At 43.2% G+C, this 230,686-nt stretch carries 230 protein-coding genes and 2 pseudogenes (2 of these 232 running past the window's edge); 168 read left to right on the forward strand and 64 right to left on the reverse strand.

Features of this window, described 5'->3' with window-relative positions:
* The 101 genes and pseudogenes from fliE to J9317_RS09930 form a co-directional block, all read left to right on the forward strand.
* Positions 1–282: the 3' portion of a flagellar hook-basal body complex protein FliE gene (gene fliE / locus J9317_RS09430; protein ID WP_211558095.1), read on the forward strand. The gene continues 18 nt to the left of window position 1, outside the view; only the last 282 of its 300 coding nucleotides appear in the window; its start codon lies off the left edge, out of view; the stop codon is at positions 280–282.
* Positions 283–337: 55 nt separating this feature from the next.
* The gene (fliF, locus tag J9317_RS09435; RefSeq protein WP_211558096.1) at positions 338–1,927 is read left to right on the forward strand and encodes a flagellar basal-body MS-ring/collar protein FliF; all 1,590 of its coding nucleotides are present in this window, start codon (positions 338–340) and stop codon (positions 1,925–1,927) included.
* Between the two features lie 15 nt (positions 1,928–1,942).
* On the forward strand, positions 1,943–2,959 hold the full coding sequence (fliG, locus tag J9317_RS09440; RefSeq protein WP_211558097.1) for a flagellar motor switch protein FliG: 1,017 nt from the start codon (positions 1,943–1,945) through the stop codon (positions 2,957–2,959).
* Complete coding sequence (gene fliH / locus J9317_RS09445; RefSeq protein ID WP_211558098.1) at positions 2,952–3,701, forward strand: flagellar assembly protein FliH; 750 nt, start codon at positions 2,952–2,954, stop codon at positions 3,699–3,701. Before fliG ends, fliH begins: the two co-directional genes overlap by 8 nt.
* Positions 3,698–5,017, forward strand: coding sequence for a flagellar protein export ATPase FliI (fliI, locus tag J9317_RS09450; RefSeq protein WP_211558099.1), 1,320 nt, complete (start codon positions 3,698–3,700; stop codon positions 5,015–5,017). The genes fliH and fliI overlap by 4 nt, the downstream gene beginning before the upstream one ends.
* Positions 5,017–5,460, forward strand: a complete 444-nt coding sequence (fliJ, locus tag J9317_RS09455) for a flagellar export protein FliJ (protein WP_211558100.1) — start codon at positions 5,017–5,019, stop codon at positions 5,458–5,460. The genes fliI and fliJ overlap by 1 nt, the downstream gene beginning before the upstream one ends.
* Before the next feature lie 10 nt (positions 5,461–5,470).
* On the forward strand, positions 5,471–6,064 hold the full coding sequence (locus J9317_RS09460; RefSeq protein ID WP_211558102.1) for a magnesium transporter MgtE N-terminal domain-containing protein: 594 nt from the start codon (positions 5,471–5,473) through the stop codon (positions 6,062–6,064).
* Between the two features lie 3 nt (positions 6,065–6,067).
* Entirely contained in the window at positions 6,068–7,309 is a 1,242-nt protein-coding gene (locus J9317_RS09465; protein WP_211558104.1) for a flagellar hook-length control protein FliK, read from the forward strand.
* A gap of 15 nt (positions 7,310–7,324) precedes the next feature.
* The gene (gene flgD, locus J9317_RS09470; protein ID WP_211558106.1) at positions 7,325–7,780 is read left to right on the forward strand and encodes a flagellar hook assembly protein FlgD; all 456 of its coding nucleotides are present in this window, start codon (positions 7,325–7,327) and stop codon (positions 7,778–7,780) included.
* 2 nt (positions 7,781–7,782) lie between these two features.
* The gene (locus J9317_RS09475; protein ID WP_211558108.1) at positions 7,783–8,139 is read left to right on the forward strand and encodes a TIGR02530 family flagellar biosynthesis protein; all 357 of its coding nucleotides are present in this window, start codon (positions 7,783–7,785) and stop codon (positions 8,137–8,139) included.
* 76 nt (positions 8,140–8,215) lie between these two features.
* Positions 8,216–9,016, forward strand: coding sequence for a flagellar basal body rod protein FlgG (gene flgG / locus J9317_RS09480; RefSeq protein ID WP_211558110.1), 801 nt, complete (start codon positions 8,216–8,218; stop codon positions 9,014–9,016).
* Between the two features lie 43 nt (positions 9,017–9,059).
* Positions 9,060–9,281, forward strand: coding sequence for a flagellar FlbD family protein (locus tag J9317_RS09485; RefSeq protein ID WP_211558111.1), 222 nt, complete (start codon positions 9,060–9,062; stop codon positions 9,279–9,281).
* Entirely contained in the window at positions 9,274–9,699 is a 426-nt protein-coding gene (gene fliL / locus J9317_RS09490; protein WP_211558112.1) for a flagellar basal body-associated protein FliL, read from the forward strand. Before J9317_RS09485 ends, fliL begins: the two co-directional genes overlap by 8 nt.
* 27 nt (positions 9,700–9,726) lie before the next feature.
* Positions 9,727–10,725, forward strand: a pseudogene (gene fliM / locus J9317_RS09495) (flagellar motor switch protein FliM).
* Positions 10,715–11,848 (forward strand): flagellar motor switch phosphatase FliY, encoded by a 1,134-nt coding sequence (fliY, locus tag J9317_RS09500; protein WP_211558113.1) that lies wholly within the window; start codon positions 10,715–10,717, stop codon positions 11,846–11,848. Before fliM ends, fliY begins: the two are co-directional and overlap by 11 nt.
* 15 nt (positions 11,849–11,863) lie before the next feature.
* Entirely contained in the window at positions 11,864–12,226 is a 363-nt protein-coding gene (locus J9317_RS09505) for a response regulator (protein WP_035411905.1), read from the forward strand.
* Between the two features lie 13 nt (positions 12,227–12,239).
* Entirely contained in the window at positions 12,240–12,908 is a 669-nt protein-coding gene (locus J9317_RS20600) for a flagellar biosynthetic protein FliO (RefSeq protein WP_211558114.1), read from the forward strand.
* Positions 12,901–13,566 carry a flagellar type III secretion system pore protein FliP gene (fliP, locus tag J9317_RS09515; RefSeq protein ID WP_211562255.1) on the forward strand — a complete coding sequence of 222 codons (666 nt, stop codon included), beginning with the start codon at positions 12,901–12,903 and terminating at the stop codon, positions 13,564–13,566. Before J9317_RS20600 ends, fliP begins: the two co-directional genes overlap by 8 nt.
* A 12-nt stretch (positions 13,567–13,578) precedes the next feature.
* Positions 13,579–13,848, forward strand: a complete 270-nt coding sequence (gene fliQ, locus J9317_RS09520; protein ID WP_211558115.1) for a flagellar biosynthesis protein FliQ — start codon at positions 13,579–13,581, stop codon at positions 13,846–13,848.
* A 1-nt stretch (position 13,849) separates the two neighbouring features.
* The gene (gene fliR, locus J9317_RS09525) at positions 13,850–14,638 is read left to right on the forward strand and encodes a flagellar biosynthetic protein FliR (RefSeq protein ID WP_211558116.1); all 789 of its coding nucleotides are present in this window, start codon (positions 13,850–13,852) and stop codon (positions 14,636–14,638) included.
* A complete protein-coding gene (gene flhB, locus J9317_RS09530; protein WP_211558118.1) occupies positions 14,625–15,707 on the forward strand; it encodes a flagellar biosynthesis protein FlhB in 1,083 nt (360 codons plus the stop codon). Before fliR ends, flhB begins: the two co-directional genes overlap by 14 nt.
* A gap of 28 nt (positions 15,708–15,735) precedes the next feature.
* Positions 15,736–17,775 carry a flagellar biosynthesis protein FlhA gene (flhA, locus tag J9317_RS09535; protein WP_211558119.1) on the forward strand — a complete coding sequence of 680 codons (2,040 nt, stop codon included), beginning with the start codon at positions 15,736–15,738 and terminating at the stop codon, positions 17,773–17,775.
* Positions 17,772–18,887 carry a flagellar biosynthesis GTPase FlhF gene (gene flhF / locus J9317_RS09540; protein WP_211558120.1) on the forward strand — a complete coding sequence of 372 codons (1,116 nt, stop codon included), beginning with the start codon at positions 17,772–17,774 and terminating at the stop codon, positions 18,885–18,887. Before flhA ends, flhF begins: the two co-directional genes overlap by 4 nt.
* Positions 18,871–19,761, forward strand: a complete 891-nt coding sequence (locus J9317_RS09545) for a MinD/ParA family protein (RefSeq protein ID WP_211558121.1) — start codon at positions 18,871–18,873, stop codon at positions 19,759–19,761. Before flhF ends, J9317_RS09545 begins: the two co-directional genes overlap by 17 nt.
* A complete protein-coding gene (locus tag J9317_RS09550; protein ID WP_347880522.1) occupies positions 19,754–20,848 on the forward strand; it encodes a protein-glutamate methylesterase/protein-glutamine glutaminase in 1,095 nt (364 codons plus the stop codon). The genes J9317_RS09545 and J9317_RS09550 overlap by 8 nt, the downstream gene beginning before the upstream one ends.
* A gap of 13 nt (positions 20,849–20,861) precedes the next feature.
* Positions 20,862–22,865, forward strand: a complete 2,004-nt coding sequence (locus tag J9317_RS09555) for a chemotaxis protein CheA (RefSeq protein WP_211558123.1) — start codon at positions 20,862–20,864, stop codon at positions 22,863–22,865.
* Between the two features lie 19 nt (positions 22,866–22,884).
* On the forward strand, positions 22,885–23,349 hold the full coding sequence (locus J9317_RS09560; protein WP_211558125.1) for a chemotaxis protein CheW: 465 nt from the start codon (positions 22,885–22,887) through the stop codon (positions 23,347–23,349).
* Between the two features lie 5 nt (positions 23,350–23,354).
* On the forward strand, positions 23,355–23,984 hold the full coding sequence (locus J9317_RS09565; protein WP_211558127.1) for a chemotaxis protein CheC: 630 nt from the start codon (positions 23,355–23,357) through the stop codon (positions 23,982–23,984).
* Positions 23,974–24,474 (forward strand): chemotaxis protein CheD, encoded by a 501-nt coding sequence (locus J9317_RS09570; RefSeq protein WP_211558129.1) that lies wholly within the window; start codon positions 23,974–23,976, stop codon positions 24,472–24,474. The genes J9317_RS09565 and J9317_RS09570 overlap by 11 nt, the downstream gene beginning before the upstream one ends.
* Positions 24,475–24,512: 38 nt before the next feature.
* The gene (locus tag J9317_RS09575; RefSeq protein ID WP_211558131.1) at positions 24,513–25,280 is read left to right on the forward strand and encodes a FliA/WhiG family RNA polymerase sigma factor; all 768 of its coding nucleotides are present in this window, start codon (positions 24,513–24,515) and stop codon (positions 25,278–25,280) included.
* Between the two features lie 261 nt (positions 25,281–25,541).
* Positions 25,542–26,009 (forward strand): helix-turn-helix domain-containing protein, encoded by a 468-nt coding sequence (locus tag J9317_RS09580; RefSeq protein WP_211558133.1) that lies wholly within the window; start codon positions 25,542–25,544, stop codon positions 26,007–26,009.
* Between the two features lie 153 nt (positions 26,010–26,162).
* Positions 26,163–26,888: a 30S ribosomal protein S2 gene (gene rpsB / locus J9317_RS09585; protein WP_035411866.1), complete on the forward strand. Its 726-nt coding sequence runs from the start codon at positions 26,163–26,165 to the stop codon at positions 26,886–26,888.
* Between the two features lie 104 nt (positions 26,889–26,992).
* A complete protein-coding gene (gene tsf / locus J9317_RS09590) occupies positions 26,993–27,874 on the forward strand; it encodes a translation elongation factor Ts (protein WP_211558135.1) in 882 nt (293 codons plus the stop codon).
* A 172-nt stretch (positions 27,875–28,046) separates the two neighbouring features.
* The gene (gene pyrH / locus J9317_RS09595) at positions 28,047–28,769 is read left to right on the forward strand and encodes a UMP kinase (protein ID WP_035411860.1); all 723 of its coding nucleotides are present in this window, start codon (positions 28,047–28,049) and stop codon (positions 28,767–28,769) included.
* A 1-nt stretch (position 28,770) separates the two neighbouring features.
* Positions 28,771–29,328, forward strand: coding sequence for a ribosome recycling factor (frr, locus tag J9317_RS09600; RefSeq protein ID WP_211558137.1), 558 nt, complete (start codon positions 28,771–28,773; stop codon positions 29,326–29,328).
* Between the two features lie 128 nt (positions 29,329–29,456).
* Complete coding sequence (gene uppS, locus J9317_RS09605; protein ID WP_211558139.1) at positions 29,457–30,236, forward strand: undecaprenyl pyrophosphate synthase; 780 nt, start codon at positions 29,457–29,459, stop codon at positions 30,234–30,236.
* A gap of 13 nt (positions 30,237–30,249) precedes the next feature.
* Positions 30,250–31,041 (forward strand): phosphatidate cytidylyltransferase, encoded by a 792-nt coding sequence (locus J9317_RS09610; RefSeq protein WP_211558141.1) that lies wholly within the window; start codon positions 30,250–30,252, stop codon positions 31,039–31,041.
* Between the two features lie 41 nt (positions 31,042–31,082).
* Positions 31,083–32,234 (forward strand): 1-deoxy-D-xylulose-5-phosphate reductoisomerase, encoded by a 1,152-nt coding sequence (locus J9317_RS09615; protein WP_211558143.1) that lies wholly within the window; start codon positions 31,083–31,085, stop codon positions 32,232–32,234.
* Positions 32,235–32,247: 13 nt separating this feature from the next.
* A complete protein-coding gene (gene rseP / locus J9317_RS09620) occupies positions 32,248–33,507 on the forward strand; it encodes an RIP metalloprotease RseP (RefSeq protein WP_211558146.1) in 1,260 nt (419 codons plus the stop codon).
* 35 nt (positions 33,508–33,542) lie between these two features.
* On the forward strand, positions 33,543–35,243 hold the full coding sequence (locus J9317_RS09625) for a proline--tRNA ligase (protein WP_211558147.1): 1,701 nt from the start codon (positions 33,543–33,545) through the stop codon (positions 35,241–35,243).
* A 163-nt stretch (positions 35,244–35,406) separates the two neighbouring features.
* Entirely contained in the window at positions 35,407–39,723 is a 4,317-nt protein-coding gene (locus J9317_RS09630) for a PolC-type DNA polymerase III (RefSeq protein WP_211558149.1), read from the forward strand.
* A gap of 462 nt (positions 39,724–40,185) precedes the next feature.
* Positions 40,186–40,662, forward strand: coding sequence for a ribosome maturation factor RimP (gene rimP, locus J9317_RS09635; protein ID WP_035411830.1), 477 nt, complete (start codon positions 40,186–40,188; stop codon positions 40,660–40,662).
* A gap of 72 nt (positions 40,663–40,734) precedes the next feature.
* A complete protein-coding gene (gene nusA, locus J9317_RS09640; protein WP_211558152.1) occupies positions 40,735–41,844 on the forward strand; it encodes a transcription termination factor NusA in 1,110 nt (369 codons plus the stop codon).
* A gap of 12 nt (positions 41,845–41,856) precedes the next feature.
* Entirely contained in the window at positions 41,857–42,132 is a 276-nt protein-coding gene (gene rnpM, locus J9317_RS09645) for an RNase P modulator RnpM (RefSeq protein WP_211558154.1), read from the forward strand.
* Entirely contained in the window at positions 42,129–42,431 is a 303-nt protein-coding gene (locus tag J9317_RS09650; protein WP_211558156.1) for a YlxQ family RNA-binding protein, read from the forward strand. Before rnpM ends, J9317_RS09650 begins: the two co-directional genes overlap by 4 nt.
* Positions 42,432–42,450: 19 nt before the next feature.
* Positions 42,451–44,682, forward strand: coding sequence for a translation initiation factor IF-2 (infB, locus tag J9317_RS09655; protein ID WP_211558158.1), 2,232 nt, complete (start codon positions 42,451–42,453; stop codon positions 44,680–44,682).
* A complete protein-coding gene (locus J9317_RS09660) occupies positions 44,679–44,957 on the forward strand; it encodes a DUF503 domain-containing protein (protein ID WP_211558160.1) in 279 nt (92 codons plus the stop codon). The genes infB and J9317_RS09660 overlap by 4 nt, the downstream gene beginning before the upstream one ends.
* 15 nt (positions 44,958–44,972) lie before the next feature.
* Positions 44,973–45,326, forward strand: coding sequence for a 30S ribosome-binding factor RbfA (gene rbfA / locus J9317_RS09665; protein WP_035411812.1), 354 nt, complete (start codon positions 44,973–44,975; stop codon positions 45,324–45,326).
* A gap of 314 nt (positions 45,327–45,640) precedes the next feature.
* On the forward strand, positions 45,641–46,549 hold the full coding sequence (gene truB / locus J9317_RS09670) for a tRNA pseudouridine(55) synthase TruB (protein WP_211558163.1): 909 nt from the start codon (positions 45,641–45,643) through the stop codon (positions 46,547–46,549).
* A gap of 50 nt (positions 46,550–46,599) precedes the next feature.
* Positions 46,600–47,544 (forward strand): bifunctional riboflavin kinase/FAD synthetase, encoded by a 945-nt coding sequence (gene ribF / locus J9317_RS09675; protein WP_211558165.1) that lies wholly within the window; start codon positions 46,600–46,602, stop codon positions 47,542–47,544.
* Positions 47,545–47,670: 126 nt separating this feature from the next.
* Positions 47,671–47,940: a 30S ribosomal protein S15 gene (gene rpsO / locus J9317_RS09680; RefSeq protein WP_035411804.1), complete on the forward strand. Its 270-nt coding sequence runs from the start codon at positions 47,671–47,673 to the stop codon at positions 47,938–47,940.
* 249 nt (positions 47,941–48,189) lie between these two features.
* Positions 48,190–50,301 carry a polyribonucleotide nucleotidyltransferase gene (pnp, locus tag J9317_RS09685; RefSeq protein WP_211558166.1) on the forward strand — a complete coding sequence of 704 codons (2,112 nt, stop codon included), beginning with the start codon at positions 48,190–48,192 and terminating at the stop codon, positions 50,299–50,301.
* Between the two features lie 122 nt (positions 50,302–50,423).
* Entirely contained in the window at positions 50,424–51,389 is a 966-nt protein-coding gene (locus tag J9317_RS09690; RefSeq protein WP_249292101.1) for a polysaccharide deacetylase family protein, read from the forward strand.
* A 31-nt stretch (positions 51,390–51,420) separates the two neighbouring features.
* Positions 51,421–52,662, forward strand: a complete 1,242-nt coding sequence (locus J9317_RS09695) for a M16 family metallopeptidase (protein WP_211558168.1) — start codon at positions 51,421–51,423, stop codon at positions 52,660–52,662.
* An 80-nt stretch (positions 52,663–52,742) separates the two neighbouring features.
* Positions 52,743–53,018 (forward strand): YlmC/YmxH family sporulation protein, encoded by a 276-nt coding sequence (locus J9317_RS09700; protein WP_035411793.1) that lies wholly within the window; start codon positions 52,743–52,745, stop codon positions 53,016–53,018.
* A 398-nt stretch (positions 53,019–53,416) separates the two neighbouring features.
* Entirely contained in the window at positions 53,417–54,319 is a 903-nt protein-coding gene (gene dpaA, locus J9317_RS09705) for a dipicolinic acid synthetase subunit A (protein ID WP_211558170.1), read from the forward strand.
* Positions 54,316–54,915: a dipicolinate synthase subunit B gene (gene dpaB / locus J9317_RS09710; RefSeq protein ID WP_211558173.1), complete on the forward strand. Its 600-nt coding sequence runs from the start codon at positions 54,316–54,318 to the stop codon at positions 54,913–54,915. The genes dpaA and dpaB overlap by 4 nt, the downstream gene beginning before the upstream one ends.
* A gap of 130 nt (positions 54,916–55,045) precedes the next feature.
* The gene (gene asd / locus J9317_RS09715) at positions 55,046–56,089 is read left to right on the forward strand and encodes an aspartate-semialdehyde dehydrogenase (RefSeq protein ID WP_211558175.1); all 1,044 of its coding nucleotides are present in this window, start codon (positions 55,046–55,048) and stop codon (positions 56,087–56,089) included.
* Positions 56,090–56,175: 86 nt separating this feature from the next.
* A complete protein-coding gene (gene dapG / locus J9317_RS09720) occupies positions 56,176–57,390 on the forward strand; it encodes an aspartate kinase (protein WP_211558177.1) in 1,215 nt (404 codons plus the stop codon).
* A 26-nt stretch (positions 57,391–57,416) separates the two neighbouring features.
* Positions 57,417–58,298 carry a 4-hydroxy-tetrahydrodipicolinate synthase gene (gene dapA, locus J9317_RS09725; RefSeq protein WP_211558178.1) on the forward strand — a complete coding sequence of 294 codons (882 nt, stop codon included), beginning with the start codon at positions 57,417–57,419 and terminating at the stop codon, positions 58,296–58,298.
* A 312-nt stretch (positions 58,299–58,610) separates the two neighbouring features.
* On the forward strand, positions 58,611–60,278 hold the full coding sequence (locus tag J9317_RS09730) for a ribonuclease J (protein ID WP_211558180.1): 1,668 nt from the start codon (positions 58,611–58,613) through the stop codon (positions 60,276–60,278).
* A 167-nt stretch (positions 60,279–60,445) separates the two neighbouring features.
* A complete protein-coding gene (locus J9317_RS09735) occupies positions 60,446–61,213 on the forward strand; it encodes a ClpP family protease (RefSeq protein WP_211558182.1) in 768 nt (255 codons plus the stop codon).
* The gene (locus J9317_RS09740; RefSeq protein ID WP_211558184.1) at positions 61,210–61,434 is read left to right on the forward strand and encodes a YlzJ-like family protein; all 225 of its coding nucleotides are present in this window, start codon (positions 61,210–61,212) and stop codon (positions 61,432–61,434) included. Before J9317_RS09735 ends, J9317_RS09740 begins: the two co-directional genes overlap by 4 nt.
* Before the next feature lie 235 nt (positions 61,435–61,669).
* Entirely contained in the window at positions 61,670–64,009 is a 2,340-nt protein-coding gene (locus tag J9317_RS09745) for a DNA translocase FtsK (protein WP_211558186.1), read from the forward strand.
* Positions 64,010–64,215: 206 nt separating this feature from the next.
* Positions 64,216–64,941, forward strand: a complete 726-nt coding sequence (locus J9317_RS09750; protein WP_211558188.1) for a GntR family transcriptional regulator — start codon at positions 64,216–64,218, stop codon at positions 64,939–64,941.
* Positions 64,942–65,038: 97 nt separating this feature from the next.
* Positions 65,039–66,094, forward strand: a complete 1,056-nt coding sequence (locus J9317_RS09755; RefSeq protein ID WP_211558190.1) for a BMP family lipoprotein — start codon at positions 65,039–65,041, stop codon at positions 66,092–66,094.
* A 164-nt stretch (positions 66,095–66,258) separates the two neighbouring features.
* Positions 66,259–67,788, forward strand: a complete 1,530-nt coding sequence (locus J9317_RS09760) for an ABC transporter ATP-binding protein (protein ID WP_211558192.1) — start codon at positions 66,259–66,261, stop codon at positions 67,786–67,788.
* Positions 67,785–68,834, forward strand: coding sequence for an ABC transporter permease (locus J9317_RS09765; protein ID WP_249292103.1), 1,050 nt, complete (start codon positions 67,785–67,787; stop codon positions 68,832–68,834). The genes J9317_RS09760 and J9317_RS09765 overlap by 4 nt, the downstream gene beginning before the upstream one ends.
* Entirely contained in the window at positions 68,835–69,794 is a 960-nt protein-coding gene (locus J9317_RS09770; RefSeq protein WP_211558195.1) for an ABC transporter permease, read from the forward strand. It begins immediately after the preceding gene.
* 430 nt (positions 69,795–70,224) lie between these two features.
* On the forward strand, positions 70,225–71,445 hold the full coding sequence (gene bcbE / locus J9317_RS09775) for a bacillibactin exporter BcbE (protein WP_249292105.1): 1,221 nt from the start codon (positions 70,225–70,227) through the stop codon (positions 71,443–71,445).
* Positions 71,446–71,728: 283 nt separating this feature from the next.
* Positions 71,729–72,187 carry a MarR family winged helix-turn-helix transcriptional regulator gene (locus J9317_RS09780; RefSeq protein ID WP_211558197.1) on the forward strand — a complete coding sequence of 153 codons (459 nt, stop codon included), beginning with the start codon at positions 71,729–71,731 and terminating at the stop codon, positions 72,185–72,187.
* Positions 72,184–75,303 carry an MMPL family transporter gene (locus J9317_RS09785; RefSeq protein WP_211558199.1) on the forward strand — a complete coding sequence of 1,040 codons (3,120 nt, stop codon included), beginning with the start codon at positions 72,184–72,186 and terminating at the stop codon, positions 75,301–75,303. The genes J9317_RS09780 and J9317_RS09785 overlap by 4 nt, the downstream gene beginning before the upstream one ends.
* 499 nt (positions 75,304–75,802) lie before the next feature.
* Complete coding sequence (yfmF, locus tag J9317_RS09790) at positions 75,803–77,092, forward strand: EF-P 5-aminopentanol modification-associated protein YfmF (RefSeq protein WP_211558201.1); 1,290 nt, start codon at positions 75,803–75,805, stop codon at positions 77,090–77,092.
* Complete coding sequence (yfmH, locus tag J9317_RS09795) at positions 77,085–78,383, forward strand: EF-P 5-aminopentanol modification-associated protein YfmH (RefSeq protein ID WP_211558203.1); 1,299 nt, start codon at positions 77,085–77,087, stop codon at positions 78,381–78,383. The genes yfmF and yfmH overlap by 8 nt, the downstream gene beginning before the upstream one ends.
* 57 nt (positions 78,384–78,440) lie before the next feature.
* On the forward strand, positions 78,441–79,160 hold the full coding sequence (gene ymfI / locus J9317_RS09800) for an elongation factor P 5-aminopentanone reductase (RefSeq protein WP_211558205.1): 720 nt from the start codon (positions 78,441–78,443) through the stop codon (positions 79,158–79,160).
* A gap of 86 nt (positions 79,161–79,246) precedes the next feature.
* Positions 79,247–79,513, forward strand: a complete 267-nt coding sequence (locus J9317_RS09805; RefSeq protein ID WP_035411740.1) for a DUF3243 domain-containing protein — start codon at positions 79,247–79,249, stop codon at positions 79,511–79,513.
* A gap of 341 nt (positions 79,514–79,854) precedes the next feature.
* Positions 79,855–80,646 (forward strand): DUF3388 domain-containing protein, encoded by a 792-nt coding sequence (locus J9317_RS09810; RefSeq protein ID WP_211558207.1) that lies wholly within the window; start codon positions 79,855–79,857, stop codon positions 80,644–80,646.
* Positions 80,647–80,664: 18 nt separating this feature from the next.
* On the forward strand, positions 80,665–81,555 hold the full coding sequence (locus J9317_RS09815) for a helix-turn-helix domain-containing protein (RefSeq protein WP_211558209.1): 891 nt from the start codon (positions 80,665–80,667) through the stop codon (positions 81,553–81,555).
* 76 nt (positions 81,556–81,631) lie between these two features.
* Positions 81,632–82,210, forward strand: coding sequence for a CDP-diacylglycerol--glycerol-3-phosphate 3-phosphatidyltransferase (gene pgsA, locus J9317_RS09820; RefSeq protein ID WP_211558211.1), 579 nt, complete (start codon positions 81,632–81,634; stop codon positions 82,208–82,210).
* A gap of 17 nt (positions 82,211–82,227) precedes the next feature.
* On the forward strand, positions 82,228–83,481 hold the full coding sequence (locus J9317_RS09825; RefSeq protein WP_211558213.1) for a competence/damage-inducible protein A: 1,254 nt from the start codon (positions 82,228–82,230) through the stop codon (positions 83,479–83,481).
* 289 nt (positions 83,482–83,770) lie between these two features.
* Positions 83,771–84,811 (forward strand): recombinase RecA, encoded by a 1,041-nt coding sequence (gene recA / locus J9317_RS09830; protein ID WP_211558214.1) that lies wholly within the window; start codon positions 83,771–83,773, stop codon positions 84,809–84,811.
* A 359-nt stretch (positions 84,812–85,170) separates the two neighbouring features.
* On the forward strand, positions 85,171–86,730 hold the full coding sequence (gene rny, locus J9317_RS09835) for a ribonuclease Y (RefSeq protein ID WP_035411728.1): 1,560 nt from the start codon (positions 85,171–85,173) through the stop codon (positions 86,728–86,730).
* A 336-nt stretch (positions 86,731–87,066) separates the two neighbouring features.
* Positions 87,067–87,861, forward strand: coding sequence for a TIGR00282 family metallophosphoesterase (locus tag J9317_RS09840; RefSeq protein WP_211558215.1), 795 nt, complete (start codon positions 87,067–87,069; stop codon positions 87,859–87,861).
* A 181-nt stretch (positions 87,862–88,042) separates the two neighbouring features.
* Positions 88,043–88,303, forward strand: a complete 261-nt coding sequence (spoVS, locus tag J9317_RS09845) for a stage V sporulation protein SpoVS (protein ID WP_010193268.1) — start codon at positions 88,043–88,045, stop codon at positions 88,301–88,303.
* 121 nt (positions 88,304–88,424) lie between these two features.
* Entirely contained in the window at positions 88,425–89,342 is a 918-nt protein-coding gene (locus tag J9317_RS09850; RefSeq protein ID WP_211558216.1) for a dipeptidase, read from the forward strand.
* 114 nt (positions 89,343–89,456) lie between these two features.
* Positions 89,457–91,196: a 2-oxoacid:acceptor oxidoreductase subunit alpha gene (locus J9317_RS09855; protein ID WP_211558217.1), complete on the forward strand. Its 1,740-nt coding sequence runs from the start codon at positions 89,457–89,459 to the stop codon at positions 91,194–91,196.
* The gene (locus tag J9317_RS09860) at positions 91,196–92,062 is read left to right on the forward strand and encodes a 2-oxoacid:ferredoxin oxidoreductase subunit beta (RefSeq protein ID WP_211558218.1); all 867 of its coding nucleotides are present in this window, start codon (positions 91,196–91,198) and stop codon (positions 92,060–92,062) included. The genes J9317_RS09855 and J9317_RS09860 overlap by 1 nt, the downstream gene beginning before the upstream one ends.
* Positions 92,063–92,231: 169 nt before the next feature.
* Positions 92,232–93,272 carry an L-threonine 3-dehydrogenase gene (gene tdh / locus J9317_RS09865; RefSeq protein ID WP_211558219.1) on the forward strand — a complete coding sequence of 347 codons (1,041 nt, stop codon included), beginning with the start codon at positions 92,232–92,234 and terminating at the stop codon, positions 93,270–93,272.
* Positions 93,273–93,291: 19 nt separating this feature from the next.
* Positions 93,292–94,467 (forward strand): glycine C-acetyltransferase, encoded by a 1,176-nt coding sequence (locus tag J9317_RS09870; RefSeq protein ID WP_211558221.1) that lies wholly within the window; start codon positions 93,292–93,294, stop codon positions 94,465–94,467.
* A gap of 164 nt (positions 94,468–94,631) precedes the next feature.
* On the forward strand, positions 94,632–96,161 hold the full coding sequence (gene miaB, locus J9317_RS09875) for a tRNA (N6-isopentenyl adenosine(37)-C2)-methylthiotransferase MiaB (RefSeq protein ID WP_211558223.1): 1,530 nt from the start codon (positions 94,632–94,634) through the stop codon (positions 96,159–96,161).
* Positions 96,162–96,163: 2 nt separating this feature from the next.
* The gene (gene ricA / locus J9317_RS09880) at positions 96,164–96,592 is read left to right on the forward strand and encodes a regulatory iron-sulfur-containing complex subunit RicA (RefSeq protein ID WP_211558224.1); all 429 of its coding nucleotides are present in this window, start codon (positions 96,164–96,166) and stop codon (positions 96,590–96,592) included.
* A gap of 695 nt (positions 96,593–97,287) precedes the next feature.
* Entirely contained in the window at positions 97,288–97,827 is a 540-nt protein-coding gene (locus J9317_RS09885) for an outer spore coat protein CotE (RefSeq protein WP_211558225.1), read from the forward strand.
* Positions 97,828–97,957: 130 nt separating this feature from the next.
* Entirely contained in the window at positions 97,958–100,555 is a 2,598-nt protein-coding gene (gene mutS, locus J9317_RS09890; RefSeq protein ID WP_211558226.1) for a DNA mismatch repair protein MutS, read from the forward strand.
* 22 nt (positions 100,556–100,577) lie between these two features.
* Positions 100,578–102,410, forward strand: a complete 1,833-nt coding sequence (gene mutL / locus J9317_RS09895) for a DNA mismatch repair endonuclease MutL (protein ID WP_211558227.1) — start codon at positions 100,578–100,580, stop codon at positions 102,408–102,410.
* Positions 102,411–102,475: 65 nt separating this feature from the next.
* The gene (locus J9317_RS09900) at positions 102,476–102,895 is read left to right on the forward strand and encodes a YmaF family protein (protein ID WP_211558228.1); all 420 of its coding nucleotides are present in this window, start codon (positions 102,476–102,478) and stop codon (positions 102,893–102,895) included.
* 78 nt (positions 102,896–102,973) lie between these two features.
* On the forward strand, positions 102,974–103,915 hold the full coding sequence (miaA, locus tag J9317_RS09905) for a tRNA (adenosine(37)-N6)-dimethylallyltransferase MiaA (protein ID WP_284143270.1): 942 nt from the start codon (positions 102,974–102,976) through the stop codon (positions 103,913–103,915).
* A 39-nt stretch (positions 103,916–103,954) separates the two neighbouring features.
* Positions 103,955–104,179, forward strand: coding sequence for an RNA chaperone Hfq (hfq, locus tag J9317_RS09910; protein ID WP_035411703.1), 225 nt, complete (start codon positions 103,955–103,957; stop codon positions 104,177–104,179).
* A 229-nt stretch (positions 104,180–104,408) separates the two neighbouring features.
* Entirely contained in the window at positions 104,409–105,365 is a 957-nt protein-coding gene (gene spoVK, locus J9317_RS09915) for a stage V sporulation protein K (protein WP_211558230.1), read from the forward strand.
* A 180-nt stretch (positions 105,366–105,545) separates the two neighbouring features.
* A complete protein-coding gene (locus J9317_RS09920; RefSeq protein WP_249292107.1) occupies positions 105,546–106,814 on the forward strand; it encodes an ABC transporter substrate-binding protein in 1,269 nt (422 codons plus the stop codon).
* 16 nt (positions 106,815–106,830) lie between these two features.
* The gene (locus J9317_RS09925; protein ID WP_249292109.1) at positions 106,831–107,766 is read left to right on the forward strand and encodes a carbohydrate ABC transporter permease; all 936 of its coding nucleotides are present in this window, start codon (positions 106,831–106,833) and stop codon (positions 107,764–107,766) included.
* Between the two features lie 47 nt (positions 107,767–107,813).
* Positions 107,814–108,581 (forward strand): carbohydrate ABC transporter permease, encoded by a 768-nt coding sequence (locus J9317_RS09930; protein WP_249292442.1) that lies wholly within the window; start codon positions 107,814–107,816, stop codon positions 108,579–108,581.
* A gap of 29 nt (positions 108,582–108,610) precedes the next feature.
* On the opposite strand, the gene J9317_RS09935 is transcribed toward J9317_RS09930, so the two are convergent.
* On the reverse strand, positions 108,611–109,234 hold the full coding sequence (locus J9317_RS09935; RefSeq protein ID WP_211558236.1) for a trimeric intracellular cation channel family protein: 624 nt from the start codon (positions 109,232–109,234) through the stop codon (positions 108,611–108,613).
* Between the two features lie 141 nt (positions 109,235–109,375).
* Here J9317_RS09935 and hflX point away from each other — a divergent pair, with 141 nt between their 5' ends.
* The 10 genes from hflX (at position 109,376) to cysI (ending at position 120,271) form a co-directional block, all read left to right on the forward strand.
* Positions 109,376–110,650, forward strand: a complete 1,275-nt coding sequence (hflX, locus tag J9317_RS09940) for a GTPase HflX (protein WP_211558238.1) — start codon at positions 109,376–109,378, stop codon at positions 110,648–110,650.
* Positions 110,651–111,919 (forward strand): methionine gamma-lyase family protein, encoded by a 1,269-nt coding sequence (locus J9317_RS09945; protein ID WP_211558240.1) that lies wholly within the window; start codon positions 110,651–110,653, stop codon positions 111,917–111,919. It begins immediately after the preceding gene.
* A 320-nt stretch (positions 111,920–112,239) separates the two neighbouring features.
* Positions 112,240–112,638 carry a MerR family transcriptional regulator gene (locus J9317_RS09950; protein WP_211558242.1) on the forward strand — a complete coding sequence of 133 codons (399 nt, stop codon included), beginning with the start codon at positions 112,240–112,242 and terminating at the stop codon, positions 112,636–112,638.
* A 59-nt stretch (positions 112,639–112,697) separates the two neighbouring features.
* Positions 112,698–114,032 (forward strand): type I glutamate--ammonia ligase, encoded by a 1,335-nt coding sequence (glnA, locus tag J9317_RS09955; protein WP_211558244.1) that lies wholly within the window; start codon positions 112,698–112,700, stop codon positions 114,030–114,032.
* A gap of 285 nt (positions 114,033–114,317) precedes the next feature.
* Positions 114,318–114,443 (forward strand): helix-turn-helix domain-containing protein, encoded by a 126-nt coding sequence (locus J9317_RS21030; RefSeq protein ID WP_431190702.1) that lies wholly within the window; start codon positions 114,318–114,320, stop codon positions 114,441–114,443.
* 230 nt (positions 114,444–114,673) lie between these two features.
* Complete coding sequence (locus tag J9317_RS09965; RefSeq protein WP_211558248.1) at positions 114,674–115,105, forward strand: MarR family winged helix-turn-helix transcriptional regulator; 432 nt, start codon at positions 114,674–114,676, stop codon at positions 115,103–115,105.
* Between the two features lie 44 nt (positions 115,106–115,149).
* Positions 115,150–115,785, forward strand: coding sequence for a nitroreductase family protein (locus J9317_RS09970; protein ID WP_211558250.1), 636 nt, complete (start codon positions 115,150–115,152; stop codon positions 115,783–115,785).
* Positions 115,786–115,833: 48 nt separating this feature from the next.
* Complete coding sequence (locus tag J9317_RS09975) at positions 115,834–116,130, forward strand: putative quinol monooxygenase (RefSeq protein WP_211558252.1); 297 nt, start codon at positions 115,834–115,836, stop codon at positions 116,128–116,130.
* 389 nt (positions 116,131–116,519) lie between these two features.
* A complete protein-coding gene (locus tag J9317_RS09980; protein ID WP_211558254.1) occupies positions 116,520–118,343 on the forward strand; it encodes an assimilatory sulfite reductase (NADPH) flavoprotein subunit in 1,824 nt (607 codons plus the stop codon).
* Between the two features lie 209 nt (positions 118,344–118,552).
* Positions 118,553–120,271: an assimilatory sulfite reductase (NADPH) hemoprotein subunit gene (gene cysI, locus J9317_RS09985; protein WP_211558256.1), complete on the forward strand. Its 1,719-nt coding sequence runs from the start codon at positions 118,553–118,555 to the stop codon at positions 120,269–120,271.
* A 35-nt stretch (positions 120,272–120,306) separates the two neighbouring features.
* On the opposite strand, the gene J9317_RS09990 is transcribed toward cysI, so the two are convergent.
* Positions 120,307–121,740: a magnesium transporter CorA family protein gene (locus J9317_RS09990; protein WP_211558258.1), complete on the reverse strand. Its 1,434-nt coding sequence runs from the start codon at positions 121,738–121,740 to the stop codon at positions 120,307–120,309.
* 100 nt (positions 121,741–121,840) lie between these two features.
* Positions 121,841–122,464 carry a transcriptional repressor LexA gene (gene lexA / locus J9317_RS09995; RefSeq protein ID WP_211558260.1) on the reverse strand — a complete coding sequence of 208 codons (624 nt, stop codon included), beginning with the start codon at positions 122,462–122,464 and terminating at the stop codon, positions 121,841–121,843.
* A gap of 151 nt (positions 122,465–122,615) precedes the next feature.
* Between lexA and yneA the strand changes: the two genes are divergently transcribed.
* The 7 genes from yneA (at position 122,616) to J9317_RS10030 (ending at position 127,810) form a co-directional block, all read left to right on the forward strand.
* Complete coding sequence (gene yneA / locus J9317_RS10000) at positions 122,616–122,936, forward strand: cell division suppressor protein YneA (RefSeq protein WP_211558262.1); 321 nt, start codon at positions 122,616–122,618, stop codon at positions 122,934–122,936.
* Positions 122,937–122,944: 8 nt separating this feature from the next.
* Positions 122,945–123,607: a YneB family resolvase-like protein gene (locus tag J9317_RS10005; RefSeq protein ID WP_211558264.1), complete on the forward strand. Its 663-nt coding sequence runs from the start codon at positions 122,945–122,947 to the stop codon at positions 123,605–123,607.
* 279 nt (positions 123,608–123,886) lie between these two features.
* Complete coding sequence (locus J9317_RS10010; protein ID WP_211558266.1) at positions 123,887–124,117, forward strand: DUF896 domain-containing protein; 231 nt, start codon at positions 123,887–123,889, stop codon at positions 124,115–124,117.
* Between the two features lie 108 nt (positions 124,118–124,225).
* Complete coding sequence (gene tkt / locus J9317_RS10015; RefSeq protein WP_211558268.1) at positions 124,226–126,235, forward strand: transketolase; 2,010 nt, start codon at positions 124,226–124,228, stop codon at positions 126,233–126,235.
* A 212-nt stretch (positions 126,236–126,447) separates the two neighbouring features.
* A complete protein-coding gene (sirA, locus tag J9317_RS10020) occupies positions 126,448–126,897 on the forward strand; it encodes a sporulation inhibitor of replication protein SirA (protein ID WP_211562264.1) in 450 nt (149 codons plus the stop codon).
* A gap of 85 nt (positions 126,898–126,982) precedes the next feature.
* Entirely contained in the window at positions 126,983–127,204 is a 222-nt protein-coding gene (locus J9317_RS10025; protein ID WP_035411641.1) for a YneF family protein, read from the forward strand.
* A gap of 402 nt (positions 127,205–127,606) precedes the next feature.
* Positions 127,607–127,810, forward strand: a complete 204-nt coding sequence (locus J9317_RS10030) for a hypothetical protein (protein WP_211558270.1) — start codon at positions 127,607–127,609, stop codon at positions 127,808–127,810.
* Between the two features lie 58 nt (positions 127,811–127,868).
* On the opposite strand, the gene J9317_RS10035 is transcribed toward J9317_RS10030, so the two are convergent.
* Entirely contained in the window at positions 127,869–128,048 is a 180-nt protein-coding gene (locus J9317_RS10035) for an aspartyl-phosphate phosphatase Spo0E family protein (RefSeq protein ID WP_211558272.1), read from the reverse strand.
* A gap of 226 nt (positions 128,049–128,274) precedes the next feature.
* Between J9317_RS10035 and J9317_RS10040 the strand changes: the two genes are divergently transcribed.
* From J9317_RS10040 to J9317_RS10050, 3 genes are all read left to right on the forward strand, one after another.
* Complete coding sequence (locus tag J9317_RS10040) at positions 128,275–128,979, forward strand: cytochrome c biogenesis CcdA family protein (RefSeq protein WP_211558273.1); 705 nt, start codon at positions 128,275–128,277, stop codon at positions 128,977–128,979.
* 102 nt (positions 128,980–129,081) lie between these two features.
* Positions 129,082–129,441: a response regulator gene (locus J9317_RS10045; protein ID WP_211558274.1), complete on the forward strand. Its 360-nt coding sequence runs from the start codon at positions 129,082–129,084 to the stop codon at positions 129,439–129,441.
* A 142-nt stretch (positions 129,442–129,583) separates the two neighbouring features.
* The gene (locus tag J9317_RS10050; protein WP_211558275.1) at positions 129,584–130,069 is read left to right on the forward strand and encodes a CcdC family protein; all 486 of its coding nucleotides are present in this window, start codon (positions 129,584–129,586) and stop codon (positions 130,067–130,069) included.
* 447 nt (positions 130,070–130,516) lie between these two features.
* Here the strand turns inward: J9317_RS10050 and J9317_RS10055 are convergent, their stop codons facing one another.
* The 5 genes from J9317_RS10055 to J9317_RS10075 all read right to left on the reverse strand — a co-directional run bounded on the left by J9317_RS10055 (position 130,517) and on the right by J9317_RS10075 (position 132,161).
* Positions 130,517–130,942 carry a DUF2621 domain-containing protein gene (locus tag J9317_RS10055; RefSeq protein WP_211558276.1) on the reverse strand — a complete coding sequence of 142 codons (426 nt, stop codon included), beginning with the start codon at positions 130,940–130,942 and terminating at the stop codon, positions 130,517–130,519.
* 62 nt (positions 130,943–131,004) lie between these two features.
* Positions 131,005–131,160: a YflJ family protein gene (locus J9317_RS10060; RefSeq protein WP_211558278.1), complete on the reverse strand. Its 156-nt coding sequence runs from the start codon at positions 131,158–131,160 to the stop codon at positions 131,005–131,007.
* A 46-nt stretch (positions 131,161–131,206) separates the two neighbouring features.
* The gene (locus J9317_RS10065) at positions 131,207–131,446 is read right to left on the reverse strand and encodes a spore germination protein (RefSeq protein ID WP_211558280.1); all 240 of its coding nucleotides are present in this window, start codon (positions 131,444–131,446) and stop codon (positions 131,207–131,209) included.
* Between the two features lie 90 nt (positions 131,447–131,536).
* The gene (locus J9317_RS10070) at positions 131,537–131,923 is read right to left on the reverse strand and encodes an Hsp20/alpha crystallin family protein (RefSeq protein ID WP_211558281.1); all 387 of its coding nucleotides are present in this window, start codon (positions 131,921–131,923) and stop codon (positions 131,537–131,539) included.
* A gap of 91 nt (positions 131,924–132,014) precedes the next feature.
* Positions 132,015–132,161 carry a small acid-soluble spore protein P gene (locus J9317_RS10075; protein ID WP_066099099.1) on the reverse strand — a complete coding sequence of 49 codons (147 nt, stop codon included), beginning with the start codon at positions 132,159–132,161 and terminating at the stop codon, positions 132,015–132,017.
* A 116-nt stretch (positions 132,162–132,277) separates the two neighbouring features.
* On the opposite strand from J9317_RS10075, the gene J9317_RS10080 reads away from it, so the two are divergent.
* Positions 132,278–132,544 (forward strand): hypothetical protein, encoded by a 267-nt coding sequence (locus tag J9317_RS10080; RefSeq protein WP_211558282.1) that lies wholly within the window; start codon positions 132,278–132,280, stop codon positions 132,542–132,544.
* Positions 132,545–132,663: 119 nt separating this feature from the next.
* Here J9317_RS10080 and sspO read toward each other — a convergent pair whose 3' ends face one another.
* On the reverse strand, positions 132,664–132,813 hold the full coding sequence (sspO, locus tag J9317_RS10085) for a small acid-soluble spore protein SspO (protein ID WP_211558283.1): 150 nt from the start codon (positions 132,811–132,813) through the stop codon (positions 132,664–132,666).
* A 257-nt stretch (positions 132,814–133,070) separates the two neighbouring features.
* On the opposite strand from sspO, the gene acnA reads away from it, so the two are divergent.
* From acnA to J9317_RS10120, 7 genes are all read left to right on the forward strand, one after another.
* Positions 133,071–135,797 carry an aconitate hydratase AcnA gene (gene acnA, locus J9317_RS10090; RefSeq protein WP_211558284.1) on the forward strand — a complete coding sequence of 909 codons (2,727 nt, stop codon included), beginning with the start codon at positions 133,071–133,073 and terminating at the stop codon, positions 135,795–135,797.
* A gap of 124 nt (positions 135,798–135,921) precedes the next feature.
* Positions 135,922–136,431 (forward strand): TlpA family protein disulfide reductase, encoded by a 510-nt coding sequence (locus tag J9317_RS10095; protein WP_211558285.1) that lies wholly within the window; start codon positions 135,922–135,924, stop codon positions 136,429–136,431.
* Positions 136,432–136,492: 61 nt separating this feature from the next.
* Positions 136,493–136,618 (forward strand): FbpB family small basic protein, encoded by a 126-nt coding sequence (locus tag J9317_RS10100; protein WP_211558286.1) that lies wholly within the window; start codon positions 136,493–136,495, stop codon positions 136,616–136,618.
* Positions 136,619–136,673: 55 nt separating this feature from the next.
* Complete coding sequence (locus tag J9317_RS10105; protein WP_211558287.1) at positions 136,674–136,817, forward strand: acid-soluble spore protein N; 144 nt, start codon at positions 136,674–136,676, stop codon at positions 136,815–136,817.
* Between the two features lie 29 nt (positions 136,818–136,846).
* Positions 136,847–137,083, forward strand: a complete 237-nt coding sequence (tlp, locus tag J9317_RS10110; protein ID WP_211558289.1) for a small acid-soluble spore protein Tlp — start codon at positions 136,847–136,849, stop codon at positions 137,081–137,083.
* Between the two features lie 416 nt (positions 137,084–137,499).
* Complete coding sequence (locus tag J9317_RS10115; RefSeq protein ID WP_211558292.1) at positions 137,500–137,925, forward strand: YbgC/FadM family acyl-CoA thioesterase; 426 nt, start codon at positions 137,500–137,502, stop codon at positions 137,923–137,925.
* Entirely contained in the window at positions 137,925–138,242 is a 318-nt protein-coding gene (locus J9317_RS10120) for a hypothetical protein (protein ID WP_211558294.1), read from the forward strand. The genes J9317_RS10115 and J9317_RS10120 overlap by 1 nt, the downstream gene beginning before the upstream one ends.
* Here J9317_RS10120 and J9317_RS10125 read toward each other — a convergent pair.
* Positions 138,239–138,538 (reverse strand): HesB/YadR/YfhF family protein, encoded by a 300-nt coding sequence (locus tag J9317_RS10125; RefSeq protein WP_211558296.1) that lies wholly within the window; start codon positions 138,536–138,538, stop codon positions 138,239–138,241. The two genes, J9317_RS10120 and J9317_RS10125, sit on opposite strands and share 4 nt — an antisense overlap.
* Positions 138,539–138,861: 323 nt before the next feature.
* Between J9317_RS10125 and J9317_RS10130 the strand changes: the two genes are divergently transcribed.
* The 7 genes from J9317_RS10130 (at position 138,862) to J9317_RS10160 (ending at position 144,211) form a co-directional block, all read left to right on the forward strand.
* Positions 138,862–139,662 carry a DUF4397 domain-containing protein gene (locus tag J9317_RS10130; RefSeq protein ID WP_249292112.1) on the forward strand — a complete coding sequence of 267 codons (801 nt, stop codon included), beginning with the start codon at positions 138,862–138,864 and terminating at the stop codon, positions 139,660–139,662.
* Positions 139,637–140,254 (forward strand): class F sortase, encoded by a 618-nt coding sequence (locus J9317_RS10135; protein WP_211558298.1) that lies wholly within the window; start codon positions 139,637–139,639, stop codon positions 140,252–140,254. The genes J9317_RS10130 and J9317_RS10135 overlap by 26 nt, the downstream gene beginning before the upstream one ends.
* A gap of 467 nt (positions 140,255–140,721) precedes the next feature.
* Positions 140,722–141,072 carry a lmo0954 family membrane protein gene (locus J9317_RS10140; RefSeq protein WP_211558299.1) on the forward strand — a complete coding sequence of 117 codons (351 nt, stop codon included), beginning with the start codon at positions 140,722–140,724 and terminating at the stop codon, positions 141,070–141,072.
* Positions 141,073–141,090: 18 nt separating this feature from the next.
* Positions 141,091–141,738: a PspA/IM30 family protein gene (locus J9317_RS10145; RefSeq protein ID WP_211558300.1), complete on the forward strand. Its 648-nt coding sequence runs from the start codon at positions 141,091–141,093 to the stop codon at positions 141,736–141,738.
* Between the two features lie 30 nt (positions 141,739–141,768).
* Positions 141,769–142,536: a cell wall-active antibiotics response protein LiaF gene (gene liaF, locus J9317_RS10150; protein WP_249292113.1), complete on the forward strand. Its 768-nt coding sequence runs from the start codon at positions 141,769–141,771 to the stop codon at positions 142,534–142,536.
* Positions 142,533–143,582, forward strand: a complete 1,050-nt coding sequence (locus tag J9317_RS10155; protein WP_211558301.1) for a sensor histidine kinase — start codon at positions 142,533–142,535, stop codon at positions 143,580–143,582. The genes liaF and J9317_RS10155 overlap by 4 nt, the downstream gene beginning before the upstream one ends.
* On the forward strand, positions 143,579–144,211 hold the full coding sequence (locus J9317_RS10160; RefSeq protein WP_211558302.1) for a response regulator transcription factor: 633 nt from the start codon (positions 143,579–143,581) through the stop codon (positions 144,209–144,211). Before J9317_RS10155 ends, J9317_RS10160 begins: the two co-directional genes overlap by 4 nt.
* Positions 144,212–144,233: 22 nt before the next feature.
* Here J9317_RS10160 and J9317_RS10165 read toward each other — a convergent pair whose 3' ends face one another.
* Both J9317_RS10165 and plsY read right to left on the reverse strand, forming a co-directional pair.
* The gene (locus tag J9317_RS10165) at positions 144,234–145,355 is read right to left on the reverse strand and encodes a CapA family protein (protein ID WP_211558303.1); all 1,122 of its coding nucleotides are present in this window, start codon (positions 145,353–145,355) and stop codon (positions 144,234–144,236) included.
* A 115-nt stretch (positions 145,356–145,470) separates the two neighbouring features.
* The gene (gene plsY, locus J9317_RS10170) at positions 145,471–146,064 is read right to left on the reverse strand and encodes a glycerol-3-phosphate 1-O-acyltransferase PlsY (RefSeq protein ID WP_211558304.1); all 594 of its coding nucleotides are present in this window, start codon (positions 146,062–146,064) and stop codon (positions 145,471–145,473) included.
* 153 nt (positions 146,065–146,217) lie between these two features.
* Between plsY and J9317_RS10175 the strand changes: the two genes are divergently transcribed.
* From J9317_RS10175 to J9317_RS10190, 4 genes are all read left to right on the forward strand, one after another.
* Complete coding sequence (locus J9317_RS10175) at positions 146,218–146,628, forward strand: CoA-binding protein (protein ID WP_211558307.1); 411 nt, start codon at positions 146,218–146,220, stop codon at positions 146,626–146,628.
* A 370-nt stretch (positions 146,629–146,998) separates the two neighbouring features.
* Positions 146,999–148,963, forward strand: coding sequence for a DNA topoisomerase IV subunit B (gene parE / locus J9317_RS10180; protein ID WP_211558309.1), 1,965 nt, complete (start codon positions 146,999–147,001; stop codon positions 148,961–148,963).
* Positions 148,964–148,966: 3 nt separating this feature from the next.
* A complete protein-coding gene (gene parC / locus J9317_RS10185) occupies positions 148,967–151,399 on the forward strand; it encodes a DNA topoisomerase IV subunit A (RefSeq protein ID WP_211558310.1) in 2,433 nt (810 codons plus the stop codon).
* A gap of 105 nt (positions 151,400–151,504) precedes the next feature.
* On the forward strand, positions 151,505–151,876 hold the full coding sequence (locus J9317_RS10190; protein WP_211558311.1) for a DUF1499 domain-containing protein: 372 nt from the start codon (positions 151,505–151,507) through the stop codon (positions 151,874–151,876).
* 169 nt (positions 151,877–152,045) lie between these two features.
* Here J9317_RS10190 and J9317_RS10195 read toward each other — a convergent pair whose 3' ends face one another.
* Complete coding sequence (locus tag J9317_RS10195) at positions 152,046–152,372, reverse strand: hypothetical protein (protein ID WP_211558312.1); 327 nt, start codon at positions 152,370–152,372, stop codon at positions 152,046–152,048.
* A 147-nt stretch (positions 152,373–152,519) separates the two neighbouring features.
* Between J9317_RS10195 and J9317_RS10200 the strand changes: the two genes are divergently transcribed.
* The 4 genes from J9317_RS10200 (at position 152,520) to trhO (ending at position 156,583) form a co-directional block, all read left to right on the forward strand.
* Positions 152,520–153,935, forward strand: a complete 1,416-nt coding sequence (locus J9317_RS10200) for an alanine/glycine:cation symporter family protein (protein WP_211558313.1) — start codon at positions 152,520–152,522, stop codon at positions 153,933–153,935.
* A gap of 113 nt (positions 153,936–154,048) precedes the next feature.
* Positions 154,049–154,681, forward strand: coding sequence for an ABC transporter ATP-binding protein (locus J9317_RS10205; protein ID WP_211558314.1), 633 nt, complete (start codon positions 154,049–154,051; stop codon positions 154,679–154,681).
* Positions 154,671–155,462 (forward strand): ABC transporter permease, encoded by a 792-nt coding sequence (locus J9317_RS10210; protein WP_211558316.1) that lies wholly within the window; start codon positions 154,671–154,673, stop codon positions 155,460–155,462. Before J9317_RS10205 ends, J9317_RS10210 begins: the two co-directional genes overlap by 11 nt.
* 146 nt (positions 155,463–155,608) lie before the next feature.
* Positions 155,609–156,583, forward strand: a complete 975-nt coding sequence (gene trhO, locus J9317_RS10215) for an oxygen-dependent tRNA uridine(34) hydroxylase TrhO (RefSeq protein ID WP_211558318.1) — start codon at positions 155,609–155,611, stop codon at positions 156,581–156,583.
* Between the two features lie 143 nt (positions 156,584–156,726).
* Here trhO and J9317_RS10220 read toward each other — a convergent pair whose 3' ends face one another.
* The 4 genes and pseudogenes from J9317_RS10220 to J9317_RS20605 form a co-directional block, all read right to left on the reverse strand.
* On the reverse strand, positions 156,727–156,912 hold the full coding sequence (locus J9317_RS10220; protein WP_211558320.1) for a hypothetical protein: 186 nt from the start codon (positions 156,910–156,912) through the stop codon (positions 156,727–156,729).
* Positions 156,913–157,403: 491 nt separating this feature from the next.
* Positions 157,404–158,387 carry an LAGLIDADG family homing endonuclease gene (locus J9317_RS10225; RefSeq protein WP_211558322.1) on the reverse strand — a complete coding sequence of 328 codons (984 nt, stop codon included), beginning with the start codon at positions 158,385–158,387 and terminating at the stop codon, positions 157,404–157,406.
* 176 nt (positions 158,388–158,563) lie between these two features.
* A complete protein-coding gene (helD, locus tag J9317_RS10230; protein WP_211558324.1) occupies positions 158,564–160,891 on the reverse strand; it encodes an RNA polymerase recycling motor HelD in 2,328 nt (775 codons plus the stop codon).
* Positions 160,892–161,210: 319 nt separating this feature from the next.
* Positions 161,211–161,294, reverse strand: a pseudogene (locus J9317_RS20605) (ABC transporter ATP-binding protein); the annotation flags it as partial.
* Between J9317_RS20605 and J9317_RS10235 the strand changes: the two are divergent.
* The 3 genes from J9317_RS10235 to J9317_RS10245 all read left to right on the forward strand — a co-directional run bounded on the left by J9317_RS10235 (position 161,265) and on the right by J9317_RS10245 (position 163,558).
* The gene (locus J9317_RS10235) at positions 161,265–161,828 is read left to right on the forward strand and encodes a recombinase family protein (protein WP_211558325.1); all 564 of its coding nucleotides are present in this window, start codon (positions 161,265–161,267) and stop codon (positions 161,826–161,828) included. The pseudogene J9317_RS20605 and the gene J9317_RS10235 overlap by 30 nt on opposite strands.
* Before the next feature lie 60 nt (positions 161,829–161,888).
* The gene (locus J9317_RS10240; RefSeq protein ID WP_211558326.1) at positions 161,889–162,851 is read left to right on the forward strand and encodes a helix-turn-helix transcriptional regulator; all 963 of its coding nucleotides are present in this window, start codon (positions 161,889–161,891) and stop codon (positions 162,849–162,851) included.
* Between the two features lie 74 nt (positions 162,852–162,925).
* Positions 162,926–163,558, forward strand: coding sequence for a type 1 glutamine amidotransferase family protein (locus J9317_RS10245; RefSeq protein ID WP_211558327.1), 633 nt, complete (start codon positions 162,926–162,928; stop codon positions 163,556–163,558).
* A 297-nt stretch (positions 163,559–163,855) separates the two neighbouring features.
* On the opposite strand, the gene mgrA is transcribed toward J9317_RS10245, so the two are convergent.
* From mgrA to J9317_RS20610, 3 genes are all read right to left on the reverse strand, one after another.
* Positions 163,856–164,854, reverse strand: a complete 999-nt coding sequence (gene mgrA, locus J9317_RS10250; protein ID WP_211558328.1) for an L-glyceraldehyde 3-phosphate reductase — start codon at positions 164,852–164,854, stop codon at positions 163,856–163,858.
* Between the two features lie 417 nt (positions 164,855–165,271).
* Complete coding sequence (locus J9317_RS10255; RefSeq protein WP_249292115.1) at positions 165,272–167,245, reverse strand: cyanophycinase; 1,974 nt, start codon at positions 167,243–167,245, stop codon at positions 165,272–165,274.
* Positions 167,246–167,271: 26 nt separating this feature from the next.
* Positions 167,272–167,793 (reverse strand): type 1 glutamine amidotransferase family protein, encoded by a 522-nt coding sequence (locus J9317_RS20610; protein ID WP_249292117.1) that lies wholly within the window; start codon positions 167,791–167,793, stop codon positions 167,272–167,274.
* 1,147 nt (positions 167,794–168,940) lie between these two features.
* Between J9317_RS20610 and J9317_RS10260 the strand changes: the two genes are divergently transcribed.
* Entirely contained in the window at positions 168,941–169,558 is a 618-nt protein-coding gene (locus tag J9317_RS10260) for an acetate uptake transporter (protein ID WP_211558329.1), read from the forward strand.
* 269 nt (positions 169,559–169,827) lie between these two features.
* Here the strand turns inward: J9317_RS10260 and J9317_RS10265 are convergent, their stop codons facing one another.
* From J9317_RS10265 to J9317_RS10295, 7 genes are all read right to left on the reverse strand, one after another.
* Positions 169,828–170,253: an OsmC family protein gene (locus J9317_RS10265; RefSeq protein WP_211558330.1), complete on the reverse strand. Its 426-nt coding sequence runs from the start codon at positions 170,251–170,253 to the stop codon at positions 169,828–169,830.
* Between the two features lie 45 nt (positions 170,254–170,298).
* Positions 170,299–171,069 carry a sulfite exporter TauE/SafE family protein gene (locus J9317_RS10270; protein WP_211558332.1) on the reverse strand — a complete coding sequence of 257 codons (771 nt, stop codon included), beginning with the start codon at positions 171,067–171,069 and terminating at the stop codon, positions 170,299–170,301.
* A 50-nt stretch (positions 171,070–171,119) separates the two neighbouring features.
* Positions 171,120–171,347, reverse strand: coding sequence for a sulfurtransferase TusA family protein (locus tag J9317_RS10275; protein ID WP_035411514.1), 228 nt, complete (start codon positions 171,345–171,347; stop codon positions 171,120–171,122).
* Positions 171,348–171,375: 28 nt separating this feature from the next.
* Complete coding sequence (locus tag J9317_RS10280; RefSeq protein WP_211558333.1) at positions 171,376–172,503, reverse strand: MBL fold metallo-hydrolase; 1,128 nt, start codon at positions 172,501–172,503, stop codon at positions 171,376–171,378.
* A 43-nt stretch (positions 172,504–172,546) separates the two neighbouring features.
* Positions 172,547–173,113 (reverse strand): sulfurtransferase TusA family protein, encoded by a 567-nt coding sequence (locus J9317_RS10285; RefSeq protein WP_211558334.1) that lies wholly within the window; start codon positions 173,111–173,113, stop codon positions 172,547–172,549.
* A gap of 21 nt (positions 173,114–173,134) precedes the next feature.
* The gene (locus J9317_RS10290) at positions 173,135–173,614 is read right to left on the reverse strand and encodes a DsrE/DsrF/DrsH-like family protein (RefSeq protein WP_211558335.1); all 480 of its coding nucleotides are present in this window, start codon (positions 173,612–173,614) and stop codon (positions 173,135–173,137) included.
* A gap of 216 nt (positions 173,615–173,830) precedes the next feature.
* Positions 173,831–174,091 (reverse strand): metal-sensitive transcriptional regulator, encoded by a 261-nt coding sequence (locus tag J9317_RS10295; protein ID WP_211558336.1) that lies wholly within the window; start codon positions 174,089–174,091, stop codon positions 173,831–173,833.
* Positions 174,092–174,273: 182 nt separating this feature from the next.
* Here J9317_RS10295 and J9317_RS10300 point away from each other — a divergent pair, with 182 nt between their 5' ends.
* From J9317_RS10300 to J9317_RS10310, 3 genes are read left to right on the forward strand one after another with little or no spacing between them, the layout of a single operon-like run.
* On the forward strand, positions 174,274–175,770 hold the full coding sequence (locus J9317_RS10300) for a spore germination protein (RefSeq protein WP_211558337.1): 1,497 nt from the start codon (positions 174,274–174,276) through the stop codon (positions 175,768–175,770).
* Positions 175,771–175,796: 26 nt separating this feature from the next.
* Positions 175,797–176,882, forward strand: coding sequence for a GerAB/ArcD/ProY family transporter (locus J9317_RS10305; protein ID WP_211562270.1), 1,086 nt, complete (start codon positions 175,797–175,799; stop codon positions 176,880–176,882).
* The gene (locus J9317_RS10310; protein WP_211558338.1) at positions 176,879–177,949 is read left to right on the forward strand and encodes a Ger(x)C family spore germination protein; all 1,071 of its coding nucleotides are present in this window, start codon (positions 176,879–176,881) and stop codon (positions 177,947–177,949) included. The genes J9317_RS10305 and J9317_RS10310 overlap by 4 nt, the downstream gene beginning before the upstream one ends.
* Positions 177,950–178,162: 213 nt before the next feature.
* Here J9317_RS10310 and J9317_RS10315 read toward each other — a convergent pair whose 3' ends face one another.
* Positions 178,163–179,458, reverse strand: coding sequence for a globin-coupled sensor protein (locus tag J9317_RS10315; RefSeq protein WP_211558339.1), 1,296 nt, complete (start codon positions 179,456–179,458; stop codon positions 178,163–178,165).
* 245 nt (positions 179,459–179,703) lie between these two features.
* Here J9317_RS10315 and J9317_RS10320 point away from each other — a divergent pair, with 245 nt between their 5' ends.
* Positions 179,704–181,044, forward strand: a complete 1,341-nt coding sequence (locus J9317_RS10320; RefSeq protein WP_211562278.1) for an APC family permease — start codon at positions 179,704–179,706, stop codon at positions 181,042–181,044.
* A gap of 90 nt (positions 181,045–181,134) precedes the next feature.
* Here J9317_RS10320 and hutG read toward each other — a convergent pair whose 3' ends face one another.
* From hutG to hutP, 5 genes are all read right to left on the reverse strand, one after another.
* Positions 181,135–182,076, reverse strand: coding sequence for a formimidoylglutamase (gene hutG, locus J9317_RS10325; protein WP_211558341.1), 942 nt, complete (start codon positions 182,074–182,076; stop codon positions 181,135–181,137).
* Positions 182,030–183,325 (reverse strand): imidazolonepropionase, encoded by a 1,296-nt coding sequence (gene hutI / locus J9317_RS10330; protein ID WP_211558343.1) that lies wholly within the window; start codon positions 183,323–183,325, stop codon positions 182,030–182,032. The genes hutG and hutI overlap by 47 nt, the downstream gene beginning before the upstream one ends.
* 5 nt (positions 183,326–183,330) lie before the next feature.
* Positions 183,331–184,998 (reverse strand): urocanate hydratase, encoded by a 1,668-nt coding sequence (gene hutU / locus J9317_RS10335; protein ID WP_211558345.1) that lies wholly within the window; start codon positions 184,996–184,998, stop codon positions 183,331–183,333.
* Positions 184,980–186,518: a histidine ammonia-lyase gene (hutH, locus tag J9317_RS10340; RefSeq protein ID WP_211558347.1), complete on the reverse strand. Its 1,539-nt coding sequence runs from the start codon at positions 186,516–186,518 to the stop codon at positions 184,980–184,982. The genes hutU and hutH overlap by 19 nt, the downstream gene beginning before the upstream one ends.
* Before the next feature lie 93 nt (positions 186,519–186,611).
* Positions 186,612–187,049 (reverse strand): histidine utilization transcription antiterminator HutP, encoded by a 438-nt coding sequence (gene hutP / locus J9317_RS10345; protein WP_211558348.1) that lies wholly within the window; start codon positions 187,047–187,049, stop codon positions 186,612–186,614.
* A gap of 349 nt (positions 187,050–187,398) precedes the next feature.
* Between hutP and J9317_RS10350 the strand changes: the two genes are divergently transcribed.
* Positions 187,399–187,842: a hypothetical protein gene (locus tag J9317_RS10350; RefSeq protein WP_211558349.1), complete on the forward strand. Its 444-nt coding sequence runs from the start codon at positions 187,399–187,401 to the stop codon at positions 187,840–187,842.
* A gap of 49 nt (positions 187,843–187,891) precedes the next feature.
* Here the strand turns inward: J9317_RS10350 and J9317_RS10355 are convergent, their stop codons facing one another.
* The 11 genes from J9317_RS10355 to J9317_RS10405 form a co-directional block, all read right to left on the reverse strand.
* Positions 187,892–189,127 carry an exo-beta-N-acetylmuramidase NamZ family protein gene (locus tag J9317_RS10355; protein ID WP_211558350.1) on the reverse strand — a complete coding sequence of 412 codons (1,236 nt, stop codon included), beginning with the start codon at positions 189,125–189,127 and terminating at the stop codon, positions 187,892–187,894.
* Positions 189,128–189,149: 22 nt separating this feature from the next.
* The gene (locus J9317_RS10360) at positions 189,150–191,102 is read right to left on the reverse strand and encodes a glycoside hydrolase family 3 protein (protein ID WP_211558351.1); all 1,953 of its coding nucleotides are present in this window, start codon (positions 191,100–191,102) and stop codon (positions 189,150–189,152) included.
* Between the two features lie 76 nt (positions 191,103–191,178).
* Positions 191,179–192,540 carry a penicillin binding protein PBP4B gene (gene pbp4b / locus J9317_RS10365; RefSeq protein WP_249292120.1) on the reverse strand — a complete coding sequence of 454 codons (1,362 nt, stop codon included), beginning with the start codon at positions 192,538–192,540 and terminating at the stop codon, positions 191,179–191,181.
* Positions 192,541–192,565: 25 nt separating this feature from the next.
* Positions 192,566–193,582: a MupG family TIM beta-alpha barrel fold protein gene (locus J9317_RS10370; protein ID WP_211558352.1), complete on the reverse strand. Its 1,017-nt coding sequence runs from the start codon at positions 193,580–193,582 to the stop codon at positions 192,566–192,568.
* Positions 193,579–194,946: a PTS transporter subunit EIIC gene (locus tag J9317_RS10375; protein ID WP_211558353.1), complete on the reverse strand. Its 1,368-nt coding sequence runs from the start codon at positions 194,944–194,946 to the stop codon at positions 193,579–193,581. Before J9317_RS10375 ends, J9317_RS10370 begins: the two co-directional genes overlap by 4 nt.
* 27 nt (positions 194,947–194,973) lie before the next feature.
* Positions 194,974–195,831, reverse strand: a complete 858-nt coding sequence (locus J9317_RS10380; protein WP_211558355.1) for a MurR/RpiR family transcriptional regulator — start codon at positions 195,829–195,831, stop codon at positions 194,974–194,976.
* Positions 195,831–196,751, reverse strand: a complete 921-nt coding sequence (gene murQ, locus J9317_RS10385) for an N-acetylmuramic acid 6-phosphate etherase (RefSeq protein ID WP_211558356.1) — start codon at positions 196,749–196,751, stop codon at positions 195,831–195,833. The genes J9317_RS10380 and murQ overlap by 1 nt, the downstream gene beginning before the upstream one ends.
* A gap of 240 nt (positions 196,752–196,991) precedes the next feature.
* Complete coding sequence (locus J9317_RS10390) at positions 196,992–198,728, reverse strand: Xaa-Pro dipeptidyl-peptidase (RefSeq protein WP_211562282.1); 1,737 nt, start codon at positions 198,726–198,728, stop codon at positions 196,992–196,994.
* A gap of 228 nt (positions 198,729–198,956) precedes the next feature.
* Positions 198,957–199,901 carry a TRM11 family SAM-dependent methyltransferase gene (locus tag J9317_RS10395; RefSeq protein WP_249292121.1) on the reverse strand — a complete coding sequence of 315 codons (945 nt, stop codon included), beginning with the start codon at positions 199,899–199,901 and terminating at the stop codon, positions 198,957–198,959.
* Positions 199,902–199,953: 52 nt separating this feature from the next.
* Positions 199,954–200,214 (reverse strand): DUF1292 domain-containing protein, encoded by a 261-nt coding sequence (locus J9317_RS10400; protein ID WP_211558357.1) that lies wholly within the window; start codon positions 200,212–200,214, stop codon positions 199,954–199,956.
* Between the two features lie 27 nt (positions 200,215–200,241).
* Positions 200,242–200,616 (reverse strand): nucleotide excision repair endonuclease, encoded by a 375-nt coding sequence (locus tag J9317_RS10405; protein ID WP_211558358.1) that lies wholly within the window; start codon positions 200,614–200,616, stop codon positions 200,242–200,244.
* Between the two features lie 388 nt (positions 200,617–201,004).
* Here J9317_RS10405 and J9317_RS10410 point away from each other — a divergent pair, with 388 nt between their 5' ends.
* Positions 201,005–201,499, forward strand: a complete 495-nt coding sequence (locus tag J9317_RS10410; protein ID WP_211558359.1) for a fasciclin domain-containing protein — start codon at positions 201,005–201,007, stop codon at positions 201,497–201,499.
* A 212-nt stretch (positions 201,500–201,711) separates the two neighbouring features.
* Here the strand turns inward: J9317_RS10410 and modB are convergent, their stop codons facing one another.
* From modB to J9317_RS10465, 11 genes are all read right to left on the reverse strand, one after another.
* Positions 201,712–202,377 carry a molybdate ABC transporter permease subunit gene (gene modB / locus J9317_RS10415; protein WP_211558360.1) on the reverse strand — a complete coding sequence of 222 codons (666 nt, stop codon included), beginning with the start codon at positions 202,375–202,377 and terminating at the stop codon, positions 201,712–201,714.
* A gap of 2 nt (positions 202,378–202,379) precedes the next feature.
* Positions 202,380–203,153, reverse strand: coding sequence for a molybdate ABC transporter substrate-binding protein (gene modA / locus J9317_RS10420; protein ID WP_347880554.1), 774 nt, complete (start codon positions 203,151–203,153; stop codon positions 202,380–202,382).
* A gap of 23 nt (positions 203,154–203,176) precedes the next feature.
* A complete protein-coding gene (moaD, locus tag J9317_RS10425) occupies positions 203,177–203,410 on the reverse strand; it encodes a molybdopterin converting factor subunit 1 (protein ID WP_211558364.1) in 234 nt (77 codons plus the stop codon).
* Positions 203,407–203,880: a molybdenum cofactor biosynthesis protein MoaE gene (locus J9317_RS10430; RefSeq protein ID WP_211558366.1), complete on the reverse strand. Its 474-nt coding sequence runs from the start codon at positions 203,878–203,880 to the stop codon at positions 203,407–203,409. The genes moaD and J9317_RS10430 overlap by 4 nt, the downstream gene beginning before the upstream one ends.
* Positions 203,861–204,391, reverse strand: a complete 531-nt coding sequence (mobB, locus tag J9317_RS10435; protein ID WP_249292123.1) for a molybdopterin-guanine dinucleotide biosynthesis protein B — start codon at positions 204,389–204,391, stop codon at positions 203,861–203,863. The genes J9317_RS10430 and mobB overlap by 20 nt, the downstream gene beginning before the upstream one ends.
* Positions 204,361–205,641 carry a molybdopterin molybdotransferase MoeA gene (locus J9317_RS10440; RefSeq protein WP_347880555.1) on the reverse strand — a complete coding sequence of 427 codons (1,281 nt, stop codon included), beginning with the start codon at positions 205,639–205,641 and terminating at the stop codon, positions 204,361–204,363. Before J9317_RS10440 ends, mobB begins: the two co-directional genes overlap by 31 nt.
* A gap of 14 nt (positions 205,642–205,655) precedes the next feature.
* Positions 205,656–206,672, reverse strand: a complete 1,017-nt coding sequence (locus tag J9317_RS10445; protein WP_211558373.1) for a MoeB/ThiF family adenylyltransferase — start codon at positions 206,670–206,672, stop codon at positions 205,656–205,658.
* Positions 206,673–206,756: 84 nt separating this feature from the next.
* Positions 206,757–207,560 (reverse strand): formate/nitrite transporter family protein, encoded by an 804-nt coding sequence (locus J9317_RS10450; protein ID WP_211558374.1) that lies wholly within the window; start codon positions 207,558–207,560, stop codon positions 206,757–206,759.
* A gap of 225 nt (positions 207,561–207,785) precedes the next feature.
* Complete coding sequence (moaA, locus tag J9317_RS10455) at positions 207,786–208,796, reverse strand: GTP 3',8-cyclase MoaA (RefSeq protein ID WP_249292124.1); 1,011 nt, start codon at positions 208,794–208,796, stop codon at positions 207,786–207,788.
* A gap of 22 nt (positions 208,797–208,818) precedes the next feature.
* Positions 208,819–209,619, reverse strand: a complete 801-nt coding sequence (gene fdhD, locus J9317_RS10460; RefSeq protein WP_211558376.1) for a formate dehydrogenase accessory sulfurtransferase FdhD — start codon at positions 209,617–209,619, stop codon at positions 208,819–208,821.
* A gap of 18 nt (positions 209,620–209,637) precedes the next feature.
* Positions 209,638–209,982, reverse strand: a complete 345-nt coding sequence (locus J9317_RS10465) for a Na-translocating system protein MpsC family protein (RefSeq protein WP_211558377.1) — start codon at positions 209,980–209,982, stop codon at positions 209,638–209,640.
* Positions 209,983–210,313: 331 nt separating this feature from the next.
* On the opposite strand from J9317_RS10465, the gene fdhF reads away from it, so the two are divergent.
* The 3 genes from fdhF to J9317_RS10480 all read left to right on the forward strand — a co-directional run bounded on the left by fdhF (position 210,314) and on the right by J9317_RS10480 (position 215,203).
* Positions 210,314–213,256, forward strand: coding sequence for a formate dehydrogenase subunit alpha (gene fdhF / locus J9317_RS10470; protein WP_211558378.1), 2,943 nt, complete (start codon positions 210,314–210,316; stop codon positions 213,254–213,256).
* Positions 213,257–213,269: 13 nt separating this feature from the next.
* On the forward strand, positions 213,270–213,752 hold the full coding sequence (locus J9317_RS10475; protein ID WP_211558379.1) for a helical membrane plugin domain-containing protein: 483 nt from the start codon (positions 213,270–213,272) through the stop codon (positions 213,750–213,752).
* A gap of 398 nt (positions 213,753–214,150) precedes the next feature.
* The gene (locus J9317_RS10480) at positions 214,151–215,203 is read left to right on the forward strand and encodes a P-loop NTPase (protein ID WP_249292129.1); all 1,053 of its coding nucleotides are present in this window, start codon (positions 214,151–214,153) and stop codon (positions 215,201–215,203) included.
* Between the two features lie 75 nt (positions 215,204–215,278).
* Here the strand turns inward: J9317_RS10480 and J9317_RS10485 are convergent, their stop codons facing one another.
* From J9317_RS10485 to J9317_RS10500, 4 genes are all read right to left on the reverse strand, one after another.
* On the reverse strand, positions 215,279–216,088 hold the full coding sequence (locus J9317_RS10485; protein WP_211558381.1) for a FixH family protein: 810 nt from the start codon (positions 216,086–216,088) through the stop codon (positions 215,279–215,281).
* 12 nt (positions 216,089–216,100) lie between these two features.
* A complete protein-coding gene (locus tag J9317_RS10490; RefSeq protein WP_211558382.1) occupies positions 216,101–218,515 on the reverse strand; it encodes a heavy metal translocating P-type ATPase in 2,415 nt (804 codons plus the stop codon).
* Between the two features lie 84 nt (positions 218,516–218,599).
* Entirely contained in the window at positions 218,600–218,809 is a 210-nt protein-coding gene (gene copZ / locus J9317_RS10495; protein WP_211562284.1) for a copper chaperone CopZ, read from the reverse strand.
* A 9-nt stretch (positions 218,810–218,818) separates the two neighbouring features.
* Positions 218,819–219,160, reverse strand: coding sequence for a metal-sensitive transcriptional regulator (locus tag J9317_RS10500; protein ID WP_211558383.1), 342 nt, complete (start codon positions 219,158–219,160; stop codon positions 218,819–218,821).
* Positions 219,161–219,336: 176 nt separating this feature from the next.
* Here J9317_RS10500 and J9317_RS10505 point away from each other — a divergent pair, with 176 nt between their 5' ends.
* The 5 genes from J9317_RS10505 to moaC all read left to right on the forward strand — a co-directional run bounded on the left by J9317_RS10505 (position 219,337) and on the right by moaC (position 222,447).
* Positions 219,337–220,476 carry an NAD(P)/FAD-dependent oxidoreductase gene (locus J9317_RS10505; protein ID WP_211558384.1) on the forward strand — a complete coding sequence of 380 codons (1,140 nt, stop codon included), beginning with the start codon at positions 219,337–219,339 and terminating at the stop codon, positions 220,474–220,476.
* Positions 220,469–220,777: a hypothetical protein gene (locus J9317_RS10510; RefSeq protein ID WP_211558386.1), complete on the forward strand. Its 309-nt coding sequence runs from the start codon at positions 220,469–220,471 to the stop codon at positions 220,775–220,777. The genes J9317_RS10505 and J9317_RS10510 overlap by 8 nt, the downstream gene beginning before the upstream one ends.
* A gap of 75 nt (positions 220,778–220,852) precedes the next feature.
* Positions 220,853–221,377 (forward strand): MogA/MoaB family molybdenum cofactor biosynthesis protein, encoded by a 525-nt coding sequence (locus J9317_RS10515; protein WP_431190676.1) that lies wholly within the window; start codon positions 220,853–220,855, stop codon positions 221,375–221,377.
* Positions 221,374–221,952, forward strand: coding sequence for a molybdenum cofactor guanylyltransferase (gene mobA / locus J9317_RS10520; RefSeq protein ID WP_211558387.1), 579 nt, complete (start codon positions 221,374–221,376; stop codon positions 221,950–221,952). The genes J9317_RS10515 and mobA overlap by 4 nt, the downstream gene beginning before the upstream one ends.
* Positions 221,953–221,964: 12 nt before the next feature.
* A complete protein-coding gene (gene moaC, locus J9317_RS10525) occupies positions 221,965–222,447 on the forward strand; it encodes a cyclic pyranopterin monophosphate synthase MoaC (RefSeq protein ID WP_211558389.1) in 483 nt (160 codons plus the stop codon).
* 63 nt (positions 222,448–222,510) lie between these two features.
* Here moaC and J9317_RS10530 read toward each other — a convergent pair whose 3' ends face one another.
* Positions 222,511–223,251: a YwaF family protein gene (locus J9317_RS10530; RefSeq protein ID WP_211558391.1), complete on the reverse strand. Its 741-nt coding sequence runs from the start codon at positions 223,249–223,251 to the stop codon at positions 222,511–222,513.
* Between the two features lie 178 nt (positions 223,252–223,429).
* Here J9317_RS10530 and J9317_RS10535 point away from each other — a divergent pair, with 178 nt between their 5' ends.
* The 4 genes from J9317_RS10535 to J9317_RS10550 all read left to right on the forward strand — a co-directional run bounded on the left by J9317_RS10535 (position 223,430) and on the right by J9317_RS10550 (position 226,592).
* Entirely contained in the window at positions 223,430–224,011 is a 582-nt protein-coding gene (locus J9317_RS10535) for a bifunctional transcriptional activator/DNA repair enzyme AdaA (protein WP_211558393.1), read from the forward strand.
* A complete protein-coding gene (locus tag J9317_RS10540) occupies positions 224,008–224,565 on the forward strand; it encodes a methylated-DNA--[protein]-cysteine S-methyltransferase (RefSeq protein WP_211558395.1) in 558 nt (185 codons plus the stop codon). Before J9317_RS10535 ends, J9317_RS10540 begins: the two co-directional genes overlap by 4 nt.
* Positions 224,525–225,466, forward strand: a complete 942-nt coding sequence (locus J9317_RS10545) for a DNA-3-methyladenine glycosylase family protein (protein ID WP_211558397.1) — start codon at positions 224,525–224,527, stop codon at positions 225,464–225,466. Before J9317_RS10540 ends, J9317_RS10545 begins: the two co-directional genes overlap by 41 nt.
* Before the next feature lie 130 nt (positions 225,467–225,596).
* Positions 225,597–226,592, forward strand: coding sequence for an LLM class flavin-dependent oxidoreductase (locus J9317_RS10550; protein ID WP_211558399.1), 996 nt, complete (start codon positions 225,597–225,599; stop codon positions 226,590–226,592).
* 13 nt (positions 226,593–226,605) lie between these two features.
* On the opposite strand, the gene J9317_RS10555 is transcribed toward J9317_RS10550, so the two are convergent.
* The 3 genes from J9317_RS10555 to J9317_RS10565 form a co-directional block, all read right to left on the reverse strand.
* Positions 226,606–226,893: a DUF3219 family protein gene (locus J9317_RS10555; RefSeq protein ID WP_249292132.1), complete on the reverse strand. Its 288-nt coding sequence runs from the start codon at positions 226,891–226,893 to the stop codon at positions 226,606–226,608.
* A 64-nt stretch (positions 226,894–226,957) separates the two neighbouring features.
* Positions 226,958–227,260, reverse strand: a complete 303-nt coding sequence (locus J9317_RS10560) for an iron-sulfur cluster assembly accessory protein (protein WP_211558400.1) — start codon at positions 227,258–227,260, stop codon at positions 226,958–226,960.
* 24 nt (positions 227,261–227,284) lie between these two features.
* Positions 227,285–228,310 carry an LLM class flavin-dependent oxidoreductase gene (locus J9317_RS10565; RefSeq protein WP_211558401.1) on the reverse strand — a complete coding sequence of 342 codons (1,026 nt, stop codon included), beginning with the start codon at positions 228,308–228,310 and terminating at the stop codon, positions 227,285–227,287.
* Between the two features lie 175 nt (positions 228,311–228,485).
* Between J9317_RS10565 and J9317_RS10570 the strand changes: the two genes are divergently transcribed.
* Both J9317_RS10570 and J9317_RS10575 read left to right on the forward strand, forming a co-directional pair.
* Positions 228,486–228,923, forward strand: coding sequence for a DUF2512 family protein (locus J9317_RS10570; protein ID WP_211558402.1), 438 nt, complete (start codon positions 228,486–228,488; stop codon positions 228,921–228,923).
* A 490-nt stretch (positions 228,924–229,413) separates the two neighbouring features.
* Positions 229,414–230,686: the 5' portion of an APC family permease gene (locus J9317_RS10575; RefSeq protein WP_211558403.1), read on the forward strand. The gene runs 329 nt beyond the window's last position; 1,273 of the gene's 1,602 nt are visible here — the first part of the coding sequence; it begins with the start codon at positions 229,414–229,416; its stop codon lies beyond the right edge, outside the window.

Genomic DNA, 230,686 nt, shown 5'->3' on the forward strand with positions numbered 1-230,686 from the left:
CCAATATCACTTCAAAATATTAGCATGACTGCGAATACTGCGGCACCAGCAAAAACACAGGCTGGCCAATTCGGTGACATGCTGAAAAATGCTATGAATGAAGTAAACCGTACACAGCTTGAGTCGGATAAAATGACAGGAGCACTGGCAAAAGGGCAAAATGTGGAATTGCAGGATGTAATGATTGCCGCTGAAAAGGCAAGTGTAACTTTATTATCAGCAGTTGAAATGAGAAACAAAGCGATCGAAGCCTATCAGGAAGTAATGCGCATGCAAATGTAAGATGACTTTCACTGTTTGCCAATGAGTCGTCATCAGAACCGGGGGAACGGAAAGAATGAATCAAAAGCTTAGAGAAATAGGTGAAAAAATCCTCCTGTTCTGGAGGGGGAAGTCAAAGGGTCAAAAAGGAATGCTGATTGGCAGTTTCCTTGCGGCGGTTATTCTGATTTCCGTCCTGGCCTTCTTTTTATCCAGGCCTAATCTAGTGCCTTTATATAAAGAACTGACTCTTGAAGAATCCGGTCAAATTAAAGAAACGCTTGACGGAAGAGGAATTCAATCTGAAATTGCAGACAGCGGAACGACAATACTTGTTCCTGCTGAAATGGTAAACAGCCTAAAAGTGGACCTTGCAGCCGAAGGGCTCCCGGAGAGCGGTACCATCGACTATTCCTTCTTCGGACAAAATGTCGGATTTGGGATGACAGATAATGAATTCGATGTATTGAAACTGAAGGCAACACAAACAGAGCTTGCGAACCTCATTAAAGGAATTGAGGGAGTCAAAGACGCGAGTGTCATGATCAATCTGCCGCAGGATACGGTCTTTGTCGGAGAGGAAGCAGAACAGGCCTCTGCTTCCATAGTTGTGACGATGAAGCCCGGAAACAAATTGGATCAGACAAGAGTGGACGCTCTTTACCATCTGATATCCAAAAGTGTACCGAACCTTCCTGCTGATAATATCGTTATAATGGATGATAACTTTAATTATTTTGACCAAAATAAGGAAAATGATCCGACTGTGAGCAATTATGCAAGTCAGCACGATATCAAGAAGGGAATCGAGCGGGATCTGCAGCAGCAGGTGCAAAAAATGCTAGGTACGATGATCGGACAGGATAAAGTAGTCGTGTCCGTGACAACCGATCTTGACTTTACTCAGGAAAACCGGGAAGAAAATCTGGTTGAACCGGTGGATAAAGAGAATATGGCAGGAATCCAGGTCAGTGCAGAGCGTATTTCAGAAGCCTATACAGGGGATGGTGCTCAGGCAGCTGGAGGTACGGCAGGGATGAATGAAGGCGACGTTCCTAATTATGAACAATCTGATCAAAATGGAAATGGGGATTACGAGCGGACAGAGGAACGAATCAACAATGAGGTTAACAGGATAAAAAAACAGATTGTTGAAAGTCCCTATAAAATAAGAGATTTAGGGATTCAGGTAATGGTTGAACCTCCTAATCCTGAAAATCCTGGATCCATTCCGCAGGAAAGAGTGGATGATATCAGACAGATGCTGTCTACGATCGTCAGAACGTCCATCAATAAAGATGCAAATGCTGATCCAATTTCAGATCAGGATATTGAAAGCAAGATTGTCGTATCCGTTCAGCCGTTTGCCGGAAAGATGAAAGCACTTGAAGATGCTTCATCACCCGCTGTTCCTATGTGGGTATATATTGCCGGAGGTGTGCTCCTGGCTGTCATACTATTGCTTATTTTCCTTCTCTTCAGAAAAAGAAGAAAAGAAGAGGATGAGTATGAGGAAGAATTGGTCACGGTTCCAATTAACGTGCCTGATGTGAATGAAGAAACAGAGTCAGAAGCAACGGTAAGAAGAAAACAGCTTGAAAAGCTTGCGAAAGAAAAGCCGGAAGATTTTGCGAAGCTTCTCAGAACCTGGCTCTCAGAAGATTAAGGAGGAATGTGTTTCGTGGCAAGGCGGGATCAAACAAGACTATCAGGAAAACAAAAAGCGGCCATTCTCTTAATCTCACTTGGACCGGATGTGTCAGCTTCTGTATATAAACATTTATCTGAGGAAGAAATTGAAAGGCTTACTCTTGAAATTTCAGGGGTAAGGACTGTTGATTCCATAAAGAAGGAAGATATTTTAGAAGAATTTCATGAAATAGCGATGGCGCAAGATTTTATCTCCTCAGGAGGGATTGCCTATGCGAAGGAAGTGCTGGAGAGAGCGCTTGGTGGAGAGAGAGCAACATCAATAATCAGCAGGCTGACTTCTACACTGCAAGTGAAGCCATTTGATTTTGCAAGGAAAGCTGAACCGACCCAAATCCTGAATTTCATTCAAAATGAACATCCGCAAACCATTTCATTGATTCTGTCTTATCTCGATCCAACTCAAGCAGGTCAAATTCTATCTGAACTTCCGCAGGAGGTTCAAGCAGATATAGCAAGAAGAATTGCTGTAATGGACCGGACGTCACCTGAGATCATTTATGAGGTGGAACAAATACTGGAAAAGAAATTGTCTTCTGCCTTTACTCAGGACTACACCCAGACTGGCGGAGTCGAAGCGGTTGTAGAGGTACTGAACGGAGTGGACCGAAGCACGGAAAGAACAATTCTGGATGCCCTTGAAATTCAGGATCCTGAACTGGCGGAAGAAATAAAGAAACGGATGTTTGTATTTGAAGATATCGTTACACTCGACAACCGCGCTATACAGCGTGTCATACGTGATGTTGATAATGAAGATCTGAAGCTGTCTCTTAAAGTGGCCAGTGAAGAAGTTAGAGAGATTGTGTTTAAAAACATGTCTGCCAGAATGGCGGATACGTTCAGGGAAGAGATGGAATACATGGGTCCTGTCCGTTTGAGGGACGTTGAAGAATCACAATCGAGAATTGTTGGAGTCATTCGCAGACTGGAAGAGAATGGTGAAATCGTAATTGCCCGAGGCGGAGGAGACGATATCATTGTCTAAGCTTATCAAATCCCGATTTTCAAGTCAGCAGACTAAATCTGCTGCCATCGTTCCAATTATGAAAATGGAAGATCCCCTTTTTACATCGGAAGTGATGGAAGAGACCGAACAAATTAAACATGCGAAAAGAGAAAGTGAACAAATAATCAGGAGCGCTAAAGCTGAAGAGGAATCAATTTTTCAGTCAATTGAAATGGCGAAGCAAAATTGGGAACTGGAAAAAATGACTTTAGAAGAACAGGCAAGGGAGTCTGGCTACCAGGAAGGTCTGACATACGGCCGCCAGGATGGGTACCAGCAATTCTCTCAAGCCATTTATCAGGCGAACCAGCTTGTTGAGCTGTCTCGTGCAGATTATCTTGAAAAAGTAGAATCTGCAGAAGAGACGGTTGTCGCACTGGCTGTAAAAATGGCAGAAAAAATTATCGCATCCTCCTTAAATGAAAAGCCTGATCAAATGAACGAAATAGTTAAGCAGCTCCTAAAAGAAGTTAAGGATTATGATGAAATCAAAATTTTTGTCCATCCGGACCGATATGAGTATGTACGCTCACAGAAGGATGAATTAAAACAGCTTCTTACGAATGAACAGGAATTGTTTTTGTACATGGATGAAGGGTTATCCCCTTTCGATTGTTTTGTAGAAACATCATTCGGCAGAATTGATGCTTCTGTGGATACTCAGTTAAAGCAACTCGAAAAACAGCTTCTTGAAAGACTGGGGGAGGCGGAGTCATCATGAAGGCGGCTGATTTGCTGAACGTAGTGGATATGCTAGATTCCTATAAACGATTTGGAAAGGTCAAAAGAGTTGTCGGATTAATGATCGAGTCAAGAGGTCCTGCAAGTTCAATCGGCGACTTATGCTATATCCATACAGGAGCAGGAAAAACAAAACGAATTCCTGCTGAAGTGGTTGGGTTTAAAGAAGAGAATGTTTTACTGATGCCCTTCTCGCCCGTATCAGATATTTCACCAGGCAGTATCGTAGAGGCAACAAAAGAACCTCTGCGGGTAAGGGCCGGGATGCCGCTGATCGGATCTGTACTGGATGCCTTAGGGCAGCCTTTGGATGATGCAGCACTTCCGAAAGGCCTCTCTTATGTGCCGTCAGATCAATCTCCTCCGAATCCAATGAAAAGACCTCCGATCCATGAGCCGATGGAGGTAGGGGTAAAGGTCATTGACTCCCTGCTAACCGTTGGCAAGGGCCAGCGGGTTGGAATTTTTGCAGGAAGCGGGGTCGGGAAAAGCACGCTGATGGGAATGATTGCAAGAAATACGAAAGCAGACCTGAACGTTATAGCCCTGGTTGGTGAACGCGGCCGCGAAGTGCGGGAATTTATTGAAAGGGACCTCGGTCCCGAAGGATTAAAAAGATCCATAGTCGTCGTAGCGACATCTGATCAGCCGGCCTTAATGAGGATGAAAGCTGCCTATACAGCTACTGCTATTGCGGAGTACTTTCGCGATACAGGAAGAGACGTTATGCTCATGATGGACTCTGTCACAAGGGTGGCGATGGCGCAGCGGGAAATCGGACTGGCTATAGGAGAGCCCCCGACGACTAAAGGGTACACACCTTCTGTTTTCGCCATCTTACCTAAGCTATTAGAGCGGACAGGGACAAATGAAAACGGGTCGATTACAGCGTTTTACACCGTCTTAGTTGATGGGGATGACATGAATGAACCTATAGCTGATACAGTGAGGGGAATTTTGGATGGGCACTTTGTGCTTGACCGGGCGCTTGCAAATAAGGGGCAGTTTCCAGCGATAAACGTCCTGAAAAGCATCAGCAGGGTTATGAATCAGCTCGTACCGTCTGAACACAGACATGCTGCCAGTAAGCTCCGGGAATATCTTTCAACTTACCTGAACTCAGAGGACCTTATAAATATTGGTGCCTATAAAAGAGGTTCTTCAGCAGAAATTGATGAAGCAATCCGTCTGTACCCTGAGATTCTCACCTTTTTAAAACAGGAAGTTCATGAAAATGTTTCACTAAACGAAAGTGTGCATGAACTATTTACGAAAATGGAGATGAGTAACAACTAATGGGATATACATTTCGTTTCCAAAAGATACTCGAGTTGAAGGAAAACGAAAAAGAGCAGCGGCTTTCGGAATACAACCGCTCTGTTCAGGACTTTGAAACAGCCGCAGAAAAGCTTTATGACTCCATGAAAAAGAAGGAAGTTCTTGAAGAAAACACAAAAAAACAACTGACCAGCGGAATGGCTGTCCAGGAAATCCGGCATTATCAGCAATTTGTAACCAACCTGGACCATGCGATTGAGCACTATCAAAAACTGGTAATCGTCAGCAGGAACAAAATGCAGGAAAAGCAGGAAGTTCTCATGGAAAGCAACTCAGAAGTCCGCAAGTTTGAAAAAATGAAAGAACGCCATATTGAAATGAACAAAGAAATGGAGAAACAAAACGATACAAGGAGCATGGATGACTTATCTATTCGATCATTCATGTACCGGGAAATCTAGGTGAAAGAAGTTGGAAAATACTAAAAAAGAATATGGTAGATTTCAGTGGTTTCTTTTCGTCATCCTCATCCCTCTTGTCTTCACGGTAACACTAGCAGCAATCATCCTATCTGTTGCTGGAGTTAATGTAGCGGGAACAGCCAAAGAATGGGTATCCGGCCTTACAGGAAGTGCACAGGATAAAAAAGCGCAGACGGCTTCCCAATCTGCACCTGGTAACGATGAACTGAAAAGAGCTGAGATAGAAAATAAAGAACTGGCTGCGTCCGTTACCACACAAAAACAGGAAATAAAAGCGATGGAAAATGACGTTTTGCTTAAAGAAAAGAAGATTGCAAGTCTTTCTAAAGAAGTAGAGGACTTAAAGGCTCAGCTGAAACAAACAGCTTCAGTGAAAACAGAACAAAAGGATATTGCAAAACTGTATGAAGGGATGTCAGCAAATAAAGCAGCAGACATCCTGCCGCTTCTTGGAGAAGACGATGCAATGAAGATCCTGGGCGCCATGAAAGATGATCAAGTTACATCAATTCTTGAGAAGATGACCCCAGAGAACGCCGCACTATACACTGGCAAGCTCGCTGATTCTGAAGGAGGTGAATAATTGTTGATTCGTTCCATTAGCACAATGTCAGCTTCCGCAGCTCCAATGACCGGAAGCACACCCTTAAACGGTCTTTCATTTCAGCAAATGTTAATGGGGGCTTTTCCTGATTCCAAACTGGAAGGTGCGATTACAGAAAGCACCAAGCTGCCGGAATTCACCGATAATCAAATGATTCCCCAAGTGACGGAAGAAGATCTTTTGCTTTTGCTGGACGGGCTTCAAAAGCACATTCATACATTACTGAAAGAAGGAAGTCCGGAAGAGGACAAGTTAGATGAGCTGGAAAAGCTTGCTGCAGAACTCTTTGTTCTTTTAACGCAGGAAAATGCTCCGCCTCTTAAAGTCACTGTACGGCTGCAGCAAAACGGCGCTATACACAGACAAAACCATTTCAGTGAGTGGCTCACTCCAGTCAGAGCGGGACAACTGTTTGAAGTCTTGACCTCACTTGAAAAAGAAGGGCAGCTCCCGGCGGGGCTTAAAGCTTTGCTCACAAGCCTTACTGAGAAAAAAAACGGTCCTGATACAGCTGCCGCATTCATGCAGAGCGCTTTGAAAAAACCATTGCCTACCCATCAACAATCTGCGCCTTCTGCAGCTGATATCGTTTCTTCAAATATAAGTAAAGCCTATCAATTATCAGCTGCAGCAGTAAAAAGCGTTCAATTATCAACTGCAGCAAATACAGGCGTTCAATTATCTTCAACAATTGATAAAACCATTCCTATATCCAATGAAACCTTAAATTTCAACACCCAATCTCCTTTACCAAAGTCTGAGCAGCTATTGCTCTTTATTAAAACTGATTCAACAGGAAGCCGGGTTAATCAGGAAGATATGATTCAGCAGATTCAGCAGATTCTTTCAAAAAGTAAATTTGTCACGGTAAATGGATCCGAGAAGCTTTTTCTTAAATTGTATCCTGAACATTTGGGTGAGCTGCGAATCGAAATCATGCAGTCTGACGGCAAGTGGACGGCTAAATTCACGGCTGGGAGCTTAATGGTGAAAGAAGTGATTGAAAGCCATCTCCATCAATTAAAACAAGGCCTTACTGCTCAGCATATACAAATGGAAAAAATTGAAGTGCTGCACTCCTTTACTTCTTCGAGCAGAGATTTTGCACAGGAACAGGGGGAGCGCGGCAGACACGGTGAACAGTCAAATCGTGAAAATCAAAGAAAAGAATCAATGGAACGGTCTTTTGAAGACTCACTGAATGAAGAATTAAATAATGAATGAGGGCAGGTGATAAAATTGGAAACGAAAATTGATTCATCCTCAATGCTTTCAAGCATCCAAAAAGAAAACAGAAACCCTTCAAATGTTCTGGGCAAGGATGATTTCCTGAAAATCCTGATGAGCCAGCTTCAAAATCAGGATCCGTTAAATCCAATGGAAGACAAAGAATTCATTTCACAAATGGCATCCTTTTCATCTCTTGAACAAATGACCAACATGAATAAAACGATGCAGGATTTCATCACTGCGCAGTCAGGCAGTTCCATTCTTCAATACAGCGCACTGATCGGGAAGGAAATTACCTATTCATACAAAGAAACAGATGATGCAGGGAATACAGCGATTAAAGAAGGCAAACAGACTGTTAAAGCGATTAGCAAAAAAAACAATGAAGTGACACTCGAACTGATGGATGGAACCATTATTTATAAAGATGAAATCGTCAAGGTGTCTGAAAAAGGCAGCGAATAGAAATGGAAAATAGAATTGAAAAATTCATGCAGCATCCGCTGTCTTTATACAGACCATTTCATAAAAACCAAAGCGACAGCAAGTTTCAATCGCTATTTCAGGAAAAGCTGACCATCAGCAAGCATGCTAAAGCCCGTTTGAATGAAAGAAACATTATCATCTCAGATGAGAAATGGACGATGATGGAGAAGAGGCTTTCCGAAGCAAAGCAAAAAGGCATACAGGATGCACTCTTCCTTTCAAATGAAGGAGCCTTTATCATCAGCGTGAAAAACTCCACGCTGATTACTGCCATGAATCGAAAAGAAGCGGCGTCTCAGATTTTTACGAATATTAACGGAACAATCTTATTGGATTAACGGCTGGACCCGTTAAGGGAAGCCTGGCTGCCGACTGATTGAAGCAGTCATCCATAAAAAAATGGGGGAATTGAAAATGCTAAGATCTTTATATTCAGGAATAAGCGGAATGAAAAACTTTCAGACAAAGCTTGATGTTATTGGGAATAACATTTCAAATGTAAATACTTACGGTTTTAAAAAGGGCAGAACGATATTCCAGGATCTTTACAGCCAGTCGATCACTGGCGCGAGTGCACCAGCAGGGACAATGGGGGGAACAAACCCAAGTCAGGTAGGGCTTGGATCACAGCTTGCTTCAATCGATACCATTCACACAGGTGGAAGCCTGCAGACGACTGGAAGGAATTTAGATTTGGCTATTTCCGGGGATGGATTTTTTCAGGTTGCTGAATCCGGTAAATTTGCTTCACCTTTTTACACTAGAGCAGGTAATTTTTATTTAGATAATCAGGGCGATATCGTTACATCCGAAGGGTTATATCTAAAAAGTACGGGCGGTGCAAAAATTACGATTCCTACTACTGCCAAAAGCATGAGTGTTGGACAAGATGGAAATGTTTCATACGTGGATTCAGCTGGTGCCATACAAACTGCAGGAACAATTCAGTTAGCTAAGTTCCCAAATGTTGGAGGTTTAGAAAAAACTGGTTCAAACCTTTATATTGGCACTACCAATTCAGGTACAGCTGTTCTAGCTGCTCCTGGTCAATCAGGAACCGGCTTAGTACAAGCTGGATCTCTTGAAATGTCAAACGTAGATCTCTCCGAAGAATTCACAGAAATGATTGTTGCCCAAAGAGGATTTCAGTCTAATACGAAAATCATTACGACATCAGATGAAATTCTTCAGGAACTTATGAACTTAAAACGATAAGAATGGGGGCAGGGAACAGCTTCTTAAGCTGTTCCTGAACTTAATGATTAAAGTGACCCGTCTAACCGGAAAACCATTCTACTTAAATGCTTTACAGATCGAATTAGTAGAGTCCTTCCCCGATACTGCTATTACATTGACAAATGGCAGGAAATTTATTGTGCAGGAAAAAGAAGAAGAAGTGATTGAGCTCATGACGAATTTTTACCGGGAAATTGGCCTTTTAGCCATGACGAACAAGCTAAAGGAGCAGGAAAATGAATAAAAAGCTATTATCCATTATGTTTATCATTATTACCTCTATTACGCTGATTGGAGTTGCGGCATTAGCTGTAATGACCAATTTTTTTGAGAAAGACACATCAGGAGCGCCAACCATTGATGAAATAGTAGAAGCTTCTGTTGAAGTTCCTGAGCTTACGACGAATTTAGCGAGCGGGAATATCGTCCGGATATCCCTGAAGCTAGAAACAGATTCCAAGAAAGCAAAGGAAGAGCTTGAAAAAAGAGAGTTTCAGGTAAAGGATGTTATCATCTCAGAATTAAGCAATATGAACGCTAAACAGCTAGCAGGGAAGAATGGCAAGGAATCGTTAAAGAAAACGATCATGGGAAGCATTAACAAACTGATGCAAGAAGGAAAAGTTGAGAAGGTCTATACTACCTCCTTCATCCTGCAATGATGAATATTTGTTTAAGGAGGTAACGTCATGTCCGGTGAAATATTATCCCAAAATGAGATTGATGCACTTCTATCAGCCATTACTACAGGAGAAATGGATGCTGAAGAGCTAAAAAGAGAAGAAGCGGAAAAGAAAATCAAAACCTATGATTTTAAAAGAGCTCTCCGCTTTTCCAAAGATCAGATCAGAAGCCTTACCCGGATCCATGAGAACTTTGCCCGGCTTCTCACTACTTAGTTCTCTGCACAGCTGAGAACGTACATTCAAATTACTGTCGCATCCGTTGATCAGGTTCCATATGAAGAGTTTGTACGTTCGATGCCTAAAATGACGATTTTGAATATTTTTCAAGTCCAGCCTCTGGAAGGACGGATTGTCATGGAAGTAAACCCCAACATCGCCTACGCAATGATGGATCGTGTGATGGGCGGAATTGGATCTGGTTTCAATAAGATTGATACATTGACAGAGATTGAAACAAGAATTATGTCCAATCTTTTCGAGAAATCCCTTGATAATTACAGGGAGGCATGGAGTTCCATTACTGAAATTGAGCCGGAGATGCAGGAGTTTGAAGTAAATCCGCAGTTTATTCAAATGGTTTCGCCAAATGAAACGGTCATTGTAATCTCGCTGACAGCACAAGTAGGAGATACTAGCGGCATGATCAATCTATGCATACCGCATGTGGTGCTTGAACCGATTATTCCAAAGCTATCCGTTCACTACTGGATGCAATCTGACAGGAAAGAAAGAAACCCTGCAGAAACAGAAGCTCTGCAGAACCGGATTGAATTGACAGATATTACGGTTGCTGCTGAATTAGGTTCCTCTGAAATTACCATTCATGAATTTATGGAGCTGCAAGCGGGTGACATAATTCAAATGGATCAATCCATAGATCAGCCGCTCCTGATTAAAATAGGAGACAAGCCAAAATATACAGGACAGCCTGGAAAATTAAACCGCAAATTAGCTGTACAGATTCTTGAACACTATTTTGGGGGTGACGAAGATGGGGAGTAATGAAATGCTATCACAAGATGAAATCGATGCATTGCTGAAAGGTACCGGATTAGAAGAAGAAGCTACGAAGGTAAATGAAGTTTCAGATTACCTTGATGACATGGAAGCTGATGCGCTCGGCGAAATTGGAAATATTTCATTTGGGAGCTCGGCTACCGCTTTATCCACTCTGCTCAATCAAAAAGTAGAAATCACAACACCGGAAGTTTCAATTATTGAAAAAAACAAGCTCCCGCATGAATTTCCCCAGCCATATGTGGCGATCGAAGTCACTTATACTGAAGGGTTTTCAGGCAGTAACCTGCTTGTAATTGAACAAAATGATGCGGCGATTATTGCGGACCTGATGATCGGAGGAGATGGAACGAATCCAGATCCCTCGTTAGGCGATATTCATATCAGTGCGGTTCAGGAAGCCATGAATCAAATGATGGGTTCGGCTGCGACAAGCATGTCTACGATTTTCAATAAAAAAGTGGATATCAGTCCTCCTAAACTGGAATTACTTAATATCAATGCAGGAGAGGGCACGGATGCCATTCCTGATTCAGAATTAATCATTAAGGTTTCTTTCCGGCTTAAGGTTGGCAATTTGATTGACTCTAGCATTATGCAGGTTCTTCCTCTGCAATTTGCAAAAGACCTTATTTTTGAATTGATGAATCCTCCGGCGCCGCCTGAACCGAAAGTGCAGATGCCGGCTCCAGAAAAAGAGCCTGTGCATCAGTCTGCCAGCAGAGATGCTTATCAGGATAATACTAACCAGCAGGCAGCGCCTGCATACAATCCGCCTCAGCCTGAATATGAAGTAAAGCCTGCAGAATTTGCAAGCTTTGAGCCGGTGCAATCTGCTAATGGCGAGCGCAGGAATCTGGACTTGCTGATGGACATCCCTCTGCAGGTAACGGTTGAGCTTGGACGTACAAAGCGGTCCATTAAAGAAATCCTGGAGCTGTCTTCAGGCTCCATCATTGAGCTTGATAAACTTGCAGGCGAGCCAGTAGACATACTAATTAACCGCAAAATAGTAGCAAAAGGCGAAGTTGTTGTCATTGACGAGAACTTTGGAGTTCGAGTAACAGACATAATCAGCCAGCAAGACAGACTAAATAAACTTAAGTAAACGGGAGTGGCGAACATGGCAAAGAGAATTTTAATCGTAGACGATGCAGCATTTATGAGAATGATGATTAAGGATATTCTTTCTAAAAATGGTTTTGATGTAGTAGGAGAAGCAGCAGATGGTGCTCAGGCTGTTGAAAAATATAAAGAACATCAGCCTGATTTAGTAACGATGGATATCACAATGCCTGAAATGGACGGCATCACGGCCTTGAAAGAAATCAAGAAATTAAACCCGAACGCCAAAGTTATTATGTGTTCCGCAATGGGGCAGCAGGCTATGGTAATCGACGCCATTCAGGCTGGAGCGAAGGATTTTATCGTTAAACCCTTTCAAGCGGATCGCGTAATCGAAGCCATTCAAAAATCACTTAGCTAAGCCGGTGTGCAGCGTGCAGAAAAAGATTAAATTAACAACAGCCGCACTTATTTTCCTTGTCGCTGTATTTTCTCCTTTTCACAGTAATACTTTTGCGGCAGCCGAAAAAGACGGCACGGTCCAGGATTACCTTCAGCAAGAGGAGAAAACTGCTGATCCGGAGAAAAAAAGCGAGAAATCTGTCCCCTCTCCCCAGGAAGAAAATAAACCTGGGGTTACTGGGTGGGACTTCATAAAAATGATTTTTGCAACAGTTTTCGTAGTCGGTCTGATCTATATCCTTTTCCGAATTGTTTCATCAAGAAATAAGCTGGTAAAACCGATGACGTATCTTCAGACTCTTGGAGGGACTTCTCTTGGTCAAAACCGCTCCATTCAGCTTGTAAAGGCTGGAGATGAGATTCTTCTTATTGGGGTGGGGGATTCCATTCAGCTTCTTAAAGTGATTGAAAACGAAGACGAAGTGGAACGGATTGTCCGTCAGTACGAAGAAAAAGGTGTGGATTTGCAGGGAGCAAAGACTTTATTATCTAAGGCAGCTCACTCGATCGGAGTCAAAGCTGAAGGGAAGAACCGTTCCTCCTTTAAGCAAGCCCTTCAAAAGCAGCTTGAAGAGCTTGGATCAGAAAGAAAGCAAAAGGAACAAGAGTGGATCAGGAAAGGGAATGGAAGAAATGAATGAGCTTATGGGGATATTGGGTTCAGGGGAAGCCGAAAGTGTAAGCACCTCCGTTCAGCTGCTGCTATTGCTGACCGTTTTGTCTCTGGCGCCAAGCATATTAATCCTGTTTACGTGCTTTACAAGGATTGTAATTGTCCTGTCTTTTGTCAGAACCTCCCTTGCAACACAGCAAATGCCTCCAAATCAAGTGCTTATTGGACTTTCCCTGTTTTTAACTTTTTTTATTATGGGTCCTGTTTTATCTGAGGCAAATGAGCAGGCGCTCACTCCATTGCTGGAAGAGAAGATCACGCTTGAACAAGCGTATGTGAAAGCAGAAAAACCCTTTAAGGAATTCATGAGCAAACATACAAGACAAAAAGACCTGGAATTGTTCTTAAATTATGCAAATATCGAAAAACCTAAAACAGTAGATGACATCCCCATTACAGCCCTGGTTCCGGCCTACGCCATTAGTGAAATTAAAACAGCCTTTCAAATCGGTTTTATGATCTTCATCCCATTCCTTGTCATTGACATGGTCGTAGCAAGTATTTTGATGTCGATGGGGATGATGATGCTCCCTCCGGTTATGATTTCCCTGCCATTTAAAATTTTGCTGTTTGTACTCGTTGATGGCTGGTATTTGGTGATAAAGTCATTGCTTCAAAGTTTCTAAGGAGGAATATCAATGAGTTCAGAAATGGTCATCTCCATTGCTGAAAAAGCGGTTTATACAACCCTGCTGATTTGCGGTCCGCTGCTGCTTGTCGCATTGGTTATTGGTCTTGCGGTCAGTATTTTTCAGGCGACTACTCAAATTCAGGAACAGACCCTTGCATTCATTCCTAAAATAGTTGCGGTGATGGTCGGATTGATCTTTTTTGGACCATGGATGCTGACGACACTGGTATCTTATGCAGCCAGTATTTTTGGCAATCTGGATCGGTTTGTAGGCTAATATGTCCTTTTTAAGCCATTATCCTTTTTTTCTATTACTATTTGTCAGGATGTCCGCTTTTATGATTACGCTTCCTCTCTTTTCATATCGGACAATCCCGGCATATCATAAAGCTGGTTTTTCATTTTTTCTGGCACTTATCATGTATGAAACGCTGAAGCCGCAGGAACTTGAAATTAACGGGTTTTATTTTCAGCTTCTTATGAAAGAAGTATTTATCGGGTTGATGATTGGCTTTATTGCTTATCTCATATATTCCGGCATCATGATTGCGGGCAGTTTTATGGATTTTCAAATCGGGTTTGCCATCGCCAATATTATCGATCCGCAAACAGGAACGCAGAGTCCTTTAGTCGCACAGCTGCTGAATACATTGGCTTTGCTGCTTATGCTTAGCTTAAATGCTCATCATATGCTTCTGGATGGAGTTTTCTACAGCTTTCAATACATTCCGCCGGAAACAGTTTCTTTTTCTTTAAACAGCGAAGCTATTCCTGAATTTATCATAAAATCATTTTCCATTATGTTTTTAATTGCTTTCCAGATGTCACTTCCGATTGTAGGGTCTTTGTTCATCATTGATATAGCTCTCGGGATTGTAGCAAAAACGGTTCCGCAGATGAATATATTTGTCGTTGGGCTTCCGGTAAAAATGCTGAGCGCATTTATTTTATTGATCATTGTTATGGGTGCCTTGTTTTTTACGATGGAAGGACTCTTTGAAACGATGGCAGAAACCATGAGGGATCTGATCAGGCTTTTAGGAGGAGTGGGAAATGCAGCTAGTTAAACTTGATATCCAATTTTTTTCCGGTGAAAAAACAGAAAAAGCCACTCCGAAAAAAAGGCAGGATTCAAGGAAAAAAGGACAGGTTGCCAAAAGTGCCGATGTCAATATGGCGGTAAATTTGCTTGCCGTATTTTTCACCCTTATGGTAGCCGGAGCATTTTACCGGGATCGTCTCATAGGTTTTGTACGCGGCAGCATAAATGACTATATGATGCTCGAAGTTACTGAGAAAAGTGTTCAAAATCTGCTGGGATCTGTAACCATGGAAGCGGCCATTTTGCTTGCTCCAGTTATGGGAGCCGCCCTTGCTGCAGGTATAATCAGCAACTATATGCAGGTCGGGTTTCTTTTTTCAACGGAAAGCATCCAGCCCAAACTGGAAAAAATAGATCCTCTTAAAGGTTTTAAACGAATCTACTCAATCAGGGCTTTAGTAGAATTTCTTAAATCGATTTTAAAGATCCTTTTTACAGGAGGAGTTACCGCAGCAGTAATATGGCTGAGACTTGGCGACATCCTGCGATTGCCATACTTGACAGTGGAACAGTCTCTTCAATTTCTAGGAGGCTTGACCGTACAGATGGGCCTGGCGGCGGGAGGAGCTCTTTTATTTCTTTCTTTATTGGATTATTTGTATCAGAAATACGATTTTGAGAAAAATATCCGGATGTCAAAACAGGACATTAAGGATGAATATAAAAAATCCGAAGGCGACCCGCTCATTAAATCGAAAATTAAGCAAAAGCAAAGAGAGATGGCCATGCGGAGGATGATGCAGGATGTTCCAGACGCAGATGTAATTATTACGAATCCGACCCATTTTGCGATTGCGCTGAAATACGATGAATCAAAGATGGATGCCCCCTTTGTGGTAGCTAAAGGCGCGGACCTTGTTGCACAAAAGATTAAAGAAATCGCAAAAAGCCACGACATAGCAGCAGTTGAAAACAAGCCTCTGGCAAGAGCTCTATTTGCACAGGTAGAAATCGGACAAGCAGTTCCTGAAGAGTTTTTCAAAACCATTGCAGAAATACTGGCCTATATTTACAGGCTTAAAAATAAAATGTAATTCGTAAGATTGAAAGCGAGGAAGGAACATGTCAACAAGAGATTTATCCGTACTTTTTAGCGTTGTGCTCATTGTCGCCATGCTGATCATCCCGTTTCCAACATGGCTGTTGAGCCTTTTGATTATTTGCAATATCTCTCTGGCACTGCTGGTGCTCCTAACAACCATGAATATGAGAGAGCCTCTTGAGTTTTCCATATTTCCTTCTTTGCTTTTGCTCTTAACTCTTTTTAGACTCGGGCTTAATGTTTCCACGACGAGAGCAATTCTTTCAAATGGAGAAGGGGGAAAAGTAGTCGAGACCTTCGGAACATTTGTAGTCGGGGGAAACGTTCTTGTAGGGTTTGTCGTGTTTATTATCTTGGTGATTATCCAATTCGTCGTTATTACAAAGGGCTCTGAGCGTGTTTCCGAAGTTGCAGCCCGCTTCACGCTGGATGCCATGCCTGGTAAGCAAATGAGTATTGACGCTGATTTAAATGCAGGGATGATATCTGAGCAGGAAGCGAGAATCCGCAGAGAAAAGGTTGGAAATGAAGCGGACTTTTATGGAGCAATGGATGGAGCGAGCAAGTTCGTAAAAGGGGACGCTATTGCGGGAATCATCATTGTAATTATTAACTTGATCTTCGGTATGATTGTTGGCGTTGTTCAGCAGGGAATGCCTTTTGCCGAGGCAGCAAGCCATTTTACGATGCTATCTGTAGGGGATGGAATTGTCAGCCAAATTCCGGCACTTCTGATTTCCACTGCTACAGGAATCGTAGTTACGAGAGCAGCATCTGAAGGAAATCTTGGAGGAGACATCAGCAAACAGCTTTTTGCCTATCCGCAAATGATGTATGTGGCAGCAGGGTCCATGCTGATGCTCGGTCTTTTTACTCCAATTGGTCTCCTGGTGACTGCTCCGATCGGCGGAGCTCTTGCCCTCGGAGCCTATGTTATGCAGCAGAGTCAGAAAAAGCTGAAAGAGGTACCTGAATCAGAGCTTGATCTGCAGCCTGATCCAGAAGAAATGAAAAGTCCGGAGAGCATCGTTCAGCTTCTTAGCATGGATCCAATAGAGTTTGAGTTTGGATATGGATTGATTCCTCTTGCTGACAGCTCGCAGGGAGGAGATTTGCTTGATCGAATCGTGATGATCAGGAGACAGCTAGCGATCGAGCTTGGCATAGTCATTCCGGTTGTAAGAATAAGAGACAACATCCAGCTGCAGCCAAATGAATACAGGCTGAAAATCAAAGGAAGCGAAGCAGCCAGAGGAGATCTTCTGCTCGAGCACTATCTTGCGATGGCTCCAGGGGCGGATGAAGATGCGATAGAAGGAATTGATACGATTGAGCCTTCCTTCGGTCTTCCTGCAAAATGGATCTCTGAAGCGATGAAAGATCAGGCAGAACTTTATGGATATACAGTCGTGGACCCGCCGTCCGTCGTCTCCACACATATTACAGAAACCATTAAAAAACATGCGTCTGAGCTATTGGGAAGACAGGAAACAAAGCAGCTCATTGACCATTTAAAAGAAGCGTACCCGATATTAGTAGAAGAAGTGACGCCTTCACCGCTATCAATTGGTGATATTCAAAAAGTATTATCCAACCTTTTGAAGGAGAATGTGTCCATCCGCAATTTGCCGATCATTTTTGAAACGCTTGCTGACTATGGGAAAATGACGTCGGACAGTGATATTTTAACGGAGTATGCACGCCAGGCGCTGGCGAAGCAAATTACTCAATCATTTGCAGGCGAGGGTCAGGTGCTGAAAGTGGTGACCTTATCCGGCAGAGTTGAAAAGCTGGTAGCAGAGGGTGTTCAGCAAACAGAGCACGGTAACTATCTATCTCTTGATCCTTCCGTTTCCCAATCCATTATCGAGTCGGTAGCCAAAGAGATTGAAATGCTTTCTTTGGAGGGGCATTCGCCTGTGCTGCTTTGCTCACCGGCCGTCAGAATGTATGTGAAGCAATTGCTGGAACGGTATTTTCCGGCCGTACCTGTACTTTCCTATAATGAACTCGAATCGAACGTTGAAGTCCAGAGCGTAGGAGTGGTGAACGTAGCATGAAGGTAAAAAAATATACAGCAGACACGATGCAGGAAGCCATGAAAAGAGTGAAGGAAGATCTCGGGCAGGATGCGGTGATTCTCCATTCAAAAGCGGTAGAAAAAGGCGGGTTCCTTGGCTTATTTACAAAAAAGCAAATTGAAGTGTTCGCTGCTGCAGATCCTGATACAGAGGAGCAGACAAAGCCGGTTCAAAAAGAAAATGCTGCCCCTTTAATGCCAGGGGAGAAAGATCAGCTGCTTGGCAAAGACCTTCGGGATGGGAAGCTGGAGTACCGCAAAATTGCATCAGGAGGCTCCTCATTAAAACTTCCTGAACCCATTGAAGTTATTTACAAGGAATTGGAGGAACAGGAAATCGGCTCTGAGATTCTGGATGACACAGTCCAGGAGCTTCTAACATTTTGGTTCCAGTCAAAGGATCATCAAAATGAAGAGGCATGCCGCAAAGAGGCGGGTCAAATTCTGATCAATGGACTGAGAGATTTGCCTTTTAACGGAATGGAGTATCAAAGCCGGTTTATCGTGATTGCAGGACCCACAGGTGTCGGTAAAACGACGACCATTGCGAAGCTTGCAGCCGATTGCTTAATTAACAGACAGAAATCGGTTGCGTTTATTACGACAGATACGTATCGTATTTCAGCGATCGACCAGCTGAAAACCTATGCGAAAATTCTGGATATCCAAATCGAAGTTTGCTATAACCGGGAAGATTTTGAAGAGGCAAAAAAGAAATTCGAACAAATGGATCATGTTTTTGTTGATACTGCCGGCAGAAATTATAAGAACGGCCAATACATTCAAGATTTACACTCGTTAATTGGTATGGATCAGGATATGGACATCTTTTTAACGCTATCAGCAACATCAAAGAAAAAAGACATGCGAGATATTATCGAGCAATTTGAACCCCTGCAAATAAATAAGCTGATTTTTACAAAGCTTGATGAAACAGATACATTCGGTGCATTATATGAAGCTGCAAAATTATCAAACAAGGGCATTGCCTGCATCACGGCCGGCCAGAATGTTCCTGATGATCTATTACCAGCTAAAGAAACTTTACTAGTTGATATGATTCTGGGGGGCAAGCATGAACGATCAGGCTGAGAGACTCAGGCAAATGATAGCCAAAGCCAAAGGAGATACGCCGAAGCGTGCTAAAACAATTGGTATTGCAAGCGGAAAAGGCGGTACAGGCAAATCCAGCTTTACCGTGAATTTTTGCTTGGAGCTCTCTCGATTGGAGCAAAAGGTTTTACTGTTTGATTTAGATATTGGAATGGGAAATGTAGATATTCTTCTAGGTGAAAGTCCTGAGCATTCTATTTTGGATTTTTGGAAGAAAAACCTTTCTTTTAATGAAATTATTGAAAAAAGCCCCTCCGGCTTCGACTATATTCCCGGAGGAAGGGCATTTAATGAATTCTTTGAGCTAAAAGGCACTCATCTGGATGCTTTTATTCTTGAATTGGATGAGCTCACGAAAGTGTATGATTTTATATTCTTTGACATGGGGGCGGGAATGACAAAGGAGAGTCTGCAATTTCTGCTTGCGGCCGATGAAGTATTCTTAATCGTAACCCCTGAGCCAACATCTTTAATGGATGCTTATTCTGCTGCAAAGCACATTTTATTAAGCAGCCCTGAGACAAGAATGTCTATTATGATGAATAAAACGAAGACGGAAAAAGAGGGGGCAAATGCATACGGACGGATTTCGTCAGTCCTTAGTAAATTTCTTTCAAAGGAGCCAAAGCTTCTTGGAATTTTACCGGATGATCCTGCTGTCATGCAAGCGGTAATCAAACGAAATCCTATTACACAGTCCTTTCCTAAGGCCAAGTACTCGAGGTCCATTCGCCAGGCAGCGGCATCTTTTTTAGCAGTGAATGAGGGTTTCATTGGAAATACAAGCCGGCCAAGCTTATTCATGGATCGCTTAAAAACGCTTTTTAGCAGCACGGCAGGAAAAGGTGGATAACATGAAGGTATTAATTGTTGACGATTCAGCATTTATGAGAAAAATGATTTCAGATTTTCTGCACGGTTTTCAGGGCATTGAAGTCATTGGAACGGCAAAAAACGGGAGGGAGGCTTTAAATCTGGTCGAGAAGCTTTCACCGGATGTCGTAACAATGGACGTAGAAATGCCTGTTATGGACGGTATGGCTGCATTAAAAGAAATCATGGATAAATTTCCAAGACCCGTGATTATGCTCTCATCCACGACGCAGTCAGGCGCGGAGTCGACAATCCGGGCATTAGAGACCGGTGCCGTAGATTTTGTTGCCAAGCCATCGGGTTCAATCTCACTGGATTTGCATAAAATCAGAGACGAGCTGAGGGAAAAAGTACTTCAATCCAAGAATGCAAAAATATTTATGCCGTTAGACCCTAAAAAAAATCAAGATATCCCCCAAATCTTTGAAAAATATAGTAAAATATCCACTGTAAGGGAAAAAAATCCTAGTTTTGACAGCGGGATTCGACATTACGACCCGGTTGTTTGCATCGGTACATCAACCGGAGGACCAAGAGCCCTTCAGAGGGTGCTGCCGGCGCTCCCATCAGAATTGAATGCACCCATCTTCATTGTGCAGCATATGCCTATAGGATTTACAGCTTCCCTTGCAGACCGGCTCAATAAAATGAGCAGGATTCAGGTGAAAGAAGCTGCAGATGGAGAAAAAGCTGAAAAGGGCACGGCTTATATAGCTCCCGGAGGGTCCCATCTGACAGTTATCCAAAAGGGGACAAGCTTGTATGTAAGAGTCGAGGAAACTCCGATCCGGAACGGCCACCGCCCATCTGTGGATGTACTTTTTGAGTCATTAAGCAAAATTGAGCATTATAGAAACATCGCCGTTATCATGACAGGAATGGGAAGCGATGGCACAAAGGGTCTATCTATATTAAAGGATAAAGGAAACACGCATTCCATTGCGGAATCGGAGCAGACTTCAGTTGTTTTCGGGATGCCAAAGAGCGCAATTGGTGCTGAATTGATAGATTCGATTGATCATGTAGACCATATAGCAGAAAAAATCATGCACTATATACAATCGTAAGGGGCGAAATTTGATGGAAATGAGTCAATATTTAGAAATATTCATTGAAGAAAGCAAGGAACATCTCCAGGCATGCAACGAGAAACTGCTGGAGCTTGAGAAAAGCCCTGAAAATTTGTCCATTGTTAACGATATTTTCCGGTCAGCTCATACTCTTAAAGGAATGAGCGCAACAATGGGCTATGAAGATCTTGCAAATTTGACTCATCAGATGGAGAACGTGCTTGATGCGATCCGCAACGGAAAAAATTCAGTGACGCCTGTTCTCCTTGATACGGTTTTTGCGTCGGTTGATTTATTGGAAGAAATGGTTCTTTCCATTGCTGATGGCGGCGATGGAAAAAAAGACGTCAAACACGTTGTCAGCCGTCTCAAAGCAATTGAAAATGGCTCAGATGTTCCTCAGCCTGTTGACCCTTCACCTCAAGTGTCGGCGGAGAATAAACTTGGTTCCTATGATGATTTTCAAAAAACTGTTATTTTGCAATCCAAGGAGCAGGGCTTTCATGCGTTTGAATTAACCGTCCAGCTTCGGGAAGGCTGCCTTCTTAAAGCTGTTAGGGCGTTCATGGTATTTGAAATCCTGGATCAGGCGGGCGAAATTGTCAAAAGTGTTCCTTCTGTCGACCAGCTGGAAGAAGAAAACTTTGAATATGAATTTTCTGTGGCCATTTTAACGCAAATGAGCAAAGAAGAGCTGGAAAGCCGTATTTTAAAAGTTTCAGAGATTGAGAAGGTCTCAGCACTGCCTATCCACTTAGAGCAGCTGGCAGTTCAGGAAGAAACAGCTGCAGCATTCCAGCAGGCTGCCGCCGCTTCATCAGAGCTTGCTTCTGCGCCTGAAGCCGTACAGAAGGCAAAAACAAGCTCCAAAACAATCCGGGTCAACATCGACCGTCTTGATATTTTAATGAATTTATTTGAAGAACTGGTCATAGATAGGGGCCGTCTTGAAACCATTTCAAAGGATTTGAAAAATGCCGAGCTTCAAGAGACTGTTGAGAGAATGACAAGGATCTCAGGAGATTTGCAAAGCATCATACTTAATATGAGAATGGTCCCGATTGAAACGGTATTTAATCGCTTTCCGAGAATGGTCAGGCAGCTGGCTAAAGATTTGAATAAAAAAATCGACCTTCATATTTCAGGTGCCGAAACGGAACTGGACCGCACCGTTATTGATGAAATTGGAGATCCGCTCGTCCATTTGATTCGCAATTCAATGGATCACGGGATTGAAGCGCCTGAAATAAGAGCAGGGAAAGGGAAATCTGAGACAGGCCGCGTTGAGCTGAAAGCATACCATAGCGGCAATCACGTATTTATCGAAGTTTCAGATGACGGAGCGGGAATCAACCGTGAAAAGGTCCTGTGGAGAGCTATTGAGAGAGGAATTGTGACTGAACAATCATCTCTTGAGATGACCGAGCGCCAAATTAATGAACTGATTTTTGCTCCCGGTTTTTCCACTGCCGAACAGATCTCTGATATTTCCGGAAGAGGTGTAGGGCTTGATGTTGTTAAAAGCGCAATTGAAGCCTTAGGCGGATCCGTAACAGTTGATTCTGAGGAAGGCAAAGGATCGCTTTTCTCCGTGCAGCTTCCATTAACATTGAGTATCATTTCAGTTCTTCTAGTCGAACTGGAAAAAGAGAAATATGCGATTCCCATCTCATCCGTAATTGAAACAGCTGTCATTCGAAAAGAGGATATTATGAATGCCCATAATCAAAAGGTCATTGATTTTAGAGGGAAAATTGTCCCGCTCGTCTTCTTAAAACAGATTTTTGATGTCCCTCATGCAGAAGCGGAGGATTCTGAATTCCTTTCGATGGTGGTCGTGAAAAAAGGCGAAAGACTCGCGGGTCTAGTTGTTGATTCGTTTATCGGCCAGCTTGAAGTGGTTCTAAAACCTCTTGGAAACTATCTGAATGGAGTCTTTGCTATTTCAGGGGCAACCATCCTGGGAGATGGCGAAGTGGCTTTAATCGTTGACTGCAATGCACTTATTAAATAAGGACGGGGGATGTTTCAGCATGCAGACGAATGAATCAATAGAGAAGAAAATCATTATTTTCCGGTTAGGGGAAGAAGAATTCGGTATTCCTGTAGAGCTTGTTAAATCGATTGAAAAAGTACAGTCGATCACCAGAGTGCCTGGCACAGCCTCTTATATTACGGGAGTCCTTAATTTGAGAGGGGTTATTACTCCTGTTATCGACCTGCGAGAAAGATTTGAACTTGGGTCATATGAATCCACGGAATTAACTCGCATGATTGTTGTATCCATTAATGATACAGAAGCAGGTCTTATTGCTGACTCGGCTAATGACGTCATTGATATTAGAACTGAGCAGATTGAGCCTTCTCCGGAAGTGGCGGGAATCATTAAAACGGATTATATCAGCGGGGTTGTCAAGGTTGATAAACGTTTGATTATTATGCTCGATCTTGAGGAAGTGCTCCATTCAGCACCATCACTCGCATCCAGTGGAGCTTAATGGGAATGAGTCTTAAATTTGAACAGCTTGATGTATTAAAGGAAATGGCGAATATAGGTGCGGCTCACTCTGCCACTGCCTTATCCCTCATGCTCGGCAGGAAGATCGGCATGGACGTCCCTGATGTTAAAGCAGTGACGTTTAATGAACTTACGGAAGCTATGGGCGGTGCTGAAAGGGAAGTGGCATGCATTTTTCTTAGAGTAGCAGGAGAAATTTCAGGGTCAATGTACTTTATTATGGAGGTTACCCAGGCAGAGAAATTTGTCCGGGAAATTACCGGCCATCAATCTCTAAATCTGAGTAATCCCCCATACAGCGAGTATGGCAAGTCAGCTATAAAAGAACTTGGCAATATAGTAATAGGTTCATATTTAACCTCATTGTCTGATTTGACGAAGCTTTCGTTTATACCTGAGGTCCCGGAGTTTTCAATTGATATGTTCGGTGCTGTAATAAGTGAGGGATTGATTGAACTTTCGAAGGCGGCTGACTTTGCTGTATTGATTCGGACTGTTATTCGGGAGGAAGACCGGCAGGAGAGGCATTCTTTTCAAGGACACCTTTTTCTTCTTCCGGATTATGAGTCATTTGACCATTTTTACCGCGCTCTTGGAGTAAGCGATGAATCTTGAAACAGCAGAAATCATAAAAGTCGGCATCGCTGACATGAATGCTGCAGCGTCTCCCAAAAAGCTCCGTACATCAGGTCTTGGATCCTGTGTGGGGCTCGTGCTTTATGACCATGAAAGAAAAAATGCGGGAATGGCCCATATTATGCTTCCGACATCCGATTTAGCCAGGAACGAAAAGTTTAACCGGTATAAGTATGCAGATACCGCTTTCCATGATTTGCTTAAGCAGCTTGAGAAAATGGGTTCTCCCGCCTCCCGCCTGAAAGCAAAAATGGCTGGCGGAGCCCAGATGTTTGCGTTTAAAACACAAAATGAAACGATGCGGATTGGTCCAAGAAATATAGAAGCCGTTAAAGAGCTTCTGACTTGCCATTCCATACCGCTAATCTCCTCAGAGACAGGCGGTTCGAGCGGAAGAACCATCGAATTTGATCCCGCCACTTCTTTGCTGACTATACGCACCGTAAATTTAGGAACATCCATTATATAAGCGGGTAAGAAAGGCCATAGGCACTAGGGGGAAAGGTTATGACTCAATTGACAGGCAAAGAAGAACAGCAGATATGGAATAAATGGGTGAGTAATAGAGATCCTTTAGCTGGAGATGCGCTAATCAGGAGGTATACACCGCTTGTTACATTTCATGTTCAAAGAATATCTGTCGGACTTCCAAAGACAGTCAGCAGGGATGATTTAATGAGTCTTGGGCTGTATGGTCTATATGATGCACTTGAAAAGTTTGATCCCGGGAGAGATTTGAAATTCGATACTTATGCTTCATTTCGTATCAGGGGAGCGATTATTGACGGGCTTCGAAAAGAAGACTGGCTTCCGAGAAGCTCCCGTGAAAAAGCGAAAAGGGTAGAGACTGTCATCGAGAAATTGGAACAAAAATACTTGAGGAATGTTACCCCTGGAGAAATTGCCCATGAGATGGGGATTTCAGAGGATGAGGTGCTTTCAGCAGTCAATGAAGGTTTTTTTGCTAATGTATTATCGATTGATGAGTACCTGCCTGACCATGATGATGGGGACTATATAGGGATGGCTATTAAGGATGACCGGAGCGAAACCCCTGAAGACAGCATTCTAAAACAGGAAATGATCGGACAGCTCTCGGAAGTAATCAGCGAGCTTTCAGAAAAGGAACAGCTGGTCGTTTCATTATTTTATAAAGATGAGCTGACTTTAACAGAAATTGGACATGTTATGGGGCTGTCTACATCGAGAATATCGCAAATTCATTCTAAAGCTTTATTTAAATTGAGAAGAATTATGGAAAAATTCCTGAACTAAACACCAGGGCGTTTCAGACATTATGCTGCCATTCATTGCAGAAACATGTCCGCAGCGCCTCATTTTTTTATGAAGCTCTGTTAAACTTGGCTGTTGATTTCCGCTGCAGACCTTCAGCTGGAGCAGAAAGGCCGATGAACCTCCTCTGCGCTTTGCACCAGAGAGTCTCACGCCCTCCGCCCCAATCAACAGGTGTTAAAAAATCAACATCATCATGCTTTACCATACCCTTTAATGAAAATAAAGAGAAAGAGGGCAACCATGAACGGTATTCTTACTTTCGCTAGCATCCTTCTTCATATCATTTCCTTCTATTTTATATTATTGCTATTTATGAAGGTCTCATCCTTAAAGCAGACTAAGAACGAACAGGAGTCAATACTCGAAGAAACAGAACAGCTTCTTGCAGCCTTTATGCTGGAACAGAGGGAAGAACATGATCGCTTTATAGGAGCTCTGGACCGAAACTCAGCACCTGGAAAAGCAGAGCCGATTTTTGAAAAAAAGGGAGAATCGGATGAACAGGCTGTTCATGAAGACCCCCTTCCGAAACACCTTAAGCATGCGGAAGAACTGGAAGATTCCATTGAATGGACTTCACGGGCATTGAAAAGCACAGATGAGGTTGTCACCCTGCATGAAAAAGGATATTCTATAGAAGAAATTGCAAAGCAAACGGATAAAGGCAAGACAGAGGTCGAGCTCCTTCTTAAATTTCGTCAAAATTAGTGAACAAAAGCTTGATTAAGATCTCTGACTATGGTATATTTTCTCTTGGTGTTAATACACACGCTTACAGATTCAAGCATCGGTGCTGTTCATTCAGTTTTGCTTGGAAATGATGTAAAGCGGAGGAGAAAAACCATTAGGAGGAAAATTAACATGTCAGTAATTTCAATGAAGCAATTGCTTGAAGCTGGTGTTCACTTCGGTCACCAAACACGCCGCTGGAACCCAAAAATGAAACGTTACATCTTTACAGAGCGTAACGGCATCTACATCATCGACCTTCAAAAGACAGTTAAAAAGGTTGAAGAAGCATACAACGTAACAAAAGAATTGGCTGCTAACGGCGGTAAAATTCTATTCGTTGGTACAAAGAAACAAGCTCAGGATTCTGTTAAAGAAGAAGCTCAGCGTTCAGGCATGTACTATGTTAACCAACGCTGGTTGGGCGGAACGCTTACAAACTTCGAAACAATCCAAAAGCGTATTAAGCGTCTAAAAGACATTGAGAAAATGCAGGAAGACGGAACATTCGAAGTTCTGCCTAAAAAAGAAGTTGTTCAGCTTAAAAAAGAGCTTGAGCGCCTTGAAAAATTCCTGGGCGGAATCAAAGATATGAAATCCCTTCCGGATGCTCTGTTCATCATCGATCCTCGCAAAGAGCGCATCGCTGTTGCAGAAGCACACAAATTGAACATTCCGATCATTGGCATCGTTGATACTAACTGTGATCCAGACGAGATTGACCACGTTATCCCTGCAAATGATGACGCAATCCGTGCGGTGAAACTTCTTACTGGTAAAATGGCTGACGCAATCCTTGAAGCTAAACAAGGCAACGAAGGCGAAGAAGCTGCTGAAGAAGAAACAACAACTGCTTAATGAGCAAACAAAAAGGTGATAAGAGGGTAAGGCCTTTTATCGCCTTTTTTTTAAAAGAATAAGCATTTCATTACATAACTTTAAAATCTAAGGAGGAATTCCCCATGGCAGTTACTGCTCAAATGGTAAAGGAACTTCGTGAAAAAACTGGCGCAGGCATGATGGATTGTAAAAAAGCGCTAACAGAAACTAACGGTGATTTGGAAAAGGCAATTGATTACCTTCGTGAAAAAGGAATTGCGAAAGCTGCTAAAAAATCTGACCGCATCGCAGCAGAAGGTCTTGCTGCTGTTAAAACAGAAGGTAATGAGGCAGTTATTCTTGAAGTAAACTCTGAAACTGACTTCGTTGCGAAAAACGAAGGCTTCAAAACGCTAATCAGCGAGCTTGCATCACACCTTCTATCTGCAAAACCGGCTAGCCTTGAAGAAGCACTTGCTTCAAAAATGGACAATGGTTCATCTGTAGAAGAGCGCATTCACTCTGCTGTAGCAACAATTGGTGAAAGAATTTCACTTCGCCGCTTTGAAGTTGTTACTAAAACAGACAGCGATGCTTTCGGAGCATACCTTCACATGGGCGGCCGCATTGCGGTTCTGACTGTTCTTGAAGGAACAACAGACGAGGGTGCTGCAAAGGACGTTGCCATGCATGTAGCTGCTGTAAACCCTAAATACATCAGCCGTGACCAGGTTTCTCAAGAAGAAGCTGACCGTGAGCGCGAAGTATTGACTCAGCAAGCTCTAAACGAAGGAAAACCTGAAAATATCGTTGCGAAAATGGTTGAAGGACGTCTTGGTAAATACTTTGAAGATATCTGTCTTCTTGACCAAAGCTTCGTTAAAAACCCAGATCAAAAAGTGAAGCAATTTGTTGCTTCTCATAACGCTGAAGTAAAAACTTTCGTCCGCTTTGAAGTTGGAGAAGGTATCGAGAAGCGTCAGGATAACTTTGCTGAAGAGGTTATGAACCAGGTTCGCAAGTAATCCTTTAGTTTCAATGAATTTATACATGTACTGAAAATGGGAACACGATAGTGTTCCCGTTTTTTCAAGACAGGAACTCTTTGTCAGCCCGAAGCCTGAATTGTCGGGGATTTGACAAATCAGCATCTTGTCTTATTTAATGGAATTTTAATGATATGATTTGGAGGCTATTATGAATAATCCTAAATATAAACGCATCGTCTTAAAATTAAGCGGAGAAGCTTTAGCAGGCCCTCAAGGGTTCGGCATCAATCCGAGCGTTATTAAATCCATTGCCACACAGGTAAAGGAAATTGCAGAGATGGATGTGGAAGTAGCTGTTGTCGTGGGCGGCGGAAACATCTGGCGCGGTAAAGTCGGCAGTGAAATGGGCATGGACCGTGCGACAGCGGATTATATGGGAATGCTTGCGACCGTCATGAACTCCCTGGCGCTGCAAGACAGCCTTGAAAATCTCGGCATTCAGACTAGAGTTCAAACCTCCATTGAAATGAGACAGGTTGCAGAGCCTTATATCAGAAGAAAAGCCATCCGCCACCTGGAGAAGAAACGCGTTGTGATTTTTGCAGCAGGTACAGGTAATCCATATTTCTCTACCGATACGACAGCAGCGCTCCGTGCCGCTGAAATTGAAGCAGACGTTATTCTGATGGCGAAAAACAATGTGGATGGCGTATATAATGCTGATCCGCTTAAAGACGCAAGTGCTGTTAAATATGAAGAGCTATCTTATTTAGATGTCCTAAAAGACGGACTGGCTGTCATGGATTCTACAGCATCGTCTCTATGCATGGATAATGATATAGCGCTAATTGTTTTCTCTATTATGGAAGAGGGAAATATCAAAAGAGCCGTACTTGGCGAAAACATCGGAACAATTGTGAGGGGGAAATAATATGGCAAACCAGCATATTAATCAGGCGAAAGACAGAATGGAAAAAGCAGTATCCGCATTTCAGCGCGAGCTTGCTACGGTTCGTGCCGGACGCGCGAGTGCATCCCTGCTTGATAAAGTAACGGTAGAATATTACGGAGCTCCAACACCTGTGAACCAGCTTGCTTCCATCAGTGTGCCGGAAGCGCGTATGCTTATCATCACTCCTTACGATAAGTCGGCTCTCGGCGATATTGAAAAAGCAATTCAGAAAGCAGATCTTGGTCTTAACCCGACTAATGACGGATCAATTGTACGTATTGCTATTCCGGCTCTTACGGAAGAAAGACGCCGTGAGCTTGGCAAACTGGTTAAAAAGTATGCAGAGGAAGCAAAGGTTGGAATCCGCAATATCCGCCGCGATGCGAATGATGATTTGAAAAAAGCAGAGAAAAATGGCGACATGACAGAAGATGAACTGCGCGGACTTTCGGATGAAGTTCAAAAGCTGACAGATAGCTATATTAGCAAGCTGGATCAAATCGCTAAAGACAAAGATAAAGAAATCATGGAAGTTTAACGTTTTTCTATGTAAAATAGAAGTGTGCAAAAGACCCTCTAACGTTTACAGGGGGTTTTTTTGTTAATACTGTTAACACGGCTAGGGATTGCTAAGAACCATTAGCTGCCGGGTGATGGAGGAATCACATGCTTAACTTTTTCAGAAGGGGCAGAAGGGAAGTTTCGCCTTCCGCCAATCATACATATACAAAAAAAGATGTAATCGACGGGCCAATCCCTCCTCACATCGCTATCATTATGGATGGGAATGGAAGATGGGCTAAAAACCGTGCACTGCCCAGAATGGCTGGCCATCACGAGGGGATGAAGGTGGTCAGAAAGATTACTAAACTTGCCAGTGAGCTGGGTGTGAGCGCTCTAACACTTTATGCATTTTCAACTGAGAACTGGAAAAGACCCAAAATTGAAGTGGATTATCTTATGAAACTTCCTGAGGAGTTCTTAACGACGTTTCTTCCTGAATTAATCGAAGAGAATGTACAAGTGAAAATCATGGGAGAAACAGACCGCCTTCCAAAGCACACGCTAAGCGCCGTTGAAAAAGCCATCCAGGAAACATCGGTAAATACAGGTCTTGTTTTAAATTTTGCTCTTAATTACGGAAGCCGGACAGAAATTGTCAAGGGAATTCAAAGCCTTGTTGAGGATTCAAAAAAAGGCAGAGTTCGGACAGAGGATATTAACGAGGAGCTTTTTTCAACTTATTTAATGACGGAATCGCTGCAGGATCCGGATTTGCTGATCCGGACAAGCGGGGAAATCCGTCTCAGTAATTTTATGCTATGGCAGCTTGCGTATACCGAATTTTGGTTTACAAATGTGCTATGGCCCGATTTTAAAGAAGAGGACTTTATCCACGCAATCGCTGAATATCAGCAAAGGGGCCGCAGATTTGGCGGAGTATAGAAGGTGATGAGAAATGATCCAGCGAATAATAACAGCAGTACTGGCACTAGCGCTCTTTCTGCCCTTTGTCATTGTGGGGGGAATCCCGTTTAGTTTTGCCATATATATTCTAAGCACAATCAGCCTTTACGAACTTTTAAAGATGAAAAAAATTCAGATGGTGAGCATTCCAGGACTTGTCAGTATCCTGCTCTTGTGGATTTTGCTCATCCCATCGAGTCATATAATTGTCTTGGGAAACATACATATTTCAAAATTAGAGGTTGCCCTTCTTGGGGTCCTGCTTTTTTTGACTTATACCGTCATTACGAAAAACCGCTTTTCTTTTGATGATGTAGGATTTTCGCTGCTCTCGGTTATGTATATCGGAATCGGATTTTACTACTTTATTGAGACAAGAGCTTTAGGACTGGAATTTATCGTATTTGCCCTTCTCGTTATCTGGGCAACAGACACGGGTGCCTATTTTATAGGAAAAGCAATCGGAAAAAACAAACTTTGGCCGGAAATCAGTCCAAATAAAACGATTGAAGGCTTTTTTGGAGGTATTCTCTGCGCCCTGGCCGTTTCAATTGTTTTTGAGATGGTGATGCCGATTGTGCATTCCTATGTCATTGTAGCTTTAATCACTATATTTTTGTCTGTTTTTGGACAAGTGGGCGATTTAGTGGAGTCTGCTCTGAAAAGGCATTATCATGTGAAGGACTCCGGACAAATTCTTCCTGGTCACGGAGGTATATTGGATCGCTTTGACAGTCTATTATTTGTCCTTCCTCTCCTTCATTTCATGCTGGTCCTATTTTAAATGCCAATACACAAGAGAGATCTACTGGAGAGTGAGAGAACATGAAAAGAATCAGTCTTTTAGGCGCTACAGGATCAATCGGAGCTCAAACCCTTGAAGTGATCCGCGAGCATCCGGAAGAGTTCGAGCTAACAGCTCTAACGTTTGGCTCCAATATGGAAGCCGGCAGAGAAGCCATCAAAGAATTTAAGCCTAAATTTGTCTCTGTAAAAGAAAAAGAAGATTATTTGCAGCTGAAAAACGAATTCAGCGGAGAGGGTATTTCTTTTTCTTACGGAGAAGAGGGCAATATCGAAGCAGCTGTGCACACGGATGCGGACGTTACAGTCAATGCCCTTCTCGGAAGCATTGGGCTGGTTCCTACGTTAAAGGCTATTGAATCAAAAAAGACCGTAGCTTTGGCTAATAAAGAAACCCTTGTAACAGCCGGGCATATCGTCACAGAAGCTGCACGGAAAAATGGAACGGCACTTCTGCCGGTGGATAGCGAGCATTCAGCCATTTTCCAATGTCTGCAAGGGGAAGATGCTGCTGATATTACCAGACTTATCCTGACAGCTTCAGGCGGCAGTTTCCGGGACCGCTCCAGAGAAGAATTAAAAGGAGTTACGGTTGAAGAAGCCCTTAATCATCCAAACTGGTCTATGGGGGCTAAAATCACCATTGATTCGGCTACAATGATGAATAAGGGGCTAGAGGTAATCGAGGCGTATTGGCTGTTCGGAATTCCATATTCAAATATTGATGTGCTGCTTCATAAAGAAAGCATCATCCATTCTATGGTTGAATTTGAAGACGGCAGTGTGAAGGCACAGCTTGGTTCTCCGGATATGAAAGTGCCAATTCAATACGCACTGACACATCCTTCACGTCTCCCTTTACAAAATACAAAACGCTTAAACCTTTGGGAGCATGGAAAGCTTCATTTTGAAAAGCCAGACTTCTCGCGCTTCAAATGCTTACATTTTGCCTATGAATCAGGTAAAATGGGAGGGACAATGCCGACCGTTTTAAATGCAGCCAACGAGGAAGCCGTTGCTCAATTTCTAGCAGGCAGAATCGAATTTCTTGATATCGAGAATAAGATTGAAAAGGCACTGGAAGCTCACAGCATCATCACAAATCCGGATCTTGAAGCCATTCAGCATGCGGATCAAGAGGCCAGAGCTTTTGTAAGGTCCCTATTAAACTAAAGGTGGTATGCAAGTGAATACGGTCATCGCGTTTATTCTGATTTTTGGAGCTCTAGTATTTTTCCACGAACTGGGCCACTTGGTTTTTGCCAAGCGCGCCGGAATTTTATGCCGGGAGTTTGCAATCGGATTCGGACCAAAGATTTTCTCTTATAAAAAAAATGAAACAGTCTACACGATCCGTCTTCTTCCAATCGGCGGCTATGTAAGAATGGCCGGAGAAGATCCTGAGATGATTGAAGTGAAACCCGGTCATCATATCGGACTTCTTTTCAACGAAAAAGACGAAGTCGAAAAGATTATTTTAAACAATAAAGAAAAGTATCCAAAAGCAAGAATCATTGAAGTAGAACATGCTGACGTTGAAAAAGCTATGAAAATTACGGGGTATGAGCAAGGCGAAGAGGACCGTCTGCAGCATTTTACTGTCGCAAAAAAATCATTCTTTGTTGCTGATGGACAAGAAAGCCAAATTGCTCCATATGACCGTCAATTCGGTTCCAAAACCCTGGGGCAGAGAACGGCAGCGATTATTGCTGGACCTTTAATGAACTTTGTCCTTGCGTTTGTTGTCTTATTCGGATTAGGACTGATCCAGGGTTCACCTATGGATAAACCAATATTCGGCGAGCTGACAAAAGACGGTGCAGCAATCGAATCAGGCATCAAGCAAGGCGACGTAATTAAAACAATCAATGGCAAGCCTGTCACAACCTGGACAGATGTAACAAAAATCATCAGTACTAGTCCGGAAAAAGAGCTCTCCTTCGCAATTGAAAGGGATGGAAAGCCGCAAACAATCCAGGTCGTTCCTAAAGCTGAGAAAGCCGGAGAGCAGATCATTGGCCGCGTAGGTTCCTATGCACCTATGGAAAAAGGCTTTTTTACTGCTCTTGAGAATGGGGCAACCCAGACCCTGTTTTACACGAAAGAAATACTTGTAAGCCTAGGAAAGCTTGTAACAGGTCAATTTTCTATTGACATGCTTTCCGGACCGGTGGGCATTTATGATGTAACCGGCCAGGTTGCACAGTCCGGCTTTGAAAACCTTCTTAGATGGACAGCGCTTCTTAGCATCAATCTTGGAATCATGAACCTTCTGCCGATTCCTGCACTTGATGGAGGCAGGCTTATGTTTTTCCTTGTTGAAGCAGTCCGCGGGAAGCCGATTGACCGCCAAAAGGAAGGCATCGTTCATTTTATCGGATTTGCGCTTCTTATGCTCCTTATGCTTGTAGTTACGTGGAACGACATCCAAAGATTCTTTTTATAAAAATTAGCCGATCTATTAAAACGGGGTGCAATTAGATGAAACAAAGTTTGATGTTTATTCCTACATTAAGAGAAGTCCCGGCTGATGCCGATATTAAAAGCCATCAGCTCCTGCTTAGAGCTGGCTACATCCGCCAGAACACGAGCGGTATATACAGCTATCTGCCGCTCGCCCAGAAAGTTCTTCAAAACATTCAGGACATCGTAAGGGATGAAATGAATAAAGCAGGGGCATCCGAACTTTTGATGCCTGCGATGCAGCAGTCTGAACTTTGGCAGGAGTCTGGAAGATGGTATTCCTACGGTCCGGAGCTAATGAGACTTAAAGACAGACATGGCAGGGAGTTTGCGCTTGGAGCAACGCATGAAGAAGTGATTACAAGTCTTGTAAGAGATGAAGTGAAATCTTATAAAAGACTTCCTCTCGCTCTTTATCAGATCCAGTCAAAATTCAGAGATGAAAAGCGTCCAAGGTTCGGAATTCTGCGAGGCCGTGAATTTATTATGAAGGATGCCTATTCCTTCCACTCCTCCTATGAAAGTCTGGATGAAATGTATGATAAAATGTTTACTGCCTACAGCAATATCTTCGAACGCTGCGGACTTAACTTCCGTGCCGTGATCGCCGATTCAGGGGCAATGGGCGGAAAGGACACACATGAATTTATGGTGCTGTCTGAAGTTGGAGAAGATACAATTGCATACTCCGATCAATCCAGCTTTGCGGCCAATGTAGAGATGGCGCCGGTAACTGCAGAATACACACGTTCCGATGAAACCTGCGGTGAGCTGGAAAAGAAAGAAACACCTTCCCAAAAAACTATTGAGGAAGTTGCCGAATTCTTTGAAGTGGCGAAGGAGAAATGCATTAAATCCCTTCTTTTTAAAGCAGATGATCGATTGGTTCTCGTTCTTTCAAGAGGGGATCATGAAATTAATGATATTAAAGTGAAAAACCTTTTTGATGCACGCAATGTTGAACTGGCGACTCCTGAAGAAACAAAAGAGGCGCTGAACTGCCCAATTGGTTTTATAGGACCAATCGGTGTTCCTGAAGGAATCGAAGTTGTCGCAGATGCTGCAGTAAAAGCAATAGTGAATGGCGTTTGCGGTGCAAACGAAGAAGGTTTCCATTATATATCTGTAGATGCTGAGCGCGATTTGAAGGTTGGCCAATATGCAGACCTGCGCTTCATTCAAGAAGGAGACGCATCTCCAGACGGAAAAGGGACCATTCAGTTTGCCCGCGGAATCGAAGTCGGGCACATTTTTAAATTAGGTACCCGTTATTCTGTCGATATGAATGCCTCCTACCTCGATGAAAATGGACGTTCCCAGCCGATGATTATGGGCTGCTACGGAATTGGAGTTTCCAGAACCCTTGCTGCAATCGTTGAACAGTTCAATGATGAAAACGGAATTGTATGGCCTGAGCAGATCGCTCCCTTTGACCTGCATGTAGTCCCTGCCAATATGAAGTCTGATGCCCAGGTTGCATTGGCTGAAAAAGTATATGCGGATCTTGGAAAGACATACAGCATCCTGTTCGATGACCGGGCCGAGAGAGCGGGAGTGAAGTTTGCTGATTCAGATTTAATCGGACTTCCAATCCGGATTACAGCGGGCAAGCGCGCTGAAGAAAATATCGTTGAATTGAAAGTGCGCAAAACCGGCGAAAAGCTGGATGTTCCAGTGGACGAGCTGGCGGAGACAATTAGCCGTCTGCTAGGAAAATAATTTCAGCTTAAGTAAATTAATTAGGCTATGATAAGCATATTGCTGATATTTGACCATCTGTAGATTGCAGAAAATCAGAAGACAAGCTTATTAAAAAGATAAAAGAGGGTTTGGCTGCTTAGCGGTCAGACCCTTCCATTTTGAGAGGGAAGGAGCGGGAGACTTGGAAGAAAAACTAACTGAACAGCGTAAGAGGTTTCAGCTGCTGCTTCAGCAGCTTCAGATGACGGATGACCTAATTGTTCCTTATTTTGAGCATGCTTCAATAGGGAAACTTACTGTCCATAAGCAGCAAAAAAGATGGCATTTCGATTTTGAGCTATCAAACATTTTACCCTTTGAAGTTTACCAGCTTTTCCATTCTAGTCTTGCTAAGGCGTTCTCTCACATAGCATCCGTCACCTTTTCCATTAAGGTGTCAAATCCGGAAGCCAGTGAAATGCTTCTCCAGGAATACTGGATGGCGGGCCTGAGAGAAATTGAAGGGATTTCGCCTCCTGTTTTATCCCTTCTGTCAGAACAGATTCCAAAATTAACAGGGATGAAGCTGATAATCAGCGCGAGAAATGATACAGAAGCTGCAACGATTAAAAGGAAATACACCGCTCTTATCCAGGAAAGCCTTCAATCCTTTGGTTTTCCGCTCTTTCAAGTTGATACCGAGGTTACGTTTTCCGAAGCGGATCTTCAAAAGTTTAATGAACAAAAGCTACTGGAAGATCAGGAACGCGCACTTGCAGCTTTAACAGAAATGCAGAAGAAAGAAGAAGAGGATCAGGCGGGAGATATTCCATCCGGGCCAATCGTCATCGGGTATCAAATTAAAGACGATGAAGAAGTCGTTCCGATGGAAACGATTGTGGACGAAGAGAGAAGGACAACGATACAAGGGTATGTGTTTGATGCAGAAACAAAAGAATTGAGAAGCGGCCGAACCCTCGCTACAATAAAAATTACCGATTACACGAGCTCCATGCTTGTCAAAATGTTTGCCCGGGATAAAGAAGATGCAGCACTGTTAAATGCCATTAAAAAGGGAATGTGGATTAAAGCAAGAGGAAGCGTGCAAAATGATACATTCGTACGCGATCTTGTCATGATCGCCAATGATATTAATGAAGTTAAGCCTAAGCTGAGAATGGATACAGCTCCAGAAGATGAAAAACGGGTAGAACTTCATCTTCACTCCCCGATGAGTCAAATGGATGCAGTGACCTCCTTCAGCCGGCTGGCAGAGCAGGCAGCAAAATGGGGACACAAAGCAATCGCGATAACAGATCATGCTGTAGCGCAGTCATTTCCGGAAGCCTATTCAGCAGGGAAAAAACACGGTCTGAAGGTTCTTTTTGGAATTGAAGCGAATCTTGTTGATGACGGAGTGCCGATTGCCTATAACGATGATCACCGCCTGCTCGAGGATTCCGTATACGTCGTTTTTGACGTTGAAACAACAGGATTATCAGCTGTTTATGATACAGTGATCGAGCTTGCGGCAGTAAAAATTAAAGGCGGGGAAATCATTGACCGCTTTGAGCGGTTTGCCAATCCTCATCATCCGCTGTCAGCTACAACCATCGATTTGACAGGAATTACCGATGATATGGTTAAAAATGCTCCGGAAGTAAAAGACGTCATGCAGGAGTTTAAAGAGTGGGCAGGAAACGACATTCTTGTCGCGCATAATGCAAGCTTTGATATGGGCTTTCTAAATGTAGCTTATACCCGGCTGCTGGAGGAGGATAAAGCAGCAAATCCTGTAATCGATACGCTCGAGCTTGGACGCTTCTTATATCCTGATCTTAAAAGCCACAGACTGAATACGCTTTGCAAAAAGTTTGATATCGAACTGACCCAGCATCATAGAGCGATTTATGATGCGGAAGCGACGGGTTATCTTTTGCTGAAAATGCTGAAAGATGCTGCGGAAAAGGGAATCCAGTATCATGACCAATTGAACGATAATATGGGGCAGGGGAACGCGTTTCAGCGCTCAAGACCATTCCATGCGACACTTATGGCAAAAGACGAGGTTGGGCTGAAAAATCTCTTTAAGCTTGTATCCTTATCGCATATTCAGTACTTTTACCGCGTACCGCGGATTCCAAGATCTGTCCTTCAAAAGCATCGAGAAGGCATACTCGTAGGATCTGGCTGTGATAAAGGAGAAGTCTTTGAGGGGATGATGCAGAAATCCCCGGAAGAAGTGGAGGAGACAGCTAAGTTTTACGATTACCTTGAAATCCAGCCGCCTGAAGTGTATCAGCATTTAATTGATCTGGAGTATGTCCGGGACAAACAAGCATTACACGAGATTATCACAAAGATAGCCGATCTTGGAGACAAGCTCGGAAAGCCTGTAGCGGCTACCGGCAATGTGCATTACATGAATCCTGAAGATAAAATTTACAGGAAAATTCTAGTCAGTTCTCAAGGCGGAGCGAATCCTCTCAATCGCCATGAACATCCAAATGTTCATTTTAGAACAACCAATGAGATGCTCGAAAGTTTTTCCTTTTTGGGAGAAGAAAGAGCAAAAAAAATTGTTGTGGAAAACTCAAACGCTGTTGCAGATATGATTGAGGATGTAAAGCCGATTAAAGATGACTTGTTCACACCTAAAATTGAAGGCGCGGATGAGGAAATCAGGCAGATGAGCTACGAGATGGCTGAAAGCATTTATGGGACACCCCTGCCTGAGATTGTTGAAGCCAGACTTGAAAAGGAATTAAAAAGCATCATCGGCCACGGTTTTGCCGTTATCTATCTCATTTCACACAAACTGGTTAAAAAATCTCTCGATGACGGATACCTTGTAGGGTCGCGCGGTTCAGTCGGGTCCTCGCTCGTCGCTACGATGACCGAAATTACCGAGGTTAATCCGCTGCCGCCTCATTATGTATGTCCGAAGTGCAAACACTCCGAATTCTTTAATGACGGGTCGGTCGGTTCAGGCTTTGACCTCCCTGATAAAGATTGTGAGAAATGCGGAACAGCATATAGGAAAGACGGGCATGATATCCCATTTGAAACGTTCCTTGGATTTAAAGGAGATAAAGTTCCAGATATCGACTTAAACTTCTCAGGTGAATATCAGCCGAGAGCGCATAACTATACGAAGGTGCTATTCGGGGAAGATAACGTCTTCCGTGCTGGAACAATCGGCACGGTTGCTGAAAAAACGGCTTACGGCTATGTGAAAGGATATGCGGGTGATCATAATCTGAACTTTAGGGGTGCAGAAATTGACCGGCTCGTTCAGGGCTGTACCGGAGTGAAACGGACCACCGGCCAGCATCCCGGGGGAATTATTGTTGTCCCGGACTACATGGACATTTATGATTTCTCGCCTATTCAATTTCCTGCGGATGCAGCGGGATCCGAATGGAAAACCACACACTTTGACTTTCACTCTATCCATGATAATCTGCTCAAGCTTGATATCCTGGGACACGATGATCCAACCGTTATTCGGATGCTGCAGGATCTAAGCGGAATTGATCCGAAGACGATTCCCACGGATGATCCGGAAGTCATGAAAATTTTCAGCGGCACTTCATCTTTGGGCGTAACCGAGGAAGAAATTATGTGTAAGACCGGCACACTGGGTATCCCCGAGTTTGGGACGAAATTTGTGCGTCAGATGCTCGAAGACACCAAACCGACGACTTTCTCTGAGCTTGTTCAAATTTCAGGGCTTTCCCATGGTACGGATGTATGGCTTGGAAATGCACAGGAGCTGATTCATAATAATATCTGCAACTTAAGCGAAGTAATCGGATGCCGGGATGATATTATGGTGTACTTAATTTATCAGGGACTCGAGCCTTCATTTGCCTTCAAGATTATGGAGTCCGTCCGTAAAGGAAAAGGATTGACTCCAGAAATGGTAGAAGAAATGAGAAATAACAATGTACCAAAATGGTATATTGAATCCTGTCTGAAAATTAAATACATGTTCCCGAAAGCCCATGCCGCAGCTTACGTTCTGATGGCTGTAAGAATCGCTTATTTTAAAGTCCATCACGCCCTGCTCTATTATGCTGCATACTTTACAGTAAGAGCAGATGACTTTGATGTTGATGCTATGGCCAGAGGAGCAGCTGCTATAAAAGCGAAACTTGAAGAAATCAGTGCCAAGGGGCTTGAAGCAAGTCCAAAAGAGAAAAACCTTATGACCGTTATGGAGCTGTGCCTGGAAATGTGTGCAAGAGGCTATGCTTTCCAAAAGGTTGATTTATATAAGTCACAAGCGAGTGAATTTGTTATTGAGGGGGAAACATTGATTCCGCCATTCAATGCAATTCCGGGACTTGGAACTAATGCTGCGCTGAATATTGTAAAAGCAAGGGAAGAGGGAGAATTCCTGTCCAAAGAAGATCTTCAGCAAAGGGGCAGGATTTCCAAAACCATTATTGAGTATTTGGATAACCATGGGTGCCTTGAAGCTCTTCCAGATCAAAATCAGCTATCCCTATTTTAACTGGGGCTTAGATTCTTCCTTCATTTGCAATAAAATTCTGGTTATGGTATATTTTTATTGGAAATGCTGCAATAGCAGAGGCAAAGAGAGTGGGGCAACCCACTCTTTCGTTTTGGGTACAGGAACATTTGTTCCATCCCGTTCAACGCTGGTTATTTTCTCCTGCTGCAGTATGTGTGTTTACTTAATGGTTGAACGACTTGATTCCCTGCTGTTATGGCAGGGTTTTTCAACAGCCGCGATTCTGCATTTGCTGTCCTTTCATTTGCATCATTCCGCGGAAGCTCCTATTGCAATAACGGACTCCGCTTTATTGCGTTTACTAACGTATGTAATTGAGCATTAATTAAGTAAGGATAAAGAGTTTTGCAAGGTCCGCACCCCTATTTAAGGTACTTGAAAATGGGGGCAGCGCTTTGTTCCGTTATTGTAAACTTTCCTGGAATTACAAGGAGGAAGAGAATGAGTAAAAAAGTAACAGATACAGTCAGCGAACTAGCCGTTCCAATCCTTGAAGAACTGGATCTGGAATTAGTCGATGTCGAGTACGTAAAAGAAGGAAAAAACTGGTTCCTTCGCGTATTTATTGATTCAGACAAAGGTGTAGATATTGAAGAATGCGGAATGGTGAGCGAGCGGTTGAGCGAGAAACTGGATGCGATTGATCCAATCACTCATAATTACTTTCTCGAGGTTTCTTCTCCCGGAGCAGAACGTCCTTTGAAAAAGGATGCTGACTTCCATAAAGCCGTGGGGAAAAACGTAAATGTGAAAACGTATGAACCGATAGGCGGGGAAAAAGTTTTTGAAGGCATTCTTCAATCCTTTGACGGAGAAAATGTAACTGTATTAATTACCGTAAAAACACGAAAAAAAGAAGTGGTCATTCCATATGATAAAGTGGCCGCTGCAAGATTAGCAGTCTCCTTCAATTTTTAAGTCCATCATTATTTTATCAGTAACCGAACCGCTCTAAAACGGCCGGTGATGATTAAGGGGGAAATAGGAAAAATGAGCAGTGAACTTTTAGATGCCCTTACCATACTTGAGAGAGAAAAAGGGATCAGCAAAGAAATTATTATTGAAGCAATTGAAGCTGCATTAATATCCGCATATAAACGGAACTTTAACCAGGCACAAAATGTGCGTGTCGATTTAAACCGCGATACAGGCACTATGAGGGTATTTGCCCGTAAAGATGTAGTAGACCAGGTATTTGATGCACGATTGGAGATTTCTGAAGGCGAAGCGCAGGCTATTCATCCAAACTACATAGTAGGCGATATTGTTGAAATGGAAGTCACACCGAAAGATTTTGGAAGAATTGCCGCACAGACTGCGAAACAAGTGGTGACACAGCGCGTAAGAGAAGCAGAACGCGGAGTCATTTATTCCGAGTTTATTGACAGGGAAGAAGATATCATGACAGGGATCGTACAGCGCATTGATTCTAAATTTATCTATGTGAGTCTTGGAAAAATCGAAGCTCTGCTGCCTGTTAATGAGCAGATGCCGAATGAACAGTATAAGCCGCATGACCGGATTAAGGTTTTCATCACTAAGGTTGAGAAAACAACAAAAGGTCCTCAGATTTTTGTTTCTAGGACACACCCTGGTCTGCTAAAGCGGTTGTTTGAAATTGAAGTTCCTGAAATTTATGATGGAACGGTGGAAATTAAATCCGTGGCACGAGAAGCGGGAGACCGCTCCAAAATTTCCGTTCACTCAGAAAATCCGGAAGTAGACCCGGTCGGCTCTTGTGTCGGACCAAAAGGGCAGCGTGTTCAGGCGATTGTGAATGAACTTAAAGGCGAGAAAATTGATATTGTACGCTGGTCTAATGATCCCGTTGAATTTGTTGCCAATGCACTTAGTCCTTCCAAAGTGGTTGAAGTAAAGGTAAACGAGGACGATAAAGCAACGACGGTTATCGTACCTGACTACCAGCTTTCCCTGGCAATCGGAAAGCGCGGTCAAAACGCTAGGCTTGCTGCAAAGCTGACTAACTGGAAAATAGACATCAAGAGCGAAACCGACGCAGAAAAGCTTGGTTTACTTAGTGAAACAAAGAATGCGGAAGAGGCTGAGTACGAGTCTGCTGACGATTTTCAAGACGAGTAAGAGGTGAACCGGATGAACCCAGGAAGAAAAATTCCTTTACGCAAATGTGTAGCTACCGGTGAAATGAAACCGAAAAAGGATATGGTCCGTGTGGTCCGTTCTTCTGAAGGTGATGTTTCTGTAGATGCATCCGGCAGAAAAAATGGACGCGGCGCTTATATTACATTGGATAAGGAATCTATTTTACTGGCCAAAAAAAAGAACATTCTATCCAATCAGCTTAAAACAAAAGTAGAAGATGCCATCTATGATGAGCTGATTCAGCTTGCTGAAAGCAAGAATTCATGAATCAGCAACAATGGAAATCTCTGCTTGGATTGGCCTATCGGGCAAGAAAAGTCATTTCCGGTGAAGAACTCGTTATTAAAGAAGTTCGTCAAAGCCGGGCAAAACTGGTTCTGCTCTCAAAAGATGCATCCGACAATACAAGAAAAAAAGTGACGGATAAATGCCGCTCCTATAACACTCCAGTCGTACATGTAGAAAGCCGCTATGAGCTTGGACATGCAATCGGCAAGGATGCAAGAGTAGTAGTAGCAGTGACCGAAAAGGGTTTTGCTGCGAAACTGAAGGACTTGCTCGATTAAATATCTTGGGGGTGAACACATGACAAAAGTGAGAGTATATGAATACGCAAAACAGCACAATGTGTCAAGCAAAGATGTCATTTCCGCATTGAAGGATATCAATGTAGAGGTTTCCAATCACATGGCAATGATCGAGGATGCACATGTAGGGAAACTGAATCAGAAATTCGCTTCAAACAGCAAGCCAAAAAGTCAGGGTACGGCTCCTAAATCAGCCGGGAAGGGGAATGCAGCCATTAATTCTCAATCAAGCGGCGATCAGTCTGCGTCAATGAAAAAAACATCAACCACATCAAATAATCAAAGCCGTCCTTCTTCCGACCAGAGGAAAAACTCCCAGCAGCGCCCAGGGGATAAAAAGGGACCGCAGAGCGGAAGGAATAACAGCATGAACCAAAACAGAAGAAACAATAACAACAGCAGCCAGAAAAAAGGCGGAAACAGAAACAATAATCAGCGCACATTTACACCTCAAGCAGAAAAACCTAAAAAAGAGCTGCCAAGCAAAATTACATTCACAGGTTCATTAACAGTTGGCGAGCTTGCTCAAAAACTTTACAAAGAGCCTTCAGAAATCATCAAAAAACTGTTGACGCTTGGAGTTATGGCTACAATTAATCAGGATCTCGATAAAGATACGATTGAACTGATTGCAGGTGAGTACGGAGTTGAAGTGGAAGAGGAAATCCACTTCGATGTAACTGAATTTGAAGGCTACGATCAAGTAGACAAAGAAGAGGATCATCAAATTCGTCCTCCGGTTGTTACAATTATGGGACACGTTGACCATGGTAAAACAACCCTTCTTGATTCCATCCGCAATACAAAAGTAACAGCAGGCGAAGCCGGAGGAATTACGCAGCACATCGGGGCTTATCAAATTGAAACAAATGGCAAGAAAATCACCTTCCTTGATACTCCGGGACATGCCGCGTTCACAACTATGCGTGCGCGGGGAGCTCAGGTAACGGATATTACCATTCTTGTTGTTGCAGCAGATGACGGTGTCATGCCTCAAACGGTTGAAGCCATCAATCATGCTAAAGCAGCAGAGGTTCCGATTATCGTTGCCGTTAATAAAATGGATAAACCTAGTGCCAATCCTGACCGCGTGATGCAGGAATTAACGGAGCACGGTCTCGTTCCTGAAAGCTGGGGTGGAGAAACAATCTTCGTTCCTGTTTCCGCTCTTAAGGGAGATGGAATTGATGATCTCCTTGAAATGATCCTCCTTGTCAGTGAGGTAGAGGAATTAAAAGCGAACCCTAAGCTTCGTGCGACTGGTACCGTTATTGAAGCACAGCTGGATAAAGGACGCGGATCGGTTGCAACCCTCCTAGTTCAAAATGGTTCATTAAAAGTTGGGGACCCTATAGTTGTCGGTAATACATTCGGGCGTGTACGTGCAATGGTCAATGACCTTGGCCGCCGTGTGAAAGAAGTAGGTCCGTCAGCACCGGTTGAAATCACCGGACTGAATGAAGTGCCGCAAGCAGGCGATCAGTTTATGGTATTTGCTGACGAGAAAAAGGCACGCCAGGTTGGTGAAGCCCGCTCGCAAAAACAGCAGGTTGAACAGCGCAGTGAAAAATCCAAGCTTAGCCTCGATGATCTGTTTGAACAAATTAAACAAGGCGATGTAAAAGATATCAATCTGATTGTTAAGGCCGATGTTCAAGGATCTGTCGAAGCACTTGCTTCTGCTTTACAGAAAATTGAAGTAGAAGGTGTGAAAGTTAAAATTATTCACACCGGAGTTGGAGCGATTACAGAATACGACATCATGCTAGCATCCGCTTCAAATGGTATTGTAATCGGGTTTAACGTGCGTCCGGATGCAAATGCTAAGAGAGCGGCAGATGCTGAAAAAGTCGATATCCGCCTGCACCGCATCATCTATAAAGTAATTGAGGAAATTGAATCCGCAATGAAAGGGATGCTTGATCCTGAATTTGAAGAAAAAATTATCGGTCAGGTTGAAGTGCGCCAAACATTCAAAGTTTCCAAAATTGGTACGATTGCCGGCGGTTATGTAACCGACGGAAAAATCACCCGTGACAGCGGAATGCGCCTAATCCGCGAAGGCATTGTCATTTTTGAAGGTACAGTAGATGTACTGAAACGCTTTAAAGATGATGTGAAGGAAGTTGCTCAAGGCTATGAGTGCGGAATCACCATTAAAGGCTATAATGACATTAAAGAAGGCGACGTTATTGAAGCTTACGTAATGCAGGAAATCGAGCGCAAGTGATTGGATTTGTCCACTGTGAATGGATGATTCATGATTCCTTCTCCCTAAAGGACAAACGGTCTGTCATGAAACGGATTTTAACCCGGGTGAAGCAGCAATATAATGTTGCCGTTTCCGAGTTGGATTATCAGGATTCCTGGCAAAGAGCCAAAATAGGCATTGTAGCCATTTCTACTGATAAAGCCCATACGGAAAAGGAGCTGAACAGGGTTCTTGCCTTTATCGACTCCTTTCCGGAAATAGAAAGAACCTTAACCGTGTATGAATGGTTATAAGGATGGAGTGATTATATGAGTATCAGATCAACACGTGTCGGTGAGCAAATGAAAAAAGAATTGAGCGATATCATCGGACGTAAAATAAAAGATCCAAGAATCGGATTTGTCACCGTAACAGACGTCCGCGTAACAGGGGATTTGCAAATAGCAAAAGTTTATATCTCCGTTCTGGGCGATGAAGAACAGCGCGAAAATACGCTTAAAGGCCTTGCAACAGCTAAAGGCTTTATCCGGTCTGAAATCGGACAGCGGATCCGCCTTAGAAAAACACCAGAAATACAGTTTGAATTCGATGAATCCATTGATTATGGAAATCGTATCGAGACGTTGATCCACGAAATCAATCATTCTGATAAGGAAGATTGACCGGAAAAGGATGGCCTGCACGGAATTCTTTCTCTCTGCAACGATGGAGGCACAGTGCTGTGCCCCTGCAGAGCGGGAATGCCCGTGCAAAGGGCCATCCTTTTTTAATAACTCTCTTTTGAACAACATCTCTTTTGGGTTGTGGGAGCGTAAGGTTTGAAACTCCTGTGTGAGCAGCGGGAAAGGTATGAGCATAGAGACGCATTGCAAGCGTCCAGCAAGGAATGCCGAGCATCCTGGAGCACAAATGAGCCATTCCCAATCCAGAAAAGTATCCGAAAACAGCCTTCAATAATCAAGAAAGCAGGTGCAAAATGGATGGCGTATTACTAGTCCGCAAACCGGCGGGACTCACATCCCATGATTGCGTTTATAAAGCCAGAAAACTGTTCAAGACAAAAAAAGCAGGCCATACAGGAACGCTTGATCCGGATGTTACCGGAGTCCTGCCGATTTGCATGGGCAGAGCGACTAAAATCGTTGAATATTTAACCGCTTCAAGCAAAACGTACGAAGCAGAGGTAACACTCGGTTTTTCAACAACTACTGAAGATGCTTCAGGAGAAGTCGTGCAGAAGGCTGCAGTAGATGAGAAGCCGGAGGATAAATTGATCGATGATCTTCTGAAAGAATTTATTGGAGAAATTGAACAAATACCCCCTATGTATTCTGCAGTTAAAATAAACGGGAAGAAATTATACGAGTATGCAAGGAAGGGAATTGAGGTGGAGCGTCCATCCCGATTGATCACCATCCACTCTATTGAAAGAATATCTCCAATCAGTCAGCAAAATTCAACTGTATCCTTCCGTTTCAGGGTGCACTGCTCCAAAGGCACGTATGTCCGGACTCTTGCTGTGATGATAGGGGAAAAGCTCGGATTGCCCGCCCACATGTCCCATCTGATTCGCACGGCTTCAGGCAAATTTACGCTGGATCAGTGCTTAACCTTTGAAGAGATCGAACAAAAACTTGCTGATGAAACTCTACATTTAATCCCGATTTCCGAGGCGCTCAATCATTTGCCGAAATGGGTGATAAATGATACATTAGCAGAGAAAGTGAAAAATGGCGCGGTGCTGCCGGTCCCTGAAGACCATAAAGATATTGATCCTGAAACGCGTGTTGCCGTTTATGATGAACAGGGTGTATGTCTGGCAATTTATCAGAAGCACCCGGAAAAACCGTCGTTTAAACCGGCAAAAGTACTTTTTATTGACTAATTCATATGATAGCCGGAGCTTCCGGCTTATAAGAAAAGGTGAAGGATTTCGTGCAAACGTTCAAGATCTCGCATCCGCATCAAATAAAGAAATCAGAAATAAGTGAAACGGTCCTGGCGCTGGGCTACTTTGATGGAGTACATAAAGGTCATCAGGCGGTCATTCAGACAGCCCGTGATAAAGCGAATGAAAACGGCTTTAAATGGGGCGTCATGACCTTTCATCCTCATCCTTCCGTTGTCCTGAGAAAACAGCAGATTCCGGAAGCAATTACACCATTAGAAGATAAAATTGAAATGATTGATAAACTTGGCGCAGATTATTTGTTTATAGTGGAGTTCTCAGAAGCTTTTTCAGCGCTTGAGCCTCAGGAATTTATTGATCAGTATATAATCGGACTCAATGTCAAGCATGTTGTTGCAGGTTTTGATTTCAGTTATGGCAAGCTCGGAAAGGGCACAATGGAGTCAATGCCTTTTCACTCCCGGGGGCAATTTGAGCAGACGACGGTTCCAAAGCTTAAGGATTTTGACAGGAAAATCAGTTCAACCTTGATCCGTGAAGTCATAAGGAATGGAAATGTTGAATATGCTTCAAAATTGCTTGGCAGAGCCTATTCGGGTAAAGGTACGGTCATCGATGGAGAGAAACGGGGCAGGACGATTGGGTTCCCGACAGCCAATATAAGCCTGCAGGAAGGGTATATCACTCCTCCGACCGGTGTTTATGCGGTAGCTGTGAGAGTGGACGGCCAGCTTTTAAATGGTGTCTGCAACATTGGATACAAACCGACCTTTCATGAAGAACGATTTCCTAAGCCCAGTGTAGAGGTTCATATCTTTGATTTCAGCAAGGAAATTTATGGGGAGCATGCAGAGATTTACTGGTACAAACGGATAAGGAGCGAGCAAAAATTCAGCTCAGTTCAGGAATTAATCGAACAGATTGCTAAAGACAAGCAGGCTGCTGAAGAATATTTTCTCATGCAATCATAATCCGCTTGCTTTTTATCCTAAATAGTAGTATTCTTATGCTTGTAACTTTTAAACCATTGCTTGGCAAGTCGAGTCACCGACGCTTGCTCGGTAATTGGGGATTATAGAAATTAGGAGGTGAACAGGATGGCTATCACACAAGAACGCAAAAATGATCTGATCAATGAGTACAGAACTCATGATACGGATACTGGATCTCCAGAGGTCCAAATTGCTATCCTTACTGAACAGATTAACACTTTGAACGATCACTTGCGCACACACAAAAAGGACCACCACTCACGTCGCGGTCTATTGAAAATGGTAGGGAAACGCCGTAACTTGCTAACTTACCTGCGTAATAAAGATGTAACTCGTTACCGCGAGTTAATCACAAAGCTGGGATTACGTCGTTAATCTCGAAAAAGCGGGAGCATTCCCGCTTTTTTAATGCAAATGAAAGAAAAGGGAACGCAGAGGAAGTTTTGATGCATGAGCGGCTTCTGCCGCAGCGCAGAACTGTCCATGCTGCGTCTTCCTGATTCTTTTTGTATACAGCTATTTACATATAGACGTATCATTGATATGTTCATATTAATTAGTCCATACTAATAAATAATGTATTTTTCATACATATGAAGAGTTTAGAGAGGAGCACACGCATTTATGGGTCAAGATAAGCATGTCTTTTCCATTGATTGGGCAGGCAGAACGTTAACTGTTGAAGCTGGCCAGCTAGCAAAGCAAGCAAACGGTGCGGTTCTCATTCGTTACGGCGATACAGCTGTTCTAAGTACAGCGACTGCTTCAAAAGAGCCGAAAGCGGTTGATTTCTTTCCGTTGACTGTTAACTACGAAGAGCGTTTATATGCAGTAGGTAAAATCCCCGGAGGATTTATTAAAAGGGAAGGAAGACCGAGCGAAAAAGCGATTTTGGCCAGCCGTCTGATTGACCGCCCAATCCGCCCGCTTTTTGCAGACGGATTCAGAAATGATGTACAAGTCATCAGTATTGTGATGAGCGTAGATCAAAACTGTTCCTCCGAAATGGCTGCGATGTTCGGTTCATCTTTGGCTCTTACGATTTCTGACATTCCGTTTGAGGGCCCGATCGCCGGTGTGACTGTTGGGCGGATTGATAATGAATTTGTTGTAAATCCAACGGTTAAACAAATGGAAAAAAGCGATATCAATCTTGTTGTAGCTGGAACGAAGGATGCAATCAACATGGTTGAAGCAGGAGCAGATGAAGTACCTGAGGAAACCATGCTTGAAGCCATCATGTTTGGTCATGAGGAAATCAAGCGTCTAGTTGCATTCCAGGAAGAAATTGCCTCGCAAATCGCAAAAGAAAAAGTTGCAGTTCAGCTTTATTCTCTTGATGCAGAGATTGAAAAATCCATCCGCGAAGCTGCAGAAGCTGATTTGGTTCAAGCTATTCAAGTACAGGAAAAGCATGCCCGCGAAGATGCGATCCAAGCCGTTAAAACCCGGATAATGGATAGCTACAAAGAGCAGGAAGCTAATGAAGAGACGCTTAAGCAAGCAAGTGAAATCCTTTCTAAAATGGTGAAGGGAGAAGTTCGCCGTTTAATTACCGAAGAAAAAATCCGTCCAGACGGACGCAAGCCGGATGAGATCCGCCCGCTGTCGTCAAGCATAGGACTTCTCTCAAGAACTCATGGTTCCGGACTATTCACCCGCGGCCAAACTCAGGCATTGAGCATCTGTACGCTTGGAGCATTAGGTGATGTTCAAATTCTTGATGGTTTGGGAATTGAAGAGTCTAAACGTTTTATGCATCACTATAACTTCCCATCCTTCTCTGTAGGGGAAACCAGACCGCTAAGAGGGCCGGGACGCCGTGAAATTGGACACGGAGCACTTGGTGAACGTGCGCTTGAACCGATTATTCCATCCGAAAAGGATTTCCCTTATACAATCCGTTTAGTTTCTGAAGTACTTGAGTCCAATGGATCAACTTCACAGGCAAGCATCTGTGCAAGTACACTTGCCATGATGGATGCCGGTGTTCCGATCAAGGCTCCTGTAGCAGGTATTGCAATGGGACTTGTTAAATCCGGAGAACATTACTCTGTATTGACAGACATTCAAGGAATGGAAGATCACCTTGGAGACATGGACTTTAAAGTAGCTGGTACGTCAAAAGGTGTAACAGCACTTCAAATGGATATTAAAATTGAAGGATTATCACGTGAAATCCTCGAAGAAGCTCTTCTTCAGGCTAAAAAAGGCCGGATGGAAATTCTTGAATCGATGCTTGCTACCATCAGCGAACCAAGAAAAGAACTATCTCCTTATGCGCCTAAGATTTTGATGATGTCCATCAATCCGGACAAAATCCGCGATGTTATTGGGCCGAGCGGGAAGCAAATCAACAAAATCATCGAAGAGACTGGCGTTAAAATTGACATTGAACAAGACGGTACAGTCTTCATTTCATCTGTTGACGAGGCAATGAATCAAAAAGCGAAGAGCATTATTGAGGATCTTGTCCGTGAAGTTGAAGTTGGACAAATGTACCTTGGTAAAGTTAAGCGCATTGAAAAATTCGGTGCATTCGTAGAAATATTCAGTGGAAAAGACGGCCTTGTTCACATTTCCGAGCTTGCTGAAGAGCGAATCGGCAAAGTAGAAGACGTGGTTTCCATTGGAGATGAGATTTTGGTCAAGGTCACTGAAATTGACAAACAGGGCCGAGTCAATCTCTCGCGAAAAGCTGTCCTCAAGGAACAAAAAGAGGAACAAAATTCGTAAACCATTGAAGCCAGGCCGCCCTGGCTTCTTTGTCTTTTTACCGGGAAATTCCGGACATTTCGAGCACCCTGTTCTACCTTGTCCCTTTTATACATAGTTTGATACAAAAGGGGGAAAGGTAAATGCGGGGAATCAGAATGAAATTTGCAGTTACGATTTTGCTCATGCTTATCACAGCCGGAGTGATGCAAAATTCTTATATATCCAGTTATGTACTGGAATTAAAGTCTTCAGATATGCAGGCCTCTAAAGCTGTGAGCGGAATCTGCGAAGAAATCGAAAAAAGGGCAATTGAATTTAACGTCCCAGCTAAAGATGCTGAAGTACATACAATTTGGAAAGCTACCCCTGGCTACAATGGACGCAAAGTGGACATAGCTGCATCATGCACTAAAATGAAGGAAATCGGAATGTTCAAAAAAGAGCTGCTTGTATTTGAAGAGCTTGCTCCTAAAGTTCATCTCTCTGATTTGCCTCCATCCCCAATCTATAGAGGAAACCCGGCTAAGCCGATGACTTCTCTGCTAATTAATGTAGCGTGGGGGAATGAGTACCTTCCTGAAATGCTGGACACACTGGATAAACACCATGTGAAGGCAACTTTTTTTCTGGAAGGAAGATGGGCGAAGGAAAATCCAAAGCTTGCTAAAATGATCGCTGAAGCCGGTCATGAAATAGGGAACCATTCCTATACCCATCCGGATATGAAAAGACTTTCTGCCGAAAGTGCAAAAGTACAGCTGCAGCAAACCAACGAGGTCATTGAAGCTGTAACTGACCGGAAAACGAAATGGTTTGCTCCTCCAAGCGGGAGCTTTAGCGAACAGACAGTTCAAATCGCTGAAGCAATGGGGATGAGAACCATTTTATGGAGTGTGGATACAATTGACTGGCAAAATCCTGCACCTGAGCAGCTGATTCAGCGAGTAATGAAAAAGGTTCATCCTGGTGCCATGATTTTGATGCATCCGACTAAGTCATCAGCAGATGCACTAGATCAACTGATTGTGGAGATTAAAGAGAAAAACCTTTCTTTAGGAACTGTAACGAGTTTAATGGATGAATCCAGATCAGAACAGCCGCTTTAATCAGCGCAGGGGCAGATAGGAGGAACATACATTGATTAAAAGATATACGTGCCAAAATGGAGTAAGAATCGTCCTTGAGAACATACCAACCGTCCGTTCTGTAGCGCTGGGAGTATGGATCGGAACGGGTTCTAGAAGCGAAACCCCTGAAATCAATGGTGTATCACATTTTCTTGAGCATATGTTTTTTAAAGGAACGGAAACGAGATCTGCCCGTGATATAGCAGAAGCTTTCGACAGCATTGGCGGACAGGTAAATGCGTTCACATCAAAGGAATACACATGCTATTATGCCAAGGTGCTTGATGAGCATGCGGGTATGGCTCTTGATATTCTCTCTGATATGTTTTTCAATTCCGCTTTTGATGAAGAAGAATTGAAGAAAGAAAAGAATGTTGTATTTGAAGAGATTAAAATGTATGAGGATACACCGGACGATCTTGTACATGATTTGCTGAGCAAGGCTGCCTATGGCAGCCATCCGCTTGGCTATCCGATTCTTGGAACGGAAGAAACGCTATCTTCTTTTAATGGAGATTCTTTAAGAGATTATATGTCACGTTTTTATATTCCTGAAAATGTCGTTATATCAGTTGCGGGGAATATTAGCGAAGCTTTTATTGAAGAAATTGAAAAGAAATTCGGTTCGTATACTTCCTCTCATAAACAGGAAGTGTTCGAGAAACCCGGTTTCCTAAATCAAAAACTTTCCCGCAAAAAAGAAACAGAGCAGGCTCATCTATGTCTGGGCTACGAGGGCCTTGAAATTGGACATGATGATGTATACAGCCTGATTGTTATGAACAATGTGCTTGGAGGAAGCATGAGCAGCCGATTGTTCCAGGACGTAAGAGAGCAGAAGGGTCTTGCATATTCTGTCTTCTCCTATCATTCTTCTTATGCGGATAATGGAATGCTGACGATTTATGGAGGGACTGGAAGCAATCAGCTTGAGGTTTTGTATGAAACCATTCAGGAAACACTGAACAATCTGAAGGCAGACGGTATTACAGCAAAAGAGCTGATGAACAGCAAGGAACAAATCAAAGGAAATCTGATGCTTAGCCTTGAGAGCACAAATAGCCGCATGAGCCGAAATGGCAAAAACGAATTGCTGCTCGGAAGACATCGTTCTCTTGATGAAATGATTGAGAAGGTAAACGAAGTAACCGAAGAAAGTGTAAACAGGCTCACTCTTGATATTTTCAGCAAACCTTATTCCCTTTCATTAATTAGTCCGGAAGGCGAGCTTCCTGAAAGCCTGCTAAAATAAATTTCAAAGAAATGCCTGCCTGATGTGCAGGCATTTTTTTATTGAATCCGCATTATATATGTAATAAGGAGTGGTGAAAATTGAGACTGAGCGATATGAGCGGAAAAGAAATCGTGGATGTCAAAAGAGCGGAGAGACTTGGCATTCTCGGCCAAACCGATTTAGAAATCAATGAACAGACAGGACAAATTACAGCCCTTGTCATTCCATCTCAGAAATGGTTCGGAATGCGCAAGCAGGGGGCAGAAGTAAAGGTGCCATGGCAGCATATCCGTAAAATCGGAAATGATATGATTATCCTGGATGTTCCGGATTCGGAAATAGCCCAACTGAATTTAAATGCTCCAGGCGAATGACATTGTCTTCGCTTTTTTTTTATGAAAAACGCTGTTAAACTGGGCAGCTGATTTCCTCTGCAGGCGTTCGTTTTCCGTCTGTCCCGCTGCTCCCGCAGTCTTACGCCCAAAAAATCAAAATCATGCTTAAACATAGCCTTATAAAAAAAGTGCTGCTATGAAATTGCAGCAGGAACAGTTGATTTAGGATTTTCGCCATCAGCCTCGTCCAGCTGTCTCCAGTCAGATAATGCAGTCATTTTCTATTGTAAGGAAACATTCACCCAGCACCTGCCATTCTCATATAATGTGAGCGAAAGTCATTTGATGGCTGTTTAAACAACAAACACTTTTTGACACGACTCCATTAACTGCAAGAATTTCAATCCAGAACGAGATGAAGAAGGTGACTAGACCTTATGTTAACCGGCTTAAATATTGCTGTCATCGGCGGAGATGCAAGGCAGCTTGAAGTCATAAGAAAACTGACCGAATTGGGAGCGAAAATCTGGATGGCAGGGTTTGATCAGCTTGATCATGGGTTCGCAGGTGCTGCTAAAGCGAAGATGAACGAAATCGACTTTTCTGTGATCCATGCCATCATTCTTCCTGTACCCGGAACATCTTTAAACGGTACGATTGATACCGTTTTTTCGAACGAAGAAATTATGATCAGCGAAGAATGGCTGAGCAAAACTCCCGAGAATACTGTTATCTATTCAGGCATAAGCAATGCCTTTCTGGATCAGGTCCTTAAAACTGCCAAACGGAAACACATCCAGCTCTTAGAAAGAGATGATGTGGCGATTTATAATTCGATTCCAACAGTTGAAGGAACAATCATGATGGTGATTCAAAATACGGATTTCACCATTCATGGCTCCAATGTGTGTGTCCTTGGACTGGGAAGAGTCGGGATGAGCGTAGCCCGCACCTTTGCAGCACTTGGTGCAAAGGTAAAAGTAGGTGCGAGGAAATCGTCACATATAGCCCGGATTGAAGAAATGGGATTGGCTTCTTTTCATTTGAATCACATCGTGAAGGAGGCTTCTGGATCAGACATTTGCATTAATACCATTCCCCACATGATTTTAACTCCTGCTGTACTCTCAGAATTGCCTTCACACGCACTTGTCATTGATTTAGCCTCTAAACCAGGGGGGACAGATTTTAAATTTGCCGAAAAACGCGGAATCAAGGCTATGCTTGCACCGGGCCTGCCGGGAATAGTTGCTCCAAAAACGGCTGGTCAAATTTTGGCAAATGTTCTGACTCAGCTGCTTGCCGAGCAATTAAAAGAAGGAAAGGAGTCCTCCTCATGAACGTAAAAGGAAAAACGATTGGTTTTGGTTTAACTGGATCCCATTGCACATATGACGCTGTCTTTCCGGAAATTCAAAAACTTGTGGAACTGGGAGCCAACGTGCTGCCTGTAATTACGAACACGGTAAAATCTACTGTCACCCGGTTCGGAGATGGAGAAGACTGGGTACGGAGGATTGAAGAAGCAACTGGAAATAAAGCAATTGATTCAATTGTGAAGGCGGAACCTCTTGGACCGAAAATTCCGCTGGACTGCATGATAGTGGCCCCTTTAACAGGCAATACCATGAGCAAGCTTGCAAACGCAATGACAGAATCTCCTGTTCTTATGGCAGCGAAAGCCACGATGAGGAACAACAAGCCAGTCCTGCTTGGTATTTCAACGAACGATGCACTTGGTTTGAATGGGGTTAATTTAATGAGGCTAATGGGAGCGAAGAATGTCTTTTTTATTCCATTCGGCCAGGATAGCCCTGAGAAAAAACCAAACTCCATGGTAGCCAGAATGCAGATGCTGATCCCATCCCTGGAAGCTGCATTGGAGCATAAGCAAATACAGCCGGTCGTGGTTGAAAGATTCAGAGACGAAGAGTAGGAGTGAACTCCAGCTGAAAGGCAAAAAAAATCGTTCATGAGAACACCAATGTGTTAGAATATTATCTAACATCAATTGTACATGAACCGGTAGTAGTTGATGAATGGATCGCGGAAGGGGTTATGGCAAAATGAGCTCAAATGGATATCGTGTTGCAGTCACGGGCGCAACAGGTGCCGTAGGCCAGCAGATGCTGAAAACGCTGGAGGAACGAAATTTTCCTATTTCTGAATTAAAATTGCTTTCGTCTGAACGTTCAGCGGGCAAAACCATTACGTTTAAAGGAAAAACCTATACAGTAGAAGCTGCTAATCCGGAAAGCTTTGAAAATATTCAAATCGCGCTTTTTAGTGCTGGCGGCAGCGTGTCGAAGGACTTAGCTCCCGAAGCAGTAAAAAGAGGGGCAATCGTTATCGATAATACGAGTGCATACCGCATGGATCCGGACGTACCGCTCGTTGTGCCTGAGGTAAATGAAGAAAGCCTGAAAGATCATAATGGCATTATCGCAAATCCAAACTGCTCAACCATACAGATGGCTGCTGCATTGGAACCAATCCGTAAAGCATACGGATTAAGCAAAGTCATTGTCTCTACCTACCAAGCCGTGTCAGGCGCAGGCGCTGCTGCAATCAATGAACTGAACGATCAAACACGTGCTATTTTGGACGGCACAGAATACACGCCATCCGTTCTTCCTGTTAAAGGAGACAAAAAGCACTATCAAATCGCATACAACGCCATTCCTCAAATTGATAAATTCCAGGAAAACGGCTATACATTCGAAGAAATGAAAATGATCAACGAAACAAAAAAAATTATGGATATGCCAGAGCTTGCGGTAGCTGCCACTTGTGTCCGGCTTCCGGTCGTTACCGGCCATTCTGAATCAGTTTACATTGAAATCGGCAATGATGATGTATCGGTAGCGGATATTCATCAACTGCTCCTTGAAGCACCTGGCGTTACGCTTGAAGATAATCCGGCAGAACAGATTTATCCTATGCCGGCCAATTGTGTGGGCAAAAATGATGTATTTGTCGGCAGAGTCCGAAAAGACCTGGATCAAAAAAATGGCTTCCACCTATGGATTGTGTCTGATAACCTTCTCAAAGGTGCGGCATGGAATTCCGTTCAAATTGCGGAAAGTCTTATTAAGCTTAAGCTTGTGTAATGGATAAGGAAGAGAGCTGGGCAGCTGTCCCTGCTCTCTTCTGCTGATTTATGAAGGTAAATTGAACAGTTGAGGTGTAGGAAGCGATGAAAATACTGGTTCAGAAATTTGGCGGAACCTCCGTAAAGGATCATGAGGGCCGGGAACAGGCATATAAACATATAAGTCTTGCACTCGAGCAAGGCTATAAAGTCGTCGTTGTCGTGTCAGCAATGGGACGGAACGGTGATCCATATGCGACCGACACACTAATGAGCCTGCTCTATGGAGAAGCAGAGGATGTTACAGGCAGAGAGCATGATCTGCTGCTATCATGTGGAGAAACCATTTCATCCGTTGTGTTTTCAAGCATGCTTAGAAAAAAAGGCTTGAACTCTGCCGCATTGACAGGAGCGCAAGCCGGATTTATGACAAATGACGATCATACAAATGCTAAAATTCTGGAAATGAACTGCTCCAGATTGAAAGAAATGCTCGAAACAAGTGACGTGGCTGTTGTTGCCGGCTTTCAAGGGGCTGCTCCGAATGGAGACATTACAACACTTGGCCGCGGAGGAAGCGATACCTCCGCGGCAGCACTAGGGGCTGCATTGAATGCAGAATACATTGATATATTTACAGATGTAGAAGGTGTTATGACAGCAGATCCAAGAATTGTAGAAAGTGCAAGGCCACTCGTAAATGTGACTTATACAGAAATCTGCAATCTTGCGTATCAGGGCGCGAAAGTCATTCACCCGCGTGCTGTTGAAATTGCCATGCAGGCTAAAGTTCCAATCCGGATCCGATCCACTTATTCAGACAAGGAAGGGACATTAGTCGCAGCCAATAGTGCCGGAAAAATGGGCAGTGATGTGACGGAGCAGCTTATTACAGGAATTGCCCATATGGCAAACGTCAGCCAAATAAAAGTTGCAGCTAAACGCGGTGAATATCATACTCAAACAGATGTATTCAAAGCCATGGCAAAAAACAGCATCAGTGTTGATTTTTTTAACATTACACCAAATGAAGTGGTCTATACGGTACCGGGTTCGGTTACAAACAAGGCCGTTGAAATCCTTGAGTCAATGGGGTATCATCCTACTGTAACAAAAAAATGCGCAAAAGTTTCAGTGGTCGGAGCATCCATTATGGGTGTACCGGGTGTGATGGCGACCATTGTTTCTTCCCTCTCAGATCAGGGAATCCAAATTCTTCAATCTGCAGACAGCCACACAACGATTTGGGTGCTTGTGAACGAAGAAAATATGATCAGCGCAGTAAATACGCTTCACGAAGCATTTGAATTGTCAAAGTAACATAGAACGAACGAAGGAGAATGCACATGGCACGTTTTGGAAGAGTATCAACGGCAATGGTTACTCCATTTGATTTTGCCGGTAATATAGATCTTAAGAAAACCTCTAAACTCATTGAATACTTAATTGCAAATGGAACTGATTCCATCGTAGCTGGAGGAACAACAGGTGAATCCCCGACACTGACTTTTGAGGAAAAAGCTGCATTGTTCCAGCACACCGTTAAAGAGGTAAATGGAAGAATCCCAGTAATCGCCGGTACTGGGAGCAACGATACAAGAGCCTCAATAGAATTGACAAAAAAGGCAGAAGAAGCGGGAGCAGATGCAGTCATGCTCGTCGCTCCATACTATAATAAGCCTTCACAGGAAGGAATGTATCAGCATTTTAAAGCCATTGCCGAAAGCACGAAGCTGCCGGTCATGATTTATAATGTTCCGGGCAGAACGGTCGTTAAAATGACAGCTGAAACCATCATCCGCTTATCAGAGATTCCGAACATTGTATCTGTAAAAGATGCAAGCGGCGATCTGGAAGCCATCGCGAAAGTCATTGAAAAGACGAGTGATGACTTTGAGGTGTATTCCGGAGACGACAGCCTTACCCTGCCAATCATGGCAATCGGAGGCAATGGAATCGTATCAGTTGCATCCCATGTTATAGGCAATGAAATGCAGCAGATGATTGAAGCCTTCGCTCAAGGCGAAGTAAAGCAGGCAGCTTCAATCCATCGCCGTATCCTTCCGGTTATGAATGAAATGTTCGCTGCTCCAAGCCCTGCACCTGTCAAAACCGCTTTACAGATTTCAGGCATGGATGTAGGACCGGTTAGACTGCCGCTTCTTGCTTTGACTGAAACAGAAAGAAACAGTCTTATGAAAGTAATGGCAGAATTACAAAGCCAATGAGTTGTTAGAAGCTGGCATACTATTGCCAGCTTCTTAATTTTTGTTAAAAGTGCTGAAACAGAAGCTGTTCAGTTAATGTCGCAGCAGCTTGGATGCATCGCTTGTCTCAGCATACCAGGATATGGGCATGGCTGATGCGGTCCATTCAGAACTTACAGCATGTATTCCGGAAGCTCCCGTTAATCTTTAGAGCTCATCAAGCTGCATCCTATTTTTAGTCTCGGCTTTTCTGCTTGTATTCCTTTTCACCATTCAGGTATAATGGGTCTAAGTGACGTGGAACGGGCGAGCAAAACAGGGAGGATTTCAACATTGAATTCGAAACATACAGAAAATATTAAAGTGATCGCTTTAGGCGGCGTTGGGGAAATCGGCAAAAATATGTTTGTCATCGAAGTGGATGAAGACTTGTTTATTGTTGATGCCGGACTAATGCATCCTGAAGGAGAAATGCTCGGAATTGACGTAGTGATTCCGGATATTTCGTATTTGATTGAAAACCGCAGCCGTGTGAAAGCTATGTTTTTAACTCATGGCCACGAAGAAAATATTGGCGGTGTTTTTTATGTCATGCAAAAATTATCCATTCCTGTATATGGAACGAAACTTACCCTGGCACTTGTTGTGGAAAAGCTTAAAGAATATGGAATGAAGAATCAGTCTTTGCTAAAAGAAATTGATTCCGATTCTAAAATTGAATTTGACTCCGCTGCCGTCACCTTTTTCCGAACAAACCACAGCATACCAGATTCCGTAGGGGTAGCCGTCCATACATCCCTTGGTTCAATTGTACATACCGGAGATTTTAAATTTGACCAGACTCCAACCAGCAATCATGTATCAGATATCAGCAAAATGGCTGCTTTAGGAGATGAAGGTGTTCTCTGCCTGCTTTCCGACAGCACGAATGCGGAAAAACCAGGCTACAGTGCATCCGAATCTGTGGTAGGAAGTGAAATTGCCACAGCCATGTACAATGCGGATGGCAGGGTCATCATTGCCGTATTTGCATCCAATTACAGCCGGATTCAGCACGTAATTAATGCAGCAATTGAAAATAACCGTAAGCTTGCAATCGTCGGCAAAAACATGATGAATGTTCTTCAGACAGCTATTAAGCTGGGCTACATCCATGTGCAGGAAGATTTGATTATTCCTTTGCAGGAGCTTGAAAAACATCCCCATCATAAAATTGCCATCTTAACAACAGGAACAAACGGTGAACCGCTTGGTGCCCTGAACAGAATGGCCAGGCATTCTCATAAACAGCTGAACGTTACCGAGGGAGATACGGTGATGATTGCCGCTACACCTCTCCCAGGCCACGAACTGGAGTTTTCGAAAACAATCGACCTGCTTTACCGGGCGGGTGCCAATGTCGTTTTTGGACAGAAGCAGGTTCATGTTTCCGGACACGGCAATCAGGAAGAATTAAAGCTGATGCTTAACTTAATGAAGCCTAAATACTTTATTCCTATCAACGGTGAGTATAAAATGCAGGTGGCCCATGGCAAACTTGCACAGCAAGTGGGAATGAATAAAAAAGAGATCCTGCTGATTGAAAAAGGGGATGTCGTTCATTTTAAAGAAAATTCGGTCCGGACAGGCTCTAAAGTCACTTCGGGGAATGTTCTGATTGATGGTTTAGGAGTTGGAGACGTAGGAAACATTGTACTCCGGGACCGCAGACTTCTTTCGCAGGATGGAATATTAATTGTTGTTGTCACCCTGGATAAAGCAAACAAGCGGGTTGTAGCAGGACCTGAAATTATCTCCAGAGGCTTCGTTTACGTGAGAGAATCTGAAGAGCTTTTGGATAAATCGGCCCTCATTGTAAAAGAAATTGCTGATAAATGCATGAAGGATCGTTTAATCGAATGGTCATCTCTCAAGCTGAATATCAGGGAAGCGTTAAATCAATATCTGTATGAGCGTACAAAGCGCCGTCCGATGATTCTTCCGATTATCATGGAAGTTTAAAACATAACTTTGTCAAAGCCAAATGCTGAATCAGCAGGCAGCCTTAACAGAGCATAAAACACAGGAAGAAGACCGCAGCTGCCGGTCTTCTTCTTTTTCGGCTGCTGTATGAAATCAATGTCTTCTCTGCATAATAAGACCATATTTAAGAAAGGCAGGAGAACCGTATGGCATTTTCAAATGAGCATCAGGAATACAGAAGCACAAACGATCAGTCTGAGCAATCGGAGAAGCAGGATGAAAAGCAAGGCTCCCTGACCGAAAAAATACAGCAGCTTGGACAAACAAATATACCTCAAATGTCACAGGAAACGAACATCCACTGCTTGACTATTGTGGGGCAGATCGAGGGGCACATTCAGCTCCCGCCCCAAAATAAAACAACGAAATATGAGCATGTGATTCCGCAAATTGTTGCTATTGAACAGAATCCGAAAATTGAAGGCTTGCTCGTGATATTAAATACGGTAGGGGGAGATGTTGAAGCGGGTCTTGCCATAGCTGAAATGCTAGGTTCTCTATCCAAACCTACCGTATCCATTGTTTTAGGGGGCGGTCATTCGATTGGGGTTCCAATTGCCGTATCCTGCACCCATTCTTTTATTGCTGAAACAGCTACAATGACAATCCATCCCGTCCGTTTAACGGGGCTTGTGATTGGCGTTCCGCAAACCTTTGAGTATCTTGATAAAATGCAGGACCGCGTTGTAAACTTCGTAACGAAGCATTCAAATATTTCAGAAGAAAAATTTAAAGAGCTAATGTTCTCAAAAGGGAATCTGACGCGGGATATCGGTACAAATGTCGTTGGTACTGACGCAGTGGAATACGGACTCATTGATGCGGTTGGCGGAGTCGGATCGGCTATAAAGAAGCTGAATGAGCTGATTGAGCAAAATAAAGGGAATGATCAAGAGGAGCAGGTGCTGCAATGATTCTGTATACGATGATGCCCCAGGAGCTCATTTTTGCAGAAAACGGAAGTGAAGCTCCATCAGAAAAAATGGCGGTAGTCAATGGAGTGGAAATGATCGTGCGGCCATGTGATGACCAATCTTATGAGGTAGTCCGGCTGCTTAGCAGCAACCCGAATCATTACCTGCAAAGTGAGTGCATGCCTGGACAAAAAATCAGATCCAGCATGGTGGTATTCTAGTCTGAAACAGCGTATTCTATGGTATACTGTAGCTAATCGAAATGGGCAGCCCTCTTGAAGGCTGCTTTCTTCGTTGGGTAAGAAACTTCAGCTGAATTTTTCGAATTTCATTTTCTTCCAGTTCCTGTACGCAGTCCGGCAGTTTTAGCGGCGGCATGTATTTATGAACTATTTATTTGTTTGCGGATGAAAACAATCCGCAGCCCCAATTTATTGAATGATTACAGGTGATCGAATGGCAAAAAAGAAACGGCGTCAGCAAAAGAAAAGCTCCGGCAGACCAGTCTTCAAATATGAACTGGCCGGCTTAGGAATGACGGCAGCATCCATTATTGCAATGGCCAAGCTGGGCATTGCCGGGATGGCCATTGTCCAATTTTTCCGGTTTTTTGCAGGAGAGTGGCATATCCTCTTTCTGATTGGACTCGGAGCGGCAGGAATTTATGTTTTTTGGTACAAAAAAAGACCTCCATTCTCATCGAGAAGAATGATCGGGATTTATTTAATTACCTTAGCGCTTCTGCTGCTAACACACATAAGCTTATTTGAAGCGGTGCTGGCACGGGGAGAAGCAGGATCCTCAAGTGTAATTCGGAATACATGGGAACTGTTTGCGATGGAGCTTAAAGGCGAAAGTGTTACCCGGGATCTAGGTGGAGGAATGATTGGCGCATTGTTGTTTGCAGCATCCTATTTTCTGTTTGCAGCAGCTGGTTCCAAATTGATTGCAGCGGGCATGATTGTGGCCGGTATTTTGCTTATCACAGATAAATCCCTCCAAGAAACGTTATTTAAATTGTTTGGTCCTGTCTTTACATTTTTCAAAAAGCAATTCGCGGCCTTTATTCAAGATATGCGTAAGCTTCCTAAATCCTTTAAAAAGAAAAAAAGAAAACCCTCTATGCCTGCGGAAAAGAAGACTCGCAGGTCGAAAGAAGATACTGATGAGCCGGAAATTGAAGCCTATGAACCGATAAGCAGGTACGATGAGGATTCAGAGCCCATTATTTCAAGCTTTGCAGATCGTGTTGAAAGGGAGGAGACAGCCCCTGAACCTCCTCCTGAAGCTGCCGCTGAGAAAGGTACAGGTGTGGATCCTGAACCGGTGCCGGGAATTCAAATCAGCTTCTCGGAAGTTGAAAACAAAGATTATAAGCTGCCTCCTGTCTCATTGTTAAAACAGCCTCAGCACAATGGACAGCAGACTGACAAAAAGAACATTTATGAAAATGCAAGGAAACTTGAAAGAACCTTTCAAAGCTTTGGAGTCAAAGCGAAGGTTACCCAGGTTCATCTTGGTCCAGCAGTAACCAAATATGAAGTATATCCGGATACTGGTGTGAAGGTCAGCCGGATTGTTAATTTAAGTGATGATCTGGCATTGGCGCTTGCCGCAAAGGATATTAGGATTGAAGCACCGATTCCCGGGAAATCGGCGATCGGCATTGAAGTTCCTAATTCTGAGGTTGCGATGGTTTCGCTTCGGGAGGTTATAGACAATAACGTGAATGACCGGCCTGATGCGAAGCTGCTAATAGGTCTGGGCCGTGATATTTCAGGTGAAGCCGTGCTTGCTGAAATGAATAAAATGCCGCATTTGCTCGTAGCCGGATCAACGGGCAGCGGGAAAAGTGTATGCATAAATGGCATTATTACAAGCATTTTGATGAGAGCTAAGCCTCATGAAGTGAAAATGATGATGATCGATCCGAAAATGGTTGAGCTGAATGTTTATAACGGAATTCCGCATCTGCTTGCTCCCGTTGTAACAGACCCGAAAAAAGCGTCTCAGGCTCTGAAAAAAGTGGTAAATGAGATGGAAAGAAGGTATGAGCTTTTTTCCCATACCGGAACAAGAAATATTGAAGGGTATAACGAAAATATTAGAAGAATCAACACAGAAGAAGGGGAAAAACAGCCTGAGCTTCCTTATATTGTGGTCATCGTTGATGAACTTGCAGACTTAATGATGGTCGCTTCTTCCGACGTTGAGGATTCCATCACAAGACTTTCCCAAATGGCAAGGGCCGCTGGGATCCATTTAATAATTGCCACTCAAAGACCGTCTGTAGACGTTATTACAGGGGTAATAAAAGCGAATATTCCATCACGGATCGCCTTCAGCGTCTCTTCTATGACGGATTCCCGTACCATATTGGATATGGGAGGCGCGGAAAAGCTTCTCGGAAGAGGGGACATGCTCTTCCTGCCTGTCGGGGCATCCAAGCCAGTACGCGTTCAGGGTGCTTTTTTATCAGACAATGAAGTAGAAGAAGTAGTAAACTTTGTCATTGGCCAGCAAAAAGCACAATATCAGGAAAATATGATTCCGACCGAAACTGCTGAAACAGCAAGCGATGTGAATGATGATCTGTATGAAGAAGCTGTTCAGCTGGTGGTCGATATGCAGACAGCCTCGGTCTCAATGCTGCAGAGAAGGTTCCGCGTCGGTTATACAAGGGCCGCAAGACTGATAGACGCCATGGAAGAACGTGGAGTTGTAGGACCTTATGAGGGGAGCAAACCACGGGAAGTTTTGATGAGCAAAGGACAGCATGATGAAATGAGTTCATAAACAGAAGGGGAATCCCTTCTGTTTCTTTATGTCTTTGTTTACATAATAATATTATCTTTAGTATTAAGCTTGAGTAAATAGTATTACGAGAATTCGACAAAATTATTAAAATTTTTATTTATTTATTAATTGAAACATGATATATTATTTTCGATTAGTAAAGGTTAAACATCAGATGTCTGATCTTTATAAAACGGAGGCTTGTCATGAGCATTAAATCAGACAATCGACATCTGTATTTGCAGGTGATAGATCGAATAAAAGAAGATATCAAAAAAGGTGTTTATAAAGAAAAGGAAAAACTCCCTTCAGAATTTGACCTGGCAAAAAATCTGGGTGTAAGCAGGGCAACACTTAGGGAGGCACTTAGAATTCTAGAAGAAGAAAATGTTGTCATCAGACGCCATGGTGTAGGGACATTTGTCAATTCAGTTCCTCTTTTCAGTTCGGGAATTGAGCAGCTGAACAGTGTAACAGCTATGATCATGCAAGGGGGAAAGGCTCCGGGAACGATTTTTTTATCCTCTTCCATCGTCGGACCCACTGATGAAGATGCACAGCGCTTCGGCATCGCTGATGACGAAGAGATTTTCCAAATGGAAAGGGTGCGGACTGCAAATGGAGAACCGGTCGTATATTGTCTGGACAAAATTCCAGGGAAGCTTCTCCCGAAAGATTTGATTCATGACAGTGAATCTTTGTTTGACCTCCTTGAGAAAAAGACGGACAGCATAATCGGCCACGCAATTACCGCCATTGAGCCGATTGGCTATCACGATAAGATTTCACCGCTTTTAAACTGCGATCCAGAAACAGCTCTGCTGCTTCTTAAACAAATGCATTATGATCTGCAGGACCGCGCAGTTTTATACTCACTAAACTACTTTAGAGCCGATATGTTTTCCTTCCACGTTGTCAGAAAAAGAAACTAGAAATTAAAACTTTTAGGAGGTGATGAAGGACAGGCTCTCTGCTTTACATTCTAAAGTTTCGCAATATTCTATTCATAATTACGGGGGGAAATACAACATGAAAAAATGGGGTTTAGCTTTATCAGCTGTTCTGGCAGCAGGAACAATACTTGGGGCTTGCGGAAATAAATCTGCAGAAACGGGCGGAAAAGCAAGCGATTTCACAGTGGCAATGGTAACGGATGTCGGCGGTGTAGATGATAAGTCATTTAACCAATCTGCATGGGAAGGTATTCAGGGTTTCGGTGAAGACAACAACATGGAAAAGGGAAACAAAGGCTTTAACTACCTGCAATCCAAAAATGACGGCGACTATGTTACAAACTTGAACACACTTGTGCGTCAAAAGTATGACTTGATTTACGGGATCGGCTACAAGCTTCAGCCGGCCATTGAGGAGATTGCCGATCAGCAAAAGAAAACGAATTTTGCCATCGTTGATAGTGTTGTAGAAAAAGATAATGTTGCGAGCATCGTGTTTAAAGAGAATGAAGGTTCCTTCCTTGTTGGAGTAGTAGCTGGTCTTACTACGAAAACAAATAAAGTTGGCTTCGTTGGAGGTATGGAAGGTGAACTGATCGGAAAATTTGAAGCCGGCTTCGTCGAAGGGGTTAAGGCGGTAAATCCTGAAGCGACTGTTGATGTTCAGTATGCAGGTGCATTTGACAAGGCGGATAAAGGGAAAGCCATTGCCTCATCCATGTACGGTTCTGGAGCAGACATCATCTACCATGCTGCGGGTGCAACAGGAAACGGTGTTTTCTCAGAAGCAATCGACCTTAAGAAAAAAGATCCAGCACGCGAGCTTTATGTAATCGGTGTGGATAAAGACCAAAGCGAAGAAGGAAAAGGCACGTCTAAAGATGGCAAAGAATTCAACATCACTCTTACATCCATGGTAAAACGTGTAGACGTTGCAGTTAAAGACCTTGCTGAAAAAGCGAAAAACAATGAATTCCCTGGCGGAGAAGTCATCAGCTATGGTTTAGATCAAGACGCAATTTCTGTAGCAAAAGGCGATAATGTTTCTGAAGATGTAATGAAAAAAGTAGACGAGTATAAAGAAAAAATCAGCAAGGGCGAAATCAAAGTTCCAACTGCCCCTGCGAAATAAACCTGACTGCTGGAAAGGCTAGATCTTCTTCTAGCCTTTTTTTAAGCCAAGATCACTGAAAGAACCATGTAAATCTCCGTCTGAAAGTCCATTTGCGAGATAAATAGATTTTCAGATGGGGATCTGCATTCAAGCTGTCCATCATGATAAAGGAGTGAAGCAACATGGATTATGTAATCGAAATGCTTGGGATCCGCAAAGAGTTTCCGGGAATTGTCGCAAATAACAACATCACCCTGCAAGTAGAAAAGGGCGAAATACACGCTTTGCTCGGGGAAAATGGAGCAGGTAAATCGACCCTCATGAACGTATTGTTCGGCTTGTATCAGCCTGAAAAAGGTGAAATTCGTGTTAATGGCAAAAAAGTTGATATTACGAATCCTAATATAGCAAATGATCTGGGAATAGGTATGGTACACCAACATTTTATGCTTGTCAATAACTTTACAGTTACTGAAAATATTATTCTCGGAAACGAACCATCGAAAATGGGGAAAACAAATCTAAAAGAAGCGGAAAAGCAGGTTCGGGAAATTTCTGAACGATACGGTCTTGCCGTGGATCCGTCTGCAAAAATTTCGGATATTTCTGTCGGAATGCAGCAGCGAGTGGAAATTCTGAAAACCCTGTACAGGGGAGCCGAAATCCTGATTTTTGACGAACCGACGGCTGTCCTGACTCCTCAGGAAATTAAAGAACTGATTTCAATTATGAATGCGCTTATAAAGGAAGGAAAATCCATTATCCTTATTACTCATAAGCTGAAAGAAATTATGGAAGTGTGCCACAGGGTAACCGTCATCCGTAAAGGAGAAGGGATTGGAACAGTTAAGGTTTCTGAAACTAATCCGAATGAATTGGCATCATTAATGGTTGGCCGGGAAGTCCTTTTTACTACAGATAAAACGCCTGCTCTTCCTAAGGAAACCGTTCTTGAAGTAAAGGACCTGGTTGTAAAGGATGCAAGAATGGTTACGGCTATTAATTCACTTTCATTGGAAGTGAAAGCTGGAGAAATCGTCGGGATAGCCGGAGTGGATGGAAATGGACAGAGCGAGCTGATTGAGGCAATTACCGGTTTGAAAAAGCATGAATCAGGTTCTATCCATTTAAATGGGAAGGACATTGGACGATTAACTCCGAGAAAAGTAGCTGAATCCGGAGTGGGCCATATTCCACAGGATCGTCATAAGCATGGACTGGTTCTTGATTTTGCAATTGGCGAGAATATGGTGCTCCAGACATATCATCAAAAGCCGTACTCTAATTCAGGCATTCTCAATTTTAAAGAAATTTATAAAAAGGCGGAGCAGCTTATTAAAGAGTTTGACGTAAGGACACCGAGTTCATCTACACCTGCAAGAGCCCTTTCCGGCGGAAATCAGCAGAAGGCCATTATCGGGCGGGAAGTGGACAGGGATCCGGATCTTTTGATTGCTGCACAGCCAACTCGGGGACTTGATGTTGGGGCGATTGAATTTATCCATAAACGCCTGATTGAACAGCGTGATAAAGGAAAGGCGATCTTGCTGATTTCCTTTGAATTGGATGAAATCATGAACGTAAGTGACAGGATCGCGGTTATCTATGAAGGGAAAATTGTGGCTATTGTAAAACCGGAGGAAACTACGGAGCAGGAGCTTGGACTCTTGATGGCCGGAAGCAAGCTGAAGGGAGAAGGTGTAGCACCATGAAAATCATCAACCGTTATATGAATTTGCTGATTCCTGTTATCGCAGTCATTCTAGGACTGCTCAGCGGGGCTTTGGTTATGCTTGTCAGCGGCTATGATCCAATTCTCGGATATGGCGCTTTATGGAATGGGATATTCGGAGACCCTTATAACATCGGGGATACAGTAAGACTGATGACGCCGTATATATTGACGGGTCTGGCTGTAGCCTTTGCTTTCAAAACCGGTTTATTTAACATCGGGGTAGAAGGGCAGGTTATCGTTGGCTGGCTTGCGGCTGTATGGGTGGGACTTGCATTCGATCTCCCTAAAATCATCCATCTTCCGCTTGCCATTTTCGCTGCAGCTTTAGCTGGTGCGTTATGGGGATTCATTCCCGGCCTGTTGAAAGCGCGCTTCCGCGTACATGAAGTTATTGTAACAATCATGATGAACTATATTGCACTCTATGCGACAAACGCTATTATTCAATCTGTATTAACAAAAGGCAGTGATACGACAGAAGAAATTGCGGCAACAGCAAGTCTTCGGTCAGAAACCTTTGAGATGCTGACAAACTACTCAAGGATGCATTATGGAATTTTAATCGCGCTGGCAGCGGCTTTCATTATGTGGTTTTTGCTTGAAAGAACGACTAAAGGATATGAGCTTCGCGCCGTCGGCTTTAATCAGGACGCAGCCCATTATTCCGGTATGAATGTAAACCGCAGCATTATACTCTCCATGGTGATCTCAGGCGCGTTCGCTGGTATTGCAGGGGCGATGGAAGGACTTGGAACGTTCCAATATGCTTCTGTTAAAAGCGGATTTACCGGAATTGGATTCGATGGAATCGCAGTAGCACTACTGGGCGGAAATACGGCAATTGGTGTCATTTTCGCTGCATTCCTTTTCGGAGGATTGAAGGTAGGAGCACTGAATATGCCTTTGGAAGCCAATGTACCAAATGAACTTGTAGAAATCGTTATTGCTCTAATCATATTCTTTGTAGCATCCAGCTATTTTATCCGGTGGCTGCTGCTTCGGTTTAAAAAGGGGGAGAAATAAATGAGCTTACTTCAAGCACTGCAAATTATCATTCCTACCGCTCTGTTCGTAGCGGCTCCTCTAATTCTTACTGCTCTCGGCGGGGTTTTCAGCGAGAAGTCAGGTGTTGTAAATATTGGTCTTGAAGGTTTAATGGTCATAGGTGCATTTACAGGCATTGTCTTCAACTTAACGTTCGCTGAGACATTTGGATCACTGACACCATGGCTTTCATTGCTCGCCGCAATGATCGCGAGTGCCCTGTTTGCCATTTTGCACGCTGTTGCGACGATTACCTTCCGTGCGGATCAGGTAGTCAGCGGAGTAGCAATCAACTTCCTTGCTCTTGGGTTAACGCTCTTCCTTGTTAAAAACATGTATGATAAAGGACAAACCGATCGGATTAACCAAAGCTTTGATATCATTGATATCCCGCTGTTGAGCAAAATACCGGTAATCGGACCGCTGTTTTTCAGCAACGGATACATTACATCTTATATAGCCATCCTTCTTTCAGTAGCAGTTTGGTACGTTATTTACAAAACACCATTCGGCCTTAGACTGAGAGCGGTCGGAGAACATCCGATGGCGGCTGATACGATGGGAATTAATGTGACGAAAATGAGATACATCGGAGTTATTCTGTCCGGTGCATTTGCCGGCATCGGCGGATCGATCTATGCAACCATCATTTCCAGAGACTTCAGCCACGCGACAATCAGCGGTCAAGGATTTATGGCACTGGCTGCAATGATATTCGGGAAATGGCATCCGCTTGGTGCGATGGGAGCAGCTTTATTCTTCGGTTTGGCTCAAGGGATCAGCATTGTGGGGGGCTCCATTCCATTCCTGAAAGATATACCTGAAGTATACTTGCTCATTACACCTTATGTGCTGACAATTCTGGCGCTTGCAGGATTTATCGGCCGTGCTGACTCACCGAAAGGACTTGGAACACCATATATTAAAGGAAAAAGATAAAAGCTGCGTTCCTGCAGCTTTTTCTTTTTTTTAGAGAAAGGTTCTGCTCTGCAAAAAAACAGTCCGATATGGCAACCTTATCGCACCATTGGGCTTTCCAAGCTCAAACAAAGGAATGCCACCCATCTAATGAAATCAGATGGTGCTAAGTCGCTTTTTTGTTTGAGGAAGTGTTCAGTTTTTGCGGAATTTTGTCGTTTGGTCCGTTTTTTCTCTCACTTGGCCTGTATTTACGTACAACTGGCCCGTTTTCGCTTTCAGCCCATATTATATTTGTTTCATGTCCTATCAGCCACTTCCTTTTATTTTCGGCCGCAAACAATCAGCAAAGTGTTCTGGCGAAGCCTTCATCCTGTCATTTCCTGGTTGCATAATAACTCTGCACTTACGGAACAATGTTGTTATCGAATAAATAAGCAGGGTGAATGATATGGCAGATTCGAACAAATTAAATTTACTTGCACTTTCCTCCGTGCCGCTCGTCATGACACTTGGAAATTCAATGCTGATTCCGGTTCTCCCGGCTATTCAGAAGGAACTGGGAATCAGCTCTTTTCAGGTCTCACTTATCATCACGGTTTATTCAATCGTAGCAATTTTGCTCATCCCGCTTGCAGGCTACCTGTCAGACCGGATTGGAAGAAAAACGGTTATCGTTCCCTGTCTTCTCATTGCCGGGGCTGGAGGAGCGTTGTCTGCCTGGGCTTCCACAAATGCCGGAAATCCGTTTATGTGGATATTGGCAGGCAGAATTCTTCAGGGGGTCGGTTCCGCTGGAGCGGCGCCTGTAGTCATTCCATTAATCGGCGATCTGTTTGAGGATGATGAGCAAATCAGTTCAGGTCTTGGATTGATTGAAACGGCGAATACCGCTGGAAAGGTGCTAAGTCCGATAATAGGGGCATTTTTAGCAAGCTTTGTATGGTACATGCCTTTTTGGTTTATTCCGTTTTTCAGCATTGCGGGGGTACTGCTTGTTTTCTTTTTAGTTAAAGTTCCAAAGAAGGATAAAGAAACACAGACCTTCAAAGAATTTTTGCAATGTGTGAAGGTAATTTTTAAGAAAAGCGGCAGGTGGCTATATGCCATTTTTGCCATTGGCGGAATTATTATGCTTGTTCTATTCGGCATTCTTTTTTACCTCTCCGACACACTTGAGAACAAATATGGAATTGATGGGGTGGCTAAAGGCTTTATGCTGGCTATTCCACTCCTTGCGCTGTCCATCAGCTCATATGTTGCCGGGAAAAAAATCGGGAACAAAAAGCACTTGATGAAAATGCTTATTTCATTTGGAATGGCGCTGCTGGCTTTATCCTTTGTAGCGATTCGCCTTCAGCATACGTTTTCCTTTTTGATTGTTTTTCTCGTATTAAGCGGAATAGGAATAGGCATTGCTCTTCCATCCTTAGATGCGCTGATCACAGAGGGAATTGAACAGGAGCACAGGGGGACGATTACTTCCTTTTACAGCTCCATGAGATTTATCGGTGTTGCTGCCGGGCCGCCTTTATATGCTGCCATCATGCCAAGATCAGAGCACTGGATTTACTATGTCTCAATCGGCTTTAGTTTCCTTGCACTTTTGATCGGATTGTTCTTTATAAAACCGCAGGACAAAAATCAGTCAGCCAAACTGAAAACTACATGAAGCAGGCTTGCGTTTGCAGAGAAGCTCATTTTCGTCAGGAGGGGCTGTTTTTTCCTGCTTCATCGTTCCAGTCAAGGTTTGTTTAAAAATAGTTTATAGCTGCTGATGATACGCGGAAGCTTGAAGTCAGTACAAATTTTGCGGAAGAGCTTAAATAGAAAACTCCTCTAATGAAAAGGGGGGTTTTTTGTATGCAAATTTCACAGCCAATTAATTCTTGACAGTAATGCCTGTCTCCCTTTTTAATAGTTTATGTAGTGAATGGTTAAAGAGGTGAACTATATTGGAGGAAGAAAAAATTAAAGCCTTTATACATAGGTATGAGGAGGTTTATTTTTTTGCGGCAAAAAGGGTAACGGCTATTGTCACAGAAAAAGTACTGGATGATATTACCATAGAGCAGTATCAGATCCTGCGTTACATCACCATATATCCCAATTGCCAGGCAACGATGCTTGCGGATATGTGCGGAGTAAATAAAAGTGCAATTTCGGCCATGATTGAACGTTTGGTTCAAAAAGGATTAGTCGAAAGAATCCGTGATGAAAAGGACCGCCGGAACGTTTTTCTGGAGAGCACCGGCAAAGGGCGGATCGTGTATGAAAAAGGGGAACAGCAAATACAAAAATATGTTTCCAGTTATTTGACTGAGCTGTCCGAGGAAGAGATCGATACTTTTTTAACCGTGTTTGAAAAAATCTCTGCCAGTATGGCGGAAAAAGAACGGGGAAATGAACAATGAGAGGAATTATCAAGTTAAGATGGATTCTGCTTGTATTCTGGATAGCGGCAGCGGCTGTTCTTATGATGACTGCACCGAATATGGGAGATCTCGTTGCGGAAAAAGGACAAATATCCGTTCCTGACGGCTACTCATCATCGGTAGCGGGTGATCTTCTTGAAAATCAGTCTGAAGGCGAGGGAGCGGCGCTTGCCCTTGTTTTCCATGATAACAAAAAGCTCAGTGCCTCAGCTGTAAGTGAAATCCAAAAAGCAGTGAAAGACTTAGAAAAAAACCGCAAAGAGTTAAACATCCAGTCCATCACGACCCATTTTGATAATAAAGAACTGGAAAAACAAATGGTGTCTTCTGATGGGAAAACCATTCTTGCAGCCGTAACACTGGAAGACAGCAAGAAAACGGTTCCCGAAATGGCTGACGGTATTCGCAAGGAACTGAAGCAATACAAAGTCGACTCTTACATGACCGGCAGCGAACTGATCGATAAAGACGTAGTTGACAGCTCACAGGAGGGATTAAAGAAAACGGAGTACATTACCATTGCCTTCATTCTGGTTGTGCTGATTCTTGTTTTCCGGTCTCTGATCGCCCCGGTTATCCCCCTGGTTACAGTAGGTGTTGCTTACTTAGTGAGTCAGTCTGTTGTATCTTATTTAGTGGAATATTTCAATTTTCCTCTTTCAACCTTTACGCAAATCTTTATGGTTGCCGTCATGTTCGGAATCGGAACAGATTATTGCATTCTGCTTCTCAGCCGTTTTAAGGAGGAACTAGGTCACGGGGTAGAAAAGACGGAGGCAATCATCAAAACGTTCAAGACGGCAGGAAGGACAGTTATTTTCAGCGGCCTTGCTGTATTTGCAGGTTTCGCGTCCATCGCATTTGCGGAATTTAAGCTGTATCAGTCAGCTGTTGCAGTGGCAGTAGGAATTGCCTTCCTGATTGTGGCGTTAGTGACGATTGTTCCTTTCTTTATGATGGTGCTCGGCAATAATCTGTTTTGGCCCCTTAAAGGCAATATTAAGCATGCTGAAAGCCGGTCTTGGGAGTGGGCAGGCCGTTTTTCCTTCAAAAGGCCAATCGCGGCACTGCTAATCATTGCTGCAATCATTTCCCCTGCGCTTATCAAGTATGATGGGAGCCTTTCTTTCAATTCACTTGATGAAATTGGGGATAGATATGAATCAGTAAAGGCGTTTAATATGATTTCCGATAGCTTCGGACCGGGTGAATCTCTGCCCGCAACGATTGTTATTAAGGATGACCAGCCGCTGAACAATAAAGAAAATCTGGCAACCATCGAGAAAATAAGCGGGGATCTTGAGCAAATTGAAGACATTGACAAGGTTAGGAGCGCAACCAGACCGCTCGGCGATGAGCTCAAGGATTTAGAGGTAGCCAGTCAAGCTGAAGAGCTCGGCAAAGGGATTCAAAGAGGAAATGATGGAATTCAAAAAATTGGAGAGGGCCTGAATGAGGCGTCAAAGCAACTATCAGGTTCCGAACCGAAGCTGAAGGAAGCTACCTCAGGAATTGATCAGCTGATTAAGGGATCAACGGATTTGCAGAGCGGGGTCGGTGAAATTGAAACGGCACTAAAGCAAATTGAAAATGGGATGAATCAAGGATCGGCCGGTTCGCTGGAAATAAAAAAACAAGTGGATACAGCTAAAAACAGCGTCGATCAGCTGATTAAAGGAAGCAGTGCCATTCTCGCAGGTTATGAAGAAGCGGGGAAACAGCTTGGTCAGTTATCAGACGGTTTGACGGCTGTTGATGAAGGTGTAAAAAGCTCACAGGCAGCTTTATTGGGAATGAAAGAGCCGCTGAACAGGCTCGCTGCAAATCCGGCATATCCAAACATTCAAAATGACCCGGACTATCAGCTTGTATATGGAACGGTGCTTGGATTGGAAAAAGGATTTACCGAACTAAGCGGTGCGACAGAAAAACTGTCATCAGGATTAAAAGCGGCTTTGCCGGAGCTTAAAAAAGCGAATGCCGGTCTTGCTGAAGTGAATAAAGGGCAAAAAGAGTTTCAAAAAGGACTTGTACAGCTTTCAGCCGGATTAGGCCAGTTATCTGATGGGCTGAAAGCTGCATCCAGCGGTCAAAACAAAGTCATCAGCGAGCTTCCTAAACTACAAGCGGGAGCGGGGATGCTTGCTGAAGGGCAGACGGATTTAAAAAACGGTCTAAGTCCGTTTTCCACACAGCTTGGCTCTTTGACGAAAGGCCTGAATGATAGCGTCAACGGATTAAATCAAGTTTCCGGCGGATTAAATGAGGCGGAAACTTATTTGGACGGACTATCAAGTTCAAATGCAGATGGATGGTATTTGCCTGATGATGTTCTGAAGAATAAGGATTTTCAGCAGGTATTTAATGAATATATGTCAGAAGATAAAACATTGACAACAATGGATGTTGTTTTAAAAGTAAATCCATATTCAAATGATGCCCTAGCCAAAATGGACGAAGTTGAAGAAGCTGTGAAACGTGCTGTAAAAGGCACAAAGCTTGAGAACGCTACAGTGGGTGTCTCGGGTGTGACCAGCACATATGCGGATTTAAAGCAAATTTCGGACGCTGATTATAACAGAACGGTTTTATTTATGATTACAGCGATTCTGATCATTTTGATCATTCTCCTGAAATCATTTGTTATGCCGGTTTACCTTGTTGGCTCCCTGCTTATAACGTACTATTCATCCAGTGCTATTTCTGAATGGATCTTTGTAGATTTGCTCGGGTATGACGGGATCAACTGGGCCGTTCCATTCTTTGGGTTTGTAATACTAATGGCTCTCGGGATTGATTATTCGATCTTCCTAATGGACCGGTTTAATGAATATAGGGAAATGGACGTAAAATCAGCGATGATTACTGCCATGCGCAATATGGGGACCGTCATTATTTCGGCAGCCATTATTTTAGCCGGTACTTTCGCTGCGATGCTGCCGTCTGGAGTGCTTTCTTTGCTGCAGATTGCAACCCTCGTACTGACAGGACTGATTTTATATGCCTTTGTCATCCTGCCAATCTTTGTTCCTGTTATGGTCAGGACATTTGATAAGGCCAATTGGTGGCCGTTTATGGGAAAACGCGAATCTTAAAATAATGAAACTGTTTTAATTGTCCTGTTGAGGGACTTGTATTGAAATTAAACCCCTGGGACGCTGCCCAGGGGTTGTTTTTTTGTATAGGTACTTTGAACAATATGGTTAGGCTGATTGGTGTGCGCGCCTCCTGCTAAGAGCAGCGGGAGTTGAGACCCCGCAGGGCTTGCGCGGCGGATGCTAACCGCGCGCCCCGGTGGCCGCTGACGATCTGCAGCGGGAATCAGCCATAGCCAAACTATTTTTAAGCTTTATTAACTGCTTTCTGGACAATCACATTTTTAGCATAGGCTCTTTTGCTGATTTGAGTGAAAGTCGTTAAGAGTCGGACGGAAATTTAATAGAACTTAAATAAGAAAAGCAGGAATGTTTAAGCTAAAGTCTCCTTATTTCCTAAATGTTCCTCTACTTGGTATAATTACTGGTACGAATGGACTCATTTAAATCAAAAAAGGCTAAACTACAAAGGATAATCCTTAAACTGAGGAGTGAATGTATGTCTTTTTTTCAGGAAAAGCAAACAAAACTGAATGGAATAACCGTTCATACCGTAAAAACGGATAAATACAAAACGAACACCCTCGTCCTAAAGATGATGGCTCCCCTCAAAAAAGAAAATGTAACAAAACGCGCGATTCTTCCTTTTGTTCTTCAAAGGGCAACAGAAAGGTTCCGTACGACGGGCGATCTTCGAAATCACCTGGATGAACTTTATGGAGCATCCCTGTTCGCGGACCTTTCCAAAAAAGGGGAAAATCAAATTATCACGTTCCGGATGGAAGTAGCCAATGAAAAATTTTTATCCGAGAAAACGCCATTGTTTGAAGAGGCAATCAGTCTCCTGTCGGATATCCTGCTTCGTCCGCTATTAAAGGGCAGCGCTTTTGATGAAGGAATAGTGAAGGAAGAAATACGGACGCTCAAGCAGCGGATCCAGGCTGCTTACGATGATAAAATGAGATATTCCAATCTCAGGCTCGTGCAGGAAATGTGCAAAAATGAGCCTTACGCTCTGCATGTAAACGGAGAGAAGGATCAGGCTGATGATCTGACTGCGGAAAATGTTTATGAGTATTACCAGCAGGTCCTTAAAGAAGATAAGCTTGATTTATACCTGATTGGAGATTTTGAGGAAGATGCTGCGGGGGAAATGGTAAAGAAATATTTTGATTTCTCTGCCAACACCCACGCCTATCCTGAAACCGAACAAGCAAGCAAGCAGCATGTTGAGGAAAAAGAGGTCATTGAAGAAGAAGACGTTAAGCAGGGGAAATTAAATATCGGATACCGGACCAACTGTTTGTATAACGATGATTCGTATTTTGCACTTCAGGTTTTTAATGGGATTTTCGGCGGATTCTCTCATTCCAAGCTGTTCATAAATGTGAGGGAAAAAGCAAGTCTTGCGTACTATGCTGCTTCAAGGGTTGAATCCCATAAAGGTCTCTTAATGGTCATGTCAGGTATTGAAGTGGGTAACTATGATCATGCTGTCTCTATAATTAAAGAGCAGATGGCAGCGATGAAGAATGGCGATTTTACGGATGATGACTTGAATCAGACAAAGGGCGTCATCAGAAATCAGCTTTTGGAAACCATCGATACGAGCTATGGACTAAGCGAAATTCTGTATCAGAATGTTGCAGCCAACTCTGAACGTACATTTGATGAGCTATTAGATGGCATCAGCCATGTTACGAAAGAAGAGGTAGTGGAATCAGCGTCTAAAATCGAGCTGGATACCATTTATTTCCTTAAAGGAAAGGGGGCACAAAACAATGGGTAAGCCTATACAGTTTGAGCAGCTTCAGGAAGAGCTGTATCATGAAAAAATGGACAATGGATTAAATGTTTATGTACTGCCCAAAAAAGGATTTAATAAGACTTATGCAACCTTTACCACCAAATATGGTTCCATCGATAACGAATTTGTGCCTCTTGGACAGGAAGAAATGAAAAAGGTTCCGGATGGAATTGCGCATTTTCTTGAGCATAAGCTTTTTGAAAAAGAAGATGGGGATGTTTTTCAGCAATTCGGCAAGCAAGGGGCATCCTCTAATGCCTTTACATCGTTTACACGAACCGCTTACTTGTTCTCAAGCACCTCAGATGCCGAGAAAAACCTGGAAACGTTAATTGATTTCGTTCAGGAGCCTTATTTTACAGAAAAGTCAGTAGAAAAAGAAAAGGGAATCATCGGACAGGAAATCAACATGTATGATGATAACCCGGACTGGCGTTTATATTTCGGATTAATTGAAAACATGTATGAAAAGCATCCTGTGAAAATTGATATCGCCGGTACAGTTGAATCTATTTCTCATATCACGAAGGATTTGCTGTATGAGTGCTACCATACGTTTTATCATCCGAGCAATATGCTGCTTTTTGTTACCGGTCCGGTTGATCCTGAGGGTGTTTTAAAGCAGGTTAGAGAAAATCAGAAAAAGAAAACGTTTGAAGAGCCTCAAACCATTAAGCGTCCCGAACTCTCTGAAAAAGCAGAGGTGGATAAAAAGGACGAAAAGCTTCCAATGAACGTTCAGTCTTCGAAATGCCTCGTTGGCATCAAGGCAAAAGAGACCGGTTTATCCGGGGAAGAGCTTCTTAAAAAAGAATTGACGGCTAACCTGGTGCTTGATGTGCTCTTCGGGAAAAGCTCCAGTCATTTCCAAACCATGTACAGCAACGGTTTAATAGATGATACCTTCAGCTATGATTACACGGAAGAGGAGACCTTCGGATTTGCGATGATTGGCGGAGATACCGATCAGCCGGAGGAGCTTGCCAAGCAAACAAAAGAAATTTTATTCAAAGCTAGGGAAGAGGGCTTGGATCAGGAACGGCTGAATACAGCGATCAAAAAAAGGATTGGAGCATTTCTGCGTTCCGTCAATTCTCCTGAGTACATTGCCAATCAATTCACCCGCTATGCATTCAATGATATGAACCTGTTTGATGTTGTACCGGTTCTCGAGCAGATAACAAAGCAGGATGCGGATGCTCTTTTACAGCAGTTCGCAGATGAAAAGCAAATGACCGTCTTTACGGTTGTTCCAAAAAAGGAAGACAAATAATTTTTTTGAATACCGGCTGACATCAGCCGGTATTCTTGTGCAAGGAGGTATACAAAGTTGAAATATGCGCTTATTACTGGAGCAAGCGGGGGAATAGGGTCCAGAATTGCCGCAAAGCTTGCGGATGAAGGCTGGAATTTGTATTTGCATTATCACCGCAATAAGGACAAGGCGGAGCACCTGAAAAAGGAGCTTGAGAATAAAGGTATCAGCTGTTTGACGGTACAGGGTGATTTGTCCACAAAAGACGGGGTAAATGGGGTCCTCGGTAAAATCAGCCATCCGATTCAGCTCCTTGTTCTGTCCAGCGGAACGGCTCCTTATGGTCTTATAACGGATCTGGATGATGAAGAAATTCAAGCGCAGGTCCAGCTTCATGTTACAAGTCCGTTTCTCCTTGCAAAATCCCTGATTCCGGATATGGTTGCTGCCAAAAAAGGATCCATTGTTGCGATTACTTCCATTTGGGGTGAAAAAGGGGCCTCTTGTGAAGTGCTGTATTCAATGGTAAAAGGCGGGCAGAATACATTCGTAAAAGCGCTGGCAAAAGAGCTTGCGCCAAGCGGCATCCGCGTAAACGCAGTTTCTCCGGGAGCTGTAGACACCGGTATGCTAAGCAACTTCACTGAAGAAGATTTGCGGGAAATGGCTGAAGACATTCCTGCTGGCAGAATCGGCAGACCGGAAGAAATTGCAGATGCCGTCTGTTTTTTAGCATCGGAAAAATCATCATACATAACCGGCCACATCCTCTCTGTCAATGGCGGATGGGATTGAGGAAAAAAGCGGGGAATGGTGCATAAAAACACGTAAATCAGCAAAACTAACCTTGTAATCAATTTTTTGGACTGGAGGAATGAACAATGTCCGTATTGAATAATTGGGATTCATGGAAGAATTTCCTTGGAGATCGTCTTCATCATGCTGAAAACAGCGGGATGAGCCGTGAAACGGTTTCTGGACTTGCTTATGAAATCGGCGGATACCTTGCAAACCAAGTAGACTCCAAAAATGATCAGGAAAAAGTTCTTGCTGATTTATGGAGCGTTGCAAGTGAAGAAGAGCAGCATGCGATTGCGAACATGATGGTGAAGCTTGTCGGCAACAACGGAACTGAAGGAACGCACTAAAAAAGGGAGGCGCTGCCTCTCTTTTTTTATTTGGCATTGTTAAGATAACTTGCAGACTTTTTGAACACTTACCGGCTGGGGCAGTTTATTTAAGACTCCTTTGAAAGAGCAGGTTAAGGGAGACCTCTCATGCTTAAAGCTCTGAGAAGGCTTTCGGCCGGCCCTCTGAAGATTAAGTTCCTGGTCCGTAATCAAAAAAGAAGGTTTATTTTAATTCGAAGATCCTTAGCCAGCTTCTTCCTGCATTAAGAGGTTTAGGGAATTATTCTTTCTTATTACGAGGAAATGCTTTATTATAATCTTATAGGTACATTTCGCCTCAATCGAAAGGGGGATTCTCCTTGCAAAAGGAAGAATGGTACTTGGAATATGAAATCCAGAAAAACCGGCCTGGTTTACTGGGGGATGTTTCTTCCCTGCTGGGTATGCTTTCCATAAATATTGTGACGATTAATGGTGTTGACGACTCCCGTCGTGGACTCCTGCTAAAATGTGAACATAACGACCAGATTAAACGTCTTGAATCGATTTTACATACAATGGATACAATTACTGTGACTAAACTAAGGAAGCCGAAGCTTCGAGACCGGCTTGCGATCAGACACGGACGTTATATACAGCGTGATGCAGATGATAAAAAGACCTTCCGATTTGTTCGTGATGAACTAGGTTTGCTTGTAGATTTCCTCGCAGAATTGATGAAGCAGGACGGCCATAAGCTGATTGGAATCCGCGGAATGCCTAGAGTGGGAAAAACGGAATCGATCGTAGCTTCAAGTGTGTGTGCTAATAAAAGGTGGCTCTTTGTTTCCTCAACCCTTTTAAAACAGACGCTTCGAAGCCAGCTTATCGCTGATGAATACGATGCCAATAATTTGTTTATTATTGATGGAATTGTTTCAACCCGGAGAGGGACAGAACGGCATTTGCAGCTTGTACGTGAGATAATGCGCCTTTCCGCAACAAAAATTGTGGAACACCCAGATGTGTTTGTCCAGAACACGGAATACACTTTGGAAGACTTTGATTATATCATCGAGCTTCGAAACGACCCGGATGAAGAAATTACATATGAAGACGCTGAAGAGCCGGAAATGCTCGATCAGTCGGCTTTTTCTGGATTTGATTTTTAATTATGGAAGGTGTTACGGTTGAGTGAATTAGGAAATCGCCTTAAGCAAGCGAGGGAAGAAAAGCAATTAACTTTGGACGATTTGCAAACGATGACGAAGATCCAAAAAAGATACCTGGTCGGAATTGAAGAGGGCAATTATAAAATTATGCCTGGCCAATTTTACGTTCGTGCTTTTATTAAGCAGTATGCTGAAGCTGTCGGACTGGATCCTGATCAGCTGTTTGAAGAGTATAAAAAGGATGTTCCGGACAGCGGCCAGGACGAATTGCCCGGCCAGCTTTCAAGGGTGCAGACGCAAAGAGAACTTCCGGAAAGCGCATCAAAAGCAATTGACCTGCTGCCGAAAATTCTGATTATCCTCCTAATTGTCGCGGCTGCAGTCGTTATTTGGATGGTTAATCAGAATAACAGCGGAAGTGAAAAGGCTGCAAAGCCGAAGTCAGAGTCAGAATCAATCAGTTCAGAAGTGAAGATGGATGAATCATTGAAAAACAAGGAAACGAGCGAAAAAGCTGAAGAGAAGCCCGAGCCTCAGCCTGAACCGGCCAAAATAGAACCGCCTGCTCCCAAGCAGGCAATCAGCGGCAAAAGCACCGGTACAGCTTCTTCCACCTATGCTGTTTCAGGAGCGGAGAAACTGGAAATTGAAATTTCTGCAAAAGGATCTACTTGGATCGGTGTCAAAAACAGCAAAGGCAAATCCTTTTTTTCCGGGGTGCTAAATAGCGGGAAAATGCAAAAAATTGATGCAAGCAATGAAAATGAAGTTAAAATACGTATTGGAAACATGCCGAATACAGACATTAAAGTAAACGGAGAACCTCTGAAATACGTAATTGACCCTTCTAAAAAGATGACACAATCCATTACCATTACGTATACAAAAGCAGAAAAGTCATCTTCTTGATGGCTTTTCTTGCCATTTATTAAAAGTTTGCAGAGGATCTTCTTAAAAACAGATCCCGATGAAGGAGTAGAAACAAATGAATTTACCTAATAAAATAACGGTTTCACGTATTTTGCTCATCCCGGTGTTTATGTTTATCATGCTTTTTCCTTTTGATTGGGGTATGGTAACGATTTTAGGCACTGAAATGCCCGCTTCACAGTTCACAGGGGCCATGCTGTTTATTATCGCTTCCGTTACAGATTGGATTGACGGGTACTATGCCCGGAAATACAATCTCGTAACAAACCTTGGAAAGTTTCTGGACCCGCTTGCGGATAAGCTGCTTGTTTCCGCAGCTCTTATCATCCTTGTAGAGATGGGGCTTGCACCTGCCTGGATGGTAATTATCATTATCAGCAGAGAATTTGCAGTGACAGGGCTTAGACTGATTTTGGCCAATGAAGGAGAAGTAGTAGCTGCTAACTCGCTTGGCAAAATCAAAACATGGACCCAAATTATTGCCATTTCTGCCCTTTTGCTTAACAACTTTCCGTTTGAACCGCTGCATATTCCTTTTGCCCAAATTGCCCTTTGGGTGGCCGTCTTCTTTACTATTATTTCAGGCTGGGATTATTTCGCTAAAAACAAGAATGCTTTCTTAAACTCTAAGTAATAGAAAAGGAGCTTGTTATGAATACGAAAACAGAAATCATCGCCGTAGGATCCGAGCTTCTTCTCGGACAAATTGTCAACTCCAATGCACAGTTCATATCAGGCGAACTTGCAGAAATGGGCTTTAATACGTATTACCATACCGTAACCGGTGACAACGCCGGCCGGCTGAGAGCAGCCATTGAAGTTGCTCAATCCAGATCTAATGTCATTATCTTCACTGGCGGGCTTGGACCGACAAAAGATGATTTAACGAAAGAAACGATCGCTTCGCATTTAAATGTCAATTTGGTCACAGATGATGAAGCCATGTCATCAATCGAGGATTATTTTAAAAAGGTAAACCGGACGATGACTGAAAATAACAGAAAACAGGCACTTGTCCTCGAAGGGGCCCATATTTTAAAAAATGATACAGGAATGGCGCCGGGGATGGCTCTCGAAGCAGATGGAATTGTATATATCCTAATGCCCGGGCCCCCTTCTGAAATGAGGCCGATGTTCTCCAACTATGCCCGTCCTTATCTCTTGGAGCTGCTGGGCGAACAGGAAAAAATCATGTCCAGAGTGCTGCGGTATTTCGGAATTGGAGAATCACAGCTCGAAGCAGACCTTGAGGACCTGATTGACGGGCAGACAAACCCGACGATCGCTCCTTTGGCAGGAGACGGCGAAGTAACGCTGAGATTGACAGCCAGGCATAAAGAGGCCACTACAGCGACCCAGCTTTTGAATGAATTGGAGCAAACTATTAATGCGCGGGTCGGCGATTATTTTTACGGCTATGAAAGCACAAGCCTTCTCCAGGAAGTGACGGACCAGCTGATTGAGAGGAAAATCACCATTTCATCAGCAGAAAGTCTGACTGGCGGACTGTTCTCAGAACAGCTGACCACAGTGAAAGGAACTTCGAGTGTGCTGAAGGGCGGAATTGTATGCTATTCCAACTCAGTGAAGCAGAACCTCCTGAGGGTAAAGCCTGAAACTCTTGAAAACCACGGTGCAGTCAGCAGGCAGTGTGCGAGGGAGATGGCGGAGAACATCCGCCGTTTGGCAGAGAGCGATATTGGCATCAGTTTTACAGGAGTAGCAGGTCCGGAACCGATGGATAATCAGCCTGTCGGAACCGTTTATATCGGAATTGCCTCTGAAGCTCAGACTGAGGTTCATGAACTTAAGCTTGCAGGCAGCAGAGACGGAATCAGAAAAAGAACCGTCAAATACGGCTGCAGGCTCTTGATGAAGCACCTTGAAAAACATACAGCCATCTAAGCTGTGTGTTTTTTTATTTGGCTATGTTAAAGCATGGTGTTGATTTTTTGACACCTGTTGATTGGGGCGGAAGGCATGAGACTCCTGCGGGAGCAGCGGGACAGGTGTTTGCGGAAAAAGCTTTTTTAAAAGAATAACCCATTTGAAAATCCATTTTTCACTATGGAAAAAACCTATTTTCAAACACCATAAACAGAAAAAAACGAATAAGTGTTCGACTTTTTTCTTGGCAAATGATATAAAAAGAGATATAGTAATGATAGGTTAAAGATTAGAGGAGGAACGTTACATGAATGATCGTCAAGCCGCCCTTGATATGGCGCTTAAACAGATAGAAAAACAATTTGGTAAAGGTTCCATTATGAAGCTTGGAGAACAGACGGACCGTAAAGTTTCGACTGTTCCAAGCGGATCGCTGGCACTGGATGTTGCACTGGGTATAGGCGGATATCCGCGCGGCCGTATAATTGAAACATACGGACCTGAGAGCTCTGGTAAAACAACGGTAGCTCTGCATGCAATCGCTGAAGTTCAGCGTCAGGGAGGACAAGCTGCATTTATTGATGCTGAGCATGCTCTTGACCCGGTTTACGCACAAAAGCTTGGCGTAAATATTGACGAACTTCTTCTGTCGCAGCCGGATACCGGCGAGCAGGCGCTTGAAATTGCAGAAGCGCTTGTACGAAGCGGTGCAGTAGACATTCTTGTTATTGACTCGGTTGCTGCGCTTGTTCCAAAGGCAGAGATAGAAGGGGAAATGGGAGACTCCCATGTAGGTCTTCAGGCGCGTCTAATGTCGCAGGCACTAAGAAAACTGTCCGGTGCAATCAGCAAATCCAAGACAATTGCCATCTTTATTAACCAAATCCGTGAAAAAGTAGGCGTTATGTTCGGAAATCCTGAAACAACTCCGGGTGGACGAGCATTGAAATTCTATTCCTCCGTCCGTCTGGAAGTCCGCCGTGCCGAGCAGCTTAAGCAAGGCAATGATGTAATGGGAAATAAAACAAAAATCAAGGTTGTAAAAAACAAAGTGGCTCCTCCGTTCAGAACGGCAGAAGTAGACATCATGTATGGCCTGGGGATTTCCAGAGAAGGGGAAATCATCGATATGGGAACAGACCTTGATATCGTTCAGAAGAGCGGATCCTGGTATTCCTACAATGAAGAGCGTCTTGGCCAGGGACGTGAAAATGCTAAAATCTTTTTGAAGGAAAATCCACACATCGCTACTGTCATCCATCAGCAAATTAGAGATCACTACAATCTCGATGCAACAGCAGAAGCTCCTCCTGAAGAGGAAGAGGAACTGTTCGAACTCGAAGACTGATCTGATCCGATATATTACCAGCGGAAAGAGGGATGTTCTCCCTCTTTCTTTCTGTTTTCAGACCCATTTTGAATGAAAAGCAGACTATTCGGCAGGAAGCGGACAAAAAGGGCAAGATGACTGGCTTGACAAGTATTTTTCACAACTATACAATGAAATTGTGTATTTTGTTTTATTTTTAGTATTTTTTAACAAAGAACCTGATGATTTTGGCTAAAGCAACCATTTGGCTTGCCTTTAGCTGCTAACTAAAATCATCCTAAAGAAAACATGTGCAGTATATTGAGACCCAATGAAACAATGTACGTGCCGACACATTATTCGAGCAAGAAATGTTCATAGCAAGAGGAGGTGAGATAATGGACGCAACACTAATCATCTCCATTTTGCTTGGCCTTATCGTAGGTGTAGTTGTTGGCTATTTTGTTCGCAAATCGATTGCCGAAGCGAAAATTGCCGGGGCAAAGAGTGCCGCCGAGCAGATTCTTGAAGATGGAAAACGCGAAGCTGAAGCAGCTAAGAAAGAAGCGATGCTTGAAGCAAAAGATGAAATTCATAAGCTTCGTACAGATGCCGAACAAGAAATTCGTGATCGTCGAAACGAGCTACAAAAACAAGAAAACCGGTTATTGCAAAAGGAGGAAAACCTTGATCGAAAGGATGATTCTCTAGACAAAAGAGAAGCTGTTCTGGATCGTAAGGAAAACTCTCTAGCTGAAAGACAACAACATATTGAAGAGACGGAAAGCAAAGTGGATGAGATGGTTCGCAGGCAGCAAACAGAGCTTGAGCGGGTATCAGGCTTAACAAGGGAATCCGCCAGACAAATCATTCTTGACAAGCTTGAAAACGAGCTTTCCCATGATCTCGCTGTTCTTATTAAAGAGAGTGAGACACGTGCGAAGGAAGAAGCAGACAAACGGGCAAAAGAGATTCTTTCACTTGCGCTGCAGCGCTGCGCTGCTGATCATGTGGCAGAAACAACTGTGTCAGTTGTAAATCTTCCGAATGATGAAATGAAGGGCCGTATTATTGGCCGTGAGGGACGAAACATCCGTACGCTTGAGACACTTACTGGAATCGATTTAATTATCGATGATACGCCTGAAGCGGTAATCCTCTCCGGCTTCGATCCAATCCGCAGAGAGACGGCGAGAATCGCCTTGGACAAGCTTGTTCAGGACGGCCGTATTCACCCGGCAAGGATTGAAGAGATGGTGGAGAAATCCCGCCGCGAGGTTGATGAGTATATCCGGGAAGTCGGTGAGCAAACGACCTTTGAAGTGGGAGTGCACGGACTGCATCCTGACCTGATCAAAATTCTGGGCCGCTTGAAGTTCAGAACAAGCTATGGTCAAAATGTACTGAAGCACTCAATGGAGGTAGCTCATCTATCCGGTCTAATGGCTGCCGAGCTTGGAGAAGACATCACGCTTGCTAAGCGCGCAGGTCTGCTTCATGATATCGGAAAAGCAATCGACCATGAAGTAGAGGGAAGCCATGTCGAAATTGGAGTTGAGCTTGCTGGAAAATACAAAGAGCATCCTGTTGTTATCAACAGTATTGCATCCCACCATGGTGACCAGGAACCAACTTCAATCATTGCTGTAATCGTCGCAGCAGCTGATGCTCTATCTGCTGCTAGACCAGGCGCTCGAAGCGAAACCCTTGAAAACTATATCCGCAGGCTTGAGAAGCTTGAAGAGATCTCTGAATCATATGAAGGTGTAGAGAAGTCCTTCGCCATCCAGGCAGGCCGTGAAGTCAGAATTATGGTTAAGCCGGATACGATTGATGATCTTCAGGCCCACAGACTGGCACGGGATATCCGCAAGAGGATCGAAGAAGAGCTCGATTATCCTGGACACATAAAAGTTACGGTTATCAGAGAAACTCGAGCCGTTGAATACGCAAAATAAAGGCTCAGCGTGCACAGTATCCTTGTTTTGGATGACTGCACGGCCGGGCAAAATAAAGCGGTGCATTGCGCCGCTTTATTTTTTTTCTTTTTTAAGGGATATAATAAACAGCAAATACACTGCGTCCGGTGGAGGACGCTTTTATTCTTTAGCTCTGATAAAGTACTCTTTTTATTGAAGCGGAAGGTGCAAGAATTTTGCATAAAATCAACCCGGGAAACCCTGCAGCCCCAAATATGGCATGGGGTTTTCAACCCCTGCCTGAAACGTAAATCAACCGGCCTATAAAGCCGTTCTTTAAAAGCAAAGCTCAAATAGGAAAGGAATCGGTATACTATGAATATTTTATTTATTGGAGATATTGTTGGATCTCCGGGAAGAGAGATGCTTAAAACGTATCTTCCCAGATTGAAGTCTAATTACAAGCCAGATGCAGTAATCGTTAATGGAGAAAATGCGGCGCATGGAAAAGGACTGACTGAAAAAAATTTCCATGAGCTGATTCAAGCAGGAGCCCAGGTAGTAACAATGGGTAACCATACATGGGATAAACGGGAGATTACGGATTACATAGACAAGACACCCAATTTGATTAGACCGGCCAATTATCCGGAAGGTACACCGGGAAATGGCATGTTTTTTCAAAAAATGGGTAATAAAGAAGTAGCCGTTATTAATCTGCAGGGCCGGACTTTTTTGCCGGCAATTGACTGTCCGTTCAGAAAAGCTGATGAGCTGGTTGAACAGGCCAGAAAAAGAACACCTTATATTTTCGTGGATTTTCATGGTGAAGCTACAAGTGAAAAACAGGCCATGGGATGGTATTTAGATGGTAGAGTCTCTGCCGTAGTGGGTACCCACACACATGTTCAGACAGCGGATGAACGCATATTGACTAAGGGCACTGCCTATATCTCAGATGCAGGCATGACAGGACCATATGATGGGATTCTGGGAGTTGAGCAGGAGCCGGTTATCAGAAGATTTTTAACGAGTCTCCCGACAAGATTTGAAGTGGCGGAGGGCCGCACCCAGCTTAGCGGAGTCGTGATTAAGCTTGACAGCAAAACTGGTATGGCTCAGTCGATTAAAAGGATTGCAATCAATGATGATCACCCTTATTTTGATTGAATTTTTCGAAAAAACGGCTGTTAAGGCAGGAATACGGCTTCACGTTAGTGAATATATGTAGTAATGGAATGATTAGCCATTTTTGTTCAAAGTCCAGGGGATGCGTTTTGAACAAGATCCAACAACAGCTGTTCCAATGATCACTCACGATCCTTGGTAATGAATAAGGGGGAAATCAGTAATGGAGATATTAAAAGTTTCAGCTAAGTCTAATCCTAATTCCGTAGCTGGAGCGCTTGCCGGAGTATTGCGTGAACGCGGAGGCGCTGAGATTCAAGCCATCGGAGCGGGTGCGCTTAATCAGGCGGTTAAAGCCGTAGCAATTGCCAGAGGTTTTGTAGCCCCGAGTGGAGTCGATTTAATTTGTATTCCAGCTTTTACAGATATTCTGATTGATGGTGAAGAGCGGACTGCGATTAAACTAATTGTAGAACCTCGCTGATTTATAAGATGGAGGCTGACCGGCCCGGGAAGTCCCCCGCTTGCCCAATTTTTGCGGCAGCGGCAGGGACATGCCCAGGGAGCCGGCAGCCTCTTATTTTAGCATTCGGAGGAATGGCTGAATGAAAATTTTTGATGCGCATTGTGATATGCTCCTGAAGCTATGGCTGGATCCCTCAATCAATCCATGGGATGGCAGCGGGCTTCACACGAATTTGGAAAAACTTATTCAATTCAACGCGAAAATTCAATGTCTTGCTATATATATACCTGCAAATCTCCCCGCTGACCAGCAGTTCGGAGCAGCGATGGCACAAATCCGCATACTGTACGAGAAGATTTTAAAGCCGTATCCCCAGTTTAAGCTTTTGACTGCAGGAAAGCAGCAGGACCAGCTGGAAGATGAGGAGATTGGCATCATCCTCTCACTGGAGGGATGCGACTGTATCGGAAACCAGCTGGATCGTGTTTCTTTGCTGCATAAACATGGGGTCAGAATCTATAATCTCACATGGAATTATGCCAATTTGTTTGCTGACGGAGCTTTAGAGAAGAGGAACGCAGGACTCAGCCTGCTCGGGAAGACGTTCGTTGATTCCTTGAACGAACTAAACGCTTGGATTGATGTTTCGCATTTAAGTGAAAGAAGCTTTTGGGATGTCATGGAAGCTGCGGATCATGTCACCGCGACCCATTCGAATGCCTATTCACTGCTTCCTCATCCCCGAAATTTACGTGACAGCCAAATTAAGACGCTCATTGATCGGGATGCTCCGATCGGAATTACCTTTGTTCCAGACTTTATCAGCAAAGATCCGAGCATCAGCATGCTGTTAAATCATTTAGAACACATTTGTTCTTTAGGCGGGGAAAAGCACACCGGCCTTGGATCTGATTTCGATGGGATAAGTGATACCGTTCCCGGCCTTAACGGATATGAAGAATATGATAACCTGCTGAATGAAATATACAAACGCTATTCCGCTGAAGTGGCAGATGGGATTGTTTTTCAGAACTTTGCCGGCCGCATTCCGTTTTAAATATTCTAAAAAATTAAAAAACTTATTGTAATATGATGCTAGTCAGTCTAAAATGGGAAGCGTTTACTACATATTTACAAATTGAGGATAAGCTTAATAAAGGGGTGCACGGAAATGATTAAGCAGCTTTCATGGAAAGTAGGCGGACAGCAGGGGGAAGGAATCGAATCAACAGGTGAGGTTTTTTCCATCGCATTAAATCGGCTCGGCTATTACTTATATGGCTACCGGCATTTTTCATCGAGGATTAAAGGGGGCCACACAAACAATAAGATAAGGGTCAGTACATCTCAGGTACGGGCTATTTCAGACGATCTGGATATATTGGTGGCTTTTGATCAGGAAACGATTGATGTGAACTTCAGCGAGCTTAGAAAAGGCGGCATCGTATTAGCTGATTCAAAATTCAGCCCAGTGATTCCTGATGAGGAAACCGCTGCACTTTTTGCGATTCCCTTTACGGAACTGGCTGCAGAACTCGGCACATCCTTGATGAAAAATATGGTCGCAATTGGAGCCACGAGCACCATCCTTGACTTAAATCCGGATGACTTTTATGAGGTGGTGGAGGAAACATACGGACGAAAAGGCCAGAAAATCATTGAAATGAATATGAACGCCATTCAAAAAGGTGCTTCCTATTTAAAGCAGGACTTGCAGTATAATCGTACAGATCTTTATCTGGAAAAGACAGACAGAAAAAAAAGGATGTTTATGATCGGAAACGATGCGATTGCTCTCGGCGCACTTGCCGGCGGAGCGCGTTTTATGGCTGCTTATCCTATTACTCCTGCTTCCGAAATCATGGAGTATTTAATAAAAAAGCTTCCCGCATACGGTGGAGCAGTCATCCAGACGGAGGATGAGATTGCCGCTTGTACGATGTCAATTGGTGCGAATTATGCGGGCGCGCGGACATTCACTGCTTCGGCAGGACCTGGTTTGTCTCTCATGATGGAAGCCATTGGTTTATCCGGAATTACAGAAACCCCTTTAGTGATCGTGGATACCCAGAGGGGAGGTCCAAGTACAGGCCTTCCTACAAAACAAGAGCAATCTGATTTGATGGCGATGATTTACGGGACACATGGTGAGATTCCGAAAATTGTCATGGCGCCAAGTACGGTACAAGAAGCTTTTTACGATACAGTGGAAGCGTTTAATCTGGCTGAAGAATATCAGTGCCCGGTCATCATCCTGTCGGATCTGCAGCTTTCTCTTGGCAAACAATCAGTAGAGCCGCTTGAATTCGAGCAGATTCAAATAAGAAGAGGTGCCCTTGCAAATGAAAGCAGTCTTCCTGAAAGAGAGGGGAAAGGCTACTTTAAACGATATGAAGTTACAGAATCCGGAATATCTCCAAGAGTTCTGCCAGGTATGAAAAATGCTCTCCACCATGTTACAGGTGTTGAACACGATGAAACAGGAAAACCATCGGAAGTGGCATCCAATAGGCAAAGCCAAATGGATAAACGCCTTCGTAAAATGGAAGGCCTGCTTTTCCCTAATCCTATTCACAAACATGTCAAGCATGCCGAGGCAGATGTTTTGCTCATAGGTTTTAATTCCACAAGGGGCGTCATCGAGGAAGTGATGGAGCGCCTTGAAACAGAAGGCATCCGCGCTAATCACGCACACATACGCTTAATTCATCCTTTTCCTGCCAATGAGCTTCGTTCTTTAACCGCATCTGCAAAAAAAGTACTGGTGGTCGAAAACAATGCTACAGGCCAGCTTGCCAATATCATCAAAATGAATGTAGGATGCGCTGATAAAATGGTATCTGTCTTAAAATATGACGGAAACCCATTTCTTCCCAATGAAGTGTATTTCAAATGCAAGGAGCTGATCTAATGGCAACCTTTAAAGATTTTCGAAATGATGTTAAACCAAATTGGTGCCCGGGATGCGGGGATTTCTCTGTACAGGCTGCCATTCAAAGGGCGGCGGCTAATACAGGTCTTGAGCCTGATCAGCTTGCAGTTGTATCGGGAATCGGATGTTCAGGGCGGATTTCCGGTTATATTAATTCGTTTGGTTTTCATGGAATTCATGGGCGCTCACTGCCGATTGCCCAGGGAGTGAAAATGGCGAACCGCGATCTGACAGTCATAGCCTCCGGCGGTGACGGGGACGGATTTGCAATCGGAATGGGACATACCATCCATGCTATTCGCAGAAATATCGATATAACCTATATAGTTATGGATAATCAGATTTATGGTCTGACAAAGGGGCAGACCTCTCCGCGAAGCGAAGCTGGCTTTGTAACGAAAAGCACCCCTAACGGATCCGTCGAATCCGCCCTGTCTGTCATAGAACTTGCGCTTACAGCAGGGGCAACGTTTGTAGCACAGAGTTTTTCAACTGATTTGAAGGATTTAACATCGCTGATTGAACAGGGGATACAGCATAAAGGATTCTCGTTCATTAATGTATTCAGCCCCTGTGTAACATACAATAAAGTGAACACATATGATTGGTTTAAAGAGAATTTAACGAAATTGAACACAATCGAAACCTATGATCCCTCAAATAGAATTTCTGCGATGCAGACAGTTATGGAGTATAACGGGCTCGTCACCGGGCTGATCTATCAGGATAAGAACAGAGCCTCTTATCAGGAGATGATTCAAGGGTACAGCAAACAGCCGCTGTCCAAAGCTGATTTAGAAATAACTGAAGCTCAATTTGAGCAGCTGACAGCAGAATTTATGTGAAAGGCGTCTTTTAAGGCGCTATTTTTTTTGAAGTTTAAAAAAATCCTGAAAATTTCATATGGTGTGTTCAAGTGTCCATATGGAGCGGACTGGCATCTTTACTTCTCCTCGACTGTAATGATAGAATTTCAATGTAGTCATAGTTTCATTGAACGGGAGAGTGTTCATCATGAACGGAAAAATGAAAGCGCTTGTAAAGCACCATGAAGGCTATGGAGCACAGCTGCAAATGGTTGATATTCCTAAAATAAAAGAAGACGAAGTCCTTATAAAAGTAAAAGCAACCTCAATCTGCGGAACTGATGTTCACATTTATACGTGGGATCAGTGGTCGCAAAGCCGTGTAAAACCGCCTTATGTATTTGGCCACGAGTTCTCCGGAGAAGTCATTGAGGTCGGAAGCAAAGTAACCAGTGTAGCTGAGGGTGACCACGTATCTGCTGAAACGCATTTAGTATGCGGCCAATGTCCGCAATGTTTAACCGGCAATGCCCATATATGCAAAGATACAAAAATTATTGGGGTGGATACGAATGGCTGTTTCGCAGAATACGTAGCCCTTCCAGCCTCTAATCTTTGGAAAAACCCGAAGGACATGCCTTGGGATGTCGCATCCATCCAGGAGCCGATGGGCAATGCCGTCCATACTGTTCTTTCTGGTGATACAGCAGGCAAAACCGTTGCCATTATAGGATGCGGACCGATTGGCATTATGGCAGCAGGGGTAGCAAAAGCAGCGGGAGCATCACAGGTTATTGCTTTAGATCTAAACAACTACCGTCTCGAACTCGCTGCTGCAATGGGAGCGACGACAATCATTAACTCAGGGGAAACCGACCCTTTGCAAAAAATTCTTGATCTGACGAACGGGAATGGAGTGGATGTTGTCTGCGAAATGTCAGGTCATCCAGTTGCGATGGACCAAGGCTTTAAAATGGTTACAAACGGAGGGCGCATCTCTATTTTAAGTTTGCCTGTTCAGCCTGTGCAGATTGACGTAACGAATGATATTGTATTTAAAGGAATAACGGTGAAGGGAATTACCGGCCGGAAGATGTACGAAACGTGGCAGCAGGTTTCAAGTCTGCTAAAATCCGGTCAGGTAGACGTAGAGCCGATGATTACTCATCATCTGAAGCTTGAAGATTTTGAAGAAGGCTTTGAACTAATGATCCAGGGGAAATGCGGGAAAGTCGTATTGCATCCATAATTTTTGAGGAGGGTTTTTAATGAAAGGTTTTGAATATTTGCAAGAAGAACTTGATCAAATGAAAGAACAGGGAACGTTCCGTAAACTCGTACCGCTCGAATCTGAGCAGGGCTCTAAAGTGGTTATTGACGGCAGGGAAGTGATTCAGCTCTCCTCCAACAACTACCTTGGTCTTACTTCCCATCCAAGGCTTCGTAAAGCAGCCATTGAAGCAACTGAAAAATACGGGGCTGGAACAGGCTCCGTCCGAACCATTGCCGGTACGTTTTCCATGCATGAAGAGCTGGAGAGAAACCTCGCAAAATTTAAGCATACAGAAGCATCACTTGTTTTCCAATCCGGTTTTACTACGAATCAGGGTGTACTGTCATCCATTCTAACAAGTGAAGATGTTGTCATTTCGGACGCTTTAAACCACGCATCCATTATAGATGGAATCCGTCTGACCAAGGCAGCCCGCAAAGTATACAAGCATGTCGATATGGAGGATCTTGAACGTGCGCTAAAAGAATGTTCGGATTACCGTGTCCGTCTCATTGTAACGGATGGTGTATTTTCGATGGACGGCAATATCGCTCCGCTTCCTCAAATCGTTGAACTCGCAGAAAAATATGATGCGCTGATCATGGTTGATGACGCACATGCTTCAGGCGTCCTTGGAGAAAATGGAAGAGGGACCGTTAATCACTTTGGATTAGATGGACGCGTTCATATTCAGGTGGGCACACTTAGTAAAGCGATCGGTGTTCTCGGAGGGTATGTAGCAAGCACCCAGACGCTTATTGATTACTTGATTCATAAAGGCCGTCCATTTTTGTTCAGTACATCGCATCCGCCTGCTGTGACAGCAGCCTGCATCGAAGCAATCAATGTTCTTCTTGAAGAACCGGAACTCATTGAAAAACTTTGGGATAATGCAAAGTTCTTTAAAGATGGTTTAACTAAACTCGGCTTTGACACAGGGAAAAGCGAAACTCCGGTTACCCCCGTTATTGTCGGAGACGAAAAAAAATGTCATCAGTTTTCTGATAAACTTCTTGAATACGGTGTATTTGCACAGGGTATTGCCTTTCCGACCGTTTCAAAAGGCCAGGCCCGTGTAAGGACGATCGTAACGGCTCAGCATTCAAAAGAAGAGCTTCAAGAAGCTTTGAATCTCTTTGAAAAAGCGGCAAAAGAATTGAACATTCTTTAAGTGGGAGAGAGGAGCGATCCTCTCTTTTTTTCTGTATTTAAAGCGGCATCTATTGTATGCAAGTCTGATAGAAGTTATACTTTAGTATTGATAACTTGTTTTTAATGTAATCAGTCGTTGGCTGATACAACAGATAAAAGCGGTATTTGAAAGGAGCACTCTCCATGAACGAAAAACAGCGTGAAGAAAATAACCAGGTTACTCCTGAAACGAACAAAACAGAAAAAGACTACAGCAAATATTTTCAAGCTGTCTATATGCCTCCGTCCTTGAAAGATGCAAAAAAACGGGGCAAAGAAGACATTCAATATAAAAACGATTTTTCGATCTCCGAAGAGTTCAGAGGGATGGGAAGCGGAAAAAAATTTTATATCCGTACATACGGCTGCCAAATGAATGAGCATGATACAGAAGTGATGGCGGGAATATTTACTGCGCTCGGATATGAAGCGACAAATTCCACTGAGGATGCAGACGTTATTCTCCTTAATACTTGTGCCATCCGAGAAAACGCTGAAAATAAAGTGTTCGGCGAAATCGGGCATTTAAAGCCTTTGAAGCTGAATAAACCAGGCCTGCTCGTTGGAGTATGCGGATGTATGTCCCAAGAGGAATCCGTCGTAAATAAAATACTGCAAAAGCATCCTCACATCGATATGATTTTCGGAACGCATAATATCCACCGTCTTCCTCACATTCTGAAGGACGCGTATATGTCCAAAGAAATGGTCATTGAGGTTTGGTCAAAAGAAGGTGATGTAATCGAAAACCTTCCGAGAGTCAGGAAAGGCGCCATTAAGGGGTGGGTGAACATTATGTACGGCTGTGATAAGTTCTGCACCTACTGTATCGTTCCTTATACACGCGGAAAAGAACGGAGCCGCCGTCCTGAGGAAATTATCCAGGAAGTTCGCCAGCTTGCAGCACAGGGCTATAAAGAAATTACGCTCCTTGGACAAAATGTCAATGCATATGGTAAAGACTTTTCGGACCTGGATTACGGGCTTGGCGATTTAATGGATGAACTTCATAAAATCGATATCCCGAGAATCCGCTTTACAACAAGCCATCCGCGTGACTTTGATGACAGGCTGATTGAAGTTCTTGCAAAAGGCGGAAATCTTCTGGATCATATTCATTTGCCTATCCAGTCCGGAAGCTCAGATGTACTGAAGCTCATGGCCCGCAAATATACTCGCGAGCACTATATAGATCTAGTGAAAAAGATTAAAACAGCCATGCCAAATGCAACCTTAACAACAGACATCATTGTCGGTTTTCCAAATGAAACCGAGGAACAGTTTGAAGAAACACTGTCCATCTATAGAGAAATCCAGTTTGATGCGGCCTACACTTATATCTATTCTCCACGGGAAGGCACACCTGCTGCTAAGATGCAGGATAATGTTCCGATGCGTGTGAAAAAAGAACGTCTTCAGCGTCTGAATAACCTTGTAAATGAAATTTCTGCCAAGAAAATGCAGGAATATGAGGGACATGTTGTCGAAGTATTAGTTGAAGGGGAAAGCAAAAATAACCCTGATGTATTAGCCGGCTACACAGAAAAAAGCAAGCTCGTCAACTTCCGTGGACCTAGAGAAATCATTGGCCAAATCGTAAAAGTAAAAGTTACGAAAGCTAAAACATGGTCGCTGGACGGGGAGATGGCAGAAGAAGCTATAGAGGTGAACTGAGGATGACACGTTATTCAAAGGATGACATTGTGGCCCGTGCTAAGGAACTTGCGCAAATGATTTCAGAAACAGAGGAAGTCGACTTTTTCAAAAGAGCCGAAGCGCAGCTCAATGAAAATGAAAAAGTGCGCAGTATGATTGCAAGCATTAAAAGTCTGCAAAAACAAGCGGTCAATTTCCAGCACTACGGTAAAACTGAAGCGCTGAAGCAAATTGAAGATAAGATCGACAGCATTCAGGAAGAACTGGACCAGCTGCCAATCATCCAGGAATTCCAGGATTCACAAATTGAGGTTAATGATCTGCTTCAGCTTGTGGCTAATACCATTTCCAATCAGGTAACTGATAAAATCATTGAAAGCACAGAAGGTGACCTGCTGACGGGCGAAACAGGATCCAAGCTTAAAAACAGTCCGGGCGGAAGCTGCTGAATGTAATGATTTGAGAAAGACTGCCGTGAGAACCGGCAGTCTTTTTGTGCTTTTCTGAAATGTGGTTCCATTTTGCAAGTTAAATCATCAAAATCTATTAAAGAACGGTTTGGTTGAAGGTGCATACAATATCTGAAGATGGCATAAGCGTTCACAGCTATTAAAAGGGAGTTTGAAATCTCTAATTGCCGGCGGACTGAAAGTAATTGCTGACAAATTGAAGATAATTGCTGATTAATCGGAGGTAATTGCTGACTAATCGGAGGTAATTGCTGATAAACCAAAGATAATTGCTGACTATATACAATAAAATGATCATCAACTATTCCGTCACCCACCAAGCTGGATCCTATTCCAATCACAAGCATAAACAAGCGCCCTATGCTTTAAAAGCTATACATATCTAAGTTCCCTGCACTAAGTTTTGCTATCCAGCTGCGGCGGCTAACTCTTCGGCCGCTTCACTGGCCCTGTCAAAGTTCGACTTTGTCAGTTCCAGCTCCACCGTCTCTCACAACTAAACAGCCGCTTCCGCTTTAAAAAAAAGGCACATTTTTTTGGGCTCATGCATACATATGAAATAGGAACGTCATGGACTAAGCAGACCGTGTCTGCGGGTTCGTGTAATTCAAAGTACTATCAATATTAGCCCAGCATACGATGGAACGAATATTGATTGAGGAGGGTATGCTTGAATGTCTGAATACAGAGAAATTATCACTAAAGCGGTTGTTGCGAAGGGACGAAAGTTCACACAATGCACGCACACGATCTCCCCGTCTCAAAGACCTACAAGTATTTTGGGCGGCTGGATTATCAACCATAAATATGAACCCCATAAAGTTGGTAAGACAGTCGAGGTCGAAGGTACTTATGACATTAACGTTTGGTATTCATACGATGATAACACGAAGACGGAAGTTGTTACCGAGCGGGTCAAGTATGTGGATGTTGTAAAACTAAAGTACAGAGATAATCATTTTATTGATGATGAGCATGAAGTATGCGCAAAGGTTCTTCAGCAGCCGAACTGCCTGGAAGTCACCATTTCTCCAAATGGCAATAAGATTATTGTTCAGGCTGAGCGTGAAGTGCTGGCTGAAGTAATCGGCGAGACGAAGGTATGTGTCGTGGTTCATCCGGATGGCTGCGAGGATGATGAATGGGAAGAAGACTTAGAGGATGAATTTGAGGATCTTAATCCTGAGTTTTTAGCTGGAGAAGCAGAAGAGTAAAAAGCTAGGGAGGTGTCCTTCCTAGTTTTTTTGTGCTCTTTTTTTAACAGTAGTTATTCATGTAAAGGGGAGGGCTCAGTATGTTATAATTAAGTTTGTTTTTGATTAGGATAGGCAATGGGGGATATAAATGGCTACTTACACGCCGATGATGCAGCAATACTTAACGATTAAGGCAGATTACGAGGATGCCTTTTTATTTTTTAGATTAGGTGATTTTTACGAGATGTTTTTTGAGGATGCCATTCGTGCATCACAGGAGCTTGAAATAACGTTAACGAGCAGAGATGGCGGGAGCAGTGAACGAATTCCGATGTGCGGTGTTCCCTATCATTCTGCCCCAAATTACATAGAACAGCTGATTGAAAAAGGCTATAAGGTGGCAATATGCGAGCAAACGGAAGATCCTAAACAGGCCAAAGGTGTCGTCCGGAGAGAAGTTGTACAGCTGATCACACCCGGCACGGTTATGGACGGCAAGGGCGTTTCAGAGAAAGAAAATAACTTCCTTGTCAGCCTGACGGTGCTTGCGGATGGCTTTGGATTCGCAGTTACCGATTTAACGACAGGTGAAAACAGTGTAACGGTGGCAAGCCGATTTGATGAGGCGCTAAACGAAATCTATTCGCTTGGAGCAAAGGAGGCTGTAATAGAAAGCACCCTGTCTGAGGACTATATAAAAATGATGAAGGACCGGTGCAATGTGGCGGTATCCTTTGAAACCAATGATTCGCCGGAGCAGATTCCGGGAAATCTTTTCTCCAATATCCAGGATCAGCACCTGCAAAGGTCCTTTGCAAGGCTTTACCATTATATTATCCGGACTCAAAAGAGGAGCCTGGATCATTTGCAGGCTGTCCGTCATTACGAGCTGACGAACTTTCTTAAAATGGATTTATATTCCAAGCGAAATCTTGAGTTGACGGAAACGATCCGCAGCAGCGGGAGAAAAGGTTCATTGCTGTGGCTTCTGGATGAAACGAAAACGGCCATGGGAGGTCGTTTGCTGAAGCAATGGATTGACAGACCGCTTATTGACAGACTAAAGATTGAAGAGCGGCATGAAATGGTCCAGGTTCTGCTGGAAAGGTTTTTTGAGCGTGAAGATATTAGAGAAGGCTTGAAGGAAGTATACGATTTAGAACGTCTGGCAGGAAGAGTAGCTTTCGGGAATGTAAATGCAAGAGACATGATTCAGCTGAAAAAATCGCTGCAGCAGGTTCCAATGCTTGCAGCTCTCGTTCAATCCCTAGACCATTCATATTCTAATAAACTGGCAGAACGCATTGATCCTTGTGATGAGCTAAAGGACCTCCTGGAGCAGGCTCTTGTTGAGCAGCCGCCGGTCTCTGTTAAAGAGGGGAACATGATGAAAGAGGGGTTCAGCGAACAGCTCGATCAGTACCGTGATGCAAGTAAAAACGGGAAAACCTGGATTGCCGAGCTAGAAGCGAGCGAAAGAGAAAGAACGGGTATTCGTTCATTAAAAGTGGGATTCAACCGGGTATTTGGCTATTATATCGAGATTACGAGAGCCAATCTGCAGCATTTGCCTGAAGGTCTTTACGAACGCAAGCAAACATTGACCAATGCAGAACGGTTTATCACTCCGGATTTAAAAGAAAAAGAGGCACTGATTCTAGAAGCGGAAGAAAACATGGCAGAGCTTGAATACCAGCTGTTTAATGAACTTAGGGAACAGGTGCGAACGTTTATTCCGAGATTGCAGGCACTCGCTAAATGCATAAGCGAACTGGATGTTCTGCAGTGCTTTGCCACGGTCAGTGATAAACGCCGCTATGTAAAGCCATCCTTTTCCGATGATCGGCTTGAAGTAACCGGGGGCCGTCATCCGGTCGTCGAAAAGGTTTTGCAATCTCAGGAATATGTGCCCAACGATTGCAGGATGGGCGATGGCAGCGGCAGAAGCATGCTGCTGATTACCGGTCCCAATATGTCCGGTAAGAGCACCTATATGCGTCAGGTCGCATTAACGGCGATCCTTGCACAGATCGGGTGTTTCGTTCCCGCGGAAAAAGCAGTGCTGCCAATTTTTGACCAGATTTTCACTCGAATTGGGGCAGCAGATGATCTAATCTCAGGTCAAAGTACATTCATGGTAGAAATGCTTGAAGCGAGAAACGCGATTGTTCATGCAACGAAAAACAGCCTTATTTTGTTTGATGAAATTGGCCGTGGTACATCCACATACGATGGAATGGCTCTTGCACAGGCAATGATTGAATATATTCATGACAAAATTGGAGCAAAGACCCTGTTTTCCACCCATTATCATGAACTGACGGTTTTAGATCAGCCTTTGAAATTGCTTTCCAATGTCCATGTCAGAGCGGTCGAGCGCAATGGAAAAGTTGTTTTTCTCCATAAAATTTCTGAAGGCCCAGCTGACCGGAGCTATGGAATTCATGTTGCTGAGCTTGCGGAACTTCCTCCCGATCTCATTAAAAGAGCTCAGCAGATTTTAGAAAAGCTCGAAAATCAGCCGAAGACTCAAGTAAAGGAGAGGGAGTCAGAAAAACAGCCTGCTGTCCAGGAAGAAGAGGCTCAGCTGTCGTTCTTCACTCCGGACAAGCCTGTTAAAAAGCAGAAAAAAGGGGAAGCGGCAGACAGGGTGCTAAGAGACGCTCTGCTCGAATTGAACATCCTTGAAATGACACCGCTTGAAGCGATGAATAAATTGTTTGAACTTCAAAAAAACGCAAGATAAAACAGAAAGGAGTTAATCCAACATGGGCAAAATCGTCCTGCTTAATGATCAGCTCAGCAACAAAATAGCGGCTGGTGAAGTGGTTGAACGTCCTGCTTCTGTTGTGAAGGAGCTAGCAGAAAACGCGATTGACGCAAACAGTTCAGTTATTGAGATTGAAATAGAAGAAGCGGGGCTTGGCTTAATCCGGATCATCGATAATGGAGACGGAATGGAGCCTGAGGATTGTTTAAACGCCTTTCACCGCCATGCAACGAGCAAGATTAAGGATGAAAATGATTTATTCCGCATCCGGACACTGGGCTTCAGAGGAGAAGCCCTTCCGAGTATTGCGTCTGTTTCCCATGTGGAGATGAAAACGAGCAATGGGATAGATGAGGGATCCTTTTTGAAGCTTACAGGGGGAAAGGTAGAACAGCATGAGGCCTCTTCAAGCCGCAAGGGCACGGATATTACCGTCTCCAACCTGTTTTTTAACACTCCTGCCCGTCTCAAATATATGAAAACCGTCCATACCGAGCTTGGCAATATTACGGATACGGTAAACCGTTTAGCTATGGCCAACTCATCGGTTTCTTTCAGGTTGACCCATAATGGCAAAACCATACTCCATACGAATGGAAACGGGGATGTCCGCCAGGTGATGGCCTCAATTTACGGGTTATCCGTCGCGAAGAAAATGGTGCCGATTTCACTGGAATCCCTTGATTTTCAGGTGACAGGCTATTTAGCACTTCCAGAAGTGACAAGAGCATCGAGAAATTATATTTCAACCATTATTAATGGCCGGCATATCAAAAATTACGCGCTGGCAAAAGCCATCATGGAGGGCTACCATACACTTCTCCCAATAGGCCGGTATCCGATTGCGTATCTAAATATTTCGATGGATCCCTTGCTTGTTGATGTTAATGTTCATCCTTCTAAAATGGAGGTAAGGCTCAGCAAGGAAGCGGAGCTGTACGAGCTTGTTTCCAAGGGTATACAAACAACGTTCCGCAAAAAAACACTCATCCCGGAATCACAGCCTCAAAAAGCTAAGCCGGCGCCGCACATGGATGAGCAGCAGATTTTATCATTTGAATCATACCGTCCGTATGAAAAAACACCTCGAGCACCCATTCAAACGGAAGAGCAGCAGGTTCAGGAGGAAAGGGAGGCTGAGCCTGCGGCAGTGCCTGACAATGACTTTACCGGAGTGGTAAAAGAAACAGTCCCTGAAAGAAATCTCCCTGATGAGAAGACTCATGAAGAAAATGCTCGAGTGGAGCCAAGAGTTCCTCCGATGTATCCAATTGGACAAATGCATGGGACGTATATTCTCGCCCAGAATGAAACAGGTCTCTACATGATTGATCAGCATGCTGCGCAGGAACGAATTAAATATGAATTTTACCGGGAAAAGGTAGCAAAAATGGAGAAGGAAGTGCAGGAGCTGCTTGTGCCAATAACCTTGCATTATTCTCATGATGAGGCGCTAAGGATTGGAGAGTCATTAAATGCTCTTGCTGAAGTGGGAGTGTTTCTTGAGCCTTTCGGCGGGAGCAGCTATATTGTCCGCTCGCATCCTCAGTGGTTTCCTTCAGGTAAAGAGCAATTTGTTATTGAAGAGATGATCCAGCAAGTTCTGGATCTTAAAAAACCGGATGTCAAAAAACTGAGGGAAGAAGCGGCGATTTTAATGAGCTGCAAAGCATCCATTAAAGCGAACCGCTATTTAAGGATTGATGAAATGACGGCTCTTCTCGAGGAATTAAGAAGAGCGGAAGATCCTTTTACTTGTCCGCATGGTAGACCGGTCATTGTTCACTTCACCACGTATGAAATGGAAAAAATGTTTAAACGTATTATGTAATCCCCGTCACCGGGCATCCCTTCTCTGTGTAACTTATTAGAAAGAGAACAGAGGAGGAAGTTGAAATGAGGGTGGTTTTTGCCCCGCCGGATTTCCCGTCGCACAGTCATGTGTTTTTAATTGAAACGTCTGAAAGTGTTGGTCATACTCATGTAATGGATGGTTTTACAAAGCCTGTGAATGGGAATGCATTTGATGGGCATTTTCATTTTTTCAGCGGGATCAGTTCGTTTGAGGAAGGGCACTATCACCGTTTCTACGGTAAAACGGGACCCGCTGTCCCGCTGCCGGATGGGACGCATTACCATAGTATGTCTGGCAGAACGTACTTAAATTATAATAAACCTCCAGGTGTGACTGCGGGAGGCGTGCAGTATGCTGAAGGCGGAATCGAACGCCACTTTCATTTATTTGATGGTATGACTGGGAATCCGGTAGGTGTGGATCAGCCGGCATGGTATAGATGGAATCCGCTATGGCTATAATGGTTACGTATCTGATTGGGAATCATGCTATACTAGCTTTGAGAATGCACGTGGAGATACTGAGAGAGTGATATATAAATGCTGGAAAATCAAAAAGTAATAGTCATCATAGGACCAACTGGAGTCGGAAAAACGAAACTTAGCCTCGAAGCTGCCCATAAGCTGAATGGAGAGATTATCAGCGGCGATTCGATGCAGATTTACAGAGGAATGGATATTGGGACGGCCAAAATACGCCAGGATGAGATGGAGGGCATCCCCCATCACCTGATCGATATAAAAAATCCGGATGAGAGCTTTTCGGCTGCGGATTTTCAGCAGCTTGCGCGATCCTGTATTGAAGATATTGCTTCAAGAGGGAAAATGCCGATTGTGGCAGGGGGGACTGGTTTATATATACAGTCTCTGCTTTACGATTACCAGTTTTCAGAACAGCCGTCAGATCCTGAATTCCGCCTGCGCATGGAGAATATGGCAGAGGAAAAAGGTGCGGAGTATATCCACTCGCTTCTAATGGAGGCAGACCCTGAATCGGCTGAGCGCATCCATCCCAACAATCAGAGAAGAGTCATCAGAGCATTAGAAATTTTTCATGCCTCAGGGAAAACCATGACAGATCAGCTTGAAAGTGAGTACCGGTCGGAACATTATCAATCTGCAATTATAGGCTTGACGATGGACCGTGAAACCTTGTACTATCGAATTAACCAGCGGGTTGAAAAGATGCTTGAAGAAGGACTGCTTGATGAAGTTACGCGCCTTTACCAAACCGGATTGAAAACAGGACAGGCTGTTCAAGCGATTGGATATAAAGAAATCTACCGGCATCTTGATGGTGAAATCTCTTTAGAAGAAGCTGTTGAGCAGCTTAAGCAAAATTCGAGAAGATATGCAAAACGCCAGCTTACATGGTTCCGGAATCGAATGGACGTCAAATGGTACGATATGACTCCTCCGGCCCAATCCGAACAGAAGCTTGACGAAATTTTTACATATATAGCAGGAAAGCTTCATCTTTAATCGAATAGTAACCATATAGAGAAATGAGGAGGACAAATCATGAAACAAGCAATCAATATTCAGGACCAATTTTTGAACCAGCTGCGCAAGGACGGAATTTTTGTCACTGTATTCCTTCTTAACGGATTTCAGCTGAGAGGGCTGGTAAAAGGATTCGATAATTTTACTGTACTGCTTGAGACCGAAGGCAAGCAGCAGTTAATTTATAAGCATGCAATCTCAACGTTTGCACCGCAAAAGAACATCCAGCTTGAAACGGAATAATCAATGATTAAAATGGGCCGCATACAGCATCGTATGCGGTTTTTATTTTGCCTATTTCCAGTGGTTGTACATGTGCCCTAGATGAATACATATAAGAAGATCAGGCATTTTTATAGTGTAAAACATTTAATTAGGGGTTTCCTGCCGATTAAGCGACTCCAATAATGGGCATTTGTCACGGCAGAGCCGTGCTAAGCGTATAGTATCACAGAAAGCTGAGGTGACTCTCATGGATCAGGCAGTTACTTATAAAAATAACGGACAAATCAATATTATCCTTAATGGCCAGACGAAAGCAGGCAAGGAAGCGGAAGGTAAGGGCTATGACCTTGTTCTGCCCAAAACGGATTTTAAGCACGCCATTCTCAGGCAGATTGAAGAGGAAATGGGCACGCTTGTCGGAATGGAAGAAATGAAGCGGAATATAAAAGAAATTTACGCCTGGATCTTTGTCAGCCAAAAGCGTGAGGAACAAGGGCTAAAGGCAGGAAAACAGGCGCTTCATATGATGTTCAAAGGAAATCCGGGTACAGGAAAGACTACGGTGGCCCGGCTGATCGGAAAGCTGTTCTGTCAAATGAACGTGCTTTCCAAAGGGCATTTGATTGAAGCAGAGAGGGCTGACTTAGTAGGAGAGTATATCGGTCACACCGCTCAAAAAACGAGAGAATTGATAAAACGGTCGCTTGGCGGGATTTTATTTATCGATGAGGCTTATTCACTCGCAAGGGGCGGAGAGAAGGATTTCGGTAAAGAAGCAATAGACACACTCGTAAAGCACATGGAAGACAAACAGCACGAATTTATCCTCATTCTTGCCGGCTATTCCAAAGAAATGGATCAATTCCTTGCAATCAACCCCGGTTTGCATTCCAGATTTCCGCTCGTTATTGATTTCCCGGATTATACAGTTGACCAGCTGATGGACATTTCGAAAAGAATGATTGAGGAGCGGGAATATGTATGGAGCAGGGAAGCAGAATGGAAGCTGAGAGATCATTTAATGTCCGTCAAGAGCATGACGCAGCCATCAAAATTCAGCAACGGCCGTTTCATACGGAATGTAATTGAAAAATCGATCAGAGCTCAGGCTATGAGACTGTTATTGGCTGATAAATACAACCGGGATGAATTGATAACGATTAAAGCTCAGGATTTGATTGTCCGTGACGAGAAGCCGCTTTGAGCGGCTTTTTATTATGTGATAGAGATAATCTGTATTCGCAAAAGTCGAAAAACCAAAAAAAATGGAGATTTATAGGTTTTCCTTTTTAAAAAAGGGGTAAATGTTTAGAGGGGAATTGCCACCTTTAAACAATTTCCTAACATTGAAGTCAGAATGTTTAAAAAGATGGGAGGGAGCTCTTTGAACAAGAGAAATTGGAGCAGCGCTGCTAAAGTCATCATTATTGCAATAGTGCTCTCGCTTGCCGGATGCGGTCAATCAGGAGATGGGAAAGTAAAGCTGGATTTTATGTGGTTCTCTGACGGCGGAGAAGGAGAAGTCATGAAAGAAATTATAGAAAAATATGAAAAGCAGAATCCGGATGTCGACATTAATCTGGTGGAAATTGCGTTCAAGGATGTAAAAACCAAATTAAAAACCATGATAGCAGGCGGAAAGCCGCCGGCGCTTGTCCGGATAAATGATACATATGAATTTGCTGATTATGCAATAGATTTGACTGATTATGTTGGAGATCAGGAGAAATTCATCAGCCAGTTCGAGGATTCCATCAAGCCATTTTATGTCATAGACGGGAAAATTATTGCAGCCCCGATGGACATAACGGCCAATGGAATGTACTACAACAAGGATCTTTTCAAAAAGGCGGGAGTGAAGGTTCCGCAGACGCCGGAGGAAATTTGGACGTGGGATGAGTTCACGGCAGCCTTAAAAAAGGTCAAAGAAAAAGGGGATGCACGATATCCGATGGTGTGGGATTCGTCAGGACACCGCTGGTCGACGATGATGTACGAATATGGCGGCAGCTTGTTTAATGAAGATTTGACTAAAGCAGCCGTTAACGGTCCTGCATCTGTAAAAGCACTAACCGACTTCAAGAAAATGCATAAGGAAGGCCTAATCCCCGATTCTGTATGGCTTGGCGGCGAGAATCCTAATAATCTGTTCCGCTCAGGTACAGTTGCCGTCCATTTAGCAGGAAACTGGATGATGGGAAGCTATAAGGATATCACACATTTTAGTTGGGGTGTCACCTATCTGCCTAAAGATGAAACGCGATCTTCCGTGCCGGGAGGAAAGTATGTAATGGGCTTGAAGAATACCGGTGTAGAAAAGGAAACCGCGAAGTTTATTCAATATTTATCAACAAAAGAAGTTAATGCAGAGTATATAGAGAAGTCCTTATTCCTAAGTGCAAGAAAAGATAACAAAGATCTAAATTATCCGCTGGATGATCATATGTTTGATGTGTTTACGGATGAGTTTAAACATACAACTCCGCAGGCAGCAAAAGACTGGTCATATCAGCAGGTCATGAATAAAAACGCTGGAGATTTAACAACCGGGATTGCGAAAGCTCTTAAAGGAGAATCGACTCCCCAGGAGGCTCTCGATGAAGTGGCTGAAATCTTCGATGGCACGATTGAACAAAACAATAAACAGCCATAGAGGAGGGTGATAAATAATGGTGGTTGAAAAATCAAAGGCTATGCCTATGCCAATAAAGAAAACAAATGTACAGACGATGAAAAAAGCGCAAAGAAAAAAGAAGATGGCGCCCTACTTATTTGTCCTTCCGAACCTGTTAATTTTCTTAATATTTATAATCATTCCTGCTTTAATGGGACTTGTCTATTCATTTACAAGCTATAATGGCGTATCGGATATGAAATTTACAGGCTTGGAAAACTATATTCGATTGTTCAATAACGCTGAATTCTGGAAAATAATGTTAAACACACTCATATACGCTGCACTTGTTGTGCCGCTTGTGTTTGCGATCTCACTCGGAATTGCCATGCTGATGATTAAGGAAATGAAGGCAAGAGGTCTTTTCAGAGCCATTATCTTCTGGCCGACTATGATTTCTTTCATTATTGTCGGCCTATCCTGGAAATGGATATTTGGAGACAGCTTCGGGGTTATAACCTATCTGCTGGAGGCGGGTGGACTTCCGCCGATTAAATGGCTGTCGGATCCGGTTATTGCGAAGATAACCATCGTTATTGCAACTGTATGGGCCCGTGTCGGATTTTTCATGGTCATATTTATCGCCGGCCTGCAGAGCATACCAGCTTCTTATTATGAAGCCGCGCAAATAGACGGGGCAAGCAGAAGCCAGCTTTTCTGGAAAATCACGCTCCCGCTCTTAAAACCGACGAGCCTTCTTGTTTTTATGCTGCTGATTGTAGAATCAGTTAAGGCTTATCCGCTCATCTTTTCCCTTACAGGTGGCGGACCGGCTAAAGAAACGACCTTAATTGTTCAATATATCTTTGAGTTTGGATTCACGAAAAGCGAAGTCGGCTATGCAAGTGCCATGTCGGTCGTATTGTTCCTGCTGATTGGTGCGTTCACGCTGATTCAATTTAAATGGGCAGAAGGGGGGAAAATCGATTGACACAGAAAGCCGGTTTCTTAACGTATTTTGCCTTGATTGTACTTGCCATGATCTTCATTGCCCCCGTTCTGTGGATATTTATTTCTTCCGTAAAGGGGCCAATTGATCTTTATTCATGGCCGCCAAAGTTTTTTCCGGATTCGCTTTCATTTGAGAATTTTACAGCTGCCTTCAGCAAAGGGAATTTTGGATTGTACTTCATTAACAGTGCCATTGTTGCGGTATCGGCAACAATTTTGACATTGCTGATCAATACAATGGCGGGGTATGCGCTCTCCAAGTTTCGATTTAAAGGAGATACGCTCATCTTATTCTTGTTCCTGTCTACACTTATGATTCCAATTGAGGTCATCATGACCCCAATCTTTACCGTGATCAGCAAGCTCGGGCTTTATAATAATCTGCTTGGTCTGATTATTCCTCCCGCTGCCACACCGATGGGGGTGTTCCTGATCCGCCAGTATTTGCTGACAGTCCCGGATGACCTCCTGGAAGCAGCAAGAATGGACGGAGCCAGCGAATGGAGAATTTTTTGGACAATCATTGTTCCGATTGCGAAGCCTGTTATTGCCGTCCTGACGATATTCTCATTCATGTGGAGATGGGATGACTTCATCTGGCCGCTTATTGTCATTAGCGATCCATCCAAATATACCATTCAGCTTGCATTGGCAAATTTCATAGGGGAATTCAGAGTCGACTGGGGCAGCCTGCTTGCTATGTCAGTTGTGACAATGATTCCGATTTTGATCGTATTCCTCATTTTCCAAAAGCAATTTGTTAAAGGGATGGCTACTTCAGGTATGAAAGAGTAAATAAAAAAAGCGCAGCCAGTGCGCTTTTTTTATTGTTCAAAATGAGATTTCTCATTATAAATGCTGCGGGATGGGAGTTTCCAATGGAACGTATAGGAAAAAATTCTGAATAGAGTTATAAAGACAAACAATGTATACAATTCAAAAGACGACCGAGCCCAACCGAGTCCGATTGCAAAACCGCCGATGATCGCCCAGGCTGCATAAATTTCTGCCCTAAGAACGAGAGGCTTTCTCCTCGCTAACATATCCCTGACAATACCGCCGCCGCTTCCTGTTAGAACAGCGGCAACCACGACCGCGCTTAGCGGATGCTCCATCTTTGCAGCGTAAAGAGCACCCTGGATAGCGAATGCCGATAATCCAATTGCATCTGTAAAATTACCCCATCTGTTCCAATGCTTCATTAAAAATTGAGGGAAAACAAAAACAAGTGTGATGGAAAAGAGAGCGATTTGAAAATAAAGGCCCTGCTCCCAAAGAGCGGATACCGGGACCCCGATTAAAAGGTTCCGGATGGCTCCTCCGCCAAAAGCTGTGACAATACCTAATATGTAAACACCTAAAATGTCATACTCTTCTTCCATAGCAACAATTGCACCGCTTACTGCAAAGGCAACCGTGCCGATAATGCTCAATACTTCCCACGTCATATAAATTTCTCCTTAAACCATAGTGCAACCGTATAGATTTTAAGCGGAGTTTCCTTTAAAATCAATGATTTTTTTCAAAATGCATCAAAAAATGGTATGATAGATTTTATCATTAGAAACAGGTAAAGGCAGGAATGCAGATTGAGTGATTTCTCAAAAACACAGCCTGAACAGGCGGTTGTTGTCGGATGCCAGCTTCCATTTGTATCGGATGAACAATTTTATTATTCACTTGAAGAACTTAAATCCCTGATAAAAACAGCACAGGGTACTGTAATAGCGGACATCGCCCAGAAACGGGACCGATTGCACCCGGCAACCTGCATTGGGAAAGGGAAGCTTGAGGAATTAAAAGCCCTTGCAGAAGAACTTGAACCGGATGTCGTAATCTTTAATGGAGAGCTTTCGCCAAGTCAGATCCGCAACCTGCAAAAAGAGCTCGAAATAAAGGTCATCGACCGCACCCAGCTGATTTTGGATATTTTTGCACAGCGCGCCCAGACAAGGGAAGGCAAGCTGCAAGTTGAGCTTGCACAGCTTGATTACCTGCTTCCGCGGCTCTCCGGGCAAGGGATTCATCTATCAAGGCAGGGCGGCGGAATCGGGGCTAGAGGACCAGGTGAAACGCAGCTCGAAACAGATCGGCGCCACATTAATAAAAGAATGGTTGAAATTAAACAGCAGCTGAAAACAGTCATCAGCCACAGAGCCCGTTACCGGGAGCGCCGCAAACGGAATCAGGCGTTTCAAATTGCTCTTGTCGGCTATACAAATGCCGGGAAATCCACGTTGTTTAACCGGCTGACTGAGTCCGATAGCTTTGAAGAGAACCTGCTTTTCGCTACATTGGATCCGATGACCCGTAAAATGGGCCTCCCTAGCGGATATCAAGCCCTTTTAACAGACACGGTTGGCTTCATTCAGGATTTGCCAACTACTCTTGTTGCTGCCTTCAGATCCACCCTGGAAGAGGCGAAGGAAGCTGATTTAATTTTACATGTAGTTGATACGTCCAGTGAGGACAGCATCAACCATGAGAAAACGGTTTTCAGGCTGCTTGAGGAACTGGAAGCGAGTTCGATTCCAAGACTGACGATTTACAATAAAAAGGATAAAATACTGCCGGAATTTACGCCGAATACAGCCGATCCTTATATCTTGGTAAGTGCGTTAAATAAACAGGATCTTGATGACTTGAAAATAAAAATTGAGGAACAGATTAAAAATGAAATGGTTCCGTATTCAATGGAGCTGCCGCCTAATGAGGGAAGACTGATCTCTCAGCTTAAACGCGATACGATTGTGCAGTCCTTTTCATTTAACGAAGAAAAAGAAGCTTATGAAATCAGCGGGTATGCTCAGTCTGGAGACTCTAAGCTTCCATCAAAAGAATTAGCAGATGAGGATGAATGGTAAATGCTGAATCAATTAAAACACGGGGAAAAGCTTTATCCGATTATCAGAGAAACAGAAGCGCAAATCGCAGAATTGCATAAGCGCATCGATGAACGAATTGAAGTGAATCAATACCGGGTGCTGCAAAGCTATCAGACGCATAAAGTAAGTGATTCTCATTTTAATCCTTCCACCGGATACGGGTACGATGATATCGGACGGGACACCCTGGAAAAAATATATGCGGATGTATTTGGAGGAGAGGCAGCGCTTGTCCGTCCTCAAATTATTTCGGGGACGCACGCTATTTCCATCGCTTTGTTTGGAGTGCTCCGCCCCGGAAATGAATTAATTTATATGACCGGACGTCCTTATGACACTCTTGAAGAAATTGTTGGGATCAGGGGCAGGGGAATTGGGTCTTTAAAAGAATTTGGGATCGGTTATCAGCACGTGGAATTAAAAAATGATGGCACTCCTGATTTTGATGCACTGAAAAACGCAATCACAGGCAAGACAAAAATGATCGGCATTCAAAGATCTAAGGGCTATGCCAGCCGTCCTTCCTTTACCATTTCAGAAATCAGAGAAATGATTGAATTTGTTAAATCCATTAATCCGGAGCTTATTGTTTTTGTAGACAACTGCTACGGGGAATTTATTGAAGAGCTTGAGCCTTGCCACGCCGGGGCTGATTTGATGGCGGGTTCCCTAATTAAAAATCCCGGGGGAGGCCTTGCCAAAACAGGCGGCTACATAACAGGAAAAAAACAGCTTGTTGAAGCATGTTCGTACAGAATGACTTCTCCTGGCATCGGAGCAGAAGCCGGAGCTTCCCTGTATAGTCTCCAGGAAATGTTCCAGGGCTTTTTCCTTGCTCCTCACGTGGCAGGTCAAGCACTGAAGGGCGCCGTTTTTACAGCGGCAGTTCTGGAAAAAGCGGGTTTAAAAACGTCGCCATCATGGGATGCGGTTCGGACAGACTTAATCCAGTCTGTTCAATTTGATGATCCCGCCCGAATGATCGCTTTCTGTCAGGCTATCCAGTTTGCATCTCCCATCAATTCTCATGTTACACCTTATCCAAGCTATATGCCTGGCTATGAGGATGATGTCATTATGGCTGCCGGAACCTTTATCCAAGGAGCAAGCATTGAATTGTCAGCAGACGGACCTCTCAGGGCTCCTTATACTGCCTATGTGCAAGGCGGGCTGACCTATTCCCATGTAAAGATCGCGATTTGCTCCGCTTTAGATTTTCTACTGGAAAAAGAGTTGATTACCTTATAAAGGAGCGGACAACCCGCTCTTTTTTTGCGCTTATTAAATCAAAATTCCTGCCGATATTCTTTTTACCGCTTGTATGATCACCCTTTCCCATTGTTCAGGCGCTGGATCTGCAGGTCCCGGCAGTACGCGGATCAGTTCCGTGCTCCGTCAGGAAAGCCGCGCGCTTAGCAGGATTTGCTCTTCGATGGACCTAGTAAAAAACCGTAAATTGGAATATGTGTAGGTTAAAAGAATTCTAATGTCATATTTCCTTACATTAACTTGACACATAATATAACATTGAATATAATTACTTTAAGATTTAATAAGGAGGAAAAGGAATGGGTGATAACATTAGACGCTCAATGCCTTTGTTTCCTATAGGGATTGTCATGCAGCTGACGGAATTGTCTGCAAGACAAATCCGTTACTATGAGGAGCATGAATTGATTTTCCCTGCCCGGACAGAAGGCAATCGCCGTATGTTCTCGTTCAATGATGTAGATCAGCTTTTAGAGATTAAGAGCCTCATTGAGCAGCGCGTAAACTTGGCGGGCATAAAACAGATATTTTCAAGGAAAGATATTCCTGCAGTCCCGCAGGCAGAACCTGCTAAAGCAGAAAAGCCTGATTTGACTGACGAAGAGCTGAGGAAGCTCCTCAAAGCTGAAATGGCCCAGGGAGGCAACTTCAACAGACCGACTTTGCGTCAAGGAGACATGTCCAGGTTCTTTCATTAATTCAGTGAGCACCATCTATTGTTACTATAAATTTGTATTTGAATTGGGAGGAAATGATTATGTCAAAGTATACCAAGGAAGACATCGTAAAGTTAGTGGACGAAAATAACGTAAAATATATCCGTCTTCAATTCACGGATATCCTGGGCACAATTAAAAACGTAGAAATCCCGTCAAGCCAGCTTGAAAAAGCGCTTGATAACAAAATGATGTTTGATGGATCCTCAATTGAGGGTTTTGTGCGCATCGAAGAATCCGATATGTACCTATACCCGGATCTGGATACGTTCGTCATTTTCCCGTGGACTTCTGAAAAAGGAAAAGTAGCCCGTTTTATCTGTGATATTTACAATCCGGATGGCACTCCATTTGACGGAGATCCGCGTGCAAACCTTAAGCGGATTTTGGGTGAAATGGAAGAGCTGGGCTTTACAGATTTCAACCTTGGGCCTGAACCTGAATTTTTCCTCTTCAAATTGGATGAAAAAGGCGAACCGACTCTTGAGCTAAACGATAAAGGCGGATATTTCGACCTTGCTCCGACTGACCTTGGAGAGAACTGCCGCCGCGATATCGTGCTCGAGCTTGAAGAAATGGGATTCGAAATCGAAGCTTCCCACCACGAAGTGGCACCTGGGCAGCATGAAATCGATTTTAAATATGCAAGTGCTGTAAAAGCTTGCGATGATATCCAAACGTTCAAATTGGTTGTAAAAACAATTGCACGCAAACACGGTTTGCATGCAACGTTCATGCCTAAGCCATTATTTGGTGTGAACGGTTCTGGGATGCACTGCAACCTTTCACTATTTAAAGAGGGTAAAAATGCATTCTTCGAAGAAAACGGAGATTTGCAAATGAGCGATACTGCCCGTCAATTTATCGCAGGAATCATCAAGCACGCGCCTAACTTCACAGCTGTTACAAATCCGACTGTGAATTCCTACAAGCGTCTTGTGCCTGGCTATGAAGCTCCTTGCTATGTTGCATGGTCTGCACGCAACCGCAGCCCGCTGATCCGTATCCCGGCATCCCGCGGAATCTCTACCCGTGTAGAAGTGCGCAGCGTAGATCCGGCAGCGAACCCATACCTGGCTATGGCTGTTCTATTGGCAGCAGGTCTTGACGGAATTAAAAACAGCCTGACTCCGCCTAAGCCGATTGACCGCAACATCTATGTAATGAACAAAGAAGAGCGCCTTGAAAACGGCATTGTGGATCTTCCTTCCACACTGGCTGGAGCGCTTGAAAACCTTAAAACTGATGAAACAATTGTGAAAGCTTTAGGAAGCCACTTGTTCGAACATTTCATCGAAGCGAAAGAAATCGAATGGGATATGTTCCGCACACAAGTTCATCCTTGGGAACGCGAACAGTATATGAGCATGTATTAATCAGAAAACCCCTTGATAACGTGTCAAGGGGTTTTTATTTGAGCTTTAACAGCCCCCAGCCCTCCATAGCAGTTGTATGTTCTTTTATTAGTTCACGATTAACCATTTATCATCACAGCGAGAAGACCCCCGCTTAAGCTGGCAAAGTGGGGGATGAATCGCGGTTTCAAATGGGTTCAGGCTTGAAAAATTCCCTTTTACTGTAATATAATAAAATGAGTAAACCAAACGTATGTTCAGGGGATGGTAGTGAAGGTTAAAAAACCTAGCGATCATATTTCGTATATGTTCAAAATCCATCCAAACCACGTTCAGCAACAGCTCATCAATCAGACGTTTGGATGTGTCCGGTTCGTCTATAACACGATCCTCCATCACAATTTAAATGAGTCCAAACTAAACTCATTTTAAGAAGAGGAAGCAACTTTGAAAGCTGCATTTGGAGAGTCCCTTTTTATTTTAAACCTATTTATTTGACATGATAAAATAAAAGGTCTAGTATAGTTGATAGCTCAATAATTGACCTATCAATTAAAAGTAATTAATCTGTCTTCTTTCCCAAATAGAAAGTATGCATATTTAATTGACTGGTCAAACATTGATGGGCCAACTAATTATACGGTTAAAGGAGGGGGATGCATTTGTCCAACTCGTGTTTAGAAGACGAAAAAATAGTCTACCGTTTATATGAAATCAACAAACGGACCATTCCAAAATTCGAGCGCTGTACAGGAGTAAGCCAGTCCCGTTTAGAACTTTTGTTAAAACTTTACGAAACAGGAGAGATTAATCAAAGCACGCTTCAAAAGAAAGTAAATATAGATAATGCTGCTGTAACCAGACATTTGAAGCAGCTTGAGGAGAAAGGCATTGTCATCCGGAGAAAGAATCAGGAGGATAATCGATTTACGTATGTAAGCCTGACAGAAGATGGCCGTGAGCGAATTGCTTCTTATAAAGAAGAAAAGAAGCGTTTTGTAACAAATGTTCTGAAGGGATTTACGGTTGAAGAACGATCACTTCTTTTAAAGATGCTTACCCGGATTCAGGACAATGTAGAAGATATTCAATAGCCATACATTCATTCACCCAAGATTATGCATAAAGGAGAATTTACATGACTCAAACAAAATTAAACGATTTTAACGAGATAATCACAGGCCGCCGTTCTATTCGCAACTACGATCCAGCAGTGAAAATCAGCAAGGAAGAAATGACGGAAATCCTTACAGAAGCAACACTCGCTCCATCATCAGTTAACATGCAGCCATGGCGTTTCGTTGTCATTGATTCAGAAGAAGGCAAAAAGAAGCTTGCTCCGCTTGCAAAGTTTAATCAGGTTCAGACTGAAACATCTGCAGCCATGATTGCTATTTTCGCCGATATGCAAAGTGATAAGTACCTTGATGAAATATATGATAAAGCAGTAGCTGAAGGTCACATGCCTGCTGAAGTTAGAGACAGACAAGTGACGCAAATTAAAGGATTCTTTGAAGCAAGCTCGTTTGAATCATTAAAGGAAATGAATCTGATTGATGCAGGGCTGGTTTCCATGCAGCTAATGCTTGCTGCCCGTGCACACGGCTACGATACAAATCCAATCGGCGGCTTTGAAAAGGATCAAATAGCTGATGTGTTCGGAATCGATAAAGAACGTTACTATCCAGTTATGCTGCTTTCCATTGGTAAAGCGGCAGATAAGGGATACCAATCCGTTCGTCTTCCGATTGAAAAAATTACTGAGTGGAGATAAACGGAAACTTCATCACAACAAATACTAAATGAAAAGGGGATATAAATAATGATTATTACACATGCAGGATTCCAAGTGAGACCGGATAAAGAGGCAGCTTTTCTTGAAGAGATTCAAACACTTGTAAAAGCTTCACAGGCAGAAAACGGATGTATTTCCTACCGTCTGATGAAAAACCTGGACCAGGACCACGCCTATACCATGGTGGAGGTTTGGGAAGATATGACTGCCGTTAAAAGCCATGGAGAAAGCGAGCATTTTGTTGGATTTGTTGGTAAAGCTAAAGAATTTTTATCAGCACCTCTTGATGTGAAAAGCTATGAAGGAAGCCTTCTTCAACGTTAAACAATACAGATGAAGACCCCTGACAGCCTTATGCTGTGAGGGGTTTTTTCTTTCGTGAGTAAATGTTTGACTATTTAAAAAAGGAATGGTAGCTTTTTAAACAAGCTTGTTGATCCTCCGCAGTTGCAAATCACGGACTCTCTGACCGCCCAGTCCAGATGAAGCGTAAACCGCCAAGTTTAATAGAGCAAAAGGAAAACAGTAACTATTAATAATATTAATAATTCCAATTATTTAAAAGTATTTTACTAATGCTTTAATTTTCTGTAAAATTAGATAAGATGTTTATACTGTTGAGCAAGGTAAGAGGTGCAGGGGTTTATACTTGTTCAAAACCGACTTAATATATAGGTATAATCGAAATATCATGAAATGATGAGGTGGGTTCATTGCAAATTCAAGTAACAAACAGCCCTTTTAACCAAGAACAGGCAGATCTCCTGAACCAGCTGCTGCCTACATTAACAGAATCACAAAAAATTTGGATCTCGGGCTATCTCGCCGCACCCGGTTCTAATTCTTCAGCAAGTACATATGAGGGGGCGGTACCTCAAGGCACATCGCAAAAAACCGTTCAGACTATCTCGAAAAAAGTGACCATCCTTTATGGATCCCAGACAGGGAATGCCCAGGGACTGGCTCAAGCGGGGGGCAAGACCCTGGAGGAGAAGGGTTTTGAAGTAACTGTATCTTCGATGAATGATTTTAAACCAAATCAATTGAAAAAAATTCAAAATCTCCTGATTGTAGTCAGTACACATGGCGAAGGCGATCCGCCGGATAACGCTCTCTCCTTCCATGAATTCCTTCATAGCAAACGTGCGCCAAAGCTTGAGGATTTGCATTTTTCCGTTTTATCGCTGGGTGACAGTTCTTACGAATTCTTTTGTCAGACAGGGAAAGAATTTGACAGTAAGCTTGAAGAGCTCGGAGGCAAAAGACTGCATCCCAGAATGGACTGCGATCTGGATTATGATGAGCCTGCTGCAGAATGGCTGGAAGGAGTCCTGGAAGGCCTGAGCAGCTTGCAGGGCAGCTTTATGTCAGTCCCTGACCCATCAGGTGCTCCTAAGGCTGAAGGAACTGATTATTCAAGGACTAATCCATTTCAAGCCGAAATTCTAGAGAGTGTGAACTTAAACGGACGCGGATCCAATAAAGAAACGACCCATATTGAATTATCCCTCGAGGGCTCAGGGCTTTCCTTTGAACCAGGAGACAGCCTTGGAATATACCCCAGCAATGACCCTGCCCTAGTGGATCTGGTCATAGGTGAAATGAGCTGGGACCCGGATGAAATCGTTACGGTTAACAAACAGGGGGATGTGCGATCACTTAAAGAAGCACTCACCTCCTTTTTTGAAATAACTGTTATAACAAAGCCGCTTCTTGAGCAGGCTGCAAAAATTTCGGAAAATCAGAAGTTAAAAGAGCTCCTTTCACCTGGCCATGAAGGGGAATTAAAAGAGTACCTTTCAGGACGCGATTTGCTGGATATACTTCGCGATTTCGGGCCATGGGGAGTTCCTGCACAGGAAATTCTCTCCATACTCCGGAAGATTCCAGGGAGGCTGTATTCCATTGCCAGCAGCTTGGCTGCCAATCCGGATGAGGTGCATTTAACCATTGGCGCTGTGCGCTATGAGTCTCATGGACGCGCCCGTAGCGGTGTATGCTCAATCCTTTGTGCAGAAAGGCTTCAGCCGGGAGACCGAATTCCTGTCTATGTACAGTCGAATCAAAACTTCAAGCTGCCCGGCAATCCCGAAACACCGATTATTATGGTAGGTCCCGGTACAGGAATTGCCCCTTTCCGATCCTTCATGCAGGAGCGGGAAGAGACGGGAGCAGAGGGGAAATCATGGCTGTTCTTTGGAGATCAGCATTTTGTAACGGATTTCCTCTATCAGACAGAGTGGCAAAAGTGGATTAAAGATGGCATTCTAACCAAAATGGATGTTGCATTTTCAAGAGATACAGAGGAAAAAGTGTATGTTCAGCACCGGATGCTTGATCAAAGCAAAGAACTGTTCGCTTGGCTTCAGGAAGGTGCCGTCATTTATGTTTGCGGTGATGAAAAGAACATGGCGCATGATGTCCACAATACTCTACTGGACATCATTGAAAAAGAAGGCGGTTTAAGCCGTGAAAAAGCAGAAGAGTATTTGTCTCAAATGCAGCAGGATAAAAGATATCAGCGGGATGTTTATTAATTTGGCTATGTTAAACCACTATGTTGATTTTTAAACAACTGTTGATAGGAGTGGAAGGCGTGAGACTCCTGCGTGAGCAGCGAGCGGGACAGGGTGAGACCCCGCAGACGCTCAGCGCCCGCCCAAGGATAAGCGAACGACTGCTAGCTGCAATCAACAGCCAAGTTTAACAAAGCTATGAATTTAAAGATGAAAGGAGCACATTCAGCATGGCGAATCGAACTTTAAAAGCACCGGAAGGAACTCCGAGCGATGTGGAACGCATTAAGGAAGAGAGCAATTATTTGCGCGGAACACTTGCAGAATCAATGCTGGAACCAATAAGTGCAGGGATATCGGATGATGATAACCGTTTAATGAAATTTCATGGCAGCTACCTGCAGGATGACAGGGATCTGCGCAATGAACGTCAAAAGCAAAAATTGGAGCCGGCATACCAGTTCATGCTCCGTGTCCGTTTACCGGGCGGAATCGCTACTCCTTCTCAGTGGCTCGTCATGGACGATCTGGCTCAAAGGAACGGCAATGGCACTTTGAAGCTGACCACACGCATGACCTTTCAAATGCATGGTGTACTGAAATGGAACATGAAAAAAACGATTCAGGATATCCATGCCTCTCTAATGGACACCATCGCCGCTTGCGGTGATGTAAACAGGAATGTCATGTGCAATCCGAATCCGGAGCAATCTGAGATTCACTCAGAAGTTTACGAATGGTCCAAAAGATTGAGTGAGCATCTGCTTCCCCGGACGAAAGCGTATCATGAGCTTTGGCTTGATGAAGAAAAGATAGCAGGCACGGCGGAGGCGGAAGAAACTGAGCCAATGTACGGTCCTCTATATCTGCCCCGCAAATTTAAAATCGGGATTGCAGTTCCTCCATCCAATGATATTGATGTTTATTCTCAGGATCTAGGGCTAATCGCAATAGTGGAAGATGAGAAGCTTCTTGGCTTTAATGTTCTGATAGGCGGAGGAATGGGAATGTCCCATGGTGATAAAGAAACCTATCCTCAGCTTGGAAAATCGATTGGCTTCTGCCGACCTGATCAAATTTTGGACCTTGCTGAAAAAATTATCACAATCCAGCGGGATTACGGAAATCGTTCAGAACGGAAAAATGCCCGTTTTAAGTACACAGTAGACCGTCTTGGCCTTGAGACGGTGAAAGAAGAATTAGAGAACAGATTGGGCTGGACCCTTGAAGAAGCAAAGCCTTACCATTTTGATCACAATGGCGACCGTTATGGGTGGGTAAAAGGAGTTAAAGGCAAATGGCATTATACGCTGTTTGTAGAAGGCGGACGTGTAGCAGACTTTGAAGACTATAAGCTTATGACGGGACTTCGTGAAATTGCGAAGGTGCATGCTGGAGATTTCAGGCTGACCGCAAACCAAAACGTGATCATTGCAAATGTGCCGCAAGCGATGAAAAAGCATATCGACCAATTAATAACCGAATACAGCTTAACGGACGGCAAGCATTATTCTGCACTCAGGCGCAGTTCGATGGCGTGTGTGGCGCTTCCTACATGCGGCCTTGCGATGGCCGAAGCTGAGCGCTATCTGCCGGTTTTAATAGGCAAAATCGAGCAAATTGTTGACGAAAACGGTTTACGCAATGAGGAAATCACCATCCGCATGACTGGATGCCCGAACGGCTGTGCCCGGCATGCCCTCGGTGAGATTGGCTTTATCGGCAAAGCTCCCGGCAAATACAATATGTATCTTGGAGCAGCCTTCGATGGCAGCCGGTTAAGCAAAATGTATAAAGAAAACATCGGTGAAGAAGAAATTTTGAATGTTCTTGGTGACCTCTTGCCCCGTTATGCCAAAGAACGTGAAGAAGGCGAACACTTCGGGGACTTCGTGGTCCGAGCAGGAATTATTGCTGCAACAACAGACGGAACAAACTTTCACAATTAAAAAGAAACAGAAAAACGATGACCGAGGGATCGGAGTCATCGTTTTTTTCGGTTAAAAAAGTTTCTGCCGAGACTGAAAATCGCTCCTGCACCCAATCCAATTCCCATTAGGATTCCGCTGATGGCAACTCCAAACGCTATATACTCAAAAACCGAGTATTGAGTCATGATCCTCCAATCGATTTTCCCTTTCCAGTCCTCTATAACAAGATTCATTCCGTAGATTCCGGAAATAACCGTATACGTCGTTAAAATAAACAGTAAATAATTATTTCGTTTTGCTGAAATTTTTTCCTGATTTCTGAACAAGCTGTCAAGTGTTTTTTTCACTTCGTCATACAAAGTCGAAATATGAAACACTTTATTCATTAAGAAAGCCAATTCCTGCCCCTCAGTGCGGCTGCTGATTTCCTTAAAATGATATTTGCCGGAAAACTCGGTAATGGTTTGAATTAGCTGTTCAATCTCATTCGTTTTATTCCGTCTGTACAGCAGCGAGTATTGATATGAAAGTTTAAGCAGAACCATTTTGTAAAAAAAGTGAAGGAGCAGGTTGTAATAATGCTGCCCAAACATCTCGGACTTGATTATTGGTACGTGCTCTCCCCGCTGGCTAAGGCAAGTAAAAGCATGATCGCTGATTACATAGTTCGTCTGCGGTGCCCACCTGCTGTATGTGTGGTTTTTTGCATAATTGTCAATGTACTCAGGGTTTCTTGCGGAAATAAACGGATTTCCTTGTGAGTCATATCCATTTACCTGCCCCGACCGGAAGAGATGTTCATTTGTCACGTGATCCTCACGCGTGACCAGCGTACTGACAACATACATTCTTTCATCCACGAAATAGGGAAGACTTCCGAAATAAGAGGACTTGTTCGCCCCTGTTTCGATAAAAGGAACAATGCCAGGTGCAATTTCTTTAAATATGTAATCCTGAATGCTGTCAAAGGATGAATTTTCAGTAATGACCCTAAGATTCTTCTTTTCAACAAGCTTTGGATCCAGAACGCGGAACTGATTTTGAAAGTCCATCACTTCAGAAAGCTTCAAGGGAGACTGAGTAAACCGGGTCCGAATCGAGATTATCCCTATTTCAAAGGGACAGATAAAAATATCAGCAGAAAGGATTTCAGCTCCATATGAACGCTGATCCTCACCAAATAATAACCTGATAGGTGATTGAACAGACTTTGAAAACCGGCTAAGCGATTCTTTTGCCGGCTCATGAACAAATAACAGGTTTTCGATAAACGGCAAAAAGTATTGGTCCATATTATCGTGGGAAACGGATTGCCCGGGACCATAATATGCATTCTCTGTTTCTTTTGCATCAAGCTTGAAGAACCGGTAACCGGTATCCTCCAGCTGCTGCTGGATCTTCATCAACTTGGTATATTTTAAAGAGAAGGGAAATATAAATTGACTGCTGGCTTCATCTAATAGAAGTTCCTTTTGATTGTCGGACATAAGTGGTTCCTCCAGATGCTGATTGTATAGCACATTATCCAGCCCTTATTCTATCATTTTATGTATGTATAAAAAAAGCTTGTCCAGTTGAACAAGCTCTTCAATGCACTGTACGGTATACTCCAATCACTTTGCCCAGTATTGATACGTTCCTTAAAATAATGGGTTCCATTGAAGAGTTTTCCGGCTGCAGCCTAATATAATCTTTTTCTTTAAAAAAGCGTTTCACAGTTGCTTCATCATCCTCTGTCATAGCAACGACGATATCACCGTTGTTAGCGGATTGCTGCTGTCTCACAACAACAAGGTCTCCGTCTAATATTCCCGCTTCAATCATACTGTTCCCGACAATCTCAAGCATAAATACCTGGTCATCAGGTGAGGCGAGCCGTTCAGGGAGCGGAAAGTATTCCTCAATATTTTCTACAGCAGTGATCGGCAGCCCTGCCGTAACCTTCCCGATGATCGGAACGTTAATCACTTCGTTTCTCGGAATTTCCATTCCCTGGTCTTCATTCAAAATCTCGATAGCCCTTGGTTTTGTAGGATCTCGGCGTATAAGCCCTTTGTTTTCAAGTCTCGCTAGATGCCCATGTACAGTAGAGCTGGATGCCAGACCGACAGCAAGACCAATTTCACGGACGGACGGAGGATACCCTTTGCTTTTGACTTCCTGTTTAATGAATTCAAGAATGTCCTGTTGCCTTTTTGATAGTTTGCTCATCCTTAGCACCTCAGAGTAAGTAATTTATAGTGATTATAGCATCATTTACCTAAAAATACAAACATAAGTTCGAAAAGCGCTTGACCCAAAACGTTTGTTCGTATTATAATAAAAACATCGAAAAGCGAACAAACATTCTGGAGGGGTTATCATGTCAAAAAGCACATTTGCACTCATAGCATCATTTTTCGTTCTAGTAGGGGGTATTTTATTTGCAGCAGCCGGTACGGGAAGCGGCAAAACACTGGATGAATATGCTAAAATAGAAATCCGCGAAGGAGATACATTATGGGATTTGGCAGAAACATTGAAGGACAAGCACGGGATGTCTCAGACTGAGTTTGTGGAGTGGGTGGATAAGGAAAACAATTTATCTACCATTGTCATTAAACCGGGCGACACCGTTTTTATTCCAGTAAAAAAGAATGAACTTTACCAGCATGAAACCCACATTATTGCTTCAGAAGAGTAGGTGTTTACTTGAAGGCGGTTATTTATTGCAGAGTCAGTACAGCTAAAGAAGAACAGGAAACTTCTCTTCATAGACAGGAAGAAGAACTGACTTCGCTAGCGGTTCAAAACGGAATGGAACCCGTCCGGATCATCATGGAGAAGGCAAGCGGCTATGAAATTGAGAGGGAAGGAATTCTTGAGCTTCTCGACACGATAAAAAAGGAAGATGTAAAAGCAATTCTGATCCAGGATGAAACCAGACTTGGAAGAGGAAGCGCCAGAATGGCCATTCTCCACTGTATTTACAAAGAGCAGGCGAGAGTGTTCACAATTGCACAGCAGGGCGAACTGCAGCTGTCAGAAGCGGATACAATGGTTCTCGAAATTGTCAGCATTGTCGAAGAATATCAGAGGAAGATCCATAATATGAAAATTAGGCGCGGAATGAAGCGTGCGGTTGAAAAGGGATATCAGCCGCAGCATAACTTAACCGATCTTGTTTCTGGCGGGAGAAAAGATAAAATTGAAGTTCCAATCGAGGAAATCGTTCGTTTAAGGAACAGTAAACTCACGTTCGCAGATATAGCAGCCACGCTGAGAGGCTTCGGCTATTCAGTATCAAAAGCGACGGTACATAGAAGGTACCAGGAATACATGGAAGAGAAAAAGGCCGCTGAACAGACCTTATAATCTGTTTAGTTGCCTTTTTTTGCTCTTTTTTGTACCATTGCACTATCCATAACTATGTTTAAGTTTCGTGCGAGTGAAACCCACCGTAAAAAACATGTTCTTTGAACAGATTTAAAGCGCTAAGCTCTGGAAAAGCTCACGTGCCAGTCCGATGGAAAGTGAGCATCCTGTAGCGGAAAACAGCCATCCCAATACCATTTCATATCAGCAAAATGTAAGGTAACAGTCTTCGAGAACGAAACATACAGGAGAAAAACAGGCTTAAAAAGGAGAATGAATATGCTTTCTAAAGATAAAATTGATCGAATTAATGTTCTGTCAAAAAAGTCCAAGGCTGAAGGGTTAACGGAACAGGAACAGCAGGAGCAAAAAGCTTTACGTGAAGAGTACCTGAAAACCTTTAGAAGTTCAATGAAGAACACATTGAAAAATGTGACCGTGGTCGATCCGGAAGGAAATGACGTAACCCCTCAAAAATTGAAAAACGAAAAGAATAAAGGACTTCATTAAAAGTTCTATAGCAGGCCTGTTTAATTTAAACAGGCCTATTGGTTGTACTATTTGAGCTGTACGGATATGATAAGAGGGTAAATTGTTCAAACGAAAGGATGGTCTATAATGACATTATCTACTATTGATTCATTGTCCATTGCTACAATCCGGACTCTATCTATTGATGCAATTGAAAAAGCAAACTCCGGTCACCCGGGAATGCCTATGGGATCTGCCCCGATGGCTTACAAGTTGTGGACAGATTATATGAAACAAAATCCAGAGAATCCAAGCTGGTTCAACCGTGACCGTTTTGTTCTTTCTGCTGGACATGGCTCTATGCTTCTTTACAGCATGCTTCACCTTTCAGGCTATGATGTTTCTATGGAAGATTTAAAATCTTTCCGCCAATGGGGAAGCAAAACTCCTGGACATCCTGAATATGGACATACAGCTGGCGTAGATGCAACGACTGGACCGCTTGGCCAGGGAATTGCAATGGCGGTAGGAATGGCTATGGCAGAACGTCACCTTGCACATACATACAATAAAGACTCATTTAATGTTGTCGACCACCATACATTTGCGATTTGCGGCGACGGAGACTTAATGGAAGGAATCTCATCAGAGGCTGCTTCTTTTGCAGGTCACTTGAAGCTTGGACGTTTGGTTGTTCTTTATGATTCAAACGATATTTCTCTTGATGGAGATCTTGACCGTTCATTCAGCGAAAACGTTCAGCAGCGTTTTGAAGCAATGAATTGGCAGGTTATCCGTGTCGAAGATGGAAATGATACAGATGAAATCGGCCGTGCTATTGCTGCTGCCAAGCAAAATGAAGATCAGCCAACTCTGATAGAAGTCAAAACAACAATCGGATTTGGTTCACCTAACCGTGCCGGTACTTCTGGCGTTCACGGGGCACCCCTTGGAGCAGAAGAAACAAAGCTGACTAAAGATGCTTACAAGTGGACATTTGATAAAGATTTCCATGTGCCGGACGAAGTATATGAACACTTCGCGAAAACAATCAAAGAGGATGGCATAAAGGCGGAAAACGAGTGGAATGCCCTTTTTGACAGCTACAGAAAAGAGTACCCTGAGCTTGCAGAGGAGCTTACACGCGCAATTGATGGCGAACTTCCTGAAGGATGGGATGCAGATATTCCTGTGTATGAAACAGGAAAAGGACTTGCTTCCAGAGCGTCTTCTGGTGAAGTGATGAATGCCATAGCTAAAAATGTTCCCAACCTGTTCGGCGGTTCAGCAGACTTAGCGGGATCCAATAAAACAACAATCAAAAACGTAGAAGATTTCACTGCTGACAATTACAGCGGACGCAATATCTGGTTCGGTGTAAGGGAGTTTGCCATGGGTGCAGCACTGAATGGAATGGTTCTTCACGGAGGATTAAAAGTATTTGGAGGAACATTCTTCGTATTCTCCGATTACATGCGTCCTTCTATCCGCCTGGCTTCCTTAATGAACCTGCCTGTAACCTTCGTATTTACTCATGACAGTATTGCAGTAGGGGAAGACGGACCTACTCATGAACCGATTGAGCAGCTTGCTTCATTAAGAGCGATGCCGAACCTTGATGTGATCAGACCAGCGGATGGAAACGAAACGGCTGCTGCATGGAAGCTTGCGGTTACATCTAAAACTAGTCCGACTGCTCTTGTATTGTCAAGACAGGATCTTCCAACGCTTGAGCACTCTGCAGAATTGTCCGGTACGGGTGTGGAGAAAGGTGCTTACGTTGTATCACCTTCACAAAAAGAAATGGCGGATGCTATCCTGCTTGCTTCCGGTTCTGAAGTGGGTCTTGCAGTTGAATCCCAAAAAGCGCTTCTTAAAGAAGGAATCGATGCTTCTGTTGTAAGCATGCCTTCCTGGAAACGTTTTGAAGAACAATCCGAAGATTACAAGCGATCCGTCCTTCCTAAGGATGTTAAAAAGCGCTTAGCGATCGAAGTTGCTTCTCCGCTTGGATGGGAAAGATACACTGGAGATGAAGGTGACGTTCTTGGAATTAACCGTTTCGGTGCATCTGCACCTGGAGAAACGATTATGAAAGAGTTTGGCTTCACTCCAGAAAATATCGTAGCACGCGTTAAAGCATTGCTGAATAAATAAGCCACAAAGGAGCCTGCATACTGCAGGCTCCTTATTTTGTAGACACTATGTATACCCCCAATCTAGTTGATTTTTCGCTGCAGCAAAAGGCTGTGGTTTTTAATCTATTCATTCGACATAAATAGTGCTTCCTCTCTCCGCATTTAGACACTCTTCTTCAAACCGGATTCCGTATAATTAGGATAAAGAGTTTGCATCGGCAGGAGGGGTTCATTATGAGGCATTATTATGTATATTTAATAGAAGAAGAATTCGCAAGCCATTATTTTGGAAAAGAGTCAAAGATCTTTAACCTGATTCAAAATTTTCAATGGACAAGCATCCATGACGGTTCCTATGATTTGCTGGATCGCCAGGTGCAATATATCTCAAAAGCAATTCCGTCTAAAGAAATTCATCAGCTCCTGACCGGGTTTTTAACAATGAGAAAAGGCTACCGGCAGTTAGGGCATTTGCATCGAATCATCCTGAATGGTGAAGCAGGCCAGGCTACATTGCTAGTGAAGGACCGGTATCTTGAAATCGACGCTCAAGGCAGCTATGAAGCTGAGACGATTTTTTTTGAAATTCTCCGAAAAATGAACCCCTGTTTTCTCGCGATGGACTTCCAAGCCCATCGATATGGCTGGCTGAACCCGATATCAGAAAGAAAATTTGTCTAAAAAAGCAGAAATTATGCAGGAATTATTGTATAATATCGAAGGGTTTAGTAGACTGTAAACGAGAGAACTTGAAGGAGGAACTACCATGGCTTTATGGCTAGGCATAACACTGATTATAGTTGCTCTTCTGGGCGGCGTGGCGCTGGGCTTCTTTATTGCCCGGAGATACATGATGAGCTATTTGAAAAAGAATCCGCCAATTAATGAACAAATGCTGCGTATGATGATGATGCAAATGGGAATGAAACCATCCCAGAAAAAAATCAATCAAATGATGAAAGCGATGAATAGTCAGCAGATTAAATAACCCATTCCAGCTGATGTTTCTTTGCTTTAACGATAGTCACTCTAATTGTTTGCATAACGCTGAACGCAGAGTGAGCCATTCATCTGAAATTTGACTTATGTATGCTTAATCTTTCATCAAACAAACACCGAACCGCTTTTTATTGGTCAGAAAACCAATAGAGGGCGGTTTTTTATTTTGGCCCTTTTTCATGTGAGAATGGTTTCCAAACAGGTTCTTTGCTTAAGAATTGCTCAGGCTGATTGAAAAGGAAAGTGTGATAAGCCTGCTGAAGCAGAGGGAGATGTGAAACACTCCACAATTCTGATTCAGAAGATTTATCCAAAAAGAATATAGAACATCATGAAACAAAAAGGTTGTTCCTGCTGATTGACGAATAGTTGATTAGGAGGAGGTGTAAGGATGCCGCAAATCAAAATTGTAATGATTATCGATGAAAGTGACGAATTCCATGATACAGTGGATCTTCAAATAGCACAGCTTATGATGCAATCAGATTTCATTACAGTCAATATGAACACTGTCCGGGTATATGCAAAGGAAGTTACCAGTACAGGAATCGTAAAATTTTATGGAGTCAAACGAAAACCGGAAGATATTAAATAAAGGATAAGGCGCAGTGAAAAAGGGAATGGCCGTTGTCTAGCGCCACTCCCTTTCTTTATTAATGCATATACTGCTGATTGTTATGAGGAAGAATAAACTGCTGATACTCATACAGCATTTTATCAAGTTCCTGGCTGTATTGGATAGTGACCGTTGAACTCATTCCATTTTTACTGACGATTTCATTAAGTTCATTTCGTTTTCGCTCTATTTCTTTAAGCATATCCTTCTTTGTCACTGCGATGTATCCTTTCTATGTAAACTGCTGCATTTCGCTTGGGAAAACGTTATCGGTATTGATGGAATTATCTTCGTTAATTATAAGCTTTTATAGAGCTTCCTAAAACCTAGTAGTTTTAAGTGTAAGAAAATTGACATATGAATGACATAAAATGAAATATTTATTCGTAATCTTTCCGGATGTGGTACATTTAAAAAAGGATAATGTAGAGAGAAGGATGAGGATGGCAGATTTAAATGCAATGCTTTCATTTGGAGCGGGGTTTCTTTCTTTTGTTTCCCCTTGTTGCCTGCCGGTTTACCCGGCGTTTTTATCTTACATAACCGGGGTTTCTGTTCAGGATTTAAAATCGGAGCATGGAATGCACAGAACACAGAGCATGCTTCATACACTCTTTTTTCTGGTTGGTTTTTCTGTGATCTTTGTGGCTCTTGGCTTTAGTACATCCATTATTGGGAGCTTTTTTATTAACTATCAAGATTTGCTGAGGCAGCTGGGAGCAATTTTAATTGTTTTCATGGGGTTTGTGACGCTTGGAATTTTAACTCCAAAATTCCTTTTGAAGGAGCGGAGACTTCAATTCAAGCATCGGCCTGCAGGATATGCGGGGTCAGTTCTGATTGGGCTTGGATTTGCTGCGGGATGGTCTCCCTGCGTTGGTCCCATTTTGACAGCGGTTATGAGTTTAGCTGGTTCCCAGCCGGAATCTGCGCTGCTATATATGGTTAGTTATACGCTGGGATTTTCAGTCCCGTTTTTCATTTTAGCTTTTTTTATCGGCAAGATGCACTGGATAAAAAAGCATACTGGCTCATTTATGAAAGCTGGGGGAGGCATTATGGTTGCAATGGGATTGCTCCTCTTCTTCGACGGTATGTCGGCTATTATCAACTATTTTACAAAACTGACAGGTTTTACAGGGTTTTAGACCTATAAATTTTTAGGGAATAAGTCGAATTTACTACTTTTTCCTCTTCTTTCTGTTATAATGATATACAGATGAAGGCGAAGCATTATGGGGAGGGGTAACATGGCGAGGATTCTGATCGTTGATGATGCCAAATTTATGAGAGTTACATTGACTAATGTTCTTGAAGGAGCCAACCACACAATAGCAGGGGAAGCCGAAAATGGCATTGAAGCGGTCAGCCAATATAAAACACTGCAACCGGATTTAGTAACACTTGATATTACAATGCCGGAGAAAAATGGACTGGATGCACTGAAAGAGATTATGGGAGAGTTCCCCTCTGCAAAAGTAATCATGTGTTCAGCTATGGGCCAGCAGAAAATGGTTGTAGAGGCTATTGAAGCAGGAGCCAAAGATTTTATAATCAAGCCCTTCGATTCCAGCCGGGTACTTGAAGCGGTAGAGCGGGTACTGGGCTAACCAATACATGCCATTTAGAATTGATCTAAATGGTATTTTTCATTTTATGAGAAAAAGGTATGCTTGGCAAACCCCTGTCATATGTTAACTTTGAGTAAATTGGTTTATAATAGAAGGATCAAGATAAGAGGGATGATGAACCATGGATTTAATAATCATTTCTACCATACTGGCGGTTGTCATGGGAACGATAGTTTTAGTAATAAGAATGCGAGCTTCCAGAAAGCCTGCCTCTGCTAAAAAAATCATCCTGCCGCCATTATTCATGAGTACAGGAGCCTTAATGTTTATTTTTCCGTTTTTTCATGTAACTGTTGCTGAATTTTGGGAAGCCATTCTTGCTGGAATGTTTTTTTCTATTTTTCTCATCAAAACGAGCAAGTTTGAAATTCGCGACAATGAAATTTATTTAAAGCGATCCAAGGCATTTGCTTTTATTTTAATTGGTTTGCTGGCGCTGCGTGTGGTATTAAAGTCATTCTTAAGTCTTTCCATTGATGTCGGTGCTCTTAGCGGGATGTTCTGGCTGCTTGCTTTTGGTATGATTGTACCTTGGAGAATTGCCATGTACATGTCCTATAAAAAAATCCAAAATCAGATCAATCCGCCAAATACACAAGCGACGTAAAAAAGAGCTGTCCAGAAAATCAGTTTTCAAAGCTGCTTTTGCTGCTTGAAATTGGATTGGTTTTTGCTGATTTTCACTGCAGGATGCTCAGGCGACCTGCTGGCGGGGTTTCGCCTGTCCAGCTAGTCTCGAACGTTCCACTCCAATCAGCCTAACCCATAATTGGTCCAAGTACTATTTGAAAAACGAAACCCCCGGAATGCACAAAGCGTTCCGGGGTTTTCATCATTTCTTCTTAGCAGGACTATTTATACAGTCCCTTTCTTTGTTACTAAAATAATAAAATGACTCAAAGTGCTAAAATTTTACTGGGTGTAGCTTCCTCCAGCTTCAGCGCCTACCCCTTGAGGTCATAAGCCCCGCAGGATGCGTGTCAATTCTGAGGGGCGACAGAACGTCGGGATATAGCAGAACTTCATTACTTAAAGGCGCTTGCGCTTTTGTTCTTTAAAACATAGCCTTGTACATCTGATAATTGATTTGCTTTTCCTTTAGATGTTTAATCAGAAACTTATGGTCTCTCTTAGGTGTAGCCAATATATATCCTCTTATAACGTGATCCTGAGTGATGAATGGTGCTTTTTCTTGTAAGGCAAGCTCGCCGATTTTGCCGGCGATTTTCTCCCTGGCCACATCTCTGAAGAGCTCCGGTACAGGGGAGACTAAATCCTCGAGCAGATCCTTTTGCTGTTGATCCCAAAGATGGCGGGATTTCTGAATATAATGATCCTGCCAGTCCAATATTGATTTTCCGTCCTCTTTCGGCAAGCGCTTTAAAAACTTTCTAAACATGAAATATCCGCCTATAGAGAGCATCGTAATCAGGAAGAATACCCAAAAAACAATAAACCATTGAAACCAGCCGTCAAGCATCCTCTTCACCCCAACTGTTTCCATTTATGCTTTTATTATACATGAAAACGAATGGGAAGAGGTCAAGCTTTTTCATTTCCACTAAGCGCAGTTAGCCAGATCTTCCTGATTACATATGTTTTATACGATTCAAGTTTTCTCCGGTCAACCGGATGCTTCGTAATTCCCGCCTTCTTAAGCTCTGAAATATACCATCCCTTCGAACCCATATATGCCATCTTGAAAACCCCATTTCTTTTTCAGAGAGAATATGCTTTTAGATAGTTAATTAGAACGGCTTTGCCGCTGTGCGTTTGAACCAGTATTCATTGCTGCAGGAGCAGAAGGAGCTATATTTAAGGTTAATGGGGCTGAAGGGGGCTGGGATGTTTCTTCCATGGAGCCGCTGCCGCTGCCCTCCACTGATTTTGAAGCAGAAATCGTTCCTACATTCACCGCATTTCCGAAGTGAACGACACCTCCGGATACTTCATTAATGACGAGACTTTTAATATACACACCCAAAGTATGATCTCTCCTGTTTTTTTAGCAGTATATGTACAGGCTGAAGGGACGGTATAAGCGCTTGACTACAAAAGAAAAAAACAGAGACGGCTATCTCTGTTTAGGCTTTATAGTTAGCTTGCTATTTGGGAATGGAGAGTTTAGCTGTTCTTCTTTCTGGATCATGATCTCAAGAATTCCATTAGTGTATAAAGCAGACATTTCCCTTTTATTCAGGCAGAAGGGCAGAAAAACCACCGCTTCTTTTTCAGGGAGCAGGGTTCGGATTGTGAGGCAGCTGTTCCCTTTTGTAATTGTGATCAGGTCCAGCAGAATACCGGTTAAATCAGCTTCAATAATGTACTGATCGCTTGTTTCATAAATATCGGTTCGGAATGAATCTGCAAACCCATTCGAAAAAGGATCATCTAAAAACTGAGCGAACCATTGATCCAGCCCTTCAAAACCAGAGGCGCCAGACCGTTTAGGATCATTCATTTCAATCATACCCTCCAAAAGATACCTTTCATTATTTTTATTCAGAAGCCGTTAATTAGTGAATGGAAGGGCCTAATGGAGGGAGAGAAAATTACATATCGTGTCCGCTGTTGTGTTTCTGGCGGGAATGATTTCTGTTTTTCACTTTTTTAGAGCCGCTAAGCGGTTCAGGCTGTCCGGGCTGATCTCCCTTTGGAGCATTTTTTCTCATATCTTTGCCTGTGTTTTTATTGGTCAATTGAATCTCCTCCTTTCCTGTTAGCTTCTGCTTGAATCAGCGGAGTATTCGTGCATACATTTAACGCAAAAGGAAAAGATATGAGAAGAAAAAAGCAAGGTGAAGGAGGAATGAAGATGCCATACCATAAGAATAAGCAGCAGGCATTCCAGGCAGCTCAGCAGGAGGCTTCGGAAACGAAAAGCCATTTCGAGACATTGGATTCAACGAGCAAGGATTACGGTTCTGAGCTTAAGCATTTAAAAGAAGAAGTCAATGAGACGAATGCACAAATTCAAAATGCACTTGAAGTTGCTTCCGAGCATCAGCGCAGCCAGCTGGAGACATTTCAAAAGGATATCAACCAGATTGTTCAGGAAATTAATGAAGTGGATGAAATTTAGTAACCTAAAAAACCACAGCGGAAGCTGTGGTTTTTGTATTTATACGGGAATTTCGGGAACAAACCTCAAGACTCCAGCTACTGCTTTAACTAATCTGGAATCTGCATGGAGGTTTTACGTCATTGATTTTTTTTGCGTTTTTTATTGTTCTGACGCTGTTCAGCTGTCAGCGGTTCGTTTTGAAATTCTTCATTGTAACCAGCACCGCTTCCCTGTGCCTTGGCTGAGTTCATACCTTCAACCAGATGATTAGCCTTGCGTTTAGCCATATTCAGCACCCCCTTAATCATTAGTTTTTACATGAAGAGCGTAATCATGCAAAATCAAAACATGCAGGAAAGATTTTTTTATTTTAAGAAAATAAAGAATGATCACATCTATAAGAAATTCTTATATTCTTCAATAACATCATTGATATTTACTTATGTATAAAGTTGTATTAAGATTGAATTGTGAAGTTTGTGACGGTTCAAAGTAACCGTTTTCGACACGTTTGGTCGATAACAGCTTTAAGGGGGAGTAACACATGACGGAACAGCAGCAGCTGAATAATCAAGATGTATTTCAAGCACGTAAAACCTTCGACTTAAAAGGCAAAACGTATCATTACTATTCTTTGAAAGCGCTTGAAGACGCTGGGATCGGGCAGGTTACAAAATTGCCTTATTCCATCAAGGTTCTTCTTGAATCTGTGCTAAGACAGGTAGACGGCCATGTTATTAAAAAAGAACACGTTGAAAACCTTGCAAAATGGGGAACAAGCGAGCAGCAGGAAATTGATGTACCATTCAAGCCTTCCCGCGTAATCCTTCAGGATTTCACAGGCGTTCCAGCGGTTGTAGACTTAGCCTCACTACGCAAAGCAATGGCTGAAATGGGCGGCGACCCTGACAAAATCAATCCGGAGATTACGGTAGATCTTGTCATTGACCACTCTGTTCAAGTTGATAAAGCTGGTACAGAGGATTCACTTCAATTCAATATGGAGCTTGAATTCCAGCGCAACGCAGAACGTTACAAGTTTTTGAGCTGGGCTAAAAAAGCATTTGATAATTACCGCGCGGTGCCGCCAGCAACTGGTATCGTTCATCAGGTAAACCTTGAGTACCTGGCGAATGTTGTTCATGCGGCAGAAAAAGATTCAGAAACGATTGCTTATCCGGATTCCTTAGTCGGTACGGATTCCCATACAACGATGATTAACGGAATCGGTGTCCTTGGATGGGGCGTAGGCGGAATAGAGGCAGAAGCAGGAATGCTTGGCCAGCCTTCATATTTCCCTGTACCTGAAGTAATCGGTGTAAAATTAACCGGCAAATTGCCTTCAGGAACAACTGCCACAGATTTGGCGCTTAAAGTAACCCAAGTTCTTCGTCAAAAAGGTGTTGTAGGAAAATTCGTAGAATTCTACGGTCCTGGTGTACCGGAGCTTCCACTAGCTGACCGTGCAACGATTGCAAACATGGCGCCTGAGTACGGTGCAACCTGCGGATTCTTCCCGGTTGACGGCGAGACCCTTAATTACCTTCGCTTGACAGGACGCGATGAAGATCAAATCGATTTAGTTGAAACTTATTCCAAAGAAAATGACCTTTTCTACACACCGGATAAAGTGGATCCGATTTTCACAGATGTTGTTGAAATCGATCTTGGCGAAATTGAAGCAAATCTTTCCGGTCCAAAGCGTCCGCAGGATTTGATTCCTCTTTCTCAAATGAAGGAAACATTCCACTCCCACCTGTCCGCTCCTTTCGGAAACCAAGGCTTCGGACTGGAAGCAAAGGATATGGACAAAGAAGTAACTGTTAAGCTTGCAAGCGGAGAAGAAACGGTTATGAAAACAGGTGCGATCGCAATTGCTGCCATCACAAGCTGTACGAATACTTCCAATCCGTATGTATTGATTGGTGCAGGTTTAGTGGCGAAAAAAGCCGTCGAAAAAGGACTTCAGGTGCCTGCATATGTCAAAACGTCTCTTGCACCGGGATCTAAAGTTGTAACGGGATACCTTGATAACTCCGGCCTCATGCCTTACCTTGAGAAGCTTGGCTTCAACACAGTTGGTTACGGCTGTACGACATGCATCGGAAACTCTGGTCCGCTTGCAGAGGAAATCGAAACAGCTGTTGCAGATGCTGATCTACTGATTACATCTGTCCTGTCCGGTAACCGTAACTTTGAAGGACGGATCCATCCTTTAGTGAAAGGGAACTATCTGGCATCACCGCCGCTAGTCGTTGCCTATGCTCTTGCAGGAACGGTAAACGTTGACCTGCAAAGTGATTCACTAGGAAAAGACAAAGACGGAAATGACGTATTCTTCCAGGATATCTGGCCTTCTTCTGAAGAAATTAAAGAAGTTGTGGCAAAAACCGTTACACCGGAGCTTTTCCGTAAAGAATACGATCGCGTATTTGACGACAATGCCCGCTGGAATGAAATCGAAACAACGGATGAAGCTCAATATGTATGGGATGAAAATTCTACGTACATCCAAGCTCCTACATTCTTTGAAGGAATGTCTCCAGAGCCAGGAACTGTTAAGCCGCTGACAGCTCTAAGAGTTGTAGGTAAATTTGGAGATTCCGTTACAACGGATCATATCTCTCCAGCTGGTTCAATCGGCAAAGATACGCCTGCAGGACGTTATTTGCAGGAAAAAGGCGTTTCACCAAGAGACTTTAACTCATATGGCTCCCGCCGCGGTAACCATGAAGTAATGATGCGCGGAACGTTTGCAAACATCCGGATCCGCAACCAGATTGCTCCTGGCACAGAAGGCGGTTATACAACTTACTGGCCAACAGGCGAAGTAACATCCATCTATGAGGCTTGCATGAAATACAAGCAGGATGGAACCGGCTTAATGGTTATTGGCGGTAAGGATTACGGTATGGGAAGCTCCCGTGACTGGGCTGCAAAAGGAACAACTCTCCTTGGAATCAAAACAGTCATCGCAGAAAGCTACGAGCGGATCCACAGAAGCAACCTTGTGTTAATGGGCGTTCTTCCTCTTCAATTTAAAGATGGAGACAGCGCTGATTCACTTGGTTTAACTGGGAAGGAAGTATTTGAAGTATCAATTGGAGAATCCGTTAAACCTCGCGATCATGTAAAAGTTCGTGCGACAGATGAAGCAGGAAACTCCATTGAATTCGAAGCACTTGTCCGCTTTGACAGTGAAGTTGAAATTGATTACTATCGCCACGGCGGGATTCTTCCAATGGTCCTTCGCGGCAAACTAAAAGCTTAATTTAAACGGAAAAGGCAGCCGATGGCTGTCTTTTTTCGTTTCTGTGGATTGTCCTTTTTCTGGTTTTTAAAGTAAAATAGATGCATACATATTAAATAGAAATGGGACGAAGAGGGGAAAAGCCATGACGAAACGCATTGCAGCGATGTCCATATTAGCGGTTTTAATCCTTTTTGCTGTTTGGCAGGCGCTATGGCCTAAAGAACCGCCGGTAGGGCTTGAGGAAGGCAATGCTGCTCCTGAATTCACATTGCCTCAGCTTGACGGCGGTAATGTTCAGCTTTCCGATTATAAAGGAAAAAAGGTCATTCTCAATTTTTGGGCAACCTGGTGTCCGCCATGCAAAAAAGAAATTCCTGAATTGAAAGAAATCTCAGTTGAATATGATCAGGAAGTTGTCATCCTTGCCGTTAATTATACAGTTTCAGAAGCCAACGAAAGCTCTGTTAAAAAATTCGTGAAGGATCAAAAAATGCAATTTCCAGTTTTAATGGATCCTGAAGCAGATGTGCTGACACAATACAAAGTATTCAGCTATCCGACTACGTATTTTTTGGATGAAAAAGGGGTTATTCAAAAAGTTCAAAGGAACATGGTGGATTACAAAACACTCAAAGATTTTGTCCAGTCCTGATATGTATAGACGGCAAGTATATTGGCTATACTGTCGCTAATACATATGGAGGTGTAAGCTTTTGAGAAAAATCAAAAAGCTGTCATTCGAAGAACTGGTCATGGAAAATAAAAAAGAGCTGCTGAAAGATGAAGCATTTTTAGATAAAATTGAAGATAAGCTTGAACAGCGTTTTACAGAAAAATAAATTCATGAAACTGCCTCCAGCCGGAAAAGATAATTATCGGAAGGAGGCTATTTTTATGACCAATTCCAATAATAAGCCAAAACAATTTAATCCCGATCACATTGGCACAAAGTCAAGAGGGTTCGGAGGAAACAAAGGCAAGCAAATGCAGGATAAATCAGGCCAGCATCCCCAGGTTATTCAAACCAAAGGGGAATAATTACAATACAAATGCGGAGGGTGAGAGCAATGGGTTACAAATCGAATCCAGATGACCGTTCAGATAACGTGGAAAAGCTGCAGGATATGGTTCAGAATACAATCGAAAATATTGAAAAAGCACATGACTCACTGGCTATGGCAAATGAAAAAGACCGCAGGGAGATTGAAGAAAAGAACAAGCGCAGAGAAGATTCGATTGCTGCGATGAGATCTGAAATTCAGGATGAAGCACATGCCCGCGAAAGCGGATATGAAACAAAATAACAAGTGAGAACCGGCTTTTATGCCGGTTCTTTTTTTTTTAAGGCTCTGTTAAAGCATGGTGTTGATTTTTTGACACCTGTTGATTGGAGCGGAAGGCGTGAGACTCCTGCGGGAGCAGCGGGACAGGTGAGACCCCTTAGGCGCAAAGCGGCGAGGAGGCTCAAGCAGCCCGCCCCGCGGAAAGCGAACGGCTGCTAGCTGCAATCAACAGCTAAGTTTAACAGAGCTTTTTGTAAAAGAGTCCTTATAAAAGGAGGCTGAAGCAAAAATCAATAGATAAGTTAATTCTTTTTACTAAATAAACAATGTTCTAAAAGCACATTAATAAGGTGATCAAGGTACTTCTTTTGTTCAAGCGTTTTGGACATGATAAAATATATGGGGAGTTAAGACAGCAGCAGTTAGGAGAGAGAAAGATGTTTACATCAAAAACTGAAGTGGATGTTCGATATGCAGAAACAGATCAAATGGGAATCGTTTACCATGCCAACTACTTAGTTTGGATGGAAATAGGCAGAACAAAGCTTATAGAGGATTTGGGCTTTTCCTATGCCAGCATGGAAGAACAAGGCGTTCTTTCCCCTGTGATCGACTTGAATGTAGAATACAAAAAACCGTTAAAATATGGCCAAAAAGCTTCCATACATACGTGGGTACAGGAATATACCGGAGTTAAAGTGGTTTATGGATATGAAATGTACACACCAGCCGGAGAGCTTGCCATCAGAGCCGTCTCTTCCCATGTCTGCGTAAAAAAGGACACGTTTCGCCCCATCAATATTAAAAAAACCTTTCCAGACTGGGATGCTGCTTACAAAAATGCGTTAAGAAGTGAAGGCTAATGGCATTTGGAATAAAAAGAAGTGAACTGAAGCAATGGAAGGAAGCCGTTGATAAAGGCGATATCGCCTTTATAACTCATTTTTGGCATGATGAACGTTTTCCTTCCTCCCATTCGGTAACGAAAGCAGGCTGCAGCGATTTACAGAAGCTAGCAGCATGGGGGAAACAATTTGGGCTAAAGGCAGAATGGATCGATCGCCGAAGCGTCTACCATCATTTTGATTTAATGGGCGATAGGCAATTAATGATTCTCAAAAAGTATGGGATGGAAGAGATCATCAAAAAATTCAAACTCAGTGAACAAGCCGCAGATTAGTCTGCGGCTTGTTTGTAGTCAAAAATCGGTTCCTGACGATCTGGATCGAATTCCACGAGCAAATCGTTTCCATCGAAATACCACAAATCGCGTTCACTCACAAAAAAGTCAATACCCTCTGCTTCTATAGATGCACCTGCATCTTCCTTACCTTCCTTCGCTACACCAAGACTAAACCCTTTTTGAATGGTACTTGATCCTCCATAACGGACGAAGAACCGTACGGAGTCTCCAGCCTGTAAATGCAGTTCATCCTGGTACCATTTAGCAGCTTCTTCATTCACTTTAATTTTCATGCCAGCACTCCTTTATCCATGATTTCTTTATTATAAGCGAATGCAAGTGAGAAAGGCTAATCATTCAATCAAGGGATCTAAAGAAACAGTGATCTAAATAAACACAATTAAGAATTCTTTGATAAATTTTCTAAATAAATCATGTTCTAAATAATCAACAAATAAAAATAAAATCGGTAATAATCGGAGTGTGCTGTCAAAGCACGTTAGGTTTTGACTATATGTACAATAATTGTATAAGATTTGTACATAAAGTTGAGAAGGGAGGGCATTTCAAGATTATCCAGGAAAGCAAATAAAACAAAATTGAGGGAGAGATCAGGTTGAAAAAATTAGCGATGATGGCAATTGTATTCGTATTTGCATTAATGGGAAACGCAGCATTGGCTGCAGAATCAAAAGATGCAATGGTTCGAATCGTACATGCTTCCCCGGATGCTCCTGCTGTTGATGTAACAGTAGATGGGAAAACGGTTGTGGAGGGCGCTGAATTTAAAGCTGCCACAGACTTCATGGCTGTACCAGCAGGAGACCATAAAGTAGAAATTTACGCAGCAGGAACAGTAGAAGAGGGGAAACCCGTCATCTCAACTGATCTGACAGTTGAAGCAGGTAAAATGTATACAGCTGCCGCTATTAATACCCTTGATAATCTTGAACTGCAAGTCCTGAATGATGACACAATGGTATCAGAAAGAAAATCAAAAATCCGTGTAGGTCATTTTTCACCTGATGCACCGGCTGTTGATGTAGCGGTGAAGGACGGAGATGTACTTTTCCCAGGAGCTGAATTCAAAGGGGTTACTGAATATATGGAAGTAGATCCGGGAAGCTATGATCTTGAAGTAAGAGCAGCAGATTCCATGGATTCAGTCCTTGATCTGGCGGGAACTGAATTGAAGGAAAATATGACGTACACGATTCTTGCTGTCGGATTTCTTGAAAAAGATCCAGCACTTGATGCCATCGTCCTGGAAGATCCAATGATGCCGGCCGGAATGCCGAAAACTGGTATGGGAGGAACATCGGAAACTGCGCAATCCACTGCACCTTGGGCCATTTTTGCAGCAGCCGCGGGTTTAGGAGCTCTTATTATTTATGGTAAGAAAAAAAGCGCTCAGTAACATGATTCTTATTCTTTTCCTGGCTGGATGCAGCGGCGCTCAGGAAAAAGAAGGAATGCCTCAGCCAGTAAAAAGCATACCGATTGAAGTTAAATCTTTGAAGGCTTCCTCAAGCTCTCAAGCACCTGTTCGAAAGCTTGGGGAAGGCTTAACGCCTGAAACCTTATCGATTCCTGCACTGGGAATCAATACAAAGGTCGAGAAAGCCGGTCTCCTCAGCGATGGAACAATGGATGTTCCAAAGGATGATCAGAATACAGTATGGTATAAGCAGGGAGCTCGTCCTGGAGAAGCCGGTAATGCAGTCATTGCCGGCCATGTCGATAATAAAACGGGACCTGCCGTATTTTTCAATTTGAAAAAACTGAAAAGCGGAGATGAATTATCCGTTTTGGATGCAAAAAAGGAAAGACGGACGTTCGTTGTTGAAAAGGTTGAATCATACCCTTATGAACGTGCACCGATCCAATCCATATTCGGCCGGACGAATGAACCCAGACTCAATCTGATTACATGCACCGGAACGTATGACAAACGCAAAGAAACACATCTTGAACGGCTTGTTGTTTATACAAAACTTAAAAACAGCTAAACAAAACCTTCTTCCCGATGGAAGAAGGTTTTTCTTTTTCGTAATGGAAAAGATGATGGGAGGGAGAAGTTTTATAAAGTTTAAAAGCATTCTGCAAGCATGATCGGCAGCCACCGAATTTCATTTACTATAATAAGGGAATCTCGTATTTTGCAAGGCGCATAATCGGTAAACGCTGACGAAACGGATTAGCGATAGAATATTCTAAGCTTAGGCCTATAAAGTCCCTTTATGGGGCTTTTTCCTATTATTTACCCCTAAAGAGCATTTTGATCTTTTCACTAATTAAACCTCTAAATAAACTATGTTCTAAATAATCATAATAATTAGAAACAACACGTAATAACCGCATTAAACCTTAGTCTAAATCAGGCTACGCCTGAAGTCTTATACGAAAATATGGCCCTGGATCATTATGGGAAAACCGCTCGAAAGGTAAGCTAGATACATGAAGGGAGATGAAAAAAATGAAAAAAGCGGGATTGATAGCAGCTGCTTTCATAGCAGGTATGATACTGCTTGCCAATACAGGGCATATCATTGGTTTGGCTATAAGCGCAGCTATTCTGTACTTTGCATTTAAAGGATTTATGAAAACAGATTCAACTGGTAAGAAAATCCTCTGGGCCATAGTCGGTTTTATTGCTTTATGTGCATCGGCTTCTAATTTGCCGGCCATTATCGGCCTTGCTGCATTCTACGCATTAATCAAGATTGTAAAAAGCTTAAAAGGAACAAAGCAGGAACGTGAACACCGTTCAGATGATCCTTTTGTCAACTTTGAATCTCAATGGTCTGAAATCAATAAATCCAAATAAGAAGGGCTGGAAAACAAAATGTCTAATTTGTTCACAAGATTAAAAGATAGCATCACAGCTGATTTGCATGAGATCCTTGATCATAAAGAGGAGAAAAATCCGATTGCTATGCTCAACCAGTATTTAAGAGAATGCGAAAAAGAGACAGAAAAAGTAAGAGGTCTTGTTGAAAGACAATATAAGCTGAAAGACGAATTTCAAAGAGAGCTTCAGGAAGCGAGCAGAATGGCTGCTAAAAGGAAACATCAGGCTGAAGTGGCTGATCAGGCAGGCGAAACAGAGCTGAAACAATTTGCTGAAAAAGAATATGCGCAATATACAGACCGGGAGCACCGTTTATCCCAATCATTAAGTGAGGCATCTCTGCAGCTTGAACAGCTTGAACAAAGATATGAAGAAATGAAGCACAAGCTGAAGGATATGAATTTAAGAAGACTGGAATTAATGGGCAGGGAGAACAACGCAAGGGCTCAAGCGAAAATGAATAAAGTTCTGAAGTCTTCAGAAGAATCAATCGCATCATCCAGCCGGTTTGAAGAAATGGAACGATATATCGATCGCCTTGAATACCAGGTACAAACCAATTATTACAGAAGCACGATCGATGCAAAAACCGATGCTCTTGAAAAAGGATTAAACTTACAAAAAACGAATTCTCCATCCTGAATAATCGTGGTATCCTAAAAAGGCGCAGAATTGCGCCTTTTTCACAATAAGGAGGCGATCGCCATTTTTGACAAACTAAAAACCGAAACCATTAACTTATTCCTGCTTATCGGGATCGCCCTTTTAGTGCTGGAGTTCACATTTCATGATGGAGGATATGTCTTTTTTCTAGTCATCACCATTGGATGTATCTACTTCGGGCGGAAAAAAATGCCCCGTTCCAAAGGGAAATTTCTCTTCTGGTTTGGAATGATCTTTTTTACTTTGACTCTCCTTAATACCTTGGCTTTTAAATTTTTGATTTTGGCTATGCTCGGATATGCCATTTTCCAGTATGTACAGAGCCAGAAAAAACCTCAGATGATTAAGCCTGAGAGCGCAATCCGGCTTGATAAAGATCCAGTTGAAGGTATTGTCATGGAGAAGCCGCTTCTCAGTAATATTCTTTTTGGAAGGCAGCAGACACCGAAAGACATTTATGAATGGCAGGACATTAACATTCAAACGGGGATTGGCGACACCGTCATTGATTTATCCAATACGGTTCTCCCAAAAGAGGAGGCCGTCATATTTATCCGCGGTTTTATTGGAAATGTTCAAATTTATATCCCTTATGAATTAGAGGTTTCCCTGAAGCATTCTGTAATGGCAGGAGCGGTGAACGTTCTGGATTACAAAGAGTCCAGAAAGATGAATAAAACAATTTTTCTTGAAACAGAGGCTTATAAGGATGCGAAGGAAAAACTTAAGATTTGCACGTCTTTACTTGTTGGGGATATCGAGGTGAGACGCAAATGAGCACTCTGCTCCGGCACATTTTTTCAGGAGTCATTTTTTCCTTGATGCTGTTTATTGCCTTATTCAGTGTCTGGTTTATGAGGTTCCCTCCCGATAATTGGTCCAGCCTATGGGAAAGAGAAATTGGAGACCTTCCGTTTATCTTGTTCGCACTGCTGCTTTGCATATTAGTTGGTGCCTGCTATGGACTTTTTTCAGGGTTTGGTCTGAAAAGACAGCTGCACATGATGAACTTATATTTACAGGAACTTGAGAGCGGGAAACATACAAACGCCGAATTTGAGAAGCCTTCATTACCTGAGCTGCAGCAAATATGGGATGGGCTGGGCAGGCTGAACAAACAGCAAACTGAACAAATAAAAATTTTTCAAAAGTCTGCTAATGAAAAAGCTGTTGATCATGAAAAACAGGTACAGGCGATGGTTTCGCTTGAGCGCCAAAGACTGGCCAGAGAACTGCATGACTCCGTAAGCCAGCAGCTTTTTGCGGCATCCATGCTGATGTCGGCAATCAATGAGGGAGAAAGCAGTCCTGAAGTGACCCAGAAGCAAATGAAGCTGACAGAGCAAATGATTCATCAATCACAGCTTGAAATGAGGGCCTTGCTCCTGCATCTGCGTCCGGCCGCACTGAAGGGCAAAACCTTAGAAGAAGGAATTGAAGAGCTTCTTTCAGAGCTCATACATAAAGTCCCAATGACTGTGACGTGGAAACTGGAATCTTTTACACTCCCTAAAGGGGTGGAGGATCATTTATTCAGAATCCTGCAGGAGTCTGTTTCCAATACATTAAGGCATGCCAAAGCGGACCAGCTTGAGGTGCTGCTCATCAGCAGGGAGCAGATGGCCATCTTAAGGATAACCGATGACGGCATCGGCTTTAATGTAGAGCAGACAAAAACCGGCTCCTACGGTTTGCAGAATATAAAAGAACGGGCAGCAGAACTCGGGGGACTTGTGAAAATTATCAGTTTGCCGAACAAAGGAACACGCTTAGAAGTTAGAATTCCGCTGCTTGAACAGGAAACAGGAGGAGAGACATTGTGATACGCGTTTTATTTGCAGATGATCATGAAATGGTCAGAATTGGGGTTTCATCTTATTTAAATGCTCAGTCGGATATTGAAATTGTGGGAGAGGCGGAGGATGGGCTGCAAGCATACGAGCTTGCCCTCAAGCTGAAGCCTGACATTATACTAATGGATCTTGTTATGAAGGAAATGGACGGGATTGAAGCAACTCGTAAAATTATCGGAGATTGGCCTGAAGCAAAGGTAATCATCGTAACAAGCTTTCTGGATGATGAAAAAGTTTACCCCGCTCTTCAGGCTGGTGCTGCAAGCTATATGCTGAAAACCTCAAAGGCGAGCGAAATTGCGAGAGCCATCCGCGAAACCCATAAAGGCCAGTCCATCCTTGAACCGGAGGTAACCGGAAAAATGATGCAGAGAATGAGGCAGCCTCAAGATTCGCACCTTCATGATGGGCTGACAGCCAGAGAGATGGAGATTTTGCTCTTGATGGCTCAGGGAAAATCAAATCAGGAAATGGCGGATGAGTTATTCATTGCTTTGAAAACGGTAAAGGTCCATGTTAGCAATATCTTAAGCAAGCTGGAAGTCCATGATCGCACCCAGGCTGTCATTTACGCATTCAAAAACGAATTGATTCACTAACAAATGAGCCCGTTCACAAGGCTCATTTGATTGTTTTCAGAGGGGAGAGCACATGGTTTTCAATGGACCGGTTGAGCTTCGGATTCACATCCTTCAATATTTTCACCCGATACTTTTCCTTATCTTGATTGGTTACGATTGTGGGAATAAATTCAGGATTGCCTACACTTGCCTTTACAGATGTGCCTGAGGATGATTTAGTAAAAGGAATCTGTACAATTCCCCCGATATCTTTATATTCTCCCTGCTGACCGGACAGAAAGTTGCCTAATGAGTAAACAACAAGGGTTCGTCTCCCATTCTTACCCGCAATCCATTCCATTGGCTGCAGGACATGCGGATGGTGTCCAATGATGACATCTGTCCCCGCATCAGCCAGGATTGCAGCAATCCTCTCCTGATCCTCGTTCGGAAAACGCTGATATTCCATTCCCCAGTGTACGCTGACAATAACAAAATCAGATAAGGGTTTGATTTCTTTTATATCCCTTTTCATTTTTTCAACATCCATTAAATTAACAAGGAAGCGCTTTCCTGAAGGAACCGGAATTCCGTTTGTTCCATATGTATAGCCCAGAAATCCAAATTTAATTCCATTTTTATTAATCACCCTTGGAGTAAGGGAATCTCTTGTATTTTTATAGGCTCCAATATAGGTGAGCCCTTTTTTCTCATAGTATGTAATCGCATTATAGATGCCTCCAGGGCCTTTATCAAGTGTATGGTTGTTTGCCATATTCACGATATCGATCCCCGCATTTATTAAAGCATCTCCTGCTTCATAAGGCGAATTGAACGATGGGTAGGAGGACACTCCGATTGATGCACCGCCAAGTACTGATTCCTGATTGATAAAAGCGAGGTCCGCATCTTTAAAAAAGGAACGAATTTCTTGAAGCATCGGGTTAAAATTGTATTTATTTTGACCTGTAAGGGCATCTGTATAGACTTGGCTGTGAACAAGAAAATCACCAGCAGCAGAAAGGAGGGCTTCCGCTTTATAAGGTTTATAGGAGTTGGATAAATGATTGGAGGGGTGTTTCATAATGAGGCGCGTCTTCTCACTTTTTCGGTTTACTAACAAGAACGCAGATATCGTCAGGCAAACAACAATAATCAAGCAGGTCATTATGATTTTTTTCATGGCCTTTATTCCTTATCTTTAATGGATTGCTGAATCTTTGTCTTTTCATCATAGCGGAATATCGATGGAAATAAAAGAGCAGAAAAAAGCTGTCCTACTCAAGGACAGCTCTGGACTAGACTGCTTTTTTCCCAAAACGGACTTTAGGCTCTGTGCCATTACGGATTCTGCTAATGTTTGCCCGATGCCTGTAAATAACGAAAAAGGTCATAACGCATGTGATTGCAATCAGCCATACATCTCCAAGTACAACCGAAAAGACAACTGCATACACTCCTGAGAGCATAGAGGATAGGGACACATACTTAGTCAGCAGCAGAAGTATAAAGAAAAATGCGAGCATCGTGATAAAAAGAACAGGAGCGTAGAACAGCAGGACCCCGCCTGACGTCGCCACCGCTTTTCCGCCTTTAAATTTCGCGAACACAGGGAACATATGGCCTACAACTGCAAATATTCCGGCAAGCAGCGGGTGGAATTCACTTCCGAACCAAAGGGGAACGGATGCAGCAGCTGTTCCTTTTAAAATATCTGAGAGGGTCACAATCAATCCCGCTTTTACGCCCAGGGTTCTGAACGCATTGGTTCCCCCCAGATTCCCGCTCCCATGCTCCCGGATATCAATCCCGTATCCGGCTTTCCCAACTACGAGACCTGAAGGAATGGAACCAAGCAAATAAGCAATAATGATAATAAGCGCTATAATCATGAACGTCCGTACTCCTTTATTTCTAACTATAATTATCTATAGTTTATCATGACAGGAGATATTCAACTAGCATCCAGTTAAAATCTTCTTTACCTATAAATTTGCCTAAAGTCCGGAATCTTCTATACAATAAAAGAAAAGGAGTGAGCTGACATGATTGAAAATCCTTCAAGAGACGAGATTCGCAAGATATTAAAGACAAGCAAACGAATTGCAGTTGTAGGGCTTTCATCAGATCCTAATCGAACCTCCTATATGGTCAGCAAAGCGATGCAAGCAGCCGGCTATGAAATAATCCCGGTTAACCCTGCAATCGATGAAGCTCTTGGCGTAAAAGCGGTACCTGATCTAAAAAGCATTAAAGGACCGGTAGATATTGTGAATGTATTCCGAAGATCCGAATTTCTGCCAGACGCTGCGGAGGATTTTTTGAAGATTGATGCAAAGGTTTTCTGGTCCCAGCTTGGTGTTGCACATGAAGAAACTTATCATATGCTTAAAGAAAAAGGATATACGGTCATCATGGACCGCTGCATTAAAGTTGAACATGCGTTGACTAAATAAGAAAGTCCGGCCCTCCAATGGAGCGGCCTTCTTTCCATTCTTTTCTCAGATTCTTTCCCTATACCTGCATTCCGCCATTAAAGCTGCAGCAAATTCCCTCATAAAACTGATCCATTTTCTACACTTTTTCAAGAAAATTCACCGTTCCTGACAAATTTAGGTTTGCGAAATACAGCGGAAAAGATAAAATAGTGCTTGGACACATTCCTTTCATGTAAATTTTTCTAATTAATAAAGGGATGAAATAAAGCGATGATTCATGCTCAGCAGGGCATACCTTGTCTTAAGCGGGGATCATGCGATACAATATAGAAACACACGTTCTCGTAAAGAGAGAAAGATAGCGGATGGTTGAAAGGAGTACAAGTCTTTGGTTAAGCAGCAATTTGACTACAACGATGATGCTATACAAGTGCTGGAAGGGCTGGATGCAGTCAGAAAACGGCCGGGAATGTATATTGGAAGCACAGATAGCAGAGGGCTTCATCATCTTGTTTATGAAATCGTAGATAACTCAGTGGATGAGGCCTTAGCAGGCTTTGGGGATGAAATCACCGTCATCATCCACAAGGATAATAGCATATCCGTTAAAGATAAAGGACGGGGGATGCCTACCGGAATGCACAAAATGGGAAAACCCACTCCGGAGGTCATTTTAACGGTTCTTCATGCCGGCGGTAAGTTTGGCCAGGGAGGCTATAAAACGAGCGGCGGACTTCACGGTGTTGGAGCATCCGTTGTGAACGCTCTGTCTGAATGGCTGACTGTCACCATTTGCCGGGACGGTTTTATTTATGAACAGCGTTTTGAAAACGGCGGCAAGCCTGTCACTACCCTGGAGAAAAAGGGTAAAACGAATAAAACCGGTACAACGATCCACTTCAAGCCGGACCCGATTATATTCAGTGCAACCGTCTATAATTTTGAAACTCTAAGCGAACGCTTAAGAGAATCTGCCTTTTTGCTGAAAGGGTTTAAAATTCAGCTGAAGGATGAGCGGGATCAGCTGGAGGAAACGTACTTTTATGAAACCGGAATTGAAGCCTTTGTGGAATATCTGAATGAAGAGAAAGACTCGCTCAATCCGGTGGTGTCCTTTGAGGGATCTCAAAACGGAATCGAAGCAGAGTTTGCCTTCCAGTTTAACGATGGATACTCCGAAAATATTTTATCATTTGTCAACAATGTACGGACAAAAGACGGCGGCACACATGAAGCAGGAGCCAAGACTGCCATGACCCGGGCATTCAACGAGTATGCCAGAAAAGCAGGGCTCTTAAAAGAGAAGGATAAAAACCTTGAAGGATCTGACATCCGGGAAGGTTTATCCGCGATCGTTTCTGTCAGAATTCCAGAAGAGCTTTTGCAATTTGAAGGCCAAACAAAGGGCAAGCTTGGTACGAGCGAAGCAAGGTCAGCTGTTGACGCCATTGTTTCTGAGCATCTGGCCTATTTCTTTGAGGAAAACCCGGAAACGAGCACCCTGCTCGTCCGTAAATCCATTAAAGCTTACCAGGCAAGGGAAGCAGCCCGTAAAGCACGGGAAGAGGCAAGAAGCGGGAAGAAAAGAAAGCGTTCTGAAACAAATTTAAGCGGAAAACTGACACCAGCACAGTCCCGAAATCCGCAGAGGAATGAGCTTTACCTCGTGGAGGGGGATTCAGCCGGCGGCTCTGCGAAACAAGGACGAGACCGCAAGTTCCAGGCTGTTCTTCCTTTGAGAGGAAAAGTCATCAATACGGAAAAGGCGAAGCTTCAGGATATTTTTAAAAATGAAGAAATCAATACGATTATTCATGCCATTGGAGGCGGCGTCGGTGCCGAATTCATGGTTGAAGACATTAATTACGATAAAGTAGTCATCATGACAGATGCCGATACTGACGGAGCGCATATCCAAGTGCTTCTTCTCACCTTTTTCTACCGGTATATGAAACCGCTGATAGAAGCCGGGAAGGTTTTTATCGCGCTGCCTCCGCTTTACAAGGTGAGCAAAGGGACCGGCAGAAAAGAAATAGCTGAATATGCATGGTCAGATGAAGAGCTTAAAGTGGTTCAAAAGAAAGTTGGCCGGGGAACTATCATCCAGCGTTATAAAGGTCTTGGCGAAATGAACGCTGACCAGCTGTGGGAAACGACGATGAACCCTGAAACACGGACCCTCATCCGGGTGAGAATCGATGATGCAGCAAGAGCCGAGCGCCGTGTCACGACCTTAATGGGTGATAAAGTTGAACCGCGCAGAAAATGGATTGAGCGCAATGTAGCGTTTGGCCTGGAAGATGAAAGCAATATTTTGGAAAATGAAAATTTGTCGGTCGCAGAGGAGGATTAATCTATGGCGCAAACAGAAAAATTTCATGACTTGCCATTAGAAGAAGTATTAGGCGACCGTTTCGGACGTTACAGTAAATACATTATTCAGGACCGTGCCCTGCCGGATGCCAGGGATGGATTAAAGCCGGTCCAAAGAAGAATCCTTTATGCCATGTATGCAGAAGGTAACACCCAGGAAAAAGGCTTCAGAAAATCAGCTAAAACCGTCGGTAATGTCATCGGGAACTACCATCCGCATGGAGACTCCTCTGTTTATGAGGCTATGGTGCGGATGAGCCAGGACTGGAAAGTGCGCAACCTGCTTGTAGAGATGCATGGAAACAACGGAAGTGTGGACGGTGACCCGCCCGCAGCGATGCGTTATACGGAAGCCCGTCTTTCTGCAATCGCTTCTGAGCTTTTAAGAGACATTGACAAAGAAACGGTAGAATTTATTCCAAACTTTGATGATACAAGTGCAGAGCCTGTCGTTCTCCCTGCGAAATACCCGAACCTTCTTGTTAACGGTTCAACCGGAATTTCAGCTGGTTATGCAACGGAGATTCCACCTCATCATTTAGGAGAAGTCATAGATGGTGTCATCAAACGGATCGATCATCCGGACTGTACCGTTGACGATTTAATGGAAGTCGTTAAGGGGCCGGATTTTCCTACAGGCGGTATCATTCAGGGCATTGAGGGCATTAAAAAAGCCTATGAAACAGGAAAAGGCAAAATCATCATCCGCAGCAAAGCAGAAATAGAGAACCTAAAGGGCGGCCGGCAGCAAATTGTGATCACAGAAATCCCCTACGAGGTTAACAAAGCGAATCTTGTCAAGAAAATGGATGAATTCCGGATTGAACGGAAAGTGGAAGGCATCTCCGAGGTTCGCGATGAAACCGACCGTACGGGACTGCGTGTTGTGGTTGAACTCAAAAAAGATGCAAATGCAGCTGGCGTCCTGAACTATCTATATAAAAACAGCGACCTCCAAATCCCGTATAATTTTAATATGGTCGCAATAGCGGGACGCAGACCAACGCTCATGACGCTTCCTTCCATCCTGGATGCCTACATCACCCACCAGAAGGAAGTCATTACAAACCGGTCTGTGTATGAGCTGAGGAAAGCAAAAGAGCGCCATCACATCGTGGATGGCCTTATAAAGGCTCTTTCTATCCTGGATCAGGTCATTTCGGTTATCCGTGCCTCAACGGATAAAAAGAATGCAAAAGAAAATCTGATTTCTTCCTTCGGATTTACCGAGCCTCAGGCTGAAGCCATTGTAACCTTGCAGCTATACCGTCTGACCAATACAGACATTACCGCTCTAAGGGAAGAAGCGAGTGAGCTTGACCGCAAAATCCTTGAACTTGAAGGGATCTTGAATAATGAGAAAACATTATTCCAAGTAATCAAGAACGACTTGAAAAAACTGAAAAAAACCTATCAGGATGATCGCAGATCCATTATTGAAGCAGAAATTGAAGAGATTAAAATCAATCTTGAAGTGATGGTTGCGTCTGAAGATGTAATCGTAACCGTGACAAAGGATGGCTATATCAAGCGGACGAGCCAGCGTTCCTTCTCCGCTTCAAGCGGCCAGGAATTCGGCATGAAAGAAAAAGACAGGCTGATTTCCCAGCTGGAGATGAATACGAAGGATGTTCTGCTCCTCTTTACTAACAAAGGCAGCTACCTGTACTGTCCTGTTCATACTCTGCCTGATATCCGCTGGAAAGACATGGGTCAGCATATCGCCAATATCATACCGATTGACCGGAACGAATGCATTCTTAAGGCCATACCGGTTAAAGAATTCACGGAGCACCATTACTTGCTGTTCATCACGAAGAACGGCATGGTGAAAAGAACTGAGCTTACGGCTTATAAGGCGCAGCGTTATTCAAAACCGCTAGTTGCCCTCAACTTAAAAGAAGACGACGAGCTGATCGATCTGCACTTAACTGGTGGACAATCCGAATTATTCCTCACCACACACCTTGGATACGGTCTATGGTTTGGGGAAGAGGAAGTAAGTTTAGTAGGTGCGAGGGCAGCAGGAGTGAAAGGAATCAGCCTGAAGCCGGACGATTTCGTCATCAGCGGTCAGATCTTCGAGAAAAACACGGCTCCTTCCATACTGATTGTGACGCAAAGAGGCGCTGTAAAACGAATGGATCTGACTGCAGAATTTGAGCGGACTTCCCGGGCTAAGCGCGGCCTGATTATGCTTAGAGAGCTAAAAAAGAACCCTCATCGCCTGATGGGATCCTTCCTGACGAATAAAGATGTGATGATTTACCTGAAAACCGCAAAAGGACTTGTTGAGTCCGTGCGCTCCAGCTCTTACCGAAACAATGACCGCTACAGCAATGGTTCGTTTGCTGTGGATGAGCACGAAGCCGGCAATGTTACAGAAATTTGGACAAACGGCTGGATAACAGAATAGATACCGAATGCCTGAGAGACTGAATCTCAGGTTTTTCTTTTTGCTGAAGTTTTCTTCCTTGGCCGCAAGGGAATAAATGGAGAAGAACAATAGGGAGGGAACGATATGAATCGAATTCATGCGTGCGACAAAAACTCAAAAAACTGTGTTTCTACTTTTAATCAGGAGAAGCCTCAGCAAATTCGTCCGGCTTCATACATCCTATCAGAAGGAGAGGCCATGGCAATTATGAAGGACCTGTTAACGTCCATGGACCGGGTATCGGTAGAAGAAGAGGATACGGTATACATACGCTGCATTTTCCAGACAAAATGGCTAAGGTTTAAGGATGATGTAGAAATTTGGTTTGATTCGGAAAACAAAAAGGTTCATATCAAATCGTCATCGAGAATGGGGTATTCAGACTTTGGAGTGAATCGGAGGAGAGCGGAGCGGATTTTGCAGAGCTTTCAAGAAAAAGAAAAGCAGCACGTTTAACGTGCCGCTCTTCCTTTAAAGATTATTTGTCTGAAAATAGATTCATAAACGCGTGTATGATTTCGTTTCCTTGATAAAACAGCAGTGTAGCAGCTGTTAAGGAAAATCCGGAAACCATGATTGCTCTTAACCAGAACATTCGGTTTGCCCCCTTTACATAGATTTTTGCCTATGCATGAATGCGCGCGAATGTTCGAAAATAAGAAGATTGATAGAAGACAGCCATGAGAAAATATTGCAGCTGACTTTTCCTTTTTATTGTAAGGATCATTAGACTGGTCAGCAAAACAACTAGAGCAGCTAATAAGGAATAAGAATGAACCGGAAACGGTATAACCTTATTATGATCTGCAGCATGCAGGTCTGGCTCACTAATCTGAATGGATCCCTCTTCAATCATTTTATGTGAAGCTCCGTCACTATGGTGGAAGTGGACATTCGTCATGAGGAGTGCCGATAGGGTAAACATGAAAAGAATAACCGTATAACGAAACATGGCGTCCCATCACCTCCTAATATGGGTATTCTAGCATGATACAACAGGGTTGGAAAGAAAAAAATCTAGACAATGTTTATTCATTTGATATAATAAATCAGGTCGTGTTAGGTTTTCTAACATCAAAATTCATAATGGAGGCTTTATATGGATTTCATCAATGGATTATTTTATGGGTATCTTGATTTACTGTGGAGTAAATTATTAATTTATATGCTCATCATATTAGGAATATTTTTTACAATTCGTACAAAGTTTGTTCAATTTCGCCATTTTGGAGAAATGATTAAACTGCTTGGTGATAAAAACATGACTTCAGGCGAAGGTGGAAAAGGAGTTTCTTCTCTGCAGGCATTCTTTATAAGTGCGGCTTCGCGGGTAGGAACAGGAAACATTGCCGGTGTAGCTATTGCCATCGCATTAGGCGGTCCTGGAGCTGTTTTCTGGATGTGGCTTATAGCTTTAATTGGAATGGCAACTGCATTCGTTGAAAGCACGCTTGCTCAGGTTTATAAAGTGAAAGACGGGGATCAGTACCGTGGCGGTCCGGCCTACTACATGGAGAGGGCCCTTGGGCAGAGATGGATGGGCATTCTGTTTGCCATTTTGATTACACTCTGTTTTGGACTAATCTTTAATGCAGTCCAAGCGAATACAATCTCTCTTGCATTCGAATCCGCATTTAATGTAAATAAATCGGTTATGGCCGGTATATTGGTCATTATCACAGCGTTTATCATTTTTGGAGGACTGAAACGAATTGTGGCTGCGACTCAGCTGATCGTACCAGTGATGGCCGGTTTATATATATTAGTCGCGCTGTTCGTTGTTATCGTAAATATTACACAGGTGCCTGCAGTCATCGGTCATATTTTTTCTTCTGCATTTGGCTTAGACTCTGCAGCGGGCGGTGCTGTGGGTGCAGCAATGATGCAAGGAATTAAACGCGGGCTATTTTCCAACGAAGCAGGGATGGGGAGCGCACCCAATGCGGCAGCCACCGCACATGTATCCCATCCTGCAAAACAGGGCTTTATACAATCCCTTGGTGTATTTTTTGATACGATTATGGTCTGCAGTGCAACAGCATTCATGATTCTTCTTTATGATCTGACACCAAATGCGGACTTGGAAGGCATTCAGCTTACACAAGCAGCATTAAGCCATCATATTGGAGGATGGGCGCAGATTTTCGTTGCAGTCAGTATTTTCTTATTTGCTTACAGCTCGATTATAGGGAATTATTATTATGGTGAAACGAATATTGAATTCATGAATACAAACATGAGCTTGCTTTTGGTTTACAGAATAGCTGTTCTTATAATGGTCGTTTTTGGATCCGTTTCAGGCTTCCAGCTTGTATGGGATCTTGCTGATGTATTTATGGGCACGATGGCAATCGTTAACCTGGTAGCCATTACTCTGCTCGCTGGAATTGCGGTAAAAGTGATGAATCATTATCTGAAGCAACGCAGAGAAGGAATAGACCCGGTATTTACAGAAGACTCCGTGCCGGGCTTGAAAAACATTGAAGCATGGAATGAAAATCGACTGAATAAGTAAAGACTGAAGAGCGCTGTTATGATAAAACAGCGCTCTTTTAGTTTATCTTTCGCAAAAGAGTGGAAAAATGCTTTAGAATAAGCAGAAAGAGCGGGAAGAAAGAAGGTCACGGAATGTTTACGATCTCAGATCTGGTATATAAAGACATACTGTCCATCAGCCATATGAAAATGGAAGAAGGGAAGGTAACAAGCATTATCGGAGAAAGCGGAGCGGGAAAATCTACTCTGCTGAAAATGCTGAATATTCTTCTATCACCCGACAGCGGGAGAATTCAATATAAAAACAGTGACGTTAGTGAGGGAAACGCCATTACCCATCGAAGGGAAGTGGTCATGCTTGCCCAGCAGCCTGTTATTTTTGAAGGATCGGTTGAAGACAATCTGCAGATTGGCAGAATCTTTTCTGAAAAACTGCCCGTTTCAACGGATGCACTTAAAAATGTCTTAGCGCTTGTCAAACTGGATAAGGAACTGGATCAATCTGCTGAAGATTTATCAGGCGGAGAGAAGCAAAGGCTTGCGCTGGCTCGCGTGTATTTGATGGAACCTGAGTGCTTTCTGCTGGATGAGCCTACTTCCGCTTTGGATGAAGGCACCGAGGATGAAATAGTTCGGACGTTTCTAGAAGCCGTAAAAGGAAAGACGGTCATAATGGTCACCCATTCTAATGAAATCGCAGAGAAATACAGTGACTCCATCATCACATTAAAAAAGCAAAAAAGGGACAAGACAAATGAAGCATAACATGATAAATATCGACTTATGGAGACTCATTGCTGCGTACGGGTTTATTGTTCTGCTTCTTGCCATTGTTAAGAGAAGGGGAATCAGACGAGAGTGGAAAATTATTATAGCCACTACAAGAATGTCTGTGCAGCTAATTTTAGTAGGCTACATCCTTACATACATATTTGAAAAGCCAAATCCGTTTATATCTATTTTAATTGTTTTGATTATGGAAACCTTCGCTATTATTAATATCTACCGGCAAATCGATGAATACTTATCCAAAAAAATGAAAACAGTTATCGCCATTTCCATGTTTTCAGGATCCATTGCAAGCCTACTGTTCTTCAATTTTGTCGTGGTTCACTTTGAACCATGGTATGAACCGCGTTACTTCATTCCGATAGCGGGAATGATCATCGGAAACTCCATGACAGGAATTACATTAGGAGTAAAGAACATGACGGAAGGTATGAGGAAACAAAAGAATTATGTAGAAGGAGCGCTGATGCTCGGAGCTAAGCCTGAGGATGCTTCGAAATCGATTGTCAATTCTGCATTTGATTCCGCGATTTTGCCCACATTGAACAACATGCTCGGAATGGGAATTGTCTTTCTACCAGGCATGATGACTGGACAAATTCTTGCAGGTGCAAGTCCTCTTGTTGCTATTGAGTACCAAATTGTTGTTTTGTTAAGTATAACGGGCAGTACGGCACTGTGCGTGATCCTTTTCATCCACCTCGGAACAAAGCTGTTTTTTAACAAAAGAGCCCAGCTTGTTTACAAAGAGGACTAGAACCGGCAGGGACTCCGTCATATTTCTTTTTCAGAATAGAAAAAAACTTGATAAAAGAGAAAAAAACCTTTAAAATATACTGTTGCTAAGATAAACTGACCTCGAGCATTTATATCTTGCAAATATAAATAGACAGGTGATAATATATGTCAACCAAACCATACAGAGTATTGCTGTATTACAACTATGTAACGATAGAAGACCCTGAAGAGTTTGCTGCAAGCCATTTGGCATTCTGCAAGGAGCTGGAGCTTAAAGGCCGTATTCTTGTAGCAAATGAGGGAATCAACGGAACGGTTTCCGGCTCATTCGAGCAAACGGAAGCCTATATGAATGCAATGAAAAACGATGCCCGTTTTGCGGATATGGTTTTTAAAATCGATGAAGCCGATCAGCATGCATTCAAAAAGATGCACGTTCGCCCGAGAAAGGAATTGGTGACACTGCGTCTTGAGGATGATGTGAATCCTAAAGAAATTACCGGGAAGTATTACAGTCCTAAAGAGTTCCATGAGGCATTACAGCAGGAAGATACCATTGTTCTTGATGCACGAAACGATTATGAATATGATCTAGGACATTTTAGAGGCGCGATAAAGCCTGATATTCACGCTTTCCGTGAGCTTCCTGATTGGATTCGCGAAAATAAGGAGCTGCTGGAAGGCAAAAAAATTCTTACCTACTGCACAGGCGGAATTCGCTGTGAAAAGTTCTCCGGTTTTCTTTTGAAAGAAGGATTTGAGGATGTTGCCCAGCTTCACGGAGGAATTGTCACTTACGGTAAGGACGCTGAAGTTCAAGGTGATTTGTGGGATGGACAATGCTATGTTTTCGATGAACGCATCAGTGTTCCAGTTAACCGCAAAGAGCATGTCATCGTCGGCAAAGACTATTTTACAGGCGAACCATGTGAAAGATATACAAATTGTGCAAATCCTGTTTGCAACAAACAGATTTTAGCTTCAGAGGAAAATGAAGAAAAGCATTATCGCAGCTGCTCTGAAGAATGTCTCGTCCACCCAAGAAACCTTTATGTTGAAAAACATAACCTGAGTGAAGATGATATTCTCCGGAAACTGGAAGAGCTTAAGCAAGAGAATACTATGCCAGCGATGAGCTGAATAAAATAACAAAGCCTGCAGGAATTTTAAAAATTTCTGCAGGCTTTTTTCTCGAGGTAAGTAGAATTCATCTGATTATAGGAGATGAAAATATTCCCTCTTACAATCTAAGAAACAAGGGAGAGGAAGGAGAATGCTTAACGTCATTCAATTATATGAACGGCATAATGAAGATTATAGTTACGTGTTTTATACGATGAAAAGATCTGAGTATCAAATAAAAAAGACCAGCCAATTGCAATTGAAAGGGCTGGTCTTTTTGCCGGATTTGCACTTTTGAATCCTAAGATGCTGCTGAGATCTGGACGCTGTGCTTGATTCCAGCACATGCAATTCGGGATCCTGGGCATTGGATAAGGACAAAAGCAAAACATTTATAAACAGGCAAACTGCAGGTTTAAATTTTCATTTAGGGTTAGTGAGTTGGATACTAAGCGGAAAAACGTAAATTTCCTAAATGTCAAAATTGTCATTAAACTGGAAGAAGTGCCTGGAGGAAATTCAGAGTTTAAAGCGTCGCAGCGAGAAAATTTGTATTGATTCTAATTGATGGCTGCAGAACAATTCAAATGAAAATAAGCGGATAAATAGCAAAGAATCAAGCAAAACCAGATCCAATTAAAAACAGATTGTAAAATATAGATGGGTGAATGATATTAAACTGGATAATAAATTAGATGATAAATTTCGCTTCCGTCTCATTATCCTAAGTATACTTAGGTATTGAGACGGAAATTGATTTATTTTCAGAACTGACTAGAATATATATTATGTAAACCGCGAAAAAATATTTTTAAAAACACCAGGTTTCCCCCAGTGTTCATTTGAAGTCATTTTTAATCCTATTTTGAAAGGTAGCATCAGTTCTCAACCATTTCTGATATGTGTTTAGCTGAATACCTATTTCAGCACAAGTATCTTCAATAGATTGGTTTATCTTATATATTTCAGCAAATTGTTTTTTTCTTTCTAATACTGCTTTCTTGGTTCTTGAGAGTTTACGATCCTCTAGTTGTTCTTGGTTCAAAGATTGCTGCTGAAATAATTCATATTTTCTTTTTAAGTATAAATTTCTATTGCTGTAAATCCATTGGCCAAACATATAAATTGATCGTTTCCCTGAAATGATCACTCTAGAATAGCTCTTTTCGATTTCTTTAAGATATACATTAAAACCTTTATTCTGTAAAATTTTTAAGAGTGCTTGTAAATACTGCTGCGAACCCCCTACAAAACTTACTACGTTTTTTTCAGGATTTACATATCCATCCCCATCGAAATATCCCCTAATAAAATGGTTTAAATATTCATCTGGAATTTCAGGAAACACCGCCTCTGATGACTTGTTAGATGAAATCCCAAATAATTGAATGAGATCATCCTTCATAATTTTGCTGTTCAAATTTAGCATAAACACACCCGTTTGCTTATTTTGGTATAAGACTTGATCTGATTGCATTTCTTTTTTTATCTGCTCCAGTATCGTTTTATCTTTTTGAGCAAAGCTGACTGTTTGCTGCGCACTTGCAATAAAGCCATCTGCATAGAAAAATCCCAGTATGTAAGCCATGTTGTTAGACCATGTTTTGAAATAGTGTTCATTCAACTGGTATTTTCTGTGCCAATGCCCGAAAGGCCTTAAAGTCACGTTATGCTCTCTGAAAATCAGACGGACATAGCCTTGGGAAACGTTTGCTGCCTCTGCGATTTCTTTAGTACCCTTCCCTTCTTGATATTGTTTAATCATGTCTTCAATTTCCATCGTTCTCTTTCTGCCATTTCTGCGCTTTTTCTCATTTCCCATCGGCTATCATCTCCCAATAGTAAATACTTCCACCTCCTCATTATACGAACAAATGTTCTAAATATCTATCATTTTGCTTTGAATTGAAGTTCTCAGTTTTTCTGAATTCTTATTACATGATAAAAACGGATTTAAAAGGCAATCCCCCTTTAAATCCGTTTTTATTTCGCTGTGGACTATTGTTTTTCCGGCTTAAAATCGCATAGAAATGGACTCGGTCCGCCAACGCTGTACAGCTGCAAGTAATGCATAGCCCGGGTGCATGCGGTATAAAACAGTCTCCGCAGGCTCTCATCCCCATATACTTCCGCTGAAGCGTTATAAATAATAACCGCGTCAAATTCGATTCCTTTTGCCAAATACGCTGGTATCACGATAACGCCTTGCTCATAGTCCATCGACCCGCTCTTCATAAGCTTAATTCCATCTATCCCGCTCAAGGACTCGTATGCAGCTGCACTTTCCGCGGCAGATTTGCAAATAACCGCTATTGTGCTGCATTCTCGATTCCGCAATTCTGCAACTTTGGAAGCTATGGAGCGATGTAAATCGGATTGATTGGATACTTGGGTCAATTCCGGTTTCTCTCCATCGCGTTCAAAAGGAGTAATTTCTTCGCCGTTCGGTACGAGTGTGCGTGTAAATTCGACGATTGGTTTAGTGGATCTGTAGCTGCGCGTCAAATTGATCGCATACGTTTCATCGGGACCGTACAAGCCGTTAAGCGTTTGAAAGTCGGCCATTTCACTAGCATGGGCAAATATGGCCTGGTTAAAGTCACCGAGCACGGTCATTCTTGCTGAAGGAAATAACCTTTTTAAAAACTCAAACTGAAAAGGAGAATAATCCTGCGCCTCATCTACAATGACATGTTTAATCGAATTGTTCGTCTGAAAGCCGTGAATGAGCTCTTTCAATAGCAAATACGGAGTAGCATCTTCGTATAATAGTTTATTTTCATTCAGCATTTTTACTGTCAATTGGCAAATACCTGCCCATTCTTCTGGCGCTTCCCCGTCCATCCATTGGCTGATCTGGTTCGGTTCTGTAAAAAACTGCTTATAAATTTCCTTAATGTTAACGAAACGAAAAGCCTTAATCCGTTTTCGCAAAGGCTTTAATTTCTGACGGACAATTAAGCGGGCCAGCAATTTAGGCTCCATCTCATAATCATGAATGGACTCGCCTGCATAGCCGCGCTTTTTCGCTAAATAGGTATACGCCTTATGGTACTCCTCGTTGCTAAGCAGTTCGATTTCCTCCTGAACCCAAGGCTTCTTCTGTTCATGCTTCTCGGCTTCATCTATTTGCTTAATGAGCCAATCCTTCAATTTTTCAAGCCTGTTGTGAAAACGCAGCGACGAGTCGCTTGTATAAAACTTTTCTTCGATTTGTTTTGCAGTAATTAGCGGCTTTCCTCTGAAAATAATCCCTTTAAATATCATTCCTGATGACTCGAGCGACTCCCTGTATAATTGAATAGCCTCATAAAAATGGGCGGCAGCCTTAAAACGGATTCCCGATATCCTCGTTCTGTACAACGGGTCATCCGCTGCAGTCAATACGTATTCCAGCTGATCATAGGGGTTTTCTATTTGAAACTCACTTTCCAGACGGTGGTCCAAGTACTCCTGGAAGGTAGCCTGCTGCATATTCTCTTCCCCGAGCTCCGGCAATACATTCGATACATAGCTATTAAACATGGAGTTTGGTGAGAAAAGAATAATTTGATCGGCATTTAGCATTTCCCTATATTTATAAAGCAGGTAAGCAATCCTCTGCAGAGCAGCTGAAGTCTTACCGCTGCCTGCAGCGCCGTGTACGATAAGCATCCTCCCGCGATCATGCCGGATGATCCGGTTTTGCTCTTGTTGAATGGTAGCTACTATACTATGCATCTGTTTGTCAGTACCTTTACCGAGCACTTGCTGTAAAATCTCGTCACCAATCGTCAGACTTGTATCGAACATCGATTCAATCTTGCCGCCGCGAATGAGATATTGCCACTTTTTCTCAAGTAAGCCCATTATGTCGCCTCCAGGTGTAGCATACTTGGCAGGTCCTGGCGCGCAATCGTAGTAGACACTTGAGACGGGTGCCCTCCAGTCATAAATTAGGAAATGTTCTCCGCTTGTATCCGTGAGTGTAGAAATGCCGATATAAATTCGTTCCGCGCCTGATGTACCTTCTTCAATAAAATCAATTCGCCCGAAATATGGAATCTCCTTCATGCGCTGCAGCGAAGATAACCTTTTAGTTGCATGCTTGTGGGTGCTTTGGCTTACGGATAAAGCTTGCGCCTCTTGCCTCAAGCCGATAATGGTCTCGAGATAATCGTCAAACGTATCAAGATTTACTTTAATTTCATCCCAAAAGTGCTTGCGAATATCCACTACTTCCTTCCGGCGCCTCGAAGTTTCGCCCTCCAATCGATTCATTTGATCTGTTATGGTTTCCATTACACGGTTCACCCGTTCTTGCTCCTGGCGAATAGCCATATTCATACCAAACACTCCTTTTCTAAAAATAGGGGTTGACTGGAAAGTGAATTATAACGTATAATTATTATAGGGATAATATTAACTAAAATACATATAATCATATATCCCTCTAAATCTACCATAGTTTTTCATGTTTTTCAATGAATTTTACCGATCCTCGCTATGATGAATACATGACTTCTGCAGGCAGCGCGTATATACAAGATAACCAATTTTCAATAAAAAGCCTGATTTCTTTTGATTGACCTTAAGAAATCAGGCTTTTTTACGTTTGGCAGCGAAACTAACACCTCCCTTAAAGCATTGGGTTCAGTGACATACCATCGAGGCGCGCCTCGGGATCAAGTCCGGGTGTTGGTTCGTCGAGGAAAATGATTTGGGGATTTCCTATCAGTTCACTAGCCAAAATCCATTGAGGCAATTTCATCACTTTAACGAAATTGGAGTAGATATTATTTTTGAAGAAAAAGTTTCTGGAGCAACTAAGGATCGTGAGCAACTTCAAAAAATGTTAGAGTATTTACATGAGGGTGACATAATTTATGTTACAGACTTAACTCGGATCACTCGAAGTACGCAGGATTTATTTGAATTGATTGACTGCATAAGGGACAGAAAGGAAAATTTAAAATCTATAAAGGATACTTGGTTAGATTTATCAGAGGATAATCCATACAGCCAATTCTTAATTACGATAATGGCTGGTGTTAATCAATTAGAACGAGACCTTATTCGTATGAGTCAACGTGAAGGGATTGACCTGGCCAAGAAAGAAGGAAAGTTTAAAGGCCGATCAAAGAAGTATCATAAAAATCATGCAGGAATGAATTATGCGGTGAAGCTATATAAAGAAGGAAATATGACTGTAAATCCAATTTGTGAAATTACAAATGTGTCTAGGGCTTCTTTATATAAAAAGCTATCGGAAGGGAACAATTGATGGGTTACACCAAAAATCGGAAAATGTAGTAGAGTTCATTCGTTGTAGAGGTGGAATTATATGCCTAAAATTGACAATATATTAGCAATCCTATGGATGCTTAGTTCGGGTGAAAAAATTACTGCTCAACATATTTCAGAAAAATTAGAGATGAATATAAGAACTGTGTATCGTTATATTGATACACTTTCCACAAGTGGTGTACCTATAATTTCAGAACCAGGGCATAACGGCGGGTACACTTTATTGAACAATTTTATTGAAGCCCCTCTTTTTTTTGATCTTGAAGAGCAAACCTCACTTTATCATGCTGCTGTTTTTGCAGAAGAAGCCGGATATTATGGTGGTGAGGCACTAAATAGGGCTATTTCAAAGTTAAGCAATTATTCTAATCAAGAACAGGCAACACTGATAAACCAACATTTCAACAGTCTCGAAGTAATAAGTCGATTAAGCTCCCCTTCTTTGGAAACTTTCTTGAGGAAGCTGGAGCAGGCCGTAGCTGATGGATACACTGTAAAAATTATATACCTTAAAAGTGGCGAAGAGCAATCAAAGTATAGATTGGTTGATCCGTACAAAATTATTTATTGGAAAAATAAGTGGTATGTGATTGGATTTTGTCATCTTAGAAATGAAATCCGTAGTTTTAGAGTAGATCGAATTGAAAGTTTAATGCTAACCGAAAATAAGTTTAACCGGCCAGAAAATTTTTCAGCACGTGAGTTTTTTATAAAAAGCCTTCTTCCAACTAAAGACGATAAGGAAGGGATTATTTGTTTGGTTATTAATGGGGATAAAAGTGTATTGGCTGATATTTGCCAACATTGGTTTTTAGGACATTATTTACAAGAACGGACTTCAAATCAAGCAGTTTTTCTTCTTGAAAAAGATATGATACATACATATGTACCTTATTTACTTTTACCATACAATAAATCTATTAAAGTTATTGAACCAATAAGTCTAAAGAAAAGACTTATTGAAGTTCTATCGGAATTAATAAAATTTCATCAAGTATGAAAACTTCCCTGACGTTAACTGTCAGGGAAGTTTTATTATAATAGCTATATCAAGTATGATTGGAGTGTTATTGGATGCAATCAAAAAAAGCTTTTCTATATGTATTTAATACAATGTCGGACTGGGAATATGGATATTTAATTGCTGAACTTAACTCAGGAAGATATTTCAAAAAAGATTTAGCACCTTTAAAAGTAATTACAGTAGGAGCTAATAAAGAAATGATTACTACTATGGGAGGACTGAGCATAAAACCAGATATTCCCTTTGATGAATGTACTCTTGAGAGTGAAGATCTTTTAATCTTACCAGGAGGGACTACTTGGAGAGAAATCATTCATGTGCCTATCTTGGAAAGAATCGGCGAAGCTTTAAAGCTTGGCACTATTGTTGCTGCCATTTGTGGTGCAACTGAAGGTCTTGCAAGTATTGGATACCTAGATTCAAGAAAGCATACAAGTAATAACTTAGAGTATATTAAAATGGTCTGTCCTAATTATAAAGGAGAAAAATTTTATGAGATGAAACCTGTAGTATCTGATGCGAATTTGGTTACTGCATCAGGATTAGCTCCTCTCGAATTTGCGATGGAAGTACTTAAAAAATTAGATGTATTTGCACCAGATACTTTACATTCATGGTATAAACTAAATAAAACTTATAACCCTGAATATTTCTTCCAGTTAATGAACTCAATAAATAAATAAATAAATAAATATAGTAACGGAAAAGCCAATTTCTCTGATTTGATTTTCAAAGAAGTTGGGCTTTTTAATTTGGAATTTCCTTATCGCTTTAAATCCGCGTTTTCCTGACGACACCCCTTAAAGGTATGTAAAGAAACCTTATGCAAGGCCATTATTTCCATAAAAAGAGTTCTGCACAAATTCGGAAATCTTATATGCAAGAATAATTTTTTCGTGAAATTAACGCCTGATCTTTTTACAAACAAAATAACAGCAGGCGTGATTCTGCCTGCTGTTCTATGTACGCCCTAACAAAATTCATTCACTTTTTAACAAAATCGAATCAATCTTCATTAACTCTCCATCTGTAAAATCTAAATTTTCCAGTGCTGCCACGTTCTCTTCAATTTGGCTGACCCTGCTTGCTCCAATTAAAGCAGAAGTCACTTTCCCGCCGCGAAGTACCCATGCCAGAGCCATTTGCGCAAGGCTTTGACCGCGTTCAGCAGCAAGTGCATTCAGTTCTTTCACACTTTCAATCACGCTATCCGTTACTGCTTCTTCCCCTAACGCCCCGCTCGGTTTGGCAGCTCTTGAATCAGCCGGAACGCCTTCTAAATATTTCTTTGTCAGCAGTCCCTGTGCCAAAGGACAAAATGCAATAGACCCGACTCCAGTTTCCTGAAGAACATCCTGAAGACCGTCTTCAATCCAGCGGTTCAGCATGGAATAACTCGGCTGATGAATCAAGATTGGTGTTCCAAGTCTATTCATGATTTTTACCGCTTCTGCTGTTTCCTCCGCACTGTAGCTGGAGATTCCGGCATATAGCGCTTTTCCTTGCTTAACAATAGAATCAAGCGCTCCCATCGTTTCCTCAAGCGGTGTGTTAGGATCCGGACGGTGGGAGTAAAAGATATCGACATAATCAAGGCCCAATCGTTTTAAGCTTTGGTCAATGCTTGCTGTTAAATATTTCTTGGATCCCCATTCTCCATAAGGGCCAGGCCACATATAGTATCCCGCTTTAGTTGAAATAATCATTTCATCCCGGTAAGGGGCAAAGTCTGTTTTTAAAACGCTTCCAAACATCTCTTCAGCAGATCCAGCCGGTGGACCATAATTGTTGGCGAGGTCAAAATGGGTAATCCCTAAGTCAAATGCTCTTCTCAGCATTGCCCGGCCATTTTCATATGGGTCAACGCCTCCGAAATTATGCCACAGTCCGAGGGAAATGGCCGGCAGGAGCAGACCTGATTGCCCGCATCTGTTATATTTCATTTTTTCATAGCGGTTTTCCGCTGCTTGGTATACCATAAGTAACTCCTCCTACTTCCATTTTATGTACAGGTTTTTTCGGTAATAAGAGTAAAATATTCGTACAAAAAGGTGCTTTTATTTTTAAGTTTATCACCCATTCTGCACAATTTGACAAATTCCCTTCAAATTTTACTATTTCTCTAAACCGCTTACAAGGAAAAATGACTGCAATTATTTTCACGAGAAAACATCGGTACTCCAAGCATCAGGTGTTTTTTCAATTACTAATACATTGAGGTTTAAACAAAGGTGGCTTCAAGGGGGGATGATGGACTCTAATGAATATATAGCTCAGAAATTACCCGTCTTAATTTCTCAAGGCCGCTTAATAACGGTCAGTATGGATTTGGTCTAAGGAATGTTTGACTGGCAAAAAAAGAATCAATCCCGCTAAGGATTGATTCTCATAATTCGTTACTTCATTCGAACAGAAACTGGATGTATATCCAGTAATACATTGGTTACCGAATAATCGTCCTTTCCTCCATCTTTATATCCCCAGAAGCCGTCCGTTTCCTCTGTTTTCCGGAAGATCAGTTCGACTCCTGTACCTTGATCAAATGCATAGCTTTTTACTATTTTCTCCCCGCTGTTATCCACCAGATTGTAGGACAGATAGTTCTTTAAAGTGCCGTGCGGAGTAAGGACTCCTGTATGTGGAGCGGCTTTAAAATCCCCGTATTCGTAGCCTTTTGTACGGTTTTTATGTGAGCTTATGGTAAATTTCTTTTGTTCCATGTCCACTGTATCTCCCGCTGCAAGAGCAGAGATGGAAATGTTCTTGTATTGCCCTTTTTTCCTTTCTGCTTTCGATAAATCGACCACCGTCAATCCTGCCCGTCCAACGACTTCCACTTTCTGTTCTTTATTATCGACAACCATAGCCGTATCTTCATCTATGCCAAAGGAAAGCTGGGTTCTGTCTCCTTTTTCATACGCTGTTGCAATCAGTCTGCCAAGTCTTGATTTATTGTCAAAGTGCTGATCAATGATTCCGTTTTGAAAAAAGCCGAGACCTCTCTCCAAATAACCGGGGCCTCCCTCCTGCTGTTCGATTCCGTTGTACGTATCAGTAAATCCTTTGGATAGGGTATCCAGGCTGCCTCCGCCTGCAAGCATCACGTCGCTCATGATCGCTGCACCGGCACTCGTTCCGCCTAAAACGGCTCCCTTTTTATAAATATCCCATATAGCAGATAAAGCTTTGGATTCCGTCTGATCCGGATTGAATAACGCTTCTGTGATGTACGTCTGATCACCTCCGACAAACCAAATGGCATTGAGTTCTTTTATGGCTGCGGCTGTTTTATCACTGTTCCTGTTTTCCTTCCACTTGGACTCATCTTCTGCTGTTCCTTTAAAGTCGTGTGAGGAAATAGGAAGAATCTCAATCTGATCTTCTTTGACCCCGTACTTGACCAGGTCTTTTTTAAAGGCATTCGAAGAGCTTAAAGATCCGCTTGCAGCAGGAATAATCCCGATTTTTGCTTTTGAATTTCCTCCGGCAAGATCTAAGAACTTCTTATAAACGGCCTCATTGCTTGAACCGAGTGCACCTCCAGCTATAACGAGATTACCTGAAATATCTCCGCGGTTTATTTTTTCAGGAACCTTGAAATTTGATGGTTTATAGTTTTTAAATGCTGTTTTATCTTTCTTGACCTGGACCGAAACCGGAACTGCATCAAGCTTTACATTGGTGATGGAATAATCATCTTTCTGACCGTCCTGGTAGCCCCAGTATCCATTGGTAGATGCTGTTTTACTGAAAGTTAATGCGTAGCCTTTCCCTTTGCTGTCATACAAATAGCTTTTTACAGATTGAGTGGATGAATTATCCGTCAGAGAATAGGCCAGATACGGCTTTAATCTTCCATATGGCGTCAATAATCCTGTGGCATCCAAAGGTTTGAACTGATAGTATTCATAGCCTTTCGTCGCGTCTTTATCCGGATGAATGGTCATTTCCTTCGTTTGATAATTGATTTGATCTCCCGGTGACAGAAAGCTGACGGAAACATTGTTAACCGGATGGACTTTTTTGCTTGCAGGCTTTGCTTTGCTTGTGTCAATGACGGTTACGCCGCCTCGTCCGACAATCTCTGCTTTTTTCTCCCGGTTATGGACAATCAGTGCAGTATCTTCATCAATTCCATATGAGTTATACAGGTCCTTCCGCTTTTCATAATTAATGGCGGCAGCCGCAAGCCGGCCCAGTCTTGCTCTTTCATCAAAGTGCTGATCGACGATTCCGTATTGAAAAAATCCGAGTCCTTTTTCAATATAAACTTGTTCATATTCTTTATTTTGAAGGGGTTCATCTTTCTCTGTAAATTCTCCCTTCAATCCTCCGAGACTATCACCGCCCGTGATCATGACATCACTCATAATGGCCGCCCCGGCGCTTGTTCCTCCTATGACACCGCCTTTTTATACATATTCCAAATCGCATCAAGCACGTTTGAATTTTTTCCCTTCTTATCTACTAATGTCTCGGTTATGCGAAGCTGATCGCCGCCAACAAACCAAATAGCTGTAAAGTTTTTGATTTGGTCTGCCCATTCTTTTTTATTCACATTGTCCTTCCACTTGCTTTCATCGAAATCCGTATCACTGAAATCGTGATTCGACAGAGGAAGAACCTCAATGTTTTCTTTCCTAACCCCATATTTCTCTAAATCGGCTTTGAAGTCATTCGAAGATTTCAGTTTCCCGCTTGCTGCCGGAACAATTCCGATTTTTGCCTGTTTCTCTCCGCCTGCCAGTTTAATAAAAGATTGATAGACGGCTGCATTGCTGCTCCCAAGAGACCCGCCGGTGATGACTAGACTTCCTTTAATGTCACTGCTCGTAATTTGACTTGCCTTTGCTGCCGGTAAACTCACTGTCGAGGCAAGCAAACAGGCTGCAGCAAACAGACTAAACCTTTTTTTCATTGCACGTCCCCCTCATTTTTTAGTTTCCTTATATAAAACCGCTCGAAGAAGTTAAGACTCCGTTTTGAAAGATAACTTATAGGTATATCCATTTGACCTTGACCATGTCTGCGAACCAAACGTATTGCCCGGACGGAGCTTGATGATATCCACATCCTTATTCCATAGCTGCTTGACGGAGCAGATGACGTTTTCGCCATATAAATGAATTGCTTGCTTCCGCCTGGCCACGTCATCCAAAGGGGTGTTTTTGATGAAATCGACATAATTGAACTGATCGCCTCCTGCGAAAAAAACCGCTTCCGCTTTGCTGATTTTATCTAAAACAAATGAATTGGAAGAAGCATAACGGTTATTCAGCAGGATTGTTTCGACCGATCCAGCTTGGCGTTATTGGTTTGTGCCAAATCATATAGATACTGGTTATAGCCATCTGTTCCAGATGTCCGGATCACAACAAAGTCTCCGCGAGTGGCATCCACAGCATGGCTTTATCTACATCTGTACCGCCACCCATTAAGTTAATTCCATATGAAGTGACAGCGGATACGTTGCCAGTGTTTCCATAGCGGCTGCGGCTTGCGCAGATATTCCTTGAAAAGATAAATTCACAAACCTTTTTATTGCATCAGCTCCCAATCATTAATCTTTTACTGTCGGCTTTTTTTCCCCAATGGATTCATTGTGTCAGATCACAAGTAAAAAATAGGGACGGTTCAGTCTGAATTGCACCTCCTTTCACACACATCCAGCAAATCACTCGTTTTCATGGACCTCTAGAATAAGAGCCACTTGTCATGAAGCATGCAAAATTCATGCCAAATCATGGCCCCCACATATATTTAAATAATCGAGTAGCTATAAATGCCTGAATGAAAAGGATTAAAAATATTTAGTCACTAATAAAAAAGAATTTTAATTTCTAACTATTCTAAAAATATTGAGTATATGGTTTTATTTGGTTCTTTATCATGATCGGATAAGACCCAATTGATATATGTGATGACACATGAGGAAGAATCTCCATAATCGCAAGAAGGAGTAAATTGTAAACGATTACTATTTTCATTCTTTCAAAATTAAATTGACACTCCTCTTTGAATCCTGTATTTTGTTCAAGTATGTATTAATATTTAGGAGGTTCATCTTGAACAATCAGAATGTGCAGCAAGTAAAAATTTCAACGGCCGATCCTTCGGCAATTGGTCTTTTTGGACTCGCTATGGTAACACTAGTAGCTTCATCGCAAAAACTCGGGTTAACGGAAGGACTTTCCTATATTATCCCTTGGGCAATATTCCTTGGAGGATTTGCTCAGTTGTTTGCCTGCATTCAGGATGCAAAGCACAACAACACTTTCGGTTCAACGGCATTCGGAGCATTTGGCCTGTTTTGGCTGGGTGTTGCTGGTTCATGGCTTATGCAGCTTGGTGTTTTCGGGGAAGAACTGGCTGCCGGGGTCGATTCGAAGCAGCTTGGAATGGCTTTTATCGGGTATTTGATTTTTAGTTTGTTCATGACGGTCGGGGCTATGGAAACCCACAAAGTGCTATTTACCATTTTTGTTCTTATTGATTTCTTATTTATTGGTTTATCCTTAAGCACTTTTGGAGTCATGCATGAAGCGACACATATGCTTGCTGCAGTATCCGAAATGCTGATTGCACTTGTGTCCTTTTACGGATCCGCTGCTGCTGTATTAAACCCTCATTTTGGAAGAGAGTTTCTGCCGGTCGGAAAACCGTTTGGTATTTTTAAAAAATAATAAAAAAACAGTCTCTCCGGTCCAGTGAGAGACTGTTTTTTTATTAGGCTCTGTTAAAGCCTGATGTTTATTTTTATCACCTGTTGATTGGAGTGGAAGGCGCGAGACTCCTGCGGGAGCAGCGGGACGAGACCCCGCAGTCGCAAAGCGGCGAGGAGGCTCACCGCCGCGCCCCGCGGAAAGCGAGCGCCTGCAACGGAAATCAACAGCCGAAGTTTAACAGAGCCTTTTATTAAAGTGCCCTTTTTACAATGCGAGAACAAATGTTCTTATAATTCTTCGCTTCCTTGTTTCCCATTAATGGAGTAGCTAGCAGAAAGATTTGCATTAAGAGAATGGGAAACGGAACAATATTTATCTTTAGACAACTGGATGGCATGAGCCACTTTTTCTTCCGGAAGCTCTCCTTCAAAGGCGTAATGGATGTGAAGGTCCGTAAATCTTTTCGGATGCTCTTCAGCACGTGTACCTGCAACATCCATTTGGAAATTAACAGGCTCCAGACGCATTTTTTTCAAAATCAGGACGATATCAATTCCTGTACAGCCGGCTACTGCGTGAAGCAGCAGCTCTGTTGGCCTCGGGCCGCTGTTTACTCCGCCTGTTTCCTGTCCTGCATCCATCTTGATCTCATGTCCGGATGGCGATAGACCCCCAAAAGCAAGGTTCCCGTCCCATGTTATGGTCGTTTTCATACATTCAGCTCCCTTTTTTCAATAGTATGGCTCCCTTTCTATATTTTAAAAAAGTCCGGACCATATCTTAATGGCCGCAGCGGTTATAAGGATGGCCAGGGCGGCTTGAAGATATTTAGCTGAAATCTTTTGGCCTGCTTTTGCTCCAAGCGGCGCGGCAAGCAAGCTTGCAATCACCAGTATGGAAGCCGGAAAGTAATCAATTTGTCCAGTGAACATTTTCCCTGCAGTTGTTCCGACGGAAGAAATAAACGTTACGGCCAAAGAGGAAGCAATCGTAACCCGAATCGGTATTTTAAGCACAGACAGCATAATCGGCAAAAGAAGAAAGGCTCCGCCAGCACCCACAATCCCGCTGCCAATCCCTGTAAGTATCGATAAAACAACAGCGATCCCTTTATGGAAATCTACTTCATTTACTTTGAAATCATTCCCCTCTTTTTTAGGGATAAACATCATTAAGGCAGCAATTAAAGCAAGGAGGGCATATATCATATTGACTCCGTTTTCTGACATGTAAATAGATAAAAAGCTCCCCATCAAGCTTCCGGTAAGGATTCCTGTTCCCATATAAGCAATCAGCGGCTTATGCAAATAGCTGCCTTTTTTATAGGACCATACCGCTGCAATGGACGCAGCCATTACCTGTATGGCACTGATGCCCGATACCTCATGTGCCGTGAAGCCGTGAAGTCCAAAAAGTGGAGGAATGAGGAGAAGCATTGGATAATTAATAATGGATCCCCCAATACCGAGCATTCCGGAAATAAAAGCTCCCGTAATTCCAATAAGAAAAATAATAAGGATAAATTCCATATTTGGTTCCTCCCTAATGAATAAGGAACCTTTTCAGGTCCCTCTCTTCTTTATCCTTTTTGAATCCAAAATTTTAGAACTTCTCCTTCAGCGGCTGTTTCCAATAATTCATGTCCGCCTGATGCAGTCCAGGCAGCGAGATCCGCTTTTGCGCCTTTGTCAGTAGCATGAACCTCTAAAATCTGACCCTTCTCTAAATCATTCATCGCTTTTTTTGTTTTCACAATTGGCATTGGACAAGCAAGCCCTTTTGCATCAAGCACTTTATGTGAATTCATGAAATCATCTCTCCTTTTTTTCTATCCATTATTTAACGGCACAGCGGTTCGGTCCGATTTCCATTTCCCGCTGCGTTTCTTCATCCGGGCTGATTCTACCCATGTTCATTTCGCGTATTTCCTGATAGGCGTTCGGCTGAGGAGGAAGGTTTTCTGTAACCAGTTCTCTGAACTCCTTCTCATCGCCGATGTTCATTCCATGATTTTTTTCCATTAACGGTCCAAGCCTTTTGCCCACAGATCCATCTTCCTTTAATTCACTGATCTGCATAAAGTGGGCTGGCAAAACCAGCAGATCCTCAGAGAGCTTTCTATACCTTGTATATAGAGACTCTCTTAAGTCACTAACCCAATCCTCTGCAAGACCTGCCAAGTCCGGTCTGCCGATTGAATCGATAAAGAGGATATCACCCGATAATAGATACATACCGTCAATAATAAAGGATGTGGAACCAATGGTATGGCCAGGTGTGTACAAGGCCTCAATATTCATCTCCGTACTGCCAATTTTGATTTTCATTCCATCCTCAAGAGCCTGATATGAAAATGCAGCTTCCTCTGCATCCTTGGGAGGGAGCCAGTATGCCGCATTCGTTTTTTCAGCAATTTTTCTGCCGCCGGAAATGTGATCTGCATGAAGATGGGTATCAAATACATGCTTGATTTCGGCACCTGCCTGTCTCGCAAACTCAATAAAAACATCTGTCATCCTCGTTGCGTCAATAACAGCCGCCTCACCGTTTGACAGAATCATATAGGAGAGGCACCCCTTGCCGAGGCGTACAAATTGATAAATTTCTCCTCCCCCATGCAAGTCACCGGCTTTTACCGGTTCCAAGTGCTCGCTCCAAGCCTTCATGCCGCCTTCCAGATAAAACACATTTCTTCCTGCATCAGAAAGCATATCTGCTACCATGACAGAGGATCCTTCTTTTGCACAAACGACAAGCACATCTTTATTTTCAGGAAGCTTTTCCAGAATCCCCTCTACGCCATCTAAAAGATCAAAGTAAGGAACATTTAGGTACTCGAAGTTTTCACCTTCAATTTTCCAATTACTAAAATCGTTTTGGTTCCGAACGTCCAAAATAAAAAGGAATTCCTTATCGATTACTTTCTTCGCAACTTCTTTGGCTGTCATAGGATTGTATGACATTTTCAATACCCCCTACCGTATTAATAATAGCAAATTTTTTTGATTAAAGCCCTGTTGTCTCCCCGACCCACTTGCTCATCCCCGGGACAACATTATATACGTTTTGAAACCCTGCCGATTCGAGCTGCTGCGCCGCCATATCACTTCTGCTGCCGGTCCTGCATACTACATAAATTGCTGTTTTATGGTCAAGCTCACTTAACCGTTCCTTTAATTCCCCTAGGGGTATAGATACTGCGTTGGGTATATGGCTAAAAGCAAATTCTGCTTCTTCCCGAACATCCAAGATAAAGGCATCGGAATCTGTGTTCAATTTAAGCAGCAGTTCCTCGTTATTGATAATTCTGGAGAAACGATTTTCCGAATCCTCATCTGAGGACTTCCTTAAAAAATGCTTTAATACATTCCCTTCATCCACCGTACCAATATATTGATGGCCTGAACTCTCGGCCCATGCTTTTAAGTCAGCTTTTGACCCTTTATCTGTTGCCTGTACCTCAAGCACCTGACCGGATTCAAGCTCTGACATGGCCTTTTTCGTTTTGACAATCGGCATTGGGCAGGCAAGACCTTTCGCATCCAATAAAACATCTGATTTAATAGAATTCATGGAAATTCCCCCTTAAAAAAATTAGATAAATAGATTTACATTTCCGTTTTCCGCTTCCCCAAGGTAAGCAGCTACACCGGCATACTCAATGTTTTCAAGCAGTTCTCCCTGCTGAAGCCCAAGCAGATCCATTGTCATCGTGCAGGCAACAAGGTGGATTTCCTGTTCCTGAGCCAAGCCGATCAGCTGTGGAAGAGTCATCGCATTATGTTTTTTTATAACGTGTTTGATCATTTTAGGCCCCATGCCTGCAAAATTCATTTTAGATATACTCATCCTGTCCGCACCTCGGGGCATCATATTAGCGAACATTTTTTCAAGGAATCCTTTTTTCACGTTGTAAGGTTCATCTTTCCTGAGGGCATTCAGTCCCCAAAATGTATGAAAGATCGTTACCTCATGATCATAAGCAGCTGCACCATTTGCAATAATGTAAGCGGCCATCGCCTTATCATAGTCACCGCTGAATAATACAATGGTGGTTTTCTTTTTATCTGACATAACCATTCCTCCTTCTAAATTACCTATAGGGGTATATGAAACTTTTCAATTCCTCTTTTGCTGATTTTGATTAAAGCTGTTTATAATTAAACAGCAGTTCCATCATCAATCGCGTATACCTATAGGGGTATATAAAGGTATAAAAAATATAGGGGCGGGTACCCCTGTGGGTATTACATTACAGAATATAAAGCAGTCTGTCAATCCTTAAATTTCTTACCGGCTTTTAACCAGCAGTTCAACCGCTTGCTTAACTAAATGATCCGTGCTCTCTCCCTTGGCAATATTCTCCCTTACACATTCCTCTAAATTCTGACTAACGATTACTCCCATAGTGCGGTCAATTGCATTTCGGGCGGCTGACAGCTGAGTGACAATTTCTCTGCAGTCCTTCCCCTGCTCCATCATCCCCACCACACCTTTGATCTGTCCTTCAATTCGCTTTAAACGATTCAAAACATTCTTATCGTACTCCATCTTTGGATCCTCCTTTTCTTACTAATTAGGTCATTATGATAGCTAATCTTATACCGGCCTGGGTATTGTGTCAAATAATGAATGGCAGTGAAGCTCCCATATGGCCTAAATGACATGATTTGCATAATTCCCCTCTATCTTATGCAAGCTATAATAAGCAGCGTTAATAAGGAGATTTTTATATGGAAACCCGTCCAAATCAAGATTCAGCTCATTCTGCCAATCAAATTCAAACGATTGCCAGCTTGATCGAGAGCTGCAAAATGTCTTCCGATTTTGCTTCAGATAAGGCAGAGGGTTCTTTATTCAGTGTCCATTATTTTAAGCCGATTATCAATAAAGATGTGCTTCATCGAAGCATTATGCCTTATTTGAAAAACGCAGGTCAAAACATTAGTCTCATTGGACTGCAGACTGCTATTCCGATTGACCATTCAGTGATCAGTTCTGATCCCTCTGAAATAGAAGAATTATTGATGCGCGGACATATCCTTGTTATTCCAGCCGCAGCCGTGAAGGAGGCTCTTCTCATTGCCGCTCCTTCTATTGAAAAACGGCCTGTGGGACAGCCGGAAGTGGAATACAGTGTTATTGGACCGAAAGAAGCATTTGTTGAGTCATTGGATATTAACCTTAACCTGGTACGCAAAAGAATGCCTACAAGAAATCTTATTATCCAGGAACTGAAGGCAGGATCCATTTCAAAAACCAGGATCGCTGTCATTCATCTAAACGAAGTGGCTAACAAGGAAAATGTAGAGAAGGTTTTGCACAACATAAGAGGAATTCAATTTGACCAGATTGCTGACAGTTCCTTTATTTTGCAGCTGATCTCAGACAATAGCACTTCTCCCTTCCCGCAGATGATTGATTCGGAACGACCGGATCGGGTAACAAGCGAATTGGCAGAGGGGAAGATCGCCATCATTGTTGATGGATCACCTCATGCTTTGATTTGTCCAACTACACTCATTCAGTTTTTTTCAGCATTCGAAGATTATTTTCTCCCATGGCCTATTGCATCTGTATTTCGGATGATCCGCTTGTTTGCGGTTTTCTTTTCAGTTGTTTCTACTTCCCTTTATGTAGCTGTCCTGACCTATCATTATGAAATGATTCCTTCCAATCTCCTGGATCCTCTTATCGCTTCCAGGAGCGGAATTCCATTCCCGCCGATCATCGAGGCTATTATCCTTGAGCTAACGATTGAACTGCTGCGGGAAGCTGGAGCAAGACTTCCTCAAAAAATCGGACAGACAATCGGTATCGTAGGCGGTATTGTCATAGGGACAGCTGCCGTTGAAGCAGGTTTGACAAGCAACGTTCTGCTTATCATCGTCTCTCTTGCTGCCCTGGCATCCTTTACAACTCCCATTTACCAGATGGGAAATACGATCCGGCTCATCCGCTTTCCGTTTATTATCGGCGGGCAGCTTTGGGGGATCTTTGGAGTTTTCCTTTGCTTCGGCTTTTTTATCTGTCATATTCTTAGTCTTACCTCGTTTGGGAGACCTTATATTGCCCCGGTATACCCTTTAAGATGGAGAGATCTGAAGGATTCCCTGTTCAGACTCCCTTTCAGCGTTCAAAATACCAGACCGGTGCAGATGCGCTCCCAGGATCCGGTGCGGTTTCACCGCCCATCCAAGCAGCGAAAACCGGATATTGAAGAATCTTAAATAAGGAGGAGTCCTCTTTGAAAACCATGTTGCCGCCAGACAGCAAAAAAGTCTCCCCCTTTTTTGTATTTTACCTTATCCACTCCCAGCAAATTGGTGTAGCGGTTTTAGGATTTGAACGGTATGTGGCCAAATCTGCAGGGTATGACGCATGGATTTCTGTTATTCTCTCAGGATTATCGATTATGGCGGTTGTTTGGTTCTGCTATAGAATTCTAATTAAGGATGGACATGATATTATTTCTGTCCATCATCAAATATTCGGTAAATACATAGGAAATGTCTTGAATGTGGCATTGGTCAGCTATGCTTCGCTATTGGTTCTCTTAAATCTTCGAACATACGTTGAGGTCATTCAGGTATGGATGTTTCCTGAGACGTACCATTGGGTTTTCATTGCATTAATCCTGCTGCTCGCCTATTCCTTTGTATCCGGGGGATTCAGGGTAGTCACAGGGATTTGTTTTTTAAGTGTCATTTATGGGATTCCTCTTCTTTTTGTGAAGTATTTCCCGTTAAGAGAGGCTCAGGTTGGAAATCTCCTTCCTATTTTCTCGCATTCTTTTTCTGACATTATGGAGGCAACGAAAACGATGACCTTGAACTATCTTGGATATGAAACGCTGCTGATCTTTTTTCCATTTATCAAGGATGGAAAGAAATCAGAGAAGTGGGCCTACTACGGAGTACTCGCTTCCATCGGTATTTATTTGCTGACTATTTTGACCTCGTTCGTGTACTTTGATCAGGATCAGCTCCGCACCACAATTTGGGCCACCCTGACGTTATGGAAAATTGTTGATTTGATTATTATCGAACGATTTGAATACATCGGAATAGCGGCATGGCTTTTTATCGTTCTGCCTAATATTGCGCTGGGGCTCTGGGCGGCCAGCCGGGCCATCAACCGGTTTACTCCCCTCACTCAAAGAGTATCTTTAAAGGGAGTGGCGGCTGCCGTTTTAATTGGTGCGGTACTGATCACGGAGCGCACCCAAATTGACCAGCTCAATTTCATGGCCAATACCATTGGCTTCTATCTCGCTTATGTCTATATTCCTCTTATCTACATCTGCCAGCTGGCCGTTAATAAATGGAGGGTTTCAAAATGAGGAGATGCTTCTTGCTCTTTCTTTCTCTTAGCCTTATGACTGGATGTACTCCAGAGCAGCAAATACTTGAAGAGCTCCAGCTTGTTCAGACAATCGGCTATGATTATGTCAGCGAGGATAAAATTCTGGGCACAGGAGGATCCACCTCGATACCGCCGGGCCAGCAGTCCCTTCCGACAGACGAAGTGTTTTCCGCAGTTGGGTACACAAGTAAGCAAATCAGGCAAAAGCTTCAGAACGAATCCACAAAGCCGATTGTAATCGGGCGCGTCGGAGTTGTTCTATTCAATCAGAAGCTGGCAGAAAAGGGCATTTCCGACCTTCTCGATAACCTGCAGCGTGATCCGGAGATTGGGAGGGACATTTTTTTAGCCCTGGCACAGGATAGTTCCCAAAAAATAATCAGTACAAAATACAGCACCAGTGTGCCTACTTCCAATTATATTTTTGATTTGATCCAGCAAAACATGGAACAGGACATGCCCAGAATAAATCTCCACGCGTTCTTGTACAGGTACTACGGCAAAGGGCTGAATGCCTACATGCCTATCCTCCAAAAAATAGATGACCGCTTGAAAATTATCGGAATCGGGATTTTTAAAGATGACAGGCTTGTCCAGCAAATTAATACCGAGGAAGCTTATTATCTAAAAATGGCTGAAGATACGATTAAAAAAGGCATCCTTGAAATTGATTTTAAGAATAAAAAACTGTCCATTGAAAACCTGTCCTCAAAACCGAAGATTACAGTGGAAAAGCGCAATGGATCTTATAAGACTGAGCTCACCCTGAAGATTAAAGGAAGGATCTCCGAAGGCGGTGGATTTAGGATGACAAGCAAGAACATCATCAGCGGAATAGAAAAAACAACACGTAAGCAAATTGAGCAGCATATGGAAAAACTGATCCAATCCTTTCAGGAGAATCAAGTCGATCCGATCGGATTCAAACGGAAGGCTATGCAAAATCGTACATTTTCAAATAAAAAATGGGGAGACCAGTATGCGAAAATGCCAATCCGCGTAAATGTAGAGGTTGCCATTATTCATGCGGGAATCATGGAATAGCCCAAGTTTTGTATAAATCCAATGCGTTTTTCGATAGTCGGCAGGGACATTTCATTCACGCGGCTTATATCTCAATTATTAGATTGCACCTTGGCATCTACATTGGTAAGAGCAAACCGTGTTCCTTTCTAAAGCTGAAAAAACCAAGTCTTCATTTGACTTGGTTTTTCAGCAGATATAATTTGCGTTCCTCCATCATTGAGGAAACCAGCATTAATCCATTTCCTGAGTAATGCCAGTAAGGCTGTCAGCTGATGAAGCCACCTCATGAAAGGCTTTTCCCAGATCCTGTACTACTTCATTGAATGTGGTTAATTCGATTTCGATTTTATCATTTTGCTGTTTAGTTTCAGCCATTGCGGTTAAAATTTGTTCAAAGTGGTTTTTGGTTTCTGTCATGCTGCTGTTGCCTGTTTGTACTGCTTCTGTTATTTTTTCTAAAGATTTTGTAAGCTTTTCAGTTTGTGAGTTTGTGTTCATAATTAATGCAGATACATTATCCACTGACTTCTTGGTTTGTTCTGAAAGCTTTCGGACTTCTCCTGCAACGACAGCAAAGCCCTTCCCCTGCTCTCCGGCTCTCGCAGCTTCAATTGCGGCATTCAACGAAAGCAAATTAGTCTGGTCAGCAATTCCTTTAACAATTGCCACAATTTCCTGCATCCTTTTTGAAATGTCTAGAAGTACGGCTGTATCCTTAGAAATGTCTGCTACTGAACTTTGTATTTTTATCATATTGTCATTCTGCTTGTTCAGCTGCTCCTTTCCAAAACCCGCTCTCTCTTCAGTAAGCAAAGATAACTCCGAAGCGTTATTGGCTAGGGATACAATCTCTTGGGATTGAGATTCAAGCTGTTGAAATGCAGCATTGGTTTCTTCTGAAATAGCCGCTAAATTTTGAGAAGCGCTAGAAACATTTTCTCTTATTTTTTTCTTCTCTTCTTCCGCTTCCTGTTTCAATCTTGCAGTCTCAGCATCATATGCTTCAAGGACTAATTGCTGCTCAAGATTTACTATTTTTGATACAGACTTGATTGTCTTCACTTTGTCGTCATTCTCTGCAACCGTCTGCTCGATGATGCCGATTAAAGATAAAAAAAGATCCTGAAACGCACACATATACCATTTTGATTCTAAACCAATTCTTACATGAACATGAGCAATGCGCACTCTTTTCTCAATATAAGTTTCATCAATCTCTCCTTCAAATATTTCAATGATATGCCGTTTAAGCGTTTTTTTTAATCGTTCAATTGAGCTGTGATTCTCTATGATCGAAAGCAATGATTCCTGGTGCCCGAGAGTTTTATAGAATCTGTCAACAATTTCGTTAATATGATCTTCTACTGCCGGCCGCAGGCTTTTAATCAGATTTAAATCTTCTTCCTTAAGTTCAATCATTTGAATTTGCTTTATGATTTCATTGTTTGGATTGATTTTTATTAATTCTTTTTCTTTTCTTATTGGTTCTGTTATTTCAATCTTTTGCCTCTGTTTTTTAAAAATCATGCTGCTCCTCCTGCTTTTGAGTATATTCTGGTGAATTATACCAAACAATTATGTATAAATAGAGCTTTTTTTACAATTTTTTAGTTTTTTAAGTTTTCGTTGTTTCAAAATCTTAGTTGTGCTAGAATTTGACACGCATTGCTTTATTATAGTGAAATGATTAAAGTGGAATTTTTTTATTTTTTTGAATACTTTTGTGATTTTATTCACAAAATAATCCATTAGAGATTGAACTAGGAGTGGTTATTTTGCAGCAGCAGTTAAAGAAAGAAATTGGTTTTCTAGCCGCTTTAACAACGGTCATCGGCACCGTTATTGGAGCTGGCGTATTTTTTAAGCCGACCGCGGTTTATAGTTCAACCGGCTCGGCAAGCTTAGGATTACTCGCCTGGTTTATAGGAGGCGTACTGACAATTTGTGCCGGATTGACAGCAGCGGAATTGTCTGCAGCCATTCCTGAAACAGGCGGAATGATGGCCTATTTAAAGCGTACATACGGAAATTTAACAGCCTTTCTGCTTGGATGGGCTCAAACTGTCATTTATTTTCCCGCTAATATTGCGGCATTGGCTATCATTTTTGGAACACAAACCGTCAGCTTGTTTGGTTTAGCTGCGAATGATCATAAAATGCTGATCGTCGGGATCGCAGCCGCAACCGCCATTTTTTTAACCCTGCTCAACTTTCTTGGAGCAAAGGCTGCCGGCGGGATTCAAACCGTGGCCACCATCTGCAAATTGATTCCATTAGCTCTTATCATTATTTTTGGTCTGCTTCATGAAGGAAGTGTGCCCTTTCAATTGTTTCCTGTTGAACCAGGACCGGAGCAATCTTCTTTTCTAACCGCGCTTGGGGCAGGTTTGCTTGCTACCATGTTCGCTTATGATGGATGGATTCTTGTTGGAAATATCGCGGGGGAAATGAGGAACCCGAAAAAGGATTTACCGAAAGCGATTATTTTAGGTTTATCCGCGGTTATGGCCATTTATTTGCTGATCAATGTTGCCTTTTTAATGGTGATGTCTGCAGCATCCCTTGCAGGAACGGATACGCCTGCATCAGACGCTGCACAGCTCATATTCGGTTCTATGGGCGGAAAACTCGTCAGTATCGGAATTCTTATTTCCGTGTTTGGTTCCATCAACGGATATGTAATGACAGGAATCCGTGTACCATATGCGATGGCTATGGAAAACAAACTGCCATTCAGCAAGTGGTTTGCAAAACTATCTTCTAAAAGCAGGATTCCATATAACTCAGGACTTTTTATCCTCTTGATTGCGATCATCATGATGTTTATTGGCGGATTCAACACGCTGACAGACATGCTCATTTTTGTCATTTGGATTTTCTACACGATGACGTTTGCGGCTGTCATGATTCTGCGTAAGCGGGAGCCGAAACTTGTCCGTCCTTACAAAGTGCCGCTGTATCCTGTTTTACCGGTCATTGCGATCCTTGGAGGATTATTCATCGTCATTAATACCCTGTTAACTCAGCCTGTGCTCGCACTATGCGGATTAGCGATAACAGCTCTGGGTCTTCCCGTTTATTATGGAATGCGCAGCAAGCATATCAATGTATGATCAAAAAACAAAGGCTCAGATAGGCTGGTTTATGCGCCCTATCTGAGCCTCTTTTGTATGAGCGGGATATCAAGATATCATATTTCCTCTTCATTGATACATAAACCGCATCATTGCATGCACTGCAAGCCGGCTTGTCATATCCCTAAAGTCTTTTGAAGGATCAATCTCTACGATATCCATTGCCCGTACTTTCTCATGCTTTGCTGCTGCAGAAACAGCTGAAAGAAGCTCCCTGCTCGTTAATCCTCCCGGACCAATAGCTGGACAGCCGGGAGCAAAAGCCTGATCCACTGCATCCATATCAAGAGACAGATAGATAACGTCCACTTTTTCCGCTAGCCTGTCTCCTTCTTTCTCTACAATGGGGATGATTCCGCTTCTTTCAATATCCCCCATTGTATAGATTGAGAGGCGTTTTTCCTGTGCATAATCAGAGTAAGCTTCAGCATTGGAAAAATCCCGGATGCCGATTTGAACCAGATTTTCCCCTTCAACTACTCCCTCTTCAATCAGGCTTCTGAAGGGTGTACCATTCGTCCTCCCCCCATCCTCAAGGTTCCGCACGTCATGATGGGCATCGAATTGTATGATTCCAATTGTTCCGAAGTTTTCACTAAAAGCCCGGATTGATGGATAGCTGATTCCATGATCGCCGCCGAGCAGAATGTATCGGGAGCATGAATTCGTTTCAATCATTTCCTTCACACTTATATAGAGTCTTTTTAAGCTTTCGGGCAGACTGGTTGGGTGTGTCATTACATCTCCAAAATCCAGTATTTTGTGATTGCGGTAATCCTTGTTTCGTTCCGCTGAGAAAGTAGAATAAAGGCTCATGCAGGACCGGATTGCTTGAGGAGCCTCAGACGCCTGAGACAAGGAAATGGAAAACTTGGAAAACGGCAGTCCGATCAGTCCTGTATCTCCTGTGATTCCCTCCTCATAAGGAATCACGGTTTCATTTACTTTTGTTACAAACCGATCTTTAAAGATTGCGGCCTTCCCTGGCTGTAGAAAGCTGAATGGATCCATGGCGTACCTTCTCCCATCTTTTCTTTCCTTCGGTATATACACTTTCTGCATGGTTCACTCCGAAATGATAAGGGATATATTGATAATTTGGCACATCCCAGATGACGAAATCAGCTTGTTTTCCGACTGCCATTATCCCCGCTTTACCACCGAGGCCAATAGCGTGAGCGGCGTTAACGGTCACCGCATTCCAAATTTCCTCTGCTGTCATCTTCAGCTTCAAGGCAGCAAGCGACATGATCATTTGAAGATTTTCCGTTACGCAGCTTCCTGGATTAAAATCAGTCGCAAGGGCTACAGCTGCCCCTTCATCCATCATTTTTCGGGCTCGGGCGTAATGATCCTTCCCTAAGTAAAAGGTGGTTCCGGGAAGCAGCACAGCTACCGTATCACTTTCAGCCAAGCAAGCGATGCCTTCATCTGAGGCGGCAACAAGGTGGTCGGCACTGGCTGAACCTAATGATACCGCAAGCTCCGTCCCGCCTAATGTGTCGATTTCGTCGGCATGAATTTTCAAACCAAATCCTTTTTCCTTCGCTTTCATCATATATTGTCTCGACTGGTCAATCGTGAACACTCCCGTTTCACAGAAGATATCTGCAAATTGAGCGAGCTTCTCTTCTTTTATGACATCCAGGAGCTGAATCATCTTCTCAAGAAACAAGTCCTCCTTTCCTTTATATTCAGCAGGAACGGCGTGAGGCCCCAGAAATGTAGGTACAAGACGAATCGGGTAGTTTTTGTGCAGCTGTTCGATAACCCTAAGCTGTTTCAACTCGGTTTCATGATCCAAACCGTAGCCGCTTTTTGCTTCAATGGCTGTAACGCCAAATGAAATCATTCGTTCAAAATGAAAAGCGGCTTTATCAAATAATTCTTTCGCGGATGCGTTTTTTGTAGCGTGGACTGTGGAGAGGATTCCTCCCCCCTTCGCAAGGATTTCCAAGTAGGAAACGCCCGCTTGCTTCATTGCGAGCTCATTTTCCCTGCTTCCGGCAAATACGAGATGGGTATGCGGATCCACAAGACCTGGTGAAACTACTTTCCCTTTTACATTCCGTTTTTCATTAGCGAGCAATCTCTCAGCTTCTTCAGTAGAGCCGATCCAGGATACAAGACCATCTTTTACGGCAATAGCTGCATTGTTTAAAACACGAAGCCTGTTCATGTCCTCTCCTTTCAATGGCTTTCCGTTAGTTTCAGGCAGAAGCAATTGTCCAATGTTAAAAAGAATCAGGTCATGTGTCATCGTGTTCACCCCTTTACAGGATGGATCATCGGAATATCCAGCCCTTTTTCCTTTGCAGCCTCAACGGCTTTGTCATATCCTGCATCAGCATGGCGGATAATGCCCATACCAGGATCTGTAGTAAGAACCCGCCGAAGTCTTTCTTCCGCAAGCCCGGTGCCATCTGCCACGGCAACCATGCCCGCATGCAGAGAATAGCCCATTCCGACACCGCCTCCGTGATGGACCGAAATCCACGAACCGCCTGCCGCAACATTGATCAGAGCATTTAAAATCGCCCAGTCTCCCACTGCATCGCTGCCATCCTTCATCGCTTCCGTCTCCCGATTCGGCGAAGCAACGGATCCACAATCCAAATGATCACGGCCAATTACGATTGGTGCCTTTAATTCCCTGCTCCGGACAAGATCATTGATGGCAAGCCCCATTTTCATCCGCTCTCCATAGCCAAGCCAGCAAATTCGCGAAGGAATCCCCTGAAATGCCACCTTTTCCTGTGCCATATCAATCCAGCGGAGAAGCGGTTTGTTTTCCGGGAACAATTCTTTTATGAGGGCATCCGTCCGGTAAATATCCTCAGGATCACCAGAAAGAGCAGCCCAGCGGAATGGACCTTTTCCTTCACAAAACAAGGGACGGATATAGGCAGGAACGAAGCCTGGAAAATCAAAGGCATTGCTGACTCCTTCATCCTTTGCAATTTGCCGGATATTATTTCCATAGTCGAATACTACGGCTCCTCTCTGCTGGAATTCAAGCATCGCTTCAACCTGCTTAGCCATCGACTTCGAAGCTTGTTTTTCATATTCCTTCGGATGGGTCTTTCTTAATTCAGCTGCTGCTTCCAGAGTGAGATTCTCCGGGATGTAGCCATTGATCGGATCATGTGCAGAGGTTTGGTCTGTGACAATATCAATATGGATGTTTCGCTTTAAAAGCTCGTGGTGAAGGCTTGCTGCATTTCCCACAACCCCAATGGATAATGGCTCTCCTTTCTTTTTAGCTTCCATGGCCCATTTAACGGCCTCATCCAGACTGGATGCCATTTTATCGCAATAGCTTGTTTGAAGTCTCTTTTCAATTCGGTCCGGATCGGCCTCAACCGCCAAACAGACACCGCCGTTCATCGTTACTGCCAGAGGCTGGGCTCCGCCCATTCCGCCAAGTCCCGCTGTTAAGGTGAGCGTCCCTTTGAGTGAGCCCCCAAAATGCTGCCGGGCGACTTCAGCGAAGGTTTCATACGTTCCTTGCAGAATTCCTTGAGTTCCAATATAGATCCAGCTTCCTGCGGTCATTTGACCGTACATCATCAGTCCTTTTCGGTCGAGCTCGTGGAAGTGGTCCCAATTTGCCCATTTTGGAACGATGACGGAGTTTGACAGCAAAACCCTTGGCGCTGCGGCATGCGTTTTAAAGACGGCCACAGGTTTACCGGATTGGACGAGCATCGTTTCATCGTTGTCCAGTCTTCTGAGCGTGTGCACGATTGCGTCAAATGCTTCCCAGTTTCGAGCCGCTTTTCCAATTCCCCCGTATACGACGAGATCCTCCGGTTTCTCCGCCACATCCGGGTCGAGATTGTTATAGAGCATTCTCAAAGCTGCTTCCTGCTCCCACCCCTTGCATTCCAATTCAAGCCCTTTTTTGGCACGGATTACGCGTTTTGTTTCCATTTCTCAAACTCCCTTCCTTCGTCTAAAGCTGTCCATCCGGCTTTATTTTTTTTTAGCCATTCCGCCATGTTCTCTATGTCTTCCGAAAACACCCGGTCCTTGGTGATGGAAGGCACAATCTCCCTTGCTTCATCATAATAAGCCCGGGTTGCAGGAGCCATCTTATTGATGCCGCGGAACTGAACGGCTTGAAGGGCGCAAATGCACTCAATTGCCAGCACCCGGCGCACATTTTGAATGATGCTGAAGCAGTGGCGGGCGGCAATCGTTCCCATGCTTACGTGATCCTCCTGATTCGCTGAAGACGGGATTGAATCCACACTTGCGGGATGGGCAAGTGTTTTGTTTTCCGATACAAACGAGGCAGCGCAATACTGCATGATCATCGCACCGGACTGAAGACCGGGCTGAGCGCTTAAAAAGGGCGGCAGATCATTGAGCTGAGGATTCACGAGCCGTTCGATTCTCCGTTCTGAAATGCTTGCAAACTCCGCCATGGCAATTTTCATAAAATCCATGGCAAGGGCAATGGGCTGTCCGTGAAAATTCCCTCCTGAAATTACCGTGAGGCCTCCGTCAAAAATCAGCGGATTATCGGTCGCTGCGTTTATTTCGATCTCAAGCTTTTCTTTCACATAATCAAGAGCCTGCCAGGAAGCCCCGTGCACTTGGGGGATACATCTAAGAGAATAGGCATCCTGAACCCGTTTTTCTCCTTGCCTTGTCACTAACTTGCTTCCTGTAAGCATTATTCGCATCCGTTCCGCAACCGCTGATTGCTGCGGAAATCCTCTCGCTTCATGGATGGCAGGGTGAAAGGCATCCATAATCCCTTCCAGACCCTCCATCGTAAGCGATGCGATTATTTCGCTTTGCAAGGCAAGTTGTTCTGCCTCTAAATAGCTGATCACCCCCATTGCGGTCATCGCCTGGGTTCCATTGATTAATGCGAGACCTTCTTTCGCTTCCAGGATAAGCGGTGAAAGGCCTGCATGATGAAATGCTTCAGAAGCTTTACACACTTTTCCTGAATAAAACACTTTGCCTTCGCCGATTAGGACAAGGGCTAGATGGGAGAGCGGTGCAAGGTCACCTGACGCCCCTAAAGATCCCTGCTGCGGAATGACTGGATGAATGTGTTGATTAAGCAGTTCAGCAAGCAGCTCTGCCAAAATAGGACGGATTCCTGAAAAGCCTTTTAGTAATGCGTTGAGGCGCAAAAGGACCATCGCTCTTGATACAGGCTCAGGAAAAGGATCTCCTACCCCGCATGCATGGGAGCGAATCAAGTTCAGCTGCAGCTCATTTACATCTTTCTCACCAATCACGACATCGCTGAATTTGCCGAAACCCGTATTGATTCCATATACTGTCTTTTTATCCCGGACGATTTTCAATACCGCTTCCCTGCTTTGTTCTACTTTACGCATGCTTTCTGGCTTGAGAACGATTCGTTCCCCATCCAGACAAATTTTCCTTACCTCTTCAAGTGAGAGCGTCTCACCCGTTAAAACAACCATTTTGACCCCTCCTAAACTCAAAAAAGAGACGACAATGGCATAAAAACACCATCATCGCCTCCTCATGACTTATGAACTATAGGCAATGTTTCTTCATATATGATTAATTCCCAGACCAACCGTTTCATGCTCGAGCCCTTTAATCGGGGCGCCGATTGTTCCATAAAATGCGACGGCAATCCATTCTCCTTCTGATTCCTCTGCATATGGCCTGCCCCTTACAATGGCAAACCTCAAGCCTACCGTCCGGCTCATCTCGCCAATAGAGGGCTGACCGCGGGTAACCCCTTCAATCCCCTCTAAAACAGCATGATAAAGTGCGTGGGTTTCCCTGTAGCAGTTTTCCAGAATCAGCTCATTCCTTTTTGCTGCGGTTTCAACTGCCGCAATGACCTTTTGCATATTCATTGACCCTACTTTGCCCTGACAATAAAGGATTTTATCAAAAGACGGCTTGATCAAATCCAACTCTTCATCTGTCAATGAAGCAAGAAGAACCGCGTATTTACCAATGTGTGCTTTCAATGTCATAAGCAGCCTCTTTTGTCTGAATTTTCTCTATTCACTAATATCTAATGTTATTCTATGGGTTTATTCTTCGCTGTGTCAATTACTATTGGAAAATTTCAGTTTGTTACCAATATGTTTATTAAAGAAAGAAAGCTCTTGGAAAAGGATTAAAAAAGAGGGAGTTTAGTTTTTAAAAGCAAAATTTGTTAAATTTAATAACTATTATATGGTAAAATATACATAAAATGTTGGGATATATGGAATAAAAATCCTTATTTCAAGGTGTATAGACCTGTGTTCGATCGGGACTTATATTCAATCATTCAGGAAAAAACAGCATCGATATTGTTTACTGGGAGGTAAACCAATTATGTCACTTTTTGCATTTTCAATTTTATTGCAGATTTTATTATTTTTTTACTTTGAAGCAACGACATTGCTCAACCTGTACCCCTGGAATGATCTGGCTAAATACACGAACCGGGAGAAAACACTTGAAGCTGCTTCAAATGGATTGGTCATCTTAATCAGTATGGGTTTATTTATTTCCCATATTAAATGGCTCATGACGATATCTGTTATATTTTGGTTCATCTTTTTGATTATGCAGCTTTTAACTTGGTGGATGCCTTATTTAACAGGAAGACATTTAAAGCAATTTCCGAAATCACTTTATGAGACTCACTTTATAAGGACAATAAAAATATTGCCTCGCGTGAAGGATCATATCGTACCGGATGCCCAGCATAATGTTCTGCAGTTCATTTCACTCATTACTGTTATTGTAAGTGCACTGTCTATTTTTTACGCATAAAATATATTTTCAGAATTGAAGAGAAGGCTCCAGCAGGAGCCTTCTCCGATCAATACAGCAAATATTTCTCCCGAATATCCAAAAATTTTGTTCTTTCCTCTTCATACTTCTTCTCGATCTCTTCAACGGATGCTCCCTTTACCAGCATATCCTTCACCCAGCTGTTTCCAAGCAAAAGATTAAAATTATCGGCTGCTAAAAACTGAAAATCATTCGGATACATGTCTTTTACGGTTTTCACAATGGATAAGCCAGTTTTGACTGCTTTAAACTTCTTCCGGTCGGTCACGTAGAGCTGTACCCCATGTGAAAGCTTGCCGGTGTGCTTTGAAAACGTTGGAGTGAAAGATGCTGCTCTAAACGATACGCCCGGCAGCTCCAAGCTGTTCAGTTTTCCAGCGAGTTTATCGCTATTAATAAACGGTGCACCAATAAGTTCAAACGGTTTTGTAGTCCCCCTGCCTTCTGAAAGATTGGTTCCTTCAATCATGCCTGTTGCCGGATAAACGATGGCGGTTTCAAGTGTCGGCATGTTCGGTGACGGCATGACGAATGGAAGACGGGTATCATCAAAGTCCATACTTCTCTTCCAGCCCTTCATTTTCACTACTTTCAGGTCAGCACCGATCTTAAATTCACTGTCAAAGAGCTTTGCCAGTTCTCCAACCGTCATCCCGTGCTTTAGTGGAATCGGGTATTTGCCTACAAATGAAGAGAAGGCTGGTTCAAGAACAGGTCCATCCGTTTGAATTCCGCCAAGCGGGTTCGGCCGGTCCAAAACGATAATCGGAATGTTGTTTTCTTTCGCCGCTTCCATTGCGTAAGCCATCGAGTAAATGTACGTGTAGTAGCGGGAGCCGACATCCTGAATATCAAAAACCAGCACATCCACGTTTTTGAGCATCTCGGGTGTTGGCTTTTTCGTTTGCCCATAAAGGCTGTATACCGGCACTCCTGTTTTTTCATCGATGTAATACTCAACATACTGCCCAGCCTGTGCATCTCCACGTACCCCATGCTCAGGACCAAAAAGAGCGGTCAGTTTAATGTCTTTATCCTGTGCAAGCAGATCGACAACGCTTGTAAGATTCCGGTCAACTCCGGTAGGATTTGTTATCAGACCTACGCGCTTTCCTTTAATCAGGCTTTTTTGTTCCTTCAGCAGCATCTCGGCGCCAGTGAGCACTTTCTTATCTTTTTTATGCCCGAAAAGGGAAGCATCCACCGATGTAGCCATACCGATTGCAAGTACCCCGGCAATCAGGGCGAATATTATTTTTTTCATAAGCGAGCCCTCTCCCGTCTGCTTATTTTAGTGGTTTTCCATTGAATTTTAAACCGTATCCAAATGGATAAAGAATTTCATTTGGATGAGTTACGGAAGGAATGTCGACCGGCAGTTTTCCTTTAGGCTCAGATAATCCGAAGATCGTTTCAATTCCCGCTGGAATGTTCGGCTGCCGGAACCGGCCGTTTGTATATCCTTTAAATCCGTAGACAGCCAAGACCGCTTTCGCTTCTTCAAAATTAGCGGCATCATAAGGATTGCGCAGGCTCATCAGGACAAATTTCTTGCTGTTTTTCTGAGAGTAGTTCATAACTGCTCTCGGAAAAACGGTTGCCCATTTGCTTGAATCTGTCACCGGATCATCAATAACCCCATCATTAACGGCCGGATCATTTTTCACGACATAGGAACCGGTAATGACATAATCAGCTTCATCAATTTTCTCAGCGGTTTTTTGATCAAATACTTTTCCGGAAAAAATCAGGCTTTCCACTTGGACTTTGCTTATTCTTTGTTTGGAGTAGAGCTCCTTAATGGACCTTCTCATTGCTTCCGCCTGATCTTCGAATGGTGCAAGGATCAGAACTTTTTCGTTCTTTTTTGGTTTAAACGGCAGGGTTTTATCCTCATTTTTCAGAAGCGTCACCGCGTCTAATGCCATTTTCTTTTCTAAATGGTAATGCTTCATGCTGCCGACAATTTTTTTGGCATAGGCAATCTTTGCTTCCAGTGCATCTTCTTGGATTGATCCTTCAGGCTTATATATGCCGCGCTTCATTTTCAAATCGAGAATCCGTTCAACGGAATTATCGATCTCACTCATTGGAATTTCTCCGGATTTTACTGCATCTATGACCCCGTTATATACTTCGGTCAAATTTTTTTCTGTTGCTTTGGACGTAACCGGTGCAGGCATCAGGGCAATATCCACACCGGATTTAATGGCGAGAATCACCGCTTCTTTTTGGCCAAAGTTTTCAGCAATGGCTTTCATGTTCAGTGCGTCGGTTACAACGACTCCCTTAAAGCCCATCTCATCTCTTAGCAGATCTGTCAGCACTTTGCGTGAGAGTGTCGCAGGAACCATAATCTGCTGACCGTCCTTTTTGCTTTTATATGTGGTATCGTCAATCGCAGGGAATTGAACATGTGCAGTCATAATCATATCGACGTTTGCATCAATCGCTTTTTGAAAAGGATACAATTCTACATTTTTTAATCGTTCTTTATCATGTGTGACCATCGGAAGACCGTAATGGGAATCAACCGCTGTATCCCCATGTCCCGGGAAGTGCTTTGCCGTCGTAGCCATGTTTTGATCCTGCAGGCCTTTGATTGTCTGAAGACCAAGGGAAGCAACCAGCTCCGGGCTGCTGCCAAAGGAGCGGACCCCGATAACTGGATTGCCGGGATTGTTATTTACATCTAGAGATGGAGCAAAATTGACGTTGATGCCCAGGGAATGAAGCTCTTTCCCGACAATCGCTCCTGTGTTATAGGCATTTTTCAAGCTTCTACCTGCACCAAGTGCCATGTTTCCCGGCAAGTTGGTTCCTGATTGCAGTCTTGTTACAATGCCGCCTTCCTGATCAATCGTGACAAAAAGCGGGATGTTCTTGCTCGCTTTCTGAAGACCATTTGCAAGTCTAACCGTCTGTTCTGTATCTACTACATTTTCGGCAAACAAAATGACCCCGCCAAGATGGTACTTCTCAATGATGCTTCCGACTTCATCATTCATTTCTGTTAAGCCGGTCAATTTGCTTTCCCCTTGCTTCTGCCAGTTGCGGAAATCCGGCATCAGCATTTGGCCGACTTTTTCTTCAAGAGACATTCCATCTGTTATTTGTTCCGCAGCTGCTGGCGTGCTTCTAAGTTCCTGTTTTGCTTTAGCATCGGATTTAATTCCTGCAAATGTAGTTAAAACAAGAACGGAGACCAAACTATACGTAATGAAACGGGTTTTCTTCATAAAGTCCTCCTTATTGGGTTTAGTATTTACATAGAACGCTATAGGTAAGCGCTTACTAACGATGTTGGGCAATCTGTTATTTTTTCAGCATGGCTTCATAAACAGCTGTAACGACACTTCCATATTTTCCGGTCTGAAACAGATCGCCCTGGAAAGTATTTGAATCTTTAGCTGGATTCACTAACGGCGAATGTTTTTTATTTGTAAGGAGAACAATTCCCAGGTTGTATTTTGGATCCAGGATGGTCACAGTGCCTGTCCACCCCGTATGGCCAAACGCTTTGTCGCTCGCATAGGGCCCGAACATCCACTCCATGCTTTCATTACCATTCAATCGCCATCCTAATCCGTATGTAGGATTCATGGACGATGGCTGCACAAACGCTTTGGCCGTTTTTTTGCTGAATAGCTGCTGATTGCCATAGCTTCCGCCATTCAGCATGGTTTGGAGCAGGACAGCCATATCTCTGGTATTGGAAAACAGCCCCGCATGTCCTGATACCCCTCCCATTGAATAGAAGGCTTTCTCATCATGCACTTCCCCCTGGAGGGTATATTTACGAATATTCGGAAAATCAATTACACCATCACGCGTATTCCCCATAAGCTCTGTAGCTGCAGCATCCTTCGGTTTGAATCCCTTTTGAAGAGGATTGAAAACGGTGTTTTTCAGTCCAAGAGGTTTGTATAAGTGTTTTTCCACATATTCATCAAGCTGTTTTCCGGTTACTTTTTCAATTATGGTGCCGAGCAGCATATAGTCGACATCACTATATATGTTTTTTGTTCCAGGCTGGTACGTTAGCGGCGTCCTCGAGATCATACTGATGGTCAGGTCCCGATCCTGGGAGAAAAGATTTTTGGACACTTTTGGGTTGTGGTATTGCGGGTCGGGCGGAAAGCCGGCTGTGTGATGAAGGACATCGATAATCCTTAGAGTGTCCTTCCCTTTAATCACATCAGTTTCCTGATCGCGGAATTCCGGAATATACGTTTGAATTTTATCCTCAAGATTTATTTTCCCTTCTGATACAAGTTGCTGAAGGGCGAAATTGGCCGCATACATTTTTGTATTGGAAGCCAGATCAAACAAGGTATCCCGTTTCACTTTTTCAGGACGCTCCAGAAGTGTCTGGCCGTCATATTTTTTTTTATATCCATAGGCTTCATTTTTTACAATTTTTCCATCCTTAATCACAATGAGAGCGGCTCCCGGGAAACCCTGGTTGATTTCGTCCTGAATCAGCTTGTCCACCCTCTTTAGTCCGAATGTGGAAAAACCGGCTTCTTCCGGTCTCTTTACTTGTTTAAGCGTAGAGGCTTTTTGATGCTCCTGCGCCTGTATGGTTTGTGCAGGTGTGTTCAGCGCCTGTGCAGGAACAGCGGCCGGTGCAATCATCGCAATCGTCAGCAAGGAACCTATTGTTTTTCGTTTCAATTTCCCCATCCCCTTGTCACTTATTCTATGAGTCTTTTATTAGCAGCAGAGTCTGTCCGGGCTGAATGAGCTCAAGCAATGGCTGATCTGAAGCTGAAATTCTGCCAATCACGTTGACACGTTCATCCCCCGGCAAATCCTCTTTAACAAGTTGAATTTCGCCCCTATATCTGCCATATAAATCGTTATCCATCGTAATGACCCCTTTGCTTCTTGGCTTGGCCGGCAATGGAGGTATGGAGCGGTTTGTTCTTGTATTAAGCAATCGAATGACATCCCTTGAAAGATCCGGTCTTACCTGATACCTTTCATTCAAGCTGGGGGTTGATGAGATTCTGATTTTTATCGTGTCTTCCTTTGAGTAAAGCAAGAGATCCTCCAGAAGTTCTCCCCCAAAATCGGCATCTCCGATATAAATATGATCTGTGTCCATTTGATCCAGCTCAATTGCTGCATGCAGTGGATTTATCGCACGGTGTTTTTCCAATGTCGGCAAGCCCTCAAATAATGGTCCCCGCTTTTCACCTCTGCCAGGTATGAAGGCAGCTGTTGAGATTCCATATTGTCTGAAAAGGCGGTTTTGCTTTTTGTAAAAAGAATCATCCAGCCCAGTCTCTCTCCGAGGATAAAAATTGTGCCATGCGATAAGTGCCTCTTGCTTAACCCCAATGGAAAGCAGATCCCGAAGCTCCCTTTCAAAAAGAATGCTTGCATTAATGGCAATCGAAAACTCACGGCTGAACTCCGCCATTTCTTCTAATTCAAATCCATCATCGAGACGGAGCCCGTTTACCCCAAGTTCTTTTAACTCATATATCGAGGCTGCACCAAGCTTTGCAGGAGTTCCTGCAGAGACATCTGCAAAAACCTGAACTCCTGCTTCCTTGGCTGCCCGAAGGAGCTGTTTCGCTTTTCCTGCGAGATCTCCCTTGTCCTCCGGGATGTGGAGGGAGGTAAAGGCCTGCTTTACCCCCAGTCTCCCTGCTTCCCTAATTCGTTTTTCTGCACATTCATCGTGCAGATAGAAGGATATACCAATCATGCGAATTCACTTGCCATTTCATCCTTAAAGCCAAAGAAATATGTGATAAGGAAGCCGGCAGCATAAGAAATCAACAGCCCAATCAAGTAAAGCACGATTTCATTAAGTGGAATCAGGAAGGCGAGCGGAAGCCCTGAAACGCCAATGCTTGTTGTCGCTACATTAAAGTACGCCTGAAATGCTCCGCCTACTCCTGCTCCTAAACATGCGGTAAGGAATGGCCTGCCTAGTGGAAGGGTTACACCGAAAATTAAGGGTTCGCCGATTCCAAGCATCCCTGCAGGAAGACCTCCGCCAATCGCCCGTTTCAAACGTTTTTTCTTTGTTTTAGCAAAAATAGCAAATGCAGCACCTACTTGGCCAGCTCCACCCATTGCCAGAATCGGAAGCAGCGGATCATCGCCAATTGAACTAATCAATTCCAAATGAACGGGAGTCAATCCTTGATGAAGACCGGTAACGACGAGCGGCAGGAATGTAGCGCCAAGAACGAATCCTGCTCCAGGACCTCCTACATCTAACACAGTGAGCAATCCTTTTGTGATGCCTTCAGAAATCCAGCCTCCTACAGGCATGAACACAATGTACGTAACCAATCCGGTTACGAGCAATGCAATGGTCGGGGTGATGATAATATCGAGTGACTTCGGAACAAATTTGCGGACTCTTTGCTCTACGATCGCTATAAATATAGCGGCAAATAAGACCCCAACGAGACCTCCGCGGCCAGGGAGAAGATTTTCTCCAAAGAGAGAAATGCCCGCTATTGCAGGATTAATAATCAAAATACCTGCGAGAGCACCGAGTGCCGGAGATCCGCCAAACTCCTTGGCTGCGTTGTGCCCGACAAGAATGCCAAGGTAAGCAAATAAACCGCTTCCAATTGCTGTTAATATAAGTGCCGTTTGCGATTTTTCATCCAGCCAGCCTGCTTGAATAATGGCTTTTGAAATACCAGTTATGAGTCCCGAAGCCACAAGTGCAGGAATCAGCGGAATAAAAATATTGGATATTTTTCTGAGAAACTGTTTGAAAGGAGTTGCGTTCTTTTTATTAATCTCAGCTTTATTCGATGCAGCTGCTTTCTTTAAATCCAGCTCCTCAGGTTCACCTGTCAGTTTGCCAAATTGCTCTGAAACTTGATTTACGGTGCCAGGACCGACAATAATTTGAAACGTATCCTCTTCTACCAGGCCGAACACACCATCAATTCTCTTTATTCCATCTCTGTCTACCAATGAATCATCCTGTACCTTTACTCTAAGCCTTGTCATGCAGTGAGCATAGGAGATAACGTTATCCTTGCCTCCCAATTTCTCCAGTATTTCTGCTGCCAGTGCACTGGATTTATCCATTTTACCCATCAGAAACCCTCCCCCAATGAAGTTGTTCTATTTTTCTTTTTTGGTAATCGAACGAATGGCTTCTCTCGTATTATCAATATACTGAACTGTTTCACCGTATTGATTGGCTGCCATCCCTAAAAAGAGGACATCAATCAAATAGAGCTGAGAGAGCCGTGAAGAAGTCGCCGCACTTCTAAAAGGTGCTTCGTTCGAACTCGATGTATAAAGGCATACATCGCATAAAGCTGTCATCCTGGATTGGCCGAAGTGTGTAAGGCCAATCGTCCTCACCCCCTTTTCATTAGCAAGTTTTAAGATGCGGAGAATTTCAGATGTTTCTCCTGAATACGAAACCGCAAATACCACATCGTCTTGATCCGCATTAGCAATCAAAGTGGCAACTAAATGCAGATCCGCAAAGGCTGTGGCATTTTTATTGATTCTTAACAGCTTTTGCTGGGCATCTGTGGCCACTATCCCTGACGCCCCCACTCCATAAAAATGGACTGTTTTCGCTTCTGACAGCAGCTGAACCGCTTTTGCCAGCTGGTCATAATCCAGAATTTCAGACGTATCTGTAATCGCCTGAATGCTGTTGCTCGCCGTCTTCATGGCGATCGAGTAGAGCGGCTCCTCCGGTTCAATATCACGGTAGCCTTGCTCGGTAGGCCTCAGAAGATCTCCGGCAATTCGAAGCTTCAGGTCCTGAAAGCCTTTTAAACCGAGCGACTTGCAAAGTCTCACTACGGCAGCGCCGCTTGCGTTTGATGAAACACTGATTTGGCTTACGGTACTGTTTACGGCTTCATGAGGATGATCGAGAATATATTGGGCAATCTTCCTCTCTGATTCCGGAAGTCTTTCAATCGTTTGCTGAATAATCGATAAACCGCCTTTAGTCATTACTGAAGATCCTTTTCAGCATAGGCTGTAATCGCTTTTCTAGCGTTGCCGCCGGATCTGTCCAGCAAATCCTGTGCAGATTCAGCGTCTGAATTGGTTTTAATCATCACAATCGCTTTTTTGACTTGAAGATCAGCAAGTTCAAGCATTTCTTTTGCCGTTTCATAGGATACCGAGGTGACGGTTTCAATAATCGAAATCGCTCTCTCTTTTAGCTTGTGATTGCTCACATGCACATCGATCATCAGGTTTTCGTACACCTTGCCGATTCTGATCATAGAAGCGGTAGAGATCATATTCAGGATCATTTTGTGTGCAGTAGCCGCTTTTAGCCTTGTTGACCCAGTCAGAACTTCAGGACCGACGATCACTTCAATCCGATGCTCTGCATAATCGCTTATGGAAGCGCCTTCATTACAGGATAGCGCAACTGTATGAGCACCCGTTTCCCTGGCATATTCAAGCGCTCCGGCGACATAAGGCGTTCTGCCGCTTGCTGCGATGCCAATAACCGTATCCGCTGCAGTAAGATTAAGAGAGATCAGGTCCTTTCTTCCTTCTTCCGGAGAATCCTCTGCACCCTCCACTGCCTTAAGGAAAGCACCTTCTCCGCCTGCCATAACAGCTCTCACCTGCTCTGATGATGTTCGGAACGTTGGCGGACATTCAACCGCATCAAGGATTCCCAGCCTTCCGCTTGTGCCTGCTCCTGTATAAATCAGCCTCCCGCCCTTTAAAAAGGAATCCACTGCACATTCCACTGCCTTGCTGATCTCAGGTAATACGCTTTCGACGGCATCTGCAACCTTCTTATCTTCATCATTCATGATTTTTAATACCTCTGCTGTATCGGCTGTATCAATATTCATTGAATGTTCATTGCGCTTTTCAGTCGTTAGTTTTCTCAGTTGCTTCTCCATTGAACTTGTACCCTCCTGATTTGAACCATTAGTATTCTGAATATTCATTTCCTATCATGATTATACGCTTTTTTAAATATTTATTTCAATTATTTTTTTATAAAAGTGAAATTTTGTTTTAGTATTGATATATTAACTTTCAAAACATTGGACAATCGAATATTTTTAATCCCTCATCGAGGAAGCAAAAAAGACCGGCGAAAGGAGTTATATTTCCCTTTGCCAGCCCTTTAGCCAAATTTAAAATCCTTTTAACCCTTTCTTTACCGGTAACATCAGATGGCTCTTAGACAAATCCACTTCAATCCTCGTGCCTGCTCTTGGTCTGATTGTATAATTATAATCACTTGAAAGAAGGACAATGCCAAGCCTGTGCCCCTTTTCGAATACATAATCATCCGGCTGCATGCTCCAGCTGAATGAATAGGATTTTCCAGGAGTGAGTGATTGGGATCTTAAAGAGGATTGAACGTTCTGCGGATCCATCCACCCCCTTGTTACGATATTTGCCTGATTGTCAGGTCCATAGTCCACGAGCAGCGCAGTGAGATTCGCTGCAGGCTTACTTAGTGATGCTTGAACCGTAACCTTCGGTGTACCGCTGATCCGCAGCGGTTTATTGAGCTCCCCCGTCATAAAGGCAAGCCGGTTTTCATTTTTTTCAATTGGATTTTTGGCAAGTTCTTCGGCTTTTTTCATCGCATCATCCAAAATAGTTTGAACGGAGTCATTGTTTTTTGATGTCTGTAATCCAATCAATCCAGCACCTTCAGCTTGTTCTGAAAAATAGAGTTTCGTATCTGAGGTGTTTTTAGCAGGCCATTTGGATTCGGTATGCCAGCTCTTGTCCTCACGCTGAATATCAACCATTGGCTGTTTCATGACATCATTTTTCACATCATAAAGCCAATAATCAAACCATTTGTTAAGCGTTGTAAGCCACTCATCTCTTCTAAAGGAATAAGGACTTGCATGACCTCCCTGATGGAGCCATAGCTTTCTCGGAACATGATAAGTACCGAGTGCTTCCCACCATTGGGCAAACTGCTTCGTTTTCACGTTCCAGTCATTTAATCCATGCACGACCAGTACACTCGCTCTCACGTTGTGTGCTTTGCCTGCATAATCACGCGCTTTCCAAAACGCATTATAATCTCCTGTTTTCCGGTCCTGTCCTTCTGTAAGCTCTTCAATTACAGGACGGCAAACCTCTGGATTCTCTCTTGTCAAAATGGCCTCTGCCATATTGTCTGTATCTTCACCCTGATAGCCGCCTGGTGCGGTTACAGCTCCATTGCTGCGGTAATAATCATACCAGCTGGAAATCGCTGCAACAGGAACAATCGTTTTAAGTCCTTTATCACCGGTTGCAGCCACTGCATTTGGAAGGGTTCCATTGTAGGAAACCCCTGTCATTCCGACTTTACCCGTGGTCCAACCGGCATCAATTTTATTCCCTTTGGAGTCAAAAGCATCTGCGGTTCCATTCAGCCAGTCAATGACCGCCTTGGTGCCAAGAATCTCCCGGTAATCCCCAGTTGAAGGGCAGCCTGTAGACTGGCCTGTCCCAATGCTTTCCGCCAAGATGACCGCATATCCTCTTGGAACAAAATAATTGTCATAATAGCCCGGAAAATCAGCAGCTTTTGGTGCTTGCAAATTTGAAATCATGCCGCTTTTTTTCACGGCATTCAGCTCATGGTCCACGTCATAGACAGGTACATCGTTCAAGCCTGCCCGGTAAGGGCTTATCTCATAAATAACCGGTACCTTCAGTCCTTTTTCTGTTTCCTTAGGACGGATAATATCAGCATGGACTCTGTCCCTTTTTCCATCTTTGTCACTGTCAAGCGGAACCTCGACGAAAACAGTTTCCGGAATGGCTTCTTCCAGAGAATAAACCGGCTGAGTCATCCCATCCTTCACCAAAATATTTTGAATACCTTCGTTGCCAGGCGGGCTAGCACCCATTAGCATAGAAACAGATAATACAGAACAGCCAAGAATACTAATTTGTTTTTTCAACCCCTCATCTCTCCCTCCTATTTCTACCAGCGGCTATTATTCTACTAAACCGGCATTGAAAAATTTGTAGGATTTTGAAGATACAGGAGGAGTCAGAACTAAAGTCGCAGAGCATTTATTTAATTTCATTCTATTGGACTAAATCACAAAAAAAAACAGCTGCATATTTTGCAACTGTTTCTATCTGCAAACAAGAATCTCTCTGGAAAACCGGCTCTTCACCGCCAGACCGCGATCCTCAATCTCTAAACCTGCTTCTTTTAAATAATGATCAATCGGATCAATCGTAACAAACACACATTTATCTGCAATCCGCTTCGCATTCTTAATGATCGAAATCTGTTCTTCAACTGTAATGTGAGTATATAAATTATAAGGCAAGTCGATTATCGCAACATCATAGTAGCCTGCAGCCTCTTCAATCGGACCGATGTTTACATCTGCTTCAAATCCGAAGTGGGCAATATTTTCTCGGGCACCCGTAACAGCGAGGGGATTGATGTCCCTGCCGGTAATCTGCACTCCCATTGATAGAGCTTCCACCAGAACATTCCCGATTCCGCAGCATGGATCAATAACAGAGACACCTTCAGGATCAGGGACCGCAATATTTACAAGAGCTCTTGCAACTCTCGTACTTAAAGCGGTAGAGTATTGACGGGGCTTTTTTAAATGTTTCAGCCACATAGCTTCACTCCGCTCATACGTTCCAAAATACCACCGGTCTCCAATAGCAGCAAGTCCGTATGTATGATCGGGCTGGCGTACATCCGCCTCGGCATCAATACTGTGACCGAGATCATACTCAATATTTCTTCGTTTCTCGTATTCAATCGGCTTGCCGCCGGTGAGCAGGCTCTGCTTCACACATATAATCTTAAATGTGTCTTCACCAAGCTTGATGGACTGAATTTGTTCTTTTATTTCTTCGAGCGATTTCCCCTCGTATAAAACATCAATCTTTTCCCTGATAAAAGGACTTCTGCCTATCGAAATATTTCGATTGCTTTTGAATAAGTGTCCTGGAACTTCACCGCCGAAAAGCGATCTCAATTCCAGCATGCACAGCGATTCTTCTTCACGGCTGTATGTATAGGTGTAGACATAGCTTTCAGTTGTTTCCAATGCATCTCATCCTTTAATTGATAAAAGAGGGGTTGCCCCCTCTTTTAAGATGTTATCCTATTTGGCTTTCAAACGCAGATGTTACTTCTTCGAATTCCTCATCGTTTTCGATTTCAGACAGTTCCCCATCTTCTTCCACTCTTAAAAAGAACAATTCGATTTCCTCAGTCGTTTCTTTTTCAATTTCTTCGGAAAAACTGACTGCTGCGTATTGTTTGCCTTCAATTTCAGCTGTTGCAAGAACCTCAAGCTCCTGATCCTGCCCGTTTTCATCTTCCATCAGCAAAACATCTCCAACTTCAATCTTATCCATGGGTTTTCCTCCTCAATTGATTCGATCTTAATTAAAGAAAACCTTATCTACGTTGTATTTTGCCTTCTCTTTGTTGATGGCATACGTCTCATAGATTTCCCGCTCAACCGGATCCTCTACATAGCAAATGGCAATTTCAGCAATTTCATCGCGGTGATCTTTGACAGCTGAAACATTGTCTTCAAAATGTTTTTTGATGCGCAGTCTTAGCTTTCTTGCCTTTCCGACGAATAGCAATTCATCATTCAGGTTGTAAAACATAAAAACTCCGCCCTTGTCCCTTGGAATTTTCAAATAGTCGGTAAACCCGTATTTGCTGATAATGTCTATTTCTCCGGGCTGTCCTTTTTGATCATTTTTTCTTAACACCAAATCTGGTGATGGCATACTGATTTTTATCATCGTAACTCACTTCCTGCTTCTGTTGAATAGTTTGTTTCTTTAACTTTTGTATTATCTCATAACATCCGTTACTTATCCACTCCTTCCCCATCTAGCCGTAATGGAGCCGAATGGTCAGAATCTGCATGAAAAAAAGTCTGTCAAAACAGACTTTTTTTACTGTGGATAAAATTCTATAGAAAGCTGTGGCAGTTTTTTTATATTGGCTTTGTTAATGTTTTATCAAAAAGATGATTATAACACTTATTTATTTCATTAATTCCAATACGAAAACAGACATGTATAAAAATAGTAAGATGATAAATACTACTCTTGGTGCTTACAATTCGGAACGAACGAGGTAAGTTCTCTAAATGCTTATGATTATGCAGGATAAGGAGGATTTAAAATGAAAAAGAAGATAGTTATTGGTTTTTTTCTGATTTTCATGATGGCCCTTTCATTTTCACGTGGCATTTTAGCGGCAGAGATTACAGAAGGTAACAAGGATATTGTTGAAACAGCAGCAGAAGCAGGAGAATTTAAAATACTTGCTGCTGCACTTGAAAAAGCAGGATTAGCTGAAACACTAAAAGGTGCTGGCCCGTATACTGTATTCGCACCTACAGATCAGGCGTTTGAAAAACTGCTGCAGGATTTAGGCATTACAGCAGAAGAGTTATTGAACAGAAAAGACTTAAAGAACATTCTGCTTTACCATGTCGTTCCAGGAAAAGTATTGTCGAGTGATCTCAAAAATGGGATGAAGGTGAAAACCCTTGCTGGTAAAGAAGTAATGATTTCGCTTGATCCCGTGAAGGTGAATAATGCTACTGTGGTAAAACCGGATATAGAGGCTTCAAATGGGGTCATTCACGTAATCGATACTGTGTTATTGCCATAAGGACTCCCTCTGGTCCGGGAAATGACTAGGATGTGAGAGTGCATTTTACTAAAGGGCATTTTTTCTTAAAGAAAAAATGCTCTTTTTGTTATGCCTGTTATTTGCCTGTTCATTCCGCTTCTGCCGCTCGCAATAAGGCGCTTTCCGCAGAAGAGGCTCACCGCCCAGCCCGCGGAAAGGAGCTTTAACAACTGATTTTCTTGACAGCCCCTTTAGCGGATTCTGCTTCTATGGATAGAGACAGCGGTCAGCATAATAAAGGATATCCCTATAATAGACAGCACCCACATCCATGCAAGGCCCATATCCCCTGAATCAATCGCCATGTATATTGCAGTTGGCACGGTTTGTGTCTTTCCAGGTATATTTCCTGCAAACATTAACGTTGCCCCAAATTCGCCTAATGCTCTTGCGAAACTTAATAGTAAGCCTGTCACGATTGAACCGGCTGCCAAAGGAAGAGAAATATGCAAAAGCACCCTTCCTTGATTGGCACCATCCACTTTTGCCGCATCTTCAATATCCGGATCTATCGATTCCAGTCCTGTTTTAGCAGATTGATACATAAGCGGAAATGACACGACCGCGGAAGCAATCACTCCCGCCCACCATGTAAACATGATGGGCGACCCGAATAAGGAAATAATTCCTTGGCCGATCGGACTCCTGTTCCCAAAAATTACAATTAACAGAAAACCTACGACAGATGGCGGAAGCACCAGCGGAAGCAAAAGGATGGTTTCGATAAAAACTTTCCCTCTGAATGATTTCCTTCCCATAATTACGGCGGAAAAAATTCCTGTACACGCTACAATTATGGTTGAGATAACGGCTATTTCAATTGAAAGGACGATCGGTTCCCAAAATGAACTGCCCATTACTATTGGTCAGCCTTTGAAAATCCGTATTTTTCATAGGTTTTCATTGCTTCCTTGCTAATCAGATAGGTATAAAGCTTCTCCGCTTCCTTTGGATGAGGGGTCTTTTTAATAATTCCAAGCGGATAAATGATTGCGGAATGCGATCCCTCAGGCGGAATAGCCGCGATTTTAATCTGTTTTGAAGCAGAAGCATCGGTTTGATAAACGATCCCCGCCTCAGCATTTCCGGTTTCGACATAATTCAATACCTGTCTCACGTCTCTACCATAAACGATTTGCTTTGTCAGTTTATCCCAAAGACCTAGGGTTGTTAAAGTTTCCTTCGCATAATGTCCGGCAGGTACAGATTCTGGTGTTCCAATGGAGAAAGTCCCTTTTAAGCGATTAAGCTCTTCAAATGATTTGATTTTGGAATCCTTGCCTGTAATCAGGACAATTTCGTTTCCGATCAAATCCAAGGCGTGTTTCTCATCAATTTCCCCTTCCTCTTTCAGCAAATCGAACTTATCTTCAGCTGCAGAAAAGAACAAGTCGGCAGGGGCGCCCTGAGAGATCTGCTGCTGAAGGGTTCCGGATGCACCATAATTAAAAGAAAGCTCAATAGTTGGATGCTGCTTATTGAAATCCTTTTGGATCTCAGTCAAGACATCCTTTAAACTGGCTGCCGCAGAAACTGTCAATTCTGTTTTGTCTTTTTCGTTTGAAGAAGAGCATCCGCTTACTGCAAGCATTGCAACCATCGCTGCTATCAGGATGGATTTTCTCATATGTATTCACCCTTACCGTTCATCTAAAGTCAGCCTCCGCTAACAGGCGGAATAAAAGCGACTGTGTCCCCTGTTTTAACCATCTCTTCATCTGTAACGAAACTTTCATTAATTGCCGCCATGGCATGCTGGAAAGAGGAGCCTGGATACTCGGATTCCAGCAATTCCTTCAGGTCCCTTACTGTAACATTCGATTTCTCCACTTTAATTTGTTCCTTGCCAATGCTTTCTCTATTGGCTGCAAACAGTAAAACAGTAATCATTTATCCATTCCTCCCTTCAGCGGCTTTCCATCTGGATATGCCTGCGTTTCAAGCTGGTCTCCTACCCACATCGTTCCATCTTCCCAGAATTCTTTCTTCCAAATCGGCACAATCTGCTTAATCCGCTCAATGGCATATTCATTTGCCTCGTATGCCGCTTTTCTATGAGCTGAAGATACTGCAATCACCACCGCAATATCTGATATTTCAAGACGCCCGATCCGGTGAGTAATCGCCATTTTAGCATCCGGCCATTTTTGAATCACTTCCTCCCCAATTTGCGAGAGCATTTTGACAGCCATCGGTTCGTATGCCTGATACTCCAGATAGAGCGTTTTCTTCCCATTTGTTAGCTCTCGGACCGTCCCAATAAAGGTCGTGATTGCTCCCGCTTCTCTTCTCGTGACCATTTGAATCAATTTCTCTGTTCGGATCGGTTCGTCAGTTATACTAAATAATGTCTCTTTCATTTTGGTTTGTCACTTCTTTCATTAAGAAATCTAAATACAGATCCTCTTCTTCTATGTAAAAATGATTCATTCCCGGGAAATGGTTTTTGTGAACACAGCTGCTTGATATTACACAAACGATGGCTTGAAGCTCATGAACCAGCGGTAAATCCTCCTCTTTACTGATCAGCAAAACCTTTGGAAAGGGCTCTTTCTTATAGCCTTCAATGAATAATACATCCAGATCAAAATAAGAATAAAGCTCAATCAATCTATGAAGCTGATCATTTCCCAGTCTAGCTGAAAGCTGAACAGTTCCTTCACCCTCGGCACCTGATACAATGGCACCTGCTTTAAAATGATCGGTGCTGTCTTTTACTGGAAGATCAGGAGTGCCGCCGTGTCCATGATGCTTAAGCGAACCTGCTGCAAGCCCCTGTTCTGCTGCACGGGCTATCAGCTTTTTCATTAATGTCGTTTTCCCGCTGTTTTGATAGCCTGTTATCTGTAGGATGGCACAATGTTTTCCCATGGCCATTCACTCCCCGACACATCATTTAATAAAAGAGCATCCACGAGCATGCCCTTTTCATAGCCTCTCGTTCCCCCCGGAAGTAAAATAAACACATCTGCATCAGCTAGAGAGGAAACCGCGCTGGATTTGTTGAATCCGGATGGTGTGACAGAAATCCGTCCATCCTCTTCAAAGCCTATGCGCGCGCGTACAAAGCGCATAAATGGATTCGCTTTTTTGAAATCGGCTCCTAAAACCGCTTTTACTTTCTTTAGGTGGGGCAGCTCATTTCCCTGCTCTTTTCTTATGACTGGGCGGACAAAAAGCTCAAATCCCACATAGCATGCGGAAGGATTGCCCGAAAGACCAAAAAGGAGCTTACCATTGACCTCCGCTACTGTTGTTACACTGCCTGGCCTCATGGCGACTTTGTTAAAAAGAACAGAGGCGTTAAGTTTTTCATAGATGGCTGGAAGGTAATCATAATCCCCTACCGACACTCCGCCTGTAGTTATTAGTAAATCCACCTGCTTCATTGCTGTTTGGATCGTCCTATAACAGGAATTAAAATTATCTTCAAGCTTTCCAAAATAAAGAGCTTCTGCGCCAGCCCGTTCAATTTGTGAGAGAATCATATAAGCATTGCTGTTACGGATTTTTCCCGGTTCAAGGGCCTCCTCCACATCCAGCAGTTCACTTCCCGTAGCTAGAACGCCAATTACCGGCTTGACGGAAACAGGAACAGAATGGTAACCAAAGGTAGCAAGCAAGGCTGATATCCCGGCATTAACCGGAGTTCCTTTTTTGACCAGAACGGTTCCTTCCCGTGTATCCTCACCTTTAAAAGATACATTGTCGCCTTTATTATAGGCCCGGTTCAGTTCAATGAACTTCTTTCCCTCTATCGAATGTTCTTTGACTAATTCAAGCATCACGACGGCATCGAATCCTTCAGGTATAGCGGCCCCCGTCATGATTCTGACCGCTTCGAACGGCTCTGCCGGTTTTGCATGCAGAGAACCTGCACCAATCTCGCCGACAACCTTCAGCATCACGTTTTTTTTGCTGCCGGTATCCTCTGACCTGATTGCAAAACCATCGTAGGGGGACCGGTCAAAGGCCGGGATATCATGGTCTGCAATCAAATCCTCCGCCAGAAACCGGCCGTATGCCTGTTTGATTGGAACCCATTCAATCTTTCCGGTTCCCGCAAACTTCATTACTCTATTTACTGCATCCCCTACAGGAATCGGGGTTCGTTTTTCAATCATCACGGATCCTCCTAACCAAGGATTTGATAATACAATTTTTTCGCTTCCTGTATACTGTTTGTCCCATGTATGAAGACACGGCCATCCTGGAAAATGACAAACCTGTGCTTAGGAAGCTTGCAGGATAATAGAAACGGATTGCGTTCAATCTTTCCATAAACACTCAGCCGCTTTTCAAGCTCATCGAAGTTATGGTAAATGGCTTCTTGCGGACGGATCTGAACCGTATCCCTTCCGCAAAGCACTTCTGATTTCGTCTGATTTTCAAATTTTAAATGCGGGTATGCAGGATTGGAACCGCAGGTCGGGCAATTCTCTTTCTTTACTTTATCAAACTTAATGGAAAAATGCTGATTGTTCCATAAATCAAAGCTGATAAACGTCTCTCTCAGGTGATCCATATCCTCTACCAGGATCTTCATGGCTTCAGCTGTCTGATAGGCTGCCGTGATTTGCACTGCAGGGCTGATAATCCCGGCTGTGTCACACGTCGCTCCCGAAGGAGGCATCCGTTCTAACAAACACTTAAGACACGGGGTCTTTCCGGGAAGAATGGTGCAGGTCACGCCATAGCTCCCTACACAGGAACCATAAATCCATGGAATGCGGAACTTGTGGGATAAATCGTTTAACACGAAACGGATATCAAAGTTATCTGCCGCATCAATGATCAAATCAATATCATGAAGGAGCGGTTCCAAATTTCCGGGTGCAGCGTCTTCTACGTATGCGTCCACCTCAACATCAGCGTTGATCCGGAACAGTCTGTTTTTTGCCGCAAGGGCTTTCGGCATTTTTTCTCTTGCATCCTTCTCTTCATACAGCTGCTGGCGCTGAAGATTGCTCCATTCCACATAATCGCGATCCATAAGGGTAAGTTTCCCGATTCCAGCCCTGGCAAGCATTTCAGCCGCTGCACTTCCAAGGGCACCGGTTCCGACAATCAGCACATGCTTCCTGCTGATTTGATCCTGACCCTGTTTTCCTATAGGTGCGAACAAATGCTGTCTCGAATAGCGATCGTCCATTTCATGTGCCCCCCTTTAGCTTCTATGTATGGTTAAATTGAAAAGGAAGACCGACTAGTCTGATAGTCAGTCCTGATGGTTACCTCATGATGCTTTTCTGGATGAAATCGATGGATCCATTTTTTGCTTATAATAGGACGTAAAGTAAGCCATCCCTACAAATACAGCACCGCCTATTATATTCCCTATTAAAGTGGGAACAAAATTGCTAAAGTAATCCATCCAGGTAAAGTGCCCTGCGAATATAGCGGCCGGAATCAGGAACATATTCGCGACAACGTGCTGAAAGCCGATGGCGACAAATGCCATGATTGGAAACCAGATGCCTAAAATTTTTCCGCCCACGTCCTCTGCTCCAGTTGACAGCCAGATTGCAAGACACACAAGCCAATTGCAGCCTATTGCTGAAATAAGGGTCTGACCAAACGATTCATCAATTTTCGCACCTGCAATCGCTACCGTTTTATCCAAAAAAGGTCCAGTTTCGGTCAGACCGACAATGTGGCCGAAAAAGTAGGCAACGAATAAAGCGCCAAGAAAATTGGCGAGGATGATAAAGAGCCAATTCAAACCAAGATCTTTCAATGAAACCTTTTTCGCGTAATACGCCATGGATACAGACATGATGTTCCCTGTTATTAATTCTCCTCCGGCAAGTACGATCAGCATGAGACCTACCGGGAAAACAGCTCCACCCAATAAGGATGCAAAACTTCCCCACTCAGGCGGAAGATTTCCGATTACACGGATATCAAGCAGGAAACCAAATGAGATAAAAGCTCCCCCGAGAAATCCAAGAATCCATAATACCGGCATCGGCAGTTTGGTTTTACTTACCCCTGCTTCAATCGTTTTTTCTGCAATTTGCTGCGGCTTAAGATATGCCATTTTACTCTCTCTCCCATCCTGAAAATAAAAAGGCAGCACTCATACAGCCCGTTTCAAAGAAGGGGCTGAAAAATGCTGCCAAATCCTGCTGCAATTCCATACAGCAAAATCATTCATCATTTTTTACATAATAAAAGATATGCAGGTCTTGCATACCTTCCATTATTGCTCAAACAAACTTATCCTATCAAAAAAATGATGAGAAAGCTATACAGCATTATTCAGTCAGCCGCCAATATGGGACATTTCTACTTTTGATCCGGCTGTTTTTCCATCCCTGCGTTCATCCGAATACCGGTCTTTCCGGTGATTCCAAATGGAGGAAAGGATATCGAGAAGCTCCTGGTCACTTTTTTCTGACCTCAGCTGATTTCGCAGATCAAACCCGTCCGCCGCAAAAAGACATGTATAGAGTTTCCCTTCTGCAGAAACTCTAGCTCTCGAACAGGCAGAGCAGAACGAATCTGTAACCGACGAAATCACACCGATTTCCTGTCCATCGTCCAAGTACCGGAATCGAGTTGCGACTTCCCCTGTATAATTCGGTGAAAGCGGCTCAATCGGCATGACTTGTCCGATTGTGCTAAGGATTTCCTGTTTGGAGGAGACCTCGTCCATTCTCCAGCCGTTCGTATTTCCCACATCCATATATTCGATGAAACGGAGAATGTGCTGCTTTTCTTTAAAGTATCTTGCCATAGGAATGATGTCCTGGTCGTTCTTTCCTTTTTGTACGACCATGTTAATTTTCACTTGAAGCCCGGCATCTGCTGCAGCCTCAATGCCTTCTAATACCCTCTTCACACTGCTTCTATTCCCGTTTAAGCTGCTGAATCTCTCTTCATCAAGTGAATCAAGGCTTACAGTCACCCGATGCAAACCAGCTTGCTTTAATGCTGATGCCTGCTTTTTCAAAAGGGATCCATTCGTGGTGATCGCTATGTCCCTTATTCCGTCAATGACTGCAAGACGTTCGATCAGCGCTGTAAGATTTTTTCTTAAAAGCGGTTCACCGCCTGTAATTCTGACTTTCTCCACTCCAAGGGAAGCGAAAAGCTTAGTTAATCGCTCCATTTCGTCAAAGGATAGGATATGTTCTGAAGATAAAAACGGATAATCCGGACCGAAAATTTCTTCAGGCATGCAATACCTGCACCGAAAATTGCAGCGGTCCGTTACAGAAAGGCGCAAATCCCGGAGCGGACGCTGAAGTGTATCTGTTACACTGTTTCTCATAGCTGTTCCCTCTCCTTCAAAGTCATTGTTCATCCAGCTTGATCCGTTCAGGGTGCGTATATATATTCATTGACTCATTTCGGATAAAGCCCGCTGCCGTGATGCCAAGCTCCTCCGCAAGCTTTAACGCAAGCTCAGTCGGTGCTGATTTGGAGAGAACAATCTCACAGCCGATTTTTGCAACCTTCAGAAGAATTTCTGAAGAGATGCGGCCGCTGAATACAATGATCTTGTCTTCAATCGATATCTGGTTTTTCAGGCAATAGCCATATATTTTATCAAGAGCATTATGACGCCCAATATCCATTCTGCTTAAAATAATTCCATTTACATCACATAATGCAGCATTATGCACCCCGCCTGTATTTTGGAATGTTTGAGCAGATTGCTGCATGTCTTCCATCAGCCTGAAACAATCTGCTGCGGTTACTCTCACCCGGACCCCGTTCATTTTTTTGGCGGTAAGTGCGTCGTTGACAAAGACAAATCCCTGTCTGCTCATACCGCAGCAGGAAGTAATATAGCGCTTACTTTGGAAATTTTGATAGTAGGGATTTACATGATCCGTTTTCACATGAACATACCCTTCTTTTTCCTGCATCCAAATCTCTTTAATTTCATCATACTTTCGAATTACACCCTCAGATGCCAAAAATCCGGCCACCATGTCTTCCACATATTCCGGGGTGCAGACCATTGTCACAAGCTCTTTCCCATTCACTTTCACCGTTACCGGAAATTCGGTGACAACCGTATCCTCCAGACACTCTGATCTGCCTTTTGATACCCGTATTATCTCTCTTTTTATCTGGATTGGCTCCAATAGGAAACCCTCCTCTGTTTACATAATATTCTTATCAAAAACAAATACAGATACAGCCATATTTTCTTCCACTTTTATGTCGGAGAATAAATGCACAAGCTTGGCTCCCATTAGTTCTTCCATACCCTCAGGAGGACTTACTGAATAAACATCCTGAATCATTTTTGTTCTGGCCGCATGAATCATGTCCTTGCCTTCCTGTGATTTGGATAGAAACAGTTCGGTTGGCGTCAGATTGCCATAAAGGGTTGAAACCGCCATGTTTTCAACAAAAACAGTGTGAATCCGTTCTGGCCCCTTTCCGAATAATTCCTTTCGAAGCTTTCTGATCATATCGTTAAATTCATGAATGACATTTGGCATGAATCCATCTCCTCTATTTCTCTTGCAAACTTTATCAATTGGTCTATCATAAATCAAAGATTCAAAAAATAAAAGAGCCTTGCATAGGAAGCCCTAATTGTCCCAAGGTGTATTGTATCTTTTAAAAAATGGGTCTATAATAGCCATATTGATGGAGATGCAGTAGTGCGCTGCTGTGTTTTTATCGCCGATGATAACGAAATGGCTTGGACTGGTTCTTTAGCAAGATCTGCTAATAAATTATTCCACCATGTATTGTGTGCTGTCCAATAATTGGACTCATGCAATCATGGTGGTTTTTTTATGTCCAAATTCAGAAAGGGGCAAAAAAATGAGTGATTCGAAGATTAGCGTGAAAATTAATGGAAGCGAATACGAAGCCAATCAGGGGACTTCCATTCTTGAAATCTTAAACGAACAGCAGATTCAGCATCCGCAGATTTGCTATGTACCTGAAGTGGATCCGATCCAGACGTGTGATACATGCATCGTGGAAGTGGACGGCCAGCTTGTCCGTTCATGTTCAACCTGTGCGTCTGACGGTATGAATATTGTATTGGATTCAAGTGCAGCAAAGTCAGCACAAACAGAAGCTATGGACCGTATTCTTGAAAATCACTTGCTCTACTGCACCGTATGCGATAACAACAATGGAAATTGCAAGCTGCATAACACGGCTGATTTCATGGAAATCGAGCATCAAAAATATCCGTACACACCTAAAGTCGATCTGGATGATGTGGATATGTCCCATCCATTTTACCGCTACGATGCCAACCAATGCATTGCCTGCGGACAGTGTGTGGAAGTGTGTCAAAATCTGCAGGTAAATGAGACTCTCTCTATTGACTGGGAGGCGGACCGTCCCCGCGTCATTTGGGATAATGATACAACCATCAATGATTCATCCTGCGTCAGCTGCGGACAATGTGTAACAGTCTGTCCATGTAATGCTCTTATGGAAAAATCAATGCTTGGCGAAGCCGGTTTCATGACAGGACTTAAAACCGACATGCTTAGTCCGATGATTGATCTTGTAAAAGAGGTTGAGCCCGGATACAGCGGCATCTTCGCTATTTCGGAAGCAGAAGCAGCGATGAGAGACACTCGCACAAAGAAAACGAAAACGGTCTGCACCTTCTGCGGAGTCGGCTGTGCATTTGAAGTTTGGACGAAGGACCGCAAAATTCTCAAGGTGCAGCCAGTTGATGATGCACCGGTTAATGCCATTTCCACTTGTGTCAAAGGGAAATTCGGATGGGATTTCGTTAACTCCGAAGAGCGCATTACGAAACCGCTTATCCGTAAAAACGGCGCTTTCGTTGAAGCAAGCTGGAAAGAAGCACTGGATCTAGTTGCAAGCAGACTTGGAACGATTAAAGAAAAGCATGGGGAAGGCTCCGTCGGTCTGATTTCTTCTTCCAAAATTACGAATGAAGAAAACTACGTGATCCAGAAGCTTGCCCGTCAGGTTTTTGAAACGAACAACGTGGACAACTGCTCCCGCTACTGTCAATCCCCTGCCACAGACGGTTTATTCCGTACAGTAGGAATGGGAGGCGACGCAGGTACAATCAAGGATATTGCGAAAGCAGGCCTCGTCATCATAGTCGGCGCAAATCCGGCTGAGGGCCATCCGGTTCTGGCAACACGCGTTAAACGCGCCCACAAACTGCATGGACAGAAGCTGATTGTCTCCGATCTCAGGAAAAACGAAATGGCCGAACGGTCCGATTTGTTTATCAGTCCAAAACAAGGAACCGATCAAGTCTGGATTATGGCGGTTACGAAATACATGATGGATCAAGGCTGGCACGATCAGCGCTTTATTAATGAGAACGTGAACTTCTTTGACGAATACAATGAAGTTCTCGAAAAATATACACTTGAGTATGCTGAAAAGTGGACGGGCATTACAAAAGAACAAATGATTGAAATCGCTGAAATGATTCGCGATGCTGACGGCACATGTGTGCTCTGGGGAATGGGCGTTACTCAAAACACTGGAGGATCCCATACTTCCGCTGCCATTTCCAATCTATTGCTCGCTACAGGAAACTATCGCCGTCCCGGTGCCGGCGCTTACCCTCTTCGCGGACACAATAATGTTCAAGGCGCATGTGATATGGGTACCCTGCCAGGCTGGCTTCCTGGTTATCAGCATGTTACCGATGATGCAGCCCGCGCTAAATTTGAAGAAGCGTACGGTGTAAAAATCTGCAGTACGCCTGGATTGAATAACATTGAGATGCTTGGCTCAATCGGTGCTGGAAAAATGAAAGCTATGTACCTTGTCGGGGAAGACATGGCTTTAGTAGATGCCGATTCAAACCATGTTGATGAAATTCTTTCAAGCCTAGAATTTTTTGTTGTTCAGGACATCTTCCTTTCCAGAACGGCCCAATATGCAGATGTCGTTCTGCCGGCGGCTCCCTCTCTAGAGAAAGATGGAACGTTCACTAATACAGAACGCCGGGTTCAAAGATTGTATCAAGCCCTGCCAACACTTGGTGACTCCAAGCCGGATTGGTGGATTGTTCAGGAAATTGCCAACCGTTTAGGGGCAAATTGGAATTACACGCATCCAAGCGATATTTTTGCTGAAATGGCTTCCCTGTCTCCATTGTTCGGTGATGCAAGCTATGAAGTGCTTGAAGGCTGGAACAGCTTCCTGTGGGGCAGCTTTGATGGGAAAAGTACGCCGCTTCTCTATACGGACGGCTTCAACTTCCCGGACAAAAAAGCGCGGTTCGCCCTTTCTGACTGGGTGACACCTGCTGAGTTCCCTGATGAGTATGACCTGAATATCAATAACGGGCGGATGCTCGAGCATTTCCATGAAGGAAATATGACGAACAAATCCAAAGGAATTCAAGCCAAGGTTCCCCAGGTATTCGTAGAGGTCTCCCCTGCCCTCGCTAAAGAACGCGGAGTTGAGGATGGTTCAGTAGTTCGTCTCGTTTCTCCATTCGGAGCCGTAAAACTGAGTGTCCTGATCACGGATCGTGTAAAAGGAAAAGAAATTTATCTTCCGATGAATTCAGTTGATAAAGAGACAGCTGTCAACTTCTTGACCGGCCCTATATATGATACGGAAACCAATACGCCTGCCTATAAACAGACGAAAGTACGGATGGAAGTGCTGGGAGAAAAACGCGAGATGCCATTGCCAAGCACAAATCCAAGAAATAAAAAACGTTACCCTCAGAACGGCGTTGAAGCAGAACGCAAATGGGCTCGCCCAGGCTATGTTCATCTGACTACGGACAAATAAGGAGGAAATACCATTGGCAGCTCCTATTACAGAAATCAGAAAACCTCAATTAAGCGAGGAAGAAGTTAAACAGCAAAAGCTTAATGATTTAAAGACCCTGCTGGCTGAAAATGAAACAGCTTTGGCAAAAATGATGGAAATTGCGAGCGAGCTGAACAGCATCGGCATTCTTGACGCAGCTGACCATATGCTTCTTGCAAAAGATGAAATTGCTAAAATAGCTCTTGGACAGGTTTCCCGCAAACCGGTTACCAACCTTCTCAATACCTTGCTCGGTGCAACCGGAGCATTGATGAAAGCAGATCCCGGACAGACTTCCAAGCTATTAAACAGTGCTGTTGCCGGTATGGATGCAGGAAGCAAATACTTGAAATCTGAAAAAAAGGTAACCGTCATGGATTTATTAAAAACGCTGAACGATCCTGATATTAATAGAGCAATCGGTTTCGGCCTCCATTTCCTCCGCGGAATGGGAAAAGATCTGAAAGAGGATTAACCTGCTGACTGAAAAGACGCCGTGAGCTTCTTTTCAGTCTTTTTCAATGGCGGCGTGAGAGTCCAGAGTTTGTTTGACAAATGATCGACTGCCCGGTTTGTCTGAGAATTTTGCCTGACAAGTGATGGACTGCCCGGATTGTCTGACAATTTTGTCTGACAAGTGATGGATTTCTCCGTTTGTCTGACGATTTTGTCTGACAAATGACGGATTGCCCAACGAGAAGCAGGACAGGTGAGATTATTCAGGAGTGTTGCGCAGCGGATCCTCTACTTTGCCCTGCTCATGCAAGCATCCTTATACGAAAACCAGCCATCTTTATTCTTGTTTCACAGCAGCAAGGTTAGCGTAAGCAGTCTCCAGTATAGAATCTGACTTAGTAAGGAATGATCAAGAATATGACAAATGAACAAGTACTGAGTGCTTTAAAGCATGTAAACGATCCTGAATTGAATAAGAGCTTAACAGAGTTGAATATGATACGAAATATACAGATTGAGGAAAAACATATCCACCTTGAGGTCGTGCTAACAATTTCAGGCTGTCCATTAAAGGCGAAAATACAGGAAGACATCGAAAATGCCCTTTACAAAATTGGCGCATCCAAGGTCACGATCACATTCGGATCGATGACTCCCGAGGAAAGAGCAGCATTAACACAATCTCTGAAAAATGAAACGACAGCTGATAACGGCATGCCTGCCATGCTGCGCCCCGATTCCGGGGTTTCGATCTTTACCATTACAAGCGGGAAAGGCGGAGTCGGAAAATCTACAGTTACGATCAACCTTGCGGCTGCACTGGCTAAAATGGGTAAAAAAGTCGGCATTCTCGATGCAGACATTTACGGATTCAGCATCCCTGCAATGCTGCAGGTGAAGGATAAACCTACAATGATTGATCAAACCGCAATTCCGGTAGAAAGCTACGGAATTAAAATCATGTCCATGGCCTTCTTTGCGAATGGAAACAACCCTGTAATGTGGCGCGGTCCCATGCTTAATAAATGGATTAAAAATTTCCTGGTAAACACCCATTGGGGGGAACTTGACTATTTGCTGCTCGATCTTCCACCCGGAACCGGTGATGTGGCCATCGATGTAGCGGCGATGATTCCACAGGCAAAGGAAGTCATCGTTACCACTCCCCATGCGGTTGCTTCTTTAGTGGCAGCAAGAGCGGGAATCATGGCTCAGCACACGAAGCACGAAATAGCCGGCGTCGTTGAAAACATGGCCTATCTGGAAGAAGCAGATGGCACAAAAAGATATCTGTTCGGAAAAGATGGCGGAGAAATGCTGGCCAGACAGCTCCATACGGAAGTCATCGCAAGAATACCTTTTGGACAACCTGATGACAGACTTACAGAAGGACTTTATCAAGAAGAATCCCTGCCCGGAGAAATGTTTAGAAGCCTTGCTCAACATCTCATACGTCAACAAAAGACCTAACTATGTTCATACTGAAAATAAACCAAAAGAAAAAGCAAGAAGCTTTCCAGCTTCTTGCTTTTTCTCAATAATCTATCACTCTTCCACCTTAACCGTATAAGGGAAAACATGAACCTTCCCTTCAAACTTAAATTCTGCCCAAATCTTATAAATTCCCGGTTTTTCAAATTCAGTTTCAAACTTTGTCTCTTTTTCAGAAGCCGGGTGAACATGCACGTATTTTTCACCCTTCTCATCCAGAATAACGACATGTCCTGAAGCGCCAAGGTATGGTTCCGGCTCCCCTTTGTTAAATGAAAATGCAAGCGTAACAGGTTCTTGTCTTTTCAGTTTTTTGGGATTCATCTCAGCCATATAGTCCCCTGTTGTCATTTTAAATGAGTTCTCCGGCTGCAGCGAGGGGATTTTATCTTCATTAGAAGTACCGATTTGGAATCCAAGCGGCTTCACTTCATACTCCGCATTTTCAGGGCTTATATCCACGAATGCTTTGTAGTTTCCGTCAGAAAGCTTTTGTTCTGCCTCATATGTGCCATCTGCCGTTTTCCCGGGATGAATATGGTGATATTTCTTTAAATCCTTACTTACTACAATTAGGTGCATGATTTTTTCGTGATTCACCTTGAGTTTACTGAATGGCTTTCCTTCACTGTCTGTTAATTTAATTTGAATACGATTATCTTTAAACTTTACAGATGCCTGGATTTCATTTAAATGGCTGTTATGACTTCCATGACTGGCATGAGTAACGGCCTCTTGATGAGAGTGACCTGTTTCTTTTATTGCAGCAGGCTTTTCTGAATTAGCCTGAACAATAAAATATGCACCGGTCACCGCTCCCGCAATTAAAGCTGCTGCCAGGACCCATTTCCAAATAATCGACATAATCTGCCTCCCTTATTTTAGCTTCAATCTCTGCAGACGAAGCGCGTTAAGAACTACCGAAACTGAGCTGAATGCCATTGCTGCGCCTGCAAGCCATGGAGCAAGGAAGCCTGCTGCAGCGATAGGAATTCCAATTATGTTATAGCCAAATGCCCAAAACAGGTTTTGTTTAATATTGCGGATCGTTTTCCGGCTCATGAATAAGGCATCCGCAATACTGTTCAAGTCCCCTCGTATAAGGGTGATATCGGCTGCCTCCATCGCGACATCTGTTCCGGTGCCGATTGCCATGCCGATATTAGCTGAAGCAAGGGCAGGTGCATCGTTAATACCATCTCCCACCATTGCCACCCGTTTGCCTTCTTTCTGCAGCTTTTTCACTGCTGCAGCTTTTTCAGCCGGCAATACCTCTGCAATCACTTCATCGATTCCTGCCTGAGCCGCAATGGATCTGGCTGTTCTCTCGTTATCTCCAGTAATCATGACTACCCTTACACCCATGTCTTTCAATCTCTTCACTGCTTCGGCCGAACTCTCTTTAATGGTATCTGCAACTGCAATCAGTCCGGCATAGGTACCGTTAATGCCAATCAGCATGGCGGTCTTGCCATCGCCTTCTAATTTCTTCATTAAAGGGATCGCCTGAGAGATTTCAATTCCATGGTTTTCCATCAGCTTTCTTGTTCCAATCAAAACTTTATCTCCATTAACAGTAGAACGGATTCCATACCCTGGAATCGTTTCAAATTCCTGAACCTCTGCTAAGGGAATTCCCCGTTCTTTGATTCCATCTGTAATGGCTTTCGCCAGCGGGTGCTCTGACTGATTTTCTGCTGCAGCAATGATTGATAGCACTTGATTTTCATTTTCAGAAATGATGTTTACATCGGTCAAAACAGGTGTACCATTCGTTACTGTGCCCGTCTTATCTAATAAAACGGTATCAATTCGGTGCGCTGCTTCCAGATGTTCTCCTCCCTTAAACAAGATTCCGAATTCTGCGGCACGTCCTGAACCGGCCATAATGGACGTTGGAGTCGCGAGACCCAGAGCACAGGGACAGGCAATAACAAGAACCGCAATCAGCTTTTCAAGGGCAGAAGGAAATTCCCCGGGGTTTATCCAAATAATCCAGCACAAAAAGGTCAGAAATGCCAATCCCAGCACAATAGGGACAAAGATTCCTGATATTTGATCAGCCAGACGCTGAATTGGTGCCTTTGAGGTTTGAGCCTCTTCCACCACTTTAATAATCTGGGCAAGGGCTGTGTCTTTTCCCACTTTGTCAGCGCGGAACTTAATAAATCCATTTTTATTTATAGTAGAACCGAATACTGCATCCCCTGCTGTTTTATCTGCAGGAATGCTTTCCCCTGTAAGCATGGACTCATCTACTGCAGTACGGCCTTCGATAATCTCACCGTCAACCGGAATTTTTTCTCCTGGTTTAACGAAAACAAGATCCCCTTTTGCAACCTCTTCAAGCGGAACCGTCATCTCCTGCCCATCCCGGAAAACGGAAGCTGTTTTGGCCTGCAGCCCCATCAGTTTTTTGATTGCTTCGGATGACCGGCCTTTTGCCTGTGCTTCGAATAATTTACCAAGCAGGATGAGGGTAATGAGAATGGCGCTTGTTTCAAAATAAAGCCCTTGTATATGTTCCTGTATACCGATTGATTTAACCGTTAAGAACAGGCTGTAAAAATAAGCTGCGGAAGTACCCAAGGCCACCAGAACGTCCATATTGGCCCCTTTATTTCTTAATGTATGGTAAGCGCCTTTATAAAATTGCCAGCCGGCGATAAATTGAACAGGCGTAGCAAACGCAAGCTGCACCCAAGGATTCATCAGCATATCCGGCAAATAAATAAAGGATGTAAAAGAAAAATGGCTGACCATTGCCCAAAGCAGCGGAATGGACAGAATCATAGAAAACAAGAATTTCCCCTGCTGGTTTTGAATCTCTTTTAATCGCCGGTGCCCTGCATCCTTATCTTCCTTCTTCACTGCGGCCCCATATCCTAATTTTTCAATTTGGCTGACAATTTCTTTAGGCCCTGAACCGGCAGGATTATACTCAACGGATGCACTTTCCATGGCCAGGTTGACAGTTGCATTGTAAACGCCATCCATTTTGTTCAAGCCCTTTTCAATCCTCGCTGCGCAGGCTGCACAGGTCATGCCTGTAATGGAAAAAGCGGCTTTCCTTCCATCTGGTTCATAGCCGAGTTCTCTAATTTTTGTTTGGATCTCTGAGAGGCTGACTGTCTTTGCATCATATTGAATGGATGAGCGCTCAAGCGCAAGATTCACATGAGCTTCCTCAATTCCTTCCATTTTCTTCAGTCCTTTTTCAATTCGGACTGCACAAGCAGCGCATGTCATCCCGCTGATTCCGATATTTGTTTCCTTCAATTGACTGTTCATGGATGTCCACCTCCTTATACCTTATAGGGGTATATTTTTTCTAAAAAGATACGCGCTATTTTGATCTAGCACGTACTCACTGGCTTATTCTGCTGCTTCATATCCTTGTTCATCAATCGTTTCAATGATTTCTTCCAGACTAACCTTTTCAGGTGCATAATTTACATCAGCTTTTCCTTCATTTAAATGCACCTTTACGGAGGACACTCCTGTAAGCTTTCCTACGCTGCCTTCAACTGCTTTTACGCAATGTTCACAGCTCATTCCTTTGACCGTTAACGTGGTAATCAAAATAATCTCCCCTTATCCTTTTTTCATAAGCTTTCCAATGGTTAACAGCACTTCATCCAGGACCTCTTCGTCCCCTGCCTGGATCCGTTCTGCTACACACGATTTCATATGGCCTTCGAGCAATAGCTTTCCTACACTATTTAAAGCAGCCTGAGTAGCAGCGATTTGAGTAATGACATCATCACAGTACGTATCTTCTTCAATCAGTCTTTTAATTCCCCGTACCTGCCCCTCAACTCGGTTAAGACGGGAAGTTAAATTCTTTTTCATTAATTCCGAATGATGGCTTTTCCGGCCGGAGCTTGCACAGTGCTGAGCTTCCTTTTCCACTGCGTGAATTTGTTCTTCTTCCATCGTTCCACCCCCCTCTAACTGCCCTTAATATAACATACCCTTATAGGGTATGCAATTATGCTGTTTTGGATTCGGTTTTTTGAAAGAAGTTTTGGGAGAGCGGAATGGCTAATGGTATAATAGCAAGTACGAAAAATGAACCTACTATTACACGATTTCATAAAAGGGTGCAGAAGATGAAGAGATTTATCATAATAGGGGCTGGCATTTTAGGTGCTTCCACCGCATATCACTTAGTTAAAAAAGGAGCAGAGGTTGTCATTATTGACCGGCTCGATGAAGGTCAGGCAACAGGTGCCGCTGCTGGTATTGTATGTCCTTGGCTTTCACAGCGCAGAAATCAGGCATGGTACAAACTTGCCAAAAGCGGTGCCCGCTATTACCCGGAGCTGATTGCCGAGCTTGAAGCCGATGGTGAAAAAGATACAGGCTATGCAAAAGTCGGCGCAATCAGCATCCATCCCGATGAAGAAAAAATAGCGGCGATGGAAAAACGGGCGCTGAAGCGAAAAGAGGTTGCCCCTGAAATTGGGGAGCTGACGAGGATGAACCCATCGCAAATTTCGGACCTCTTCCCTCCTCTTGGAGATAAATATTATGGCCTCCATGTAAGCGGCGCTGCCAGAGTGGACGGGCGCGGAATACGGGATGCTTTGCTGAACGCGGCAAAGAAACGCGGTGCCAAAGTAATTTCAGGTGATGCATCCTTATTGCATCAAGATGACACCGTTACCGGAGCGATCGTAAATGGACATTCCTATTTATCTGATCAGGTGATTGTATGTGCGGGAGCCTGGGCCTCCTCTTTGTTAAAACCATTAGGCATATCCTTTCAGGTCCATTTTCAAAAAGCACAAATTGTCCACTTGGAGCTTCCGGGAGAGCAGACTGAACAATGGCCGGTAGTTATGCCGCCCGGCACTCAATATATTCTTGCTTTTGATCATGGTCGAATTGTGGCAGGTGCCACTCACGAAAATACCGATGTTTTTGATTCCCGTTTAACGGCAGGCGGCATTCATGAAGTTCTCAGCAAGGCAGCGGAAACCGCTCCCGGATTAAGCCATGGCCGCTTTCTTGAAGGCCGGGTTGGTTTCCGGCCCTTTACGGAAGACTTCCTGCCGGTTATAGGAGCCGTGCCTAAATGGAAAGGCCTGCTAGCCGCAAATGGATTAGGTTCTTCTGGTTTGACGATGGGTCCATTCCTTGGTTCACAGCTTGCTAATCTGGCACTTGATGAACATCTTGAAATTGATTTGCAGCTCTATTCTCTAAATAAAACGATGAAAAGTGAAGGAAGTGAAAGTCTTGAGTAATAAAGAACTGGAAAACCAAATCATACAAAACTATCAAAATGAGGAAAAGATGATGATATTAGTTTTTGCCCAATGGTGCGTCAATCATGATCTCAATCCTGAAGAATTGTATGTAGCCGCCTATCCGCAGCAAGCTGATAATCAGGCGTTAAAGGATGCCTTGGAATTGACTATTCCTAAGGAAGAAGCTGGAGAAATTGAGGATGATACGCTGCTTGGAGTGCTATCCTTATTTGGCAACGAAGACCTTGCGTTTACGGTAACAGAAGAAATTGAAAAGCGAAAAAAGAAGAAAAAATGAATCAAATGCAGTCAGTATTGGCTGCAAATGACTTTAGATGTAATTCATCACTGAGTCTGCTAAAGTGGAAATATAGTGATTTACAGAAGGAGAGTGCAGATTTACGTGCATAGGCATAATCAGTCTATTTCGGTGCAAACGGCCATTTTGACCGTAAGCGATACTCGTACTAAAGAAAATGACATAAGCGGAGCAGCCATCCGGGAATTTTTAGAGGCGAATGGGCATCATGTTGAGGATTATACAATTGTTGATGACGATGTTTACTCGATCCGTAATGCTGTGACGGGCTGGTGCGAACGTTCAGCCAACCAGGCTATTATCATCACAGGGGGAACTGGATTCAGCCCAAGAGATGTTACATATGAAGCAGTATCAGATTTGTTTCACAAGGAAATGACAGGATTTGGGGAATTATTCAGGAATCTGAGCTACGAAGAAATCGGTGCAAAGGCAATGTTCAGCAGAGCTGCCGCTGGAAGCATAAACGGCCGTGCTGTATATGTATTGCCCGGATCAGAAAACGCAGTAAAGCTCGGAATGTCAAAGCTCATTCTTCCATCCATTCAGCACTTCACAGAGGAGTTAAACCGTCTATGAAAATGGCTGGCGTAGTTCTTGCAGGCGGCAGGTCTTCAAGATTCGGAAAACCAAAAATGTTCGAGCTGCATAATGGAAAACCGTTTTATGAACATAGTTTGGATGCATTAAAACAAAATCATCTCTCCCCATTAGTAATTTCTACTAATGAAGTGCTTGTCCAGCAATTCAAGCGCCAGGATGTAAGGCTCATTGTTGAAGAAGAGTCTTCTTCCTATCAAGGGCCCTTGTATGCCATCCATAATGTAATGAGCCGTATGGACGACCCGGACTGGTTTTTCATCCTGTCATGCGATATCCCTTTTGTCACGGCAGAATTTGTAGATGAAATGATTGGTTTTGCGGGCGATTCCGAAGCAGATGCGGTCGTACCTGTCCAGGGCGGACGCATTCAGCCGTTAATGGCCCTTTATCATAAGCGGACCATTGAAAATCTGGAAAAAATGCTGGCAGCTGATGAACATAAGCTGGAGCATCTTTTAAATGATTTGCATGTATTAACGATTCCATTTCCTGAGGATGACCCTGCTTTCATCAATATTAATCATGCCAGGGACTGGAACACTGATTATTAGGAGGAAAACGTTATGAGTTCTTTCACTCATTGGAACGAATCAGGAAGACCGAAAATGGTGGATATATCTGATAAGGACAGTTCAAGCCGCACGGCTTCCGCTCAAGCTGTCATCACTTTATCCGCCGAGCTCTATGAAGCGATACAAGCTGGATCCATAAAAAAAGGCGATCCGCTGCAAGTGGCTCAGATTGCCGGAATTATGGGAGCAAAGAAAACAGCGGAGATTATTCCGATGTGCCACCCTATTCAGCTTCAGGGCACCGACTTTGACTTTCAGTATATGAAAAGCAAGGAAGGCTATGAGCTGATTATGCAGGCAGAAGTAAAGTGCGACGGTAAAACGGGCGTTGAAATGGAAGCCTTGACCGCGGTATCCATTGCTGCACTGACTTTCTATGATATGTGCAAAGCGGTTGATAAAAGCATGGTGATTAAGGAAACCTCCCTTCTGAAAAAAACAGGTGGAAAGAGCGGCGATTATATCCGCTCTTGAAATGATTTGGTCTCATATGTAAAGAGCCTGGAATTCCTTCCAGGCTCTTATCTTTTATATGATCTAATCGAATGATCTTGCCTCCACCCGATTTTCCCCTACTCCCGTTTTTTCCCTGAAAATCAGCCAAAGCACCACTCCCATACCTGCGGCAATTCCTTCGAGTGAAAGAATATACCAAGGGTAGGGTCCAAGCAGGTCAAGCAAACTTCCGCTTGTAGGCTTATGATCAAGGAACATGTAATTTCCTCCCGTATAGTGGTTTACCAAAAGAACAACCGGAAGCAGGATATTTAGAAATACAACCGTTTTTATAACCGAGTAAATCGTAGGACGATACCCCTTCACCCATGTATAGTAGAGCGGAACGGCTATAATCCAGGTATGTGTATAGAAAAAATGAAAAAAGCGGAAATGCGGAAAATCGATTGAGAGCACCGGAGTCAGCAATGCCTGAGACGCTCCCATTAATCCGATAAACAGCAGGATCTCGTACACAAGACGGCTCCCTGTAAGCAGCAGCAATCCAGTCATAATAAAACTGATATTGCAAAGCTCGAGCGGCAGTGCATGTCTTACTTCCCAATTGTTATTAACAATCAGCCAAACGTGATAAAGAAGTTCAATTGCAACTAAGGTGATAGCTAAGCCAATCTCTAAGGGTTTCATCTTTTTTTCTTTAAGTACTGATTTAAAACCATACAAAATAATCAATAAAACGAGAAGCACAGCCAAAGCAGCAATATGACTGCTGCCGAACATAGCAAAAGGAAAATCCTCCTGATTGTTTCCGAATAGATTCATTTTTCCTTCTCCACCAAAGTATGACGTCCTTTTCATAATATCATTTTTTAAAGGATGGGAGACCCCTTCTTGTCATTTACCGAAAGTCTATTGCTGTCATATTCTTGCTTTCCTATTCATAAATCGTTATCGGCTGCCTCCTCTTGGTTTATAATTTTCCCATAAAGGAGTGATGAGCGTGAATGAACAAGAACTATTTGAAGCAATCTATGAAACCATTTTAAACCGAACGGCAAAATACGATGGCCAATACTATATCGGAATCACCTCAACCAAAATCTTCTGCCGGCCATCCTGCCGGTCGAGGACACCGAAAAGGAAAAATGTGAGGGTGTACAGAAGCATCCAGGAAGCAATAGATGCAGGCTTCCGGGCATGCAAACGGTGCAAGCCCGAGGTATCAGGAAAGCATGGACCAGATGCAGAAATGGCTGAAAGAGTAAAGCAGCTCATTCACCATCAATATAAAGAAGCATTAACATTAAACGCCATGGCCCAGCAATTAGCCATAAGTCCATATCATCTCCTGCGTGTATTTAAACGGGTCACAGGATTGACCCCTTCCAAATACTTGATGACTCACAGAATAAGCGAGGCTAAAAAGCTATTACTGGCAGATCAAAAAGCCATCGCTCAAGTTGCAGCTGAGACAGGATTTTCAAATCCCCCGCATTTTTCATCTGTGTTTAAAAAGATGGCAGGCTGCTCCCCTCACGAATATAGAGAAAAAACGGCTGAAGAAGGTGAACGGTTAAAATGACAGAAATCGTGCCTGTTTACTGGAGTCAATTTTCACATGAAACTTTCAACCCTCTCCCTTTCTATATCGCAGCGACCGACTATGGAATTTGCAGGCTGACATGGCCGGGGGAATCATTTGAAGTTTTGGAAAACTGGGTTGCTTTAAAAATTCCGGGTTCAAAATTAGAACATAACCCAAAAGAAACAGCTGTCTACATTCAAGAGCTTATGGAATATTTAAACGGGGAGCGAAAAGTATTTCAGTTTCCTATAGATTTATACGGAACCTCTTTTCAAAAGGCTATATGGAATGCATTGTTAAACATTCCTTATGGAGCTGTCCGCAGCTATTCCCAGCTTGCAGAAGCTGCCGGAAATAAAAAGGCAGTCCGGGCAGCCGGAACAGCAAATGGCGCTAATCCCGTTCCGATCGCAGTGCCCTGCCATCGAGTGATTGGCTCCAATAATACCTTAACAGGATTCAGGGGCGGACTCCATATGAAAGAACACCTTCTCCGATTGGAGGATTATCATGACTTCAGCATCAAAGGACATGCACGTTTTCAATTTTAGCACCGCGTCTGAATCCATGATCATCCAGGTCCCGAAACTTTTCAGCTGCAAAGAAGCCCTTCATTATTTAACTAGATCTCCTCAAGAATGCCTTCATCAAGTTGTTGACGGAGAAATCTATAAGGTTCTCGTTATAGACCGGCATAAAATTCTTGTGAGGATAAAGGAGAGCGGACATTCTTTTCTTGAGCTTAAAATAGTGGACGGTTCAGATAAAAGCGAGATCATGCATCGTAAAGCTGCCGAATATACGGCCGAGTGGCTGGATCTCACTACAGATCTCGAACCTTTTTATCAGATAGCAAATAACGATCCAATTCTTGGTTCTCTCACTCAAAAATTTGAGGGCCTTCGGATAATTGGGGTTCCTGATTTGTTCGAAGCATTGACCTGGGCAGTCATCGGACAGCAAATCAATCTGGCTTTTGCTTATACACTGAAGAAAAGATTGGTTGAAGCATACGGTGAGAAGCATGTATGGGCTGAAAAGGCTTTTTGGACCTTTCCTGCTCCGGAAACCATAGCTTCTCTTTCCGCAGAAAACCTGCGGGAGCTTCAATTTACAGAAAAAAAAGCAGAGTATGTGATCGGGATCGCCAAACTGATTGCAGACGGAAAGATAACGAAAGAAAACCTTTTGAGAGTTCGGAATGTAAAGTCAATAGAAGAAAAACTTTTGTCCATCCGGGGGATCGGTCCATGGACAGCTCACTATTGTATGATGAGATGCCTCAGGATTTCCTCGAGTTTTCCCTTTGGTGATGCGGCTTTAAATAAAGCCTTGCAGAATGCGGGCTTTAAAGAAGGAAAACTAACGAGAGATGAAATGGAAGAGATATTTTCACCATGGGCACCATGGGAGGCTTATGCTGTTTTCTATTTTTGGAAGAGTTTGTCATAATTGGACTTATAGTTCCATTTATATAAATAATGCAGATTTTCCTATAAGCCTCTCGCCTGTGCAATTTATTTTGCTTCCCATGACCAGTAAGATATGATGTGGGTAGCATTTTTCAGAAAGAAGGGTATTCATGAAACTCAGCATACTGGATCAATCTCCTTTATCATCAGGCAAAACGCCAAAAGAAGCTCTTGAAGCTTCTCTTCGTCTTGCACAAGCTGGAGAAAGGCTCGGGTATAAAAGATATTGGATTGCAGAACATCATGACTTTTCCGGTCTTACAAGTTCAGCTCCGGAAGTGATGCTTGGATTTATAGGAGGCCATACCCGAAGCATCCGTCTTGGAGCGGGTGCAATTCTTCTGCCCCATTATAAGCCATATAAAATAGCAGAGACTTTTAATCTCCTTTCTACCCTTTTTACGGATCGGATTGATCTTGGAATTGGCAGGTCCCCCGGAGGATCCGCTGAAGCAGCCAGCGCCCTGTCCGGAAATTTTCTTAATAATGTGAAACAATTCCCTGATACATTCAAAGAACTGCTTCATTTTCTAAGAAATGATTTTCCGGATGATCATATGTACTCGGCCGTTAAACCCTCCCCGGTTCCTCCCTCTCCTCCTCAGGTTCATGTATTGGGGACGAGCAGCAAAAGCGCTTTGCTTGCGGCGGCGAATGGAACGGGATATGTATTCGGGCAGTTTATGGGAAGCAAGGAGCCAGCGATTGTACGTCAATATAAAGAGGCGTTCATGCCAAGCTCTCATCTTCCCGCTCCAAAAGTCATCCTCGCTGCTGCGGCAATATGCGCTGAAACAGCCGAAGATGCCGAAAAAATTGCTTACAGCAGCCAAGTCTGGCATCTCATGCTTGCAAAAGGAGAAGGAAAAAAGGGAGTACCTTCATTTGAGGAAGCCCATGCTTATATCCTTACAGCAGATGAAGAGGAAATGCTGAAGAAAATTAAATCGCAGCAGATCGTAGGTACCCCTTCTGCAGTCAAGAAAAAACTTGAGAAGCTGGCTATTGAATATGGAGCAGGCGAAGTGATGATAATATCCATCACCCATAAAGAGGAAGATAAAATTCGTTCTTATGAGCTTATTGCCAACGAATTTTCCCAATAAAAAAAGGCCGGATTTACTTTCCGGCCTTTTTCTCAATCAATTGAAGATAGTAATCCCCAATTGCATTGTCTTCATATAAATTTACGGCAGAGGTTGAATATTGTTTGATGACTGCTTGAAATGAAAGGTTTTTTTCCGGTACTTTCACTTCGAAATCATTTTTATAAAGCAAGGTTGTTGTATCATGATAATCTTCCCCGCTTTTCACTTTAAAATGGAAGCTGATTAAATGGGATCCCTTCACTTCCTCATGAAGAAAGTCTGTCCCTTCAATTGGCCGTTCATTAATATAAATGATCATGGAAATCGCTCCTATTCCTGATAAAAAAGAGAGTTCTTTATGAAAAGAACTCTGCTTTTATTTGTTAATGGTGGTCATGCCATCCTTTATTTCTGTTGATGATTTCAAATCGTTCCTGAGGGACGAAGAAAAACTGGATCCATACTCCGTCCAAAAATTCTTCACGGCTGTCCATCAGAATATCGATATCTTTATCTGTTTTCACAATCTCATCATGTTCAGTAGGTGTATCAAGTTTCACATCATAATGGGCATGGTCCCCGTGCATTTCCGTGATGAACACCCGTATCATTTTCCCTTGTCCTTCTTTACTCTCAAGCATTCTTTTTAACACTTTTGCAGCGTTGCGGTTTATTTTGCATTCCATCGTCTCTTCTCCTTCAATAAATTGTTACTTGACTAGCTGTGAAACAATTTCATAAGATTGCAGTCTTGCCTGATGATCAAAAATATTAGCGGTAATCATCATCTCATCAGCCTGGGTTTCATCCAGGAAGCTTTGAAGCTTCGTCTTCACTTGTTCAGAATCGCCAATCGCAGAAGCTCTTAATGTTTGCTGAATAGAAGCTTTTTCATATTCGTTCCATAAATCATCCATATTATCCACCGGAGGATTCAATTGTCCCGGACGTCCTCTGACCAGATTCAGAAATTGCTGTTTCATGGAAGTAGATAAATATTGCGCCTGTGCCTCTGTCTCCGCAGCAACGACATTTACCCCTACCATTGCATATGGTTCATCCAAAACTTCGGAAGGACGGAAATGATTCCGGTAAATCCTTAATGCTTCAGTTGTATGATCCGGTGAAAAATGGCTGGCAAAGGCAAACGGCAATCCAAGCTGGCCGGCAAGATGGGCACTGAAGCCGCTTGAGCCAAGCAGCCAAATCGGAATATTCAACCCTTCACCAGGAATGGCTTTTACATGGCTATATTCAACAGGGTTAAAATAGGCTCTCAATTCTTCCACCTGTTCAGGAAAATCCTCTCCGCTCCCCTTCAGCTCTCTTCTAAGTGCCTGCGCGGTTAGCTGATCTGTTCCAGGTGCCCTTCCTAGTCCAAGATCGATTCGGCCGGGAAAAAGCGATTCAAGTGTTCCAAATTGCTCAGCAATGACAAGCGGAGCGTGGTTAGGGAGCATAATGCCGCCTGAGCCGACCCGGATGGTCGAAGTACCCTGCGCAATATGACCAATCACGACTGACGTCGCTGAACTGGCAATCCCTCTCATATTGTGATGCTCAGCCAGCCAATAGCGGTTATATCCCCACTTTTCTGCATGCTGTGCCAAATCCAGTGAGTTGCCCAAAGCTTCCCCAGCATGGCTTCCAGAAACAATAGGAGCCAGGTCCAAGACAGAGAGCTTAATTTCGTGCAGCTGCTTTTTATTTTTATCTGCGTAATTCCGTTTAAACACGCGTATTCCTCCTTAGTCACGATTCCTTATATATGGAAGGGTTTCTTATAGTATCAAATCATAAGGACAACTTTACTATATGTCCTTTAAAAACTCGAATAATTTGCACACAGCCGGCCAATCATGTATGTTTGCTCCCATTTCTGACAAAACTTTAGAAAAAGGAGTGAGAAAAATGAATCAGCTTGCTGTCATTGCCGTAAAATTTATTATCGCAGCCATCGCCTTTGCTATAGGTCTGGATTTATTTTTTGATGCGAACATAACAGATATTTTTTCTTTTAGTTTATTTGCAGCCCTTGCTACCTATTTGCTGGGAGACAGAGTCGTACTGCCTGCATTGGGACATCGGTCAGCGTACATAGTAGAATTTTTCACTGTTTACCTCGGGGTGTGGATTTTTGGATCTGTTTTGTATGAAAACTATCTGCAAATTGCCTGGGGCAGCGGGATCTCTGCTGTCATCTTTACAGCTGGAGAGGTATTCGTTCACCTCTTTTTACTTGAGCGGATGCAAACTGCGGAGAGAAGATCCATCCGTACAGGACACGCAGCTTTTGGAACCGAATTTTCAAAAGAACTGGACCCTTTAGAAAAAAATAAAAAAGATTAATTTTTTTTCGTCATATTCACCTATAACCAGTCAGGTTTTGAGGCCAAAGTCTTGCAATGACCAGACGAAATGACCCTCTAATCACCATATAAATACAAAAAACACTCATCTTTTTCATAAACAGCAAAAGGATTAGCGGAATTTGCAGAGTGTTTAAAGGTTTTATACATTGGAAAAGACGGTATTTAATAGATAACAATCCGATTTTAAGGAGGGAGCAGAATGGTCATTCGAGCAGGGAGCTGGAAGATGCTCTCGGTTAAAGAAAAATTGTTCATCTTAAAAGCCGTCAGCCATTTATATAAATCCAAAGCCTAATGATCCCCTATACGCTCTAGCCTGATCCTATCCTATACTTAAAAATCCAAATACCAGATAGAACCGCATCTGACACAGCATGCGGTTTTTGTTTTATCAAATTTTAATAAGGATATATATGCTTATATAAGAACACAATAAAAGAAGATATGCTGTTATGAGGAGGATTTGCATGGCGGATCAGGGAAAATTTAAGAAAACAATCTCTTTGCTTGATTTAACACTAATAGGACTTGGAGCAATCTTTGGGTCTGCCTGGCTGTTTGCAGTAAGCAATGTCGCTTCCAAAGCAGGCCCTGCCGGGAGTTTCTCCTGGATAATCGGAGGAGTCATCATTTTATTGATTGGATTTGTATATGCCGAGCTTGGTGCAGCTTTGCCAAGGACCGGAGGGATTATTCGGTATCCGGTTTATTCACATGGGCACCTGGTAGGTTACATGATTTCTTTCATTACCATTATTGCGTATACAAGTCTTATCTCCATTGAAGTAACTGCTGTAAGACAGTATGTTGCCTTTTGGTTTCCAGGTTTAACGGTTAAAGGTTCAGAATCTCCCACGATCGCTGGATGGCTGCTTCAATTCGGATTGCTGTGTCTTTTCTTTTTGTTAAATTATTGGAGTGTAAAAACATTTGCCAAATCCAATATTATCATTTCAATTTTTAAGTATTTCGTTCCATTAACCATCATCACCGTGCTTATTTTCTATTTTAAATCTGCAAATCTCACTGCAGCTGGATTTGCTCCTTCAGGATTTACCGGGATTCAGGCTGCCATTTCCACCGGCGGAGTCATGTTTGCCTATCTTGGCCTGCATCCGATCGTATCGGTCGCAAGCGAGGTGAAAAATCCGCAGCGTAACATCCCGATTGCTTTGTTTTTGTGCATCATTTTATCAGCTGCCATTTATACTGCCCTGCAGGTTCTGTTTATTGGAGCGATTCCAACGGACATGCTGTCTTCCGGCTGGGAAAACATTCAAAAAGAGTTTGCATTGCCATTTAAAGATATTGCTGTCGTTCTCGGACTTGGATGGCTGGCATTTCTTGTTGTATTTGACGCCATAGTGTCGCCGGGCGGCAACGGGAATATTTTTATGAATACTACGGCACGGCTCGTGTATGCCTGGTCCAGAAACGGAACACTATTTAAAACCTTTTCAAAAATCGATCAAAAAACAGGTATCCCAAGATCATCGCTGTGGCTGTCATTCGGTCTTTCCGTTTTTTGGACTCTTCCGTTTCCTTCCTGGAATGCGCTTGTAAACGTGTGTTCTGTCGCATTAATCCTGTCTTATGCGATTGCACCTATCTCTTCCGCCACTTTCAGAGTAAACGCCAAAAATCTCGAGAAACCCTTTAAGCTTAGAGGAATGAGTGTGATAGCCCCTCTTTCATTCATTTTTGCCTCTTATATCGTGTATTGGTCAGGCTGGACAACGA

The organism is Metabacillus flavus, assembly GCF_018283675.1.
GTDB lineage: Bacteria > Bacillota > Bacilli > Bacillales > Bacillaceae > Metabacillus_B > Metabacillus_B flavus.

Excerpts from the sequence above, each read along its gene's own strand:
- fliF (WP_211558096.1), top strand. The coding sequence starts at position 338 with ATGAATCAAAAGCTTAGAGAAATAGGTGAAAAAATCCTCCTGTTCTGG.
- fliI (WP_211558099.1), top strand. The coding sequence starts at position 3,698 with ATGAAGGCGGCTGATTTGCTGAACGTAGTGGATATGCTAGATTCCTAT.
- fliJ (WP_211558100.1), top strand. The coding sequence starts at position 5,017 with ATGGGATATACATTTCGTTTCCAAAAGATACTCGAGTTGAAGGAAAAC.
- J9317_RS09475 (WP_211558108.1), top strand. The coding sequence starts at position 7,783 with ATGGAAAATAGAATTGAAAAATTCATGCAGCATCCGCTGTCTTTATAC.
- flgG (WP_211558110.1), top strand. The coding sequence starts at position 8,216 with ATGCTAAGATCTTTATATTCAGGAATAAGCGGAATGAAAAACTTTCAG.
- J9317_RS09485 (WP_211558111.1), top strand. The coding sequence starts at position 9,060 with ATGATTAAAGTGACCCGTCTAACCGGAAAACCATTCTACTTAAATGCT.
- fliL (WP_211558112.1), top strand. The coding sequence starts at position 9,274 with ATGAATAAAAAGCTATTATCCATTATGTTTATCATTATTACCTCTATT.
- fliY (WP_211558113.1), top strand. The coding sequence starts at position 10,715 with ATGGGGAGTAATGAAATGCTATCACAAGATGAAATCGATGCATTGCTG.
- J9317_RS09505 (WP_035411905.1), top strand. The coding sequence starts at position 11,864 with ATGGCAAAGAGAATTTTAATCGTAGACGATGCAGCATTTATGAGAATG.
- fliP (WP_211562255.1), top strand. The coding sequence starts at position 12,901 with ATGAATGAGCTTATGGGGATATTGGGTTCAGGGGAAGCCGAAAGTGTA.
- fliQ (WP_211558115.1), top strand. The coding sequence starts at position 13,579 with ATGAGTTCAGAAATGGTCATCTCCATTGCTGAAAAAGCGGTTTATACA.
- fliR (WP_211558116.1), top strand. The coding sequence starts at position 13,850 with ATGTCCTTTTTAAGCCATTATCCTTTTTTTCTATTACTATTTGTCAGG.
- flhB (WP_211558118.1), top strand. The coding sequence starts at position 14,625 with ATGCAGCTAGTTAAACTTGATATCCAATTTTTTTCCGGTGAAAAAACA.
- flhA (WP_211558119.1), top strand. The coding sequence starts at position 15,736 with ATGTCAACAAGAGATTTATCCGTACTTTTTAGCGTTGTGCTCATTGTC.
- flhF (WP_211558120.1), top strand. The coding sequence starts at position 17,772 with ATGAAGGTAAAAAAATATACAGCAGACACGATGCAGGAAGCCATGAAA.
- J9317_RS09545 (WP_211558121.1), top strand. The coding sequence starts at position 18,871 with ATGAACGATCAGGCTGAGAGACTCAGGCAAATGATAGCCAAAGCCAAA.
- J9317_RS09555 (WP_211558123.1), top strand. The coding sequence starts at position 20,862 with ATGGAAATGAGTCAATATTTAGAAATATTCATTGAAGAAAGCAAGGAA.
- J9317_RS09560 (WP_211558125.1), top strand. The coding sequence starts at position 22,885 with ATGCAGACGAATGAATCAATAGAGAAGAAAATCATTATTTTCCGGTTA.
- J9317_RS09565 (WP_211558127.1), top strand. The coding sequence starts at position 23,355 with ATGAGTCTTAAATTTGAACAGCTTGATGTATTAAAGGAAATGGCGAAT.
- J9317_RS09570 (WP_211558129.1), top strand. The coding sequence starts at position 23,974 with ATGAATCTTGAAACAGCAGAAATCATAAAAGTCGGCATCGCTGACATG.
- J9317_RS09575 (WP_211558131.1), top strand. The coding sequence starts at position 24,513 with ATGACTCAATTGACAGGCAAAGAAGAACAGCAGATATGGAATAAATGG.
- J9317_RS09580 (WP_211558133.1), top strand. The coding sequence starts at position 25,542 with ATGAACGGTATTCTTACTTTCGCTAGCATCCTTCTTCATATCATTTCC.
- rpsB (WP_035411866.1), top strand. The coding sequence starts at position 26,163 with ATGTCAGTAATTTCAATGAAGCAATTGCTTGAAGCTGGTGTTCACTTC.
- tsf (WP_211558135.1), top strand. The coding sequence starts at position 26,993 with ATGGCAGTTACTGCTCAAATGGTAAAGGAACTTCGTGAAAAAACTGGC.
- pyrH (WP_035411860.1), top strand. The coding sequence starts at position 28,047 with ATGAATAATCCTAAATATAAACGCATCGTCTTAAAATTAAGCGGAGAA.
- frr (WP_211558137.1), top strand. The coding sequence starts at position 28,771 with ATGGCAAACCAGCATATTAATCAGGCGAAAGACAGAATGGAAAAAGCA.
- uppS (WP_211558139.1), top strand. The coding sequence starts at position 29,457 with ATGCTTAACTTTTTCAGAAGGGGCAGAAGGGAAGTTTCGCCTTCCGCC.
- J9317_RS09610 (WP_211558141.1), top strand. The coding sequence starts at position 30,250 with ATGATCCAGCGAATAATAACAGCAGTACTGGCACTAGCGCTCTTTCTG.
- J9317_RS09615 (WP_211558143.1), top strand. The coding sequence starts at position 31,083 with ATGAAAAGAATCAGTCTTTTAGGCGCTACAGGATCAATCGGAGCTCAA.
- J9317_RS09625 (WP_211558147.1), top strand. The coding sequence starts at position 33,543 with ATGAAACAAAGTTTGATGTTTATTCCTACATTAAGAGAAGTCCCGGCT.
- rimP (WP_035411830.1), top strand. The coding sequence starts at position 40,186 with ATGAGTAAAAAAGTAACAGATACAGTCAGCGAACTAGCCGTTCCAATC.
- nusA (WP_211558152.1), top strand. The coding sequence starts at position 40,735 with ATGAGCAGTGAACTTTTAGATGCCCTTACCATACTTGAGAGAGAAAAA.
- rnpM (WP_211558154.1), top strand. The coding sequence starts at position 41,857 with ATGAACCCAGGAAGAAAAATTCCTTTACGCAAATGTGTAGCTACCGGT.
- J9317_RS09650 (WP_211558156.1), top strand. The coding sequence starts at position 42,129 with ATGAATCAGCAACAATGGAAATCTCTGCTTGGATTGGCCTATCGGGCA.
- infB (WP_211558158.1), top strand. The coding sequence starts at position 42,451 with ATGACAAAAGTGAGAGTATATGAATACGCAAAACAGCACAATGTGTCA.
- rbfA (WP_035411812.1), top strand. The coding sequence starts at position 44,973 with ATGAGTATCAGATCAACACGTGTCGGTGAGCAAATGAAAAAAGAATTG.
- truB (WP_211558163.1), top strand. The coding sequence starts at position 45,641 with ATGGATGGCGTATTACTAGTCCGCAAACCGGCGGGACTCACATCCCAT.
- rpsO (WP_035411804.1), top strand. The coding sequence starts at position 47,671 with ATGGCTATCACACAAGAACGCAAAAATGATCTGATCAATGAGTACAGA.
- pnp (WP_211558166.1), top strand. The coding sequence starts at position 48,190 with ATGGGTCAAGATAAGCATGTCTTTTCCATTGATTGGGCAGGCAGAACG.
- J9317_RS09690 (WP_249292101.1), top strand. The coding sequence starts at position 50,424 with ATGCGGGGAATCAGAATGAAATTTGCAGTTACGATTTTGCTCATGCTT.
- dpaA (WP_211558170.1), top strand. The coding sequence starts at position 53,417 with ATGTTAACCGGCTTAAATATTGCTGTCATCGGCGGAGATGCAAGGCAG.
- dpaB (WP_211558173.1), top strand. The coding sequence starts at position 54,316 with ATGAACGTAAAAGGAAAAACGATTGGTTTTGGTTTAACTGGATCCCAT.
- asd (WP_211558175.1), top strand. The coding sequence starts at position 55,046 with ATGAGCTCAAATGGATATCGTGTTGCAGTCACGGGCGCAACAGGTGCC.
- dapG (WP_211558177.1), top strand. The coding sequence starts at position 56,176 with ATGAAAATACTGGTTCAGAAATTTGGCGGAACCTCCGTAAAGGATCAT.
- dapA (WP_211558178.1), top strand. The coding sequence starts at position 57,417 with ATGGCACGTTTTGGAAGAGTATCAACGGCAATGGTTACTCCATTTGAT.
- J9317_RS09735 (WP_211558182.1), top strand. The coding sequence starts at position 60,446 with ATGGCATTTTCAAATGAGCATCAGGAATACAGAAGCACAAACGATCAG.
- J9317_RS09740 (WP_211558184.1), top strand. The coding sequence starts at position 61,210 with ATGATTCTGTATACGATGATGCCCCAGGAGCTCATTTTTGCAGAAAAC.
- J9317_RS09745 (WP_211558186.1), top strand. The coding sequence starts at position 61,670 with ATGGCAAAAAAGAAACGGCGTCAGCAAAAGAAAAGCTCCGGCAGACCA.
- J9317_RS09750 (WP_211558188.1), top strand. The coding sequence starts at position 64,216 with ATGAGCATTAAATCAGACAATCGACATCTGTATTTGCAGGTGATAGAT.
- J9317_RS09755 (WP_211558190.1), top strand. The coding sequence starts at position 65,039 with ATGAAAAAATGGGGTTTAGCTTTATCAGCTGTTCTGGCAGCAGGAACA.
- J9317_RS09760 (WP_211558192.1), top strand. The coding sequence starts at position 66,259 with ATGGATTATGTAATCGAAATGCTTGGGATCCGCAAAGAGTTTCCGGGA.
- J9317_RS09765 (WP_249292103.1), top strand. The coding sequence starts at position 67,785 with ATGAAAATCATCAACCGTTATATGAATTTGCTGATTCCTGTTATCGCA.
- J9317_RS09770 (WP_211558195.1), top strand. The coding sequence starts at position 68,835 with ATGAGCTTACTTCAAGCACTGCAAATTATCATTCCTACCGCTCTGTTC.
- bcbE (WP_249292105.1), top strand. The coding sequence starts at position 70,225 with ATGGCAGATTCGAACAAATTAAATTTACTTGCACTTTCCTCCGTGCCG.
- J9317_RS09785 (WP_211558199.1), top strand. The coding sequence starts at position 72,184 with ATGAGAGGAATTATCAAGTTAAGATGGATTCTGCTTGTATTCTGGATA.
- yfmF (WP_211558201.1), top strand. The coding sequence starts at position 75,803 with ATGTCTTTTTTTCAGGAAAAGCAAACAAAACTGAATGGAATAACCGTT.
- yfmH (WP_211558203.1), top strand. The coding sequence starts at position 77,085 with ATGGGTAAGCCTATACAGTTTGAGCAGCTTCAGGAAGAGCTGTATCAT.
- J9317_RS09805 (WP_035411740.1), top strand. The coding sequence starts at position 79,247 with ATGTCCGTATTGAATAATTGGGATTCATGGAAGAATTTCCTTGGAGAT.
- pgsA (WP_211558211.1), top strand. The coding sequence starts at position 81,632 with ATGAATTTACCTAATAAAATAACGGTTTCACGTATTTTGCTCATCCCG.
- J9317_RS09825 (WP_211558213.1), top strand. The coding sequence starts at position 82,228 with ATGAATACGAAAACAGAAATCATCGCCGTAGGATCCGAGCTTCTTCTC.
- recA (WP_211558214.1), top strand. The coding sequence starts at position 83,771 with ATGAATGATCGTCAAGCCGCCCTTGATATGGCGCTTAAACAGATAGAA.
- rny (WP_035411728.1), top strand. The coding sequence starts at position 85,171 with ATGGACGCAACACTAATCATCTCCATTTTGCTTGGCCTTATCGTAGGT.
- J9317_RS09840 (WP_211558215.1), top strand. The coding sequence starts at position 87,067 with ATGAATATTTTATTTATTGGAGATATTGTTGGATCTCCGGGAAGAGAG.
- spoVS (WP_010193268.1), top strand. The coding sequence starts at position 88,043 with ATGGAGATATTAAAAGTTTCAGCTAAGTCTAATCCTAATTCCGTAGCT.
- J9317_RS09850 (WP_211558216.1), top strand. The coding sequence starts at position 88,425 with ATGAAAATTTTTGATGCGCATTGTGATATGCTCCTGAAGCTATGGCTG.
- J9317_RS09855 (WP_211558217.1), top strand. The coding sequence starts at position 89,457 with ATGATTAAGCAGCTTTCATGGAAAGTAGGCGGACAGCAGGGGGAAGGA.
- J9317_RS09860 (WP_211558218.1), top strand. The coding sequence starts at position 91,196 with ATGGCAACCTTTAAAGATTTTCGAAATGATGTTAAACCAAATTGGTGC.
- tdh (WP_211558219.1), top strand. The coding sequence starts at position 92,232 with ATGAACGGAAAAATGAAAGCGCTTGTAAAGCACCATGAAGGCTATGGA.
- J9317_RS09870 (WP_211558221.1), top strand. The coding sequence starts at position 93,292 with ATGAAAGGTTTTGAATATTTGCAAGAAGAACTTGATCAAATGAAAGAA.
- miaB (WP_211558223.1), top strand. The coding sequence starts at position 94,632 with ATGAACGAAAAACAGCGTGAAGAAAATAACCAGGTTACTCCTGAAACG.
- ricA (WP_211558224.1), top strand. The coding sequence starts at position 96,164 with ATGACACGTTATTCAAAGGATGACATTGTGGCCCGTGCTAAGGAACTT.
- J9317_RS09885 (WP_211558225.1), top strand. The coding sequence starts at position 97,288 with ATGTCTGAATACAGAGAAATTATCACTAAAGCGGTTGTTGCGAAGGGA.
- mutS (WP_211558226.1), top strand. The coding sequence starts at position 97,958 with ATGGCTACTTACACGCCGATGATGCAGCAATACTTAACGATTAAGGCA.
- mutL (WP_211558227.1), top strand. The coding sequence starts at position 100,578 with ATGGGCAAAATCGTCCTGCTTAATGATCAGCTCAGCAACAAAATAGCG.
- J9317_RS09900 (WP_211558228.1), top strand. The coding sequence starts at position 102,476 with ATGAGGGTGGTTTTTGCCCCGCCGGATTTCCCGTCGCACAGTCATGTG.
- miaA (WP_284143270.1), top strand. The coding sequence starts at position 102,974 with ATGCTGGAAAATCAAAAAGTAATAGTCATCATAGGACCAACTGGAGTC.
- hfq (WP_035411703.1), top strand. The coding sequence starts at position 103,955 with ATGAAACAAGCAATCAATATTCAGGACCAATTTTTGAACCAGCTGCGC.
- spoVK (WP_211558230.1), top strand. The coding sequence starts at position 104,409 with ATGGATCAGGCAGTTACTTATAAAAATAACGGACAAATCAATATTATC.
- J9317_RS09925 (WP_249292109.1), top strand. The coding sequence starts at position 106,831 with ATGGTGGTTGAAAAATCAAAGGCTATGCCTATGCCAATAAAGAAAACA.
- J9317_RS09930 (WP_249292442.1), top strand. The coding sequence starts at position 107,814 with ATGATCTTCATTGCCCCCGTTCTGTGGATATTTATTTCTTCCGTAAAG.
- J9317_RS09935 (WP_211558236.1), bottom strand. The coding sequence starts at position 109,234 with ATGACGTGGGAAGTATTGAGCATTATCGGCACGGTTGCCTTTGCAGTA.
- J9317_RS09945 (WP_211558240.1), top strand. The coding sequence starts at position 110,651 with ATGCTGAATCAATTAAAACACGGGGAAAAGCTTTATCCGATTATCAGA.
- J9317_RS09950 (WP_211558242.1), top strand. The coding sequence starts at position 112,240 with ATGGGTGATAACATTAGACGCTCAATGCCTTTGTTTCCTATAGGGATT.
- glnA (WP_211558244.1), top strand. The coding sequence starts at position 112,698 with ATGTCAAAGTATACCAAGGAAGACATCGTAAAGTTAGTGGACGAAAAT.
- J9317_RS21030 (WP_431190702.1), top strand. The coding sequence starts at position 114,318 with ATGTTCAAAATCCATCCAAACCACGTTCAGCAACAGCTCATCAATCAG.
- J9317_RS09970 (WP_211558250.1), top strand. The coding sequence starts at position 115,150 with ATGACTCAAACAAAATTAAACGATTTTAACGAGATAATCACAGGCCGC.
- J9317_RS09975 (WP_211558252.1), top strand. The coding sequence starts at position 115,834 with ATGATTATTACACATGCAGGATTCCAAGTGAGACCGGATAAAGAGGCA.
- cysI (WP_211558256.1), top strand. The coding sequence starts at position 118,553 with ATGGCGAATCGAACTTTAAAAGCACCGGAAGGAACTCCGAGCGATGTG.
- J9317_RS09990 (WP_211558258.1), bottom strand. The coding sequence starts at position 121,740 with ATGTCCGACAATCAAAAGGAACTTCTATTAGATGAAGCCAGCAGTCAA.
- lexA (WP_211558260.1), bottom strand. The coding sequence starts at position 122,464 with ATGAGCAAACTATCAAAAAGGCAACAGGACATTCTTGAATTCATTAAA.
- yneA (WP_211558262.1), top strand. The coding sequence starts at position 122,616 with ATGTCAAAAAGCACATTTGCACTCATAGCATCATTTTTCGTTCTAGTA.
- J9317_RS10010 (WP_211558266.1), top strand. The coding sequence starts at position 123,887 with ATGCTTTCTAAAGATAAAATTGATCGAATTAATGTTCTGTCAAAAAAG.
- tkt (WP_211558268.1), top strand. The coding sequence starts at position 124,226 with ATGACATTATCTACTATTGATTCATTGTCCATTGCTACAATCCGGACT.
- J9317_RS10025 (WP_035411641.1), top strand. The coding sequence starts at position 126,983 with ATGGCTTTATGGCTAGGCATAACACTGATTATAGTTGCTCTTCTGGGC.
- J9317_RS10030 (WP_211558270.1), top strand. The coding sequence starts at position 127,607 with ATGCCGCAAATCAAAATTGTAATGATTATCGATGAAAGTGACGAATTC.
- J9317_RS10040 (WP_211558273.1), top strand. The coding sequence starts at position 128,275 with ATGGCAGATTTAAATGCAATGCTTTCATTTGGAGCGGGGTTTCTTTCT.
- J9317_RS10045 (WP_211558274.1), top strand. The coding sequence starts at position 129,082 with ATGGCGAGGATTCTGATCGTTGATGATGCCAAATTTATGAGAGTTACA.
- J9317_RS10050 (WP_211558275.1), top strand. The coding sequence starts at position 129,584 with ATGGATTTAATAATCATTTCTACCATACTGGCGGTTGTCATGGGAACG.
- J9317_RS10055 (WP_211558276.1), bottom strand. The coding sequence starts at position 130,942 with ATGCTTGACGGCTGGTTTCAATGGTTTATTGTTTTTTGGGTATTCTTC.
- J9317_RS10060 (WP_211558278.1), bottom strand. The coding sequence starts at position 131,160 with ATGGCATATATGGGTTCGAAGGGATGGTATATTTCAGAGCTTAAGAAG.
- J9317_RS10070 (WP_211558281.1), bottom strand. The coding sequence starts at position 131,923 with ATGAATGATCCTAAACGGTCTGGCGCCTCTGGTTTTGAAGGGCTGGAT.
- J9317_RS10080 (WP_211558282.1), top strand. The coding sequence starts at position 132,278 with ATGCCATACCATAAGAATAAGCAGCAGGCATTCCAGGCAGCTCAGCAG.
- sspO (WP_211558283.1), bottom strand. The coding sequence starts at position 132,813 with ATGGCTAAACGCAAGGCTAATCATCTGGTTGAAGGTATGAACTCAGCC.
- acnA (WP_211558284.1), top strand. The coding sequence starts at position 133,071 with ATGACGGAACAGCAGCAGCTGAATAATCAAGATGTATTTCAAGCACGT.
- J9317_RS10095 (WP_211558285.1), top strand. The coding sequence starts at position 135,922 with ATGACGAAACGCATTGCAGCGATGTCCATATTAGCGGTTTTAATCCTT.
- J9317_RS10105 (WP_211558287.1), top strand. The coding sequence starts at position 136,674 with ATGACCAATTCCAATAATAAGCCAAAACAATTTAATCCCGATCACATT.
- tlp (WP_211558289.1), top strand. The coding sequence starts at position 136,847 with ATGGGTTACAAATCGAATCCAGATGACCGTTCAGATAACGTGGAAAAG.
- J9317_RS10115 (WP_211558292.1), top strand. The coding sequence starts at position 137,500 with ATGTTTACATCAAAAACTGAAGTGGATGTTCGATATGCAGAAACAGAT.
- J9317_RS10120 (WP_211558294.1), top strand. The coding sequence starts at position 137,925 with ATGGCATTTGGAATAAAAAGAAGTGAACTGAAGCAATGGAAGGAAGCC.
- J9317_RS10125 (WP_211558296.1), bottom strand. The coding sequence starts at position 138,538 with ATGAAAATTAAAGTGAATGAAGAAGCTGCTAAATGGTACCAGGATGAA.
- J9317_RS10135 (WP_211558298.1), top strand. The coding sequence starts at position 139,637 with ATGGTAAGAAAAAAAGCGCTCAGTAACATGATTCTTATTCTTTTCCTG.
- J9317_RS10140 (WP_211558299.1), top strand. The coding sequence starts at position 140,722 with ATGAAAAAAGCGGGATTGATAGCAGCTGCTTTCATAGCAGGTATGATA.
- J9317_RS10145 (WP_211558300.1), top strand. The coding sequence starts at position 141,091 with ATGTCTAATTTGTTCACAAGATTAAAAGATAGCATCACAGCTGATTTG.
- J9317_RS10155 (WP_211558301.1), top strand. The coding sequence starts at position 142,533 with ATGAGCACTCTGCTCCGGCACATTTTTTCAGGAGTCATTTTTTCCTTG.
- J9317_RS10165 (WP_211558303.1), bottom strand. The coding sequence starts at position 145,355 with ATGAAAAAAATCATAATGACCTGCTTGATTATTGTTGTTTGCCTGACG.
- plsY (WP_211558304.1), bottom strand. The coding sequence starts at position 146,064 with ATGATTATAGCGCTTATTATCATTATTGCTTATTTGCTTGGTTCCATT.
- J9317_RS10175 (WP_211558307.1), top strand. The coding sequence starts at position 146,218 with ATGATTGAAAATCCTTCAAGAGACGAGATTCGCAAGATATTAAAGACA.
- parC (WP_211558310.1), top strand. The coding sequence starts at position 148,967 with ATGGCGCAAACAGAAAAATTTCATGACTTGCCATTAGAAGAAGTATTA.
- J9317_RS10190 (WP_211558311.1), top strand. The coding sequence starts at position 151,505 with ATGAATCGAATTCATGCGTGCGACAAAAACTCAAAAAACTGTGTTTCT.
- J9317_RS10195 (WP_211558312.1), bottom strand. The coding sequence starts at position 152,372 with ATGTTTCGTTATACGGTTATTCTTTTCATGTTTACCCTATCGGCACTC.
- J9317_RS10200 (WP_211558313.1), top strand. The coding sequence starts at position 152,520 with ATGGATTTCATCAATGGATTATTTTATGGGTATCTTGATTTACTGTGG.
- J9317_RS10205 (WP_211558314.1), top strand. The coding sequence starts at position 154,049 with ATGTTTACGATCTCAGATCTGGTATATAAAGACATACTGTCCATCAGC.
- J9317_RS10210 (WP_211558316.1), top strand. The coding sequence starts at position 154,671 with ATGAAGCATAACATGATAAATATCGACTTATGGAGACTCATTGCTGCG.
- trhO (WP_211558318.1), top strand. The coding sequence starts at position 155,609 with ATGTCAACCAAACCATACAGAGTATTGCTGTATTACAACTATGTAACG.
- J9317_RS10220 (WP_211558320.1), bottom strand. The coding sequence starts at position 156,912 with ATGTGCTGGAATCAAGCACAGCGTCCAGATCTCAGCAGCATCTTAGGA.
- J9317_RS10225 (WP_211558322.1), bottom strand. The coding sequence starts at position 158,387 with ATGGGAAATGAGAAAAAGCGCAGAAATGGCAGAAAGAGAACGATGGAA.
- helD (WP_211558324.1), bottom strand. The coding sequence starts at position 160,891 with ATGAATATGGCTATTCGCCAGGAGCAAGAACGGGTGAACCGTGTAATG.
- J9317_RS10240 (WP_211558326.1), top strand. The coding sequence starts at position 161,889 with ATGCCTAAAATTGACAATATATTAGCAATCCTATGGATGCTTAGTTCG.
- J9317_RS10245 (WP_211558327.1), top strand. The coding sequence starts at position 162,926 with ATGCAATCAAAAAAAGCTTTTCTATATGTATTTAATACAATGTCGGAC.
- mgrA (WP_211558328.1), bottom strand. The coding sequence starts at position 164,854 with ATGGTATACCAAGCAGCGGAAAACCGCTATGAAAAAATGAAATATAAC.
- J9317_RS10255 (WP_249292115.1), bottom strand. The coding sequence starts at position 167,245 with ATGAGTGATGTCATGATCACGGGCGGTGATAGTCTCGGAGGATTGAAG.
- J9317_RS20610 (WP_249292117.1), bottom strand. The coding sequence starts at position 167,793 with ATGAAAAAAAGGTTTAGTCTGTTTGCTGCAGCCTGTTTGCTTGCCTCG.
- J9317_RS10265 (WP_211558330.1), bottom strand. The coding sequence starts at position 170,253 with ATGAAAACGACCATAACATGGGACGGGAACCTTGCTTTTGGGGGTCTA.
- J9317_RS10270 (WP_211558332.1), bottom strand. The coding sequence starts at position 171,069 with ATGGAATTTATCCTTATTATTTTTCTTATTGGAATTACGGGAGCTTTT.
- J9317_RS10275 (WP_035411514.1), bottom strand. The coding sequence starts at position 171,347 with ATGAATTCACATAAAGTGCTTGATGCAAAAGGGCTTGCTTGTCCAATG.
- J9317_RS10280 (WP_211558333.1), bottom strand. The coding sequence starts at position 172,503 with ATGTCATACAATCCTATGACAGCCAAAGAAGTTGCGAAGAAAGTAATC.
- J9317_RS10285 (WP_211558334.1), bottom strand. The coding sequence starts at position 173,113 with ATGAATTCTATTAAATCAGATGTTTTATTGGATGCGAAAGGTCTTGCC.
- J9317_RS10290 (WP_211558335.1), bottom strand. The coding sequence starts at position 173,614 with ATGTCAGATAAAAAGAAAACCACCATTGTATTATTCAGCGGTGACTAT.
- J9317_RS10295 (WP_211558336.1), bottom strand. The coding sequence starts at position 174,091 with ATGGAGTACGATAAGAATGTTTTGAATCGTTTAAAGCGAATTGAAGGA.
- J9317_RS10300 (WP_211558337.1), top strand. The coding sequence starts at position 174,274 with ATGGAAACCCGTCCAAATCAAGATTCAGCTCATTCTGCCAATCAAATT.
- J9317_RS10305 (WP_211562270.1), top strand. The coding sequence starts at position 175,797 with ATGTTGCCGCCAGACAGCAAAAAAGTCTCCCCCTTTTTTGTATTTTAC.
- J9317_RS10310 (WP_211558338.1), top strand. The coding sequence starts at position 176,879 with ATGAGGAGATGCTTCTTGCTCTTTCTTTCTCTTAGCCTTATGACTGGA.
- J9317_RS10315 (WP_211558339.1), bottom strand. The coding sequence starts at position 179,458 with ATGATTTTTAAAAAACAGAGGCAAAAGATTGAAATAACAGAACCAATA.
- hutG (WP_211558341.1), bottom strand. The coding sequence starts at position 182,076 with ATGGATCCATTCAGCTTTCTACAGCCAGGGAAGGCCGCAATCTTTAAA.
- hutI (WP_211558343.1), bottom strand. The coding sequence starts at position 183,325 with ATGACACATGACCTGATTCTTTTTAACATTGGACAATTGCTTCTGCCT.
- hutU (WP_211558345.1), bottom strand. The coding sequence starts at position 184,998 with ATGGAAACAAAACGCGTAATCCGTGCCAAAAAAGGGCTTGAATTGGAA.
- hutH (WP_211558347.1), bottom strand. The coding sequence starts at position 186,518 with ATGGTTGTTTTAACGGGTGAGACGCTCTCACTTGAAGAGGTAAGGAAA.
- hutP (WP_211558348.1), bottom strand. The coding sequence starts at position 187,049 with ATGACATTGAAAGCACACATTGGTAAATACGCGGTTCTTCTTGCTTCA.
- J9317_RS10350 (WP_211558349.1), top strand. The coding sequence starts at position 187,399 with ATGTCACTTTTTGCATTTTCAATTTTATTGCAGATTTTATTATTTTTT.
- J9317_RS10355 (WP_211558350.1), bottom strand. The coding sequence starts at position 189,127 with ATGAAAAAAATAATATTCGCCCTGATTGCCGGGGTACTTGCAATCGGT.
- J9317_RS10360 (WP_211558351.1), bottom strand. The coding sequence starts at position 191,102 with ATGAAGAAAACCCGTTTCATTACGTATAGTTTGGTCTCCGTTCTTGTT.
- J9317_RS10370 (WP_211558352.1), bottom strand. The coding sequence starts at position 193,582 with ATGATTGGTATATCCTTCTATCTGCACGATGAATGTGCAGAAAAACGA.
- J9317_RS10375 (WP_211558353.1), bottom strand. The coding sequence starts at position 194,946 with ATGGGTAAAATGGATAAATCCAGTGCACTGGCAGCAGAAATACTGGAG.
- J9317_RS10380 (WP_211558355.1), bottom strand. The coding sequence starts at position 195,831 with ATGACTAAAGGCGGTTTATCGATTATTCAGCAAACGATTGAAAGACTT.
- murQ (WP_211558356.1), bottom strand. The coding sequence starts at position 196,751 with ATGGAGAAGCAACTGAGAAAACTAACGACTGAAAAGCGCAATGAACAT.
- J9317_RS10390 (WP_211562282.1), bottom strand. The coding sequence starts at position 198,728 with ATGCTAATGGGTGCTAGCCCGCCTGGCAACGAAGGTATTCAAAATATT.
- J9317_RS10400 (WP_211558357.1), bottom strand. The coding sequence starts at position 200,214 with ATGGATAAGATTGAAGTTGGAGATGTTTTGCTGATGGAAGATGAAAAC.
- J9317_RS10405 (WP_211558358.1), bottom strand. The coding sequence starts at position 200,616 with ATGATAAAAATCAGTATGCCATCACCAGATTTGGTGTTAAGAAAAAAT.
- J9317_RS10410 (WP_211558359.1), top strand. The coding sequence starts at position 201,005 with ATGAAAAAGAAGATAGTTATTGGTTTTTTTCTGATTTTCATGATGGCC.
- modB (WP_211558360.1), bottom strand. The coding sequence starts at position 202,377 with ATGGGCAGTTCATTTTGGGAACCGATCGTCCTTTCAATTGAAATAGCC.
- moaD (WP_211558364.1), bottom strand. The coding sequence starts at position 203,410 with ATGATTACTGTTTTACTGTTTGCAGCCAATAGAGAAAGCATTGGCAAG.
- J9317_RS10430 (WP_211558366.1), bottom strand. The coding sequence starts at position 203,880 with ATGAAAGAGACATTATTTAGTATAACTGACGAACCGATCCGAACAGAG.
- mobB (WP_249292123.1), bottom strand. The coding sequence starts at position 204,391 with ATGGGAAAACATTGTGCCATCCTACAGATAACAGGCTATCAAAACAGC.
- J9317_RS10445 (WP_211558373.1), bottom strand. The coding sequence starts at position 206,672 with ATGGACGATCGCTATTCGAGACAGCATTTGTTCGCACCTATAGGAAAA.
- J9317_RS10450 (WP_211558374.1), bottom strand. The coding sequence starts at position 207,560 with ATGGCATATCTTAAGCCGCAGCAAATTGCAGAAAAAACGATTGAAGCA.
- moaA (WP_249292124.1), bottom strand. The coding sequence starts at position 208,796 with ATGAGAAACAGTGTAACAGATACACTTCAGCGTCCGCTCCGGGATTTG.
- J9317_RS10465 (WP_211558377.1), bottom strand. The coding sequence starts at position 209,982 with ATGCCAAATGTCATTCATGAATTTAACGATATGATCAGAAAGCTTCGA.
- fdhF (WP_211558378.1), top strand. The coding sequence starts at position 210,314 with ATGAGTGATTCGAAGATTAGCGTGAAAATTAATGGAAGCGAATACGAA.
- J9317_RS10480 (WP_249292129.1), top strand. The coding sequence starts at position 214,151 with ATGACAAATGAACAAGTACTGAGTGCTTTAAAGCATGTAAACGATCCT.
- J9317_RS10485 (WP_211558381.1), bottom strand. The coding sequence starts at position 216,088 with ATGTCGATTATTTGGAAATGGGTCCTGGCAGCAGCTTTAATTGCGGGA.
- J9317_RS10490 (WP_211558382.1), bottom strand. The coding sequence starts at position 218,515 with ATGAACAGTCAATTGAAGGAAACAAATATCGGAATCAGCGGGATGACA.
- J9317_RS10500 (WP_211558383.1), bottom strand. The coding sequence starts at position 219,160 with ATGGAAGAAGAACAAATTCACGCAGTGGAAAAGGAAGCTCAGCACTGT.
- J9317_RS10505 (WP_211558384.1), top strand. The coding sequence starts at position 219,337 with ATGAAGAGATTTATCATAATAGGGGCTGGCATTTTAGGTGCTTCCACC.
- mobA (WP_211558387.1), top strand. The coding sequence starts at position 221,374 with ATGAAAATGGCTGGCGTAGTTCTTGCAGGCGGCAGGTCTTCAAGATTC.
- moaC (WP_211558389.1), top strand. The coding sequence starts at position 221,965 with ATGAGTTCTTTCACTCATTGGAACGAATCAGGAAGACCGAAAATGGTG.
- J9317_RS10530 (WP_211558391.1), bottom strand. The coding sequence starts at position 223,251 with ATGAATCTATTCGGAAACAATCAGGAGGATTTTCCTTTTGCTATGTTC.
- J9317_RS10540 (WP_211558395.1), top strand. The coding sequence starts at position 224,008 with ATGACAGAAATCGTGCCTGTTTACTGGAGTCAATTTTCACATGAAACT.
- J9317_RS10545 (WP_211558397.1), top strand. The coding sequence starts at position 224,525 with ATGACTTCAGCATCAAAGGACATGCACGTTTTCAATTTTAGCACCGCG.
- J9317_RS10550 (WP_211558399.1), top strand. The coding sequence starts at position 225,597 with ATGAAACTCAGCATACTGGATCAATCTCCTTTATCATCAGGCAAAACG.
- J9317_RS10555 (WP_249292132.1), bottom strand. The coding sequence starts at position 226,893 with ATGATCATTTATATTAATGAACGGCCAATTGAAGGGACAGACTTTCTT.
- J9317_RS10560 (WP_211558400.1), bottom strand. The coding sequence starts at position 227,260 with ATGGAATGCAAAATAAACCGCAACGCTGCAAAAGTGTTAAAAAGAATG.
- J9317_RS10570 (WP_211558402.1), top strand. The coding sequence starts at position 228,486 with ATGAATCAGCTTGCTGTCATTGCCGTAAAATTTATTATCGCAGCCATC.